We start from the raw sequence: 230686 nt of genomic DNA, 5'->3' as shown, positions 1-230686 counted from the left end.
GGGGCGGCGCCTGGGCGTACAACGACAACCCACTGGTGGCCGAGAACCAACGGACCTGGTCGGAGTGGCGCGGGTTCGAGAAGGTCGCGGTCCGCAAGGGTGACCCGGCCAACGACGAGAACAAGCCCGAGTCCAAGACCCAGTACCAGTACTTCCGCGGCCTGAACGGCGACCGGCTCAACGCCGCCGGCGGCGCCAAGACGGTCAGCGTCACCGACTCCTCCGGCGTGGCGCTGGCCGACGCCGAACCGCTGAAGGGCTTCGTCCGCGAGCAGATCACCTATGACGGCACCAACGAGATCACCTTCCAGGTCAACGACCCGTGGACCCGGCTCACCGCCACCCAGGGCACTCTCCAGGCGAATCAGGTGGAGATCGCGCGGACCGAGACCCGGGACTGGTATTCCGCCGGCAGCTACCGCGTCACCCGGGAGGAGAAGACCTACGACGAGTACGGCAACGAGACCCAGGTCAACGATCTGGGCGACGTCGCCTTGACCGGCGACGAGCAGTGCACGACCACCACGTACGTGCGCAATGCCGCCGCGATGCTGGTCGAGTTCCCCAGCAAGACCACGACCGTCGGCGTTGCGTGCGGCACTCCGCCGTCGTACCCGGCGGACGCCATCTCCGACATCCGGCTGTCGTATGACGGCCAGGACTTCGGCGCGGCGCCGCTCCGGGGGGACGTGACCAGGACCGAGACGGCCAAGTCCTACACCGGCAGCACGCCGTCCTACCTGGTCAGTGAGACCTCCACGTTCGACGATCACGGCCGGGTCAAGGAGTCGCGTGACGAACTGGAGCGGGCGACCACCACGTCGTACACCGAGGTCAACGGGCTGACCACCGCGACCGAGGTGACCAACCCGCTCGGCCACACGGTGACCACCACCCTCGACCCGGCCTGGGGGAGCACCGTCAAGGAGAAGGACGCCAACGACCGGACGACCTCGCTGACGTACGACGCGCTCGGCCGCCTGGTGAAGGTGTACAAGCCGGGCCGGACGGAGGCGGGCGGTGACAGCCCGCACCTGCGCTACGAGTACGGCGTGCGCCGCAGCGGTGGCCCGAACTGGGTGCTCACCAGCACGCTGGAGCCCAACGGCAACCGCGTCGCGACGTACGCGCTGTACGACGGCTTCCTGCGGCCCCGGCAGACCCAGGCCCCCAGCCCCACCGACGGCCGGATCCTGACCGACACCCTGTACGACTCGCGCGGCCTGGTCAGCGTCAAACGGGCCGCCTACCACGACACGGAGGCCCCCGGGACGACGCTGTACCAGCCAGAGGCAGGTGCGGTGCCGGCCGCGACCGTCAACGTCTACGACGGGGCGGAACGGCCGACCCAAGAGATCTTCCTGAAGCTGAACGCCGAGCAATGGCGCACCACGACGTCGTACAGCGCCAACTGGGTCAGCGTGATCCCCCCGGTGGGCGGGACCGCGACCACCACGTACACCGACGCCCGCGACCACGTGACCGCGCTGGTGCAGTGGCACGGCAGGACCTTCAGCGGCCCGAACGACGTCACCCGCTACGGCTACACCAAGGCCGGCGACCTGAACAAGATCGCCGACCCGGCGGGCAACGTCTGGCGCTACACCTACGACGTGCTCGGCCGCAAGACCAAGGCAGAGGACCCGGACAAGGGCCCCTCGACCATGACCTATGACGACGCGGACCAGCTGCTGACCATCACTGACGCGCGGGGCAAGACCGTCGCGTCGGTGTACGACAAGCTCGGGCGCGTCGTGGAGACCCATCTGGACTCGCCGACCGGGACACTACTGACCAAGACCGTCTACGACACCCTGGCCAAGGGCGAACTGACCTCCTCCACCCGCCATGTCAACGGACAGTCCTACGTCAAGGAGGTCACCGGCTACGACAATGCCGGACGCCCGGAGGGAACGTCGGTGACCGTCCCCGACGTCGAGAAGCAGCTCGCCGGAACGTACCCCACGACCATGACGTACGCCGCCGACGGCAGCATCGCCACCAAGACGGTGCCCAAGCTGGGCAATCTGGAGAAGGAGACGCTGACCTACGGCTACGACGATTTCGGCCGGCCGGACACGGTGAGCGGCGCCCTGACCTACGTCACCGACACCGAATACAACGAACTGGGCGAACTCGCCCAGCGTGAGCTCGGTCCGGCCGGGAAACGGCTGTGGGGCACCACCTACTACGAGGAGGGCACCCGCCGGGTCACCGAGACCCTCACCGAACGCGAGCAGGTCAACGGCATCATGGTGCACGACTTCACCTACGGCTACGACCCGGCCGGCAATGTCAGGCGCATCACCGACCGGACCGCGGGCGCGGCGAAGGACACCCAGTGCTTCACCGTCGACTACCTGCGCCGCATCACCGAAGCCTGGGCCCAGGGCACCGACACCTGCGCGGCCACCCCGTCCGCGTCGGTCATCGGCGGTCCCGCGCCCTACTGGCACCAGTACGGCTACGACCTGACCGGCAACCGCACCACCAAGACCGTCAAGGGCGTGGCCGGCGCCGCCGACGCGGTCACCACGTACGCCTACCCCAACCCCGGCGACGGCGTCGTACGGCCGCACGCGGTCACCGGCACGACCACGGGCTCGACGAACGCGGCGTACGCCTACGACGCGGCCGGCAACACGGTCACGCGGCCGGGACCCGGTGGCGCGCAGACCCTGGCCTGGGGCGCCGAGGGACTGCTCGAGTCGATCAGCGCCGGCGGCAAGACCACCGCCTACGTCTACGACGCCGGCGGAGAGCAGCTCATCCGGCGCGACCCCGGCTCGGTGACGCTGTTCGTCGGCGACGGCGAGCTCCGGCTCAACACCGCCACCGGCTCGACCACCGGAACCCGCTACTACGAGGGCCTGGGTACCCGGACCGGCGATGGCTTCACCTGGACGGTGGCCGACCACCACGGCACCTCCCAGGCCGCCATCGACGCCACCACGCTGGCTGTCACCTCCCGGCGGCAGGACCTGTTCGGCGACCCGCGCGGCGCGGCCACCGCCTGGCCCGCCGGCAGCCGCGGCTTCGTCGGCGGCACGACCAACCCCGAAACAGGGCTGACCCGTTTGGGCGCCCGCGAGTATGACCCGGCGCTGGGCAGGTTCCTCTCGGTCGACCCGGTCATCGATCCGTTCGACCCGCAACAGATGAACGCGTACGCGTACGGCAACAACAACCCGGCCACGATGAGCGACCCCGACGGGCTGATGTACTCCTCCCCCAAGAATCCCGTCAAAAAGTCGCTCACGAAGAACCGCAATGCCGCGAAGAAGCGGCTGACAACCGCCTTGCGGAAGCACACCGAGCGCCAGATCAAGCAGCGTAAGAAACTCAGCCGGGGTCTACGCGACTGGGGCAGAGCTCACCCGCCGGCCCGCAAATACATCCCATGGAAGGGCCCCCATGGCCCGGGGTACGAGGACTATTCAGGCCCCCACGGCCCAGGGTACGAGGACTATTCGGGCCCGCACGGTCCGGGGTACGAGAACTACAAGGGCAAGGGCGACTGGGATGTCGTTCTGGGCGACGGCTTCTGGTATCGCATACTCCAGCACATGGACTGGGCCCGCATGTTCGGACAGCCCGCCCACTGGGAGAACCTGGGCAGAGCCTTCGTGTGGATGTGGGAGAACCGGGGAAAGATCATCGGCACACTCGGGGCAATCGCCAGTGCGGTGTGTGTTTTCGGCCTTGTCTGCCTCGCGGCGAAAGCCCTGTGGATGCTCGGAACGGCGGACAGCTTCATTGGGTGTGTCGGTGGAGACAACACCTCTTGTCTTGGGACCACCCTGAGCATGGCGACATGGCTAATCGGCGAAACTGTGCTCAAGGACAGCAAGGCAGGTGGAATAGCTCTTGCTGGAATCGACCTCGCGTTGACCTGGATTCCATTCGGCGGCGACACGGTCAAACAATGGAATGGGGGTTCCCGTAAGGTTCCCAAGTGGTGCGGCAATGTATCGTGCTGAGCATTTCAGCCGTATAGGTAGCTAGTTTCGGCCCGAGCTCGCCGGAAGCCTTCCGGCGAGCTCGGCGGCGCGACCAGTAGATCTGCTCGCCTCAGGTCGTCAGCCCTCGGGGATGCCGGAGTCGGTGCGGTCGGCGTCGATCAGGTCGCTGAGCAAGGTGGCGACGGTGGTGGCGAGGTCTCGCAGCGTGGTGTCGGGGAGCGTCGGCTCGCGCTCGAATGCGCGCTGGACGGTACGCGCGAGCAGGTCCGCTCGCTGTTCCGGGCCGCCCGTGGGGGCGGTGCCTTCGGCGCGCAGGAAGCCCTCGAAGGTGGCCTGGTAGGCGTAGCCGAGCTCGTCGGGTTGCAGGTCGTCGCGGAGCAGGCCGTGCTCGGCGAGCAGTTCGAGGTAGTCGCGCGCCATGGTGCCGTGCCGGTCGTCGCGGGCGGTGTCGGGGGAGCTGGTCAGCTTGCCGAGCAGGTGGGGGTCTTGCAAGAGGAACCCGTGCAGCAGGGGGCGGTTCGTGATGGCCAGGAAGTAGGCGCGGGCGAAGTTGCGTAGCAGACATGTGTGCGGGTCCTGCCGCAGTGCCTGTCGTAGCTCGTCCATCGCGCAGAGCACCTCGCGCGCGAAGACCGCGCTGAACAGCTGCTCGCGGGTCTTCCAGTGCAGGTAGACGGTGCCCTTGCCGATGTCGGCTCCGGCGGCCACGTCGTCGATGGTCACCCGTCGGTAGCCGTGGCGCAGCAGTAGGTCCGCCGCCACGTCGAGGATCCGGGTGGCCCGTTCGGCGCGCTGCTGCGGGTCTCGGAGTCGTTCGGTGCTGGTGCTCACGCAGGGACCATATGACCAGATGCGAGATTTGGTCAAGCGCCGTCTTGCGGTTGACTAATTTTCAAATTTCGTCATATGGTCACGTCGTCGGCATCACCTACGGCAGGAGCGAGTCATGAACGGCAAGACCATCCTCATCACCGGCGCCACCGGGAACCAGGGCGGCGCGACCGCCCGCCACCTGCTCGCCGACGGTTGGCGGGTCCGCGCACTCGTCCGGGACGACACCGCGCCGGCGGCTGCCGCGCTCGCCGCCGCCGGTGCCGAACTCGTCCGCGGCGACCTGGACGACCGCGCCTCCGTCGACGCGGCGATCCGTGGCGCGTACGGCGTCTACAGCGTCCAGTCCGCCAACGACAACGAGATCGCCCAGGGCAAGAACGTCGCGGACGCCGCCAAGGCCGCGGACGTGCGGCACTTGGTGTACTCGTCGGTCGGCGGCGTGGAGAGCCAGAACCGGTTCTACGTGGAGCACGGCTGGGGGCCCATCGACAAGTGGCAGATCGAGGAGCACCTCCGCGGTCTGGGCGTGCCCGCGACGATCCTGCGGCCCGCCGGGTTCATGGAGGACTTCACCAGTCCGGCGCGGTTCTTCCAGAACGGCTCGCTCAACGTGCCCTGGCACGACGACCTGGTCATGCAGCTCGTCGCCATCGACGACATCGGGGCGTTCGCCGCGCTGGCCTTCGCCGAACCAGACGTCTACCTGGGCAAGGCCATGGAGATCACCGGCGACAGGCTGACCGCCCCGCGGATCGCCGACGCGCTGAGCAGGGCGGCCGGTCGCCAGGTTCCGCACACCCAGATTCCGCTCGAAGCTCTCTGGGAGCACAACCCCGAGGTCGCGAAGGTCTTCACCTGGGCGAACGAGACCTACTACGACACCGACCTGGCGCCCTTGCGGAAGGCCCATGCCGCCCTCATGGACTTCACCACCTGGCTGGACCGATCGGGCAAGGCGCGGCTCCTGGCGCAACTCGACTCCCTGCCGGCGTAACGGGTCGAGCTCTCCGGCCAAGGCCCGCGTTGGGAGCTCGGAACCGTGGCAGGCCGTCGCCTGTGCCTCCGGTCGCCGGATCTACTGTCTGCGCAGCAACAGGTGGCCTCGGCGGAAGCGTTCACCCTCCAGGGGCTCACGCAGCATCCGGCCGATCTCGACGAACTCGGCCTCGTACGCCAGCCCGGCAAGGTCGTCGATCGGCCACCGGTAAGCCGGCGTCACCTTGTGGTCGAACACCGTCACCGGGTCGCCCTCAGACTCGAAGAAGGCGAGCAGGAGGTGACCTCCCGGGGCGAGCACCCGGCGGAATTCGGCGAAGTACGATCGCAGGTCCCCCGGTGGTGTGTGGATGACGGAGTACCAGGACACGACACCGCCCAGCGTGCCGTCGGGCAGGTCCAGAGCGTCCATCGAACCGACTTCGAAGCGCAGGTCCGGGTAGGCCTGGCGGGCGAGGTCGATCATCGTCGGGGACAGATCGATGCCGAAGGCGTCCAATCGCAGGTCCCGCAGGTGCGCTGTCACCCATCCGGGCCCGCAGCCAAGCTCGGCTACGGGCCCAGCACCAGCGGCCCGTACGAACTCGGCGAACGCGCCGAGTATCGCGCGATCCAGCGGCACCTCGGCGAGATGGCCCCGAAAGAGATCGGCATATTGAACGGCGACGGCGTCGTAGGCCTCCGCGGTGGCACTCAGATAGGAGGGGGATGTGGTCACGACGGACGATGGTAGCCCGCGCTCCGCCTCGCGGTGGCCTCTTGCCCCTGTCAGTTCCGGCGACCGGCCAGCACGTCTCGGAGTGCTTCGCCGGACGAGGTCTGGGGGAATGCCTGCCGCCGGCTGGTGTAGGAGGGCAGGTCCAGGGCGCCGAGTGCGAAGCCGAGAGGATGCAGCAACGGCTCCACGCCGTGACAATCCTCGGCGAGGTCGTCGATCAATGCGGCGCACGCCTTCAGCTGCGCATCCACGCATCCGGAGACCGCGAGACGCAGGCTACCCAAGGGGGTGAGCCGCAGCTCGCAAGTCGGGGACACGCCAACGGTCAGTCGCCGTAGGGGTTTGACGGGGCTAACGCCTGCTGGATGATGTACGCGACGTCATGATCCGTATAGGACAGCAGGGGAAGATTGAGCTGTTCGAAAAGCTGTCTGATTTCTGCCACGGTGGGTGCTTCCGCAAGCATGGTGTCAGCGACGGCGCTGAAGTTCACGGGCCGGCCCTGCCGGAAGCTGATCGACAGGTGCGTCAAATAGTCCGCGTAGAGCTTCGTGTAGCTCCGGATCCGGTACGCACGCCACCCTTTGTCGCTGACGGTCATCAGGAGATAGTCGTCGCAGCGATCGAAGCGTTGGTTCGACCAGACCGAGGACAGGGACAGTTCTATGTCCAGGAGCGAGCCCTGATTGTACTGGAAAGCCGCAAGAATGGTTGCGAGGCAGGACAGCTGAATATTCTTCCCGGTGCCTTCGCCGTTGTCCTGCGACCATAATTCTTGAGCGATCTGCTGTTGATATCTGGCATAAGCATCGCACAGCGGTAAATCATCTGGGTCAAGGATCTGAATGCGGACGTGGATGGGTCTGCTGCGCATTCGCGACAGCCGGGCGAGCTCGGGCAGGGTTTTGGCCCGAAGGTAGGTGCCCGTGCCACCCTTGAATTCCCAGAAGGCGCAGGCCCGGCGGGCGTCGGCGAAGGCCCGGCTGATCGCCGGACCGGCCAGGACCTCGACTTCCGCCAACCCTCTGAGAAGTCCGCGCACCGGCGCCAGCTCTCCCGTGAGATCCTGCACCTCCCGGTGCTTGCCGAGCGTCGCGTCGAGTTCGTTGACGAGGTGGGAGAATCTGCGCAGCACCGATTCGCCCGTGTCCTGTTTGCGCCAGCGGTCCCTGAGCAGCGAGAAGGCGAGTACGGCCAGCGTCACCAGAATCGCATTGCTCACCACGTCGACCGAGACGGTTTCCAGCACTCCGAGAACACTGAAAACAACTGCCAAAGCAAGCGCGAGCGCGGTGTCGGCCTGTTCCTTCGCCCGAATGAGCCACTGCCGCATGGCGCCACCTTTGGGAAGATCACGAGACCCGACCTCTCTGGAGAACTTCTACCCGAAAGCGCCATCAGCCAGACATGAACTGCTGCTCGCATTATGCGCGGCAGTCACATCACGCCCTGCACTCTCAAATACCTCTTTTATTCGCAAGCTCTCCGATTCGGTTGGAGCACGGCGCGGTTCATTGGGCGGGGCGTCCAGCAGGACGCCCGTCCAGCCCGGCTGCCCTCCGGTCAGCTCGGGGTAGCCGCTCATCGCGTCCATGAGCCGCCAGCCGGGCGGGCTCTGCGTGGCGCTCTTCATCGCCGCGATGAGGTTGGCGCGTTCGGCTTTCAGCCAGGCCAGCGCGGCGGGCCTGTCCGTGAAGCCGATCGGGCGGTCGCGGTCGCCATCGGCGGTCGCGGCGGTGGGCGCGAGTACGGGTGTGGGGGTGGATGCGGATGTGCGCAGCGTGAGCGGGTAGGCGAGGTTCCCTGCCTCTCGCAGGACGCGTAGATACCAGTCCATCAGCGCGTCCAGCGCGCGGGTACGGTCGGGTTCGCTCTCCTCGGCCCGGACGCGCTCGCGCGCGTACTCCCGCATCAGGTCGTGGAAGGTGTAGCGGCCCGGGTCGCCCTCCTCGATGAGGTGGGCGGCGGCGAGCCGGCACAGCAGGTGATCGGTCTCGGCCAGGGGCGCACCGGAGAGCGCGGCGGCGGCCTCGGCGGTGAACGTCGGTCCTGGGATGAGGCCGAGCAGCCGGAACAGCCGCCGTGACGGCGGATCCAGGCGGTGATAGGACAGGTCGAACGCGCCTCGTACCGCCGCGTGCGGATCTCCGCCGACCGCCAGTGAGGACAGCCGGGTCATGGTGAGCCGGCGGACCTGGCCGGCGATGCCGGCGCAGGGGCGGCCGAGGATGCCGGCCGCCGCGATGCGCAGCGCCAGCGGGAGGTAGCCGCAGGCCCTGGCCAGTTCGCGGGCGGCGTCCCGTTCGGCCGCCAGGCGCTCGCCCCCGAGCAGCCTGCCGAACAGGAGGCCCGCCTCGTCCGGGGCCAGCATGCCGAGGGGAACGGGGACCGCGCCGTCCCGGGCGACGAGGCCGGCCAGGCGGTCCCTGCTGGTGATCACTGCGGCGCAGCGCCGGCCGCCCGGCAGGAGCGGACGGATCTGCTCCTCGCTGCCGGCGTCGTCCAGGATCACCAGGATCCGCCGGTCGGCGAGCAGGCTGCGGTACGCGGCGCTGGCCTCCTCCTCCGTGACCGGCACGCGTTCCGCGGGCACGCCGAGCCCGCGCAGGAACTGCCCGAGCGCCTCGATCGGGCGCAGTGGCCGCTCCGGCGAGTGGCCGTGCAGGTTGACGTAGAGCTGGCCGTCCGGGAACCGGGAGCGGATCCGGTGCCCCCAGTGGAGGGCCAGTGCCGTCTTCCCGACCCCGCCTGCGCCCGTGATCATGGCGATCCCCACCGTGTCGCCGCCGGTCGCGACCGAGTCCAGCAGGCCGAGTTCGGCCGCCCGGCCGGTGAACTGCCCCGGCTTCGGCGGGAGTTGCGACGGCACCGCCGACACCTCCGGCTCCGTCTCGGCCGGGGCGGAGAGGCCGGGTGACCTGACGGTGAAGACGTTCCCCCGGAGGATCCGCTGGCGGAGTTGCAGCAGCTCGGGGCCGGGGTCCAGGCCCAGCTCCTCGATGAGGCGGCGGCGGGTGCGTTCGTACTGCTCCAGCGCGTCCACCCGTCGGCCCGCCCGGCACAACGCCAGCATGAGCAGTCCGACCAGGCCCTCCCGGAAGGGGTGCTCAGCGACGAGCCCGGTCAGTTCGGGGACCAGCCCGGCGTGCCGGCCCGCCCGCGTCTCGACGTTCAGGCATTCCTCGGTGATCGCCAGCCGTTCCTCGCCGAGGGCGTCGCGCAGCCGGTCCAGCAGCCCCCCGCCGGACACGCCCGTCAGCGGCTCGCCCCGCCACAGCGTCAGGGCCCGCCTCAGCCCGGCGGCCTGCGCCTCGTCGGTCTCCATGGTCCGCGCCCGGGCGACCGCGATCCTGAACTCGTGTACGTCCACCTGCTCGGCGGCGAGCACGAGCAGGTAACCCCTCGGGTAGTACGCGATCGTGACCCCGGCTCTGGCCAGGGCGGGCCGTAATCGCGAGACGTACCCCTGCACCATGCCCCGCGCGCCCGCCGGGGCCCGCTCTCCCCACAGCCCCTCGATCAGCCGTTCCACCGACACGGCCCGGCCCGCCTCCAGCGCCAGCAGCGCCAGCACCGCCCGCTGCCGCGGCGGTCCGAGGGGGATCTCCTGGTGTCCACGCCACGCCCGCACCGCTCCGAGCAGCCCGATCTTCAGTACGTGGTCGAGGGCCGGCAGTTCGCATCCGTCTGGCATATCGCTCCCCGTCTGGCACTTGTGGTTACAGCCCGCCATACGAAAGACACGAGACGCAGTCCAGTAGAAATCCTGACGAAATCAAGCCCCCGTGCAGTGCAGTGCGTGACTCTGAACGCGTTCTCGGGGGTTCATTCGCACTCGAATGACCATGGGATGAAAGTACGCGGTGCTCACCGGAGCATCTCGGAAAGAGGCAACCTTGTCTTATCCGCACGACCTGATGACCGACCTGATGAAGGACTTCGCCGGCGCGGTCAGCCGTTATCCAGACCGCCCGGCGATCACGCACAACGGCCGGATCGTTACCTACACCGAACTCCACGCGTGGGTGCACGCGACCGCCCGGCGGCTGGGACCGCGTCCCGGGGTGGTCGGGGTGATGGCATCACGGTCGCCGGCGACGGTGGCCGGCCTGCTCGGCACGCTGGCGGCAGGCGGAACGTACGTACCCATCGATCCGGCGCACCCGTGGCCGAGGCGGCGGGCGCTGATGTCGGCGAGCTGCTGCACGACAGTGATAGCGACTGAGCCCGCCGAGCCCGGCGTGCGCCTGGTCGACCTCCCCAAATTCCCCAACCTCGCCGAAGCCGCCCATACGCCGGAGACGGACGCGGACGCTGTCGTCGCCGGGGAAGATCCGGCGTACATCCTGTTCACGTCCGGTTCCACCGGCGCGCCCAAGCCCGTGGTGACCCCCAGGCGGGCCATCACCACCGCGACCCGCGCGCTGCGAGACCTGTTCGCCCTCACCCCCGCCGACCGCGTCCTCCAGTTCGCGTCGCTGAACTGGGACACCTGCTTCGAGGAGATCCTGCCCACGCTCACCACGGGCGCGACGCTCGTCTTCCACGACCACGCCCACTCGGGATCGTTCCACCGCGTGCTGCGCATGATCGACGCCGAGCGGATCACCGTGCTGGACCTGCCGTCGGCGTTCTGGCACGAGCTGGTGCGCCACCTGGTGGACGAGCGGGCCACGCTGCCCGCGTGCGTCCGGCTGGTCGTCATCGGCGGGGAGGCCGTGAGCCCGGCGCGGCTGGCCGACTGGCGCGCGCTCGGCACCGACGGGATCCGCCTGGTCAACACCTACGGGTGTACGGAGACCACGCTCATCACCCACGCCATAGACCTGCACGGCCCGCTGGCGGCCGGGGGAGCGGGGGAGCGGGTGCCGATCGGGCGCCCCCTGCCGCACGTCCGGCAGCACCTCAGCGAGGACGGCGAACTGCTGGTCGGGGGGCCGTCACTGGCGCTGGGCTACCGGGGCCTGCCGGAGGCGACAGCGGAGCGGTTCGTCGAGCTCGGCCCCGAGCGCTACTTCCGCACCGGCGACCGGGTCAGCCTGGCCGCCGACAGCCCGGCCACCGACGGCCAGGCCGCCGACGGCGTGCTCGTGTACGAAGGCCGGCTCGACCACGAGCTCAAGATCCGCGGCATCCGGGTCGATCCGGGCGAGGTCGAGGCGCAGATCTCCGGTCATCCGCGGGTGGGCGCCGTGGCCGTGGCGGGGGTCACCGTCGCCGACCACACGACGCTCGCCGCCTACATCGTCCCCGGCCCGTCCACCGCCGCCGACCCGGCACTGGCCACCGACGTCCGCGACTACCTGCGGGACCGCGTCCCGTGCCATCTCGTGCCCAGCCGGATCACCGTCGTCCCCGAACTCGTCTACACGGCGAGCGGAAAAGTCGACCGGGCCGGTTCGCATCGGAGATACGCGTCCGCCACCGTTTGAGGGAGACCATTCCGTGAATGTCAATGCCGTCTCGGATGTATTTCGGCGGGTGCTGGAAAACCCGGAAGTCAGCGCGGACTCAGACTTTTTCGTAATGGGCGGGGATTCGCTGCTCGCCACCCGTGTCCTGAGCGCGGTCGCCCGGGCCAGCGGCGTTGAACTGGATTTCGACGACTTCCTCGACGCGCCGACTCCGAGCGCCCTGGTCAAGAAGATAGCGAGCCAGGTATGAGCGTCGTCGTCGTGGGCGCCGGCCTGGCCGGGCTCACCGCCGCCGCCGACCTCGCGGCACGCGGCGTCGAGGTCACCGTCTTCGAGGCGCGTGAGCGGGTCGGCGGCCGTACGCACGGCATCGAGGTCGCCCCGGGCGCCTGGGTGGACGCCGGCGCCGCGTACCTGGGAGACCGGCACACCGCGCTGACCGCCCTGCTGGCCGAGCTGGACCTGAAGACCACCCCTACCACCATGACCGGCGCCAGCCGGTTCGCACTAGGCGGCGACGGCCGGACCCGGGCCGGCCGGTTCCCGCCGCTGTCCGCGGTCGCGCTCGGTGAGCTGTTCGACGCCCTGGACGAACTGGACCGCGGCGTACGCGCGGACGCCCCCTGGCTGTCCGCGGACGCCGCCCGGCTGGACCGGCTGACCGCGGCGGAGTGGGCGCGCGAGCACCTGCGCCACCCGGACGCGCGGCTGTTCTTCCCGCTGTTCCTCGGCGAGATGATGGCCGCGGACCCGGCGGACGTGTCCGTCCTGCACATGGCGTTCTACCTCCGCTCGGGCGGCGGGATCCGCTACCTGAACGCCTTCGCGGGCGGCGCGCAGGAGAGCAGGATCGACGGCGGCGCGCACCAGGTGTGCGGGCGGCTGGCCGCCGGGCTGGGCGACCGGGTACGGCTCGGCGAGCCGGTGCGCGCGATCCATCAGGACGGCGACGGCGTGACCGTCGTCGCCGCGACCGGATCGGTACGGGCCCGCGCCGCGGTCGTCGCGGTGCCGCCGCCGCTCGCCGACACGATCGACTACCGGCCCGGCCCGGCGGCGCCCCGCTCAGGGGCCCGCACGGTGCCCGGCTGCGCGGTGAAGGTCCACCTGGTGTACCCGGCGCCGGCCTGGCGGGAGCGGGGGTTGTCCGGCTGGTCGGTCAACGCGCGGGGGCCCTTGCTGTCCACCGTGGACGACTCGCCCGTGGACGGCGGGGTGGGCGTGCTGACCGGGTTCGTGACCGGCAGGGAGGCGCACAGGTACGCGGCGCTGCCCGCCGCCGAGCAGCGCGAGCAGGCGTTCGCCCAGGCCGCGCGGCTGTTCCCCGGGTTGCCCGAGCCGATCGGCTGCCACGTCACCGACTGGGTCCACGAGGAGTACAGCCGGGGCTGCTACGCGGCGCTGTTCGGGCCGGGGGACTGGTCCCGGCTCGGCCCGCGACTCGCGGTTCCCCACCAACGGGTGCACTGGGCCGGCACCGAGACGAGCACGGAGTTCTTCGGCCTGATGGAAGGCGCCATCCGATCGGGACACCGGGTGGCCGCGGAGATCAACGCGATGTACCGATGGAGGAACATCCATGACTGACAGCACGTCCATCGCCCCCCTTGCCGTACGGCAGGGATTCATGACCGAGCCCGAGCTGGGCGCCGGCAACTTCCTCGACCACGCTCTGGCGGCCAACCCGAACCGGGCGGTCCCGTTCGTCTACAGCCACCACAACGACCACCGCGGCCGGGTGGTGCTGCGCGGCCACAGCCTGGTCGACCTCGCGGCGCTGCGCGACCGGTACGCCAAGTGGTACTGGGCCAACGGAGTACGGCCCGGCGAGCCGGTGGGAATCGTGGTGGCGGAAGGGCTCGAACCGCTGCTCCACTTCCTGGCACTCACGGCGCTCGGCGCCATCCCGACGATGATCAACGACGCGATGCGCGCCGACGTCATGGTCCGCTACCTCGACCACGTGGGCGTCGTCGGCATCGTCGCCGACGACACGACCAGGCTGTTACTGGCCTACCGCAACGCCCCGCAGACCAGGCCCCGGTTCATCGCCCTGGCCGCGGAGGTACGGGCCTACGACGCCGAGTCCGGCCGGCTGCCGGACGAGTACCCCTACCGGCACGCTCCGGACGACATCGTGGCGTTGATCCACTCCTCCGGCACCACCGGCACCCCGAAGTCGACGACGCTCGGGCATCGCAGTTTCTGGGACGGCAAGCAGGCGCGGATGGTGCGCTTCCCCGCCGAGCCGTACGACCGGCTGATGTCGCTCATGCCGCACACCCACGCCGGCGGGCTCAGCTACTTCCTCACGGCGGTGCTGCTCGGACTGCCGACCGTGGTCATGGCGGACTGGCGGCGCACGGTCGTGGAGCCGGTGATGGAGGCCTTCCAGCCGACCATGGTGGCCTCGTTCCCGCGGACGTTCGTGGAGCTGGCCACCGGCGAGCTCCCGGTCAAGGCCGCGGCGAAGGTCCACTCCTGGTTCAACACCGGAGACAGCGCCCACTACGGGCACATCAGGCGGCTGGTCCAGCTCGGCGAGCGGCCCGCCGGGCTGATCAAGTCGTGGCTGCTCCCGGAGGGCGCCGCCGCCGGCGAACCGCTGCCCGGCTCCCAGTTCGTCGACGGGCTCGGCTCCTCGGAGATGGGGATGGCGCTCTTCGGCCAGGTGACCGCGCCGGAGACCCCGCGCGACGACCGGTGCGTGGGCAAGGCGCAGGACGCGGTGATCAAGGCCGCGGTGCTGGACGAGAACGGCGCGGAGCTGCCGGACGGGACCGTCGGCCTGCTGGCCGTGATCACACCCTCGCGCACGCCGGGCTACTGGAACGACCCGAGGCTGACCCGCAGCTTCGAGCTCAACGGCTACTGGCTGACCGGCGACGTGGCGCGCAGGGACAGCGAGGGCAACTTCTACCACCTCGACCGCACCGTGGATGTCATCGACACCGCGGCCGGGCCGGTCTACAGCCTGCCCATCGAGGAGATCCTCATCGCCGACTGCGCCGACCTCGTCCAGGACTGCTCGGTCGTCGGCGTGCCCGGCGCGGCGGGGGAGGGGCAGCGTCCGATCGCGGTGGTGCGGCCGCAGGCCGACGCCGCCGACGTCACCGCCGACGAGGTGCGGGAGAAGGCGAACAAGGCCCTCGCCGACGCCGGTCTGGCCACGCTCGCCGCGGTCGTCGTCGCGCGGACCGACGAGGACTATCCGCTCGGCCCCACCGGCAAGGTGCTCAAGCGCGAGCTCCGCACCCGCCACGCGGTGCTGTTCACCGGATGAACCATCAGATGAACGCCGCCCGCCACCCGTACACCTATGTGCGCCGTCCGCTCGTCGAGCCGGACTGGCGACGGCTGCCGGGCTGGCGCGGCGTCACCGACGCGCAGTGGCGCGATGCCCAGTGGCAGCGCGCCCACTGCGTGCAGCACGCCGGGCAGTTGCGCGTGGTGGTCGGCGACCTGCTCCAGGAGTCCTTCTACGCCGACCTGGCGGCCGACCGGGCCCGGTTCGCGACCATGTCCATGCTGATCACGCCCCAGCTGCTCAACGTGATGGCGCCGGACGCCGCGAGCGATCCGGCCGCCTTCACACGGGCGTTCCTGGCGGACCCGGTCCGCCGCTACCTGATGCCGGTCAGTTCCGACCGGCATCCGGTCTGGCCCAGCCATCCACGCGCGCGCCGCGACTCGCTGCACGAGGCCGAGATGTGGGTGGTGGAGGGGCTGACCCACCGCTATCCGACCAAGGTGCTGGCCGAGCTGCTGTCCACCTGCCCGCAGTACTGCGGCCACTGCACCCGGATGGACCTGGTCGGCACCTCGACCCCGCAGGTCGTCAAGGCCCGGCTCGCGCTCAAACCCGTGGACCGGCAGGAGCTGATGCTGGACTACCTCAAGCGCACACCCGGCGTACGCGACGTGGTGGTCTCCGGCGGCGACGTGGCCAATCTGCCATGGCCGCGGCTGGAGGCGTTCCTGGTGCGGCTGCTCGAACTGGAGTCCGTACGGGACATCCGCCTGGCCACCAAGGCGCTGATCGGCCTGCCCCAGCACTGGCTCCAGCCCGGCGTGGTCGAGGGGATGGGCCGGGTGGCCGCCATCGCCCGCGCCCGCGGGGTGAACCTGGCCATACACACCCACGCCAACCACGTGCGGTCGGTGACGCCACTGGTCGCCGAGGCGGCCCGGGCCATGCTCGACGCGGGTGTGCGGGACGTGCGCAACCAGGGCGTGCTCCTGCGCGGCGTGAACACGACCCCGGACGACCTGCTGGACCTGTGCTTCGCCCTGCAGGGCGAAGCCGGCATCCTGCCCTACTACTTCTACCTCTGCGACCTGATCCCCAACGCGGAGCACTGGCGGATCCCGGTCCACCAGGCGCAGCGGCTGCAGGAAGCCATCATGGGCTACCTCCCCGGCTACGCGACGCCGCGGCTCGTGTGCGACGTGCCCTACGTCGGCAAGCGCTGGGTGCACCAGGTGGCGGAGTACGACCGGGAACGCGGCATCTCGTACTGGAGCCAGAACCACGGGATCGGACTCCAGCCGGCCGACCAGGACCGCCGCTTCCCCTTCTACGACCCGATCGACACCTTGCCCGAGCCGGGCCGCCGCTGGTGGGCCGACGGAGAGGGACGACCATGACCCCGAGCACGCTGCGCCGCATGTGCTGGATCTTCCCCGATCGCGAGTCCACCCGGGGCACCGCGATGTGGCACCCCTTCTTCTGGGACCTCTACGCCGACGTGGCCGCCGAGCTCGGCCTCCGCTGGAGCAGGCATTCCCCCGACGCGGTGACGGTCGACGGCCTGGAGCCCGGCAAGCCGCGCGTCTACGTGGACGACGAACCCGTCACCCCGGAGGACACGCTCTTCATCACCGCGCTGTACTCGCTGCCCTACCAGTCCATGGACGTGTTCAACCAGTACGCGCTGTACGCCGTGCTGGAGCAGGCCGGCTTCTACCTGTCGTTCCCGCCGGGCCTGTCGCCCATCGCCAACGACAAGCTGGCCACGGTCCTCCTCCTGCACGATTCGCCCATTCCGCCGGTGCCCACGCTCCGCATCGGCACCGGCCGGGACACCAGCAAGCACCTGTACGAAGTGGCGCTGGAGAACCTCACCTACCCGGCGATCGTCAAGCCGTCCGGGTGGTGCGGCGGTGGCGGGGTGAATCTGGCCCGCGACGCCGAGGAGATCCGCGGCCTGGCCAGCCTCGCGCAGGGCGGCGACACCACGCTCGTGATCCAGCCCTACCTGGGCGACGGCACGGTCGACTACCGGGTCTACGTCGTCGACGGCGAGCCGTACGCCGTGATGAAGCGGATCCCCGAGCCCGGCTCGCCGGTGGCCAACGCCAGCCGGGGCGGCGCGATGGAGTTCCCGCCCGTCCCGCCCGAGCTGGCCGAGGCGACGGCCTACTTCTACGAGAAGCTGCCCATCCCCTTCTTCTGCGTCGACTTCCTGTTCGACGGCGAGCGGTACTGGTTCTCCGAGCTCGAACCCGACGGGGTGATCGCGCCGGACTACGGCGACCCCCACCGCACCCTCCAGCGCGAGGTCACCCGGGCCCGCTGGACGGCCTACCGCGACGCCCACACCCGCTGGCTGACCGAAAGTCAGGTGACGAAATGATCGAATCGTTCTCCCTGTCGCCCGAGGCGGCCGAGCCGCACCTGCGCGTCCCGCGGCGAGCCCTGGAGCGGCTCAGGAGCGTGCCCGCGCTCGCGCCGCGCTACGCCGCCTGCGAGAAGGTACTCACGCTGGAGGACCTCGCCGCGCTTCCCGCGCTGGTGAAGGACGACCTGAACGTGGCGCTGGCGCACCTGAGGCCCAAGGCCGAGCAGGGCGCCACCTGGCTCTTCCAGAGCGGCGGAAGCACCGGCGCGCCCAAGGTCGGCTACGCCCCCACCGGGTTCTACATGGCCGGCGTGTACGAGCAGTGGCGGCCGCTGGAGCCCGACGACGTCTTCGTCAACGCCTGGGGCGCCGGCCGCATGTGGGGCGCCCACTTCCTGGCCGCCGCCTTCGCCGACCTGTCCGGCTGCCGGGTCATCGCACTGGGTTCGGTGACGAAGGAGGAGTACGGCGACTGGCTGTCGTTCTTCGCCGCCCAGGAGGTGACCGCGATCGGCGGCACCCCCAGCGTGCTGCGGCTGTGGTTCGCGCACGCGCGGGCCGCCGGAGTGCGCCTGCCCGCGCTGCGCAAGGTGCTCTGGCTCGGGGAGGCGTGGCACCCCCAGCTCGACGAGGACATGGCCGAGGTGGCGCCGGACGCGCGCCGCTGGGGCATGTTCGGCAGCACGGAGACCTGGGTCGTCGGCACCAACACCCCCCAGTGCCCGGCGGACGTCTTCCACCCGCTCCCCGCGCAGCTCGTCCACGCGGACGCAGACGAGCTGCTGGACTTCACCACGCTCGACCCGGACATGCTCAACCCGGTGCTGCGCTACCGGACCGGCGACGCCGGCCGGTTCGTGACGTGCGAATGCGGCCGGGAGGACAGAGCGCTGCGGGTGCTGGGCCGCCGGGACTCGGTGGTGCAGGTACGCGGCCTGGGGCTGCACGTGGACGACATCGTCGCCCAGGCGGAGCGCGAGCCGGGCGTCACCCGGGCGCAGATCCTCATCACCGAGCGGCGGGGCCGGGTGTCCGCCGTGGACGTACTGCTGCTGACCGACCGGGACGCGCCGCCTGACCTGCCCGAACGGCTGCGCGGCGAGCTCATGGCCGCGACGTTCACGATCAGCACGGCCTTCCAGCACGACCCGCACGCCTTCCAGGTCAAGGTCGTGGACGCGCTGATCAGCAATGAGCGCACCGGCAAGACCGCCGGCTTCGTCGTACGGGAGGAGCCGTGAGGTTCCCGGGATCCCTGGGCAGGCAGTTCAACCTGTACTGGGGCGGCCAGACGGTGAGTCTGGTCGGGGACCGGGTCACGGTGTTCGTGGTCCCGACCTTGATGATCTTCGTGCTGCACGCCACCGCGCTTGAGGTGGGGATCGTGGCCATGGCCCAGTACCTCGGCATCCCGCTGCTGGGGCCGGTCGCCGGGGTGCTGGTCGACCGGTGGGACAAGCGCCTGACCATGCTGATGTGCGACGTCGTGCGGTTGGTGGCGGTGGCGGCCATACCCGTGACCTACTGGTTCGGGATGCTGTCGACGCCGGTGCTGTTCGTCTGCGTGGCGCTGATCAGCGGGGCGACGATCTTCTTCAATGTCGGCTACCTCGTCGCCGTGCCCACCACGGTGCCGGAGGACAAGCTGGTGCGGGCGTACTCGCGCCTTGAGGGCAGCAGCACGGTGTCCGAGGTGGCCGGGCCGTCGATCGCCGCGGGCCTCTACCACGTGTTCGGGGTGGCCGCGCTGCTCGTCGACGCGGCCAGCTACCTGGTCTCGGCGGCGTGCTTCCGCGCCATGCGGCCCTGGGGGACCAAGGCCGTCCAGCAGGGCTCCGTGTGGTCGCGGCTGGTGCTGGGGTTCCGGCTGAACTGGGCCGATCCGGTGCTGCGCCGGGTGGTCATCGCCGCCGTGACCCTGAACTCGGGCGGCCCGATCTTCGTCACGGTCCTGCCGGTGCTGGCATACCGGGGTCTGGGCATCTCGGTGGGCGTGTTCGGGGCGGCGATGTCGGCGGGGGCGGGCGGCGCGGTGCTCGGCGCGCTCGTCGCGCCCAAGATCAGCGACCGGCTGGGCCTCGGCCGGACCATGGCCTGGGGGCTGCTGCTGCACTGCCTGGTCGGGCTGGGCATCCTCGCCGCGCCGGCGCTGCCCGCCGCGCCCGTGATCGGCGTGACGTTCGGCTGCTACGGCTTCTTCATGTCGTGCATCAACGTCTGCAGCGCCCCGATCCGCCAGTCGCGGATGACGGCCGAGAACCAGGGCGTGATGCACGCGGCGTTCCGCACCGCGACCTGGGGTGTGATCCCGCTGGCCGCCCTCGCCGGGGGAACGGCGGTCACGCTGCTGACCGGTGACCTGGGCGTGCTCGACGCGGCCAGGGCGGTCATGGTCGGCGGCACGCTGCTGGCCGCGTTCTCGTTCCTGCCCGCGGTGGGGATCCAGCCGCTGCTGGACCGCGCCAAGCAGTTCGAGGGGAGCCCGGCATGATCGTGCTGATCACCGGTACGTCGTCCGGCATCGGCCTGGCGACCGCGGTCACCGCCGCCCAAGCCGGGTGCACCGTGGTGGCGACGATGCGTGACCCGGGCGGGGACGGCGCGCTGCGTGAGGCGGCGGACCGCGCCGGGGTCACGCTGGACGTCCGCCGTCTCGACGTCACCGACGCCGCGTCCATCGCCTCGTGCCTCCAGGGCGTGCGGGAGACGTACGGGCGGCTGGACGCGCTGGTCAACAACGCCGGGGTGTCCAACTTCGACCCGACGATGGAGATGTCCACCATGGAGGCCCTGCGGGCCAACCTGGAGGTGAACTTCTTCGGCGTCGTCGCCGTGAGCCGGGTGGCGATGCCGCTGCTGCGCGCCGCCGGTGGCCGCCTGCTGACCGTCGGCAGCGTGCACGGCGTCGTCGGCCAGCCGTTCAACGAGGCGTACGCGGCGGCGAAGGCTGCCGTCGAGGGGTTCATGGAGAGTCTGGCGCCGGTCGCGGCGGCGCACGGGGTGCGGGTCAGCGTGGTCGTGCCCGGCTTCGTCCCGGACACCGAGTTCGGGATTTTTCCCGGCATCAATCGGGAGACCATCCGGGCGGCCTCGGGGCCGTACGCGGGGACGTTCGGCGCCTACCTCGACTGGGTGGGCGGTGCGGGCTGGGAGGGCGCCGGCCAGTCCAAGTGGGAGGTGGCCGAGGTGGTGGTGCGCGCGTTGAGCGAGGACGAGCCGCCGTTCCGCGTCCCCACCAGCGCCTGGGTGACCGAGTACCTGGCGGGCAAGCTCGCCGACCCGGACGGCTCGGCCGTCCAGGCCCTGGCCAGGACCTGGATCGGAGCCGCGGTATGAACACCGAGGACCCGGCCTGCCGCTCGCTCGGCATCGCGCTGGAGGAGGTGGCCACCGGCAGGGCGCGGCTGCGGATGCGGATCACCGAGGAGATGGTGAACGGTCACGGCATCGCCCACGGCGGCTACCTGTTCCTGCTGGCCGACGCCGCGTTCGCCTATGCCTGCAACACCTACGGCCACGTCACGCTGGCGCACAGCGCTCAGGTGACGTTCCTGCGCCCGGCCGCGGCCGGCGACGAGCTGGTGGCCGAGGCCACGGAGCGCGTCAGGTACGGCAGGAACGGCGTCTACGACGTGACCGTGCGCCGCCCGGCCGGTGAGATCGTCGCGGAGTTCCGCGGCCAGAGCGTGATGGTCTCCGGCCGGCCCAATGGGTCCACCAGCGAAGGGAAGCATTCATGAACGAGAAGCGGAGGACCGGGCGCTGGATCGATCACTGGGAGCCGGAGGACCCCGGCTTCTGGGCGGCCACCGGGCGCCGCGTCGCCACCAGGAACCTGGTCTTCTCCATCTTCGTGGAGCATCTCGGCTTCGCGATCTGGCTGCTCTGGAGCGCGATCGTCGTCCTGCTCCCCAAAGCGGGGTTCGCCTTCACCGTCGACCAGCTCTTCTGGCTGGTGGCGGTGCCGAACCTGGTGGGGTCCACGCTGCGGCTGCCGTACACGTTCGCGGTCTCGGCCTTCGGCGGGCGTAACTGGAACGTGGCCAGCGCGCTGCTGCTCCTGGCACCGGTGGGGCTGCTCGCCTGGCTGGTCACGGACACGGCGCATCCTTACTGGATGTTCCTGATCGCCGCGGCGGCGGCCGGGGTCGGCGGCGGGAACTTCGCCTCCTCCATGGCCAACGTCTCCTACTTCTATCCCGAGCGGCGCAAGGGGTTCGCGCTGGGCGTGAACGCGGCCGGCGGCAACCTCGGGGTGGCCGTCGTGCAGTTGCTGATCCCGCTCGTGGCGACGGCCGGCCTGGTGTACGCCGGGCTGGTGTGGGTGGTGCCGATCGTGGCCGCCGCACTGTGCGCGTACTTCTTCATGGACAACCTGGCCGTGGCGAAGACGGACTTCGGCACCCAGGGGAAGGCGTTCCTGCGTACGCACACCTGGGTCATGTCCTTCCTCTACATCGGCACCTTCGGCTCCTTCATCGGCTACTCGGCGGCGTTCCCGCTGGTCGTGAAGGCGACGTTCGCCGAGTCCGCGTCGCCGTACTTCGCCTTCCTCGGTCCCCTGGTCGGCTCGCTGTCGCGGCCGGTCGGCGGGTGGCTGGCCGACAGGTACGGCGGGGCCAGGGTCACCGCGTGGTCCTTCATGGCCATGGCGGCAGGGGTCGTCGGCGCGCTCGCCGGGCTCAGGCAGCACGGGTTCCCCCTGTTCCTGGGCTCGTTCATGCTGCTGTTCACCGCTTCGGGGATCGGCAACGGGTCCACGTACCGGATGATTCCGGCGATCTTCACGGCCCAGGCGGAGCACGGCGAGCCTGACGCCCGGCTGCGCGCCAGGCGGGAGGCCGCGGCGGCCATCGGCATCGCCTCGTCGATCGGCGCGTTCGGCGGGTTCCTCATCCCGCGCGGGTTCGCCATGTCGCTCGGGCAGACCGGGTCCATCGACCTGGCGTTGTACGTGTTCATCGGCGGCTACGCCGTGTTCCTGGCGACCAACTGGTGGTTCTACCGCCGCCGGGTGCTGGCCCGGGTGCCCAATCTGGCCCACAGCCGAATCTAGGAGCGACACATGCCCGCGAAATCCCTGCGTGACCTGATCGCGTTCGCCCGTCGCCACTCGCCCTTCTATGCGGAGGCGTACCGCGACCTGCCCGACGGCGTCAGCGACCTCACCCGGCTGCCGATCGTCGACCAGAAGGCGTTCTGGGCCGCGAACGTCTATCCGGACAACCGGCTGCTGACCGGACCGCTGACCGACGCCGGCGTGTACACCTCCGGCGGCACCACCGGCGCGCCGAAGTTCTCCCCGTGGACCCGCACGGAGCACGCCGACTCGGTGACCGCGTTCGGCGCGGGCATGGTCCGGGCCGGGCTGAAGCCGGGGCACCGGGTGGCGAACCTGTTCTCGGCCGGTGAGATGTACGGCGGTTTCCTCTACATCGAACACTCCCTGCACAACGCCCCGGTGGAGAACGTCCGGCTGCCCATCGCCTGCCACGCCTCGGACGACTCCGTCGCCGACCTGATCGCCTACTTCGGCGTCGACGTGCTGGCGGGCCCGCCGATGAAGCTGGCGAGCGTGGCCGCGGCGGTGACCGCCCGTGGGCAGGTGGCCGACACGGTGGAGCTGCTGCTGTTCGCCGGCGACCTGCTCTTCGACGACCTGCGCCCCCAACTGGCCAAGGCGTTCCCCGGGGCCGGGATCGCCTCGCTCGGCTACGCCTCGGTGGACGCCGGGCTGGTCGGCGGCCCGGTGCCGGGCGACGACGTGCGGGTGCACGAGGCGTTCGCCGACCGGACCCTGGTGGAGCTGATCGACGACACGACCGGTGAACCGATCACCGTGCCCGGCGTACGGGGCCGGGTGGTCGTCACCAACCTGTTCAGGACGCTGATGCCGATCATCCGCTACCCGGTCGGCGACCTGGCGGAGTGGACCGACGCGGACTGCCGGGGGTTCCGGCTGGTCGGCCGGTCGGACGAGGGCGCCAGGGTGGAGACGGTGGCGATGTCGACGGAGGCCATCCGCGCGGTCCTCGTCGCGGCGGACCCGGACCGGGCCATGTCGGGGATGCAGATGGTGCAGCGCCGCTGGAACAGCAAGGACGGCCTGCTGCTCCGGCTGGCCTGCGTCGAGGAGCCGCCGCCTGAGCTGACCCAGCGGCTCATCGACGCCGTGTACGCGGCCAAGACGCTGTACCCCCAGAGCGTGGAGGAAGGGCTCGTCCATCCGCTGGCGATCGAATGGGTGCGGCCGTCGGAGCTGGTGCTGCATCCTCGTACCGGGAAGGTGCTGCAGGTGGTGGACGAACGGCCCCACTCCTGACGGACCTGGGCGGGAAACACTTGCGGAGATGCCGGACACCTAGTGAGGTGTTCCGGCATTCTTCGGTAAGGAGACACCTGTGCAGGATCCACGCGTGCCCCCCGACACGCGAGATCGTTTCGAGCGGCTCTATCTCGATTGCTATCCGGCCGTACATCGCTACGCGCTGCGCCGTACCGATTCGGCCGACGACGTCGCCGACGTGATCGCGGAGACCTTCCTCGCCGCATGGCGGCGGCTGGACGACGTTCCCGACGGGGACGCCACCGTGCTGTGGCTGTACGGCGCGGCACGCCGAGTCCTGGCCAATCACCGGCGCGGGGAGTCGCGCAGGAGCGCCCTGGCCTCGCGGCTCCGCGGTGAACTGGCCATCAGCCAGGACGAGGCGCCCGCCGATCCGCGGACCGAGGCCGTACGCACCGCCTTCGCCGCCCTGGACCAGGCCGACCGCGAGGTGCTCGCGCTGGCCTGCTGGGAGGGGCTGACCGGCCCGCAGATCGCCACGGTACTGGGCTGCAGCAGCACCGCCGCCCGGCTCCGGCTGTATCGGGCCCGTAAACGACTGGCCCGGCTGATCGACACGACGGACGAGGTCACTGTGATGACCGCGCTGAGAGGAGAGGCACGATGAACAAGCTCGACCGTATGGTGTCCGCCATCGATCCGGCCGCGGCCTGCACCGAGCCTGCCATGAGCCAGGGCGTCCATGACCTCCTCGCGGAGATCGTGGCCACCCCGCCCGCGCTGCGACGCGGCCGTTCACCGTGGCGTCGGCCCCTGCTGGCGGGGGTGGCGGTCGCGGGCCTCGCGGCGGCCGCGGTGGTGGCCGCGCCGATGGTCTCAGGGCCGTCGAACGCGGCGTACGCGGTCACGGAGAACTCCGACGGCACCATTCAGGTGACGGTCAAGGAGCTGCGGGACCCCGACGGACTGGAGGCCAAGCTCAAGGCCGTGGGAATCCCCGCCGACGTGACGTTCACCGAGGCGGGCAAGCAATGTGCCCGTGGCCGTTTCGTCGGCGCGGACCTGGCCTACGACCCACCGAACACCCAGAACATGACCGAACAGCAGCGCAAGGAGTTCGACAAGCCGGACAACTGGCGCTCCCGAGACGTCGCCGTGTCGATCAACCAGGACACCTTCGTGATCTCCCCGCGTTACATGCGGCCATCAGAGACGCTGGTCCTGGAGTTCCGACCGGGTAACTACCCGGGGATGCGCTGGGTGTTCCTCCCCTATCTGGCCAAGGCCGGTAGCCCAGTCGCGCCTTGCCGGCCCGTGAAGGCGGACTCCGACGAAGGGATGGTCAAGGAGCAGGCCAGAAACTGATCACCAGCCGCTGGGGTCCGGCGGGTATGTGGGGGGCGCCCGCCGGCTCTGGTGGCGAACTTTTCGCCTGCGGTCGGCATCAGAGAGGGGGATAACAACTCCTGTTACAAGAAATGGGGCGACGGGGATGCAGATGACTCGACTGATGGCGGCGGCGCTGGCGGCCACGAGCGCGGCGCTGGTGATCGCGAGCCCGGCGGGAGCCACCGCCGCCAAGCCGGGCACCTTCGGCCCGTACGGTTACGGCGGCGTCAAGCTGGGGATGACCGCCAAGCAGGCCAAAGCCACCGGCAAGGTTGTGCTCAAGATGTCCGGCTACTGCGCTGGCTGGGACTACAAGGCCCACCCCAACCCCAAGGACGAGATCGGGCTTTACATCTCCAAGAAGCGCGGCGTCGCCGTCATCTTCGGGTGGGGCGGGGTGCGTACCCCCAAGGGCGTCGGCGTCGGCTCCACTCTCAGCCAGGTCAAGAAGGCCTACCCGAGCGTCAAGGAGCAGGAGAGCGGCTGGTACGCCACCGTGCCGGGCAACCCCAAGGCGTACTACTACTTCGGCGTCAACCAGCGGAACAAGGTCGAGCAGTTCGCCCTCGGCCTCAAGACCCAGGACTGCGTGAACTAGCGGCAAGCATGCCGTCGAGGAGGACGTCGAGCGCCCACTCGGCTCGGTCGGGGCCCTCGCCGGACACGAGGTCGTCGCCGAGCCGGGCGAGGTGGGGAAAGCGCGCCGCGTCCACGGTGGCGACCTGCGCGGCCAGGGCCGTCAGGTCATCGGCCTTCCGGGTGGCCGACTTCTGACTGGTCTGCTCGACGGCGATCGCGGTGGGATAGAGCAACAGCAGGTCCAGGCCCCACGCCGCCGCCCGGTCCGGCACGCCGCCCTCGTTGAGCAGGCCCGCGATCGCGTCGCCCAAGGCCAGGTAGTTGGGGCCGCTGGGCTGCGTGGACAGGGCCATCCGGGCGATCTCCGGATGAGCGAACAGGACGTCGCGGTAGCTGGTCAGCAGAGCCTTCAACCGCTCCCGCCACGGACCGGCTCCGGGCGGGGCCGCCGTGACCGGCGCCAGCAGCGCGTCGAGGATCTGCGCGTGCAGATCCTCGGTGTCGCGGACATAGACGTACAGCGAGGCCGGCCCGGTGTCCAGCGCCGTGGCGATGCGCCGCATCGTCACCTTGCCCAGACCCTCGTCACGCAGGATCATCAGTGCGGCGTCGATGATCCCCTGCCTGGTCAGCGCGGGTTTCGCCGGACGCTCCCGGCGGCTGACGGGTGCCCGGGCAGGGTCGCTGGAAATCATGCGGGCAACCTAGCACGAACATGTTCGTGACGCTTTCGCCTGCGCCCTGTAGGTTCGAGACATGAGCGCGGACGACCGGCGGCCTCCGCTTTTCGAGGTTCTCCCGGACCAGGACGAGCGGCCTGAGCCGATCACTATGCACACCTCGGACGGCACCCTGAGCGTGGCGGCCGACCTCACCGCCGAGGAGTTCGAGATCCTCGACGAACTCAGGCGGGCGGCGGCCAAGAAGCAAAGATGAGGCTTTGGCGTGAGTTGTACGATGCTGGGGTGATTCTTGAGGGCGAGGAGGCATGACGGTCCCCGGGTACACGGCGGAGCCGCAGGGAATCTTCCGGTACGGGAAGGCCTCCGCCGAGGAGGCCGAGCGCGTCCGGGGCATCCTGCACGACGTGCGTGAGGCGTTCGTGGCGGCGGGGCGGCCGATGGGGCATGACCAGTACGGCGCCCAGATGGAGAAGGACTTCCCCAGCATGCGCGACGGCATCATCAACGCCTTCAACGACTACATCGACCAGTTGGAAGGCGTCGGCGACGGGATGGGCGCGACGGCCGTCAACTACCGGGCAGCAGAGCATCCCAGGACCTGACGGGCGGTGCTGCTCGACGGGGACATACCCGGCTGGATGCGGCCGTGGATCGGCTGGGCCGTCGGCATGGACTGGCCGCAGGGCGATGAGGCCAAGCTGTTCACGCTGGCCGACGTGCTGGCCGCCGCGGCCTACCGAGTCGCGGATGCCATCGGCCTTCCCATTCCCGATCGGGACACCTGGGACGGCGAGGCGCTCCAGACCTTCGTCAGCCACGCCATGCCCAGGGTCAGCGGCAGCGAGGCCGACCTGCTGAACCGCCTCGCTCGAACGGCGGTGGCGCTGAACGACCTCGGCGTGCAGATCCAGTACACCAAGCGGCTGATCAAGCTGTCGATCGGGTTCCTGATCTTCCAGCTGTGGACACTGGTGCCGGTCATCCTGAACCCGGCCACGGCCAGCGCCGGGATGGCGGCCGTGGGACTGCGCGCCCGCTTCACCAAGGTGATCATCAGGCAGCTGGCCAGGCGGCTGCTGTTCAACATCGCGCTGTTCGGCGGCCTGATGCTCGCGATGGACCTGGGCGTGCAGGCCGGCCAGAGCCGGCGCGACAGGATCGACTGGGGTCAGGCGCTGACCTCGCTGGGCACCGGCGCGCTGAACGGTGTGTTCCTGACCGGCGCGACGTGGCTGGCGCCGCCGCGGTCGCTGCTGGGCTTCATGCTCGCCTCCGGCGCGGCGGGCGGTCTGACCGACGCGACCACGCAGGCGTTCGACGGGCAACCGTTCGATTGGGAACGCCTGCTCAAGGGCTTCACCTCGGGTGCCGTCGGCGCCGCGGACGCGCACTGGGCCGGCTGGAACCCGCACTTCGGCAGGGCAAGCGGCGACGGCTCACCGCACCCCGAACCTGACGGAGGCCCCGACCCGCGAAGCCCTGATCCCGAGCCCTTTCACACGGGCAGGCGGGACGCGACCGACCTGGCCGGGTTGCGTCACGGGGCCGACTCGGCTCACGACCCGGTGCTCCGCCCTGGAGAGGCAGCCGCGCAGCGTCAGCAGTTCCTCGTTCGCCACCTCCGGGAGGAGACCTGGTCCGGCCTGTGGTTCCGCAACCCGGAAAGCGCTGACATGAGCGTCACGGGCGACATGCGACGCCGTCCGCCCCTGCCCGGCCACGTGGACGTGGGCATCCGCGCCACCTCGGACGGCTTCCTGGTCGGCGGCTTCCGCCGGCTGCCCGCCGACCTGCCGCCCGCCATGCGCGACCTCGTACCGGGCCGCGACATCCGCGTCGACACCGCCGACCTGGCCGGTGTGCTGCGCGAGGACCCGCGGCTGGTGGCCCAGCCGGACGCCGTGCTGCGGGTGTTCGGGCCGCACGCCCGCCATGACGCCGTGTTACTGCAGGACCTGGCCGATCGTACGGGCCGGGTCGTGCTCGCCGCCGACAACGGCATGCCGTTCGGCTCCGCGCAGGGATATCGCGGCTCGCTGGACGGCCACTGGCAGCGCTTCGAGCCCGCTGTCGGCGACGCACCGCACTCAGAGCCCCGCAGTCGCATCGACAGCATGCTCAACTGGGGCCAGACCCGGGCGGCGGGCAACCCGCCGCAATCCCAGTACCACTTCAGCAAGTTGGCCGCCCAAGGGACGAAGGGCGGACGGGAGCCCGCCGGGGTCGACAGCGCCAGGGTCACGCTCGCCGACGGCTCGCACGCCATGCTGGCCGATTTCCCCACCAAGAAGGCCAGGGACGCCAAGGTGCTGGTCGCCCAGCTCGGCGATGAGCTCGGACTCAAGATGCCCTCGGTGCATCCAGTTCGAGACACGGGGCTGTTGCTCGAATGGGTGTACGGCGATCCGAACCACATGAGCTGGAGCGGCCAGGAGTGGAACCTGCCCCGCAGCGCGGTCACTGGCGAGGGCGTCCTGGCCGGCCTGCTCGGCGCCCTGTTCAGGGACGATCCCCTCTTGCTCGACGCGCTGTCCGGCGAGGCGGCCCTCATGCCCAAGCCCCATTTGGCCAAGCTGATGAGCCGGCTGTTCTTCCGCGAGATGGGCACCCACCCGGAGGGATGGGCGGCCAACCCGCTCTCGCCGAAGGACGTCGCCAGGGTCCGGATCATCGTGAGGGACCTCAAGTTCGACTTCGCCCGCATGGGCATGGCGGAGTCGCACCAGAGGATCACCGACTCCCTGCGGATGATCGCGGAGAACGCGGTCGGCGTCGACTCCATCTTCGATGCCCGTCTCGACGAGACTCTGCCTGAGATCACCACGCAGTGGCTCAACGACCAGGCCGAGCAGCTCGCCGACCTGGCCGCCGACCTCAGGGACACCACCCCGCCGGGCGCGGGACGCCCTCTCGTGGATCCCGTACAGCGGCTGGTGGACAACCTCGACGACATCGTGGCCTCGCGTGAGTCCGACCTGGGGCGCGTCGTCACGTTCGGCGACGGATCGCAGGCGCTTGCGCTGACCGGTTACCACGCCAGTGACGCGTTGGCTGGGGCGCTGGCCCGGCGCGCGCTCGGATTGGACGGCCCGGCGGTGCACCAGGCCTCCGACGGCACCGTCTACCAGACGTACGGTAGCGAACGGCTCCGCGCCGCCCTCGCCACCGGCGTCCGCGAGACCACCATGGTGTCGTTGACGGGGGCCGTCGCGGAGGTGGTGACGTTCAACGACGGAACCACGGCGCTGCGCCACGAGTTCGAGTTCGTCGCCGGGGCGGACAAGTTCGAGGCATCCGCTCATGCGGCGCACGCCGTCAGGGACGGTGTGCAGGGCCACTACCGGGCCTCGCCCACCGTCGTGTACGAGCACCGCATCAACCCGTGGCACTGGAGCGACGAGGAGCGCGCCGTTCCGGCGTCGCTCCGGCACGAACTGGACAAGCGCGCGCTGTACGCCTCGCTCATCCAGGACGGCGCGTCAACGCTGCGGTCGGAGAACCCGCGGATGGAGCACGTCGGAGGGGTGGACAAGCCGCTGCTCACGGAGGCCGACAGCGACGCGCTGCGCGCCAGGTACGAGGCGCTGCGGCCGGAGTTCGAGAGGTACGGCCTCATGAACGCCTACTATGACCACCTCGACGTGATCGACAGCGTGGGCCTGCACGCCCCGCTCGATCTCGGCCCGCTGCACGACCCCTCCCCGCTGGTCCCCGACTTCAGGGAGACGCCGTGGCGGCCGCCCGGCAACCAGGTGCCGGCGCTGCCGCACCTGCTCGAAGGCGTCAACCTGCGCCAGGTGAACGAACTGGCCGTCGGGCGCGCGGACGACCCCTCGCTCGTTCCCTGGGCCGAGACGACCCTCGACCGGGCGGACGCCGAACTCGCCGCCAAGCCGACCACGTCGGGCCACGTCTCCGCCCGCGTCCCCAATGACTGGTTGCCGAGCGCTGTCCGGCCCGGCGACGAGGTCGTCTTCCACGGGATCCTGGACGGCGTCGACGACCCCGGGAAGTTGACCGACCTGCCCGACAGCGTCCGGCTGACGATCAGGGCGAGCGAGTACGCCGAGGTGGGGGACCTGTCGGGCAAGCCCGCCCACGCGCTGTTCAGATCCGGGGTCAGGCTGAAGGTGCTGGCCGTGCAGGAGTCGTACGGCGAGCGGCACGTGTTCGCCATCCAGGTGCCGCAGGGCCAAAGCGCCGACTCGATGCCGCTGCGGGTGCCGCGGATGAAGCCCCCGCTCACCCCCGAGCTGGCCCATCACCTCGACGAGCACGTCAAGGAGACGGACGCGGGTGTCTGGCTGCGTGACCTCAACCACCCACACGACATGATCTTGGCCGACACCGCACTCAAGGTGCAGCGCATCGACGGCGCCCTCTACGTGGACGGGCACGGCTCGAAAAGGGGCAACTCGATCGGCGGCCAGGACCTGGACGCGAAGCAGATGGCGGCTCTCCTTCTGAACATCTCGAAGCTGAAGCCGGACGACGTCATCCTGCTGGCCAACTGTCACATCGGAACCGGCCAGCATCCCGCGACCGTCGCCAAACTCACCGGCCATGTCGTCATCGCCGCCGATTCGGCGATCCAGGTCACGCCAGAAGGCCACATGCGCGCGGTCTCCGACGAGTTCGGCCATCTGGGTGGCCGCGGCCAGTTGCGCATCTACCTGCCGAGCGACCCCGTCTCCGGCGCGGCGTACAACAAGGTCACGGCCTGGTTCCAGGCGCCACCCTGACGGCCTGTGAGGGCCGACGAACGCCCCGCGGCGCCTGTCCAGGCGCGGCGGGGCGTCCCGGTGGTCACTTGACCTGGTAGGCCCTGGTGACGGTCTCGGCGAAGCCGTTGCCGCCGGTGTCGGTGGCCTTGACGCGCAGCGAGGCGAACTTGCCGCGCGCACTGATCGGGTGCCAGGTCTCGGCTGACCAGGAGCCCTGGGCCGATGGGTGCACCAGCATGGGCAGCCAGGTACGGCCGTCGTCGTAGGAGATCTCCACGGTGAGCGTCCGCAGCTTCAGCGCGGGCGAGCCGTCCTGACGCTGGACGCGCAGCGGGATCCGCATGAGACCCGCCGCGGCCCGGTTGCGGTCGTCCAGCTCCGGATTGATCTTGACGGCCAGCAGCGGCAGCACCTGCCGCCGGCCCGGCTCGGGCGTCTTCGACCTGAACCGCCACTCGGCGCTGACCCGGGTGGACACCTTGGTCTGGGCCGGCACACGGTCGGCCGTCATGGTGAACCGGTACTCGCTCTCCTTCTTCTCCGCGGGCACCTCGATCGTGCCGGGCAGATAGTCGGCGGCGTAGATCTCCTTGCCGTCCCGGTAGAGCCTGGCCTGCGGGGCGACGTACTCGCCGTAGGAGATGCGATCGGGTGTGCCGTCCTCGAACAGGGCGGCCGCGAACTGCAGCAGGTTCTCCTCCCGCCAGGTGTAGTCGCCGCCGGGGTTGAGCGCCGCCGCGAAGACGCCGGTGTTCCACCGGTCGTCGGTCTTCTGGCCGGCGCGGTAGACGGTGGTCTTGCCGAAGAAGAACTGGTCGGTGTCGTTCCAGCCGTCCGGTGGGGTCCGGTACTGGATGAAGGACGGGTACCAGCCGGTGTCGCCGGGGGTGTAGTACTCCGTCCGGTGGAACGGGAGCGCGAACCGCGACACCTGGCCGTACGGCATCCAGGCCAGCTCCGTCCCGTACAGCACGGGCAGGGCGAAGTGCTCGCCGAACTTGACGTCGTTCTGCGTGGCATAGGTGGAGCTGACTTCGGCGAGGTCACGGCGGCGCGGGCGGTAGCCGGGGTCGGCGGGGATGCGCGGCTCGGCCTTCATCAGGTGATAGAAGTACGGGCTGTCGTCGTAGCTCCCGTCGGCCTTCGGCTTGGCCCACTGGGTCCAGCGGTAGAACGCGAACTTCTTGCTCGCCGTACGGGTCGTCGGGATGGCCTTGATGCCCTCGACGCGATCCGCGCCCCACATGCCTCCCAGGTCCACGTCCACGCCGAGCGGCTGACCGCTGTCGATGAGCTGGAGCATGCCGAGCATGCCGACGGCCAGCCGGGCGGTCGGTTCCTCCGTGCGTACGTCCACCGCCTTGGCCTTGCGGGCGTCGGCGGTGACGGTACGGTCGGCGTCGAGGGTGAACTCCGGGTCGGAGGCCATCACCAGGGTGCCGTCATGGTCGGCCATGAGGCTGACGACGGTGAAACGGTGGCCCTTCTCCAGCTTGAGGTCCAGCGCGCCGCCGGAGATGTCGTAGTTGCGCTGCTCCTCGGTGTCGAGGTCGATCAGCCCGGCGAAGGCGGCCTGGGCGGGCTGCCCGTCCGTGCCGGTGAAGCGCAGCTTGAGCCCGCGCTTCTCCGGCTCGACCCGCATGCCGATGCCGGTGCGTACGGAGACGTCGGCGTTCTTGGCGATGACCGTGCCGCTGAACAGGCCGGTCGGGCCCGGCACGGCGGTCACCTTGACCTGGGCGGTGCCGTTCGCGGGCACCTCCAGGGTGGTGGCGCCGAGTTTGAACGGCGTCACCGTCGCGCCCTTGCCGTCCTTGGCGATCACACTCAGGTCCAGCCGGACGGCGGCGGCGCCGTCGTTGCGGTAGGTGAGCGTCTGCTCCTTGGGCGCGGGGCTGGGCAGCTCGATGTCGCCCATGCTCAGCGCGGCGGGCTCGGTCGTGACCTGCTGGGTGATGGCGCGGGCGACGTCCACGCGGCCGGAGCCCTGGACGTAGGCGCCCAGCTCGTCGCCCGGCGCGGTGGAGGCCATCAGCGCGGCCTTGATCTGGCCGGCCTTCCAGTCGGGGTGCTGCCCGGCGACGATCGCGGCCGCGCCGGCCACGTGTGGCGTCGCCATGGACGTGCCGCTCAGCGTCGTGTAGGAGTCGTCGACCGGGGAGCCGGCGGAGGTGCCCGCGGCTCGCGCGGCGACGATGCCCACGCCGGGCGCGATCAGGTCGGGCTTGACCGCGGCGTCACTCGCGCGCGGGCCCGTGCTGCTGAACTGCGCGACCGTGTCGTCGTCGCGGAAGGAGGCGCCGACCGACAGCGCGCGGTCCGCGGTGCTCGGCGAGCCGACCGTCTGCGGGCCGTCGTTGCCCGACGCGATCACGAACAGCGTGCCGTACTTCTCCGACAGGCTGTTGACGGCCTGTTCCACCGGGTCGTCTCCGGGGGTGTCGGCCTCCCCGAGACTGAGGTTGGCGACGCGGGCGCCGTTCTCCGCCGCCCAGGTCATGGCCTCGATGATGCCCGAGTCCGGGCAGTCCCCGCTCTGCAGGCAGACCTTGCCGATCAGCAGCCGGGCGCCGGGGGCGACGCCCTTGTACCGGCCGCCCGAGGCGGCGCCGGATCCGGCGATCGTCGACGCGACGTGGGTGCCGTGGCCGTTGAGGTCGCGGACGTCAGGCTCGGAGGTGAAGTTCTGGGTCTTGGCGACCAGCCCCTTGAGGTCGGGATGGTCCGGGTCGTAGCCGGTGTCGATCACCGCGACCGTGACGTCCTTGCCGGTCTGACCGGCCTCCCAGGCCTTGGGCGCGCCGATGTGCGGGACGCTGACGTCGAGGGACAGCTTGGCCTTGCCGTCCAGCCAGATCTTCGCGGGCGCGGCGGCCGCTCTGGCCTGCCCGGTCAGGGACTTCCAGAGCGTGCCGGCGGCGGCGCGGGGCTCGCTCTGGGCGATCCCGTTGATCGCGGGCAGCGGGCGCCCGCCCGCGACACGCAGCGTGGCGGCGGCAGTTTGGTCCGGGTACGTCACGATCAGCGGGAGCGCCGAGCTGGCGGCGTCGTCGTAGCCGAGGGCGGCGAGCCGGGTGACGTTGAACAGCCGGGGGTCCAGCCGTCCGGCGGCCAGCAGGGGCATCGCGTCGACGGGGACGATGCTGAGCCCGTCCTTGGCCCGGCGATGCACGAAGGTGATCTTCTCCCTGCCGGGGCCGGGCTGGACGTCGAACTGGGTCTGCTTGTCGGGGAGCGGGCGGAGGGCGACCTTGTCCCCGGTGATGAGGGTGATGGTCTTGGGCTGCTCAACTGGGGTGGAGGACTGGGCCGAGGGAGCGGGAGTGGGTGCTGCCTGGGCCGGAGTGGCGGCCGCTAACAGGGCCGTTATCGCGACGCCCAGGAGGGCGGTTCTCTGAAGCACAACCGCTTTCTAGTTGTTTGTGACTTTTGGCGACAAGGTGATTGGTGTGGCCTATTGCGGCAACTGCCGGAAGTGGCCACGATCATAGGCATGCTTGAGGACGGCCGGGCGCTGGAGGTCGTGGGAGTCAGCGCGTTCGACGAGCGGGTCTACCGCGGGGTGCTGGCCTGCCCCGGCATCACGGTGCAGGAGCTCGTCATGAGGAGCGGGGAGAGCGCGGCCCGCATCCAGACGTCGCTGAGCAGGCTCCGCGCGAAGGGCCTCGTCAGCCGCCTGTGGGGGCGCTCGCCTCGGTGGACGGTGACGAACCCGGGAACCTCGATCCGCTCCCTGGTACGCAACCTGCAGAGCGAGCTGGACCGGCTCACCGACACGGCCGACGAACTGGAGGCGGCCTTCCGTACCGTCGGCCAGGACTCGGAGGAGGGCGGGCAGTTCGAGGTCCTTGCGGGCCCGGAGGAGCAGGCCCGGTGGTATGTCCGGCTGCAGCAGGAGGCCAAGGAGGAGGTGCTGACCTTCGACCGGCCCCCGTACGTGCTGGACTACCACAACCCGCTGCAGACCGGCCTGCTGCGCAGCGGCGTCCGCTACCGGACCATCTACGTGCCGGAGGCGTTCGATCACGCGGGGGCGCTCGACGAGGTGGGCAGCCTGATCAAGGCGGGCGAGGAGGCGCGGGTCCTGCCCCGGCTGCCGTTCAAGATGGCGATCGTCGACCGGTGGCGCGCGGTCATGCCGCTGCACATGGACCCGCCGCTGACGCGCGGCGTGCTGATCAGCGGATCGACCATGGTGGTTGCGCTGGTGGAGCTGTTCGAGCGCCTGTGGCGGGAGGCGTTGCCGGTGCGCCCCGAGCTGTGGCAGGAGCCGTCCCCGGCCTCGGAACCCGCCGACGAGGAGCTGGACCTGACGGAGCTCGGCCCCGAGGATCGCCGGCTCCTGACGCTGCTCGCGGCCGGGCTCAAGGACGACGCGATCGCCCGCCAGCTCGGCACCAGCCCGCGCAGTCTCCGCCGCCGCCTGCGTCACCTCCTGGACCAGTTGAACGCCGAGACCCGCTTCCAGGCCGGCGCCCAGGCCAGCCGCCGCGGCCTCGTATAGGCCGAAAAAGAGAAACTCTCAGTAGTCGAACCGCTACGATGCGGCGTGAACGGGGGAGACTCCGAAGCCTGAGTAGGACGCGCCGCTGCCTGAAGCAGTGGCCACTTTCCCGTGCGGCCCCGCGATCTGGGGAGCGGGGCCGCCTTCTTATTGCTCCACGCCGTTCACGAACACCTTCCGCAGGGTCAGGTCGTCGGTGAACGTGATCATGTTCGGGCCGGTGACGTTCGTGAACACGCAGCGCTCCAAGCGCACCCCGGCCAGGTGGTCGGTCTCCAGGCCGACCAGATTGAGCACGGCGTCGGCGCCGTCGAGCCTGGTCCGCTCCATGCGGATGTCACGTACGGACACCGGCTCCGTGCCCTGCTCGTTGCTCTGGTAGGCCATGTTGACGAACATCACCTCGCGGTCCACGTTCTGGCCGGTGAAGTCGCGTACGTAGACGCCTTCGACATAGGCGCCGCGCTTCTTGCTGGCCTTGATGTAGACGGGATACTTCACCGGGTAGTTGCCGGGGAAGTCCGGCGAGTTGATCACGCACCGCTCCGCGAAGACATTCCGCACGCCGCCCGACATCTCGCTGCCGACGGTGACGCCGCCCCAGCGGCCGGAGAAGGAGCAGTCCTGGACGACGATGTTCTCGCTGGGCACGCCCACCCTGCGGCCGTCGGCGTCACGTCCCGACTTGACCGCCACGCAGTCGTCGTTGGTGTTGAAGCGGCAGTTGTGGATGTGTACGTACGAGGACGCCTCGGGGTCGCAGCCGTCGGTGTTGTACAGCGTGCTGACGACGGTGATGCCGCGCACGGTGACGTTCGTGGACAGGACCGGGTTCACGGTCCACATGGCCGGTTCGAGGATCGTGAGGTCGCTGACCAGGATGTTCTGACATTTCACGAACTGGACCATGGCGGGGCGCAGGTAGTGGCCCGCCCCGAACACGCGCTGCTCGACCGGTACGCCGTCGTCGCCCATCTTGCGCAGTGCGCGCTGGTCGGCGCCCTGGGGGCCGCTGTTGGCGTACCAGCTCTCCCATGGGCCCTGCCTGGCCTGGCCGTCGAGCGTGCCTTTGCCCGTGACCGCGATGTTCCGCTGGCCGTGGGCGTAGATGAAGGGGCTGTAGTTGTAGCACTCCGTACCCTCCCACCGGGTGAAGACGACCGGCAGGTACGCGTTCGGATCGGTGCTGAAGGCGATCACGCCGCCCTCGGAGACGTGCAGTTCGACGTTGCTGAGCAGGTGGACGGCGCCGGTGAGGAAGCGGCCCGGCGGGACCACCACCCGGCCGCCGCCCGCGCGATGGCACTCGGCGATCGCCGCCTTGAACGCGGCCGTGCAGTCGGTCGTGCCGTCACCTACGGCGCCGAAGGCGGTGACCTCCCACCTTCGGCGAGGGAAGCGAGGAGGTCGGATCTTACGCAGGATGTCCGGCACCTTGTGCCACGGATCGGCTGATCGGTCTTCGGTCTGCGCCGACGCGGTACCCGCGGTTCCGGGGGCCAGTGTGGCGGCGGCGAGAACTCCGCCGGCCTTCAGTAGAGATCGTCGAGAGGGCATGGTCACCACCGGGGGGTGCAGAGACATCGGACCTATGGAGCGTAAATGCGAGCCTGGCGGAATTCAATTCTTGACGAAGTTAATTGTGCCTTTGGCTGCGCGATTCCCTGCGGGGAATCGCCAAGGCGCAGGTCGGGCCAGCACACTGCTGCGCATGAGCAACGAACTTGACGTGAAAGTGCTGGCCGACCGATATGTCGCCCAGTGGAACGAGCCCGATGCGGCGGCTCGAAGCGCGCTCATCCGCGAGTTGTGGGCGCACGACGGGTTCCAGGTCCTGGTCGACCCGCCCCAGGAGATCCGCGAAGCCGCCGAGCGGCTCGCGTTCCCCGTGCCGCCCCTGGAAGTCCGCGGCTTCGACGCCTTGGACGCCCGGGTGGCCCGTGCCTACGAGATGTTCGTCGCGCCGGGCGAGTACGTCTTCCAGGCTCGCGGGGACGCGTTCCTCCTGATGCCCAACGTGGTCGGGGTCCGGTGGTCGATGGTGTCGGCCCGCGGCGCCGAGGCCGTCGGCGGGGGCCTGGACGTCCTGGCCTTGGACGGCGACGGCAGGATCCGTTCCGACCACCAGTTCATCGAGGCGAGTTGATGGGGGAGAGCGTGCGTTTCACCAGGATCAACCGCACCGACGACGGCGGGTCGGCGTTCGAGGCGCTGTTCGTCCCAACGGACGTCAGGTCTTGATCGCGGTGCCCTGAGCGGAGATGAGGCGCCAGGAGCCGTGGGCGTCGGCGGCGTACACGTGCGTGTAGCGGCTCCCGGCGCTGAACGTGGTGCCGTCGGGGTTCGTGAAGTTCATCCCGGTACGTCCAACGACGATGCCCACCTTCCCGACGACTCGGACAATCGCCTCGTCCGGGAAGGAGTCGATCCGCGGAAACTGGAGCGACCCCGACGCCACCAGGTCGAGCACGATCCCCCTGTCGGCGACCGCCCCGTCCTCGACCCCCACCAGGATGAAGTCGTCCGCCAGCAACTCCTTCAGGTGGTCGAGGTCGTTGGCCACCAAGGCGTCGAAGAAGCTCTGGTCGTGCTTGAGGAGGGTGGCGCGGTCCGGGCTCATGGGCTGTCCGTTCGTCGGTGGTCGGGGACCGAGGGTAAACGTTGACGCCGGTGACAGGGTCAAATCCGCAGGTCCCTGAGGCGGTCCAGATAATTGGGTATCTCGTGACCGGTGGCGGAGCGGGAGCAGACTGTCCCGTCGTACACACGTCTGCTACTCTATGTTACGTATTGACTACCTTCTGTCACCAACGGGAGCTCGTGTGAAAGTCGCCTGCGTCGGCGGCGGACCCGCCAGCCTGTACTTCTCGATCCTGATGAAGCTGGTGGACCCGTCCCATGACATCACCGTCTACGAGCGGAATCCGGCCGGATCGACGTACGGCTGGGGCGTGACCTACTGGGACGAACTACTCCACAGCCTGCACGCTGCCGACCCCGAATCCGCGCGCGCCATCCGCGAGAGCTCGGTCCGCTGGGACAGCTGGGTGGCTCACGTCGGCGACCGCGCGACGGTGACGGTGGAGAGCGGGGACGAGGGCTTCGGCATCGGCCGGCACGAGCTGCTCGGCATCCTCACCGAGCGGGCCCGCTCCCTCGGCGCGCGCATCGAGTTCGAGCACGAGATCGCCGACGAGGACGAGCTGGCCGATGCCGACCTCGTCGTCGCCGGCGACGGTGTCAACAGCGCGCTGCGCGAGCGCCACGCCGACCACTTCGGCACCGAGATCGCGGTCGGGCGGAACGTTTACACCTGGCTCGGCACCACCAAGATCTTCGACCACTTCACCTTCGGCTTCACGGAGACCGCGCACGGCTGGATCTGGTGTTACGGCTACGGATTCGGCGAGCACCACAGCACCTGCGTCATCGAGTGCGCCCCCGAGACCTGGAGGGGGCTCGGGCTCCACGAGGCGAACGAGGCCGACGGCCTGTCCCTCCTGGAGAAGCTCTTCGTCGACATGCTGGACGGGCACCCGCTGATCGGCCGGGCGCACCCTGACGGCAGCGCGCACTGGCTGAACTTCCGCACCCTGACCAACCGGAAGTGGTACCACGACAACCTCGTGCTGCTCGGGGACGCCGCGCACACCACGCACTACTCCATCGGCACGGGCACCGCCCTCGCGCTGGGGGATGCCGCCTTCCTGGTCGGCGCGCTGCACGGGGGCACACCCCTCCAGCCCGCCCTCGCCCGCTACGAGCGGCAGCGCAAGGCCGCGATCCGCTCCACCCAGACATCGGCCCGCTACAGCTCCCGGTGGTACGAGAACCTCCCGCGCTACATCGACCTGCCGCCGTCCCAGGTGGTCACGCTGCTCGGTCAGCGGCATTCCCGGCTGCTCTCGCACATCCCGCCCCGGCTGTACTACCGGATCGACCAAGTGGGCGTACGGCTCTCGTCGCTGTTCTCGAGGGGCGCATGAGCCGGATGAGCTGATCGCGGCGAGGTTGCGTTCTGTACCTACTAGTATGTACGGTCAGTGGCGTGGATACCAGGGAACGGCTGATCGAGAGCACCCGCGAGCTGCTGTGGGAGTACGGATACGTGGGCACCTCGCCCAAGGCGATCCAGCAGCGGGCCGGGGCGGGTCAGGGCAGCATGTACCACCATTTCCGCGGCAAGCCCGATCTGGCGCTGGCCGCGATCACCCGCAGCGCCGAGGAGCTGCGCGATCGCGCGGAGGCGGAGTTCTCCGGCCCCGGAGCTCCGGTCCAGCGGATCACCACCTACCTGCGCCGGGAGCGGGAGGCACTCCGGGGCTGCCCGGTCGGGCGGCTGACCCAGGACCGGGACGTGATGGCCGATCCCACGTTGCGCCGTCCGGTCGAGGAGACCTTCGCCTGGCTGCGCACCCGGCTCGCCGGGGTTCTCACCGAAGCACGGGCGGACGGCGAGCTCGACACCGCGCTCGACCCGTCGGCCACCGCCACCGCGCTCGTCGCGGTGCTGCAGGGCGGATACGTGCTGGCCCGCGCCGCCGGCGACGCGGAGGTGTACGCGCAGGCCGTTGACGGCGCGCTCGGCCTGCTCGCCGGACATGCCCACTGAGCTGAAAGAAGAAAACCATGCCATTTGTACGCATTGACGCGCTCCGTGCAGACGAGAAGCGGTTGGAGGCCCTGGGCCGGGCCGTGCACGATGCCCTGGTCGACGCCATCGGCATCCCGAAAGACGACCTGTTCCAGGTGCTCACCAGCCACGACGGCACGCAGCGCCTGTTCCGCTACGACGGCCACTACCTCGGCGTACACCGGGACGACGACCTCGTGTTCGTCGCCATCACCATGCGCTCCGGACGCACCGCGGCGCAGAAGCAGGCTCTCTACCGCAGGATCGCCGATCTCGCCGAGGAGTACGCGGGCACCGAGCCGCGGAACGTGTTCGTCACGATCACCGAGAACGAGCCGCTCGACTGGTCATTCGGCGACGGCGTGGCGCAGTACGCGGAGGTCGGCCTGTGAGCGTGCCGGCGGTGTGAACCTGGCGGCCTCGCTCACCGACTGTGCTTGGTGACGGGCGACAGGAGAACGAGATGACCGACGAGTTACTGGTGGTCCGCTGCCAGCTCGGCGAACGTGCGGCGTTCACCGAGCTGGTGGCTGCCTGGCATGTGCCGGTATGGAGGTATGTGCGGCGCATGCTGGATGCCGACAGGGCCGACGACGTGACCCAGGAGATCTGGCTGGCCGTGATCCGTGGGCTGCCCCGGCTGAAGGACCCCGGCCGGTTCACCCCCTGGCTGTTCACGATCGCCAGGCGGGCGGTGACCAACCGGCTGCGCGAACAGTACGGCGAGGCCGAGGCACCGGCCCCGCCGGAGCCGGTCGCCGAGGACTCGATCACCGCGCTGGTGGACCATGCCGAGCTGGTCACCGGGCTGTCCGGGCTGCCGGCCCTCGAACGGGAGATCCTGGTGCTGTTCTACCTGGAGGATCTCTCGCTCGAGGACTGCGCCGAGATCTGCGCCGTCCCGGTCGGCACGGTCAAGTCCCGGCTCAACCGGGCCCGTCGCCTGCTGCGTGAGCACCTGATCGAGAAGGGATTCCAGCGATGAACGACGAGCCGCGCCTGTCGGCGGAACAGATGATCGAGCGGCTGTCGGGGGCCCTGTCCCCGTGGCGGCGCCTCCGCGGCGTCGCGGCCCTGGTGGCAGGGCTGGCCGGGGCCGTCTTCGTGGTCCTGCTCTGGGCCACCGAACCTGGTCCGTTGCCGGGCCGTACCCAGCTCGCCTTCGCCATGTTCACGCTGTTCTGCCTGGCGTGGGCCGGGTACGGAAGCTGGGCGATCACACGGCGGGCCGCGCTGTTCGCCCTGGACCGGGTGATCGCCGCCTGGCTCGCCCTGGCCGCTTCGATCGCCACGACCGCCCTCACCATGACCCTCGCCGCCCAACGCGGATCCGGTCTGCTTCCAGCGGTCGGGGTCGGGGTCGTTTTCATCGCCGTGGCCGCTGTGCTCGCGGTGCGGGCCCATGCCGGGCGGGCCGCCCTGCTGCGCCGCAAGCGGGAACTGACCGGGTGACAGGTCCATGCGCCCGTCAGTCGATCCGTCCCAGCGGATCAGGCGCTTCCGTCAACGCGGAGCGCGCCGCCTGCCAGCTCTTGTCTTCGGGGTAGAGAACATGGCGCAGGTAAGCCCATGTGAGCTGCTGGATCAGGGCGACTCGTTCGGGGTTCTCATCCGTCGTTTCCGTGACGTTGTACCCGGAAATTCCGCCGAGCGAGTGTTCCGCCCCGAACAGCGTAAGCAGGGACTTTCCGCTGGGGCTCAAGAGATACGGGTCGGTAAACCAGTCCGGCCCCCGAACGGACAGGGCGGACTGGTCCCGATCCCCCGCGATCACCAGGGTCGGCGTGGTCATGTTCGCGAAGCTCGGGTTCATGAAGGGAAAGTGCTCGGCCGCGAACGGAGTCAGGTCGGCTCCGCCCCGCCCAGGAGCGGCAAGCAGCACACCCGCTGTGATCCGCGAGTCGGACAGGTCCTCTCCCGTTCCGCCCTCGGGATCGAGGACTCGCGCGCCCAGCAGCATGCTCGCCGTCTGGCCGCCCCACGAGTGTCCGGCCACGGCGATGCGGCTTCGATCGAGGCGCCCGCTGAGGCCGGGAACGGAGGCTTCAAGGAGATCAAGCTGGTCGAGGACGCGCTTCAGGTCCTCGACCCGGAAACGCCAGATCAGTGGGGTACGGGGATCGTCAGGGGGAAGGCTCAGCGTCCGCGAGTCGAGATGGGTGGGTTGGATGACCACGAAGCCGTGAGCGGCCCAGAAGTCGACCAACGGGGCGTAACCATCCAACGACTCGCCAAAGCCGTGCGAGAAGATAATGATCGGCAATTCGCGGCCAATCGCGGGCGCGGACACGCGTACTCGCAGGTCCTCATCGCGGCCCGGGGCTGACAGCACTACCGGCTTCACCGAGACGATCGCAGTGGGCTCGTCCGTGAGCGCCAGGTCTGATTGGCTCATAGCAACGTCTTCCTTCCAACTGTGTGCGGTTGACTCGGGCGGTGTCATCGCTGGGCCGAGGTGGTGATGAGCTCGTCGGTGACCCACCGTGCGACGTCGGCGGGGTAGGGCGCCTGCAGTCCGAGAACGATGTGCCGGAAGCCGGCGTCGATCGCTTCGCCGATCGCGTCCCGGGTGGTGCCGGGATGGTCGTAGGAGACCGGCAGGTGGATCGAGCGGATGATCGAGGCGGGGTCCCGGCCGATCTCGGCGCAGTAGCGGTCCAGCAGCGCGCTGCGCCGGACGACGTCGTCGATGTCGCCGCCGGGGATGTTCCAGAGGTCGGCGTGCTCGGCGACCACACGCAGGGTCGCGGCCGAGCGCCCGCCGATGATGATCGGCGGATGGGGGCGCTGGACGGGTTTGGGGTTGCCGAACGCTCCGGTGAGCTGGACGTGGGTGCCGTCGAAGTCGAACGGTTCGGTCTCGGTCCACAGCCGCCGGATCACGGTGCATGCTTCGGCGAGGCTGCCCACGGCGTGGGCGGTTTCGTGGAAGGGCAGGCCGTGTGCTTCGTACTCGCGCCGGGCCAGCGGGTGGCTGGGCCGCGAGCCGACGCCGATACCGAAGTCGAGCCGTCCACCCGAGACGATGTCGACGGTCGCCGCGATCTTGGCCAGCATCGCGGGCGGCCGGAAGCGGTTGCTGGTCACGAGCACGCCGATCCGCAGTCGCCGGGTCTGTGGGGCGAGGGCCGAGAGCAGCGTCCAGCCTTCGTGGGTCGGTCCGTTCGGGTCGCCGAAGATCGGCATGAGGTGATCGAACAGCCACGCGTGCTCGATCTCCGGGATCGTGTCGGCCTCGCGCCAGACCCGCAGGATGCCCTGGTAGTCGACCTGTGATGGGGCGGTCATGATCCCGAAGCGAGTCCGGGGTGTTTGTGGCATGGGGTATTCGTCCTTTTGACACGAGGAAGCGCGTGGCTTGGTGCTCTGGCATGATGAGCAAGAGGAACCTTGTTCCGATTACGATAAGGAACGTTGTTCCGTTTGGCAAGTTCGGCAACGGAGGGAACGACACGGTGAACGACAGCGCAGGGGGCGCGGCCCCGCGCAAGCGGGCCGACGCCCGGCGCAACGAGAGGACGCTGCTCGACGCCGCCGCGGCGGTCTTCGTGACCTCGGGCGTCGAGGCGCCGGTGCGCGACATCGCGGCCAGGGCGGGGGTCGGGCTGGCCACGATCTACCGCCACTTCCCGACGCGGGCGGATCTCATCATCGCCGTCTACCGGCACCAGGTCGAGGCCTGCGCCGAGGCCGGTCCGGCCCTGTTGGCGAGCGGCGCGACCCCGCACGCCGCACTGGGGCGATGGATCAACCTCTTCGTCGACTTCCTGGTCACCAAGCACGGACTCGCCGCCGTGCTGCAGTCCGACAGCGCCGGCTTCGACACGCTGCACGCCTACTTCCTCGACCGGCTCGTGCCCGTGTGCGCCCAACTGCTCGACGCCGCGGCCGTCGCCGGCCAGATCCGCGCGGACATCGATGCCTACGAGCTCATGCGCGGTGTCGGAAACCTCTGCATCGGCGCGGACAACGATCCCCGCTACGACGCGCGCCGGCTGGTCGAACTCCTCATCGCGGGCCTGCGCCTGCCGCACTAGCCCCCGCGCGTATTGGACGGCACATGCGGAACGATGATCCGAATGCCTGTCAGGTCCAGCGTCCAGCTGCGCGGCGCGAGGTCCGCGTGGCGTCATCGTAGGCCATTGAGGCTTGCGATGACGCCACGATGGCGTCATAGTTGTGTCATGGATTCTGTGCCGCACGTCGAGCACCTCCACCGCGTCGCGCGCTCACCCGCCGGACACACGGCGGTAGAAGTGAGCGGTCAGTCAATGGCCCACCCCCTGGCACGGCTCCACGACGTCGATCGCGACCCGATCATCGCGCGCGTCCAGCGGGCGTTCGCCGACGGACGCCTCGGCTTCGCCGAGATGGAAGAGCGGCTCGAAACGGCTCTCAGCGCCGTGACTCGGGCCGATCTGGCGCGGGCTGTCGCCGACCTGCCCGAGCCCCCCGACGAGGTGGTCCGGTTGAAGACCACCAACGGGCGCGTCAGACGGACGGGCGATTGGCAGGTCCCGCGCCTGCTGCGGATCGAGTCCGATTACGGCGGCGTGGTCCTCGACCTGTCGCGGGCCGTCATCGCGCATTCCGAGATCGAGATCGACCTCCAGCTCGCGTACGGCTCCGCCACGATCGTCCTGCCTCCCGGCGCGACGGCCAACGTCGACGGGACGCAGACCGAATGGGGCAGCGTGATCTGCAAGACGGCGGGTCGGCCGCGTCCAGGGGCGCTGCACGTCCAGGTCACCGGGAAGCTCGGCTACGGCCGCCTGAGAGTTCGCTCCGCGCGCCGACTTGCCAGGGCTTGACCCCACGCGGCCGGCGCATGGCTTCGGCGTGCTAACTGTCTGTCGTCCGGCTGCCGGAGAAGAGCTGCCGCCAGCGTTCGGCTGCCTGGATCATGTCCTGGCCGACGTGCTCGAAGAACTGGCCCGCGTCCTGTAGCCGGGTGCCGGCGGGTGTGGTGGCGCCGAGGACCTCGGCTCCTTTGCGGGCGAACTCCGCGAGCGTGGCGTTCTGCCGGGCACTGGCCAGCCACGATCGGAACCAGACGTCGTCGTCGATGATGTACCGGTCGCGCCGCCGGCGTGGGTCGCGTTCGCGCCGGATCAGCTCCTGCTGTTCGAGCTCGCCGATGGCCTTGGAGATGGACGCCGGGCTGACCTGGAGGCGCTGGACGAGTTCGGCGGCGGTGAGGCTGCCGCTGTCGGTGGTGTACAGGCAGGTGAGCACCCGGGCGGTCATGCGCGGCAGCCCTGTCTGGATCATCAATACGGTGAACTGCTCCTCCAGCTCGTGGACCGCTTCCGGGTCCCGCCCGTGCGCCTCGCCGGCGACCCGTGGCCCCTGGGCCGGGGTCGGCCTGCGCCGGCGGGCACGGCTTTCTGTCGCCTGGTGTGCCTGGTCGGGCCGGTAGCCGCCGGCGCCACCATTGCGGGTCACCTCCCGGGTGATGGTCGAGGTCGGTCGTTCGAGGCGCCTGGCGATCTCGGTGTAGGTGAGTCCGCCGGCCAACCCCTCGGCGATGTGGCGGCGGTCCTGATGGGTGAGCCTGCCTCCCGGCATCGGTGGTCGCCTCCTGTTGCTGTGTTTTCGACAGTATTGCGTTCGCGAGCATCTCATTGCAATAGCCGGTGAGTGCATGTTGCATTCGACTTCATACTCATTGCAAGAAGCGACGCTTCTACCTGCATAAATAGAAATAGATTCATCATTTACGTTGACAGTTTCGTAAAGGCAAAGTAGCTTTTGTCATGCGCTGAACACGTACTATCGCAAAGGAATCGACATGACCAGATCCCTCCCTGTCGCGGCACGGCTGCTCATCACCGCGGTGACGGTGGCGGGGGCCACCATGGCGGCCCCCGCGGCATCCGCGTCCGGCCATGCCGGGGTCCAGCGGGCGCTCGACGATGCCGTGGCCAAGAGCGGTGCTCCCGGCATCGTCGCCGAGGTCCGTGACGGTCGCGGGAAGTGGTTCGGCTCGGCGGGCGTGGCCGACACCAAGACCGGTCGCAAGCGCCAGGCGCAGGAGCGGTTCAGGATCGGGAGCGCCACCAAGGCGTTCACGGCCGCCCTGGTCCTGAAACTGGCGGCCGAACGCAAGCTGAGCCTGGACGACACGGTGGACAAGTGGCTGCCCGGCCTGGTCAAGGGCAACGGCTACGACGGCGGCAAGATCACCGTCCGGCGGCTGCTCAACCACACCAGCGGGATCTTCAACTACGGCAACGACAAGGACTTCTTCGCCAAGGGCGTGGGCGCCGCGTGGTTCAAGAACCGCTACGACACGTACACCCCTGAGGAACTGGTGCGGATCGGCCTGGCCAACCCGCCCTACTTCCAGCCGGGCGGGGGGTTCGCGTACTCCAACACCAACTACTTCCTGGCCGCCATGATCGTCGAAAAGGCGACCGGCAGGACGTACGCCGAAGAGCTTTCCCGGCTGATCCTCCGCCCGCTGGGGTTGACCGGGACGTACCTGCCGGGTGGCGAGGCGAAGATCCGCGGGGTGCACCCCGTGCACTACTCCACGCTGTTCTCCCAGGACGCCGACCCCAAGATCTACGACGCGACCGAGATGAACCAGTCCTTCGCCTGGTCGGCCGGCGGCATCGTCTCGACCACCGGGGATCTCGGCCGGTTCTTCGGCGCACTGCTGGGCGGACGCCTGCTGCCGGCCGCCCAGCAGCGGGAGATGTTCACCATGGTCACGACCCAGAACTGGATCCCCGGCACCACATACGGCCTCGGCGTCTTCGCCCAGAAGCTGTCGTGCGGCGTCACGGTCTGGGGCAACGCCGGCGCCACCTACGGGTCGTGGACGTACGCCATGGGCACCCGCGACGGCAAGCACATGGTCGTCAGCCAGGTCAACGGCGACTGGAGCGGCCTCGGCGTCTTCAGCGACGTGCTCGCGGCGGAGTTCTGCCTGGCCGAGTCCTGACAGGCCGCCTGCCCCACTCTCTCTGTGTGATGACGCCAATGTGACATCATCGGTGGCACGAGAACTTGTCATGGCGTCGAAATAGCGTCAGAATGGCGTCATGGAACTTCATCCCACGTTCGACACCCCTGAGCCGATCTCGGTCAGGATCGACCTGCCCGGCGGCGACGTGCGGATCATCGCGAGCGACCGCACGGAAACGGTGGTCCAGGTGCGGCACGACGATGACGACGAGGAGGCCGCGATCCAGGTTGGCTACGAGCATGGCACCCTGGTCGTCACGAGCGCGAGCCGCCAGGGCTCGGAGCCGCCCCGCCCCCATCGTGGCAACCTGATCGTCGAGGCCGTGAAACAGCTCAGCCGGGGCCTGCTGGTCGGCGGCTGCGCATCGGTGCAGGTGACGATCGAACTGCCGTCGGGTTCGCACGTGCACGGCCAGACGATGGGCGGCGGCTTCGACTGCTCGGGCAGGCTCGGCGAGTGCCGGCTCCGTACCGACTACGGCGACATCCGGCTGGACCAGGCCGGCCCGGTGGACCTGACCAGCGACAGCGGCGAGATCTCCGTCGAGCGGGTTACCGGCCACGCCGAGATCACCAGCGCGTCGGGCGAGATCACGGTCCACGAGATCGACGGCACCGCGTCGATCAGGAACGACGATGGCGAGAGCCACATCCGCGACATCACCGGCGACCTCCGGTTGATCAGCGACAGCGGCGACATGGCCGTCGACCGCGCCCACGGCGCGATCGAGGCCAAGTCTGTGGACGGCAGCGTGCGGATCGGCGAGGTCACCCGCGGTTCGGTCGTCCTGGCCAGCCAGTCCGGCGACGTCGAGGTCGGCATCACGCGGGGCACCGCCGCGTGGCTCGACGTCAGCACGGCCAACGGCAGCTTGCGCAACTCCCTCGATCCGCACGACGACGCGGAGGGGTCCGACGAGGTCGTCGAAATACGCGCCCGCAGCCATGACGGCGACATCGTGATCAGACGCGCCTGACTCCGGAACCACCCAAGGACGCTCGCCGTAGAAGCTGACGACCCGACACGCCCGCCACCGCGCTCGCGACCTTGTTTGCGACCGAGCCTGCCACCTCGCCTGCACTCGCGCTTGCGACCGCGCCCGCCACCTCGCCCACGCCCTCGCCTGCCACCTCGCCCTCGCCCACGCCGTCGATGACGCGCAGCCCCGGGTCGTTGATCGATGCGTGGGTGTTCCAGCGCCACATGCCACGTGCCGTGTGTCACGGGAGAACTGCTGAATCTGATCCGCCGGATGCGGCCACCGTCATAGAACACCGGCCTGCGCACGGCGCGCCCGTCATCGTGGATGAGGTCGGCCCAGACGCCCACCGTGGCGTACCCACCGGGCTCCGGGGAGGTCTGCGGAGGCGGTGAACGTGATCTCAGCCTCGCGCCAGACTCCGCGAATATGGATGATGTCGCCCATCAGCGGACGAACCTCTTCGTTCTATGCGATGAGGTATAAGACATCCTCATATGGTGCGGGATTGCCGGACGGGCCCTCCATCCGCAGTCCGGTGGGCGAACCGTCTCGATCAGGGGGAGAACATGGGAAATCGTGGTGCGGACGATGTCACGGCCTCGCCCGAGACGATGCTTGACGTGCTGGAACGCCGCGCGGCCAGTGCGCCGGAGGCGGAGCTGGTGCGGTTCGAGGACGGGACGTCGCTGCGTGTCGGGGAGTGCCACGAGGGGGCGCTCGCCGTGGCGCGGGGGCTGGCGGGTCTGGTGGCGCCCGGCGATCGGGTGGTCACGTGTCTGCGTCCCGGCCGGCGGTTGATCGAGGTGGTCTTCGCTCTGGCCAGGCTCGGCGCGGTGGAGGTGCCGCTGGCTTTGGATGTACGGCCGGCGGCAGCCCGGCAACTCGCCGGGGTGACGGGGGCGCGGGTGCTCATCGTCGGGACGGACGCCTTGGGCGGCAACCCCGATCTGATCGCGTTGGCCGCGGAGATGGAGCACGTGGTGCTGGTGAGGGAGGGGAAGCAGGCTGGGGTGCCAGGTTCGGTCGATCTGGAGGGCTTGCTCGCTTCGCCGGGTCGACGTTCGGTCGATTTGGGGGATTTGGTCGCTTCGCCGGGCCGAGGTCCGGTCGATCTGGGGGATTTGGTCGCTTCGTCAGGTCGACGTCCGGTCGATCTGGAGGAGTTGCTCGCTTCGCCGGGCCGGCTTGCGTCGTGGCGTCCGGGGCCGGCGGATCCGGCCGTGGTGATGGCGACGTCGGGCACCACCGGCCGGGCCAAAGCGGCGCTGTTGCCGCATTTCGCCGGGGTCCGGCATGCCCGGCGGGTAGCCCACACGATGGATTACGGTGCGGACGACGTGCTGTTCAACGTCTTTCCCTGGAACCACATCAACGTCCGGCACGCGGGTCTGCTCCCCGCGTTGATCAGCGGCGCCACGCTGGTGGCGCACGCGCGTTTCTCCGCTTCCCGGTTCTGGGAGACCTGCCGGCGAGAAGGGGTCACCGCGTTCAACTTCATGGGCGCGATGGTGGCCATCTTGGAACGGGCTCCCGTGGCCGCCGACGATGATCGCCACCAGGTACGCCGCGCCTATGGCGGACCGGCGCCCGAGGCCCTGTCGAGGCGATTTCTGGATCGGTTCGGTGTGTTGCTGCTGGAGGCGTACGCGTGTACCGAGCTCGGTGATGTGGCGGCGAGCACGCCCGACGTTCGGCGGTCGGGCGCGGCCGGGCAGCCCGTACCGGAGTACGAGGTGGTGATCAGTGACGAGGACGGGCGTCCGCTGCCGGCGGGACAGGTCGGGCAGATCACCGCCCGGCCGAGGGCGCGGTCGATCGTCTTCACCGGGTATGCCGGTGATGACGAGGCCACCGGGAAGGTTCTGCGCGACGGGTGGTTCTGGACGGGGGATCGCGGGTGGCTCGATGAGGACGGGTTCCTGTATTTCGCCGGTCGCCGCGCGGATGTCATCAGGCGGCGCGGCGAGAACATCGCGACCTGGGACGTGGAGCAGGTGGTGGCCGCGATGCCCGGTGTCCTGGAGGTGGCCGCGGTGGGCGTGCCCTCGGAGTTGACCGAGGAGGAGGTGCTGGTGGCGGTGACCGTGGCGCCCGGAGCCGTACTGCGCGCGCCGCAGGTGCACGCCTGGTGCCTGGATCGGCTCCCGCGACACGCCGTCCCCCGCTACGTGCGCGTGCTCGACGACCTGCCGCGCAACACCAACACCAAGGTGGTCAAGGGGGAGCTGCGCGGTGCCGGAGTCCCATCGGACGCCTGGGACGCCCAAGCCTGACCACGTGGACCGCTGGACAGACCGGGAGGGTCGCGTTCCGGCGATCCCGCGCTCTACGTTCGAGCCTTCTGCACATGGGAGGAGACCGGCATGCCGGACAGGTTGCGGATTCTCGACCTCACCGATGAGCTGGCCTTCCACGGGGCGCGGCTACTGGTGGGGCTCGGGGCGGATGTCGTACGCGTCGAACGCTCGCCCGCCCCGGCACTGTCGCGCGCGGAGACGCTGCACTGGCATGCGGGCAAGCGGGTCGTAGGCGTCCCGGAGAGCCCTGGTGCGCTCGACCGGCTCGTCGAGCAGGCTGATGTGGTCATCGAGAGCGGCCCCCTCGACCAGCTACTCGGCGTACGCGCAGGAGCCGACACGGCATCCCGCACGAAAGACGGCACGCAGGGCGGCGCGGGAGACAGTGCGGGAGACCGTACGCGAGACGGCGCGGGAGACCGTACGCGAGACGGCGCGGGAGACGGCGCGGTGTCGCGCTGGCCGGGGGTGGTCCACGTCGTGGTCACGCCGTTCGGCACGACCGGCCCCCGGCGCTCGTGGCGAGCCGACGACCTCGTAGCCGCGGCCGCCGGTGGCATGGCCTGGCTGGGCGGGCAGCCCGGCCAGCCGCCCAAGCCGCCGCCCCGCGAGCAGGCCACCCAGCTCGCGGGGGCGCACGCGGCCATCGCGGCGCTGCTCGGCGTCATCGCCCGTGACCGCACCGGGCTGGGGCAGCTCATCGACATCTCCGTGCAGGAGGCGGTGGCCGCCACGCTGGAGACGGCCGCCATCTCCTGGATCCACGCCGGCCGGTACCCGTCCCGTAATGGCGGGGTGTACGAGCACGTGGCGCACCGCGTCTTCCGTGCCGCGGACGGTCATGTCGCGGGCGGGTACTCCGGTAGTGACCGCATGTGGACGGATCTGCTCGCCTGGATGGCGGAGTCGGGCGAGGCCGAGGACCTGACGGAGGAGAAGTGGTCTGATCCCGTCTTCCGCTGGCGGGGCCGGGCCCACGTGGACGAGATCGTGGCCAGGTTCGCCGCGAAACGTTCCGCCGCGTTCATCGCCGCGGAAGGACGCGCCCGGGCGCTGCCCTGGGCGGAGGTCGCCACGGCCGACCGCCTGCCCGCCAACCCCCAGCTCACCGAGCGTGCCTTCTTCACGCGCATCCTGGGCGAAGGGTTGCCGCGCGACGGCGTCACGGACGTGGGCTTCCCCTTCGCCGCCCCGGGCCTCCCACGCCCGGTACGCCTTAGCGAGCCGCTTCCCGCCGATGCCGAGACTCCCTGGCAGACCTCGCGCCCCCGAGGGGTCCGGGAGGGGTCCGGTGGCCGCTCGCTCGCGGGGGTCCGGGAGGGGTCCAGCGACAGGTCCGGCGGGCGCTCGCTTGCCGGGGTCCGGGAGGGGTCCGGCGGGCGCTTGCTTGCGGGGGGGTCCAGTGACGGGTCTGGCGCACGCTCGCTCGCCGGGATCCGGGTCCTGGACCTGACCTGGGTGCTCGCGGGCCCGTACGCGACCAAGACGTTGGCCGAGCACGGCGCGGACATCATCAAGATCGAATCCCGGCATCGGCAGGATCCCACGCGCTTCGCCCCATCGATGAGGCTGCGGCCCGAAGCGGGGTTCGACGACAGCGGCTACTTCATCAACTTCAACCGTGAAAAGCGCGGCGTCGCGCTCAACCTGCGTACCGAGCCCGGTCGCGAGGTGCTGCGGCGGCTCGTCGCCGAATGCGACGTGGTCATCGAGAATTTCAGCCCCGGCGTGCTCGACAGGTGGGGGCTGTCCTACGACCGGATGGCGGAGCTGAACCCCGGCGTCATCCTGGTGTCGATGGCCGGTGTGGGGCAGAGCGGACCCTGGCGGGACGCGGTGACCTTCGCCGACACGCTCGCCGCCATGTCCGGGCTCACCAGCGAGACCGCCGATCCCGGCGAGGAGCCGCAGGGGCTGACTTTCGGGCTGGGCGACATGGTGGCCGCCAACTCGGCCGTCCTGGCCGTCCTGGACATGATCGCGGCCGGTCGCGGGGGACACGTGGACCTCTCCCAGCTGGAGTCGATGGCCGCGTCGATGGGGCCGGCCGTGCTGGAGGCGGAACTCGGCGACTCCCGTACGGACTCCCGTACGGCGGCCCAGCCCAACCGGCACCCGCGGATGGTTCCGCACGGTGTGTACCCGACCAGAGGCGACGATCGCTGGATCGCGCTGGTCGTACGCGGGGACGCGGAATGGCGGCGCCTCGCCGAACACGCTGGACTGCCGAGGTCGGCGTCCGCCGGACTGTCGGAGCCGGCGTCCGCTGGGCTGCCGGTGCCGGCGTCCGCCGGGCTGGAGGAGCGGCGCGGGCACGAGGACGAGATCGACGCCGCCCTGGCGGCCTGGTGCGCGGAACACGACGGCGAGTCCCTGGCGGCCGAGCTGCAAGGGCTGGGCATAGCCGCCGCCGTCGTCGCCACCGGCCGGGACCTGGTGGAAGCCGACGAACACCTGGCCGCTCGCGACTTCTACCCGGTGCTGGAGCACGCGCTCGCGGGTCCGGTCCGGCACGAGGGCATCGTCGTCCGCATGTCCGCCACCCCTGGCGCGCTTACGGCACCGGCCCCCCTGCTGGGCCAGCACACCGACGCGGTGCTGAAGGGCCTGCTCGGCATGGATGACGACGAACTCTCCCGGCTACGCGAGGCTGGGGTCCTGGAATGACGCCACCGAAATGACGCCGCCGGAATGAAACCGCCGGAATGAAACCGCTGAAATGACACCACGGGAGGGCAAATGAACGTGCTAGACGTGCGGCGCGACGGGGGCACGGCGACGATCGTCATCAATCGCCCGCCCGCCAACGCCGTCGACCCCGCGATGATCGAAGAGTTCCTGGCGCTGCTCCCCGAGCTGGCCAAGGACGTCACGGTCCGCTGCCTGGTCATCCGCGGGACCGGCCGCTTCTTCGTGGCGGGGGCGGACATCGCCGTGATGCGTGACCTTTCGACGGCCAACCACGTGAAGATGCGCCGCTGGATCGACGTACAGCGGCTGCTCGAACTGGCGCCCAAGCCGGTGATCGCCGCGATGAACGGTCACGCCCTGGGCGGCGGCGCCGAGCTGTCCCTCGCCTGTGACCTGCGTATCCTGGCGGCCTCGGCGACGATCGGCTTCCCCGAGATCAACCTGGGCCTGTTCCCGGGAGCGGGCGGCAGCCAGCGACTGCCGCGCCTGCTCGGCCCGCATCGCGCCAAGCGGCTGATGTTCGAGGGCGCCCGCCTGTCCGCGGCCGAAGCGCTCGATCTGGGGCTGGTCGACGTGGTGGCGGACGATGAGGACTTCGACCGCGTGGTGGCCGAGCACGCCGAGAGCCTGGCGGCCAAGCCGACCGGGACCATCGGCCTGCTCAAGCAGATCGTGGACGCCGGGTACGGCCTGCCGATCGAAGAGGCGCTGGAAATGGAGCGCCAGGCGGTCATGGAGCTGATCCACACCGACGATGCCGCCGAAGGGCTCCAGGCGTTCCTGGACAAGCGCGCGCCGCGGTTCACCGGCCGCTGATAACGGCGCGCTGATAACGGCACGCTGATAACGGCGGAGGTCCGGCGGATGGCCGGACCTCCGCCGTTATCAGCCGCTGTAGCCGGTGACCAGCGAGGTGTCGGTGTCGAGGTCGCCGACCTTGCGGGCGCCTCCCGGGTTGCCCAGCGGCTCGTCACGGCCGGGCAGCACCTCGGTGAAGAAGGCCTTGGAGTCCTGTAGGAAGAGCGTGCGCGTCTCGTCACCGCGCGCCGTGCGATCGACGAAGATCGCCTCGACCGGGCACTCCGGTTCGCAGGCCCCGCAGTCGATGCACTCGGCGGTGTTGATGTAGCTCTTGCGATCGCCGACGTAGATGCAGTCGACGGGACATACGTCCACGCACGCGCGATCGTTGACGTCGATGCAGGCCGGGCCGATGACGTAGCTCATGGATCTTCTCCTGTCTGCTGGAGTACGGGGTCAGGCGGTGTCCGTGGAGTGCCCGGGGAAGAGGGCCAGTTCGGGGTCCAGTTCGACGGCGGCGTTGTTCACGGCGGTGGCCACCTCGCCGAACCCCACCGACATCAGGCGGACCTTGCCCTCGTGGTCGGCGAGGTCGCCCGCCGCGTACACCCTGGGCAGGTTGGTGCGCATGCGCCGATTCACCAGGACGGACCTGCCGCGCAGCTCCAGGCCCCAGTCCGCGAGCGGGCCGAGGTCGCTGATGAAGCCGAGGGCCGCGATGACGGACTCCGCGGGCAGCGCCCGGTCCGCTTCGCCGCGTGTACGAAGATGCGCCTTCTCGACCCGCTCGCCACCGGACAGGGAGATCACCTGGCTGTCGACGACGATGCCGACCCCGGCTCTCCGGGCGGCCTCGACGCCGGCGGCGTGCGCGCGGAACGCGGCCCGGCGATGCACCAGGGTGACCGACCTGGCCAGCGGCGCCAGCGCCAGCGACCAGTCGACCGCGCTGTCCCCGCCACCCACGACGACGACGTCGCGGCCGGTGTGTTCGGACAGGTCCGGCACGAAGTACGAAAGCCCCCGGCCGAGCCATTCCTCGCCGGCCGGCAGCGGGCGCGGGGTGAACGTCCCGATGCCCGAGGTGAGGATGACGGCCTGTGCCTGGACGGCCGTGCCGTCGGACAGCAGCACGACAGGCCGCTCGTCCGCGTCGCGGCGCAGCTCGACGGCCTGCCTGCCCAGCAGGTAGACCGGGTTGTAGGCCGCCGCCTGGGCCGAGAGCGCGGCCACCAGCGAACGTCCGGACAGCCCGGGGACGCCGGCCACGTCCCGTACTTCCTTCTCCGGGTACAGCGCCGAAATCTGCCCGCCGACCTGAGGCAGCGCGTCCACGACCACGGACCGCAAGCCGCGGAAGCCCGCGCAGTAGGCGCCGTAGAGGCCGGTCGGCCCCGCTCCGATGATCACGATGTCGGTCTCGATCACGCTGGTTCCACCTAGGTCTCCCGGTAGTCGCCTGTCAGGCCACGGAAGCTACACACCCCGGCAGCGGGATCCCGCAGGTCGCGGACCGCTGACCGGAACGCGGCTCGTTCAGTGGGACACGGTCCGCTGGGCGGGATGAACCGCTGGGCGCCCGGCCGGGCCGATGGTGAACTGCGTGTCGTGGTCGGCGGCCGCATCGGGGCGCCGCGAGCACAGCCATGGGAAGCGGAGGCGAGAATGAGTGCAGAGGCGGATGCGCCGACTGCGGCCGGAGGCGCTGCCAGGCGCCGGCCGTCACGGCGGGGCAAGCTGCCGGGCCGCCAGGACTGGTCGAGCTGGCCCCACTACCAGGGCGCGGGCAGCGGGTTCCGCGGCTACTGGTATCCGGTGGCGTTCTCCTCGCACATCACCGGAAAGCCCAAGGCGATCACCCTGCTCGGCGAGCGGATCGTCGTCATCCGCGACGGCGGCAAGGCGTACGCGCTCAAGGACCGGTGCCCGCACCGGGGCGTGCCGCTGAGCTACGGCAACCAGCAGTTCCCCGGCACCATCTCGTGCGCGTACCACGGCTGGACGTTCGACCTGGAGACAGGCGATCTCAAGGCGGCGATCACCGACGGCCCGCAGTCACCGATCTGCGGAAAGGTCACCCAGCCCACCTACGACGTCGAGGAACGCCTCGGCATGGTGTGGATCTTCGTGGGAGACGGCGAGGACGCGCCGCCCATCGACGACCAGCTCCCCGAGGAACTGCGCGACAACCCGGCCGTGGTCGGCGCGCGCATTCAGGCGCGCGAGGGGAACTGGCGCTTCGCCTGCGAGAACGGCTATGACGAGGGGCACGCCAAGTACCTGCACCGCACGGCGCTGTGGCGGCTGTTCAAGGCCATGCCGGTGTGGAACGAGACCCGGATCGAACGCCGTGGCCGCTGGATCTACCGGGTGCAGGAGGCCCAGCACTGGGACGCCGACTTCCCCGGCCTCGGCCGGTGGAACAACCAGGCGTGGTTCAAGCTCAAGCCGCCGAAGCAGATCGCCAACATCGGGAACACGGGCAGCCACCGGAAGGTGAACCCGGCCATCGCCGCCGAGGACTTCCCCGGCTTCGCCTCGGTCAGCATGCCGGGCGTCCTGCGCATCGTCTATCCGACCTTCATCCACTACGAGTTCTATGTGCCGGTCGACGCGGACAACCACCTCTATGTCGGCGTGATGGCCAACTTCGAGAAGGGCATCAGGACGCTGCCCTTCTACGCCAAGTATCTTGGCGCCGTCCGCTGGCTGTTCCATGGCCAGTTCTCCGGCCAGGACAAATGGATGGTAGAGGTGACCGACGCGCCGCCGGAGCGGCTCTACCGCCCCGACGACTCGCTCCTGCAGTGGCGCAAGCTCGCCGAGGACGTCACCGAGGAGCGCATCGAGCGGCTGCGGGCGTCCGGACTGGCTGTCGAGAACCCCTCGAAGCAGGCCGGCTGATGGGCAGGATCGTCCTGGGTGTGGGGGCGTCCCACTCGACGCTGATGAACACCCACTGGGAGCAGGTCGAGCACAAAGACCGCGCCGAACGCTTCCGCGACGCGCTCGCCACGGCCCGCGACGCCCTGGCCGCGGCCCGTCCGGACGTGGCGATCATCATCGGCTCCAACCACTTCCGCGGCTTCTGGCTGGACCTGATCCCCGCCTTCACCCTCGGGGTGGACGAGGTCATCTCCTCGGGAGAGTCGGGAACGCCGTCGGGACCGCAGCGCACCCACCCCGCCGCCGCCCAGGCCGTCGCCGAATCCCTGGTGGCCGCGGGCACCGAGGTGGCGATCTCGGCGAAGCTGCAGATCGACCACGGCCAGAGCCACGCGATCCAGTATCTCCTGCGTGACCTCGACGTGCCCGTGATCCCGCTGGTGGTGAACGTGTTCGCCACGCCGCTGCCTCTCATGCGGCGCTGCGTCGAGCTGGGGCGCAACCTCGCCGCCGCGGTGGCCGCGCTGCCGCACGAGCTGCGCGTGGCCGTCATCGCGTCAGGCGGCCTCTCGCACCGGCTCCCGTGGCCGAGCCGCTGGCAGGACCCCGAGGGGGCGGACGAGGAGTTCCTGGTGGAGGCCTGGCGCGAAGGCCGGGGTGACTGGCAGCGGTACGACGCGCGCCGGCGGCAGATCATCACCGCCGCGCGGCCGACCATCTTCCCCGAGTTCGACGAGGAGTTCCTCGCCGCGCTGGAGAAGGGCGAGCTGTCGCGCTACGCGAACCTGTCCACCGAGGAGATCGAGGCCGTGGCCGGCAACGGCGGCCAGGAACTGCGGACCTGGCTGATGATGGCCGCGGCGCTGGGCTTCGCCCCCGGGCGGGCGCTGGCGTACGCGCCGATGCCGGAATGGCTGACCGGCATGGGGGTCGCCATCATCGAGCCCGCCCCATCGGCGGGAACAGCATCGGCGGAAACAGCATCGGCAGGAACACCATCGGCATGAGCACGATCGACATGACGGAAGCCGAGCGCGAGCGGATCGTGACGGAGGCGCTCGCGTCGATCACCGAGGACCGCCTGCGCGAGGCGGCGGTAGGGGTCACCTCCATCGCCAGCCCCACCGGCGGGGAGGCACCGCTGGCCCGATGGCTGGCGGACCGGCTCGCCGCCGCGGGCCTGGACGCGCACGTGCAGCGCATCGACGACGGCCAGGCCAACGCGGTCGGCCGGCTGAGAGGCGACGGTACGGGTGCCGACCTCATGCTGTACGCCCCGATCGACACCCTGACCACCGGTGACCCGGACCTGGACGTGCCGTGGATCGGCTCCGGTCTGCGCCCCGACATGCGGGCCGAGGCGCGTTGCGACGGCCCTTACGTCAGCGGCCTCGGCGCGAGCAACCCCAAGGGCCACGCGGCATGCGTCCTGGTCGTGGGCGAGGCCCTGGCCGGGGTGCGGGCGCGGCTCGCCGGAGACCTGCTGGTCGCGTTCGGGGCGGGCGGCATGCCGACCAACGCCATCGACGGCACCGGCCGGCTGAACACCGGGCACGGTGTCGGCTGCTCGTTCCTGCTGGAACGCGGCTGGCACCCCGACTACGCCGTGATCGCCAAGCCGGGGGACTTCGTCGCGCACGAAGAAGTCGGTCTGTGCTGGTTCGAGATCGTCGTCCCCGGCATCCACACCTACTCCGGCAGCCGGCACCGGCTGCCGTACCAGAACCCGATCGTGACGGCCGCCGAGGTGGTGACCCGGCTGGAACGGTGGCTGGCGGACTACCCCGAGCGACACCGCACCGCGACGGCCGCGCCTCAGGGGATCATCGGCTCGGTCGCCGGCGGCTGGGAGCGCATGCCGTCCGTCACGTCCGCGGCCTGCCGTATCCGCCTCGACCTGCGGATCGAGCCCGGCACGACCCCGTTGGCGGCCAAGCGCGAGCTGGCGGCGTACCTCCGGCGGCTGTCGGCGGAGCTGGACGTGGAGCTGACGGTCGAGCTGGTGCTGGCCATCCCGGGCACCCGCACGCCACCGGAGGACTGGGTCGTGCGCAGTACGGTCCGGGCCTGGGAGAGCGTGTCCGGCCGCCCGCACGAGCCCATCGACGGCAACAGCGGCGCCACCGACGCCAACATCCTGCGGGCGCGGGGGATCCCGACCGCCCGGGTGGGCATGCCGAAGGTCGTCTCCACCGAGTTCGACGTCGACTTCGCCCGCGGGATGAACACCGTCGACGTCAGAGCCATGCGCCGCCTGTGCGAGCTGCTCGTACGGGTGGCCGTCGACACCACCACGCGGACCCGCGCCGAGACCGACTACTAAGGAGGCGACATGGAACCCCCCACCGGTTCGTACGCCGACGCCGACGGCGTCAAATACCACTACCTCGACCAGGGCTCGGGGACGGACACGATCTTCCTGCACGGCGGCGGCCCCGGCTGCACCGGATGGAGCGACTTCGGCCCGGTGGCGCCGCTGTTCGCCGCCGACCGGCGCTGCCTGATCGTCGACATCCTGCAGTACGGCAAGTCGGAGAAGTGCCTGATCACCGGCCCGATGTGGGACTTCCACGCGGCCAAGACCGTGGCGCTCATGGACACGCTGGGTGTGGAGCGGGCCGACTTCATCTGCAACTCCTGGGGCGGCACCATCGCGCTGTGCCTGGCCGCACGGTACCCGGACCGGGTGCGTTCGCTGGTCATCACCGGCAGCATGCCGGTGTTCTACGGCCCGCTCGCACCCTTGCCCGAAGGCGGTCGTCGCGGTCGCGCCGCCCGGGACGCCTACTACGGCGGCGAGGGCCCCACCCGGCAGAAGATGCGCGACCTCATCACCCGGCTGGAGTGGTACGACGGGGACCGGCTGCCCGAGTCCACCCTGGACCTGCGCTACGAGCAGAGCCTGGACCCCGGGGAGCGGGAGCTGGCCGCCATGTCGGACTCACCCCGTGGCGAATGGCAGGACCTCACCGCCGAACTGGCCGAGGTCCAGGCCCCCGCGCTCTTCATCTGGGGCATGCAGGACGCCTTCCTCACGCCCGACTATCCGCTGATGCTCGCGCGCATGGTGCCGCGCGGGAACCTGCACGTCATGGACCACGCCTCGCACCACCTCCAGGAGGAACGGCCGGAGGCCTACCACGCCGTGGTCACCGGATTCCTGAACTCGCTCGGCGCCGGAATGGAGAGATGAGCATGTCCAGGACCAGGAAGCTGCTGATCGCCGCGCCCGTCATCGCGCTGCTCGTGATCCTCGGCCGCCTGCTCGCGGCCCGCAGCAACACCCAGGTGCACCGCATCAACCAAGACAAGCCCGCTCTCGACCGCTGAAGGTGACGTGACGATGAGTATCTGGACAGAATTGAGCCCGCTGGACGTGAGTGTCTCGTACGTGGACGCGGCGGGAGTGCGGACCCGCAGCCTGCGGGCCGGGTCGGGCGAGCCCGTGGTGTTCCTGCACGGGACCAGCGGCCACCTGGAAGCGTTCACCCGGAACATGGCCGCGCACGCGGCACGTTACGAGTGCCACGCCATCGACATGCTGGGCCACGGCTACACCGGCAAGCCCGACTACCCGTACGAGATCCCGCGTTATGCCGACCACCTGCTGGCCTACTTCGACGCGGTGGGCATCGAGCGGGCCCACATCGTGGGGGAGTCGCTGGGCGGCTGGGTCGGCGGGCGCGTCGCGATCGACCACCCCGACCGGGTGGCCAGCCTTCAGCTGCTCTGCGCGGGCGGGACCGTGGCCAATCCCGAGGTCATGAAGCGCATCCGGACGAGCACCCGCGAGGCCGTGCTCAGCGATGACGTGGAGCTCACCCGCAAGCGGCTGCGGCTGCTGATGGCCGATCCGGCCGACGCCACCGAGGAGCTGGTGGAGGTGCGCCACGCCATCTACCACCAGCCCGACTTCGTGGCCAACGTCGACAATCTGCTATGCCTGCAGAATATGGAGACCCGCCTGCGCAACATCCTTCAGCCGGACGATCTGGCCAGGATCTCCCAGCCCACGCTGATCGTCTGGGGCCGCAAGAACCCGTTCGGCGACGTGCCGGAGGCGACCGCCATGCACGAGGCCATCGCGGGCTCGCAGCTCGAACTGTTCGAGGAATGCGGCCACTGGCCCCAGCACGAGCAGGCCGCCCGCTACAACCCGCTCAGCCTGGCCTTTCTGGACAAGAGCTCGGCGGCCGGCTTCTCCGGCAAGGGGCGCGGCTGATGCGCGCGGCCCGGTTCCATGACTGGGGCGCCGCGCCGATCGTGGAGGAGCTGCCCGAGCCGGAGCACAAGCCCGGAGAGGTGCTCGTCGAGGTGCAGGCGGCCGCGCTGGGGCATCTGGACCTGACCGTCGCCGGCGGGAATTTCGCCCTGAAGCCGCCGCTTCCCTACGTCGGCGGTGTCGAGGCCAGCGGCGTGGTCCTCGCCTCCGACACCTTGGCGCCGGGCACGCAGGTGCTGCTCCGCGGTGGCGGGCTCGGCCTGCTGCGCGACGGTTGCTGGCGCGAACGCCTCAGCGTCACCCCCAAGGCCGTCACCCCGCTGGCCTCGCCGCTCCCGCCGGAGGTCGCGGCGTCGTTCTTCCTGCCGACCACCACGGCGTACGTCGCCCTGCACGACATCGCCCGCCTGGAGGCGGGCGAGGAGGTCATCGTGACCGGTGCCGCCGGCGCGGTCGGCGCGATGGTGGCTCAGCAGGCCCGGCTGGCCGGAGCCACGGTGACCGGGGTGGTCGGCCGGGCCGATCAGCTCGGTCAGGTGCCCGAGGGGATCCGCGGGATGGTGGCCGACGACGCCGAGGCGGTCGCCGAGCTGGCCGCGGCCCGCCCGGCGTCCCTGCTGGTCGACACGCTCGGCGGGAACGCGCTGGTTGAACGCTCGCGGTGGGTCCGTCCCGGCGGCCGGGCCGTGGTGATCGGCTACGTGCTGGGGACGTCCGTCACGGTCGATCTGCCGTCCTGGCTGCTCGACGACGTGGCGTTGCTTCCGGTGAACATGGTCCGGCAGGAGCGGCGGGCCCGCGAGGTGGCCCCGGCGCTGATCGACCGCCTGGCCACGGGCGAGCTCACCCTGGAGGTCGAGCGGTTCGACCTGTCGGAGATCGCCAAGGCGCTCGAACTGCTGCGCGACGGCCGAGTACGCGGACGCGCGGTCGTCGACCTGGGAAACAATCACTGAGGGCCGTCTCGCTCACCGGAACAGGCCCGTTGATCGAACCGGACATAAGCTCGATTATCGGTCAATGACGCTTATCTCCTCGCAGCTGTCGCGTGTCGACCGTGAACCCACGATCGCCTTTCCGCCCGAGCCCGACGGCGCGGCGAACAGCGTGCTGGGCAAGGTACGGCTGATCCTCGAGGCGTTCGGCCCGGACGACGAGAGCCTCGGCCTGTCCGAGATCGTCCGCCGCACCGGCGTGGCCAAGGCGTCGGTCCACCGGCTGGCTCAGGAACTGCTGCAGTGGGGGCTGCTGGAGCGGCGCGGATCCGAATACTGGCTGGGCATGCGCCTGTTCGAGATCGGGCAGCGCGTGCCGCGCCAGCGGATCCTGCGCGAGGCGGCGCGGCCCTTCATGGAGGATCTCTACCAGGCGACCGGCGAGACCATCCATCTGGCGGTGCTGGACGGACTGGAAGTGATCTACCTGGAGAAGGTGTCCGGTCACGGCCAGGTGTCCAGGCCGTCGCGCGTCGCCGGACGCATGCCGCTGCACTGCACCGCGACCGGCAAGGCCCTGCTCGCCTTCGGTCCGGGTGCCCTGTTCGGCGACGTCGTCGCCGAACCGCTGGCCCGCGTGACGCCGCGGACGATCACCGTACCCAGGCTGCTGGCCCAGGAGATCCAGCAGGCGCGCAAGGTCGGGTACGCGATCGAGCAGGAGCAGACCCGCACCGGCTACCTCAGCGTGGCCATCCCGCTCACCGGCGCCACCGGAACGATGGTCGCGGCGCTGTCGGTGACGGCACCGACCTTCCGCGCCGACGTCAACAAGTACGTGGGCCTGCTGACCATGGTGAGCAGGCGCATCACGAAGTCCATCCTGGCCGCCGACGGAGGCCGGAGCTGAGGCCGGTCAGCGGGTGAGAGTTCAGCGAGTGAGAAAGGCCGTCACGACCTCGGCGACCTCTCGGGCCTTGTGCTCCATGAGCGGGATCGTGCCGCCTTCGATGACGACCGACGTCACGCTCTCCGCTCCGGTGAGGTTCTCCCGGAGGGGCGTCATGGACGGCAGCGCGAACGGGTCCTCAGCGGCCCCCAGCAGCAGCACGGACGTCTTGACCAGCCCGATCTTGTCCTCCATGTAGTAACGCGCGCACGCCCGATGCCCCTCCGCGGGATCGACGCCGGGGGTGAGGGCGTCGTGGACGAACCGGTCGAGGAGGTCCGTGCCCGGTGCGGGATAGTAAGGCTGCCGGAGCCGCCACAGCCTGCGCAGATGGTCGCCGTCGGGCGAGCGCACGGCCTCGTCCACACCCGGTCCGTTCGCATGGGACTCGCGGTAGCGGACGTCGATCCACGGAGCCGACGACAGGACGAGCCGGCCGATCCGCTCGGGCGCGGACGCCGCCACCTCGACGGCCACCGCGCCGCCGGTGTGGTGGCCCAGGAGATCGGCGCGCTCGATGCCCAGGGCGTCCAGCAGCGCCAGAGCACCGGTCGCGAACAGCTCGATCGTGTGGGGCGCCGGGGCTTTCGCGCTGGCTCCGAAACCGAGCATGTCCATGGCGATGACCCGCCGGCACGGCGCCAGGAGGGGGATCAACTCCCGGAACTCCTCCCAGGATCGGGGCGTCTGGTGCAGGAGGAGCAAGGGGCGGCCGGTGCCCTGCTCGGCGTAGTGAAGCTGGCCGAACGGCGAGTCGGCGTACCCGAATCGGAGTGGCGGCGAGATGCGCAAAAGATCCTCTTCTGCAGGTCGGAGGTGTCGGAGGTAAGGTGGCTTTCCCCTCCGGAGTTTCGCCGGGCCCATCCGTGATCGCTACGGGAGGGGACCGGTGACCGGACCGGCGCGAAGGAGTCCAGATGTCCATGGCGGCGTTCGCCGACTCCAGCGATGACGGGACATATCCCAACTCGGTCCTCGGCAAGGCCCAGCTCCTTCTCGGCGCCTTCGAGTCGGGGGCCTTCCACCTCCGGCTCGCCGAGCTCAGCCGGCGCTCAGGGGTGCCGAAGGCGTCGGCGTACCGGCTCGCGCAGGAGCTGGTGCAGTGGGGACTGCTGGAGCGCAGGGGAGATTCCTACCAGCTCGGCATGCGCGTGTTCGAGCTGGGGCAGCGGGTCCCGGTGTCGGCGATGCTGCGTCGCGTGGCGCGGCCTCTCCTCACCGACCTGTTCGCCGCCACCAGGGCGGCCATCCATCTGGCGGTGCTCGATGGCGGCCACGTGCTGTATGTGGAGAAGGTCGCAGGGGAGGCGAACGTCCATACGCACTCCCAGGTCGGTGGGCGGTTGCCCGCGACGTGCACGGCGACGGGCAAGGTCCTGCTCGCGACGCGCTCCGACCTGGAGGAACGGCTGCGCCGCCTCGCGCTGACCGGCCTGCCGAGCGTGACCCCACGGACGGTCGGGTCCGTCGAAGATCTGCGACGGCAGCTCGTGCTCGTCCGGGAACGCGGTTACGCCGTCGAGCGGGAAGAGATCTTGCTGGGATTCGGCAGCGTGGCGGTGCCCGTCGCGGGCCCCGATGGCACGGTCGTCGCGTCGGTGTCGGCCACCGCGCCGGTGGCCCGCCTGGAGACCAGGCTGTTGCTGCCCGAACTGCTTTCGACCGCGGCGGGCATCTCCCGTGCCTTCGGAAGCGAGAGGCGGGACTGACGGCCGACCACCGGCGCGGCCGAAGGCGCCGCGCCGGCGGTGCGCGTCAGCTCTGCGCGTCAGCTCTGCGTGTCAGCTCTGCGCCGGGAACGTGCCGTGCATCCAGCGGGCCGACACCTGCGCGCTCTCGTAGGGGTCGGCGATGTCGGGACGGTCCACCTCCACCATCAGCCACCCGTCGAACCCGCTGGGCAGATTGCCGATGATGCCGGCCAGATCGAGCTCACCTCGGCCCGGCTCGACCCACAGCCCGGCCAGAACGGTCTGCTGGTAGCCCCAGTCCTTCTCGCGGCCTTCGGCGGCGACGCTGAGCCGGCAGTCCTTCACGTGCACGAACGGGATCCGCTCGGCGTAGTCCTTGACGAACCGGCCGACGTCGGCGCCCGCCCACGCCAGGTGCCCGGTGTCGGGGAGGAAGCCGAGCCGCGACGACGGAAGGGCGTCGAGCACCGCCCGGCCCTCCTCCTCGGTCTCGATCCACGTGCCCACATGCGGGTGCAGCGACGGCCGGACGCCCTCGGCGAGCATGGCGTCGGAGATCTGCCCGATCAGCGCCGTCACCGCCTCGACGCGGGAGTCGTCCGCGTCGTAGCCCTGGCCGGGGTGCAGCACACGCGGCCGGTCCTTGGCCATGCCGAGCCCGAGACCGATCTCGGTCATGCCGAGCCGGGCGTGCTGGCGCGCGACCTCGGTGGCACTGGCCACGACGTCGCCCTGGTTGCCGTCCCGGCCGTCCGACCGGCAGACGAAGTAGCCGGGCGCGAGCGTCAGACCGGTCTCGTCCAGCAGCGCCAGGTACTGCTCCACGGTGAAGCCGGCCGGGACCTCGGCCATGACGGCGTCGAATCCGGCCTGCTTGATCAGTGACAGCCGCTGCTTCGGCTCGGGCGCCAAGGACGGGTCCAGCCATCCGTCGGCGCTGGCCATCCACTGGATGGGGTTGAGGGCGATCTTCGGTGTGCCGGGCATATGGCTTCCTTTCGGTATTCGGTGTCAGGCTTGGAGCGTGAGTTCGCCGGCGAAGTGGCAGGCGGCACGCTGGCCGGTGGCGGTGAGGGTGAGTTGCGGGTCGACCTCTTTACAGATCGTCCGATCCGGATGCGCCAGCGGGCCGATCGGGCACCTGGTGCGGAAACGGCAACCGGTCGGTGGGTTGGCGGGGCTGGGCAGGTCACCCGGCAGGATGATGCGTTCGCGGGACCGCGCCGAGACCGATGGGACGGGCGAGGACGACAGCAGCGCGGCGGTGTAGGGGTGCTGCGGGTTGCCGTAGACCTCGGCGGCGTCGCCGTGCTCCACGATCCGGCCGAGGTACATCACCGCGACGGTGTCGCTGAGGTGACGCACGACCGACAGGTCGTGGGCGATGAACAGGTAGCCGAGCCCGAGTTCGTTCTGCAGCTTCTCCAGCAGGTTGATGATCTGCGCCTGGATCGACATGTCCAGCGCGGAGACCGGCTCGTCGAGGATGAGCGTGCGCGGTTGGCGGGCCAGCGCACGGGCGATGCCGACCCGCTGGCGCTGGCCGCCCGAGAACGCGTGCGGGTAACGGTCGAGGTGCTCGGTTCGGAGCCCGACCTGCGCCATCAGCGATCGCGCCGCCTCCTCGCGGGCCCGCCCGCCGATGCCTCTGAACGCGAGTGCCTCGGCCAGCGACTGCCGGATGGTGCGGCGCGGGTTCAGCGACGCGTACGGATCCTGGAACAGGTACTGCACCGAGGACCGGACCCGCGTCAGCTCCTCCCCGCCCATCGCGCTCACGTCGGCGCCGTCGACGAGGATCGACCCGCCCGCGACCTGATTGATGCCCACGATGCTGCGCGACAGCGTCGACTTGCCGCAGCCGCTCTCGCCCACGAGCCCGAGCGTGCGGCCCGCGTGCACCGACAGGCTCACCGAGTCGACCGCGTACACGGGGGGCTCACGGTGGAACAGCCCGCGCCGCCGGGATCCGACGTCGACTCTCAGGTCCCGGACCTCCAGGACGGCCTCGGCCGCAGGGGGAGCGGCCGGTGTGCCGGTCGCGGCCTGTTCGTCCGGCACCGGAGCGGAAAGATCGAGGCCGCCGGCGCCCCGCTGGGCGACGAAGCAGGCCGCGGCCTGCCCGGCGCCGCCGATCTGCAGCAACGCCGGCGGCTCCTGCTCGCAGACCTCCTCGGTGAACCGGCACCGGGGGGCGAAGGGACAGCCGGGGGGTGGCGCGGCGGGATCGGGCGGCGCGCCCGGGATCGCGGGCAGCGACCGGCCGGTCCGGTCGTCGTCGATACGGGGCATGGCCGCCAGCAACGCCGCGGTGTACGGATGCCGCGGCTGCTCGAAGACCTGCTCGACGGTCCCCTTCTCGACGGTGCGGCCGCCGTACATGACGACGACGTCCGTGCAGAGTTCGGCCACCACACCCATGTCATGGGTGATGATCGCGATGGCGATGCCCAGCTCGGTGCGGAGCCTGGCGAGCAGACGCAGGATCTGGGCCTGGATGGTGACGTCGAGGGCGGTGGTCGGCTCGTCGGCGATCAGCAGCGCGGGGTCGTTCGCCAGGGCGATCGCGATGACGACGCGCTGGCGCATGCCGCCGGAGAACTGGTGCGGGTAGTGGTCGATCTTCGTCTGGACGTCGGGGATGCCGACCTGCTCCAGCAGGTCGATCGCGCGCTCGCGCGCGGCCTGCTTGCCGACGCCATGGACCGTCATGGCCTCGACGATCTGATCGCCCACCTTCATGACGGGGTTGAGCGCGGACTGCGGGTCCTGGAAGACCAGGGCCACCTTGCTGCCGCGGCGGCGTCTCATCTCCCGTTCGGGCAGCGTGAGCAGGTCTTCCCCGCCGAACCGTACGGAGCCGGCGACGACCTCGCCCGGCGGGCGCAGCATGCGCATGATGGAGCGCGCCGTCACCGACTTGCCCGAGCCGGACTCGCCGACGATGCCCAGCACGTCACCCGGGTAGATGTCGAAGCTGACGTCGTTGACGGCCTTGATGCCGCCCTTCTTCGAGCGGAACTCCGTCCGCAGCCCCTCGACGCGCAGCAGCGGCGCGTCCTTGGCCGTCACCGGTGCCATCGATTCGGTGGAGGTCATCGGCGGTTCACCGCCTCGTTGAGCGCGTCCGACAGCAGACTGAAGCCGACCGAGACCAGCAGGAGCAGCAGGGCCGGGCCGACGATGTACGTGGGTGACTGGGTGACGAACCGCAGGCCGTTGTTCAGCAGCACGCCGAGCGAGGGCGTCGGCGGCTGCACGCCGAGGCCGACGATGCTCAGTCCGGCCTCGATGTAGACGCCGACGACCATCCAGACGGCGCCGTTGACGACGATGGCGTCCATCGCGTTCGGCAGCACGTGGCGTACGAGCAACTGCCATCGTGAGACGCCGAGCACCCGGGCGGCGAGGACGTACTCCCTGCTCTGCTGGGTCAGCCAGGCGCCGCGGGCGAGGCGTCCGGCGGTGGGCAGGCCGCTGATCAGGATCGTGAGGAAGAGCGCCGGCCAGCCCGGCTGGAGGATGGCGACCAGGCAGATCCCCAGGATCAGGCCGGGGAAGCCGATGATCACGTCGAGCAGCCGCTGCACCGCGGCGCCCAGGCGTTCGGAGATCACGCCGCTCAGGCCGAGCAGCGTGCCCGCCGCCATGCTGAGGGGGACCGCGGTGAGGATGAGGCTCAGGTCGATACGCAGGCCGTAGAGGCTGCGGACGAAGATGTCGCGGCCGAACTCGTCGACGCCGAAGACGTGCTTGGCCGACATCCCGGTCAGCGCCTCCGGCCCCTGCTGGTCGTAGCCACCGGGGAACAGCACGGGCGCGAGCAGGGCGGCGAGTCCCATGAGGAGGAGGATCGACAGCCCGACCACCCCCTTCGGCGTGCGGAGCGCCGCCAGGTAGCGGGCCAGGGTCGGGTTCAGTCGCCGGCGCGCCTCTGGGAGAGCCACGTCGGGGGGTACCAGCTGAGGGTCTGCCATACCTACTCTCCCAATTTGATGCGCGGGTCAAGTCCTGCCAGGACGACCTCGGTGAGGATCTGACAGAGCACCGCCACGAAGACGATGGCGAGGATCAGCACCTGCAACACGGTGAAGTCGCGGGTCTGCACGCTGGACACGGCGAGCTGGCCGAGCCCGTTGCGGTTGAAGATCGCCTCGATGATCACCGCGCCGGCGAGCAGGTTGCCGATCTGGAGCCCCACGGCCACGACCGCGGTTCCCACGCTGTTCCTCAGTACGTGCCGGAGGGTGATCCGGGTGGCCGACGCCCCCTTGCTCAGCGCGAGGTCGACGTAGTCCTCGTTCTTGACGGCGAGCATCTCCGCCTGCAGCAGGCGGGCGACGACCGCGGCCGAGGGCAGCGCCAGCGCGAACGCCGGCAGGATCAGGAACTGGAAGCCGATCACCGGATCCGCCAGGAAGCTGACCTCGCCGCTGACCGGCAGCCAGCGGTTCAGCACGCCGCAGACCAGGATCAGCGCCAAGCCGGTGAGGAACGACGGAATGGCGATGAAGAAGCTGTTGACCAGGTCGAGGCCGGCCCGCGCCCAGCGGCGCCGGGTCGAGCCGACCGCGACGCCCAGGGTCGTCCCTATCGCGATGACCAGGAGCGTCGCCAGCGCGGCGAGCTCCAGGGTGCTTTCGAGCCGGTCGCCGATGAGGCTCGCGACGCTGCGGCGCAGGAGGTAGGACTCTCCGAGATCGCCCTGGAAGAGCCCGACGATCCAGTCCCAGTACTGAACCACCAGGGGCCGGTTCAGGCCCAGCTCCTGCCGGATCGCGGCGATGGTGGCCGCGGTCGAATCCGTGCCGGCGAGGGTGACGGCGACGTCACCGGGCGCCAGACGGGGCAGGGCGAAAGCGACGATCGAGCTCGCGAAGAGCACGAACACCACTGATGGGATCTTGCGTATCAGGAACCGGACCATCGTCTCGATACCGCCAGTCGCTCTAAAGGTCGATTACTTGGACAGCCACGCCCGGCTGATGTCGAGGAAGCCCATCTGCGTAGGTGCGAGGTCGTTCAGGGCGTTCGACCGCACGGTGAGGGTGGGGCGGGTGATCAGCGGGAGCACGAACGCCTCATCGGCGAAGTAGGCGCTGTAGTCGTGCAGCGCCTTCTGCTGGTCGGGCGTGGTGCTGGCGCTGGTGACCGCCTTGACGAGCCGCGTGTACTCGGGGCTCTTGAAGTGTGAGACGTTCTCGTCCGCCTGGAGCTCCGGGCGGCTCACGACGGCGCTCGCCGGTGAGAGGCCGTTGCTGTTCATCATCAGGAAGGCGGGAGTCCCCATGTTCTTGCTGGAGACCTTGGCGTCATAGTCGGCCGTGGCGATGACCGGCTTGGCGTTCAGCCCGACGGCGGCCAGGTTGTTCTTGACGATCTGGAAGACTCCGGTGGCCTCGGGGGTGTTCAGCATGGTCACGTCGAACGACGTGCCCGCCTTCACGCCCGCGGCGGCGAGCATTTGCTTGGCCTTGTCGGGCTGGTAGGTGTACTGCTTGGTCTGCGCGGCGTCGTAGCCGATCGTGGAGGTCCGCCACGGCAGGTTGGTCGCCTGGGCCTGGCCGCCCTCGACCTGCTGCACGATGCGGTCGCGGTCGATCGCGTAATGGATCGCCTGGCGCACGGCCTTGTTGTCGAACGGTGGCTTGGTCACGTCGAAGCCGAGCGGGATCGCCGCGCCGCCGGACGACACGAGGGCGAAGCCCGGCTGCTGGCTCAGGCTTCTCGCGTCCAGCCCGGCCAGGCCGACACCGTACTGGACGCGGCCGCTGCGGATGGCCGCGACCATCGCGGTCGGGTCCTTGATGAGGTTGATCTCGATGTTGTCGAGATGGGTGTTCTGGGCATCGCGGTATTTCGCGTACTTGGCGAGCTGGAGCTTGCCGCCCGGGGTCCACGACTTCCACTCGAAGCGTCCGGTGCCGTCCACCTTGGTGCCGGCCGCGTAGTCGGCGTAGGCGTCCTTGTTCGGGATCGGCATGGTCTCGAAGAGGTCGAAGACGTTCGGCAGCGGCTGCTTGAAGGTCAGCGCGAGCTCGTAGTCGCCCGTCGCCTTCATGTCGGAGATCTGGGCGGCGATCGACTGGTTCGCCGCCCCCACCTTCGGGTCCTGGACCTGCTTGATGGCGAAGATGACGTCTGCCACGGTCAGCTTGCGGCCGCTGTGGAAGGTCACGTCGTCGCGGAGCTTGATGTCCAGGCTCTTGCCGTCCGGCGCCAGCGTCCAGGACTTGGCCAGGACGCCGTTGGGCTGCCCGGTCTTGGTGTCGATGAGGGTCAGCGTCTCGAGGACGGCGTACTCCCACAGGATGTTGCCGAACGAGGTCTTGAGGAACGAGCCCGGTTCGGCCTCGGTCGTCTGCCCGACCACGAGGGTTCCGCCCTTGCTCGCCGGGCCGGAGGGCGCGGAGCTGCCGATGGCGCCTTGGTCGGCGGCACTGCACGCGGCGGACGCGAGCATCGCCGCGCCGGTGGCGCCTGCTGCGAGCCGGCGTCGCCAGGCGGACTTCGTCAGTGACATCGATACTCCTCGAGACATTCTGGGGGTGGGGGATGTACCAAGGCGTCGGGAATTGTACAGTCAGCCCGATTTGTCCTCTGGCGAGGAGCATGGTTTGTGACTCAGATAGGCGCAACCCGCCGCTTTTAGTTTTGTTTCCGACATAAAGCGAGCGGCTCGGTTCCGCCGTCCGCAGCCGAAGACGGCCGAGATGATCACCGAGCGCCGAACGGGTTCGGCAACGGGATCGTCAGGCATTCGCACCGTCGTCACCGTCCTTCAGGTGGTGGCCTCACACCCTAGGACGCAGGATTCCGGCAGGCCCTCGCACCGGTTCGCTGACCGGAACAGCCCGCCTGCCTGCGCTGCCGCGCAAGATCTGGACCGTCCGTCCGTCTGCCGGTTCGCTGACCGAAACGGCGCGTCACGCCCATCGACCTGCGGCGGATAGCGTCCGGGACCATGCCTCTCACATACGGGTTCCTCGACTACGGCGGTCCTGACCTCCAGCGCTTTCTCGACGTTCCCGCACCCGAGCCGGGACAGGGCGAAGTGCTCGTCGAGGTGCGCGCGGCCGGCGTCAACCCGGTGGACTGGAAGGTCCGGGCCGGCATGCACCGCGCCTTCCTGCCGCTGAAGCTGCCCGCGACCCTCGGCCGTGAGGTCTCAGGGACCGTTGTGCGGACCGGGCCGGGAGTCGTCGAACTCGCCGTCGGGGACAAGGTCCTCGGCAGTACGGTCGGCGGCTGTGGCGGCTACGCCGAGCTGGCGCTGCTGCCGGTGGAACGGGCGGCGCGGATGCCGGACGGACTGTCGTTCATCGACGCGGCGGCGCTGCCGATCGCGGCGGGGACCGCCTATGAGGGGCTCGCCACTCTCGGCCCGGCTCCCGGGCAGACGCTGCTGATCCTGGGTGCCGGCGGGGGAGTCGGCACGGTCGCGGCCCAGCTCGCGGTCATGCGTGGCGTCACCGTCGTGGGCACCGGGAGCGAGGCGAAGCGGGCGTTCATCGAGTCCCTCGGCGCCACGGCGGTCGCCTACGATCGCGACGACGTCGCGCGCCGGCTCCAGGAGCTGCTTCCGGGCGGCGCCGACGCGGTTCTCGATCTGGCCGGTGGTGACGCGCTCGATGGCGTCGCGGGCGTCATCACCGCCCGGACGCGGGTGAGCAGCGTGGCCGACGAGGAGACCGTCGCCCGCTTCGGCGCGCGCCCGCTGAAGCGCACCGGTGACCCGGCGACGCTGTCGGCCGTGGCCGACCTGGTGGCCGCCGGGAAGCTGGACCCGTACGTCCGCCGGGTGTTCCCGCTGTCCGCGGCGGGCGACGCGCTCGCGCTGGTGGAGGCCGGTCACGCGGCCGGCAAGGTCGTCATCGACGTCACCGCCCGGCGCTGAGGCTCACCCCGCGCGGCTGCCCGCCGCGCGGGGTTGCCCGGCGCTGAGGCTCACCCCCTCGCGCACAGCCGCCCGGCGGGGTGAGTCATCCCCTCTGCGGGGTCACTTCTCGAAGCGGCCGGCCGGGCGGTCGCATGTGCTCTCCAAGAGGGTGACCTGCCCGGGTCCGTCGATCGCGGACAGCGCTTCGAGCACGTGGAAGGCGAACGCGGCGTTGGCGCGGTGCGGTCCGCCCTCGATCGCGTCGGCCAGATCCCGTACGCCGAGCCCGCGGCGCGCCTGCTCCTTGGTGCCGACCGCGCCGAACAACTCGACCACGGGCGGCAGCACGGACCAGTCCGCTTCACCGTGCCGCCGCACCCGGACGTCGCCGTCGAAGTGGTTGGGATTGGGCAGCGTGAGCGTCCCCTCGGTGCCGTAGATCTCGATGGCGGGCAGATCGCTGTCCCAGACGTCGAAGCTCATCATGGTCGTGCCGATGACCCCGGAGTCGAAGACGAGGACGGCCGAGGCGTGGGTGGGCACCTCGACGTCGATGGAGTCCACGGCCCGATCCGGCGCGGTCACCGTACGCACCGGCGCGCCGATGCGGGCGGCTCCCGCCACGGACCTGACGGGTCCGAGCAGGTTCACCAGGATCGCCAGATAGTACGGCCCCATGTCCAGGACGGGACCGCCACCGGCCTGGAACAGGAAGCGCGGATCCGGATGCCAGGTCTCGGCCTTGCTGTGCCGGATGAACGCCGACGCGCCGATGGGTTCGCCGATCAGCCCGTCGTCGAGCGCCTTGCGCGCGGTCTGGGCGGCGCTGCCGAGGAAGGTGTCCGGAGCGGAGCCGAGCACCCGCCCGCTGGCCGCGGCCGCCGCCAGCACCGTCTTCGCGTCGGCGACGGTCGTGGCCAGCGGCTTCTCGACGTAGACGTGCTTGCCGGCGTCGAGCGCCCGCATGATCGTGCTCGCGTGGTGCACCGGCGGGGTCAGGTTGACCACGATGTCGATCGAGTCGTCGGCGTAGAGCTCGTCGGCGTCCCCCCAGCCCGGGATGCCGTGCTCGCCGGCGGCCCGCTTGGCGCGGTCGACGTCGATGTCGCCGACGCGGACGATCTCAAGCTCCGGATACCGGGCCATGCCGGTGACGTACCGGCTGAAGATGTTGCCGCTACCGAGGATGCCGATGCGGTGGTGCTGCGGCTGAGTTGCCACGTTCTCTCTTTCCTTCCTGGATGGATCCTGGCGTCGTGATCACTTGACCACGGTCCAGGTGAGGCTCTCGTCGGCCCGCAGTACCGCATCGACCAGCCGTGCCGAGCGGACGCCGTCCGCGGCGGTCGGCAGTCCCACGACCGGCAGGCCGGCCATGGCCGAGTAGGCGTCGTCGACGAACGCGCGGAAGCAGTCGCCGTAGCCCTGCGCGTGTCCGGCGGGAAGGGTGGCCAGGCGGCGCTGCTCGGCCGATCCCTGACTCGGGTCTCGTATGACAATCCGGGCGCCCTCCACGTCGCCGAGCCACACCGACTCCGGGTTCTCCTGGTCGAACACGGCGCTGCCGGCCGCGCCGTCGAGCTCGAACCAGAGCCGGTTCTTGCGTCCGGCCGATACCTGCGACACCGTCAACGAGCCGAGCACCCCCTCCGCCGTCCGCAGCAGGACGGTGGCGACATCCTCGGTCGTGACCGGCCGCAGCTGGTCCGATGCCGGTCCGCTGGCCGGACCGAAGGTCGCGCCGCTGCCCGCGGGCCGCTCGGGCTTGGTGATGCCGCGCCGCGCCGTGACCTCGTGGAACCGGACGCCGGCCACCCATTCCACGAGGTCGCACCAGTGGGAGCCGATGTCGGCGAAAGCGCGCGATTGCCCGCCCAGCGTGGCGTCGACGCGCCAGTTCGCGGTGCCGGCGTCGAGCATCCAGTCCTGTAGGTAGCTGCCGTGCAGGAGTTGCCAGGCGCCGAAGTCGCCGTTCAACCGGCGGGCCCGGATCTCACGGACCAGCGGGTGATAGCGGTAGACGTACGGGACGGCGAGCGTGCGGCCCGTCTCGGCGGTCACCGAGGCGAGCCGCTGAGCGTCGGCGAGCGACGTCGCGATCGGCTTCTCGCAGATCACGTGCTTGCCGGCCCGCAACGCCGCCACCGCCTGGTCGGCGTGGAGCGCGTTCGGCGTGCAGACGTGTACGACGTCCACCGCGTCATCGGCGAGCACGGCCGCGAGGTCCGGATAGCGCACCGGGACGTCCCACTCCTTGGCGAGTACGTCGGAACGGCTCGGGGTGGAACCGACGACGCCCCGCACGGTCGCGCCGACGCCGCGGATGGCCGCCGCATGGACCGAACCGATCATGCCGGCGCCGATGATGACGGCTTGAGTGCGCGGATGCGCCACGTTCAGACCTCCAAAAGACTGTTTGGCCATATCCGAGCATGGTTGAGCGTATTGACAGGCACAAGATGACGTCTTTAGTTTCATCGCATGCAAAAAGACGGGAAAACCGGCGGTCATGCCGTGCCGGCGCCGGTAGCCATCGCGCTGCACCGGGTGCTGGGGATGATCGCCAATGGCGAGGCGACCAGCCGCGCGGCGATCGCGCGGCTCACCGGCCTCGCCCGGTCGACCGTCAGTCAGCAGGTGGACAGCCTGATCGAGGTCGGCATCGTCGAGGAGACCGAGTCGAGCCAGTCGGTGCGCGGCCGGCCGCCCCGGGCGCTCACCATCAGCCCGCGCGCCGGCACGATCGCCGTGGCCGACGTGGACGTCGCCGCGACCCAGCTCGCGATCGCCGACCTCGGCGGCACCATCATCGGCCGCGACACCGTCAACCTGCCGGTCGATCGCGGTCCCGAGGAACTGCTGGCCGAGGTGTCCGGGCGGCTGCGTTCGATGCTCGCCGAGCACGGCCATGATCCGGCCCGGGTGCGTCACGTCGTCGCCGGCCTACCGGCGCCCGTCGACTTCCAGCGTGGCTGCGCGGTGCGCCCGCCGATCATGCCCGGCTGGGACGCCTACCCCGTCGGGGACTACCTGCGCGGGCAGTTCGGCGCCGCCGTCACGGTCGACAACGACGTGAACCTGATGGCGCTGGGCGAGGCGACCCAGGAGATGGCCGACACGCCCCTGCTGGTCATCAAGGTCGGATCGGGCATCGGCGCCGGCATCGTGACGGCGGACGGCTCGGTGCATCGCGGCGCCGACGGCGCGGCCGGCGACATCGGGCACATCCGGGCGTCCACCCGGCGCGACGTCGTCTGCAGGTGCGGCAAGTTCGGCTGCCTGGAGGCCGTCGCGAGCCATCGCGCGGTCCTCGCCGACCTCGGCATCGCACCGTCCTCGATCGACGACCGGCTGTACGCCTCGCGCGAGCTGGCCCGGCTGGTGGCCGACAGCGACACCCGCGCGCTGCACAGAATCCGCCAGGCGGCCGCCGACATCGGCGAGGTCGTGGCGATGCTGATCCACACGCTCAATCCGCGCATGCTGGTGCTCGGCGGCCCCTTGAGCGAGCTGCAGGACGAGATCCTGTCCGGAGTCCGCGCGGCGGTGTACGAACAGGCGTTGCCGCTGGCGACGCGGAAGCTCATCATCACACCGAGCCAGCTCGGCGCCGACGCGGGAATCATCGGCGCGATCGCCCTGGCGGGCCGGGAGGTCTTCAGCCAGGCAGGCGTGGGACGGCTGCTCGCCGAGGCATGAGGGTGATCAGGTGCGGTCGCCGGATGGCTGTGAGAAGCGGCTGATCAGGAGCGCCAGTCGCCGGTCGTGGAGCTCGGGCGGGAGCCTGCCGCCGCGCATCAGCGTCACCAGTCCGTGCAGGCCGGCCCAGAGGGTCTCGGTGAGCGTGCCCAGTTCGTCGTCGCCGGTGTGTGGCCACAGCGCCTGGCTCAGTTCGCCGAAGCACGCGTGCAGGGCAGGCGGTGCTTGGGGGGTGGCGAAGGGCAGGTCGAGGGTCTGGTTGAACATGGCGTCGTACAGTGCGGGCCGTCGTTCGGCGAAGTCCGCGTAGGCGGCGCTGACGTCGGCGAGAGCCTCCCGAGGGTCGCTCGCCGAGGTACGGGCCGCGCGCATGTCGGCGGCCAGGTCGGCGAAGCCCTCCACGGCGACGGCGGCCATGATGGCGTCCTTGCCCTTGAAGTGGCTGTAGAGCACCGGCTGGCTGTATTCGACGCGTTCGGCCAGGCGCCGGGTCGTCACCGCCTCCCAGCCTTCGGCCTCGGCCAGCGCGCGGGCGGCTGTGATGATCAGCTGTTCGCGCTCTGCCCGCTCGCGCTCCCGGCGCTCCTGAATCGACATGCCATCAACTCTAGCACCGCTAGCACTCCTGTCGATGCTCCGACTATTTCTGGCGATGTCACATTCCTTCCACGCGCGGGTCGTCCAACTGGACCCTCGAAATCCGGGCGTCCGAAACTAGCTTGGAGCAGACAGGGCATCTCCCATCCTGGTCACCGGTGGCACGGGCACGCTGGGGCGTCTGGTCGTACCACTCCTGCGGAACGCCGGCCGCGAGGCGGGCGCTCAGCCGGACCGGCCGGTCTCGTGCCCGACCTGGCCGGGCCGCGCGTGTCCTGGGAGGAATTCCTGGCCGAGCGGGTGCGGCCGAGCCGCCAGGTGCTCACCCGGCAGCCCGGCTGACCGTCGTATCACCTGCTCTGGCCGGCCCGCAGGTGGGCGTGCACGGCCGGGGTCAGCACCTGGCCGGTACGCTCCACCATGAGCGTCATGTGGTACGCCACGAGCGCCATGTCGCAGTCGGGCGCCACGAGCACGGCCAGGCACGAGCCGTCGCTGATCGACATCGTCAGCATCAGCCCGCGTTGCATCTCCACCACCGCCTGGGTGACGGGGCCGGACTCGAACATGCGGGCCGCTCCCTGCGTCAGGCTGACCAGCCCCGAGGCGATCGCGGCAAGCTGGTCGGCCCGGTCGGCGGGGAAGGCCGACGAGAACGCGAGCGGTAGGCCGTCGGACGAGACGACGACCGCGTGGGCGACGCCTGGGACGGTGCTGACGAATTCAGTGATCAGCCAGTCGAGGCCATGTGCCACGTACGTCAGGTCGGTCATGTGCCCCCTCCGCTGTTCGTGGGGTCGGCAGCAGATGTCTTGCCCGAACTGATGTCATTTCGGGCCGCCCGAAAACCCTGCTGGAAGCTGGACAGGCGGTTGCGCACCTGCTCCGGCGAGGGTGCCGGCATCGGTGCCACGTTCTGGGGCGCGGCGGCCGTCTGGGCCGAGCCCGGCACCAGGTTGGCCTTGGGCACCCGCTTGGGGAGGCCCGCCGAGGTCGCGCCGTCGCGTACCGGCTGCACCACGGTCTCGGCCGCGCTCCAGCCGGCGTCGGCATTGGACGATCCCCAGCTGGCACTGGACTCGCTCCCGTGCTCGAACCAGGCCGACTCCACCGCCGCGAAGATCGGCAGGTACTCGTCGCCCGAGGTGGCCGGCTTCACGGTCGGGATCGGGCCGGTGGCGACCGATCCGGTCTCGGGGAAGTCGTATCTCTGCCGCGCCGGGCCACCCGCGCGATCGCCGCGGCTCCAGCTCTGCGGCTGGTCGCCGGTGGGCCATTTCGGCAGCCCACTGTCGCTGGGCCAACTGCTCGGGCCGCTCGGGCTGCTCGGAATGCTCGGAATGCTCGGGTTCCTCGACGGCGCCCAGATGTCGGTGGAGTCGTAGGTGCTGTAGTCCGAGCGCGGCTCGACCGGCCGGCCAGTGTCGGGCCGTGGGGGCGTTGAGGGCCAGCCATCGGCCGAGCCACCCGACGGGATGGAGGAATACGACGGGTGCCCTGGACCCATCTGGTAGCCGCCGCCGCCCTGCCACTGCGGCGCGGGGTAGGCCTCCTCGCGGGCGCCGCTGGGCACACCCGCGTAGGCGGGCGCCGGCGCCTGCGCGCCCACCAGCGTTTCTGGCATCAGCACCATGGCGGTCAGGCCGCCGGAGCCGTGCGGGCGCAGTTGCACCCGGATGCCGTGCCGGTGCGCCAGCCTGGCGACCACGAACAGACCCATGCGACGCGACACCGAGACGTCCACGATGGGCGCGTCGACCAGGCGGTCGTTGGCCTGGCCCAGCTCCTCTACGGTCATGCCGATGCCGGAGTCGGTGATCGACAGCATGACACCGCCGCCGTCGATCCGGCTGCCGGAGACCGTCACGCGGGTCTCGCGCGGCGAGAACGACAGCGCGTTCTCCACCAGCTCGGCGAGCAGGTGGATGACGTCGTTGACGGCCTGGCCGGCGACGGACACGCCGTCGGGCACCTGCAGGACGACCCGCTCGTAGTTCTCGACCTCCGACAGCGTGGCGCGGGTCACGTCGATCAGCTTGACCGGCTGGCTCCAGCGTCGCGGCGGGTCCTGACCGGCGAGGACCAGGAGGTTCTCGCTGTTGCGGCGCATGCGGGTGGCCAGGTGGTCCAGCTTGAACAGGTTCGCCAACCGGCTCTCGTCCTGCTCGCCCTGCTCCAGCCCGTCGATGAGGGTGATCTGCCGCTCGACCAGCGTCTGGCTTCTGCGGGAGAGGTTGACGAACATCGCGTTGACGTTGGTACGGAGCTTGGACTCCTCGCCCGCCAGTCGTACGGCTTCGCGGTGTACCTCGTCGAAGGCCCGCGCCACTTCCCCGATCTCGTCCTTCGACGAGACGGCGATCGGTGGCACCTGTATGTCGTCCGAGCTGACCTCGCTGGTGCGGAGCTGCCGCACGAGCTCGGGCAGCGTCTGGCCGGCGACCTTGAGCGCGTCTCCGCGCAGCCGCCTGAGCGGCCGGACGAGCGAGCGCGCCATGACGGCGGTGATGGCCAGAACCAGGATGATCAGGGTGATGACGAGGGCGATGTTGAGCACGGCCACGTACTGGTCATTGCTTTGCACGTCGGTGCTGATCGTGGTGACCTGCTCCGACAGCGCCTTCTGCACGGTGTGCGCGCTGTCGACGGTGTCGCTGATGGACTCGAACCAGCGGGAGACGTCGTCGGAGGTCGAGGTGTCGAGCCGGCGCAGGGACAGACCCGTGTTGGTCAGGAACACGGCCCTGTTCATGTAGAACTCGCCCCGCCCGACCTTCACGCTGGCGACCGTGTTGTCGAAGAACTGCCGCTGGGCGACGGTGGCCGCGGTGCGGAACGCGGTGCGCGCGCTCTCGCGCCTGGAGCGGGCGTCGAGGAACGCCTTGTACTCGGGTTCTTCGAACGACCCCCTGACGAGCGCGATCATCAGCAGGCCCCGCAGCTTGGAGGTCTCCTCCTCGTAGCGGGCCATGGCTTGCAGGGCCGCGGTCGTGGAGATGAGCTGCTCGTCCGTCGAGCCCTGCGTGACCTCGTCGTAGAGCTGCACCATCTCGGCGATGGCCTCGGAGTACTTCTCCATCGTCGGGAGCGGCGGCAGTTGCGAGCCGGTCACGGTGGCTCGCAGCGAGGTGAGCTGGGTCAGCCGGGTGCGTACGGTGGCCAGTTTCTTGCGGCCGAGATCGGACAGTGAGTCCTCGGCCGCCGTGGCCGCCGCGCCCGTGCGCGTCACGCTGGCGTTCACGATGTCCTGCTGGGCCTCGAGCTGGTCCTTCTCGGCCGACGCCCTGTTGGAGGCGACGAACTGCGCCGAGAGGTCGCGTTCGAGCGCCATCTCGCGGGACAGCTCGCCGAGCTGCGCGACGAGGGTGCTCACGTTGCTGATGTGCTGATACTGCTGTGCGCTGCTGACCGAGGTGGTGACGCGGAGCCCGCCCAGCATCACGGCCACCAGCGTGGGAATGGCGATGAGAGAAATGAGGCGGGTTCGCACCCGCCAATTGCGGAGGGCCATCGCGCTACCGGGCGCGGGCACCGGCTCGGCGGACTTCTCGTCAGCCACGGACTGACCCGGCAGAGCGGGGGCCCCGACACGACCATGTTTGGTCGTCGTTGTCCTCACTAGTGGCAACCTCTCGCGTGGCCTGCTTCAGGGACTTGGTCACACTGATGAATGCTCGCAGGCAAGTTTGGGCCCAATTTGAGCATGAACCTCACGAGTTAGCCAACGCCTCACAGATTTCAATCGGTCCATTTTGTTCGTTGATTTTTCAACAGATTAATTCCGGCGCGTGGAACGCTAGAATCATGACAAACCGGACACAAGATCATCAACGACGCTCGAAGGGCATTTCACCGTCCATCCGCCCCATTTATTGCTTTTTATTGAAAAAATCGGATATGCGTGACATGGCGCTTCTGCTTTGATCTACCCTCCGGTACGCTTCACGCTCGGTGTCGCTGATGCCGCATCTCCAGACGTGCTTCCCCTGGTAGGAGAACCCCCCGATGACCCGCACACTGCGCTGTCGCGCCCTCGTACTCGGCGCCGCAGTCGCTCTCACCCTGACCGCCTGTAGCGGGAACAGCGACTCCGCTGGCTCTTCGGCCAACAGCAAGGGTTTAGAGAAGACCGTAATCAAGGTTGGCGCGCTGCCGATTCCCGACGCCGTGTCGCTGTATATCGCCAACGAGAAGGGCTTCTTCAAGGAAGAGGGTCTGACGGTCCAGCCAGTCGTCATCACCGGCGGCGCGGCGGCCATTCCCCAGGTCAAGAGCGGTGCGCTGGACATCTCTCAGACCAATTACGTCTCGACCTTCATGGCCGTCAGCAAGGGTGAGAAGCTCAAGCTGGTCGCGGATATGTACCAGGCCGGCCCGAACACCTTCAACATCATGGTTCCGAAGGATTCACCGATCAAAACGGTCGCTGACCTCAAGGGAAAGACCGTCCTGATCAACAATCTCCGGAACGTCGCCCAGCTGGCCGTGACGACGCAGCTGAAGGTGGCGGGTCTCACCGAGAACGACGTCAAATTCGCCGAGAAGCCGTTCCCCGAGATGGGTAACGCGCTCAAGAGCGGCCAGGCTGACGCCTGCTGGATCACCGAGCCGTTCATCACCGCGCTCCAGAGCTCGCTGGGCTTCCGCAAGCTGGCCGACACCATGACGGGCGAGACCGAGGACCTGCCGATGGCGGGCTGGATGGCCACGGACGGGTGGGCGCAGAAGAACCCGAAGACGCTGGCCGCCTTCCAGCGGGCGGTCGCCAAGGCTCAGGAGCTCGCATCGAGTGACCGAAAGGAGATCGAAGCGATGCTGCCCAAGTACACGAAGATCGACGCGAAGACCGCTTCGGTCATCACGCTGGGCACCTATCCGAGCGCGTTGAGCGCGACCCGGCTGCAGAAGGTGGCCGACCTCATGCTCGACTACAAGTACCTCAGCAGCCCCTTCGACGTGAAGTCGATCATCGCGGCACCGTCCAACGGATGACACGTGCACGACTGCTCCGCGGCGCCGTGGGCGCCGCGGGCTTTCTTGTCGTCGGAGAGCTGGTCATCCGGTTCGGGCTGAGCAAAGGCGTGGTCTTCCCGCCGCCCTCGACCATCCTGTACCAGGCGGTGCTCCTCCCGGCCGACGGAGAATTCCTGCAGGGAGCGCTCACGACGCTCACGAACTGGGCGCTCGGCCTGCTGGTCGCGGTGATGGTGGCCGTCCCGGCGGGAGTCCTGCTCGGCGCGCTCACTCCGGTGGAGCGCGCCGTCCGGCCGCTGCTCGAGTTCCTGCGGCCCATCCCCTCTGTCGCGATCATCCCGCTGGCCATCCTGCTGATCCCGGTGGACGAGCTGCTGAAGGTCTCCGTCATCGTCTACGCGTCCGTCTGGCCGATCTTGATCAACACGTTGTACGGCATGCATGACGTCGACCCGCTGGCCAAGGACTCGCTGCGCAGCTTCGGATTCGGCGGGCTGGCCGTGCTCGGCAGGGTGAGCCTGCCCAGTGCCGCGCCCTTCGTCGCGACCGGCATCCGGATCGCCGCCGGGATCGCGCTGATCATCGCCATCAGCGCCGAACTGCTCGCCGGAGGCACCGCGGGCCTGGGGGTCTTCGTGATCCAGGCCGGGAGCGGCGACAGGACCGACCTCATCATGGCGGCCACGTTCTGGGCCGGCGGATTCGGCCTGCTGGCCAACGTGGCGTTGCAGGCGGCCGAGCGCCGCCTGTTCCGCTGGCACCGGGCAAGGACGGGGGCGGTGTCGTGAAGTCGCTCGCCAGGTTCTGGCTGATCCCCGCCGTCATCGTCTTCTGGGAGCTGGTCGCGCGGCGACTGGAGGACACGGACTTCCCGCCGCCCACCACGATCGTCACCCGCATGTACGACCTGTGGTTCTCCGGCCCGGCCGCACGACTGTTCCTCACCGACGAGGCGATGGCCAACATCCTGCCCAGCCTGGGGCGCATGTTCGCCGGGTGGATCCTGGCCTCGATCATCGGAGTGGTGCTGGGCGTGGTCCTGGGGCGCTCGCGGGTGGCGGCCGACTACGTGAACGCGCTGATCGAGTTCGGCCGAGCCATCCCGCCGCCGCTGCTGCTGCCGTTGTTCCTGGTGGTGTTCCGGGCGGGATTGCAGATGCAGCTCGCCGCGATCGTGTTCGGGGTGATCTGGCCGGTGCTGCTCAACTCGATGGACGGGGCCAGGGCCGTGGACCGGACCTACACCGAGACCGCCATCGTCTTCGGGCTGTCGAGGGCGCAGCGCCTGCGCCAGGTCGTCATCCCCGCCGCCTCACCCAAGATCTTCGCGGGCCTGCGGCTGAGCCTGTCGCTCGCGCTGATCCTCATGGTGATCTCCGAGGTGTTCGGCAGTACGGACGGCATCGGCTACCAGCTGATCGTGGCGCAGCGCAGCTTCGAAACGCCCCAGGTGTGGGCGACGATCGCCCTGCTGGGGATGCTCGGCTTCCTCGTGAACTCGCTTTTCGTGCTCGCCGAGCGGCGGCTGCTGGTCTGGCACCGGCAGGCCACCAGAACGCCGTGACTAATTCTTGGAAGGGAAACATGCCAAACTCCGACGACCTCCTCTGGGGAGCGGTTTCCGGCATTTCGCGTTTCTCGGCTCTGTTGACCATGGCGGAGCTGGGCGTCGCCGACCAGTTGGCGGACGGGCCGCTCGACACCGAGCAACTGGCCAAGAGGTGCGGGGCGCATGCCCCCGCACTCCGCCGGGTCCTGCGTGAGCTGGCCAGCATGGGGGTCGTCCGCAGAGCCGGCGCCGACGGATTTGACCTGACCGACGCGGGCGCCGCGCTCCGCTCCGACGTCCCCGGCTCGATCCGGTCCTCGATCCGCATGCTCGGCGAGGACAGCTTCTGGTACGCGATGGGCAGGCTGCCGGACACGGTGCGCACCGGCAGCTCAGCATTCGTCACGAAATACGGCCATCTATACGAGTATTTGGCGACAAATCCTGATTCCGCGCGGATCTTCGATGCCTACATGACCGCCAGGGCCATCCCGTTCACGGAAGGCCTGGTCAAGCGCTACGACTTCGCGGGCGTCGGCACCTTGGTGGACGTCGCCGGAGGCAGAGGCCACATCCTGGCCACGGTCCTGCACGCCCATCCGGACATGCGCGGCATCCTCTACGATCTCGACCACGTGGCGGACGGAGCCAGAGAACTGCTGGCCGCGGAGGGCCTGGCCGATCGGTCCGAGGCCGTGGCCGGCGACTTCTTCGCCTCGGTGCCGGCGGGTGCGGACGCCTACCTGCTGGCCAGTGTCCTGCACAACTGGGACGACGGCGATGCCGTGCGGATCCTGCGCAATGTCCGCCGCGCGATGAACCCCGGTGGGCGGGTGCTGGTGCTGGAGGTGGCGCTGCCCGACGACGACGCGCCGCACCTGGGCAAGGATCTCGATCTGCGCATGCTGGCCATCTTCAACGGCGCCCTGGAGCGTAGCCGGGAGGAGTACGCGACGCTGTTCCAGCAGGCCGACCTGGAGTTGACAGAGGTCATCGAGCTGGGCGCGGGAGCGAGCCTGCTTGAGGCCAGGCCGGTCTGACGCGTAAGGCGGCACGGATGACGGCGGCGGGATCGCCGAGGTGGTAGATCCGCTCCGACGGTTCGATGCCGTCCAGGAACTCCTGGTAGCGCACGGCGTAGGCCAGGTGGGCCAGCGGTTCGGCGACGGACAGCGCTCGGGCCGGATCGCAGCCCGGCACCTGGGAGGTCCAGGCGTCGATCCAGGCCCGGGCGGCGGCCGGCCGCTTGGCTTCGGGCAGGAAGTCGCAGACCCGGAGCCCGTCGAGCACCGGGTTCCCGAGATGCGCGTCGGCGAAGTCCACCACGACCGGCGGGCCGCCGTCGCTGCGCCAGTTGCCCGAGTGGAAGTCGCCGTGCACGATCGTGTCGGGCAGGCCGCATTCGTCCAGCATGGGCCACCGTTCGACCAGCCGGCGGGCCCTGGCCAACTCCTCAGCGGTCAGCTCGCGGCCGACCGGGCCGGCGAGGAGCTCGCGGACCCGGCCCGCGATAACGGGCCCACGCAGGTCACGCAGCCCGAGCCCGGCTGGGCCTGCGAGCGCGGCCTGTGCGGTGACCATGCGGGTCACCGCGCTGGTGATGGCCTGGGCGGAGGCGTCCCAGCAGTCCTCGCCGGGTAGGTGTTCGAGCAGGACCCGGCCCGGTCCGGCCGCGATGACCGTGGGCACCAGGCCGGGGTCCAGGTTCGCGAACGCGCCGATGACGGCGCCCTCATCGGCGGCGAAGTGCGGCGTGGTCTTCAGCCAGACCGGTCCCTGGTCGGTGGGCAGGAGAAACAGCCCCGCCAGGTTCCAGGTCTTGCGCTGCCGGATCGGCCCGGTCACCGGACGACCCGCGGCGGCCAGCAGCTCCGCCGCCCAGCCGAACACCTCCCGCAGCCCCGCCACGCGAGCCCACGGCGCACGCAGCCTTTCCGGCCTGGTCAGTGCGGCCTCATCGATGGGGCGCCGGGTCAGCAGCCCGGCCGCGGGCCGCCGGAGGGCCTCGACATGGTAGGTGACGTGACCGTCACGGGCGCCTTCCCCACCGTCGACGCGCAGCAGGCGCAGCACCAGTACGTCGACTTCCAGCACCTGCCGCACGTACGTGACGACCGGCTCGACCTCCGCCCACCACGGCACGTCCACCGCGAACGGCCCGAGGACGCCGAGGTAGTCCGCACCCGAGGTCACCCATGCACTGACCGTCCGACTCATTCCGCCAGTGTGAACAATCCATGCGATATCAGCGACCCAATATCCACCGGGCGGCCGTACAGGTGAGCCGCGGGCGGTCGGGCCGCCCGCGGCTCAGTCGGATCACTCGCGGGTCACTGGACGGTGATCTTGTCCACTTCGACGGTGATCCCCTTGACCTGCGGGGTCGAGGTGGCCGTCGTCACGTTGCCGACGCCGGCGCTGACCCCCTTGATCTTCATCGAGTAGGTCAGGGTGCCGCCGGGCGCGCCGGGCGTGCTCGTGACGACCAGGTCCTGGGTGGGCGGACCGCTGATCTGGGCGCCCGCCGTACCCTCGTCGTTCTCCGCGCCCACGGTCAGGCCGGCGCCGGCGGGGGCGTCACCCGGCAGGTTGGCCGGATCGTAGGCGTAGCTGATGTCCTCCACTCCGTTGAGCCCGATCCATTGCTGGAACACCTTGGTGCTGGTCGTACCGAAGGTGTTCACTCGCCACTCCAGGACCAGCCAGCGACTGACGCCGTCGGTCAGTATTCCGGCGAAGACGCCGGGGGCGCCGGTGCCGTCGAGGTCGGTCCAGTAGGAGGCGAGTACGCCGTTCGGCCGCGCGGGGTCGGGCAGCGTCTGCGGGAGGAACGCGATGTCGTCGGCTCCGTTGCTGCCGCCGGCGATGCTGTAGCCGTTGGAGATCACGCCGATCCTGGTGTAGGTCTTGCCGGCGAAGGTGAAGGCGGGCACCGTGAAGTTCAGCGCCTGCTCGTCACCGATCGGCGTCGGTGTGATGCCGAAGGCGTCCAGCGGAAGATATCCGGCGGGCCCCACGCCAGGCGCGATCGTCGGCTTGTCGGGTTGCCGGCCGGCCAGTGTCACCTTGGTCGTCGCGATCTGGGTGCCGATCTTGGTGGCGCCGGTCACGCTGTTCAGCCGCAGGCGGGCGTCGAGCGTGCTGAGCGCGGTCACCTCGGCGTTGGCCAGGCTGTTGTTCTGCACGGTGACCGTACACGTGGATTCGCCGGTGTTCCTCGGGATGGTGGACGGTGCGCAGGTCTGGTCGACCGGCACGATGCCTTCCTGGCGGAAGAACGCCACCGGCAGGTGCAGCGCACGCGAGCCGCCGACCTGCTTGAGGTTCACCTGGCCGAAGTACTGCCCGTCGGGCAGATCCGGCGCGGTGATGATCACGTTCAGCTTGGCGCTCTTGCCCGGCGCGACGGTGAAGTGTGCCGGCAGCACCGTGATGTTGGCGCCGCTGACGGTCGTGCCCGAGGCGGTGAAGGTGAGCGTCTTGTTGGTGGTGTTCGTGACCGTGCGCTTGGCGTTGATGATGCCGGGCATGGTCGGCGCGTTCACCGAGGGCAGGTTGAGATCGATGCGGTTGAGCGGGTCGGCGGCCGAGGCGACGAAGTTGGCCGCGCTCTCGTCCAGGGTCAGTCCGGGGTCACCGGCCTTGGTCAGGTCGATGCGCCCGCCGCCCATGTCGAACGCGTCGGCGGCGGTGGTGCGATCCGGCTTGGTGACGGCGGTCTTGCCCGTGGTCTCCAGGGCGGACTTCACCTGTCCCGGTGTCCAGGTCGGGTGCAGGGCGAACACGAGCGCGGCCGCGCCGGTCACGTGCGGCGCCGACATGGAGGTGCCTTGGATGACCTGGTAGAGGTTGCCGGGCGGCCCTTCGAGCGGTGACTCGGGGGTCGGGGTCATGCCCGCCAGGATGTGCAGTCCGGGCGCGGTGACGTCCGGCTTGAGGAAGTCGCCGCCGGGACCGCGCGAGGAGAAGTACGTCATCACGTCGCCCTGCCAGCTGGCCTTGACCCCCTGGGTGAACGACGCGGTCGCGCCCGGATGCGCGGTCAGGAAGCTCAGCAGGGTGTCGGTCGCGGGCTTGTCGACGTGCACCGACGGGATCCAGTGGGCGTCGGTGAAGACGTCGAACGGGAAGGCGTTGTAGAGGATCATCCCGGCGGCGCCGCCCTGCCTGACGTTGAAGCTCTTCAACACCCGGTTCGGGCCGCGCTCACAGGCGACGATCTTCCCGGTGAAGATTCCGGCCGGTGCCGGGGTGTCGCACAGCGCGTTGGAGTACGGGGGAGCGGACGCCAGCACCACGGGCAGCGGCGCGGCGATCCCCGAAGTGACGGACGCGCCCTTGATCGTCGCCGTCGCGCCACCACCGGACAGCGTGATCGTGGACTGGAACGTCCTGGTCTGCGTGGAGGCGGCCACCGTGGTCACCCACGGGCTGCGGTGGTCGGTGGTGTTGGCGCCGGGCCCCGAGTTGCCCGCCGACGCCGAGACCAGCACACCCGCCGCGTACGCGTCGAGGAACGCCAGCTCGACCGGGTCGCTGTACGGGTCACTGCCACCGGAGATCGAGAAGTTGATGACGCGGACGCCGTCCAGGATGGCACGTGCCACCGCCTGCGCCGCGTCGGACGGGAAGCAGCCCTCCGCGCCGCACACCTTGTAGACCGAGACCTCGGCGGCTGGTGCTATGCCGTGGATCGGCCCGCGGCTGATCCCCAGCGGGTTCGCGTCGGCCACCGGGCCGCCGGCCGACGTGGTGGCGGTGTGGGTGCCGTGGCCGTTGGAGTCACGGGCGCTGTCGGGGTAGACCTCGCCGCCGAAGACCGCGTTGTAGGTCTCCAGGAACGGCTGGCCGCCGATCAGCTTGTTGTTGCAGGTGAAGGGATCGCTGGCCGGGGTCAGCGGGTTGTCGCCGAAGTTACAGACCCGGGCTGTGCCGTCCTTGGTCGGGCCGGGGGCGGGCAGGCCGCTCGGCGCGGCGAAAGAGGGGTGCTCGGGCCAGGCGCCGGAGTCCAGCACGCCCACGATCACGCCCTTGCCCGAGGAGTTGCTGCCGCCGAGCTGGCTGTAGATGGTGTCGGCGCCGATGAACTGAGGACTGGAGTCGGTCAGGAGCTGCTGGGGCTTGTCCTCCTGTACGGCGACCGCGCCGGGCAGCTTCAGCACCTCGGCTACCTTGTTGCCCGGAATCCGGAGCGCGATGCCGCCGTAGACCGTCCTGACCCGCTGGCCCACGACGGCCCCGGGTACCTTGCTCGCCAGCGCGCCCAGGAACTCCTTCTCAACGCTCTCGATGTGCTGGCCGTACTTCTTGGCCTCGGCACTTCTGGTGTCAAGAGCCTTGCCGGTGACAGCGGGACTGGTCCCCGGCAGGCCGGGCAGCCCGCCCCGGTAGGCGGCGAGCGAGTCGTAGTCCAGCTTGACCATGATGTTGATCGGCGCCGGCGAGGTGACCCGCAGCAGCGCCTGGTCGCTCTTGGCCAGCTTGCCCGTCGGAGACTTGGCGCCCTCGACGAGCTGGGCTCCGGTGACGGGAGTTGCCTGCCACTTCGTGTTCGAGGGAGAAGGTGTGGGCGTGGCCCGCGCCGCGGCGGGGCTCATGACCACCACCATGCTCAACCCAATGGCCACAGAGGCGAACCGCCGCGCGCGCGATAAGCGAGAACTGGATAACACAAGATCCTCCTCGTCGAGGGGCTGCACGGACTCACCACGCCGCCCAGGAGGCATCAGGTCACCCTGCGTCGAGGCACACCGGAGAGATCACTGAACCCTCCCCGGTGGGTGACGAGCTGAAGGGCCGCCCTTGTCGGGCGGCTCGGTTTCCGACCGGAGTGTAACCAGCGATCACGCGGCCGAGAACCCTATCGAGTTGCCAGAATCCTGCCGACAATCCAGCACATTTCACGATGTGCCACTCGGACGGCTCCGGGGGCAGGCTGAGCTGCTCGGATTCGCTGGGGAACGTTCAGGGAACGCGCGATTCCTAACGTCCTTCTCAACCGCAGGCGAGCTGCGAGCCCGCGACCCGCCCTGACCGGTGCCCAATGACGGCGCGACCGTGCGCAAACTGGAGGACCGCATGTCCGCTGAGAATTCCCTGCGCCAATATCAGCTCCTGTTCGGCGCCCTGGACTTCCGCGACGGCGACGCCGCCCGGACCGTGGTCTCACCGGCCGCCTATCTGGCCGATCTGCTGCGCCTGCTGGACGACGAAGGGCTGTTGGACGACGGAGGGCCGACCGGCGCGGAAGGGCCACTGAACGGGGCGAGCACCCTGCGCGCCAGGCGGCCCGACATCTGGGAGATTCCCCTGGACGGCGAGCACACCTTCACCGAGGCGCCCTACCTCGACATTGTGGTGGAGATCCTGGAACGCCTGGCCGGTCCGGACGCCTACGAGCGGCTGCGCACGATGCGATTCCCGTTCGACAAGCCGTTCAACCTGGCCTACGAGACGCTCGGCGGCCACCTGAAGAACCGCGCGATCGGCCGCGACGAGCGGCACAGGCTGATCCAGGCCACCGCGAGCACCGTCGCCGCCGAACACCTGGGCCTGTCGCCCGAGATGATCGACGTCGTGACCGTCGCCCGGCCCGAGGTGGCGGATCTGCGGCAGTTCTACCACCTGGCCGTCGGCGAGGACCTGGAGGTCCTGGAGGACGTCGAGCGCTTCACCCGTACCGTCGGCCTCAACGAGATCGAGCTGAACCAGCTGCTGGCCGGTCGGTACGTCAACCAGCACGACGGGGTGATCCAGGTGCGGGGCGGGCGCCTGGTCGGCGGCCTCTACTTCGCGCGCAACGACTGGTACGACCGCGTCAACCGGTTCGTCCGCCTGGCCCGGCGCACCGGGATGACCTTCCCCGACCTGGACCTGGTGCTGTCCACCTGCTGCGGCAACCGCCTGGACGCGGCCGCGCCGGCGGTCCTGGCCGCCGTCCGGCACGTGAGCGCCACCATGGACATCCCGGTCGACGTCGCCTGCGCGCTGGCCGCGCCCATGTCGGCCGATCTGCTGGCGCGCGCCTTCGACGGCCGTACCGTCGCCGAGGGCCTGGGGATCGGCGAGGCGGCGCTGGCCCGGCTGACCGAGCGGCTCCGGGAGGCGTACACGGAGGAGATCGACCTTTCCGCGCTGCACCGGGCGGCGCGCTTCATGAACGTGCTCGGGCTGTCGGCCGACGAATTACTCGACCTGCTGCCGCTGGTGGACGCGAGCTTCCCCATCCCGTACGCGACGACGCGGACCATCGGCGACTGGGCGCGGGTGCTGGCGGCGCCCGACCCGGCGTCGGGGCTGTGGCTGGCGCAAACGCTGCCGGCGCTGGTCGCCTGGCTGCGCGCCACCGGCCTGTCGGTGGCCGACTTGACCGCCTTCCTGGGTGGGCCCGCGGAAGTCGTGGACACCGACGCGCTCGCCACCGCCATCGAGATGACCCCCGACCTGTTCGTGTCGCAGCGCTTCAGCAGCCGCGCCTCCCGCGCGATTCACGACGCCCTGACCACCGGAGCCGACGCCTACGACGCGCTGACCGGCCTGGGCCAGGTGAGCGCCGCCGACTTCATGGGCCTGGGCCTGGGCGACAGGCTGGCGAACAAGATCTTCGCGAACCTGGTGTTGCGCGGCGATCTGGCCGCCGACGGCACCCTGGTCCGTGTGCCCAGGGAACTGGGCACCGACTTCTCCGCCTACCAGGACAAGGTCCAGACCCTGGTGGACATGCTCGGCGGCGCCTTCTTCCCCTCCGACCTGGCCGACCTGCCCGGCCTGAGCCCGGCGCAGCGAACCGAGCTGTACGACAACCTGCTGCACAACGGCTATGTGGCCGGCAACGGCGACGTGCGGGCCGAGTTCGGCGACATCAACGCCCGGCTGGACGATGTGACTCGCCCCGTGATCGCCCTGATCCGCTCCTCGGCCGCCCGCTACGACACCGAGCCGCTACCGATCGACCTGCCCTTCGAGCTGGACGGCCTGCTGGACAACCTCCGCTTCAACGGCCACATCGACGACGACAACTGCTACGTCCGCAAGGACACCCTGGCCGCCCTGGATGTCGCCGACTTCACTCTCGCGCCCGAGTTCGCCCCCTATCGGCGCGACATCCTGGGCGCCGTCCAGGACCAGATCGCCGCGCACAAGGCGGCGCTGCGCACCTTCCCGCCGGAGGCGTTCGCCGAGATCGCCGACCGCGCCGCCGCCCAGCGGGCGCTGGACGAGGGCGACCCGGCCGATCCGGTGACGCGTGGCCGGATCCACGCCATCGAGCTGGAGCAGCGGCCGTACCGGGTGGACCCGGCGGCGGTGGACCGGCTCGGGCTCAAGCCCGTCGAACGGGACGCGCTGCTCGACCTGCTCGTGGACCGCGGCGATCTGGACGAGAACCTCACGGTGCCCCGGGAGCGGCTGGACTTCTTCGCCTGGCCGACGAACGTCCTGAACTTCCACCTGCCAGGCATGGAGGACTACAGCGGCGACGTGTTCGACCTGCTGCACCCCGTCGCCGTCGAACTGGAGGCGGGCACCGAGGAGATCGACTGGACGCTGGCCACCTTCGCCCGCCGACGCGAGAGCGAGCTGCTCACCGTCGCCACCGGCGTCTTCGGCGTGCCGACCGCGGTCATCAGCGCGATCTGTGACGGCATGGGCGTGGACCTGGGCGAAATGCTGGCCGAACCGGGCCCGGACCTGCGCCGAGTGCGCGCGTTCGCCCGGTTCGCCGCCAAACTCGGCCTGGATGCCGCCTCCGTCGCCCTCGTGTTCGACGACCGCGACCTGGCCGGTCACTTCCCTGAGCCGCTCGCGCTGCCGTCCGGGGTGACGCGCGTGGACGCGCTCCTGGACAGCGCCGACGGGTACGCCTACCTGTTCGCCGGCGACCACTACTGGCGCTACCAGGGTCGCGAGATCGTCGACAGCGCGCCGCTGAGCGCCCTCAACCCGGCGCTCACCTCGGTCGACGCCGCCTTCGCCCACCCGGACGGCACCGACTGGATCGTCAGCGGCACCCGCTCCTACGTCCGCCGGCCGGACAGCACCCGCTGGGTGCCGCGCGAGCAGCCGTGGGGCCGCGTCCGCGACGAGTTCGCCACCGGCGTCATCCGCGCGGCGGCCGTCGACGAGGAGGGCCGCACCTATCTGTTCTGCGGCGAGCAGTACGTCCGCTACTCAGGCACCGACTTCTCCGCCGTCGACGAGGGCTTCCCCCGGCCTGCCGCCGAGTTCGGCGAGGACGAGGACAGCAGGGTCGAGGCAGGTTTCCACGGCCGTGACGGCCGCACCTACCTGCTGTCGGGGCCCCGCCCCGGCGACTGGGGGCGCGCACCCGTCGCCTTCGACGGTGTGCCCGACGCCGCCTACGCCGACGCCACCGGCGTGTACGTCTTCTCCGGCGCCTACGTCACCCGCCACACCGACGCCCTGGAGAACGAGGGCGTCCGCGCCGACGAAGGGTTCCCGAAGAAGATCGAGGCGCACTTCCCGAACGTGCCGGCCGAGTTCGAGTCCGGCCTGGACGCCGCGTTCGCTGACGCCGACGGCTTGGTCCACCTGTTCAAGGACGGCCGCACCGTCGCCCTGACCGCCGTCCCGCTGCCGCTGGGCACCGCCGAACGCTGGGGAGCGCGCCGAGAGGCGTTCCCCAGCCACCGCGTGGACGCCGCGTTCGTCGGCCTGGACGGGCGGACGTACCTGTTCAGCGGGGACAGCTACCTGCGCTACTCCGGCGCCGACTACGCGCGCGCCGACCTGGGCTACCCGCGGCCCATCGCGCCCGACTGGGGCGGACTGACCACGGTCGACGCCTCCTTCACCCTGGACGGGGAGACCTACCTGTTCGGCGGCGGCCAGTACGTGCGCTACTCCACCGCCGACTACACCACGCCCGACGAGGACCACCCCAAGCCGCTGCCCGGCGACTGGTGGAACCTGCCGGACGGGTTCACCGACGTGGACGCCGTCTTCACCGCCGGGGACGGGCGTACCTACCTGTTCTCCGGTGACCGGTTCGTCATCTTCGACGCCCGCCGGCGCTGGTGGTCCAAGCCCAAGACGCTCGCCGAGGAATGGGACAGCATCCCCTTCGCCTCGGTCGACGCCGCCTTCGCCGGGCGCGACGGGCGCACGTACGTGTTCTCGCAGGACCGGTACGTGCGCTACTCCACCAGCGACTTCTCCGAGGTGGACGACCGCTACCCGGCGCCGGTGGCCGCGTTCTGGGGCAAGACGCGCGACGACCTGGCCCGCACCGGGCGGGTGGACGCGGCACTGCAGCTCGACGGGCGGACCTACCTGTTCGCCGGGGACCAGTTCACCCGCTTCACCGGGCAGAACGCCGACCCCGGATACCCGCGCGCCCTGTCCGCGCTCAAGGACGAGCCGCGGCTGGCGAACGTGCCCGCCACGCTCGGCCGCGTGGACGCCGCCTTCGCCGACAAGGGCAGCGTCTACCTGTACGAGGGCACCACCTGCCACGTGGTGTCGGACTCCCTGTACCGGCGCCACGACGCGCCGGACGTGACCTGCGCCTACCTGGAGGACGGCGCGATCCTCGCCGAGGGGGCCGGGGGATGGCGCCGCCAGGGCGCCGTCGAAGCGCTCGGCGACGCCACCGGCCCAGCCCGGTCCAAGGCGCTGCGCGACCTGCCCGAACTGTTCCGGTTCGGCGTCGACGCCGTGCTGCACGGCACCGACGGGACCACGTACGTGTTCAAGGGCGACGCCTGCTACGACACCAGCGTCGACCGGGAGTATCCGGTGGCCCAGGCGTGGGGGCGGCCCCGCACGCTGGGCGCCGTCGACGCCGGATTCGTCGGCCGCGACGGGGTCACGTACCTGTTCAGTGGCGGCAAGTTCACCCGAGGCGGGCAGCCGGAGCGGATCGCCGACCACTGGGGCGGGCTGACCGGCGTCGCCATCGCCTACGTGTGGAAAGACACCACCTACCTGTTCGAGCACCCCGACGAGCAGGGCCGCATGCGCTACGTCGTCTACTCCGGCAGGAGCTACGACCGCCCCGACGCCGGGTTCCCGCGCACCGCCGACGCCTCCATCTGGAATGCCGAACGCGTGCCGCGTGCCGTCGTCGTCGCCGGTGACACGCTCGTGCTGCTGGACGCCGACACCTACACGCTGCCCGACGGCTCGCTGCCCCGCCCCGTCAGCCTGCTGTGGCGCGGCTTCGAAGGCGAACTCACCAGTGCCTACGTCGGAGCCGACGGCGCCACGTACTTCTTCTTCGATGAGCAGTGCCGCCGCCACGCCGACGGCGTCCTGGGCCCTCCCGCCCCGCTGGGCGGCGACTCCTTCGCCCGCGTCGACGCCGCCTTCACCCACGACGGGCACACCTACCTGTTCAGCGGCACCCGCTACGCCCGCTACGCCCGCTACGCGACAGACGAGTACGCCTACTGCGACCCCGGCTATCCCAAGCCGATCGCCGGCAACCTGCGTGCCGAGTTCCCCGGCCTGGCGGAGTCGTTCGAGGACGACCTCACCACCGTGGACAAGGTCGAGGCCGCCGTGGCCAACGGGCGCAACCTGTATCTGTTCATGGGCGGGCGCTGTCACGTCGCCTCCCGCGAACTCACCGCGACCTACGACCGCCCCGCCGGCCGGGAGCGCCCCTTCGACGGGCCGATCGATGCCGCGTTCGTCCTGGACCGGCGCACCTACCTGCTGTCCGGCGCGCAGTACATCCGCTACACCGGCGACGACTACACCCACGCCGACGACGGCTACCCACGCGCCATCGCCACCTCCCTCGCCGCCGACCTGGGTGTTCCCCCGCTGCCGGAGGCGTTCCTGGACGGCGTCGACGCCGGATTCGCCGCGGGCGGCGGCATCCACCTGTTCAAGGGCGGCCGCCACCTGCGCGCCGACGCACCCGAGACTCCCTCCCCGGACTGGGGTCACGTCCGCAGCGCCTTCGACGGGGGCCTGGATGCCGCCCTCGTCCTGGACGACGGCCTGTACGCCTTCCGCGGCGACCAGTTCGCCCGATACAGCGGCGACGCCCTGACCACCCTGGAGTACGCCGACACCGGCTATCCGCGCACCATCGACGACGACTGGGGCGACCTGCCCGCCGCGTTCGAGGCCGCCGTCGACGGCGCCTTCACCCTGGAGGGCGCCGCCTACTTCACCAAGGGCGCCGAGTACGTCCGCCACCCCGGCGGCCCCGTCCGCGCCATCACCGACGGGTGGGCCGACACCGCCGACTACCGGCTGGCCGACCTGCACGCCATCGCCCGCTACGCCGGCCTGGACCGCGCCACCGGCGGTGCGCTCACCGACGCCCTGACGGCGTCCGACGAGGACCCGTACGCGACGATGGCGAAGATCTTCGGCTGGGACCCGGCCGAGCTCATGTGGGCCCAGCGCACCCTGCCGCAGACCGGCATCGCGTTCGTCCTGGCCGCCGTCGACCTGTTCGCCCTGGCCCGCCGCTACGGCGTGCCGCCGTCGGGCATCGCCGCCGTCACCGGCGACCCCGTCGTCACCCTCAAGCGCGACGCGCTGCTGACGGCCGTTCTGGCCGGCGCCCCCGACCTGGCCGACTCAGGCGACCTGTTCGAGCGGCTGCTCATCGACGTCGACATGGGCGCCAGGGGCGTCACCTCCCGCGTCCGCGAGGCCATCGCCGCCGTCCAGTTGTACGTGCACCGGTGCCTGCTCGACCTGGAGCCCGGCGAGGAGCGGGCCCGCGAACGGCTGGGCCGCTGGTGGAGGTGGATGCGCAACTACCGGGTGTGGGAGGCCAACCGGAAGGTCTACCTGTACCCGGAGAACTACCTGCGGCCCGAGCTGCGCGACACCAAGACGCCCGCGTTCGCCGAGCTTGAGAGCGACCTGCTGCGCGGCGGCGTCACCTCCGCCACCGCCCAGCGCGCCTACACCCGCTACCTGGACGAGTACACCGAGGTCTCCCGGCTGACCATCACCGGCGGCTACGTCTCCGCCGCCTCCGCCGACGGCTTCGGCCCCGGGGAAGCGGGCCGTGAGCTCGTGCTCGTCGGCCGTACCCGCACCGATCCGCACCGCCACTACCACCGCCTCGCCACCTTCCGCGACGGCGCCTCGTCCGCCACATGGGGGCCGTGGCTGAAGGTCGACGTGCAGATCGACGCCGAACGCGTGCACCCCGTGCGCGCCTTCGACCGCGTGTTCCTGTTCTGGGCCGCGGTCGAGCCCGTACGGCCCGAGCGCAGCGGCACCGGCACCATCGTCGCCACCAAGGTCGGCGACCGGCAGGAAGTCAGCGCCCCGGCCGTCAAGCACCAGGTAAAGATCTACTACTCCTTCCGCAACCTCAACGGTGAATGGGTGCCCGTCCAGGAACTGGCCGCCGGAACGCCCATCGCCGACGCCATCGGCGAGGTCACCCTCGCCGTACGCACCGGGCCGCTGCCCGGCACCGAGCACCAGGCGATCACCGTGTCGTACACGGCGCAGATCCCCAAGGGCACCATCGGCGCCTCCCACGCGCTGACCCCCGAGCTCTACGCCGTCCCCGTCCCGGGTGTCGTCGTGCCCCCACAGGCCGGCGACGTGACCACCATCTTCGACGAGACCATCGACCCCGAATCCGTCACCTGGTTCGAGCGGCCCGCCGGATTCGCCGACGGCGCCTGGTTCAGCGTCGACCACAAGGGCGGCAGCTTCCTGTGCCACCCCATCCTGCCCGCCGCCGAAGACACCCCCGAATCCATCCCGTTCAAGGGCAATTCCGGCGTCTTCCCCTCCTGGGACCGCATCGACGCCGCCTTCGAACTCCCCGACGGCGCCCACTACTTCTTCGACAACACTGGCAAGCAGTACGGGGTCATCCGCCCCGGCCGCACCAAGGTGGAGCGGATGCTGCCGATCGCCGAACGCTGGGGGCGCACTGTCGCCTACCAGCCGCCGCCCGACCCGTCGCGCAAGGGCGACAAGGGGCATCATCCCCTCCCGCCGTGGAAGGACCAGGGCGCCCGCTGGGAGCGCGTCGACACCGCCTGGGTCGACGGCGACCACCTGTTCATGACCAGCGGCCCTGAGATCGTCCGCTACACGCTCGCCGGCAGCGAGGTGCCCGACGTCGTCGACGCCGGCTATCCGCAGGCGCTGCCCCGCCCGTTGACGGCCGTCTTCCGCGGTCACGCCCTCAGCGGCGACGCCTACGCCACCCCCGGAGAATGGCTGTTCCGCCCCGTCGCCGGCGCCTGGGGCGACCTGCCCGGCGACCTCACCGGCGCGTTCGAGACCACGACCGACGTCTACCTCTTCCAGGGCGCGCGTTACCTGACATATCCGAAGAACGCCCGGCTGTCCCGGCCGTACACCTACGCCGAACTGCCGCACACCATCGTGCGGCTGACCTCCAGCACCGCGTCCAAACTCAACCAGAAGCTGCTCGCCGGGGGCGTGGCCGCCCTGCTGGACACCGCCACCCAGGAGACCGACGAACTGCCCGCCTTCGACACCCGTTTCAGCGACGCGGTCACCATCCGCGTGCGACCCGGCCGCGTCGAACCCGACCGGCTGCCCGGCCGCAGCCACCTGGACTTCGCCAGCGCCAACGGCGGCTACTACTGGGAGATCTTCTTTCACGCGCCGCTGCTCATCGCCCAGGCGCTCAACGCCGCCCAGCGTTTCGAGGAGGCCAAAACCTGGTTCGAGTACGTCTTCGACCCGGCCGGCACCAGCCGCTACTGGCGGTTCCTGCCCTTCCTGGGCGCCGACCCCGGCGCGCTCGCCGACGCGCTGCGCGCCAAGGACGACCCGTCGCTCGAAGGCTCCGTCTCGCTGCTGGACGCGCTCGTCCCCGTCTTCCGCGGCGAGGGGGAACTCACAGAGGAACTGCGCGCCCAGATCCACGCGCTGACCGCCTACCCGCAGAGCGAGGAGATGGCCGTCGCCGCCGAACTGGACCGCCACTACGACCAGATGGGCGACCGCCCCGGCCAGCTTCAGGCGCACCGCGACGACCCGTTCGACCCGCACGCCATCGCCGCGCTGCGCCCCGACGCCTACCGGCGTTCGGCCGTCGCCGCCTACATCGACAACCTCATCGACTGGGGCGACCTGCTGTTCCGCCAATACACGATGGAAAGCGTCGACGAGGCGCGGATGTTGTACATCCTGGCCTGGGATCTGCTCGGCACCCGGCCGCGCGGCCTGGAAGCCGTTGAGTTGCCCGCCACGCGGCCCTTGTCCCACATGGAGCCCTACGACGCCGGCCAGGACCTGCCCGCCATCCACTCCAGCACCCGCGACCCGTACTTCTGGGTGCCGATGAACCCCGCCCTCGGTGGCTACTGGGACCTGGTCGCCGACCGCCTCACCAAGATCAGGGCCTCGCTCGACATCATGGGCGTCAGCCGCCCGCTGCCCCTGTTCGAGCCCGAGATCGACCCGATGACGCTGGTCCGCCGGGCCGCGCTCGGCACGGCCGCGGACACCACCCCGGACGTCGTGCCCGACGTCCCCCACTACCGGTTCGCCTACGCCTTCCGGCGCGCCCAGGAGCTCGCCGACCGGGTCCGCGACTTCGGCGGCGCCCTCCTGGACGCCATCGAACGCCGCGACGCCGAAGCGCTCACCCTGCTGCAGAACACGCAGGAGAGCACCCTGCTCACCATGACCGTCGCCGTCAAGGAGGCGCAGGTCACCATGGCCGCCGAGAACCTCGCCTCGCTCGAGGCCGGTGAGGCGGCCGCCCAGCAGCGCATCGCGCACTACACACGGCTCATCGCCCAAGGCATCTCCCCGTGGCAGCAAGGCCAGCTCGCCATGCTGTCCACCGCGGCCGCCGCCCACTTCACCTCAAGCGGGCTGCGCGTCGGCGCCGCCGTCGCCGCCGCCTTCCCCGACATCCTGGCCGGCCCGTTCATCATGGGCACCAAGGCCGGCGGCAGCAACACCGGCGAGGCACTCTCCCAGAGCGCCGAAGTCGCCGAAGCGCTCGGCGAAGGCTTCTCCGTCCTCGGCGAGGTCCTCGGCGTACGGGCCGAGATCGAGCGCCAGGCCGAAGACTGGGAGTTGCAGCTCGGCACGGCCGAAGGCGACGCCGCCCAGATCACCCGCCAGATCGTCGGCGGGCGGGCCCAGCTCGCCGCCGCCGAGCGCGAACTCGGCATCCTGCGGCAGGAGATCGCCGGTAAGCAGGAGGTCGCCGTGTTCCTCACGAGCAAGTTCGGCAGCGCCGAGCTGTACCAGTGGATGTCCGGCCGCCTGTCCGGGCTGTACTTCCAGGCCTACGGCCTGGCCTACGAGGCGGCCCGCGTCGCCGAACGCGCCTGGCAGTTCGAGCGTGGCGCCACCGAGCAGATCGTCCTCCCCGTCCACTGGGACAGTCTCAGAAACGGCCTGCTCGCCGGACACGGCCTCCAGCACGACCTGGACCGTCTCGGCCGCGCCCACATGGGCGGCGACACCCGCCGCCTGGAGATCACCCGCAAGGTCTCGCTCCTGGAACTCGACCCGCTCGCCGTGGTGTCGCTGCGTGACAGCGGCACCTGCGAATTCGCGCTCACCGAGGAGTTCTTCGACCACGACTTCCCCGGCGACTACCGCCGCCAGCTCCGCGGCATGGCCCTCACCTTCACCGCCGCCGACGGCAGCACCCTGACCGTGAACGCCGCCCTCACCCAGCTGTCGCACAAGACGGTCCTGACCCCCGACCCCAAGGCCGTCCAGTACCTCCTGGACGGCAAGGGCGCCCCACCCGCCACCGTCCGCCCCGACTGGCGGGCCGGCCAGCGCATCGCCCTGAGCCACGTCGCCGAAGGCTGGGACAACAACGGCCTGCACGAGCTGCGCTACGACGACGACCGCTACCTGCCCTTCGAGGGCACCGGCGCCGTCTCCACCTGGCGGCTGGACCTACCAGGCCTGCGCTCCGCCGACCACCCCGCCGACCTGTCCGACGTGCAGATCACCATCCGCTACACGGCCGAACACGGCGGCGACACCTTCGCCAACACCGTCCGTGGCCTCCTCAAGCCGTACGCCGCCGCCCGCTACGTGGACGTACCCACCGACTTCCCCGACGAATGGGCCGCCTTCACCCACGACCTCGTCCTCCCCGTCACCCTCCCCGATTTGTACGGCGGCCAGATCACCGGCATCTACCCGGCGTACACGCTCACAGAGGAAGGCGCCGCCGAACTCCGCCTTACGGGCGGCCCCACCCTGCCCGCCGGCCGCCTCACCCCCACTCCCGGACTGAACGTCAACGGCGGCATCCACCTGACGCTGTCGGGCGCCCGGGAAACCCTCACGGGGCTCGGCCTCGTGATCACCTACCGCGCCGGACTGCGCTGAAAGACATCCCAGGAGCTTTGAGTGTCAAGCGGTAAGCGATTCGGGCTGATGCGACCAGGCGGTTGCTTCGTCGTAGAGGGTGCTGGTTTTGAGGCAGCCGTGCAGGATGCCGACCAGCCGGTTGGCGATCTGGCGCAGGGCGGCGTTGTAGTCGGCGTCGCGGGCGCGTTGCTCCTCGTAGTAGGCGCGGGCACCGGGCGAGAAGCGGATCGCTGTGGCGGCTTGGGTGATCAAGGCGTCGATCAGCCGGTCGTTGTGCACGAACCGGGCGGCGACGACCTTCTTCTTGCCCGAAGCCCGGGTGATCGGGGAGGTACCCGCGTAGTTCTTACGGGCCTTGGCCGAGGTGTAACGCTGGGGGTCATCGCCGAACTCCGGCCGGCTCGGCGGTGGTGGCCCGCATGCACAAGCATCAGCTCCACATCGTGGTGCGCCTCGGCCCAGTCATCGTCCCACGAACAGTCGCAACATCTCTCCTGTTGTCTGCGAAACCGCTGGTCAGCAGCCTGCGGAAGAACCATCAGCGACCTAATGAAGCAGTGCTCACGCCACAGGCGGGCGGGCACGACATCCCATCAGCGATCAACTCTCCCGGCCGACCGGCAGGGGCACGATCTTTCATCAGGACTCGACGTCCAGGAATCACCAGTGCTCACCTGCCGGCGGCTACTACCCACCCAGGAGTCTGCCGGATGGCTTACTCCCAGAACTCATTAGGAATCGACATGAAACGAAACCCACGCGATGTGCCGGGGCAGCCACAGAAAAGGGCTAAGCTGGCGCTGCCGCCCCGTGACCTGCCCGCGCAGCAGCCGGAAGTCGCACTCGTGGATGGTCCGGAAGTCGTATCCGAGGGCACCTCGATAGACAAACCCCAGGACGCGAAACGCAAAGACCAGAGTTCACGGGAAATCGTCGAGAATAAGCGGGAAAAACTCTCCACGCAGCAGTTCGAGGATGGTCCATCGTTGTACTCGGACATTTGGTTGCATAATGTGCTGCCCCTTCTTGGCCTGAGGGAACTTTCCAACCTGATCTTGGTAGACAAGAGGCTCAACGCCATGATTGTAGAATATCTGAAAGGGGAGGATGGTAAACGGATTCCGCCACCGCCCATGGAGCGCGCGCCAAACAATCCGAAACTCCAGCACAGGCTGCCCGTGCGGACCGCCGACAGCCAGGCCTGGAAAACAATATTAAGGTTCTGGCTATTATATGTGGCGCATGTCCGACCGGGGATTCCTCCTAAGCAGTTCCTGTGGGCTCTCAAACAGCTATGCGATTACGGGCTCGACAAGAAATTCAGGCATCCGGGCGAGATGTTGACGATGGTGGGTGGGATGCTCAATGCGCCCGACTGGAAGAAACCCGCCGGCCCTCCAGCTAGTATCTCGGAGTCTTTCACGCAACTCGTCGTTATTCTCGCGAGTTTAGACGCGGAAAATAGCAAAGAGTCCTACAATCAGAGCAAGTTCGATGAATTGTTGACATTAATGCAAGAGCTCCCTATTTGGGACAACGTCGGTCGAATGCATTTCAAGATCTGGATGAACAAGTATTTCCATATTAATTCATCGCAGAAGGAGCGGAAGTGACAGGCGACGCGGTGGCCATCAAGCGGGCCGTACATGACAGACTGCGCAGCAAACTCGACATGGCCAAGGCATGGCTGACGGCCGCTGGAAGCGGCGGCCTCGATGTCGGCTACCGCCGTCCCGCCGAGCGGGCCCCGCAACCCGAGCCGAGCGACGCCGACGGGCTGGCTTGGGCGCTGGTCCATCTGCATGACGCCGGCGAATGCCTGGGAACGCTGAACGGGTACTTGCTCGACGGCCCTTCCGCGCAGATCGGAAATGTGAGCGCCGCGATCCCTGGGCTCATCAACGACGTGTGGGAAACGCTCAACGCGTGCCAGGACCTTGCGAAGTCGCATCTGCGTGCCGACACGGCGGGAGACGCCAAAGCCAAGTATCACGCTGATGTGAAGGGTCGGCTGGAGGCGAATGTCAAGGCCCTGGAGGACTTGCAGACCGAGTGTGAGACGCTGCGAGCCGAGTTCGTCCCCTTGACGCTCGGCGATCAGGATGACGTACAGCCCGCCGTGGTGCCCGCACTCAGCCGGATGGCGCAGATCCTGGACCAGGCGAGACGGTGCTGCCTCAAGTGCTACCTGGCGCTCCAGGTCGTCGAGAGCAAGGAGATGATGAGCGCCGCCCAGGGCACGAGTTTGACCCCGTACGAGTGGCCCGTCCTGCCCTACATCGACCATCAAGAGATGTTGCTGGCCTATCTGGATGTCCCCAGCGATGACAAGAAGCGCGATGACGCGGACACGCTCCTCGCCCAGGCCCTCTCCGCTCCGGAGACCATGCGGTACGTCCACGAGGCCATTCAGGAGGTCAACGCGGGCCAGCTCGCACGGCAGGCCCCGGTCTGATTCTCTGTGCCTGTTCCGGTGTTAAGCAGGGACAGGCCCGGACAGCCGGTCCGCCACCGACCGGGCGCCACGTAAGTCGTGGCGGTCGGAATGGCTCGTCCCTGGGGCTCAGGGCCTACGGGGCACGCACCTCGGTCGCGGAGGTCGCGGCGTCAGCCTGTTGCCGCGAACGCTCGGCCCAGTAAGCGTGGCCGACCCTGGTGTAGAGGTCGGCGGCGGTCGCGAAGCGGATGCGGGCGGAGTCCGGGTCGCCTTCCGCCGACGCGGCGCTCCCGGCGGCCGACTCGGCCATCGCCCGCCACGCGGATCCGCCGAACGCGTCGGCCGTGTCGGCAGCGGAGACGGCATGGGCGCGGGCGCGCTCGGCGTCGCCGAGCGCCGCATACGCCTCGGCGGCGACCGGGTGAAGGAGGGCGCCGCAGGTGAGGCAGTCGCCATAGCGGGCCGCCGCCGCGGCGGCGGCCCGGATCGACTGTGCCGCGCGGTCCGGTTCGCCGCGTTGCAGCCGGGCGAACGCGGCTGTCGCATGAATGCGTCCCCACTGGTGGCGGGCCATGGGCGACACCGTGGCGATGGCGGACGCCCGCCTCAGCGCCGGACCGACCTCGTCGAAGAGGCGCTGACAGGCCGCCAGCTCGGCAAGGCGCTGCCAGGGGAGCGCGCCGGAGGCTGACCCCAGGGTGGCGTGCAGGTCGGCGCTCTGCTGCAGGCAGCCGCCCGCTTCGTCCCAGCGGGCGCGCAGCAGGAGCGACTCACCGAGCAGGCACCAGGCGAAGGCCTGGGCACGCACGATCCCCGCGTTCGTCGCGCGGCTGAGGGTCTGCCTGGCGTACTGCTCGACGTCGCGGCTTAACTCGTCGGAGTACAGATGGAATTGCCCAATGCATTGATGAATGTCGAAGGCGCGGCTGAACGTCTCGGCGCCGAGGCCGTCGCCGGTACGACTGAGCTCGATCTCAAGGCCGCGGCGCCAGTCGCCCCGCATGTGGGTCACGATGGCCATCGCCTCTTCCGCCCTGGCGACATCGTCGAACGTGCCGTGCGCCGTCGCGAGCTCACGCGCCTCGGCCGCCTTGAGCAGCGCGGTCTCGAGATCGCCGCGCAGCCACGCCTGCTCGGCTCGCAGGCAGACCAGCCTGGCCCGCTCGGCCGGGTCCACGGTCGCGGATTCCGCGCGCACGAGATGGTGGTCGGCCGGGTCTGGCCGGTGTTTGCCCAGGTAGGCAGCGGCGGTGAGCCGATGCAGGCGAGCGGTTTCAGGCCTCGACGTCGACAGCTCCAGCGCCGCCTCGTACGCCGCAATGGCACCGGTCGCATCGCCGGAGCCCATCCGCAGGTCGCCGATGCGCTGCCACAACACCGAGGTGTGCTGCGGCTCGGGAACCTTTCTGGCGCGCACCTCCTCGTGGAGACGCTGGGCTTCGGGTCCGGGCTCGATCCCGAGTTCCCCGTCCAGCAGGTCGCGCAGCACATCGAACTGGCGCAACGCCTCCGCCCGCCGACCCGCCAGAGCCAGCACGCGCATGAGCCGTACGTGGGCATCCTCCAGCAGCGGATCCGCGGCGATGAGCAGCCGGGTCACGCGAGCCGACTCCTCGAGCAGGCCTGCGCTTTCGAGAATGACGGCATATTCGTCCAGTATCGAGACGTAGTCGTTGCGCAAATCCACTCTGGGGGCCTCGGTCCATTCGTCGCCGTCCTCCGGCAGCAGACCGTTGCGATAAAGCTCGATCGCATCGGCGTAGGCCTGGAGGTCGCGAGCTTCCCTGGCCCGGGCCAGGGTCGAGCGGAACTCCACGACATCCACCCAGATGTGGTCCACCGGCAGGGTCAGCATGTCTCCCTGTGACAGCACAGGCTGGGTTTCGTACCTGCCCGAATACATCTGCCGGATGAAGTGCACGGTCTTGCGGAGATTGGCCGCAGCGGCCTGAGGCGGGAGATCCGGCCACAGCACGTTCGTGATCTGTTCACGACGGAGCCGATGGCGCGGAGCCAGGCACAACAACTTGATCAAAGCAGCGGCCTTGCGGGTCCGCCACATGTCGTCGGGGATGACCAGAGTCCCGATCGTGACGCGGAAACCGCCGAGTAGTTCCAGACGAACCACAACGACCTCGCAACCCCAGGTTTTTCCTCATGCTACGGCCGCGGGCAACGCAGCATTCGTATCGGTTTTCGTCAATGCCGGGTGGAAGCGATATCGAGCATTTCTTATGTCGGCCCCACGGCCCCAGGCTGCCATCCGCACGAGGCGCCGGGCATTCCCGCCAGCCGGAAACCGGTCGGCCCTGCGGCCAGCCGGTAGCCCACGATTACAGCCACCTGGAAGCCCATCCGGGCGCCACCCGCAATGCCCGGAGGCCGTCCGCGAGCGAGGCTTGACGGTATGACCGCCACACGGCGCGCCTGACAGACGAACGGCATCGAACGGACGGACAACCGCTCAACGGAAGGGCAGCGGCATGCGACAGGTTCGACTGGGACAGACCGGCCTGCGGGTCTCCGTGATCGGATTCGGGACCTGGGCTTTCAGCGGCGACTGGGGCGCCGTCGATCTCCGGGAAAGCGAACACGCCATCCATCACGCCATGGACCTGGGCATCAACCTCTTCGACACCGCACCTGGGTACGGCGTCGCCGAGCGCCTGCTGGGCAAGGCCCTGCGGGAACGGTCATGCCGCGAGGACGTGGTCATCGCCACCAAAGGCGGGCTCCGTCAGGAGGGCGACCGACTGCTGCGCGACGCCGGCGGACAGTGGCTGCGCGAGAGCGTCGAGGAGAGCCTGCGCAACCTCGGAACCGACTACATCGACCTCTACCAGGTGCACTGGCCCGACCAGCACACCCCACCGGAGGAGACCGCCGGGGTGCTGGCGGAACTGGTCGGGGAGGGCAAGATCCGCCACATCGGAGTGTCGAACTACGACGCCGAGCAGATAGAGGCGCTGGGACGCTTCGGGCGCGTGGAGACGCTGCAGCCGCCGTACCACCTCTTCCGCAGGGACATCGAGGACGCCGTCCTGCCCTGTGCCGCCGCGCATGACATGGGCGTGCTGGTGTACGGGCCGCTGGCCCACGGACTGCTGTCCGGCCGGTTGACCGAGTTCACCACCTTCGACGCCGACGACTGGCGCGGTAAGAGCCCCGACTTCACCGGCGAGGCCTTCAGCAAGAACCTCGCCGTGGTGCGGCGACTGGAGGAGGCGGCGCGGGAACGGGGCATGAGCCTGCCGCAGATGTCGGTCGCCTGGACGCTGGCCAATCCCGCCGTCCACGTCGCCATCGTGGGCGCCCGCCGGCCCGCCCAACTGGACGGCACCACCCCGGCGGCCGGCCTCGGGCTCTCCGAGGCCGACCTGCGCACGATCGACGCGATCCTGGCGCGGGCCGTACCGGTGTGGGGCCCCTATCCAGAGGGCACCTGACGGCGTTTTCGTCCTGCCCCTAGCTTCGGTCCTCTTCTGATGCGAAGATCGTCACTTATATCGGCACAGACCGAAACCTCTGTGTCGTAACCATCTTCCTCAAGTCGGAGGACCTGTGCGGTCTCGCAAAGTGATGATTGCCGCCCTTTCGCTGGTGGCATTCGTAGTCCCGTTCGCCCCTCTCCAGTCGGCTTCGGCTGATCTGCAGGCACCCGGATTCGATCCCTTCCCCCCGCCCCCCGGCGACTCGATCTCGCTGGACACCCAGAACGCGGCCGGCGAGTTAGCGAAGCTCGTGGAAGCCTCGCCGGGTTCCTACACCGGCGTGCGGGTCACGGGTCCGGGCGCCGTGACCGTCACGCTGCCGTCCGGCGCTGATTTCAAGCAGCGCGCCGACACTCTGCGCAGTGGAACGCGATCAGTATCGGGCGAGACCGTATCTGTGTCGGTGGAACAGGTCCCGCGCAGCCTGGCCGACGTGGAGGCCACCAAGGCGCAGATCGTCGAGTTGATCACGGCCGGCGCCTACAAGAACCAGGTGTTCGGAGTGGGCGTCGACCCGGTCAAGGCGACCGCCGTGGTCTACGCCTCAGAAGACTCCGACACTGCCAGGACCGAACTCAAACAGCGCTTCGGCGACGCGATCACCTTCCGCCTCCAGGACGCGGTCGCGCGACCCAACACCCGTTCGCGGGACACGGCACCGCACTATGGCGGTGCGGGGATCCGCATGTGGACCGCGGGGCACGTCTCCTACGGCGGCGTCTGCTCGACCGCCTTCGCAGTCGTCAAACAGGGGGTCGCCCACATGCTGTCGGCCGCGCACTGCTTCCCGTCGGAGACCGACTATCCCAGAGCCTGGTCGTCGTCGTTCACCTCGGCATCCGCACCCTTGACCACCTACTACCAGGGCGCCATGGTCACCACCACGATGCGCGGCACACTCCTCAACCCAACCGACGGGACCCAGGACCTGTACGGCGACTTCAGCCTGCTGCAGGGAGGCGGCGGCTACCTCCCCCGTGTGTACAACTGCGCCAAGAACGCCGAGCCCTGCACCTCGCTGGTGGTCGGCGCGGCCGAGTACGGCACCCCAGCCAACGGCACCCAGGTATGCACCAGTGGCGTCATGTCAGGCCAGACCTGCCGGCAGTACGTGACCGACGGCTCCTACGCCGGATGGATCAACGTCAACGGCGCGGACATGTTCATCAATCATTGGGCGATCACCAACTCCGACCAGAACGGTGACGGCACCTACGACTGCGCCGGCGCCATCCAGGGCGATTCCGGCGGCGCCATCTACCGATCCATGGCCGGCGGCAAGGTGGTCGCGATGGGCATCATCAGCGCCGGTTGGAACGGCCCGACCGGCGTGTGCTACAGCGCGTACGCCAAGCTGTCCGGTGTCCGGGCGTGGGACTCGAGCGTGAGCGTCCTGACGGATTAACCCCACACACCATCCGTGATGCCCATATAAGCGACAAACTGGAACAATCACTGTTTTCTGTTATCTCAGTGGTGATGTTCCCGTCTCCTGGTCGGAGCATCGGAGGCTCCGGATCGGGGTGATGGATGTACGCGCGGTCGACGTACGAGGTCGAAACGGTGCTGGCGGCCGGGGCGGGCGATCACGGAGCGGTCGACGAGCTGGTCAGGGGCCATCTGCAGCTCGTGTACAACATCGCCGGGCGCGCCATGAACGGCCACCCGGACGTGGACGACGTCGTCCAGGAGACGATGGCCAGGGTCGTGACCGGGGTGTCCGGGCTGCGCGATCCCAGGAGCTTCCGATCCTGGCTGGTCGCCATCACCATGAACCAGGTGCGGGAGTGGCGGCGGGTCACCGCCGCCACCCCCGCCGCCCTCGACGAGGCGCTGGGCATGGCCGACGCCAGTGCCGACTTCGCGGGTCTCACCGTGACCCGGCTCGGCCTGTCCGGGCAGCGTAAGGAGAGCGCGGAGGCCGGTCGCTGGCTCGACGACGACGACCGCGAGGTGCTGGCGCTGTGGTGGCTGGAGGTCGCGGACGAGCTCACCCGGGCGGAGCTGGCAGCCGGACTGGACCTGCACGAGAAACACGCCGCCGTCCGCGTGCAGCGGGTCAAGCGGCGGCTGGAGTCGGCCCGCGCGGTGGTGCGCGCGCTCTCGGCCCAGCCCCGCTGCGCCGGGCTGGCGTACGTGGCCGGCGGCTGGAACGGTACGCCGTCGCCTCTCTGGCGCAAGCGGCTGTCGCGGCACGTACGGGAGTGCCAGACCTGCACGGATCAGCTGTCGGATCTGATCCCGGCCGACCGGCTGCTGGCGGGGCTGGGCCTGGTGGCCATCCCGGCGGGTGTCGCGGCGGGGTTGCTGGAGCTGGCGCGGACGGCCGCCGTACCGGCGCTGAAGGGCGGCCTGATCGCCAAGGGCAAGGTGGCGGCCGGTGCGGCGGGTTCCTCGCTGGCCGTCAAGCCCGTCGCGATCGCCGCCGTCAGCACCGCGCTGATCGCCGGTGGCGCGGTGGTCGTCCAGAACCTGCGGCCCGAGCCGCCGCCCAGCCGGGCCGCACCGGTGATCGCCACCTCCGCGCCCGCGTCCTCCCCGCGCCCGACCCGCCTCTCGCCGAAGCCGACGCCGACCCCGACCCCGACACCGACCCCGACGAAGAGCCGTCCGATCAGCCCGTACGGGCGCACCATCGACACGGCGGACCAGGCGCCGCCCAAGAACCGGCGCCCCGCCCCGCTGCCCCGGCGCGCCGCCGGCACGCTGGCCATCGGCGGGAAGCACGGCTACTCCCGGTACGGCGGCGCCCCGCAGATCACGCACCGGGGCGACTACATCACCATCACCGGCAAGGGCTACCTCGAAGTCCGATGGGGCATCCTCTACCGCAGCCGGATCGGCGACTTCCAGCCCGCCACCTGGACCGGGCTGAAGGGCAAGCTGTTCCACGTCGCCTCCGGCGGTGGGCGGCGGATGGACGACGAGCAGGCGCCGGGTGTGACCTGGATGGGCGCCCCGGAGGTCGGCTTCGTCCGGCTGCCCCGTGGTCAGCAGCAGATGTGGCAGAACGAGTTCTACTACCTGAACGGCCAGGTCACCCTCCACAACAACGAGAGCGGCACGGACGTCGACCTCAGCGTGGCGCCCAGGACCTGGACCGAGGTCTGGAGGGACCTCTCCACCGCGCTCGACCCCGCCAAGGGGATCGTCCGCTACGGCCTGACCCGCGACACCGGCGACGACCGCGCCCCCGTCCCGCAGTACCTCACCAGAGCGCGGCCCGCCGACCCCGCGAAGGTCCCCCAGCGCAGTCGGGTATCGGCCTAAAAGGCGAAATTTCTGTTATCGACGACGGCCGCCTCAGTCTCCTGTGACAAGAGTGACCCCTGTGAAAGGACCTCCATGACCACGCAGCCCTCCCGCCGGAGCCTGCTGAAGGCGGCCGTGACCATGGGTGCGGGCGCCGCCGTACTGCCCGCGCTGCCCGCCGCTCCCTCCTCGGCCGCGGCGCTCAAGCACCCCGGCCTGCTGCACACGCAGCAGGATTTCGACCGGATGCGGGCCCAGGTGAACGCCGGAGCCCAGCCGTGGAAGGCGGGCTGGGACAAGCTGGTGGCCAACGGCCGCTCCAAGAGCACCTGGAAGCCCCGCCCGCTTGAGACGGTCGTCAGGGGCGGTACGGGCGCGAACCATGTGCAGCTCGCCATCGACGTGGCCGCCGCCTACCAGAACGCGCTGCGCTGGAAGGTCAGCGGCGAGAAGGCCCACGGCGACGCCGCCCGCGACACCCTCAACGCCTGGTCGGCCGCGCTGAAGGCGGTGACGGGCAATGCCGACCGCTTCCTCGCGGCCGGGATCCAGGGCTGGCAGCTGGCCAACGTCGGCGAGATCATGCGCGGTTACCCCGGATTCGACCTCGACCGCTTCAAGAAGATGATGCTCACGGTCTTCTACCCGCTGAACAACCAGTTCCTGAAGGGGCACAACGACGCCTGCATCACCAACTACTGGGCCAACTGGGACCTGTGCGCCATGGCCTCCATCCTGGCCATCGGCGTCCTCTGCGACGACCAGGCCAAGGTTGACCAGGCCGTGGAGTACTTCAAGCACGGCAAGGGCAACGGCGCCATCATGAACGCCGTGCCGTTCCTGCACCCCGGCGGTCTCGGCCAGTGGCAGGAGAGCGGCCGCGACCAGGGCCACGCCAGTCTCGGCATCGGGTTGATGGGCGTGCTCTGCGAGATGGCCTGGAACCAGGGCATCGACCTGTACGGCTACGCGGACAACCGGTTCATGAAGGGCGCCCAGTACGTCGCCAAGTACAACCTCGGCGAGACCGTGCCGTTCACCACGTACAAGTGGGGGACCGGACAGAACTGCGCACCCCGCGAGCAGACCGAGGTCTCCGCGGCGGGGCGCGGCGCGAACGACCCGATCTGGGCGGTGCTCTACAACCACTACGGGGTCCGCCGCGGGCTGGCGGTGCCCTACCTGGAGGCGTACAGCAAGCGGCTCGCCCCCGAAGGGGGAGGCGGCGACTACGGCGGCGCCAAGTACGACCACCTCGGCTTCGGCACACTGACCTTCACCCGAGCCACGGCCACGGCCGGAGGCGGGGGCGGGCTGCTACCGACGGGCGTCTCGCGGACCTTCGAGTCGGTCAACCAGCCGAAGGCGTATATCCAAGCCACGGGCCGCATCGGGGCGACCGCGCTCGCGCTGCGGATCGTGCCTGGCCTGTCCGACGCCAAGGGCTACTCCTTCGTCGACTCCGAGGGCCGCTACCTGCGGCACAAGGACTTCCTGGTCCGGTTCGACACCAATGACGGCACCGCGCTGTTCAAACGGGACGCGACCTTCCACGCCCGCCAGGGCACGGCGGACGGGTCGGTACGGCTGGAGTCGGTCAACTACCCGGGACGGTTCATCCGTCATCGTGACAACGTCCTCCGCCTGGACAAGGCGGAGGACACAACCCTGTTCCGCACCGACAGCTCCTTCCGCCCGGCCACCTGACCGGGGCCGGCGAGGGAAGGACGGCTACGCGCTGAACCCGTCGAGCAGCAGGTCGGCGACCTGGGGGCCGATGGTGGCGGGGTCGGTCCGCAGGCTGCGGGCGAACCTGGTGACGACGTGCAGGGTGCCGGTGATCGCTTGCGGGAGCAGCTCGGGTGGCAGGTCCCGTCGCAGGACCCCGTCCTGCTGCCCGCGTTTGACCAGGGCGAAGACGGTCTGGTGCATGCGCCTGGAGGCGGGTGGCGGGGAGGGGCGGTGTGAGTCGGCGGGCAGCGGTTGCCAGGCGGAGCTGACGGCCAGCAGGGGATAGCGCTGGATGATCGCGGCCATCTCGATGATCAGGGCACGTAGGGCGGCGCGCGGGTCGGGATCGCCGTCGAGCGCGTTGGTGATCGCCTGTTGGGCTTCGGCGGCGGCGGTCTCGAAGATGGCCTCGCGCAGGGCCTGGCGGTTGCGGAAGCGGCGACCGGGCCGGCGGCACCGGACGGGCTGCGTTTCGGCGACCTCGTCATGCATCACTACGGCTGGCGCGAGTACGTCGTCGAGGCCGCCGACCGGTTCCGCCGCCTGGACCCCGGCACACTGCCCGACCCGATCCTGCACCTCGGCCAAGGTCTGACCGCCTATGCCGGCCTGCTGCGGGAGGCGCTCCCCGACGGCATCGACGTCTGCTTCGACAACGTCGGTGGCGAGCAGCTCGCCGCGGCGATCGAGCTGGCCAGGCCGGGCGCCCGATACGCGCTGTGCGGGGCCCTGGACAACCAGCTCGGTGGCAGGTCGGCCGCGGTCTCGGTGGACCCGGTCGAGCTGATCGGCAGACGGCTGACACTGTCCGGATTCCACGTGGCCGACCATCGCGACCTCCAAGAACCATGGCTGGAGGACTTCAGCGGATGGCTGCGCGAGGGGCGCATCGACGTGCCCCGGGTCGTCGTGCCCGGCCTGGACGCCGCGCCGGCCGCACTGATCTCGCTGCTGTCCGGCGGGTACACCGGAATGGTGGTGGTCGCCATCGGGTGAAGCGGCCGTCAACAGACGGTGTCCGCTTCGAGCATGAGGCCCGCGTTCGCCTCCAGTTCGGCGATGCTGGCGCGTACCCGTGCCGCCTGGCTGTCGGCCAGGTGGTCGAAGATGGTCAGGGCCTGCTGCCAGGTCTCGATCGCCGACACCGGGCAGCCGGTCGCCGCCAGTGCCCGGCCGAGGATGTGCAGGGTGCGGGCCTCGGTGTTGCGGTCGCCGATCTCACGGCAGAGGTCGAGCGAGCGGTAGCACCAGCGGATCGTCTCCTCGTGGTCGCCCAGCGCGGCGTACGTGGTGCACATGTCGGTCAGCGCGATGCCCTCGCCCCAGAGGTTGCCGATCGCGCGGAAGGCGGCGAGTGCCGAAAGATGGTGCTGGAGGGCCGTACGCGGCTGGTGGAGAGCGATCAGGGCCCGGCCGGTGCCGGCCGAGGCGATGCCCTGCCCCCAGGAGTAGCCGAGGTCGGTGAAGATGGCCAGCGCCTGGCGGTGGCACGCGACGGCCTGCTCCGGCGCGCCCAGGTCGACATACACCAGGCCGAGGGTGTTCAGCGCGTTGCCCTCGCCCCAGCGGTCGCCGAGCTCGCGCTGGAGCGCCAGCGCGAGCTCGGCGTGCGGGAGCGCGTCCTTGAACTGCCGCCGGTCCCAATAGGCCAGCGCCAGGCTGGTACGGACCGGGGCCTCGGCGTGCCCGTCGCCCAGCAGCAGCGCGGCCTCCAGCGCGATCTCGTGGCTGGCGATCCAGGAATCCCAGTGCTTGCACAGGTTGAAGAAGCTCCACAGCGCGACCGGCAGCCGCCAGGCCAGGGTGTACTGGCCGAGCGCGAACGCCTGCCGTACGGCGGCCATGAGATTGGCGTGCTCGGTCTCGAGCCAGAGCAGCGCGTCCTCGTGGCCGGAGAAGGTGTACGGCTCGCACGACGGTGCGAGCTGGGGGAGCGGGAGCTGCTGGTGCTGGGGGTTGAGCACCTGATCGGCCCGGTCGACGGTGTGCAGGTACCAGGAGAGCATGCGCTGGACCGCGGCCAGCCGGTCGGCGTCGGACTCCTCGGCCTCGACCAGTTCGGTGGCGTAGACCCGCATCAGGTCATGCATGCGATACCGGTCGGGGCCGCCGGTCTCCAGCAGGCACCGGTCGGTCAGGATCTCGAGCAGCCGCTGAGCCTCCGCGGGCGGCACCCCGATCAGCGCGGCGGCGGCGCCCACCCCGAACGCGAGCCCCCGGTGCAGGCCGAGCAGCCGGAACGCCCGCGCCGCCCGCGGGTCGAGCGCCTGGTACGACCACGAGAACACGGCCCGCAGGCTCATCTGCGGATCCTCGTCCACACCGAGCAGATCGAGCCGGGACCGCTCGTCCCGCAACTGGGCGACCAGGTTCGCCAGCTGCGCGCCGGGCCGCCGGGTGACGTGCTCGGCGCTGATCGCCAGCGCCAGCGGGAGGTGAGCGCAGAGCCGGGCCAGTTCGGCCGCGGCCTCGGCCTCGGCGGACACGCGCCCGGCACCGAGGATCTTGCCCAGGAGCGTGTGCGACTCCGCCTCGCGCAGCCTGCGCAGGAACACATGCCGGGCGTCATCGTGTACGGCCAGCCCGGCCAGGCGGGTACGGCTGGTCACCAGCACCAAACAGTCCGAGCCGGGGAGCAGTGGCCGTACCTGGGCGGTGTTCCGGGCGTTGTCCAGCAGCACCAGCACGCGCCGCCCGGCCAGCGTGCTGCGCAGCAGCGCGGAGCGGGCCTCGACCTCCGCGGGGATCTGGTCGGCGGGTACGTGCAGGGACCGCAGCATCATCTCCAGGGCGGTGGCGGGCGCCATGGGCTCGCCGGGCCCGAACCCGCGCAGGTCGACATGGAGCTGCCCGTCGGGGAACCGGTCCTGAACCCGGTGGGCCCAGTGCACGGCCAGCGCGGTCTTGCCGACGCCGCCGGTGCCACCGATCGCCGCGATGACGATGGGCCGGTTCTGTCCCTCTTCCGGAAGCAGGTCGTACAACTTGGCCAGGTCCGCGTGGCGGCCGGTGAACCGGGCGAGGTCGGACGGCAACTGGCGCGGCACCGACGGCGGGGGAGGAACCTCGGGCGCGCGAGGCGCCGACGCGGCTTCGCCGCCCGGCACGGCCTGCGTGGGCTCGCGCGTCAGCCCGGCCTGCGTGGGCTCGCCGCTCGGCACGGCCCGCGCGGGATCGCCGTTCAGCACGGCCTGGTGGAGACGGCGCAGCTCGTGGCCAGGGTCGATCCCGAGCTCATCGCGCAGCAGGTCGGCGACGTTGCGGTAGACGTCGAGCGCTTCGGCCCGGCGCTCGGCCAGCTGCAGGGCCAGCATCAGCTGCTCCCACAGCCGCTCGCGCAGCGGGTGCTCGGCCGTGGCGGCCTTGAGGTCCGCGATGATCTCCTCGTGGCGACCGGTACGCAGCCCGAGATCGAACCAGCGCTCCAGCAGCCGCATCCGCTCCTCTTCCAGCCGGGACACCTCGTCGCGGTGCAGCGATTCCGACAGGACGTCGACCAGCGCCGGGCCCCGCCACAACCCGAGCGCCTCACGCAGCAGGCCGGACTCTCCCGACTGGTCGCCCGCGCGCCCCGCCCCCGCCGCCTGTACGGCGAGCTCGCGGAACCGCTCCAGGTCGAGACTGTCGGCGTCGGCTCGCAGCACGTAGCCCGCCCCGACGGTCTCGATCAGCGGCCGGCCGTCGGCGCCGTCGTCCAGCACCCGGCGCAGCCTGGTCATGTGGGTGTGCAGCGCCCCGCGCGCCTGCTTGGGCGCCTTGTCGCCCCACATGTACTCGATGAGCTTGTCCAGTGATACGTGGTGGTTGGCGTTCACCAGCAACGTCGCCAGCGCGATGCGCTGCTTGGCCGCGGAGAGCCGCACCGGCCGGCCGCCCCGTGTCATCTCCAATGGTCCCAGCACACTGAACCGGATCCCCGTACCCGTTTCCATCCGTGGACCTCTCCGCGATCTCCCGGCGGCATGACGCGCCATCCCCAATGGCGCGATCACCCCGTTCGCACTCTCCACCCTGCAACAAAGGAGGACCGTTTCCGCGGGTATGGAAATACATCCTGCCCGGAGATCAGCTTCATGGCCATCCTTAATTCAGCCGCCTTCGTGAAGGCGACAGGTAGGCGAAAGGATGACGACAGCGCCCATGTTTAGCGTGATGACCGCAGGGGTCAGAAATTTCACGCATACAAGGGGGAGAAAGATGCGCAAAAGAATTCTCGGGATGGCGGTGGTGTCGGCATTCGTCCTCGCCGGCGCGCTTATGTCCACCCCGAGCGCGTCCGCCGGTACGGCGGTGGCCGCGGCCGATCCCATCAACTGCGGCGGCTGGTGGCACTTCACCGGCAACGACCCGAAGTCCGCCCGCATGGTCCGCTGGGGCGGCCCCAACGGGCGGCCGCAGTTCAACCTCATGTACGGCAAGATCCAGGGCATCCAGCACGGCTGGGCGCAGCTCTCCGGCGCCAAACAGGGCGACTGGGTCACCCTCGACGTGACCAGCGACGGGGGCCGTACCTGGGGCTACTGCGGTCCGTTCGAGGCGCGATGGGACGGGGACATCGTGATCACGCCCGCCGCCCGCACCTCAAGCGATCCGAATCTGCAGTTCCGCGCCTGCGGGGCGCCGAGGGGCGTGCCAGGCAGCCGCGCCATCTGCACCGCGCCCTGGTGATGTGACGCCCGGCATCAGGAACCGCATTGTCCCCAGACGCCTGAGGTGCTGCCCTCGGCCGTGCCGCCGGAGAAGCGGACGCAGCGGGCGTCCGTGGACATGACGAAGTTGCGGAACAGATAGGTCGCCCGGCCGGGCAGTCGCTTGGTTCTGGTCACCTTGCCGCCCGCGAGAGTCTGCAGCTCCAGCCAGACGTCGGTGTTCTCCCCCACGGACTTCGCCTTCAGCAGGACGGCGCAGTACGCGCGAGCGCTGTCGCTGTGCAGCAGGTGAACCGAGCCGCCGGCGTAGGTGGCGGAGCTCAGCAGGCTGTACCCGGTGGACCCGTTGGAGTTGGAGTTGCACGCGTCCACCGGGTTGTACGGATTCACCTTCTCCGACGGTGTGGGGGTCGGAGTGGGCGTCGGCTTCTTGGTGGTGGGCGTCGGCGTCGGAGTGGCGGTGCGTTTCTTGACGGGACGGGTGGTCGGGAGCGGCTGCGTCTGCACGGGCACGCGTACGGTCACAGTCGGCTGGGCCAGCGGCGTCGGCTTGCGCGCCTTCCGCTTCTTCGAAGGGGTGGGCGTGGGAGTCGGGCTCGGGGTCGGGGATGCCTTCTTAGGCGAGCAGGGCGTCCTCGCCCTGACCGACCTGGGCCCGAAAGAACTCCGCGCCCACTTCCTCGACCTGCTGTCCTAGCGATCTTGACCGGGCCGGTCAGATTTGGGCCTTCTCGCGGAAAGACATCCTATCTATGCTGACACATACTCGTTAGTTAACTTTCCTAATGAACGAGTAGGAGCACCCCCCGATGCACCGATCCCTACGGCTCGCCGCACTGGCCGCGATCGTCGTCGCCCTCTTACCCGCCGTTCCCGCCCAGGCCGCCCCCACCAGGTTCGAGGCCGAGAGCGCCACGATCTCCCAAGGTGTGGTCGAGTCCAACCACGCCGGATACAGCGGCACCGGATTCGTCAACTACGACAATCTGACCGGCAGCTACGTCGAGACCACGATCAACGCCGCGAGCGCGGGCACCGCCTCGATCACGCTGCGCTTCGCCAACGGCACCACCGTCAACCGCCCGATGGCCATCGCGGTCAACGGAACGACCGTGAACCGCGACTTCCCGGGCACCGGCGCGTGGACCACCTGGCAGGACGTCACGATCACCGCGCCGGTCAACGCGGGCGCCAACACGGTCCGGGCCACGGCGACGACCGCCAACGGCGGGCCCAATCTCGACTACATCGAGGCCGACGTCGCCGCGCCGTCGAACGACTACCAGGCCGAGGACGCCACGATCTCGCAGGGCGTGGTCGAGTCGAACCACGCCGGATTCACCGGTACGGGCTTCGTCAACCTCGACAACGTCGTCGGCTCGTACGTGGAGTTCACCGTGAACGCGGCCACGGCGGGCAACGCCACGCTGGCCTTCCGCTTCGCCAACGGCACCACCGTCAACCGCCCGATGGCCATCGCGGTCAACGGAACGACCGTGAACCGCGACTTCCCGGGCACCGGAGCCTGGACGACCTGGCAGGAGGTAACGGTCCCGGCGGCGCTGACCGCGGGCGCCAACACCGTCCGCGCCACCTCCACCACGGCGAACGGCGGGCCCAACCTCGACAGGCTGAGCGCCTCAGTCATCGGACCACCTGACACCGAGAAGCCGACCGTGCCGGGCAACCCGCGCGCCACGGGCACCACGTCCGGCTCCATCACCCTGGCCTGGGACGCCGCCACGGACAACAGCGGCACCATCAAGGACTACCGGGTACGCGAGGGCGACACCGTCGTGGCCACCGTGCCGGGAGCCACCGCCCAGATCACCGGCCTGGCGGCGAGCAGCACGCACACCTACACGGTCACCGCCCGCGACCCGTCGGACAACGAGTCGGACCGCAGCGCCACCGTCACGGCCACCACCCAGCCGGCCGGCACCGGCACCCCCGTCGCGGCCAACGGCCAACTGCACGTCTGCGGCGTCAGGCTCTGCAACGAGCACGGCAAGGAGATCCAGCTCCGCGGCATGAGCACGCACGGCCTGCAGTGGTACTACCAGTGCCTCAACACCGCGTCACTCAACGCGCTGGCCGACGACTGGAAGGCCGACGTGCTCCGCATCTCCATGTACATCCAGGAGGACGGCTACGAGACGAACCCCCGGCTGTTCACCGACCGGGTGCACAACCTGATCGAGCAGGCCACCGCCAGAGGCATGTACGCGATCGTCGACTGGCACATGCTCACCCCCGGCGACCCCAACTACAACCTGGCCAGGGCCAAGACGTTCTTCACCGAGATCGCCCAGCGGCACAACGGCAAGAACAACCTGCTGTACGAGATCGCCAACGAGCCCAGCGGCGTCTCCTGGTCCACGATCAGGAGCTACGCCAACCAGCTCATCCCCGTCATCAGGCAGTACGACCCCGACACCCCGATCCTGGTCGGCACCCGCGCCTGGTCCTCCCTCGGCGTCTCCGACGGCGCGAGCGAGACCGAGGTCGTCAACAACCCGGTCAGCGCGACCAACATCATGTACACCTTCCACTTCTACGCGGCCTCCCACGGCACCGAGTACCTCAACACGCTGTCCAGGGCCGCCGACAAGATCCCGATGTTCGTCACCGAGTTCGGCACGCAGACCTCCTCCGGTGACGGGTCGAACAACTTCACCAGGTCGCAGCAGTACCTCGACCTGATGGCGCAGAAGAAGATCAGCTGGACGAACTGGAACTACTCCGACGACGAGCGCTCCGGCGCCGTCTTCACCGAAGGCACCTGCCCGAACGGCCCCTTCACCGGTACCTCCCGCCTCAAGGCGGCCGGCGTCTGGGTCCGCGACAGAGTCCGCACCGCCGACGACTTCTGACCGCGTGTGAAAGGCCTGGTACGGCGAGCCGTACCAGGCCTCATGCGCGACAGCGTCAGGTGCCGGTGACGATGTCCAGCCGCCACGCGCTGAGGATGCCGGCCGTGGCGTGCGAGGGAGCCAGGTCGCTGACCCGCAGGGTCCAGCCGCCTCCCGCGGGCTGGCCCACGAGGGGCGTGACCACGGACGGTGGTTCGGTCTTGTACTCCAGCAGCTTCGAGGTGTCCAGTTCCGCCCGGTGCGACAGGACGACCCGCCGCCCGGTGGGGGAGTGCAGGACGATCCGCAGGTCCTCGGGGTGGGTGTGGTCGAGGTCGATGAGGACCTTCAGGGAGCGCACGGTGCCTTCGGCCTCGACCGTGATCGTGTCGGCGACGCCGTGCGGGTCGCTGTCGGGGATGCGCAGGCTCGGCTTGGAGATCCCGCTGACACTCGCGCCGTTGATCCCCACCGGCCCGGCCTTGAAGCGGATGGCCGCGCCGGGCTCGCCGATCGCCGAGAGGGTCAGCCCCGACTCCGCGCCGCTCCACAGCAGGCTCGCGGGGACCGTGGAGTGCGACAGGGCCGTGCCGTCGACCCCGCTGTACAGGTCGCGGCTGTCGCCCGCGTTGAGGTTGTTCTCCAGGTCGAGGTGGCCGTCGGCCTGGAGCAGCCCGATCTGGAAGTGACGCAGCGGGGTCCCGTCCTGCAGCTCGTTGGAGCCCCGGGTGTCGCAGTGGTACACGGCCAGTCCGCTCGCCGGCAGGTGCAGGTCCAGGCCGAGCTTGGACCGGTTCTCCACCAGGAAGTACTCCTCCGGTTGTGGTGTGGAGTAGCGGAGCACTTTGCCGTAGTCCGCGTGCCTGGCCTCGAACACGCCGCCCGCGTTGAGGTCGACCTTGTCCGGGCACCAGCCGGCCAGCTCACGCAGGTAGGCGTTGATCGCGGCGGGGGTCTTGCCGCCGTTCAGATGGTTGCCGGAGCTCATCAGGCAGTAGCGGCCCAGGCCCGCGCTGGTGAAGTCGTCGCCGTCGCGGCGGCCGTAGTCGTACAGGTCGGGGAAGCGGCAGAGCATGTGGCCGGATTCGTGGCAGAACGTACCGATGGTGAGCTGCTCCGGCCCTTCGCCCATGCTCGTCACCATGTAGAAATGGGTGCGCATGTTGCCGAAGACCTGCTCGTGGACGCTGTTGTGCGGCCACAGGATGCTGTCGCGGATGTACTGGGTCTTCCCGGCGTACATGATGATCACCGCGTCGACGACGCTCTGGCCGAGCGAGTCGTAGCGGCTGAGGTCGATGCCCGAGTCCACGGCCGCCTGGAGCGCTTCGGGGACGAGCAGGTCGTGGTTGCGCGGGTCGGCGTACACCGTGATGTCGCGGCTCATCCGGAACGGGCCGACGACGTCGTTGGTGTACTGCAGGAGCCCGTTCGACATGGTCGCGAAGTACTCGTTGACCGAGCACGCGTTGCCGTTCTCGCGGTAGCCGGGCGCGTTGAGCAGCGCGTCCACCTGCGCTTTGGTGACCGTGGTCGCCTGGTCGGGGAAGTCCACGAGGATGGTGAGCCCGCGTACCGTCCCCACGCTGAGCCGGCGGCCCTCCAGCAGCCCGCCCGCCGGTCCCTGCGTCATCGCGATGTCCCGCGCCGCCGCCATGACCGTGCCCCGCTCGCGCAGGTGACGGGGCACCCCGTCGGGCGCGTCGTAGGAGTCGACCCGGACCCCGGTGGACCGGAACCGCCCGTCCTCGACGTTCGCGTAGCAATAGACACCGGCCGAGGTGTCGTAGACGGCCGTGTAGCCGTCGACGGTCTCATAGCGGGCGTAGTGCTCGTCCCCGAAGACGACGAGCCGCACCTCGTCGCCGTCCGCCTGCGCGAAACTCAGGGTCTCTCCGAAAATGGCGCTCATCGGGGCCTCCCGTTCTGAGTCAGATGTCCTTGATGGTGGCCGGGCGAAGGGCCACTGGCCTGAGTAGCCCCGTACTCAAAGCAGCGCCTACGCCCAGAGGTCACGGATCTTGCCGATGACCTCGACGATGACCGACACCTCGGCCGCCCTGAGCGAGAGCCGTTTCAGCGCATCGAGGATGCGCGACTTGTCCGGCTCGGGCTCCGCCAGCTCCCGCCGGATGTCGGCCGCGTCCCGGCGTGCCTTCGCCGGCTCGTCCACTGTCGCCTCGTGCTCGCCGAGCAGCCTGTCCAACTGGTCCAGGAGCTGCTCCGTCGCCGGCGAACCGAAGGTGTTCACGGTGGCGCGGGCGTGCGTGCCCATCGCGATGGGGGCGTTGACGTTGCCACCGGTGATGCGGATGTCGGGTTGTGTTCCCATGGGAGGCTCCCTGCTCGTCATGTGCCCGGCCGGAGGCCGTTGACCGTCGCCGACGCGTGCTCCCCGAAGGCCATCGGCACGTTCACCGTGCCGCCGTTGCCGGCTGACACGGTGATGCCGGCCGCCTGCATCCGGTAGGCGCCGGTCTCCACCTTCCGTTCCTCCAGGAAGTCGAGGACCGCCTCGGTGAGCCGCTGCTCGATCATCTTGATGTACTTCGTGACGTCGAGCACCTGGATGTGGGTCTGGAGGCGTTCGCTGGCGCCCAGCTCGCGGACGCTGACGCGGGCGCCGTACGGATAGACGATGTGGTCGCGCGGGTTCGGCGTCATCGCGCTCTGGCGTACGGACTCCACGGCCGTACGGACGACCCGCACGGGAGCGGCCAGCACGTCACGCAGCAGCTGGAGCTTCAGCACCTTGAGCGCTTCCCAGGTGACCCGCCCGCTGGTCATGGTGGGGAGGCTGTCGACCACGTGATAGTGGTCGCGGGCCGGAGGGAGCACGGTGACCACGAACTGCGTGTAGAGCATCCGGCCTTCGACGGCCAGGTAGATGAACGCGGAGGTCAGCGCCTCCTGGTCCTCGGCGGGCGCGACCAGGTTGCCGTCGAGGTCGCGGATCTCCTGGCCGGCGTTGTTGATCGTCACGCGCTGGTAGTAACGGACGCCGCCCTGCGGATGGCGGGCGATCGCCGCGATCTCCTCGGGGGTGGCCTGGAACCGGGGCAGGCCGTTCCTGTCGATCATCGGGTGCGCCCCGGCCGCCCGGTCGCGCTGCCCGTCGGCCACCGTGAAGATCCCGCGCGTCACCACGTGATCTCCGATGTCGAGCCGCTGGATGCCCTCGTTGGGCCGGAGTACGCGGTCACGCATCTCGATGAGGCGCCCGCGGACGAAGGCGTGCAGCTCTACCGGGTCGATGTCGACGGGGTCCGCCCGCCGCGACGGCTTGTGGTTCTCGCGTACGCGGTCGAGCTCGACGGCGATGGACCAGCTGCGCTGGATCCGGCCGGCGCCCATGAACGCGTCCTCGTTCGCGTACATGGTGACGTTGCCCCACTGGGCTCTGCGGATGTAGTCGAGGCGGCGGGCCAGCCTGGGGTGGGTGGTCCCGATGATCGGTTCGGGCGCGCCCGGCTTGAGGCTGCCCACGAGCGTCAGGTAGATCGCGATCCGGTACACGAGCGCGATGCCGAGCGTGACGACCGGAACGAGGAACTGCTGCAGGACGGAGCCGGTGCTCCCGCTTCCGTAGAGGCCGGAGAACGGCAGTCCTGACGCGAACAGGTACGCCGCCGCGGGAATGAGCGCGGTCAGGATCGCCAGAAAGATCAGCGAGAAGACCGAATAGCAGGCCCAGAACCAGATCAGCGCCCGCACGATCAGCGGCCCGCGCCGGATCCCGTCCACGGTGAGAAGGGCGAAGGGGACGAGGGTCCACAACCATCCGAAAGTGCTCAAAGGCGCCATGAAACAGCCGATGATGAAAAATCCGCTAATCAGGGCGTCGCGGACCACGAGCATCATGCGAGAGCGCCGGCAGTGGTAGATCACCGGCATGAGGTTGAATCCCCCATGCGAGGGAGGGATCGCCCGAAACTGGTCAAACAGCAGCTCGGCCAGCACTTTATCGCGGAAACCGCTGTCCAGGTAGGCGGCGGCACAGAGGTAGCGCGTCACATTACTCATGCGAGAAGAATTCATATTCCGGGTTCGCGCATGCAGGGAATCCGCTCCGGGGCTGTCGAGCATCGTGGCCGCCTCCCGTTATTCGTGCGTGGAGGTGAGCCTATAGTGGGCGAATGTCTCTGGAACGCCTCGTTATCAAATAGTCTCTTTCGGAATGCTGGCGAGCGGAGAATAACGCGAATTAAGCATTTGTCATATTTTTTCGGGATTATTCCGGGAGGCGTGCGTTGGTGGATGAAGCGGGGTCCGGCCAGCTGTGTGGGCGATGTGGGGCCGACGCCGGCAATCTCGCCCAGTGCCCGAGATGTGGAGCGGCCCTCGTGGAGCCGCAGGCGCCGGCCCGCGATGACGACTGGGGCTCCCTCGGGCCGCGCCGCCGGACGCCGCTGATCTTCGTCGGCTTAGTCCTGTCGGGTCTCGCTCTGGCCTGGTGGTTCCTCGCCGGTCGCCCATGGCCCTTCACCGATGGAGACGCCCAGGTACGCCAGGACGAAACCCCTGTCCTTGCCGAGGTCGAAGAGATGACGCCGGAGACTGACCCGTCCACCGGCGAGGCCGCCCGGCAGGCCGCGAAGCTCGATGATCTGCTGACCAACAGCCACTCGGCCCGGTCCAGCCTCTCCGAGGCGATCGCCCGCGCGAGCAAGTGCGAGCCGGACGGAAGGGACACCATCCAGAGCATCACCACGAACCGCCGCGACCAACTCACCCTGGCCCGAGCACTCGACGTGACCGCCCTGCCGGGAGGCCCCGCCCTGAAGGAGTCACTCGTCGAAGCACTCGACGCCTCACACGAGGCCGACGCCGCCTTCCTCTCCTGGGCCCGGCGCCACCTGGGCAAGGGCTGCACCGGGACCATCGCCGAGGACCGCGACTACCGGCGCGGCCTGGACAGATCCGAGGCCGCGCAGGCGGCGAAGGCCCGATTCGCCGAGGCGTGGCGCCCCCTCGCGGAGACCTACGACCTGACCCGCTGGAAGGCCGACGACATCTGAGGACGTGACCACGAGTTCGTACCGGGGTCCACGGCGCATGCGGCGGCGAGCAGAATCGCCGCCGCGACGATGTCCATCGGCCGGTGGCCCCGGGCGGTCGCGCAGGCGTCGTCGCTGGTTGTCGGGCCACGCCCGCCCGGCGCGGCGGCCGATCCAGGAGGTGACGGCCGGTTATGGGCCGCCACCTCCATCAGCGTCAGCGCACGCGCGTCTGAGACGCCAGCGTGCCGCCCCCAGTCGCCTGCCACCCGGCCACCACCGTCGGGTGGGCGCCGACAGCGCGGGTCAGCGGGACGGTCACCGTCGTGGTGCCCCGGCCGGAGACGGTGACGACGCGGCTGCCCGCCGTGCCCTGGTCGTCGCGGACGAACAGATGCGCCTTGCCGGCGGCATTGGCGCGCAACGTCACCTTCACGGCGTTCTGCCCGCTCGCCGCGGAGGTCACCCGGCCGCTCTCGGACTCCTTCGCCGCGGGACCGCCGGCGAGCGGGAGGTGGACGCGGACCGCCTGCTCCAGCGACTGCGGCGAGTCCAGGCTGGACAGGCCGGTGTCGGGGATCACCGGGTCGGGCGGGGTGGTGGGCCGGCCCGCCGGAGGCTGGTAGCCCGGCAGCGTCGCGAAGCCCCACCGGTACGGGTCACCCTGTACGCCACCCCACGTCGACCAGCCGATCCGGGTCTGGCCGGTCTTGTCCTGGGTGTCGGAGTCGTACACCAGGATGTTCAGCCCGAGGTGCGCGGGATCGACCGCGCCCGGCAGGGTCTCCATCGGGATGGCCAGCTCGACGTCGTACCCGCCGGCGGAGACCTTCGACGCCACCCGCATCCCGGTGGCGGGACCCTGGTGGTTGTCGGCGTCACGCAGGGCGCAGGGCGGCCCCTCGGCCGTCACCGGCAGCACCGCGGCCTTGAACGTGGTGGAGGTGTTCTCCGACGTGCCGCGCGGGTCGAGGGTCACCTCCACCGAGTCGGTACGCCAGTGCCGCTTGCAGTCGGCGGCGGCCAGCCGGGTGCCGACCACGTCGTCCTTCACGTGGACCACCAGGAACAGCGTGTCGTCGCGCCAGGTGACCTTGGCCGTGCCGGAGCAGTCCGCCGCCGACGAGCACGCGGTGCCCTCCCACAGGCGGGAGATGTCCAGGGCGGGGCCGGAGTACTCGCCGTCGCCCTCCACGCCGTCGATCGCGGGCGCCGCCGCGGCCTGCGGGATGGACGCCGCCGGGACCAGTTCGAGCGCGGGCTTGCTCACGCTGGAGCCGTCCGTGCTCGTGGTGGTGATGGTGTAGGCGTAGTCGCCACCCTGGTTCGAGGTCTTCAGCGAGGGGTCCGCGTTGGTGACGGTGAACGGCACCGTCGTCGAGGCCCCGGCCGCCAGGCCGCTGTAGGGCGCCTCGGCGCGGTCGGCGGTGAAGCCGGCGGGCAGGTCCAGGCGTACGGTGCCGGACTGGGTGGCGCCGCTCACGTTGGTGACCACGATGCCCACCGGCCGGGAGCCGCCGGACGGGAGGGTGAGCACCGGCGTGACCAGGCCGCGAAGCTGCGGCGCGCCGAGTTCGGCGGTCCACTTCTCGTACTGGGCTACCTGGGGGAGCAGCTGCTGCCCACCGCGTACGGCGGGGCTGATCTCGACCTGCCGGTCGGTGTAGCCGCGTCCGTGTTCGGTGGTCAGCGTGGCCGCGAGGCGAGCCCGGTCACCCGTGCCCTCGGGCGGGGTCACCGTGAACGTCGCGGATCCCGTACGCCCCGCGGCGATCCTGCCGAGGTCGCCGGAGCCGCTGACCCGCCAGCCCTCGGGGGCCTTCAGCGTCACGGCCGAGCGGCCCAGCGATTCGCGCGACGGGGCGGTCGCGGTGACCTTGACGGTGAACGCCGTGCCCGGGCGGACGTCGAACGTGCTGGGGCGCAGGCCGAGCAGGGTGCCGAGCGGGACGGTTCCGGCCGGGCGGGTCAGCGCGCCGTCGAGGATCGCCGTGGGCGCGGCCGCCGCCGCGGTGCCCGGCTCGGGGAAGGGCACCCGCGAGTCCACCTGGGTGAAGAAGTCGCAGCCCAGCTGGGCGGGGTCGGACGGCACGTCAGGGAAGACGGCCCAGCCCTGGGAGGCGTACGAGCGCTGGGCCTCGCGCTCGATGGCGGCCCAGGTCTTGCCCTGGCTCTGGGAGGCGCGTCCGCTCCACACGCCGTACACGTTCTGCGCCGGGTTCGTGGGGCGGAACGTCGCGGCGCAGGCGGGGCCGACCTGGGAGGTGCCGCGGCCGCCGCCGAGGAACAGGCGGGCGGGCGCGAAGGGCCGCAGCCCCTCGCGGGTGATCTGCTCGGGGAACGCCTTCGGGTCGGCCGCCGCGTAGAACGCCTCGACGGCCAGCCGCGCGGCCTGCTGGTGGTTCCCGTGGTTGCCGGGGGAGGGAGCCGGGTCCATGGTGAGCAGGACCTCGGGGCGGGTCTGGCGGACGATCCGCACGACCTTCTCCAGGGTGTCGTCCCCCCAGATCTGGTCGGTCAGCGGGGCGCTGACCGTGTAGTAGAAGTCGACGTCGTCGAGGTTGAACACCTCCCGCACCCCGGCCTTGCCGACCGCGGTACGCTCCTCGGCCTCCCGCAGCAAGCCGAGCGCCGGGCCTTCCTCCGGTCCGACGGCGTTGCCGCCGCCCTCGCCCCGGGTGACGGTGACGACGCCGGTGCGGATGTCGTGGTCCTCGTTCCACTGGCCGAGCGTGGACAGGCTGAACGCCTCGTCGTCGGGATGGGCGCCGACGAACAGCGCGTCGAGGTCGACGGGGGGAGCGGGGGCCTGCTCGGCCAGCGCCGGGGTGACCGGCGAAAGGGCGAGCACGGCCGCGGCGACCAGCGCCACTATCTTCAAGGGAACCTCCGGGGGGTTATTCGCGGACCGCTCCCTGGAGCAGCCCGCGGACGAAGTGACGCTGGAGGAACAGGTAGAAGATCACCACCGGGGTCGCGACGATGACCGATCCGGCGGCGAGCAGGGTGAAGCCGGAGGTGTACTGGCCCTGGAAGAAGGCCAGACCCAGCGGCGCGGTCCGCAGCGACTCGCTGGTCACCATGATCAGCGGGATGAGGAACTCGTTCCACGTCCACATGAAGACCAGGACGGTCAGGGTCACCACGGCGGGCCGGGCCGGGGGCACCAGCACCTGCCACAGGATGCGCCAGGTCGAGGCGCCGTCGATGCGGGCGGCCTCGACGATGGCCCGGCTGCCGGCCCGGAAGTAGGCCCGCATCCAGAACGTGCCGAACGCCACCGACAGCGCGACCTGCGGCAGCGCGACCGACCAGAACGTGTCGATCAGGCCGAGCGAGCGCAGGTCGAAGTAGAGCGGCACCGCGATGGCCTCACTCGGCATCATGATCCCGAGCATGAACAGGTAGAACAGCACCGACTGGCCGCGGAAGCGCATGGTGCCGAACGCGTACCCGCTCATGATCGACAGCACCACGCTGACCACCACGACGAACGCCGACACCGCCAGGCTGGTACGCAGGTAGGTCCCGAAATGCCCGATCTCCCACGCCGCCGCGAAGTTGCCCACGTGCAGCCCCGCCACGCTGAGCCCCTGCCCGGTGGCGTCAGCGCTGTCGTCGGGGCCGAGCGCGGCGAACAGGATCGACAGGATGGGGAAGAGCGCGAACGCGGCGAACGCCGACAGGATGACGTAGTTGGCCAGCCGCTCCCCACGCGAGATCACGAGGCCCCCCTGTCCGCGAAGCGGTTGATCACGAACGAGATCGCGAAGATGATCACCGTCAGGGTTACCCCGATCGCCGCCGCCGAACCGATCTGGCTGAGCCCGAAGGCCCGGTGGTAGACCTCGTACGACGGCACCGACGTGGAGTTTCCCGGACCGCCGCGCGTGGTGATGTACACCAGGTCGAACGTCCGCAGCGCGGCGATGACGGTCAGCGTCAGCGCGACCGCGATCTCCCCGCGCACCGACGGCAGCGTGACCGCGAAGAACTCCTTGACCGCGCCCGCCCCGTCGAGCCGCGCCGCCTCGTACAGCTCCAGCGGGATGCGGCTCATCCCGGCCAGCAGCAACACGGTCACCAGCCCGGTCTCGAACCAGGTGCCGACCACGCCGACGGCCGGCAGCGCGAACGTGTAGTCGCCCAGCCAGCCCCTGGTCAGCGAGTCGAGGCCGAGCGCGTCGAGCAGGCCGTTGAGCGTGCCGTCCGGGGCGTACACGCGGCGCCAGGCGACGGCCACCACGACCATGGCGACCACCTGCGGCAGGAACACCACCGTGCGGAAGAACCCGAGCCCGCGCACCTTGGCGTGGTTGAGTATCGCGGCCAGCATCAGCCCGATGGCCAGCGGCGCCAGCGCGTAGAACCCGACCAGGACCAGGGCGTGGACGAAGGCGTCACGCAGCCCCTCGTCCGCGACGATCGCCGCGTAGTTGGACAGCCCCGCCCACCGGCCGACGGACAGCCCGTCCCAGTCGTACAGCGACAACTGGACGGCGCGGCCGATCGGATAGAGCAGGAACGCCGCGTAGACGACGAACGCCGGCAGTAAGTAGAGGTAGGCGACCCGTCTGGGCTCCCCGGGAGGGCGGGCCACGCTCACCCGTTCGTCTCCGAGAAGGTCTTGTAGTCCTTCTCCAGCGTGGCCAGGAACTCCTGCGGAGTCGCCTTCTTGGCCAGCAGGTCCTGCAGCGCCGCGCCCAGCGTGTCGGCGAAGGTCGGGGTCGCGTAGTCGAGGTAGGGCACCAGGCCGTCGTTCTTGGTCGCGGTGCCGAACGCCTTGAAGACGTCCTGCTGCGCGCCCGCCTTGACGCTCTGCTGGTCGGTGTCGGCGACCGGCAGGTTGCCGGTGGCGGTGAGCACCTTCATGGCGTCGGCGTTGGTGATGAAGTCGATGTACGCGGCCGCCGCGTCGGGGTTGGGGCTCTTGGCGGTGATGGCGAACGGCAGGCCCGTGCCACCGGTCGCGACGGGCGGCGCGTCGGCCGTGGCACCGGGCGGCAGCATGAAGCCCAGGTTCTTGCCCAGGACCTTCTCCATGTCGGCCATCAGCCAGGTGCCGGCGATCATGAAGACGCCCGTGCCCTTGCTGAACGCCTGCCACGCCGGGTCATAGCCCTGGCCGTTGAAGCCCTTGTTGAAGTAGCCCTTGTCGACCCAGTCGACGAGCTGCTGGGCGGCCTTGGTGTTCTCGGGCGTGTTCCAGGAGGCGCCCTTGCGGCCGAAGGCCAGCGTGCTGATCTGCGCGGCGGGGACGTCGCGGCCCTGCACGGTGCCGAACACGTGGATGGCGGGCCACTTGTCGAGGTTGCCGAGCTGCATCGGCACCTCGCCGGCGTCCTTGGCCTTGGCCAGCGCGGCCTGGAACTCCTCCCAGGTCTTCGGCGGCTGGAGGCTCAGGCTGGTCAGCTTGGCGGCGTTGTAGTAGATGCCGACGACCTCGCCGACCTGGGGCAGACCGTACAGGTTGCCCTCGCCGAACAGCTTGCCGTCGGCGCTGTAGCTGGAGTAGCGCAGGACCGAGTCCGGATAGCGCTTCTTCCAGCCGTACGCCTCGGCGTAGGCGTTCAGCGGGCGCAGCTGGCCGGCCTTCACGAACGCGCCCATCGAGGACCGGCCGTTGTTGGCCTCCACCACGTCCGGCGGTTCGTTGCCGCTCAGCGCCAGGCGCAGGGTGGTGTTGAGGTCGTCGAAGGAGCGGGAGACCCGCTTGAGCTTGATGTTGGGGTACTTCGCCTCGAACGCGGCGTTGAGCTGCTTCATCTGGGCGGCCTGCCCGCCGCGTACCTCCTGGTCCCAGATCGTGAGGGTCACGTTGCCGAGGGCCGCGGCGTCGGTGCGCACCGCGCTGGGCTCCGCCGACGAGGCCGTCGTCGGCGGAGCCGAGGAGCCGGGCGCGCACGCCGTCGCGGCGAGGGCCACGACGGTGGCGGCGAGTACGGCACGTCCGCGAGGTGTCGAGGCGATCATGGTGTTACTCCTTCTGAGCAGGCACGCGAGGCGTGTCCGGGTCCTCGGGCTCGTCGGGTGCCGCGCCTTCAGGCTTGGCCGGTGGCTTACCCGGTGCCTGCGGAGCCATCCCGACGTCGGCGTGCCGGGCGATGGTGGCGGCCGCCCGGCGTACCGCGCCCACCGGGTCGGTGGGCACCAGCTTGTCGAGGAAGGCGTAGCGGCGGGCCAGCGAGTCGCCGTAGGCGCCGCTGTGGCCGGCCGCCGCCCGCACCTCGTGCCACCAGTCGGCGATGTCCCCCCAGCCGGGTGCCGCCAGCGAGCCGCCGAACTGCTGGACGGCCAGCGCCGAGCAGACCCCGGCGAACGCCAGCCGGTCGTTCAGCGGCCAGCCGCACAGGGTGCCGAGCACGAGTCCCGCGCCGAAGACGTCCCCCGCGCCGGTCGGGTCCAGCGCCGTCACCCGCGGAGCCGGGACGAACGCTTCCTCACCCGTCAGGGAGTCGATGGCCATGGCGCCGTTGGCCCCGTCGGTGACCACGGCGAGCGGAACCCGGTCGGCGATCGCGTACAGCGCGTCGCGGGGGCTGTCGGTGCCGGTGTAGGCCATGGCCTCGACCGCGTTGGGCATGAAGGCATGGCAGACCGAGAGCTGCTCCAGCATGTCGGGCGACCAGGCGCCGGACGGATCCCAGCCCACGTCGGCGAAGATGAGGGCGCCGTCGAGCTGCGCCTTCTCGGCCCAGTTGCACTTGCCGGGCATGCCGAGCGGCTCCTCGGCGGACAGCGTCACGATCACCGCTTTGGACCGGGGCGGGGAGCCGATCATGTCCGACGCCGACATGGGCGCGGAGTGGCCGTGGGTCACCATGCTGCGGTCGCGGTCGACCGCCATGGAGACCGTCACCGGCGAGTGCCAGTTCTCGAAGCGCCGTGACCTGGACAGGTCAACGGATTCCTGCTCCGCGAGCGTACGCCAGCAGAAGTCGGCGTAGTCGTCGTCCCCGAACGCGGCGGCCAGCGAGGTGCGCAGGCCCAGCCGGCTGGTCGCGATGGCCAGGTTGGCGATGCCGCCCGGGCACGAGCCCATGCCGTCGGCCCAGATCTCCGTGCCGGCGGCGGGCATCGCGGGCAGCCCGGTGAACACGATGTCGAGGAAGACCGTGCCCGCTAAGAAGACGTCGAACTGTGGCCCCTCCGGGGTTCGCTGATCGGCTAGAGGGTCATAAGCCTGGCTAGACACGGAAAGTCCTCCTCGACAGAGCGAGATGTGCGCAATCTTGCATGTTTGGCTTGCTCACTTCAAGTGTTTCACGCGGGCTTTTGGCCAATGATGCTCACTCATGCGCGGATATGACTGATACGATGCCCCCGTGCTTCAGCGCCTCAGGCATGCCGAGATCATGCGCCGGGTCCGCCTCTCAGGCGCTACCAGCGTTAGCGATCTGGCCAGCCAGCTCGGCGTGAGCCCGTCGACCATCCGCCGCGACCTTGAGGTGCTCGACCGCGACGGCACGCTGAGGCGCGTGCGCGGCGGCGCTCTCGCCGAGGTCGACGCCGACACCAACCGGCCCTTCGCCGAGGTGGCGGGGGTCGACGAGCAGGACAAGGAGGCCGTGGCCGGCCGCGCCGCGCAGATCGTCCGCGACGGCGACGTGGTCCTGCTCGACATCGGGACGACGACGATGCGCCTGGCCCGCCGCCTCCGTGGCCGCCGCATCACCGTGGTCACCTCCAGCCTCGCCGTCCTCGACGTGCTCCGCGCCGACCCGGCGGTCGAGCTGCTGCTGCTCGGCGGCATGGTCCGCCGGACGTACCACTCGCTGGTCGGGGTGCTGACCGAGGAGGCGCTGCGCCAGGTGTGCGCCGACCGCGTGTTCCTGGGCGTGAGCGGCGTCCGGCCGGACGGCCAGCTCGTCGACACCACGCTCGCCGAGGTGCCGCTGAAGCGGGCCATGATCGCGGCGGCGGGTCAGGTGGTGTTACTCGCCGACCGGCAGAAGTTCCCCGGCACCGGCGCGCTGCGGGTGTGCGGTCCCGAGGACATCGACGTGGTCGTCACGAACGAGGGCGCCGACGCGGCGACGCTGCGCAACTGCGCCGCCGCGGGTGCCGAGGTGCAGGTCGTGTGAATCGTGTGAAGGGGTGGCGATGAGACTGACCGTCCTCGGCGGCGGCGGCTTCCGGGTCCCGCTGGTCTACGGCGCGTTGCTGCGCGACACCGCGAAGCCGCGCGTGGAGGAGGTGGTGCTGTACGACGTGTCGGCGGACCGGCTGGCCGCCATCCAGCACGTGCTCCAGCAGCTCGCCGCCGGGCACGACGACCCGCCCAGGGTGCTGACCACCACCGACCTGGACACCGCGCTGCGCGACGCCACCTTCGTCTTCTCGGCGATCCGCGTCGGCGGACTGGCGGGCCGCACCGCCGATGAGCGGGTCGCGCTGGAGCTGGGCCTGCTCGGTCAGGAGACGACCGGACCCGGCGGTATCGCCTACGGCCTGCGTACGATCCCGGTCGCCGTCCAGGTGGCCGAGCGGGTGGCCGCGGTCGCGCCCCAGGCGTGGGTGATCAACTTCACCAACCCGGCCGGCATGATCACCGAGGCCATGCGGAGCGTGCTCGGCGATCGCGTGGTCGGCATCTGCGACTCGCCGATCGGGCTGATCCGCCGCGCCGCCGCCGCACTCGGCCTCGACCCGGCGCGCGTGTCGCCCGACTACGTGGGACTGAACCATCTCGGCTGGCTGCGCGGGCTCTCCCACCAGGGCCGCGATGTGCTGCCCGACCTGCTCGCCGACGACGTGGCTCTGCGGCAGGTCGAGGAGGCCCGGATCTTCGGCGGCGACTGGGTGCGGACTCTGGGGGCGCTGCCCAACGAGTATCTGTACTACTACTACTTCACCCGCGAGTCCGTCGCCGCCGTCTCCGGGCCGACCCGTGGTGAGTCCCTGCTCGGGCAGCAGGACCGGTTCTACGCGGCCGTACGCGAGCGGCCCGAGCACGCCCTCGCCGAGTGGGGCAGGGCACGCAGCGAGCGCGACGCGTCGTACATGGCCGACACCCGCGAGATCACCGACGCCGGCGAGCGCGACGCCGCCGACCTGGAGGCGGGCGGCTACGAAGGCATCGCGCTCGCGCTCATGGCCGCCATCGCCCGCGGTGAGCCGTCCACCATGATCCTCAATGTCCGCAACGGCAGCGCGGTGCCCGGCCTGCCCGCGGAGGCGGTCGTCGAGATCCCCTGCGCGGTGGACGGCTCCGGGATCCGGCCGCTGGCCACCCGCCCGCTCCCCGGCCGGTTCCTCGGTCTCGTGCAGCAGGTGAAGGCGGTCGAGCAGACGGCCATCGAGGCCGCCATGTCGGGCTCGTCCCGCCTGGCCGTCGAGGCGTTCGCCCTGCACCCGCTGGTCGACTCCGTCGGCACGGCACGCAAGCTGCTCGACGGCTACCGGGCCCGCATCCCGGAGCTGGCCACCGTCTTTCACGCGTAGCACTCTCGCCTAGGACACTCTTCTCAGCGCGCGGAGCGTGGGCAGGTGCGCGGTCAGGACGCGGGCATAGGCGGTGAGCAGATGGGGCAGCTCATCCGCCTGCCGCCACAGGGAGTCGACCAGGGCGGTCTCCTCCGCCGACCGGGCGCTGTCCCATTGATCGGACAGATCCCACGCGCGTTCCTTGGCCGCTATGGCGGCCTCCACGGCGCTGGAGGCGTAGCGGACGTTGTCCACCATGGGCGGGGCGGCGCCGGCCGCGGTCAGGGCCTGGACGAGGTCGGCGGTCTCCGGCAGGAGCGGCATCCGGTGCCACCGCCACATCTGGCCCCACAGGCGCTGCCGCCGCGCCTCCGGAGTCCCGTCCTCGACGAGCAGCGGGTTTCCCTCCGGGTCGCGCCGCAGGGTCAGCCCGAGCTCGGCCGCGAACGCCTTGCCACCCATCGCGATCCCTTCCGGGGTCCAGCACTGGTCCATGCTGACGGCGAGCTCGGCGAGTTGACGTTCGGCCTCGGGCACCGGGGGCAGGCAGACGAGCTCGTCCGGCTCCATGCACGAGCTCGGATCGCCGGCCGCCGCGCGTCCTCTGGTCAGCGGGACCTCGGTGAGCAGGGCCAGCACCGCGCAGACCGCGAGGTCGACCCACCAGGCGATGAACTTCTGGGCCGCGTCCTCATACTCGTCGGCCAGGCTCTCGGCGAGGAGCACCCGCTGGACGGTGAGCGAGGCCTGCGGATCGAGTCTCAGCCCCCCGATCGGCCGGCCGGACGCGGGGTCCTGTTCGGCGGCGGTGGAAAGGTCGCGATAGTGCCGCGCTGCCGCCGCGTGGTCGGTCGCGGCCTGCTCGGCGGCGTCGGCCACGCTCTGAAGGAGCTGATCGATGGAGTCGTCGCTCAACGGCTGCCGGGCGGGGAAGGAGGGGGACACGGTAACCTCCTGGCAACTGGCTGTTGCGGGAAGATTACTCTCGCGTATCGCCACCCTGGGCGGAAAGGCGCTAGCTCGACATGCCGTGCACGGTGAGCGCCCAGGCCAGCAGGCCGAAGGCGGTCGTGGAGGCGAGGACCCGGACGCGGTTCCAGCGCACCCATCGCGCCTCGTCGAACTCCGCCCGGACGGCGGCGAGGTCGGCGATGCCGTCCGGATCCCCGGCCGCCTTGAGCGCGTCGTTCCGCGGCACGTTGATCGCCATCGTGATGACGAACGTGACGATGTAGAGAACGAGCGCGACCGCGATCCACGGCAGCTCGGGCCGGCCGACATGGGTGACCGCGGCGAGGATGCTGAATATCAGCGCCCCCAGAAAGCCGCCGCCCATGAACCACGGGTTGATGATGGCCCGGTCCATGGACTGGAACGCGCCGACGAAGGTGCGGTCGTCGGTTTTGCCGAGGCCCGGCATGACGGTGTGCGCGTAGAGGGCGAAGGCGCCGGCCACCAGCCCCATCGTCATGGTGGCGGCCATCAGGGAGACGATGCGTAACGCGTCCATGGGTGTGCTCCTGAGAGGTGAGGGGAGCGTGGCTTGTCGACGATAGCAAGCGGCCCTGTCGTGAGCCTTTCGCACTGCTGTCCGAATACGGCTACCAAGCCAGTCGTCTCCCTCGTAGGGTTGGCGCCATGACGATCGACCCGCAACGACAGATCCGCCAGGCGGAGATCTTCGCCGGTCTGCACCGGTCCGGCGACCCGCTGCTGCTGGCCAACGCCTGGGACGCCGCCTCGGCGGTCACTGTCGTCCACGCCGGCGCCAAGGCCGTGGCCACCACCAGCGCCGGCGTCGCCTGGTCCCTGGGCGTGCCCGACGCCGCCGACCTGGGGGTGGACCGAGCCGCGGCGGCCATCGAACGCATCGCGGCGGCGGTCGGCGTACCGGTCTCGGCCGACATCGAAGCCGGATACGGACCTGAGCCCGAAGCCGTGGCTGCCACGATCACGGCCGTCGTCCAGGCCGGAGCCGTCGGGGTCAACCTTGAAGATCGCCGCGGCTCCGGCCTGTTCGAGCCCGCCGAACAGGCCGACCGGCTGGCCGCGGCCCGCGCCGCCGCCGACCGGCTGGCCGTACCCGTGTGGATCAACGCGCGGACGGACGTGTTCCTGACCGCTGACGGTCCGGACAAGAAGCTGGAGGCAGTACAGGAGCGAGCCGTCGCCTACGCGGCGGCCGGTGCGGACAGCCTGTTCGTGCCCGGCCTGATCGACCTGGAGGCGATCGCCGAGCTGGCCGCGGCCGGGCCGCTGCCGATCGCGGTGATGGTGTGGGCCGGCGCCCCGACGGTGGCCGAGCTGGCCGCGGCCGGCGCGGTCCGCATCAGCCTCGGCTCCGCGATCGCCCAGACCGCGTACGCCGTCGCCGCCCGCGCCACGACGGAGCTCCTGGAACACGGCACGTACGACTCGACCGCCGACGGCATCCCGTACGGCACCATGAACGACCTCCTCGGGACGCCCGCCGGATAAAGACCGGTTAAACAAATCCGCTTAACGCACTTTTAACGGCTCTCTCGCACTATGCGGGCGTGACCCGAAAAAGAATCCGGATCGCCATTCTGATCGCGATCCCCCTCGTCCTGACCGCGTGCGCCGGTCAGCGGAACAGCCCCGGCACCGGGTCGCCCACGTCCTCGGGCGACCCGGCGAAATACGCCTCCTGCCTGCGTGAGCACGGCCTCACCGTGACCCAGAACGACGATGGGATGAGCGTCCGCGGCTCCGACCCGCAGAAAGGCGCGGCGGCGGAGCAGGCCTGCAAGCAATACGCGCCGGTGCTTCCCCCCATGTCCGCCGAAGAGCGGAAGAACGCTATGGATCGGGCGCTCAAGTTCACCGCCTGCATGCGTCAGAAGGGCGTCAATATGCCCGACCCGCGCCAGGACGAGAAAGGCGGCATCAGGCCGGACCCACCGCAGGGAATCGACGGGGACTCGCCGGCGGCGCAGGCCGCGCAGAAGGCATGCCTGCCACTGATGGACCAGGGCGCGCGGTGAGCCGTCAAGCGCTGAGCCGGAAGACCGTTAGCCGTAAAGCGGTGAGCCGGAAGGCGGTGAGTCGGAAGGCGGTGAGCCGGAAGGCGGTGAGTCGGAAGGCGGTGAGCCGGAAGGCGGTGAGTCGGAAGGCGGTGAGTCGGAAGGCGGTGAGTCGGAAGGCGGTGAGTCGGAAGGCGGCGGTCGCCGGGATCGCGGTGCTGATCGCCGGGGCGACGGCGCCGCGGGCAGGTTCCTGCACTTCGACGGCTATCCCACTGCGATCTACACCAGGGCCGACGAGGAGTACGTCTCGGACGTACACGCGCTGCTGGCCCGTACCACCAACCCGGAGCACCCGGAAGAGGTCGCGGTCAGCCGACCGTCGGACGCGCTCGCCGCGCGGGCCGCCGTGGCGGGGGCGTTCACGAACCTGCTGCTCGGCGTGGGCGGGGTCGCGCTGCTCGTCGGCGCGGTCGGTGTGGCCAACACCATGGTCATCTCGGTGCTGGAACGGCGCCGCGAGATCGGCCTGCGCCGCTCGCTCGGCGCGACCCGGGGCCAGGTGCGGGTCCAGTTCCTGGCGGAGTCGGTGCTGCTGGCCGGGTTCGGCGGGGTGAGTGGCGCGGTGCTCGGGCTCGCCGTCACGTACGGGTACGCGCTGTGGCAGGACATGCCCGCGGTCGTGCCCGCCTGGGCGCTCGGCGGCGGGCCGGCGGCGACCATGCTGGTCGGCACCGTCGCGGGGATCTACCCGGCGATGCGCGCGGCCAGGATGTCACCCACGCTGGCGCTTTCCACCGGATGATGGGGATCATCAAGACATGCGTGCACTGATCGCGGAAGACGAGCGGGTCCTGGCCGACGTCGTGGCGGTCGGGCTGCGCAAGGAGGCGATGGCCGTGGACGTCGTCTACGACGGCGACGCCGCGCTGGAACCGGCGATGACCAACGACTACGACGTGATCGGTCTGTCCCGCTGCGGCATCACGCTCGACCCGGCGCGGCACGAGGTGTTCAGGGACGGCTGGTACGTCGCGCTCGTCCGAAGGAGTTCGCCGTGCTGGAGGTGCTGCTGCGCGCCGAGGGCGCCGTGGTCAGCGCCGAGGACCTGCTGGAGAAGGCATGGGACGAGAACATCAACTACTTCACGAACTCCGTGCGGGTGACCCTGGGCACGTTGCGCAAGAAGCTGGGCGACCCACCGGTGATCGCGACGGTCACCGGCGCCGGATACCGCCTATGAGCAGGCGGCGTCTGTCCGTCAGGTGGCGACTGACGGTCGTGTACGGGACGCTGTTCTTCCTGGCCGCGATCATCCTGGTGGGCGTCAACTACTTCGTGGTCACCCGGATCGTCAGCCAGTCGATCGACCCCGGTTCGGGCCTGCCGGAGCCCCCGGACCGGGTGTTCGTCCAGCAGGTGATGGTCGAGGTCGACGGCTACAAGAACCGGGTGATCGACTCGATCGTGTCCTGGTCGATCCTGGCCACCGTCCTGGTCGGGCTGGGCGGGCTCGCGGTCGGCTGGAGCGTCGCCCGGCGCGCGCTCGGTCCCCTGCAGCAGGTCACCGACACCTTCGACTCCATGCTTGAACGGCTCGACCGGGCGTTCGACGGGCAGCGGCGGTTCGTCGCCAACGCCTCGCATGAGCTCAAGACGCCTCTGGCGATCGACCGGGCGCTGCTGCAGGTGTCGTTCGCCGATGCGACGCTGCCGGCGGAGCTGCGGCCGGTCCGTGACCACCTGCTCGCCTCCAACAGCCGCCAGGAGCGCCTCATCGAAGGGCTGCTCACGCTGGCCCAGACCGAAAGCGAGCTGACCGACCGGGAGCCCGTGGACCTGGCCGAGCTGGCCCGGTCCGCTCTCGACCGTTATCCGGGGGTTGACGCGGATCTGGCCGCCGCGCCCGCGACGGGTGATGCCCTGCTGCTGGAGCGGGTGGTGGTGAACCTCGCCGACAACGCGGTCAAGTACAACGACTCGCGAGGCTCGGTGTTCGTCCGCACGGGTTCGGGGGCGGACGGATCCTTTGTCGTGGTGGAGAACACCGGCCCGGAGATCGCCCCGGCTCAGGTGCCCCACCTGTTCGAGCCGTTCCGCCGGCTGAACGACGACCGCACGGGGTCGGCGTCGGGTGCGGGGCTCGGGCTGTCCATCGTGCGGGCCGTCGCCCGTGTCCACAGCGGCACCGCGGCGGCCGTACCGCGGGAAGGCGGGGAACTTGTGGTGACCGTACGGATACCCTCTAGATCGTGACGTTGTTCGGCATTCGTCCAGCACAGGGTGTACGGCTCACCAACATCTTCGCCACACCCTGGCACGTGACGGACGACGCGGAGGCGGCGCCGCCAGGCGACCGTCCACGGCTCGGGCGGCCGGAAACCTACTTCACCGGGTCGGCCACTCCTCGGGTGCTGCACCGGCTGGCGCTCGACCAGCGGACGATCGAGTTCGCCGACTGGGACCGGCCGCTCGCGGGTGCCCGGTTGTGGCTGTTCGCGGTGCCGTCCACGCAGATCGTGGCCGTGCTGAGCCTGGACCTCGAGTGCGAGCTGGCCGACACGGTCGACCTGCTGGAGGACTGCTTCTACGCCGACCTGAAGATCGACGGCCGCCCGCTGGAGGCGGTGACCGCGGAGCTGGCGGGCACGACCGGCGGCTTCTTCCCCGAACGCCACCAGCTCGCCTTCGCCGCCCAGCTCCCGGCAGCCGACTCCAACGGGATCGTCCAGCGGGTGATCTACCGCGGCGATCTGCCGAACCGCGACGAGTTCAGCACGATCACCTACCCGAGCGAGCTGAACAGGCGTCCGGAGACCACTGCCGCCGTGAGCCCGTACGTCAGCGTGCTCTGCGGCCAGCCGGACTACGTGGAGGACGGCATCTTCCTGTCGGCCGTGCAGGGAGTGGCGAGCGCGGCGCGGCTGCGCGAGATCCGGTCGGTGGCCTACCAGGCAGTGGAGGCGTTCCGCGGCCGCGACCGAGCGCAGCAGGACACGCGGGACCGCCGCCGGAGCCTGGCGTCGCTGACCAGCCAGCTCGGCGACCTGGAGCTGGACCTCAGCTACAGCGTCGAGGCGACGGCGGACCTCGGGATGCTGGTGCCGTCGTTGCGGGTGGCGGGCTACCACGACGCCCTGTACGAGACGATGGGGCTGGTGGGCAAGGCGGAGAACGTGGCCCGCATGCTCGAACGGCTCGAACGGGCGATCAGGGCGGAACTGACCACGATCGAGAGCCTGGAGCGGCGGGCGGACGAGGACCGGCAGTTGCGGTGGTCGGTGGCTATCGGGTTCGTGTCGGCGGTGGCGGTGCCGGTGACCTTGGTGCTCACCTTTTTCGGGGTGAATGCGCAAGAGGTGGATGTGCGGGTTTCGATGTTCGACGGGCGGTACTGGGGGATCTACTGGCTGACGGCGGCCATCGTGGTGACCGGAGTGGTGGCGTCGCTCGGCCTCTACTTGCGGCAACGCCACACGATGCGCCGGGACCGCCGCTGAACGACGACTGACGGCCCCGCCTCTGCCGAATGGCATACCCGCGGCGCCTGAACAGCGCGGAGATCGGCCGAACGGCGCATGGCCCGCCGCACACCCAGTCAGCACGCTGGTCGTATGCCAACAACAACCGCACGATCCCTGATCTCGCGCTGGCCGGAGTGGGCGGGCTACGCGGCGGCGCTGTGGTCTTTGTGCTACGGCTCGCTCGGCGCGGCTTGGGCACTTGGCGCGCCCGGCTTCCCCTGGGGCGCGTCCGACCCCGACCTGGACCGAGCGCTGTCCATCCTCGCCGGCGCCACCCCGCGCCCCGGCGGCTGGTGGATCGCCGCCTTCGGCCTGCTCGGCGCAGTCGTCGGAGTGACGCTCGCCCGCACCGGCCGAGGCGCGCCCCGGCTCACACCCTTGTTCCTGGCCTGGCCCATGGCGGTCTTACTGATCATCGTGGTCCCCGACTCCCGGCTCATGATGGGCGTGGCCTACTCGCCCCTGCTGGCCGTCGCCCCGCTCTTCGGCCTGAACGTGGGCGGCACCACCCTGGCCGACGCCTGGCCATGGCCGGTGGTCAACCAGCTCGTGTGCGTGTTCGGCGGGTTGCTGCTGGTCGCCGCCGCGCTCGCCTACCAGCGACGTCGCCGGGACGCCTGCCATTCGTGCGGACGTACCGGCCGGGACGGCTGGACCACACCCGAGGCGGCGGCCCGGTGGGGACGCCGGGCCGTCTACATCGCCGCAACCGTGCCGCTGGTCTACTGCGCGACCCGGTGGTGCTGGGCACTTGGCGTGCCGCTCGGGGTGAGCAAGGAGTTTCTCGACGAGGGCGCGCGCGACGCTCCCGGCATCTGGCTGGCCGGTGCCTACCTGGCCACTTTCGGCGCGGGCGGCGGGCTGCTCACCCTCGGGCTGGTTCAGCGCTGGGGCGAGGTCTTCCCCCGCTGGATCCTCGGGCTGAGGGGCAAGCGGGTGCCCCCGCTGCTCGCCATCATCCCGGCGACGCTGGTCGCGATCATCGTCACGGTGGCCGGTATGACGTACATCCGCTGGGCGCTCTCGGGCCGGTTCACCATGGCGGAGTGGGGCGCCTGGCTCCCGGAGACGCTCTGGCCGGTTTGGGGAGGAGCCCTGGCCGCAGCGGCCCTCGCCTACCACCTGCGCCGCCGAGGCCAGTGCCGTCACTGCGGCCAAGGCACCGACGACCGCGCACCGGCCAAGGATTCCGGCCCGCCCTTGACCGTCGGGCGGCCTAGCCCTTCGGGTCCGGCTTCCAGTCCTGGACGAGGAGTCCGAGAAGCACCTCGTCAAGGAACTCGCCCATGACCCAGGCCGAGGAGCGCAGCACGCCCTCGCGGACGAAGCCGTTGTGCTCGGCGGAGCGCAACATCGCGACGTTGTCCGACAGCGTCTCGATCTGCAGCCGCTGCAGGCCGCGCACGACGAAACCGTAGTGGCACAGCACCGCGACCACGTCGGTGCCGTAGCCCTTGCCGCGGGCGGACGGCAGCAGCCCCAGCCCGATGTGCGCGGACCGGTTGTGGTTGTCGATGCCCCACAGCAGCGCGCTGCCGACCAGCAGGCCGCCGTCCGACTCCACCACGGAGAACTTGGCGAGCTCTTGCTCCTTGTCGTCCACCACGAACTGCGAGTCCTTCGAGCCGGGCGTGATCGGCCGCCACGGCTGGCCATTGGCCCGCGAAGAGGTGACCACGTCATCGCCGAGCTCGGCCTGCAGGATCGGAATATCGCCCTCGTGCCGGGCTCTGAGCATGACCTTGCTACCCCTTAGCATGCATGCTTCCTATCCGATCGGGCTGGCCGGCGGCAAACCGATTAAGACTCCATCAGGGGCCTGCTCGGCTGGGTGGGCCCCGTGCCGCGTGGTGAGGACGGCCGCTTGGCGATCACCTCGATGGTAGGGAAGACCCCCACCTCAACAGGCAAGCAGGCGTGACTGATCTTGAGTGATCTTCCCGCGACATTGGACGCATGACGAAATTGCTCGCCGCTGCTGTCGCCTGTTCCCTGGTTCTCGCCCCTGTCGCGCCCGCCTTCGCCGCTGCCGCGACGCCCTCGCCGCAGTCCCGCCTTGACCTGCTCACCACCGAGGACGGCATGGCGGGCGCGTTGAGCCAGGTGCGGAGCCCGGGTGGCGCGACCGTGACCCGGCGCTCCGGCACCGCGGAGCGGGGCACCGGGGAGCCGATGATCGGGCCCCAGGGACGGTTCAGGATCGCCAGCGGGAGCAAGCCGATCATTGCCGCCACCGTGCTGCGGCTGGTCGATCAGAAGAAGATCGACCTGGACGCCACGGTGGAGCGTTACCTGCCCGGAGTGCTGCGCGGCACCGGCGACGGCGCCGAGATCGACGGTCGGAAGATCACCGTCCGGATGCTGCTGCAGCAGACCAGCGGCCTGCCCGAGTTCCTCAACGCGATCGAGTGGAAGGAGCCCTTCCCGGACTTGCTGCGGGTGGCGCTGACGCTCAAGCCCACGCCCCGCGGCTCCTTCGCCTACGCCAACACCAACTACCTGGTCCTCGGCATGATCGTGACCGAGGTGACCGGCAAGGACTTCCGCCAGGCTAGCCGGGACCTGATCCTCAGGCCGTACGGGATGCTGGACACGTACTGGCCGGCCAAGGGCGACAACGGCATCCGCGGCCCGCACGCTCACACCTACGGGGTGGATCCTCGTCGTCCGCAGGGCGGTGAGGTAGATCTGACCGACCAGCTGCCCACCTACGAGTTCGGTCCCAGCGGCGGCCTGGTCTCCACTCCCGAGGACCTCAACCGATTCTGGCGCAAGGCCCCGCTGGGCAAGATGGTGAGCCGGTCAGTGAAGGTCGAGCAGGAAGGCTGGCCCGCGGGCGCTCGCTACGGCTACGGCGTGGCCCGGATGAAGTCGAGCTGCGGATACACCTACTTCGCCGCCGGCGACATGCCGGGGGCCGCGGTGTTCAGCGGCCGGGACCGGGCCGGGCGCGCTGCAACCGTCTACGTCACCGGCGTGCCCGGCAATCGGCAGCACCTGATCGACGCCTTCGTCGCCACGATGTGCGACCGGTGAGCGCCGGTGGTGCGCCGGGTGAGTCCCGGTGGCGCCAGGCAGGTCCGGATGACCAGGCGGACCGCTTCAGCGCGGACCCGTGACCGTACCGCTACGCGATCTTGCCCGAAGCGGGGTGCAGGTCGCCGAGCAGCGCGTCCCTGGAGGCCGCCGCGTCCTCCTCGGCTGTCGTGATCGCCGTGAGGAGGGCGGCGGCCAAGCCGGTCGCGTCCAGTCGCCTCCTGCTCCGCGGGGAGATCTCCAACCGGGTGATGGTGCCGAGCGCGTCGGTGACGGCCACGATCCCTCCCTGATCGGCCTCGCCGGTGAACTCGGTGGCGCTCCACTCCTCCACCCTCGCCTCCGCCTGCTCGGCGGCGGCGATCAACGCCTCCAGCCGCGCCTGCGCCTCCGCCATGCCCTCCATGTCCTCCATCGCTCACTCTCCTCGCAGCACGTTGCGGATATGGCCGTCGAGCGGGTCGACGGCGCCCTCTGTGTCCGCGGTGTCAGGCGCTCGGCCCGTCAGATCCTGGACGACCTCTGTCAGTCGTTCCCCCATCGCGAGGTGGGCCGCGGCGATCGCCGCGCAAACGGCCTCGGCGAGCTGGACGTGGTCCAGGTCGCGCAGGCCGCGCGGGTCGATGGACAACCCGCGCAGGCGACCGGTGCCGGACACCTCGGCGCGGACGACCTCGGACGGGTCGGCACCCGCCAGCCGTTCCTCCGCCAGCTCGCCCAGCGCCCCGGCCAGGGTGCGCGCCCAGCCGTCCGTCTCGCGCAGCAGCCCGTCGACGTCGTCCTGCCGACCTCCGGCGAACGCCTCGACGCGCCTCATGAGGCGTCCTTCGCCATGGGCACCCAGTAGTCGTTCAGCTGGGCGGGGTCCGCGATCGCTGGAGTGAGGTGGAGATCGCGTGCTCCCAGCGCCGGGTTGCCGGACCGGTAGAAGGCGCCCCTCAGATCGTTGAGCTTGAGTTCCAGCTTGTTGAGGGCGCTCTCGTAGGAGTTGTACACGTCGGCGAACTGCTTGACCAGATTCCCCGCCGCGCTCATGAACAGGCCGACCTGGGTCATCAGGGCGACCCTCCCGACCGGGTGCGCGCTCATGGCGGCGACGCTGCGCAGTATGGGGGCCGAGGTGGCGTAGAGCCCGAACACCGACAGGTCGTACTCCAGTACCTCTTTGTACTGGCCGTGCATGGCGCCGCTCATCTCGTCGGAGATCTTGCCGAGCTGGCCGTACAAGCCGTTGACGTTGAACCGGACGTACTGCTGGAGCGTGTCCCTCGCCTGGCCCTTCCAGTTGGGGGAGATGTCATCGAAAAAGGCGCGCCACAGGTCGGACCGGCTGCCTTCCAGCAGACCGGCCATGCCCTTCCACTGCTCGCGCCGATCGTAGAAGAGGAACGGGTTGCCCAGGTTGAGGGTGGCCGCCACGTCCAGCGCGAGCGCGGCGACGCCGAGCCCGGAAACGGCCATCGCGGCCCTGTTGCTCTGGCGCAGCGGGTTCAGCTCCGTGATCAGCCGCTTGTAGAAGCCGGGGTCGGTGCGCGTCGGTGGAGTGACCGTGACGGTCCGCTGTACGGTGCCGCTGGCGTTGGAGATGTGGAGCTGCTGGTTGGCCGCAGGGGTGGTCTGGCCCGGCACGATCAGCTTCGGCGGTTCGCCCATGGCGGGTTTCTCCTCACTTGACGGTGTTGGCCCGCGCGGCGGCGACGTAGTTGTCCGCGGCCTTGTAGATCTTGCCGCTGTCGGTGCGCAGCACTTCGGAGAGGATGCCCGCGCTGTCCCGCCAGGTGTCGGCGATGGTGTTCAGCCGGTTGACGAACATCAGCCCGACAATGGGCACTCCGGCCATGGGGATCAGATTCCAGCCCTCGAAGCGGGGCGTCCACTGCTTGACGGTGTCCACGCCGGTGGCCGAGCCGTCCATGGTGCCGGCGAACTTCCGCACGTACCCCGCGTTGGTCTCGTACCCTTTCGTGGGCCCGTCGGGGTCCTCAAGCAGTGACGCCTGCACGGGCTGCGCGCGCAGACGCGATGGAAGGCACGTGGGCGGCGGGCACGCGGGGGTGTGCGGGCACGGGCTCACCAGCGACGGCGAGAGGCCAGGCGTCCCGGACGCCGAGGCAGGCGGCGAAACGTTACCGAGCGGTTGACTGGCCGTGGATAAGAATTCATCGGTCGACACGTGATCTTTTTACCATGATCGTGATAAGCGACCGCGCGCGAACGAGCGAGGCGGAGTTTCTGTCGGTGGTGATCTCTATGGTCCCTGCCATGACGAGCTGGGACGAGATCCGCGACCTCATCAGCGCAGGTGACGCGGACAAGCTGATCGAGCGGCTGATCACCCTGGACGATGCCGAGCGCAAGCTCGTCGCGGGCGAGCTGCGCGGCCACATCCCCGTGCTGAGCGGGCACGCCGAGGCCAAGCAGCAGGAGCGCTGGGTGGCGGAGACCCGGCGTCGGCAGGAGGACCCGGACTACTGGACGCACTGGCGCGAGCCCGATCGCGAGCCCTGGCAGGACTGGGCCGATCTGTTACGCCTGGCGGGAGCCGGCACCCTCAGCGCGGTCAGCGCGGTGGCCTCCTGGCTGACCCGCCGGGACCTCGCGATGTGGCGAACGTTCACCGGCCGCACCGAGTTCGGCGATCCCGCGCGGGTCATCCGGCTTCTCGACCACCGGCCTGCCGAGTGGCAGGCCGAGCTGGCCGTACGGCTCGCCGCCAAGGTCCGGGGCCCCGGGATCCCGGCGCGGTCCTCGCGCTGGCGATGCTGCGGCACACCGGGGCGCCGCCGCCCGAGCACGACCCGCTGGTCGTGGCCTGGGCGGTCGCCGGGAGCGACCCGCTGGGTAGGGTCGGCGGGAGTGTGGTCGAGTCCGATCCGCTGCTTCCCGCGCTGCTGCCCCGGCTCTTCGAGGCCGAAGGAGTCGGCCGGGCGTTGCAGTACGAGAAGGCCGAGCCGATCTCGCCGTGGTTCAGTGCCATCCGCGCGGTGGGCGAGCGGGAAGCGCTGCTCGACGGCTGCGTTCGCCGCTTCCTGCGCGGTGGGACCGCACAGGACCTGCGCTTCTTCGCCCGTCTCCACGAACTCCTCGAACCCACCACGGCCGAGATCGACGCGCGCCGTCGCGACTACCTGCGCCTGCTCCCCGCCGCACCGGGCCCGGTCGCCGAGCTGTCCCTGCGCCACCTGCGGCGGCTCGACGCGCACGATCCCGCCGACGTGGCCGAGGCGCTGGAAGGGCTGCTGTTCCGGGCTGAGGCCAAGCTCGTACGTCCAGGTCTGACGTGGTTCGACCAGACCGTACGCCTGGCGCCCGATCGAGCAGACGAACTGGTCGCCGCCCTGGTCACCGCCTTCCACCACGAGGCGTACGAGATCCAGGGCCGAGCCGCCCAGCTCGCCCTCAAGCACGCCGCCCGCTTCAGCCCGCTCGGCGCCGAGCACATCAGGGACGCGATCCCGGCGCTGCCGCCCGCGCTGGGTGCCCGGCTGGTCGCGGTGTACGGCGGGCAGGCCGCCGTCGAGGAGACCGGACCCGCCTTCACCCCGCCGCCGCTTCCCGAGCCGGTCCCGGTACCGCCGTTCCCGGCCGCTCCGGAGAAGCCGGCGGAGATGGAGACGCTCGGCTGGACCTCCTGGCAATGGGCGGACGGCGAGCGCTGGCTGGCCGGATTCGTCCGGCTCGCCGCACGTGATCGGGACGGGTTGCGATCGGCGCTCGAAGTGCCGTTCGGCAGCAGCTATCCGCAGTTGTTCGAGATGCGGCGCTGGCTGCAGGACGACCAATGGCGTGCCGCGATCGCCCGGGAGCTGATCACGCCAGGGGCTGACCCGGGTGTCCCGGCCGAGGGGCGCTGGCGGCGTGGAGGGTCGGCGTACGAGAGTGAGGTCACCTTCAGCGCCCTCCAGGTGGTCGCGCTCGAAGCCTTGGCGGATGGCTCCGAGGATGAATCCGCGGCGCAGGCGGACGGCTTCTCGTTCGCCCACCTGCCCGTGGAGGTCCAAGAGCAGTTCTTCGACCTGCTCGAACAGACCGGCATGCCGACGCCACAGGCCGACCCCCTCCGGGCCGCAGAACCGGCGGAGCCGGTCGCCAAGGCGCCGGGGGATCGGCTCCCCGACCCACGGGAGGTCTCGGGGTTGGACATGTTCGTGCTGCGTCGTTTCGCGGAGGTGCTCGCCGCGCTCAAGGACGGCACGTTGCCGCCGGTGCTGCTGGCCACGCCCACTCTCGCCAGCGGGATGCTCGACCCCGACGTCCTGGTCTCCCGGTTGGCGGAGTGTGAGGCTGCGCGGGCCGTACCCCTTCCGGTGGATCTGCGGCAGGCGCTGTTGCGGCTGCCGCGCGGCGCCCATCCGGAGGCGGCGTCCCGGGCGGCGCGGCTGACCTCCGAGGCGGGCCGGACCGTGGCGCGGCGGCTGGCCGACGGCGGCCTGCCCGACCCGGAGGTCCGGGTTCGGTGGAGCTATAACAAGGACCTCGACTCCTACTACCTCGACGAGCGACGGCCTACCGGGACCGGCCAGATTTGGCTGACCCCGCGGCTGCAGGCCGAGCCGACCGGCCTGGACCTGATCGACGAATTCATCACCGAACCACCGGCCGGGACCATGAACGATTACGGCCACTGCATGGGCTGGTGGCCGTCGGTCCTGCCCTCGCACCGGGAGGTGGTGGCGGTCAATCTGGTGCCACGCCTGCATCGCCAGTGGGCTGGGGAAAGTACGTACCCTGTCCAGCCCGCCATGCTGGCCGCGGCCGACGGCCCCGCGGGTGTGGCCACCGCACTCGTGCTGGCCTACTTCCTGGCGCAGAGGGACGCGAACGGCGCGGCATCGGTCCTGGTGACGATGGCGGCCCGCGGCGCCCTGCCGGCCGCCGAGCTGGGGGCTCACCTCGGAGTGCTCATCCGGTGGACGTGGCTGAAGCAGCAGCACATCATGGACGCACTCGAGGCCGCCGCCGACCGCGGTGCGCATCGTGAGGTGTGGGAGGTGCTGCGGGCCCTGCTGCCCGCCCTCCTGCCCAGTGCCGCAGACGGAGAGAAGCCTCGCGCGGGACTGGCCAAGATGGTCGGACTCGCCGTGACAGTGGCCCAGCAGGCCGCGGCTCGGGGAGCGATTCCCGAGGTCGAGGCGGTGGCCGGGCAGGGTGGCGGCAGCAGGTTCCGTACGGAGTGCCGCCGGCTGCACGCCTACCTGATCCGCCCCTGACCGAACCGATCGAAAACCAGGTGCGCGAGTCGCGGGCCGGGAGTAGAAACGGCGGCATGGACGAGCAGCCCCTGCCGGGTGGCAGGCATGTCGGCGGTGTACGCATCGGTGAGACCGTCCACCGGCCCGCCAATCCGTGGACGCGCACCGTGCACACCGTGCTGGCCCATCTGGAGGCGGTCGGGTTCGAGGGGGCGCCTCGGGTGCTCGGGTTCGACGAGCAGGGGCGCGAGGTGCTGACCTTCCTGCACGGCGACACGATCGGGGAGCAGGCTCCCTGGCCCGCGTGGGCGTGGTCGGACAGCGCGCTCAAGCAGGTCGGGGCCTGGATGCGGCGGTTACACGACGCGACGGCGACGTTCGTGCCCGAGTCCGGCGCGGTCTGGTTCATCGGGCGGCCGTGGCGGCCGGGGCTCGTCATCGGGCACCACGACGCCTCCCCGTACAACGCGGTGTGGCAGGGCGACGATCTGGTCGGGTTCGTCGACTGGGACACCGCCGGGCCGTCGTCGCGGGAGCGCGACCTGGCCTACTGCGCGTTGACCTGGGTGCCGCTGCACGCTCGGCGCGTCGTCACGGAGCAGGGGTTCACGGCGTTCGACGATCGGTCCCGGCGGCTGCACCTGCTGCTCGACGCCTACGGCTATGAGGGCGACCGTACGAAGTTCGGTCCCGAGGTCGTCGACCGGGCGCGGGTGAACGCCCAGGTCATCCGGCGGCTCGCCGAGGGCGGTGAGCCGGTGCACCAGGCACTGCTGCCGTTCGCCACGAACCTCGAACAGGCCGTGGTCGAGATCGAGGCTCTGCCGGAGAGCTTCTGGGTACGCGACTGAGGAACCACACCCAGGAAGGCGTGACCCTTTCGTGATCTAGCTCCGGGTGATATTGTCGTAAAGCGGGTAATGTTAGAAGTGAAGTCCAGCAGAGGGCTTCGTCTCGTTTTATCGAGGCGTGTCTCTGTCTGGGCTTTTTTGGGTTCTGGACGGGACCGCCTGCAGTAGATATGAGGAGCAGGAATGACCGTCCAGCAGGCCCAGACGCTCGTGCTCAGCGAGATGACCCCCGAACAACTTCTGGTCGAGATGGTCAAGCCGGAGACCTCCGAGCTCGACAAGGTACGGATCCGTGAGCGGCTCGTGGCGATGCACGAGTGGCTGGCGAACGACATCACCCGTCGCTACCGCTACCGCGGCGAGCCTGTCGAAGACCTACGCCAAGCCGCCTATGTCGGCCTCATGAAGGCCATCAACGGGTTCGACGCCTCCCTTGGCCACGACTTCCGCGGCTACGCGGTCGTCACCATGACCGGCGAGGTCAAGCGCCACTTCAGGGACCGTACCTGGGCCATCCGGGTGCCGCGCGTCTACCAGGAGCGCCGCTCCGAGCTCAACAAGCTCGTCTCGGACCTCAGCCAGACCCTCGGCCGCGCGCCGACGGTCGCCGAGCTGGCCGAGAAGATGAAGATCTCCCAGGAGGACGTGCTGCTCACGATGGACGCCTCGGCGGCCTACAGCACGCTGTCGCTCGATGCTCCGACGGGTGTCGACGACGACTCCGCGAGCCTCGGCGACGTCATCCCCGAGCACGACGAATCGCTGGACTCCCTGGTCGACAAGCACGCCGTCAAGCCGCTCATCGACGCGCTGCCCGTACGGGAGAAGAAGATCCTGCTGCTGCGTTTCTACGGCAACATGACGCAGGCCGAGATCGCCGCCGAGTTCGGGATCTCGCAGATGCACGTCTCGCGCATCCTGCGCAAGGTGCTCGACGACCTGCGCAAGGGCTTGTCAGACTGAGGGTCACCGCAGCTCGACACCGATGAGGCACGTGTCGTCGTCGGTGTCCGAGGTGCAGTCCGTGAGCAGGTGGTCCAGCCGCTGTTCGAGCGTCGTAGCGGGCTGCGCGGAGACGACGAGCAGTTGGTTCTGGGCGTGTTGCAGGGCTCGGTCCCGGCGTTCGATGAGCCCGTCCGTATACATCAGCAGGGTGTCCTTGGCTTCGAGCTGCAACTGCCCCTCCTCGTACGATGCCTCGGACATCGCCCCGAGCAGCAGCCCTCCGATCATCGGCAGTTCCGACGCGCTCGTCCCCCGGACCAGAAGGGGCGGCAGGTGCCCGGCCCGGGCCCAGCGCAGTACCCGGGTCTGCGGGTCGTACAGGCCGCAGATCGCGGTGGCGGTCACGCTGTCGGTCAGGTGGTGGGCGACGAGGTTGAGCCAGGTCAGCAGCTGAGCGGGCCCCGCGCCGGTGGCGGCCAGGCCGCGCAGGGCGTTGCGTAGCATGACCATGCCGGTGGCCGCCTCGATGCCGTGCCCGGCGACGTCGCCCACCGACAGGAGCACCTGTTTGGACGGCAGCACGACGGCGTCGTACCAGTCGCCGCCGACCAGGTGGTCCTTCTCCGCCGGGCGGTAGTGGACGGCGATCCGCAGCCCGAAGGCGTCCATCGTGTTGCGCGTCGACGGCATGATGGCCCGCTGCAGCTGCAGGGCCAGGCGGTTGCGCTCGGCGGTCTGCTGCTCGCTGTGCGCGAGCTGGTCGCGGGTCGCGGCGAGCGCGACCTCGGTCCAGTGCTGGGAGGAAATGTCCTGATAAGCACCGCGTACGGCCAGCAGCCGATCGTCGTTCCCGAAAACGGGCTCCGCCACCACGCGGATGTGCCGGGAGATCCCGTCGGGCCGATGGAGCCGGAACGCCATGGTGGCGGGCCGCCGATGATGCAGCACGGTGCGCAGGAACCGGCCGATGCTGACCGCGTCGTCGGGATGCGCGTGTTCGCGCAGCCGCTCCAGGGGTATCGGCTGGTCGGCGGGAGAGATGCCGTACAGGGAGAAGAGCTGGTCGTTCCAGGTGACCTGGCCGGTGAGCGCGTTCTCCTCGAAGCCGCCGATGCGGCCCAGGCGCTGCGCGTGGAGCAGGATGCCGGCCAGTCGCGCCGTCTCGTCGTGGGCGCGCCAGATGAGCAGCACGCTGTCGCCGTGACGGGTGACGCTGACGTCGGCCTCGGTGGTCAGCCGCACCTGGTCTACCAGGGTGGTGAGGGTCATGCGCTCGGTGCGGAACGGCTCGCCTGTCGCGTGTACGTGCTCGACCTTGGCGAACAGGCCGCCGTCCTCGGCCGCCAGCGGGTACGCCTCCAGCAGCAGAGCCCCGGTGACCCGGTGGCGCGGACGCCCGGCCGGGTCGGCGAACCGCTCGTTGGTGTGCACGATGCGGAAGTCGGTCAGCCTGCCGCTGGTGTCGAGGTGCGGACGCAGCACCAGGGCGGGATCCGGCAGCGCCTCGGCCAGATCGACGAGTTCGGAGAAGGCCGGGTCGCCGAACCCGGAGAGGGACGGCGCCGGAGCCGCATCCAGGGTGTGGGCGCACAAGTCCGCCAGAGCCTCGATCTGCCGCTCGATCTGCGGCGACTGCGGCTCCAGGTCATGTGGCCAGCCGATCTCCAGGACACCCAGGATGCGCCCGCCCGTGCCCGCGGGCACCGCCACCCGCCCGCCTTCCACCGCCTGCCGGTGGCCGATACTGGGCAGGCCGACCTCGCGTAGGGCCGGGAACCAGACGATACGGCGTTCCGTGAGAGCCTGGCGAGCCGGAGTGGCGACGCCGGGAGGGACGTAACGCCACCGCATGGCCTCCTCGGCACTGAATCCCGCATACCCGGCGAGGGTGAGCGAGGCGTCGGGACCGGCGGCCCACACGGCGGCCGACGTCGCGCCGAGCGGCGCCAGCGCGTGCTCCAGGAGAGACTCGGCGACCGCCTGGGTGTCCGTCGCGCCGAGCACGCCACTCTCGGCGGCTCGCAGCCGAACCGAAAGAGCCCGGTCGTGGCTCGCGCTCGCCGAGAGCAGGAACTCGCGGGCCGTCTCGCTGATGCGATCCTGCGCCGCCTGGTCGATGATGTCGGAGGCCAGCTCCAGCTGCGACAGCCCGGACTGCTCCGCGAGCGTGGCGAGCTGGCGGGCCGCCTGGGCGGGGCCGCAGCGCAGCCGCTCGACCAGGATGCCCTTGGCCAGCTCGATCAGGGCGCGCCCCTCGGCGGCCAGGTGGGCGTCCTGGATCTGCCTGCGCATCCGCTCGATCGTGGCGGCCAGCCGGCCGACGTTCGCGTCACCGGCCGGCGCCTCCGCACTGGTACCAGCCGCCGTGGCGTCGCCTCCTGGCAGGGCGGCGCCGGGCTGCTGTGATGGCTGCAACGTGCGACTCCTCGGGGGTGGACGAGGTGGGGTGGGGACCGCGCTAGGAGTTCATCCAGCGCTGGATCACCTCGATGAGATGGTCGGAGTCGACCGGCTTGGTGACGTAGTCGCTCGCGCCCGCCGCGAGTGACTTCTCCTGGTCGCCCGGCATGGCCTTGGCCGTGACCGCGATGATGGGCAGGCTGACGTACTGGGGCATGGCCCGGATCGCCTCCGTGGCGGCGTAGCCGTCCATCTCCGGCATCATCACGTCCATCAGGATGAGGTCGGTCTCCGGGTGGGCGACCAGCGTGTCGATGCCCTTGCGGCCGTTGTCCGCGTGCAGCACATGCATGCCGTGGATCTCCAGCATGCTGGTGAGCGCGAACAGGTTCCTGGCGTCGTCGTCGACCACCAGCACCGTACGCCCGGCCAGCGTGTCGTCGACCTCGCGCCCGGCGGGCGCGCCCAGCTCGCCGGGCCGGGCCAGGGGGAGTACGTCGCCCGGCTGGTCGGCGGTCAGGTGCAGGGCGATGCGCTCGCGCAGCTCGTCGAGGCTGGACAGCAGCTCCAGCGGCCGGTGGCCGGCGCGGTCCTGGAGGGTCGCCTCCTGCTGCGGGTTCGTGCGCCAGTTGTTGTAGGCCAGGACCGGCACCTGCTGGAGCGCGGGATCGCCGTCCATGGCCTCCAGCAGCCCGTACGCGGCCCTGTGGGGCATGTCCATGTCGAGGACGATGCAGTGGCAGGGCTCCGCCGCGAGCGTGGCGGCGGCCTCCTCCGCGCCGGCGGCGGTGACCACCTCGATGCTCCCGTTGAGGCTGGTCAGGTCGCGGGTGTCGGCCAGGTCGGCCACCACGCTCTCCGCGACCAGGGACAGCAGCCCACGCTGCCGCTGCTCGATGACCAGGAGCCGCCGCTGCTGCGGCGCCACGGGCGTGGGCGGCGCGAGCCGCATGGGGGCGGACGGGTACGGCATGGACCTGGCGGGCGGCCGGTCCTCGAAGTCGGGGCGCGCGACCGGCAGGTAGAAGGTGAAGACGCTGCCCTGCCCCGGGATGCTCTGCGCGGTGATGGCGCCGCCGAGCAGGTAGGCGATCTCGCGGCTGATCGACAGGCCCAGCCCGGTGCCGCCGTACTTGCGGCTGGTGGTGCCGTCGGCCTGCTGGAACGCGCCGAAGATCGCTTCCAGTTGCTGCTCGGGGATGCCGATGCCGGTGTCGATGACCCGCAGGGCGACGGCCGAACCGTGCGGGCGCGCGGGAACGGGCAGCTCGGCCGGATTGGCCGGTTCGATCCGCAGCTCGACGCTACCCGTCTCGGTGAACTTGACCGCGTTGGACAGCAGGTTGCGCAGCACCTGGCGGAGCCGCGAGTCATCGGTGAGCAGCTCGGACGGCACACCCGGAGCGGTGGTGATCACGAACTCCAGGCTCTTCTGCGTGGTCATCGGCCGGAAGGTGGCCTCGACGTAGTCGAGCAACTGGCGCAGCGGCACCCGTTCGGGGTTGATGTCCATCTTGCCGGCCTCGACCTTGGACAGGTCGAGGATGTCGTTGATCAGCTGCAGCAGGTCGGAGCCGGCCGAATGGATGATGCCCGCGTACTCGACCTGCTTGGCCGTGAGGTTGCGGGTGTGGTTCTGGGCGAGCAGCTGGGCCAGGATGAGCAGGGAGTTGAGCGGGGTGCGCAGCTCGTGGCTCATGTTGGCCAGGAACTCACTCTTGTACTTGGAGGCCAGCGAGAGCTGCTGGGCACGGTCCTCCAGCTCCTGCCTGGCCTGCTCGATCTCGAGGTTCTTGGTCTCGATGTCGCGGTTCTGGGTGGCCAGCAGCGTCGCCTTCTCCTCCAGCTGCGCGTTGGAGCGCTGGAGCTCCTCCTGCTGGCTCTGCAGCTCCGCCGAGCGGGTCTGCAGCTCGACGGTGAGCCGCTGCGACTCCACGAGCAGCACGTCGGTGCGGGCGTTGGCGACGATGGTGTTGAGGTTGACGCCGATGGTCTCCATCAACTGGTCGAGGAACGCGCGGTGCACCGGGGTGAAGGCGTAGACCGAGGCCAGCTCGATGACGCCGAGCACCTGCTCCTCGGCCACGATCGGCAGCACGACCACCGAGACCGGGGCCGTCTGGCCGAGCCCGGAGGAGACGGTGATGTAGTCGCCCGGGATGTCGGTCATGGCGATGGTCTTGTGGGTGCGCGCCGCCTGGCCGACCAGCGACTCGCCGATGCGGAACCGGGTCGGCCGCTCGGGGTCGGCGGCGAATCCGTACGCGCTGATGAGCTGCAGCTCGTTCTCCTCGGCCAGGAAGAACGCGCCGTACTGGGCCGCGACCAGCGGCGCCAGCTCGTCCATCACCAGGACGGCGACCGTGGCCAGGTCGCGATGGCCCTGCATCAGCCCGGACACGCGGGCCAGGTTGGACTTGAGCCAGTCCTGTTCCTCGTTGGCCCTGGTGGTCTCGCGCAGCGACTCCACCATCGAGTTGATGTTGTCCTTCAGGTCGGCGAGCTCCCCTTCCGCGTCCACGGTGATGGAGCGGGTCAGGTCGCCCGAGGTGACCGCGCTGGTCACCGCCGCGATGGCGCGGACCTGGCGGGTGAGGTTGCCGGCCAGCTCGTTGACGTTCTCCGTCAGCCGCTTCCAGGTGCCGGAGACGCCTTCGACCTCGGCCTGGCCGCCCAGCCGGCCTTCGCTGCCGACCTCGCGGGCGACCCTGGTGACCTCCGCGGCGAAGGAGGAGAGCTGGTCGACCATCGTGTTGATGGTGGTCTTCAGCTCCAGGATCTCGCCGCGGGCGTCGACGTCGATCTTGCGGGTCAGGTCGCCCCTGGCCACCGCCGTGGTGACCTGGGCGATGCTGCGTACCTGGTTGGTCAGGTTGTCGGCCATCGAGTTGACGTTGTCGGTGAGGTTCTTCCAGGTGCCCGCCACGTTCGGCACCCGGGCCTGGCCGCCGAGCTGGCCTTCGGTGCCGACTTCGCGGGCGACTCTGGTGACCTCGTCGGCGAAGGAGGAGAGCTGGTCGACCATCGTGTTGATGGTCTCCTTGAGCTCCAGGATCTCGCCGCGGGCGGCGACGGTGATCTTCTGCGACAGGTCGCCCCTGGCCACGGCCGTGGTGACCTGGGCGATGCTGCGTACCTGGGCGGTGAGGTTGTCGGCCATGACGTTGACCGACTCCGTCAGGTCCTTCCAGGTGCCGGAGACGCCCTTGACGTCGGCCTGGCCGCCGAGCCGGCCGTCGGTGCCGACTTCGCGGGCGACTCTGGTGACCTCGTCGGCGAAGGAGGAGAGCTGGTCGACCATCGTGTTGAGGGTGTTCTTGAGCTCCAGGATCTCGCCGCGCGCCGAGACGGTGATCTTCTGTGACAGGTCGCCGCGCGCCACCGCCGTGGCCACCTGCGAGATGTTGCGGACCTGGGCGGTGAGGTTGCCCGCCATGAAGTTCACCGAGTCGGTCAGGTCCCGCCAGGTGCCCGCCACGCCCTTGACGTCGGCCTGGCCGCCCAGCTCACCCTCGGTGCCGACTTCGCGGGCGACCCGGGTGACCTCGTCGGCGAAGGAGGAGAGCTGGTCGACCATCGTGTTGACGGTGTTCTTGAGCTCCAGGATCTCGCCGCGGGCGGCGACGGTGATCTTCTGTGACAGGTCGCCCCTGGCCACGGCCGTGGTGACCTGGGCGATGCTGCGTACCTGGTCGGTGAGGTTGCCGGCCATGGCGTTGACGGACTCCGTGAGGTCCTTCCAGGTGCCGGACACGGCCGGCACCTCGGCCTGGCCGCCGAGCCGGCCCTCGGTGCCGACCTCGCGGGATACCCGGGTCACCTCGGAGGTGAACAGCGAGAGCTGGTCGACCATGCCGTTGAAGACGGAGGCGATCTCTCCGAGCAGTCCGTCGGCGTCGTTCGGCAGCCGGGTGCCGAAGTCGCCGTCACGGACCGCGGTCAGCCCGGCCAGCAGTTGCCGGAGCTCTGGTTCGCCGACTTCGCCGACATCACGGGTCCGCTTGCCCCGCTCGGACGAACGTGAGACCCCCGCTGTGTCACTCATGTTCACCCTGGCTCCGATCTTGGATGGTCAAAGCTTCACCAGGGAGGATAGTCAGGTGCCCCTGTCGATCGCGCCAACTGCCGCGTTGTGGTCAAGCCATAGTGGGGATAGGGGATAGAAGGTCAGGATTTGCGACCGACGGCGCCGTACTGCGACACCTCCTGGCCGGCGTACTGGGTGGTCGGTTCGGGGCGCCACTTCGGCAGCGACACCATGCCCGGCTCGACCAGGTCCATCCCCTTGTAGAACCCCATGAGCTGTTCGGGGGTGCGGATCGTGATGGGCGTGGCGCCGCTCTCGTTCCAGATGGCCGCAGCGCGGTCCATGTCCGGGGTGCTCACGCTGGAGGCGACGATCAGGTGGCTGCCCGAGGGGAGCGCCTCCATCAGCTCGGCGACGACCGTGTACGCCTGCTCGTCGTCGGTCACGAACTCCAGCACGCCCAGCAGCATGAGCCCGACCGGCTGGGTGAAGTCCAGCGACTCGGCCGCCTGCCGCAGGATCGTCGCGGGGTCGCGCAGGTCGGCGTCGATGTACATGGTCGAGCCCTCAGGGGTGCCGCGCAGCAGCGCGCGGGCGTGGGCGAGGACGATCGGGTCGTTGTCGACGTACACGATGCGCGCGTCGGGCGCGGCGGCCTGGGCCACCTCGTGGGTGTTGTCGGCCGACGGGATGCCGGTGCCGATGTCGAGGAACTGGCGCACGCCCGCCTCGACGACCAGGTGCCGCACCACGCGGGCCAGGAACTCCCGCTCGGCACGGGCGATGACGGCCAGCTCCGGCATGACCTTGAGGATCTGCTCGCCCGTCTCGCGGTCGGCGGCGTAGTGGTCCTTGCCGCCCAGCCAGTAGTCGTAGACGCGGGCCGGATGGGCCACCGAGGTGTCTATGCGGCTGAGCTGTTCCATCACGTCGTCGTTCGCGTCCTCGGTCATCAGGCGCCCCCGGATCGTCGTAGCAGAGGAAAGTTCTTGTCGGGTCAGAGCCTAGAGCCCGCCAGAGGTGCCGAATGTAAGAAATCGCGACTTGTGATCGTTTGTCGCGATACTTGACACCGCTCAAGGGGTGCCAGGACACTCTCCTGCACTACTTGTAAACGTTTACGGGGAGCCGGCCGATGCCCTTACCTCGATGGAGCGGCGTCGGTGCGCTCGTGTCCCTCGCCCTCGTCGTCCTGCTGGCCGTACCGGGAGAGGCCCGCGTGCACGCGGACCGGACCGGGACGATCACCGCGGCGTCCGCGCCCTCGGCGGCGCTTGGGGAGAGCATCGCCTACAACCTCTACCTGCCGTACGGGTACGCCAAGGGCGCCGATCGCTATCCGGTGCTGTACCTGCTGCACGGCCGGGGCGACACCATGCAGGCGTGGACCCGCGTCAAGGACACGCTCGACGCGATGATCAGAACCCGCCGGATCCCGCCGCTCATCGCCGTCATGCCCGACGCTCCGTGGAGCGAACGCGGAAGCTGGTACGTGGACTCCCGCTACACCGGCTCTGACCTGCCCGGCCGGCCGGTCGAGACCGCGCTGACCCGCGACCTGGTCGCCCACGTGGACGCGACGTACCGTACGGCGGCGATCCGCCAGGCCCGTATGGTCGGCGGCTACAGCATGGGCGGCTCGGGCGCGCTGCGCTTCGCGCTGGCCCACCAGGACCTGTTCGGCAGCGCCATCGTGCTCAGCCCGGCCGTCTACACGCCGCTGCCGCCGTCCGACTCCTCCGCCCGCGACTACGGCGCGTACGGCCAGGACGGCGCGAAGTTCGCCGACGTCGTGTACCAGGAGCTGAACTATCCCGCCCTGCTCCCCAAACTGGACCAGGACCTGCCCGTACGGCTGTTCGTGGCCGTCGGCGACGACGAGTACGCCAACCCCGATCCGGCCGACGCCCACCACGACCTCGACTTCGAGTCCGCCGCCCTCTACAACGCGGCCAGGCGCTCGCCCGCGATCTCGGCGCAGCTCCGCGTCCTCGACGGCGGCCACGACTGGACCGTCTGGACGCCCGCGTTCGAGCAGGCGATGGCCGAGCTGGGCCCGGCGCTGAGCGTCACGCCGCCGGCCGGGCTGCCCGCCCCGCTGTACGGCACGGCCGCCCAGGACTGGGCCGGTGGCGTCGCGGCCCACGCCGACGGCTCGCTGACCACCGGGTTCGCGGCGAGCGGACCCGTCGGCGGTCAGCCGTACGCGGGACGCCTGGACGCGGTGCTGGTCCACGGCGGGGCGGACGGCTGGACCAGACAGCTTGGCACCGCCGCCGACGAGCGGCTGTACGGCGTCGCGGCGCTGCCCGACGGAGGCGTGCTCGCCGCCGGTTATACCAAGGGCGACCTGGACGGCCACCACGCGGGGAACGCCACGGACGACGCGTTCGTGGTCCGGCTGGACGCGAAGGGCGAGGTGCGCTGGCTCACCCAGTTCGGCGCGCCCGGCGTGGCCGACCGCCTCTACGGCCTGTCCGCCGCCCCCGACGGCGGCGCCTACGTGGCCGGATACACCAAGGGCGCGCTCGACGGGGCCAACAGCGGGGACAAGGACGCGCTGGTCGCCCGCCTGTCCGCTGACGGTGCGGTCTCCTGGGTCCGCCAGTACGGCGGGGTGGGGGAGGACAAGGCGTACGGCGTGGCCTCTTCCGGGACGAACCTCTACGTGACCGGCAGCGCCACCGCGGCCCTGCCGGGGACGACCGCGCTCGGCGGGCTCGACGGCTGGCTCGCCGGCTACGACCTGAAGGGCACCCGGCAGTGGGCCACCTCGGTGGGCGGCGCCGGTGACGACCGGCTGAACGCGGTGGCCGTCACCACGGCGGGCCTCGCGGTCGCCACCGGCGGCGTCGGCGGCGACCTGGTCGCGGCGGCGTACACGGGCGCGGGCAAGCAGCGCTGGCAGACCACCGTCGCCACCTCGGCCGCCGACGAGGGCGCCGCGGTGGTGCCACTGCCCGGTGGCGCGGTCTCACTGGCCGGCTACACCCGTGGCCGGGTGGGCGTGGTGGCGGGCGCGGCCGACATCCTGACGGTCCGGCTCGACGGCAAGGGCAAGCAGCAGTCCGCCGCCCAACTCGGCACCGCCCGCGACGACGGCGTCGACCCCTTCGCCGAAGCCAACCTGTACGCCACCGCCACCCCGTCGGGCCAGGTGGCCATCTCAGGCCTGACCTACGGCACCCCGACCGGCGGCGCGCCCCTGGGCAACGGCGACGTCTTCACCACCACGATCGACCCGTCCACGGGCCTGCCCACCACGAAGGACTGACCCCCATGCGGGCCTCTTCAAACCCGGCTTGAAGCGGCCCGCCCTCAAAGCGGCCCGCCCTCAAAGCGGCCCGCCCCCAAAGCGGCGCGCGCTTGGAGAGGCGCGCGCCGACGAAGGTCAGCCCGGTTTGAGGAGGCCCGCGTCGACGATGGCGCGGCCGAAGGGGCGGGCGAGTTCGGCCAGGCGTTCGCAGCCATCCCCGCCCAGGGCCGAGTACGCGGGCAGCGCCAGTGTGTCGGTGCGGTCCTCGATGTGCTGGCGCAGGGCCTTGCCCTCGGCGCTGAGCAGGTCGCCGTCGAGGAGGCCGCGTTCGCGCAGGCGTTCCTCGGCGGCCGCCCACTCCGGCTCCGGCCAGGCCCGGCTCAGCTTGAGGAAGGGCGTCGGGACCTCCCCGGTGCCGGCGTGCAGCACGAGCGCGTCCAGCGGGCCGACGCCCTCGGTGACCAGCGTGCTGATGTGCCCGTCGCCGCGGAACTCGCGCAGCAACGTCTGCGCGTGCCACAACTGCAGCAGCGGATCGTCCGGCCAGGCCAGCGCGGCGTGGGCGGCGAACAGCGGGCGCCCCTGCGGGTGCTCGCAAGCCGCCTCCGCGGCGCGCCGGGCCAGCATGAGAACCGTGTCCAGCGAGGGCAGCTCATGGATGCCCGCCCGGCGCAGAGCTTCATCGGCCGCCTCGTACCGCGCGGCCAGGAGCTGCTCGGGCGTCGCCTGGTCCCATGCGGCGGGCAGCGCCTGCCGTACGAGAGCGGGGTGGAAGTTGTAGAAGGTCGCGATGACCAGCTCGGCGGAGGCGCGGCCGAGCGCCGCCGAGCGCGAGGCGAAGTAACCGGCCCGGCTGTTCAGCCCCAGCGCGGCGTACCGCTTCCGGCCCTCGGGGACGAAGTAGATCATGCCGTGCACCGGCTCCAGGCGCCGCCAGGCCTGCCGTGCCGCCTTCATGACAGCGACTCCACGAACCTGGACATCCCGGCCAGCCACCGGTCGGGATCGTCGGCTTTCCGGCGGGCGAAGTCGGCCACCTCGGGGTGCGGGAAGATGTGGAACCGCTCCGCCGCCAGCCCCTCGACCACCGTGCCGGCCACGTCGGCCGGGTCGAGTATCGCCCCGGACGCGCCGACCGCGCGGGCCGTCAGGTGGTCCTCCGCGACACCGCGCTCCAGCATGGCCGTCCGTACGCCCTGCGGGCACAGCACGCTGACCTTGACGCCCTTGGGCGCGTAGTGGATCGAGACCCACTCGGCGAAGGCGATGGCCGCCGCCTTGGTCACGGCGTAGGGGGCGTCGCCGGGGCAGCTGATCAGCCCGGCCGCCGAGCAGGTGTTGAGCAGGTAGCCGCTGCCCCGCGAGACCATGAGGGGCACGACCGCCCGCGCGGCGTACACGTGCGCCTGCACGTTGACCGCCCACAGGCTGCTCCAGTCCTGGGCGGTGGCGTCCAGCCCGCGCCCGGCGATGACGCCCGCGTTGGAACAGAACAAATCCACAGGCCCGAACGGCGTCTCGGCCAGCTCGGCCACTTCGGCCTCCACCGACACGTCGGTCCGCACGGCCACGGCCCGGTCGCCGATCTCCTTCGCCACCTCGGCCGCGCCCGCCTCGTCGAGGTCGGCGACGACCACTCCGGACGCCCCCTCCGCGGCGAACCTGAGCGCCATGGCGCGGCCGATCCCACTCGCCGCGCCCGTGACGACGACGACTTTGTCCCGCACCCGCATGAAGCCACCTTCCTAGCCGACCAGCCGGTATCTAGAACGTAGTTCTACTAGCGGTGGCGCGTCAACGTGCCGATGGCGCGTTTGAGGATCTTGCCCGTGGGGCTCATGGGCAACTCGTCGGCGAACGAGACGTGCCGGGGGTACTTGTAGGCGGCCACCCGCTCCTTGACGAAGGCCTGCAACTCCTCGGCCTCGACCGGCGCGCGCAACGTCACCACGGCCGCGATCTCCTCCCCGAGCTCCGGGTGCGGAACCCCGATGACCGCGGCCTGCCGGACGGCGGGATGCTCGTACAGGACCTCCTCCACCTCGCGCGGGTACACCGTGTACCCACCGCGGATGATCACGTCGCGGCGGCGGTCGACCAGGAAGAAGAACCCGTCGTCGTCGACCCGGCCGAGGTCGCCGGTGTGGAACCAGCCGTCGCGGATCGCCTCCGCCGTGGCGGCCGGGTTGTTCCAGTAGCCCTTCATCACGTTGGGGCCCCGGATGACGATCTCGCCGATGTGGCCGGTCGGCACGTCGCCGTCGTCCTCGTCGACCACCTTCATCTCGACGTCCTTGATCGGCCGGCCGATCGACCCGGGCCGGGTGCCGTGGCGGCCGCGGTTGGACGAGGCGACGGGCGAGGTCTCGCTGAGCCCGTACCCCTCCACGATCGAGCAGCCGAACCGCGTCTGGAAGGCCCGCAGCACGTCGAGCGGGAGCGCCGCCCCGCCGGAGACCAGGATGCGCAGCAGCGACATGTCGGAGGCGCCCGGATGGTCGAGCAGCGCGATGTACATGGTCGGCACGCCCTGGAAGACCGTGACGCCGTCCCGCCGGATGACCTCCAGCGCCCGGCCCGCCTCGAACCGCCGCAGCAGCGTGAGCCGCGCGCCGGCCTGGACGGTGGCGTTGAGCGAGCAGGTCTGCCCGAACGCGTGGTAGAGCGGCAGCGCCCCGAGCACGACGTCGTCCACCCCGAGCGCGTGCATGCGGGCGACGGCCGCGGCGTTGCCGCCGAGGTTGCCGTGGGTCAGCTCGATGCCCTTGGCCCGGCCGGTCGTGCCGGAGGTGTAGTGGATGACCGCCGTCTCGCCGTCCGCGCGCGGGGTGACGTCGAGGTCGGCCGCCAGGCCACGCAGCAGCCGCTGGAACTCGCCGGGGACGACGAAGAAGCAGTCGGTCAGGGTGCCCGCGGTGCCCGCCTCGGCGGTCTCGGCGAAGGCGTGCCAGGCGATCAGCAGGCAGGGTCCGCAGTCGCCGACGTACGCGGCGATCTCCCGCCTGCGCAGCAGCGGATCGAGCGGGACGACCACCGCCCCGATCCGCAGCACCCCGTAGTAGACGACGGCGAACTCGGGGACGTTCGGCAGCATGACCGCGACCCGGTCGCCCGCGCCGATCCCGCGCCGCCGCAGCAGCGTGGCGACGCGGGCGCTCATCAGATCGAGCGCGCCATAGGTGAGCGCCTCGTCGTCGAGCGTGACAACCGTCCTCCCGCCGAGCCGATCGGCGGCGGTGTGGAGCCGGTCAGCGAGGTTCATGAAATCGACGGTACGTCGGCGCTCCCACGTCGCTCATCGGTTGCGGTGGCCAGTCTTTACCGCTCGGGATTGGTGGTGGGCGGCAGGGAGTCGTGCAGGGCGATCGCCACGAGCAGATCGAGCAGGTCGCTGATCCGGCGCAGGCTGCGCCCGGTGCGCTCCTGGATGCGGCGCAGGCGGTATTGGGCGGTGTTGGGGTGGATCTGCAGCCGCTCGGCGGAGGCGCGCAGGTTCAGGTCGGCGGCGGCGAAGGCGCGGATCGTGGCGGTGAGCACGCCGCCGCGCGCCCGGTCCTCCGACAGGAGCGCGGTGATCCGCGGATCCACCAGGTGGCGGGCGGTGTCGTCGGCTCTCATCGCCAGGTACTGGAACGGGGAGAGCCGCGGGAGCGCCGCCACCCCGCCGTCCTCCGGCAGGAACTCCAGCACGGCACGGGCCTCGTCGTAGGCCCGCGGGATGCCCGCCGTCCCGGCGGCGACCGTGCTGATGCCCATGGCCAGCACGATCCCCTCGTGCATGAGGTTCTCGCGCACGGCCTGCAGCCGGTCGCACAGCTCCCCGGGATCGCCGCCGGGGCCGAGCGCGGGGATGGCGACGATCTCCGACTGCCGCACGACCGACAGCGTCCGCGTGCCGTTCGCCCCGGCCCTGGAGATGGCCGCGCAGGTCACGTGCCGCGCGTCGACGCCGCGATCGGGGCCCCTGGTGACCGGGTTCCCGCCGGTCACGGCGCCGAGCGCGCGCGGCCCGAGCAGGACCGCGACCACCACGAGCAGCGGCGCGCGGGTGTCGGGCCCCAGCCCGTACGCCTGGGCCGCGGCGAGCTGCCTGCTCCGCGTGGGGGCGCCGCCGGCCAGCAGCGTCTCCAGCAGGTCTCTGCTCTCGCGTACGGCGTCCGCCGCGGCGTAGTGCTGGAACTCCATGTACGCGTTGGCCGCGTGCGTGCTGGCGAAGTCGCAGAAGCGCATGATCGGGGCCGCCAGCGAGAGCGCGGCCTCGTGGCCGGCGGCCGAGTGGCCGGCCCGCTCCAGCACCGACCCCCAGAAGACCTGCTGGCCGACGCGGAAGGCGTTGATGTAGTCGGTCAGGGCGAGCCCGGCCCTGGCCCGCCGCATGGCGGCCCGGCGCGCGAAGGCGATGTCGTCGAGCGTGACCGTGCGGTCTTCGAGCATCACGGCCAGCGTGCTGCGGTAGTGGCGGACCACTTGGTCGCGTACGTCGGCGAGGAAGTTCTCGTCCTGGGCCGCGTAGGCGGGGATCTCGGCCCGCATCGTCTGAACGGCTGTGTCGGCCAGTTCGGCTAGGTGATCGAGAAGCTCGGAGAGGATACGCGTGCGCTGGACGCGGACCGCCTCCGAACCGGTGAGCGTTTCCGTGCTGAAACCACCGGACATGTCGGGATGATCCATGCACTTCGCCGGGCGGTCAACGGGTCGTAACCGGTCCGAGACACACCCTGTGCCCGGCGGACAACAGCCAGGACACATCTTGGGTGACCGTGCCCAATGTGGTTTCGGAGAGGTGGCTCCTACGCTTTCAGAACATTGCTCTCCGCTCGCCGTCAGCAGGAGGCCGGATGCTGGAGGTCAGCGAGCTCACGGTCCGCTTCGGAGGCATCACGGCGCTCGACGAGGTGGGCTTCTCCGTACGGCGCGGCGAGATGGTGGGGCTCATCGGGCCGAACGGCGCGGGCAAGACCACGCTGTTCAACTGCCTGACCCGCCGCCACGACGCCGACGCCGGCCGGGTCGCGTACGAGGGGCGGGACCTGCTCGCCGTACCACCGCACGCGATCGCGGCCCTGGGCATCGCGCGGACCTTCCAGAACCTCGGCCTGTTCCCGCGCCTGTCGGTCCGCGACAACACGCTGGTCGGCGCGCACCACCGCGGCCGGGCCGGCTTCGTCACCGCGGGACTGCGCCTGCCCGGCGTGCGCCGCGAGGAGGCCAGGCTGCGTGCCGAGGCCGACGCGGTGCTCGACCGGCTGACGCTGACCGAGGTCGCCGACCACCCGGCCGCCGGGCTGCCGTTCGGCACGCTCAAGCGGGTGGAGCTGGCCAGGGCGCTGGTCGGCCGCCCGGAACTGCTGCTGCTCGACGAGCCGGTGAACGGGCTCAGCTCGGCGGAGGTGGCGGAGTTCTCCGGCGTCCTGCGCGCGATCCGCGACGAGTACGACCTGACGATGGTCGTGGTCGAGCACCACATGGGCTTCGTCATGGGGATCTGCGACCGGATCGTCTGCCTGGACTTCGGCCGCAAGATCGCCGAGGGTGCCCCGGCCGAGGTCCAGCGCGATCCCGGGGTCATCGAGGCGTACCTGGGGACGGCACATGAGTGAGTTGTCGGTCACGGAACTGGTAGCCGGATATGGGGACGCCCGGGTGCTGCACGGGCTGAGCTTCACCGTCGCCCCGGGGGAGATCTGCGCGATACTCGGGCCGAACGGTGCCGGCAAGACGACCCTGCTGCGAGCGCTGTCCGGCATGGTGCGCGGGCGCGGCAGCGTCCGGCTCGGCGGGACCGAGCTGGCCGGCCGCTCGCCGGACGCGATCGCCCGGCGCGGCGTCGCCCACGTGCCCGAGGGTCGCGGCACGTTCATGCCGCTCACCGTCGAGGAGAACCTCCGCCTGGGCGCGTACGTACGGCGGCGCGGCACCGGCGTGGACGCCGACCTCGACCGCATCTACACCTATTTCCCGGCGCTGAAGTCCAGGCTGCGGCAGGCGGCGGGCAGCCTCAGCGGCGGGGAGCAGCAGATGCTGGCCATCGGCCGGGCGCTCATGCTGCGGCCCCGGCTGCTCCTGCTGGACGAGCCGTCCCTGGGCCTGGCCCCGTTGATCACCCGGGAGCTGTTCCGCATCGTGCGGGCGATAAACGAACAGGAGCGGACCACCGTGGTCGTCGTCGAGCAGAACGCCCATCTCGCCCTCGGCATCGCCCAACAGGCGCATGTCCTGGAGACCGGCCGGATCGTGCTGTCGGGCACGGCCGAGCGGATCAGGGCGGACGAGCAGGTCGCCCAGTCCTACCTCGGGTACCGGGTCTAGCCATGGCCGGCTTCCTGCAGCAGGTCGTCGAGGGGCTCGGCGCGGGCGCCATCTACGCCAGCCTGGCTCTGGCCCTGGTGCTGATCTACCAGTTCACTGGCATCGTCAACTTCGCCCAGGGCGAGCTGGCGATGTTCTCCACCTACCTCGCCTGGCAGTTCACCGCCGCGGGCCTGCCGTTCTGGCTGGCGCTGGTCATCACGCTGGTGGTGTCGTTCGCGGGCGGCATGCTCATCGAGCGGGTGATCATCCGGCCGGTCGAGGGCGCTCCCGAGCTGACCGTGGTGATCGTCACCGTCGGGCTGTTCATCTTCGTGAACGCCGCCGCCGGGTGGATCTGGTCGTTCCTCATCAAGGACTTCCCCAACCCGTTCCCCGAGGGCGCGGTCACGGCCGGGGGCGTCAGCGTGGGGTACTCGACGCTGGGCATCCTCGGGGTGGTCGGCGTGGTCATGGGCCTGCTGTACGTGCTCTTCCAGCACACCAAGATCGGGCTGGGCATGCGCGCGGTGGCGTCGAACCCGGGCTCCGCCCGGCTCGTCGGCATCCGGGTGGGCTGGACGCTCGCGCTCGGCTGGGGGCTGGCCGCCACGGTGGGCGCGGTATCCGGCGTCCTGGTGGCGCCGCTGCTCTTCCTGGACCCCAACCTGATGGGCGGGGTGCTCATCTACGCGTTCGCGGCGGCGACGCTCGGCGGGTTCGACAGCCCGGTGGGCGCGGTCGTGGGCGGACTGATCGTCGGCGTGGCCGAGACGCTCGCCGGGGCGTACGTCGGCTTCATCGGATCGGACCTCAAGATCGGGGTGCCGCTGGTCATCATCCTCGGCGTCCTGCTGCTGCGGCCTCAGGGGCTGTTCGGGCGAGCGGTGGTGGAGCGGGTATGAGCGAGGCGACAGAGGCTCGGGTCTCCGGCGGGCGGTGGCGGATTCCCGCGAACTGGCGCTGGATCGTCGTGGTGGTGCTGCTCGCGCTGGCCTGCTACGCGCCCTTCCAACTGGTGCCGTTCCGGGTCTTCCAGTTCACCATGGTGCTGATCTACGCGGTGGCGCTGCTCGGCCTGAACCTGCTCGTCGGGCACGCGGGCCAGATCTCCCTCGGGCACGGCGCCTTCTTCGCCGTGGGCGCCTACAGCGCGGCCATCATGCTGCACAGCTGGGATGCGCCCTACCCGGCCACGCTGCCGGTCGCCGCCGCGGTGGCGTTCACGCTGGGGCTGGGGTTCGGCGTGCCCGCCGTCCGGCTGCGCGGCCTCTACCTGGCCCTCGTGACGATGGCCATCGCGATCTTCCTGGGGCCGCTGCTCAAACGGTTCGAGTCGGTCACCGGCGGCTCCATGGGGCTGACACTCGCCAAGCCGGAGCCGCCCGCCTGGACGGGGCTGGCCGAGGACCAGTGGCTGTACTTCCTCACGCTGGCCGTGGCCGTCGCGGCGTTCCTGGTGACCCGCGGCCTGCTGCACTCGCGGGTCGGCCGGGCGTTGCACGCCATCCGGGACAACCAGGCGGCGGCCGAGGTCATGGGCGTGCGGCTGTCGTACTACAAGACGCTCTCCTTCGCCTGGAGCGCGATGCTCGCCGGGATCGCGGGCTGTGTCTACACGTGGGTGATCGGATACGTCTCGCCGGACTCGTTCGGCGTCACGCTCTCGATCACGCTGCTGGCGGGCCTCGTCGTGGGCGGCCTCGGCTCGTTCTGGGGGCCGCTGCTGGGCGGGCTGTTCGTGATGTTCGTGCCGAGCATCTCCCAGAGCGTCAACGACGCCGCGCCCGGCGTCGTGTTCGGCCTGCTCATCATCGCGGTCATGTACGTCGCCCCGACCGGCCTGGCCGGGCTGGCGGGCCGCGCGGCGTACTCGATCAAGAAGACCCTCCGGAAGGAGTAACAGGCATGCGCGTATCTGTTATCGGCTGTACGGCGATGCTCCTGGTCGCCGTGGCGGCCTGCGGGGGGCGGGGCGGGAACGAGGCGGCCCCGACGGCGTCAGGACCGTGCCAGGGCCAGCAGGCGACCGGCATCACCGACAAGAGCCTCAAGCTCGGCGGCATCTACCCGCTGTCGGGACCCGCCTCCGCCTACGGCGACATCCCCAAGGGCATCAAGGCGTACTTCGACTACGTCAACGCCGAGAAGAACGGCATCGGCGGGCGCAAGGTCGAGTTCGTGGTCCGCGACGACGGCTACCAGCCGCCCAAGGCGGTCGAGGAGGCCCGCCGGCTCGTCGAGCAGGAGCAGGTGTTCGCGCTGTTCCAGACGCTGGGCACCCCCTCGACGACGGCGACCTGGGACTACACCAACCAGCACAAGGTGCCGCAGATCTTCGTCGCGACCGGCGCCTCGAAGTGGGGCACCGACACGCAGCACCCGTGGACCATCGGCTGGCAGCCCAACTACATCTCCGAGGCCCGCATCTACGCCAAATACCTCAAGACGGAGAAGCCCAATGCCAAGGTCGCGGTGCTCTACCAGAACGACGACTTCGGCAAGGACCTGCTCGGCGGGTTCAAGCGGGCCATCGAGGGCAGCGGGATCACCGTTGTCGGCGAGCAGAGCTACGAGGTCACCGACCCGAGTGTGGACCCCCAGATGCGCAACCTGGCCGGGTCCAAGGCGGACGTGTTCCTCAACGTGTCGACGCCCAAGTTCGCCTCCCAGGCGCTGGCCGCCGACGCCAAGAACACCGTCTGGAACCCCCTGCACATCCTCAACAACGTCTCCGCCTCGATCACCGTGCTCAAGCCCGTCGGGTTGGAGAACGTGCAGGGCGTCGTGTCCGCCTCCTACTACAAGGACCCCAGGGACCCGACGTGGAACGACGACGCGGAGATGAAGCTCTACAAGGCGAAGATGCAGCAGTACGCGCCGGGCGCCGACCCGAACGTGCCGTTCTTCACCTACGGCTGGGCGGTGGCCGACGCCTTCAACAAGACGATGTCAGCCGCGAAGTGCCCGACGCGCGAAGGACTGCGCGACGCCATGCGCAGCTTGAGCGACGTGCAGGTCGGCATGCTGCTGCCCGGGGTGACGATGAACACCGCCGCCGGTGACGGCTTCCCGATCGAGTCGATGCAGCTCATGAAGTTCAAGGGCGAGCGGTGGGAGCTGTTCGGGGACGTGATCGACACCCGCAAGGAGTTCGGGCCGCTGACGGGCTGAACAAGCATGGGCCTTCGCTTTTGGGGCGCTGTCGCGCAATGGGCTTCGGGCTGCGTCCAGTGGGGGGCAGCGCCCCCCACACCCCCACCTTCACAAGCGTGGTCCTCGCTAATCGCTCGGGCGCCTCCCAAACGCAAGCGGCCCCTTAACCGGAGCGAGCCCACCCAGCTCCAACAGGCAACCGCTCAGCATCAGTGGGCATTGCGCGAGTTGATGCCCCTTTCGTCCCTTGTCTTGGGAAGGCGGGCTGGTCAGGGCGTTATCAGCTGGGCTGGGGGCGTGGCTGGGCGAACAGTCCTGGCTCGGTTTCGACGAGAATGCCCCGGTTGACCAGACGTTTGAGCTTGGCGCGGATGTTCTCGGTGTTCTTCTTCGCGATGGGCAGGTCCAGCGCTGCGACCCCAATATAACAATACCGCCGGAAAAACTCAGCTTCCTACACCGTCTCGACGGCAAGCTAGCCGACGAGAGGCGTCGCACCCTGACTTATCCGAAATGCATTCAAATCTTCGGCGCAGGCTATTCGAAGGGCAACGCCAAACAATGCGACGAATACTCCTTCGCAAGTACCTGGGAACGATGGGAATTCAAGCCCCTCGTGCCGGACATTCCGTTCTCCCTCTGCGTTATCCCGACGCCGGATAACCGAATAGCTGGGGACAGGGAAAATCGCTTCTACAGCGGTCGGAGAATCCTCCATGGAGACCGGTTCTCCATCGCCTTCTCCACAAAGATCTCAATACCTTCGTCATTCAAGTTGTGCGGGAAGATTCCAAAACCATAGACAAAAGCTGATGTTTTCCTGAGATGGGGCCGGCAGGGCTTTCTCCTGCCGGCCCCATCTCAGCACAAGACGCTTGGGCCAAAGGGCCAACAGTGTTCCGTGTCCCACGTACAGACTCCTAGGTTCTCGGCAACCTAATGCTGCTGTCGGACGGCCGATTAAGATGACCTCTTGTGTCCGAAGAGATGCGCTTCTTCTACGAAGGCGAACCTGAGCCGCAGACTCCCGAAGAGTTGGAAGCGTTCATGAACGACCCCGAACGTTCCCGCGGCTACCCAGGAATGCTCCCGGCGGAGGACATCACGGCGGAACAACTGCTGGAACAGACCTCGGCGGTCAACACCCAGTCCGTGGTGGACACCACCGACCTGCCCGAGACCACTCCAGAGCCGGGCGATCCACCCGCCGAAGACGCCGACCCACCGACCGTGGTCGCCGCAGGGCCGAACAAGGACGCGACGGGCGTGCCAACCAACACCGAGATCTGGGTTGTGTTCAGCGAGCAGGTCACCCAGGCTCAGATGGCGCTGAAGGGGTCCGGCGGGGAGCCGATCGCCGGAGTGTCCAGGCAAGAGAATGAGGACATCGCGCAATTCCTGCCGGAAAAGCCGCTGACCGCCAACACCCGCTACACCGTGGAGGTCTCCGGCGCCAAAGACGCGGCCGGCAACGTGATGCCCGCCCCGCACAGCTGGTCGTTCACCACAGGCGCCCCGGACACCGACCCGCCCACGGTGGATGGCACCGACCCCGCCGCGGACGAAACCAACGTGCCGGTGGACACTGCCGTCACGGTCGGGTTCAGCGAAGCGGTATCCGGCGTTCAGATCTCCGTCAAGGACCCGTCGAACGCGACCGTGCAGGGAACGACCGCGGGCGACACCACCACATGGACGTTCACCCCCACCTCGCCACTCGCCACCTCGAAGGCCTACCGAATCGAGGTGAGTGGCGCTAAGGACGGCTCGGGCAACGTCATGACGCCCTACACCTGGACGTTTACTACCGGCGAAACCGACTCTGTCCGGCAACGCGCGTAAACCGCCGACAGACGGGCTTGCCAAGTCAGATCTCGCAACACCCGGTCGCTGACGCTCGCATGTGGGAATCGGCCCCGCTGTACGGCCAGCACATCCCGGCGCTGTGGCTGGGCCTGGGGACTCTGCTTGTCCCGCCGGCTTCGCTCTTCTCTTGTTCAGCCATGCGAGCAGTTCAGGCGGAAAGATGCGGCCACGGGCCGGTTGCACGCGTGAGCCCCGCTGCATATCGACAGAGTCACAGAGCGAGGCCCGTGAGCTTCTCAGGGTTGATGCAGCCGGGACAGAACACTGAACACTGAACATCCAACCGCTACGATCGCCGACCCGGCGAACCTATGCGGTCACAGCACTACCTGACGGGGTGGCCGTTGTGCAGGTATGCGACGGTGCCAGCGTCAGCGGCGGTGATCGCGGCCTGTAGGCGTGCCCACACGTACGGCCGGAGCCGTTTCTCTGCTTGGTTGTGGGTGCAGAACTCGAACGCGCCCAACTCGGTATCTGCAAGGCGTAGCGCGGCGGTTTGGTCGGGGGTGAGGATTCCGGCGTTGAAAATGAACATCACCGAGTCGTCCCATGGGCCGTGTGGTGGCACCCAGTCCACACACACCAACGCCATGTCCTCCGGGAGGTGGAGGCCGAGTTCTTCGGTCAGTTCTCGGCGGAGGGCATCAAGCGGTGGTTCGTTGGCTTCGGCCATGCCACCGGGGAGATCCCAATTGGGTTTGTAGGTGGGGTCGACGAGCAGCACACGGCCGTGATCATCACAAATGAGGGCGTCTACCCCCACGCGCTTGCGGGCCTGGCGGGCGTTGCCCTCGGTCAGATGCGCGCGGTAGGCGGCGGGATCGCGTTCGTAGAGCGGCCGGGTGTCGGGCTCGGTCATGGGGTTGGGCTGGTCCTTGGCTGTGTGGTGTCGGTGGTGAGCTGGTAGAGCCATTCACGCTGCCGCAGCGCCTCGGCCAGGTGGTCGAGGAAGCCCCGCGCGCATGCGGTGGCGCGGTGCGGCTGGAGCTGGTCGCGCAGATCGCGTAGTTGCTGAATCACCGGATACGAGCCTAGCGACCCGGTGGTATGAAGAACATCGGTCGCGACCGCACACGCCTGGTCCAACGCGCCGCGTTCGATGAGCACACCGGCCAGGGTGAGGTGCCCGAACGCGCGGGAGCGGGTGCGGCCGGCTGGCCGCAGCTCTAGAACTCGCTGGGCGTGGCGCTGGGCTGCGAGTAGGTCGCCGAGCTGCCGCATGCACCGGGCCGCGTCTCCGGCGAGGGACGCAGCATCAAACGGTGACACCCAGGGCGACGGGGCTGCGCTGTGGCTGCCCTGCAGGGCGGTCTCAGCGCGGCCCAACAGTGCGCGCGTTTCCCGTGATCGTCCTGCGGCGGCGTGCCCGCGAGCCTGCAACGCCCACAGCCGCGCCGCCAGTTCGGGGTGAGCCGGTCCCGCCGTCAACTCGCGCTGTCCCTGAGCGGCGTAGCCGATAGCGTCATCGGGGTGGGCGCGATGGTGCGCGAGGTGGGCCAGGCTCGCGAGCACGTGAACCCTCAAATGGGGGTCGTCGCCCACGCCGGACAGGTCTCGCGCCCGCGCGAAATGCCGCCCGGCGCGGTCGTCGTCTCCGGCGTCATGCGCCATCCACCCGGCCATTTCTGTGAGTGCCGCGGCCGCGGTGAACACCTGCGGGCCCTCACCGCCGAACATGCGGGGACTGAGGTGGTCGCGTAGGTAGGTGGTGACGGTCGCGTACAGGTGAGCGCCGCCAATTTGGGCGTCCACCGCCCGCCACGCCGCCACCGCCGCCGCTGCCGCATCCTCACCCGGCCCCAAGACGGTGGCCCGCGCCGACACCGGAACAGGGACCGGGGGCGGTTCCGCGGCCGGGGCTGAGGCGTGCGCTGGTGGGCGCGCCGCGCGCTGCTGCGGTACCTGAAACCACAGCCGGTCAGCCGGGATGTGCAGCAGTCGCGCCCACTGTGTGAGTCTGCCCAAGTTGGTTATCGGCGGGCCGTTCTCAATCCTGGACAGCTGGGGTTGGGTGATGCCCACCCACGCTGCCACCGTTTCCTGTCGTAGGGGGCGGCCGTGGTGCGGGTGGGCGCGATAGGCCGCGATGACCTTGCCCATGTGCCACTGGTCGAGCGCTGAGCGCATGCCGGGATGGGTCCAGAACTCCGGCGGCACCCTCGGCGGCCCGGCGGGCGTACCAGTCGCCGCACGCGCGCCCGTGGTGCATGCCGCGCACCGGCCGCTGGTGTTGTCGCGCGCTAGTCGTGTCCCGCAGCGGCAGCGCCGCGCCTGCGTGTCAGTCATCTGGACTCACCGCCACATCGGAGATCCTTCACCCCGAATGTAACCATGCGCTCACGTTGCGCATCCAGGTATTCGCTGGGGCGCATATCCATATGCGTTATTGGTCATGGCTGCATGCGCGGGCGGTTGGTCACTGTGGGAGCACCTCCCAGCCGACCAGCACGAAAGGCACACCGTGACCACACAACACGCAGCACCAGAGCCGGTGATCGGCGGGGACTACCTGGCGACCACGGGCCGCCCCGTCGTCGGGGTCGCTCCGGTCACGCATCCGGGACCGCTGACCGCATCGGCCCTCCCACCCACAGCACGATGCCGGGCGGTGGGGTACGTGCGGCTTCGGCCCGACACCGACACCGCCGCCAGCGAGCAGGTCACCGCACGCCTGCGCGGGTTCGCGGCGCGGTCCGGGCTGGACCTGGTCGGCATCTACACCGAGCACCCGCACCCGTTCCGGCAGTCGGCGTTTGGTGAGCTTCTCCAGGCGCTGTGCCGCCCCGACATCAGCATCGTGGTGATCCCCGGTCCGGAGCATCTGTCGGAGTTCGACGGCATCTATCAGGCCATGCGCGCCCTGATCGAGATAGAGACCGGTGCTGATGTCTTGGTGATGTCCCACACCATCGAGGCCATGCCATGACCCCAGCACCTGTCCATGAGGTCATTGACCGACGGCTGAAAGAGTTGATCGGTCAGGTGATCGCGGCGGGGGTTCCCGCGATCGTTGTGGACCAAGCCACCGCCGAACGGTGGCTCCTACGGCTGACCGGTGCCTTGCTGGGGATCAACGCCTGGCACCGCGTCGACCCGCGCGGGAGGTGCCGACTGTGCCGCCCCGGATTCCTGCGGCGATGGTGGCCCCGGAGGGCGCGGCGGGCCTGCACTGTCCAACCGACGCTCGCGCACTACCTCCGCGACGCCGAACCGGTTCTCTTCCCCATCGAGGGTCGGGGGGCCTCATGAGCGACCGGTTCGCGCCCGTGCCGCCCACCGTGCGCGCCTCCGAGGTCACCCTGTTGGCGCTGCACACCGCGATCACCATCGGCGCGCAAGTCGCCCGCATCGGCGCCCGAGTGTGGGGCCTGCCCTACCTCGATCACCCCGCCGAACAGACCGCTGGCCACCTGCTCGCCCGCGCTGTCGAGAACACTGGCCACCCCGACCCCAACCCCCGATACTCCGATATCAACCCCGCCACCATCACCGCCGTGAGTATCCGGGTCCACCGCCGCGCCGATGCCCTGATCATCGACGTGTGGGACACCGACCCCACCCCACCAGGCACTACCCCACCGGACCCCCACATGAGCGCCGTAGGCGCCCTGGCGCGCCGCTGGGGCACCTACCCCTCCCAGTGCGGTGGGAAGGTCATTTGGGCCGAGATAGGCGCAGACAATCACTTACCTGCCGGGCCCGCGCAGCCTGGCGGCTCTGACCACCTCACGCCGCGCCCCGATCCCAGCGCCGATGCCTGCTGGCCGACGTGCTGATCCCGTATCGGCCCGTCGCCGAGGTGAGCGCGTTCCTCGATCAACTGCCGGACCAGCTGCCCTCTGGACAGATCGGCCAAATCGCGGGCGGGCAGCCCGTGCCGGGGTAGCGTGGATGAGGTGAGTCAGACCTATCTGCCGCCCGAGCAGTGGTATGCCAGCCTGCCCACCGTTCACCTCTCCGCGTGCATGCTGCTCACCGATGACGCCGATCGCGTCCTGCTGGTCAAACCCAACTACCGCCCCTACTGGGCGGTGCCCGGCGGGATGGTGGACGACGGTGAGCCTCCTCAGATGTGCGCCGCGCGCGAGGTCGGCGAGGAACTCGGTCTGCAGGTCCCCGCCGGCGCTCTGCTCGTGGTCGATTGGGTGGCCCCGATGGGGGATCGGCGGCGGCCGATGATGAACTTCATCTTCGACGGCGGGATCATCGCCGATCCTTGCCGGATCCGGTTGCAGACCGACGAGCTCGACGCCGCCCAGTTCTGGCCCTGGGACGAGGCGGCCATCAAGCTGCCCGCCACGACCGCCGCCCGCATCCCGGCCGCCCGAACCGCCCGCAAGAACCAGCAGACGATCTTCCTGCCCGCCGAGCGCGATGCCTGAGCTGTGCACGTATCCGCGTACTCGGTGGAGCACTCACACGAGTACGCCGACGCGACCGTCGTGATCGACGAGCGGGAAGCGGTCCTCGAGGAGGCCGGAGAGGTGATCCACGCTCTCGCACACGGTGTGATCACCGAGGATCACCTGATCGAGCTTGGCACCGCCCTGACGGACGGCCTGGCCCCCCGAACCGGACGCACGGTCTTCAAGACCGTCGGCATCCCATGCAGGACTGGGCGGTCGCCCACCTGCTCGCTCAGCTATGCCTGACGCAGTAGCGCGGCGATCACAAATCAGCCGCAGGCCTTCGCCGTGGTGCCGCTGCCCTTGTTGACGCGGCCGATCCCGATCGTCACGCTGCCCGTGGCTTGGGCACAGACGCCGCTTGGCGCGTAGACCATGTCGCCCCAGTGGTGCCCGCCGTTCCCGGCGCGGTAGGTGAAGGAGATGCTCTTGCGGCTGGTGAAGACGGTGATATGGCCGGTCGCGTTCTTGGGCACCGTCACCTCGCCCCAGTTGGTGCCGCAGCGACGGGAGTAATACAGCCGGATCGTGCCCAGGGTGTCATCGATCTCGTTGCTCAGCGAGGCCTTCTTCCCGGTGTAGACCTTGCTGTTGGCGCACCCGCTTCTGTAGGGGTCCTTTCCGTCGTACGTGTGGGCACTCGCTGGGCCCGTGGTCAGCAAGAGCGTCCCAATCGTCGCTACGGACACCGCAGCCGCTGCTACGTGGATCTTCATATCGGTCGACTCCTTTGTGAGAGGCCCGGGGTACGAACTCAATTTCTCGCGCCCTTATCTCTCCGCGAGAAAGATCTCTGGAAGGAGGGAGATTTCCCGATAGGCGGGGGGCGAGAACAGCTCCGACTATGCCGGGCGCCTCGAACGGCGGCAACGGACATCCGCCGGACAGCCGTCCAAACATTGTCCAGACGTGCGGTTGGACAAATAGCCCAGGCCGATGGGGGTGGCTACAGAGCGCCGCGCGCAGCGGCGACGTCTCCGTCACCCGCGCCGCGCAGCACGCCCCGCGGTCCCCGTAGAACTCGGAAAAGTCGGGCGGATATGGCTGGGTAGGCTGCTGGCCTGGGGGTCTTGGGGTTCTGGTGGGAGGTTGCCGGCGGCCTGGCCGAAGCCAACCGCGGGCCGCGTCTTGCTCGCGAAGCGGGGCGAAGTCGGCGTCCAGCTTCGGGTCGTACGCCTCGGGCTGATGCGGAGTTCGTGGGTGGAGTACTCGCCGAACATGACGGGAGCCTGCCCGCCTCCGTGGAGAGACCCCACAGCCATAGATCGTCATTGGTGACACTCTGCGACGAACAGACGTCACTCTGGGTAATGATGTGGTGACTGGCCGCAGCTGGCGGTCTGGACGGTGCTCCGGGGGACGGCCGACCCTGTGCGAGTGTGCACCGCCTTGTCCCGGCCGAGGAGCGTCATGTCACCCACCACCGTTGAGGTCCCGACCGCCTATGGCCCGGTAGCGGGGCTGATCGAAAACGGGATCGCGTCCTTCCGCGGGATCCCCTATGCCGCCGCTCCCGTCGGGCCGAACAGGTTCGGCGCGCCCGTGCCGCCCGATACGTGGAGTGCGCCGTTGCCCGCTCACGACTTCGGACCGACCCCGCCGCAACCGCCGCTCAAGGGCAAGCTCGGCGAGCTGTTCCACAACCCGGTCATCCCGGGGGACGGTTACCTCAACCTGAACGTGTGGACCAGCGCCGCCGGCTCCGACGCCGCGATGCCGGTGCTGGTGTGGATCCACGGCGGCGCGTTCACCACCGGCTCCTCCGCGGTGACGACCTACGACGGCGCCACCTTCGCCCGCGACGGCGTCGTCTGCGTCACTCGACGCCATCGCCGACGGTCGTGGCGCTGACGTGCCGCTGCTGATCGGCACCACGGTCGAGGAGTTCAGGACCTTCGTCGTTCCCACCGCCATGGTGGGCTGGCCCGGAGCGGCGCCGTTCAGGACCAGGACCGAGGTCTACGGTGCCCCGGTCGGCTTCTACGACCGCTACGCCGATACCAGCGTCGAGCCGTACGTCCGCAACGCCCCCTCCGGCATCGCCTGCGCGACGCTGACCGACCGCATGTTCCGCATCCCCACCTACCGCATCGCCGAGGCTCGCAGCGACGCGCCTGCCACCACCCACGTCTTCGAGTTCGGCTGGCGGTCACCCGCCACGCCCAACACCCTCCGCGTCAAGCTCGGCGCCTGCCACAGCCTTCCGCTCCCCTTCGTGTGGGACACGCTCAACAATCCCGACAGCGCGGAGTTCACCGGTCCGAACCCGCCCCAGGGACTGGCGGACGCCCTGCACGGACGCTGGGTCGAGTTCGTCAAGACCGGCGACCTCGACCAGTGGGCCCCTTACAACACCACCGAACGCCCGGTGATGACCTTCTACCGCGACAACAAGCCGGACAACGTCATCGTGCACGACCCGCGCCGCGACGAGCGGGAAATCTGGAAGAACGATCTCAACCCGAGCTGACCGGCAGCACGGCCACGGCCTTCGGCGCGCGCGGTGCGCGCCGGAGGCCTGCGGGTGTGACCTGGGCAGCGGCGCGACACCTCCCGCTGGCCCGAGGAGACCACCCGCGAGGCCGATGGCGTCGGCTGGGGGAGGGCGTGGAACTCTGGGGAATGTCAGCTGCCGCCGACGCCCAGGGCGGAGAGCAGGACCAGGAGTACGGTCGCGACAGCGAACAGCCCGTATGCGCCGACCACGGAGACCGGGAAGTGCCGCTCGGCGGGGGCGGTCTGCTCGCCTGCCGCCGGGGGTCCACGCGACGACGCGAACGCGTTCCCGCGCGCGGGCTGCTTCCCATGCCAGTCGCTCGCATTGATCTACCGGCCTTGGGACGTGCGGGCTGAGACACCGTGGGATGGTGCTACCGGCTCGGGCAGCTCGTCGGTCGTGCGCCCAGGAGATGGGAGGTCGGGTCGGCCGCCCGGTGAAAGGCGGGCGACCCTTATCGCCCCAAGAACCCTCAGCCCTGACGGCGGGTCACAGGGGAAGACCGCCGGTGGCCGCACCGGTCGAGCCGGTGTCGCGGTAGGCGGCGATGGTGCGCTCCGCGATGCGCATCTGGTGGATCTCGTCGGCCCCGTCGGCGAACCTGGCCCAGCGGGCGTGCTGGAACATGTTCGCCAGCGGCGTGTCGGTGGAGTAGCCGAGCGCGCCGTGCACCTGGATCGCCCGGTCGATGATGCGGTTGAGACTGTTGGCCACGAAGTGCTTGGCCATCGACACCTCCGTACGGAAGTCCTCGCCCTTGTCGATCTTGTACGCGGCGTGCAGCACCATCAGCTTGCACTGGTACAGCTCCATGGCCGAGTCGGCGATCAGCCACTGCACCCCCTGCTTGTCGGCGAGCAGAGAGCCGTGGCTGTACCTGTTGAGCGCGCGGTCGACCATCATGTCGAGCGCCGTCTCCGCCTGCGAGATCCAGCGCATGCAGTGCGCCAGCCGGGCCGGGCCCAAACGGTACTGGCCGAGCCGGTGGCCGTTGCCCCGCCCGCCGAGCACCTGGCCGTCGGGCACGCGCAGGTCGGTGATGACGATCTCGCTGTGGCCCGTCGAGCCGTGCATGGTCTCGACCTCGCGGATGTCGTTCCAGCCCGGCGAGGGCAGGTCGACGAGGAAGGCGGTGTTGGCGCCCCGCGCCCCTTCGGGCAGGTCGAGTTCGGTCCTGGCGATGAGGATGGCGAAGCCGGCCCGGCGGGCGTTGGAGATGAACCACTTGTGGCCGTTGATCACCCATTCGTCGCCGTCCTTCACCGCCCGCGTACGGATCAGCGTCGGGTCGGAGCCGGCGACCTCCGGCTCGGTCATCGCGAAGCACGACATCTTGCTCCCCTCAAGCAGGGGACGCAGGTATCTCTCCTTCTGCTCGTCGCTCGCCCAGTGCAGCAGCGTGTGCATGTTGCCCTCGTCGGGTGCCATGCAGTTGAGCACCCACGGCCCGAGCCGGGTCTTGGCCGCCTCCGACTGCACCATGGCCAGCTCGACGTGGCCGAGGCCCATGCCGCCCCACTCCTTGGGCATGTGCGGCAGCCACAGCCCTTCGGCCTTGGCCTTCTCGCGCAGCCGGAAGATGGTCCGCAGGTAGGCCTCGCGGTCGCTCTCCGGCACCTCCTCGACGGCCGGGACGACCGTGCCCTGGATGAAGGCCCGGACCCGGTCGCGGATCTTCTCGTGCTCGGGGGCGAGGGTGAAGTCGATGGCCATGGTGCTCCTTCGGGGAATGTCGGGCCAGCAAAATGTCAGGCCAGCAGATGGGCCAGCCGCCGGGTGAGGCCGGTGTTGCGGCGGTCGCCGAGCCGGGCGACCGCCAGCTCCAGCGCCTTGCGCTCGCCGACCAGCACCACCCACGACCGGGCCCGCGTGACCAGGGTGTAGAGAAGCTTGCGGCGCAGCATGATGCCGCCGGACTCGGCGACGAGCGGCGCGACCACGAACGGATATTCGCTGCCCTGCGAGCGGTGCACGCTGATCGCGTAGGCGTGGGTCAGGTCGTCGAGCTCGTCGAAGCCGTAGGTCACCGTGTCGCCGTCGTCGATGACGATCTCCACGAGCCGCTGCTCCTGGATGATGTCGGTGATCGTGCCCGTCTCGCCGTTGAAGACGCCCTTGTCGTAGTTGTTGCGGATCGGCATGACCCGGTCGCCGACCCGGAAGGCCGAGGCGCCCGACCAGTGCTCGGCCCGTCCCTCCCTGGCCGGGTTGAGCCGCTCCTGGAGCCGGCGGCCGAGCTCGGCGGTGCCCGCCACGCCCTTGCGCATCGGGCACAACACCTGCACCTGGCCCGGCTCGACGCCCTGCTTGCGCGGGATCGCCACCGTCGCCAGGTGGACGACCCGTTCGGCGACGGCCTCGGGGTCGTCGAGCTCCTCGAACCAGAAGCCGCCGCCGCCCGGGATCGCGGGCAGCCGCCCGGCCTTGATGCGGTGGGCGTTCTGGATGATGCCGCTGCCGTCGGCCTGGCGGAAGACGTGGGTGAGCCGTACGCGCGGGATCTCCTCGACGCGCAGCAGGTCGGCCAGCACGCTGCCGGGGCCGATGCTCGGCAGCTGGTCGCTGTCGCCGACGAGCAGCAGGTGGCTGCCCGACGGGATGGCCGAGGTGAGCCGGGTGGCCAGGTGCAGGTCCAGCATGGACGCCTCGTCGACCACGATCAGGTCGGCCTGCGCGGGCGTCTGGTCGAACAGCTTGTCGGGGTCGGGCTGCTGGGCCAGCATCCGGTGGATGGTCATGGCGGGCAGGCCGGTGAGCTCCGACAGGCGCTTGGCCGCCTTCCCGGTGGGCGCGGCGAGCGTCACCTGGCCGCCCATCGCCCGCGCGGTGGCCGCGATCACCCGCACCGTGTGGCTCTTGCCGCAGCCAGGACCGCCGGTGAGGACCGATACGGTGCTGGTCAGCGCCATGGTCACGGCCGCTTTCTGGTCGTCGTGCAGCGCGGGGTCCTCCTGGAAGGGCCGCAGGGGCAGCGTCGAGCGGGCCCGCCACAACCGGTCCACGTGCTCGGCCAGCTTGAGCTCGCGGCTGTGCAGCTCCTTGCCGTAGACCACGATCTGGTCGGGGGCCGCCTCGACGACCACCCGCCGCTCGGCCGTGAGGGCGTCGATCATCGGCCGCACCACGTCCTGATCCTGCTCGACGAGCTCGGCGGTCTGCGTGAGCAGCGCGGTCATCGACAGGTAGCAGTGGCCGCCCCGGGCGGCGGCGCTCTCCAGCCGGTCGAGCAGCGCCGCCTTGATCCGCTGCGGGCTGTGCTCCGGGACTCCCGACTGGAGAGCGATCTTGTCGGCCGTGCCGAACGCGATGCCCCGCACCCGGCCGATGAGCTGGTACGGGTCGGAGGCGACGAGCTCCGCCGAGTCGCGGCCGAAGACCTGGAAGATCTTGGCGGCGAGCAGCGGGCTGACCCCGAAGCCCTGGAGGACCACCATCAGCGCGGCGATCTCCTTCTGCTCCCGCCACGCCTCCAGGATCTGGCCCTGCCGCGCCGGGCCGATGTTGACGACTTCCGTGAGCCGCTGGGGCTCGGTGTCGATGACGGTCAGCGTCGCCTCGCCGAAGTGACCGACGATGGCCTGGGCGAGTCGCGGGCCGATGCCGCGGATCAGGCCGGAGCCCAGGTAGAGCTGGATGGCCCGGGTGGTGGACGGCACGACCCGCTCGCACGCCGTCACCGTGAAGCGCCTGCCGTGGCGGGGGTGCTCGCCCCACTCGCCGGTGAGCTCCAGCGTCTCTCCCGGCTGGACGCCGGCCAGCGCGCGGCCCACGGCTACGAAGGAGGGTGTGGACTCGGCGCTCATCCGAGCAACCGTGTATTCGTCCTCACGGACGTACACGAGCTGCTCGACAGAGGCCTCCACGGCACTGATCCAATCATTCGCGCTTGCTGGCCGTGTAGGCACACTAAGGAGGGGGACCGACAGATTACCCGTCGGTCCCGCCGCGACTGATCAGCCTCCGGTCTTCCACGTGGCGATGAGCTTGTCGTAGTCCAGCGTCGCCGGCTTGCCGCGCTCGTCGGCCAGCTTCGGCACCGGGGCGCCGGGCTGGTCCAGCCAGTACTGGGCGGGCTGCTCAGGGTTCAGCTTGGGCGCGCAGTTGCCGCCGCGGCGCTCCAGCCGGGACAGGATGTCGTCCTGCTGCTTGGCCAGGTTGTCCATCGACTGCTGGGCGGTGGTCTCACCGGTGACGGCGGTGGCGACGTTCTGCCACCAGAGCTGGGCCAGCTTCGGGTAGTCGGGCACGTTGGTGCCGGTCGGCGTCCACTGCTTGCGGGCGGGCGAGTTGTAGAACTCGATCAGGCCGCCGTACTTGGCCGCGTTCTTGGCGAAGTAGTCGCTCTTGATGTCGGAGTCGCGGATGAAGGTCAGACCGGTGATCGACTTCTTCAGCGAGACCGTCTTGGAGGTGACGAACTGGGCGTACAGCCAGGCCGCCGCCCTGCGCTCCTTGGGGGTGTTCTTCAGCAGGGTCCAGGAGCCGGCGTCCTGGTAGCCCAGCTTGTTGCCTTCCTTCCAGTAGATGCCGTGCGGGCTGGGCGCGATGCGCCACTTCGGCGTCCCGTCGGCGTTGACGACCGGGAGTCCCGGCTTGGTCATGTCGGCGGTGAACGTGGTGTACCAGAAGACCTGCTGGGCGATGTTGCCCTGCGCCGGCACCGGTCCCGCCTCGCTGAAGTTCATGCCGGCCGCTTCCTTCGGCGCGTACTTCTTCAACCAGTCGACGTACTTGGTCAGCGCGTACACCGAGGCGGGCCCGTTGGTGTCGCCGCCGCGGGTCATCGAGGAGCCGACCGGGCGGCAGTTCTCCACCCTGATGCCCCACTCGTCCACCGGCAGGCCGTTGGGGATGCCCGGGTCGCCGTTGCCGGCCATGGACAGCCACGCGTCGGTGAAGCGCCAGCCGAGCGAGGGGTCCTTGCGGCCGTAGTCCATGTGGCCGTAGACCTTCTTGCCGTCGACGGTCCCGTTGCCGTTCACCTTGTTGGTGAAGAAGTCGGCGATGTCCTCATATGCCGCCCAGTTGACCGGCACACCCAGGTCGTAGCCGTAGGCGTCCTTGAACTGCTTCTTGATCGCCGGGTTGGTGAACCAGTCGTAGCGGAACCAGTAGAGGTTGGCGAACTGCTGGTCGGGCAGCTGGTACAGCTTCTTGTCCGGCCCGGTGGTGAAGCTGGTGCCGATGAAGTCGTTCAGGTCGAGGGTGGGCGAGGTGATCGCCTTGCCCTCGCCCGCCATGTAGTCGGACAACGGGAAGACATAGTTGCCGCGGGAGTGGGTGCCGATGAGGTCGGAGTCGTTGACGTAGGCGTCGTAGATGTTCTGGTTGCCCTGGATCTGGGTCTGCAGCTTCTCGATCACGTCACCTTCCTGGATCAGGTCGTGCTTGACCTTGATCCCGGTGATGTCGGTGAACGCCTTGGCGAGTTTCTGCGACTCGTACTCGTGGGTGGTGATCGTCTCGGAGACGACGTTGATCTCCATGCCGCGGTATGGAGCGGCGGCCTTGGTGAACCAGTCCATCTCCGCGAGCTGCTGGTCCTTGGACAGGGTGCTCGGCGTGAACTCGCTGGACACCCACTTCTGCGCCGCCGCCTTCCCCTCGGCCTCGGTGAAGTTGCTCTGGGGTTTCTTCTCACCGCCCGAGCAGCCGTTCGCCAGCAGGACGAGCACGGCCAGGCCAGCCGCCGTGGTTCTGCCCCTTAGACGTCTCATCGCCTGAATGCCTCCTTCGGTCAGCCCCAAATCCCGATCACGATCGTCACCAGGAGCGCGCACGCCAGCGCCAGCCACATGGACAGGTCGGTGACGGCGATCCAGCCGGCGAGTACGACGGCCGCGCTGATCAGGCCGATGTACAAGCGGTCACCACGGTCGGTCTCGATGCGCAGGAAGCCGCGCCGGGCGACCGGTGGCGAGAAGTGGCCCCAGATCGCCATGCCGCACAGCAGCAGCGCCAGGCCGATGAAGACCAGGGCCGTGGGGAGGGTCCACACCATCCACTGCATCGTCAGACCCTTCCGAGGGCGAAGCCCTTAGCCACGTAGTTGCGCACGAACCAGATGACGATGGCGCCGGGAATGATGGTCAGCACGCCCGCCGTGGCCAGGAGCCCCCAGTCCACTCCGGCCGCGCTCACCGTCCGGGTCATCGTGGCGGCGATGGGCTTGGCGTCGACCGAGGTGATGGTCCTGGCGATGAGCAGCTCGACCCAGCTGAACATGAAGCAGAAGAAGAGGGTCACGCCCACGGCGGAGCGGATCATCGGCAGGAAGATGCGCAGGAAGAATCGCGGCAGGGAATAGCCGTCGATCGCCGCCGTCTCATCTATCTCGCGCGGTATTCCGGACATGAACCCTTCGAGGATCCAGACGGCGAGCGGGACGTTGAACAGCATGTGCGCGATGGCCACGCCGAGATGGGTATCGAACAACCCCACGCTCTGATAAATCTGGAAAAAGGGCAGCAGGAAGACGGCCGGCGGCGCCATGCGATTCGTCAGCAGCCAGAAGAACAGGTGCTTGTCCCCGGCGAACCGGAACCGGGAGAAGGCATAGGCGGCCGGCAGCGCCACGATGAGCGACATCACCGCGTTCATGGACGTGTAGATGATGGAGTTCAGGTAGCTCGAATACCAGACCGGGTCCGTGAAGAACGTCCGGTAGTTGTCGAGCGTGGTCCGCTGCGGAATGAGCGAGAAACTGCCGAGGATGTCCTCGTTCGGGCGGATGGACATGCCGAACATCCACAGCAGCGGCAGCATCAGGGTGGCGGCGTACAGCCAGAACACCGCCCGCGCCCACGGCAACTGCCGCCTAACCCGCCGTGCCACGGCGACCTGCCCCTCGGCCATCGCGGTCACCTCCCTGCCCTGGTCAGTACGGTGAAGAAGACGTACGAGACGATCTGTACGACGAGGAAGTACAGCAGCGAGAAGGCGCCGGCCGGCCCCAGGTCGAACTGGCCGACGGCGATCTTCGACAGCAGGATGCTCAGGAACGAGGTGGCGTTGCCCGGCCCGCCCCCGGTCACCACGAACGGCTCGGTGTAGATCATGAAGCTGTCCATGAACCGGAGCAGGATCGCGATCGTCAGCACCCCGCGCAGCCGGGGCAGCTGGATGTGGCGGAAGGTCGCCCAGGCGGAGGCGCCGTCGATCTGCGCGGCCTGGAAGTAGGGGTCGGGGATCGACCGCAGCCCCGCGTAGGCCAGCAGCGCCACCAGCGGGGTCCAGTGCCACACGTCCATGATCAGGACCGTGATCCAGGCGTCGGTGGAGTCCAGGGTGTAGTTGAAGTCGACGCCCAGGACGTTGTTGATCGTCCAGCCACCCAGCCCGATGTCGGCGCGGGCGAAGATCTGCCAGATGGTGCCCACTACGTTCCACGGGATGAGCAGCGGCAGCGCGACGATGACCAGGGCCGCCGACACCCAGATCCCGCGCCGCGGCATCGCCACCGCGAGCGCCACCCCGAGCGGGATCTCCAGCAGCAGCACCTGGGCCGAGAAGAGCAGGGTCCGTACGAACGCGGCGCGGATCTCGGGGTCGCGGGCGACGGATCTGAACCACTCCAGCCCCACGAAGATCCGGTCGTCGGGACTGAAGATGTCCTGGACGGAGAAGTTGACGACGGTCATCAGCGGGATCACCGCGGTGAACGCCACCGACACGACGACCGGCAGCACGAGGAACCAGGCGCGGTTGTTCTTCGGCTTGACGCTCACCCGCGTGTCGGGCGTGCCGTCCTGCGGGGCGGCGGCGGTGACGATCTCGCCGCCCACCGGGCTGCCCGCGACTGTGACGCTCTGCTCGGTCACGGTGCGCCCTCTCCGTCCAGCGGTGCGATGGACCCGCACCGGACCGCGTCCCTGAACAGGAACGCCCGGTCGGGTGCGAAGTGCAGGAACTCCACGGCGTCCGGTGCGAACCGGGCATCCGCCTCCGTCTTGGCGATCATCGGGTGGTCACCGGCCTGGACGTGCACCAGGTTGTAGGCGCCCATCCGGTCGACCGCCGTCACGCGTACGGGCAGTCCGGGCGAGGTCTCCCCGGCGCCGAGCCGGGCGAACTCCGGCCGCACCCCGATGTGCACGGGCCCCGGCTCCAGCTCGCCGACAGCTCGCCCGACGTCCGTCTCCGCCACTCTGACCACCCCGTCGGCGATCTCGGCGGGCACGACGTTCATGCCGGGCGAGCCGATGAAGTGGCCGACGAACTCGTGCGCGGGCGACAGGAACAGCTCGGCCGGCTCGCCCGCCTGCACGATCGCCCCCTCGTTGAGCACCACCACCTCGTCGGCGAAGGTCAGCGCCTCGGTCTGGTCGTGGGTGACGTAGATGAGCGTGTGCCCGGTGTCGCGGTGGATCTCCTTGAGCTTGCTGCGCAGCGTCCACTTCAGCGCCGGGTCCACGACGGTGAGCGGCTCGTCGAGCAGCACGGCGGCCACCTCGGAGCGGACCAGCCCGCGGCCCAGGCTGACGATCTGCTGCCGGCCCGGGTCCAGCCGCCGTGACCGGCGCCGGAGGTGGTCGTCCAGCCCGAGGAGCTGCGAGACCCGGCGTACCCGCTGGTCGATCTCCGCCTTGGGATATTTTCGGTTGCGCAGGGGGAAGGCCAGGTTGTCGTAGACCGACATCTCCTCGTACAGCACCGGGAACTGGAAGACCTGCGCGATGTTGCGGCCCGCCGTCGGCACGGCGGTCACCTCGCGGTCGTCGAACCAGATGCGCCCCACGGTCGGTGAGAGCAGCCCCGAGATGATGTTCAGCAGCGTCGTCTTGCCGCATCCGCTCGGGCCGAGCAGCGCGTACGCCCTGGAGCTCCGCCACGTCCACGTCATCGGCTTCAGCGCCCAGGTCCGGCCGCCGTCGTAGCTGTGCCCCACGCCTTCGAGCCGGATGTCAGCCATGCAGGTCGACCTCCGCGGCCGAGGTGGCGAGCAGGCGCCCGCCGGCGTCGTCGAAGACGAAGATGTGCGCCGGGTCCACGTAGGCCACGGTCCGCTCGCCGGGGGTGAAGAGCTGGGTGCCCGCGAGCTGGGCGACGAGGTGCCGCCCGTCGGCCAGCAGCAGGTGCAGGAAGGTCTCGCTGCCCGTCACCTCCGCGAGCCTGATCTCCGCCGGGAACTCCAGCACGTCGGATCCGCTCCGTTCGATGGTCACCTGGTGGGGGCGGACCGCGAGGACGACGTTCCGTCCCGAGGCGTGCGCGCCGGGGGAGGGGAACGAGCTGCCCAGGCACTCGATCCGGCCCTCGCGCACGACGCCGGGCAGCAGGTTCAGGGGCGGATCGCTGAGCGTCGCGGCGACGGCCAGCGTCGGCGGCTGGGCGTACATGTCCGCCACGTCGCCCACGTCCAGCACCCGGCCCTCGCCCAGGACCACCGTCGGCGAGGCGAAGGTCAGGGCCTCGGCCGGGTCGGCCGTCGAATAGAGGACCACGCTCGGCGAGTCGCGGAACATGTCCTTCAGATCGCCGCGCAACTGCTCGCGGAGCTTGAAGTCGAGGTTGGCGAGCGGCTCGTCGAGCAGCAGCACGTCGACCGGCCGGGCCAGCGCGCGGGCGATCGCGGTGCGTTGCTGCTGGCCGCCCGACAGCTCGGCGGGCCGGCGGTCGAGCAGGTCGCCGATGCCCATGATTTCGGCGACCTCGCGCACCCGGCGATCCATATCTTTCTTGGGAAAGGAGCGTGCCAGGCGCAGCGGTGAGGCGATGTTCTCGTAGACCGAGAGCGAGGGATAATTGATGAATTGCTGATAGACGAAGGCGACCGAGCGTTTGCGCACGGAAATAGCCGTTACGTCTTTTCCGTTCACCACGACCCGCCCCGAGTCGGGCGGAAGTAGCCCCCCGACGACACGCATCAGCGTCGTCTTCCCCGCCGCCATCGGGCCGACGAGGGTGGTCATTCCGCTGGATAATTCGAGGTGGATGTCGTGCAGCCAGGTTTCCCCGCGCTGCCGTACGCGGACGCCGTCGAGAACCAGCGCCATGTGCACGAGCCTCCTTGCCGGAGTCTGGATCAACTACCGCGCCGCCCTCCATCTAACATGCTTTGGTTGAGCGTGCAAAGAGGGAAGTTTCCATCCGGCTGCTTATTAGCGAATACGCATATATTTATCGACGTTTATTTGGGCGCGACGAACAAGTACGGCCCGTACGACCGGGCACGGGCCGTACCAGATGGATCTCAGACCTTGCTGATGCGGACGGCGTCCGCGATGACGTAGCCGGTGCCGGAGGTCCACCGGCTGACTCCCACGACGTTGGCGGTGCCCGCGTTGAGGGAGAAGGTGCCCAGGCTGTGCCAGCTGCCGCCGCCGGAGCGTTGGTCCACGTACACCGTCTGGTTGCCGCCGGAGGCGGCGACGATGTACGGCGCGGAGCTGTTGTAGCCGGCGTCGTCCGGATACCAGACCTCCACGCGGTAGGTGCCCGCGCTGGGGATGGTCGCCTGGTACCAGGCCGGGTCACTGGCGGCCACGGGGTTGGCGAACCGGTAGTCCGCGCCGTAACGCTGGGTGGAGTAGGTGGAGGTGCCCCAGTTGGCGCTGGCGGTGAACTGGCCGGAGGTGGTGTTGTCGACCGTGGTGGTCCACGACGGGGTGCCGCCGCCACCGGTCACGTAGCTCATGTACGTGGTCCAGTTCCAGTACTGCCCCGGGTCGGTGTGGTCGGCGCCGGGCACCTCGGAGTGGCCGATGATGTGGCTGCGGTCCTTCGGGATGCCGTACTTGTCGCAGATGTAGCTGGTCAGCGCGGCCGAGGAGCGGTACATCGCGTCGGTGAACCAGGAGGCCTCACTGACGTAGCCCTCGTGCTCGATGCCGATGGACCTGGTGTTGTACGACCAGTTGCCGGCGTGCCAGGCGATGTCCTTGTCGCGGACCATCTGGGTGATGGCGCCGTTCGACGACTTGACCACGTAGTGGGCCGAGACCTGGGCGGCCGAGTTCTGGAACCAGGAGATGGTCCCGGCGTAGGAGCCCTGGGTCACGTGGATGACGACGCGGTCGATGGCGTAGGCCGACGGGCGGCTGGAGGCGGTGTAGTTGCTGGAGCTGGCGGCCGTCCAGGTGGCGTCCGGATAGTCGGGGCTGGCCGCCTCGGCGCTGAGCGAGCGCGTGCCGGCGTACTGGCCTCGGTCGGCGGTCACCTCTTGCGGCGCCACGCGGACGTCCTTGGTCTGGATGCCGAGACCGAGCAGTTCGTAGACCGCGTCGGCGTAGAGGCGGGCGAGCTGGGGTGAGGCGGTGTTGCCGTACTTGGCCACGGCCTCGTACCAGCGGCCGGGGTCCTTCCTGGCGGCCTGGTCGAGGCCGAGCTCGTCGGCGTCGGCGCGCAGCAGCGCGGCGCCGCCGAGGATGTTGGCCTCAGTGTCGGCGCGCAGCTTCTTGACCGAGAGCCCGGTGAGCCCGGCCGCCTTCTCCAGCGCCTTCGTGGTGGGGTTGCTGACCAGGTGCATCACGCCGTATCCGCCGCTGGCGCTGGGCTCGCCGTTGTGGCCGTCGAGGTGGGTCTCGGCGTAGGCGAGGGCGACGAGCAGGTCACGGGGAACATCCTGGGCCGCGGCGGCGCGGGCGAAGGCATCGGAGAGCGGTGTGTCCTTGGCCGCGATGGCGGGCTGGCCGGCGAAGACCAGGAGAGCGGCGAGGACCGAGGAGACGAGAGCGGTTAATCGCTTGGGGGAGAGTGACATGGGAGCTCCCTCGATTCGAGTCGACGGCTGCACAGTAAGCGCGTTCCTGACAGATGTCGATAATTGACATTACTGATGAGTTAGAAGAAACTTTCCGCCCGCACAAGTGGGCCGTGAAAGTTGGGCCCCCCGATCGGCTGAAGACTATTGCGCTCTGATCGATAGAAGCTGAAACTTCTTTTCGTGACCATGCACCCCCTGCGCACCATCCTGGCCACGCTCACCCTTGTGCTCACCGCTCTCGTAGTGCCCACCACGACACCCGCGGTTTCGGCCGCGGCGTGCACGACGGATCCCGCGACGCCCAAGCGGCAGTTACGGGGGATGTGGGTCTCGTCGGTCGCCAACATCGACTGGCCGAGCAGCGCGGGGCTGAGCGTGGCGACCCAGCAGGCGGAGTTCCGCGCGTGGCTGGACCTGGCTGTGTCCAAGCGGATGAACGCGGTGTTCGTGCAGGTCAGGCCGACGGCGGACGCGTTCTGGCCCTCTTCGTACGAGCCGTGGTCGCAGTGGCTGACCGGCACCCAGGGCAAGGACCCGGGCTACGACCCGATGGCCTTCATGGTCGCCGAGGCCCACGCCCGCAACCTGGAGTTCCACGCCTGGTTCAACCCATACCGGATCGCCAACGACGACGACCCGAGCAAGCTGGTCGCGACCCATCCGGCCCGCCAGCATCCGAGCTGGCGGTTCGCCTACGGCGGCAAGCTCGTCTACAACCCCGGCATCCCGGAGGTCCGCGACTTCATCGAGGACGCCATCATGGACGCCGTCACCCGCTACGACCTCGACGGCGTGCACCTCGACGACTACTTCTACCCCTATCCGGTCAGCGGCCAGACCATCCCGGACGCCGCGACCTTCGCCCAGTACGGCAGCGGGTTCAGCAGCATCGCCGACTGGCGGCGCGAGAACGTCAACCTGCTGGTGCGCGAGTTGGACCAGCGCATCCACACCACCAAGTCCTGGGTGGCCTTCGGCATCAGCCCGTTCGGCATCTGGCGCAACGCGAGCACCGACCCGCTCGGATCGAGCACGTCGGGCCTGCAGTCCTACGACGCGATCTACGCCGACAGCAGGCTCTGGGTCAAGCAGGGCTGGGTCGACTACCTCGCGCCGCAGATCTACTGGAACATCGGCTACAGCGCGGCGGACTACGCGGTGCTGACCACCTGGTGGTCGGGCGTGGTGCGGGGCACCGGCGTCCAACTGGTCGTCGGCCAGGCCGCCTACCGGGCGGGTGCCAGCGGCCAGGACGCGGCCTGGCAGGATGCCGCCGAGCTCAGCGACCACCTGACCGACAACAGGAAACACCCGGAGGTGGTCGGAGACGTCTACTTCAGCGCCAAGGACGTCAAGGCCAACCGGATCGGCGCCATCGCCACGCTGGTCGCCGCTCACTACGCCAAGCCCGCCCTGCTGCCCGCCCGCGGCACCGCCGCCGCACCGGCGGCTCCCACGATCACGGCGGCGACCAGGGGCTCAGGCGGCGTCGCGCTCTCGTGGCAGGCGAGCGGGTCCACGGCCTACGCGATCTACCGGGTCAGCGGCTCCCAACCGGCCGCCGATCCGTGCTCGTACGCCGATGCCCGCAACCTGCTCGGCACGACCAGGCAGACCGCCTTCACCGACGCCACGGCGACGGCCACCGGCACGTACACCTACTACGTGACCGCGCTGAACCGGACCCACCAGGAGAGCGCGCCGAGCGCGGGCTCGGTGGTGACGGGCTCGGGTGCGTTCAGCGTGGTAATCGACAATTCCGACGCCGGATTCGCCGCGAGCTCCTCCTGGGGCACCTCGTCGTTCTCCGCGCAACTCTACGGCGCCGACTACCGCTTCGCCGACCCCGTCGCGGCCAGCGACCCGGCCTGGTACAAGGCGGCCATCCCCAGCGCCGGGAGCTACCGGGTGGAGGTCTGGTACGCCGCCAACGCCGGCTACAACAGCGCCACGCCGTACATCGTGGCGGCCTCGGGCGGGAACCAGAGCGTGGCCGTGGACCAGCGCACGGGCGGCGGCCAGTGGCGGACCCTCGGCACGTACACCCTCAACGCGGGCACCTACAACGTGGTCGGGGTGAGCCGCTGGACCACCACGACGGGCTACGTCATCGCTGACGCCGTACGCATCACCAAGGTCACTTCTTGAGTGCGTGGCCCTCCTCGTCGAGGTAGTCGCGCCACGAGCGCTTGGGCGTCCAGCCGAGCATGCGCACCGCCTTGGCGCAGGAGATGCCGGAGGCGTCGGGACGGGCGAGCGGCCGCAGCGGGATCGCGTCGCCGAAGTGCTCCCGCAGGAGCGCCGCGAAGTCGTGGCCACCCACGTTGTCGGGCGAGGCGATGTAGAACACCTCGTGTCCCGGCAGGTCGGACTCGGTGGCCAGCACGATGGCGTCGGCCAGGTCGTAGGCGTCGATGTAGCTCCACAGCCCGGCACCCGGCTGCCCGTCGCGGATCTGCGGGCCGAGATTGCGCTCGTAATTGCCCTCGTGCTGCACCCAGCTCGGGCGCAGGGAGATGCATCGGATGTCCGACCGGCGCACGGCGGCGTCCATGAGCTGCTCGCCGAAGTGCTTGGCGGTGGCGTACGGGTCCTGCGGCCGGATCGGGTGCTCCTCGTCCACGGGCGCGTAGTCGGGCAGGAACGGGCGCTCGGGGAAGAAGAAGCCGGGCACGGTCTCGCTGGAGATGTTCACGAACCGGGTCGCGCCGAACCTGATCGCCGCCTCCAGCATGTTGAAGGTGGCCATCAGGTTGTTCTGGAAGACCACGTGCGGGGGGTTGGTGGTGGGCACGGGGATGGCGGCGGTGTGGACGATCGCGTCGGCGCCGCGGGCCACCGCGTACGCCGCCCCGGCGTCGGTCAGGTCGGCCTGCTGGTAGTGGGGGGCGCCGGGCTCCGGGCGCTCCCAGATCGGGCGGGTGAGGTCGACGGCGGTCACCTCGTGACCGGCTTCGAGCAGGGCCCGGGTGGCCGCACGTCCGACCTTTCCATGGGCACCTGTGACGACGACGTGCATGGAGGGCTCCTTAGGCACCGAGGGGTCGGATGTCCAGGATAGGGGCCGGATCATCGGCACTGAAGGCTTTGAATCGTTTCGCTTCAGGTCGGTAGTTCGGGGGCGCCGAGGGGCGGACACGCGGCAGGTCTACTGATACGTTTCCGTTTCGTTACCGCAGGAAAGGCTTGACGCCCCCGGAATGTAAAGCCTATGTTAACGCCCTAACGAGGCCATTGAAACGATTTAAGCTTCGAGCCCCAAGGGGTGTTATGAAGACCACGCGTCACAGGCTCGGGGTGGCCTTCTTCGCCGCCCTCCCTCTCCTCTCATTGGCGGCATGCGGCTCGTCCGGCGGGACGACCGCCTCCGACGGCAGCGTCACGATCTCCTTCCTCTACGACAACAACGAGTCGACGGTCAACGCGGCCAAAGCCGTCGTCCAGGCCTTCGAGGCGGCCAATCCGAAGATCAAGATAGAGACGGAGTCCCGCCCGGCGGGCACCGAAGGCGACAACATCATCAAGACCAAGCTGTCGACTGGCGAGATGAGCGACGTCTTCTGGTACAACTCCGGCTCCCTCCTCCAGGCGCTGAATCCCGGTCAGACCCTCGTCGACCTCACGGGCGACCCGGTCATCAAGGACGTCGAGGAGACGTACCTGCCCGTGGTCACCCAGGCCGGAAAGGTGTACGGCGTGCCCGCGGGCACCGCCACCGGAGGCGGCATCCTCTACAACAGGAAGGTCTACGAGAAGCTCGGGCTCCAGGTCCCGAAGAGCTGGGCCGAGTTCACGGCCAACAACGACAAGATCAAGGCCGCCGGGCTGACACCGGTGATCTCCACGTTCAAGGACTCGTGGACCTCACAGCTGTTCGTGCTGGCCGACTTCTTCAACGTCCAGGCCGCCTCGCCGACCTTCGCGCAGGACTACACGGCCAACAAGGCGAAGTACGCCACCACCCCGGCCGCGCTCACCGGCTTCAAGCGTCTGGAAGAGGTGCACGCCAAGGGGTACCTCAACAAGGGCTTCGGCTCGGCCAACCTGGACGCGGGGATCAAGCTGCTGGCCGAAGGCCAGGGCGCGCACTTCCCGCTGCTCACGGGGGTGGTGCCCGGTTTCATCGGGAAGTTCCCGCAGGTGGCCACCGACATCGGCTACTTCGCCCTCCCGGGTGACGACGCCGCGAAGAACGGTGCCACCGTCTGGGAGCCCTCGGCCGCCTACATCCCCAAGACGACCAAGAAGCTCGACGCCGCCAAGAAGTTCCTGGCCTTCATCGCCTCCCCGGCGGGTACGGCGGCCCTCGGCAAGGGGACGCCGCCGTCCGGTCCGTACCGGATCAAGGGGGCCACGCTCCCGGCCGACGCGGTCCAGGTGGCCAAGGACCTGCAGGGCTACCTCGACAAGAAGGAAGCGGCGCCCGCGCTGGAGTTCGTCTCCCCGGTCAAGGGCCCGTCCCTGGAGAACATCACGGTCGCGGTCGGCTCCGGCCTGACCACCGCGGCGGAGGGGGCGGCCCAGTACGACAAGGACGTGGAGAAGCAGGCCAAGCAACTGGGGCTCGCAGGGTGGTGACCTCCTCGAGGCCCGACACGGTCACGTCGTCCGAGCCGCCCACAGCGGCGGCCGGGCGGCGTGCCCCCGCGCGGAAGGGCAAGGACGGGCGTGGCAACCCGTACCCCTACCTGTTCTACGTGCCCGCGGGGATCGTCTACACGGTCGTCTTCCTGGTCCCGACGATCATGGCCTTCTACTTCTCGATGACCAGGTGGACACTGTTCGACAGCACCTTCGTGGGGCTGGAGAACTTCACCGACTTCTTCGCCGAGCAGAACCTGCGGATCGGCTTCCAGAACACGCTGATCTACGCGGTGACCACCAGCGGGCTGAAGGTCGTCCTGGGGATGGCGCTCGGCGTGGTGCTCACCTCGCGGCTGAAGATGCGCGGCTTCCTGCGTTCCGTGGTGTTCTTCCCGGTGCTGGTGAGCACGGTCGCGGTCGGCATCACGTTCAGTGTGCTGCTCAAGCCCGACACCGGGCTGGTGAACAAGGCGCTGGCCCTGGTGGGCATCTCGGGCCCGGACTGGCTCGGCGACGCGAACACCGCGCTGCTGTCGGTGGCGCTCGTGGACGTCTGGAAGGGCGTCGGCCTGGCCACCGTCATCTACATCGCGGGCATGATGTCGATCCCGCGCGACTACTACCAGGCGGTCGCGGTCGACGGCGGCAGCGCCTGGCACCGGTTCAGGTATGTGACGTTGCCGCTGAGCTGGCCCGCCACCAACTCGGTGATCATCCTGTCGTTCATCGGCGGGCTGCGCTCCTTCGACCTCATCTGGACGATGACCCGCGGCGGGCCCGGCTTCACCAGCGACGTCATCGCCTCGATCATCTACAAGCAGTATCAGGCGGGGTTCTTCGGCCTCTCGACCGCCGGGAACGTGATCCTGTTCGTCGTGGTCACCGCGCTGGTCGTGCCGCTCACCCGCTTCTTGAGCGCCAGGGAGGTCGCCGCATGAGGGCACTGCGGAGGTCCGGACTCGAACTCGTCGCGGTCGTCCTGGCCGTCGTCATCTTCGTCGTGCCGTTCTCGTTCATGGTGCTCACGGCGGTCAAGGACGAGGTCCAGTCGGGAGAGCTGGACTTCGGCTGGCCGACGAGCTGGCCCGTGGTCCAGAACTTCGTCGAGGTGATCGAGGCCCGCGACTACGTCCTGCTGAGGGCCTTCGTCAACAGCACCGTGCTCACGGTCGCCGCCGTGACGCTGCTCGTGGTCTTCTGCTCGATGGCCGGGTTCGTGCTCCAGCGAAGGGCCGGCCGGATGCGGTCGGTGGTCAACTTCCTGGTGCTGTCCGGGCTGATCATCCCGCCCGCGATCGTCCCGACCATCTGGGTGCTCCAGACTCTCGGCCTGTTCAAGACGTTGCCGGGGCTCATCCTGGTCGAGGTCGCCTTCCACATGTCCTACTCAGTGCTGCTTTATCGTGCTTTTGTGTCGGCGGTGCCGCGCGAGCTGGACGAGGCGGCGATGATCGACGGCTGCACCGGGTTCAAGCTGTTCTTCAAGGTGATCTTCCCGCTGCTCCGGCCGGTGACGATCACGGTCATCCTGACGACGTCGGTCGCCGTCTTCAACGACTTCGTCAACCCGCTCTACTTCCTGCCCGGTGACGAGAACGCCACCGTCCAGCTCACCCTGTACAACTTCCAGAGCCAGTACAGCACGCAGTGGAACCTGCTGTTCATGGACATCGTGCTCATCACGATCCCGCCGCTGCTCGCCTTCATCTTCTTCAACCGCAAGATCGTCGCCGGGATGACCGCCGGCGCTGTCAAGGGCTGACCGCTCAGAGGAGCCGCATGACCATCGACCTGCGTTTCGAGCACCACCGAGAGCCGATCGGCATCGGAGAACCCAGGCCACGGCTGTCCTGGACGGTCCGCAACGACCGTCCGGGCTGGCTGCAGCACGGCTATGAGGTCGAGATCCGCGATGCGGAGGGCAAGGTCGTCTCGGCGACCGGGCGCTCGGAATCCGTGCTGGTCCCGTGGCCCGGTGACGATCTGAGCTCGCGCGAGCGCCGGGACGTACGTGTGCGGGTCCGCGGTCAGGACGGCAAGACGAGCGAGTGGAGCGAGTGGAACTCGGTCGAGGCTGGGCTGCTGGACGCGGAGCAGTGGCAGGCGGGCGCGGCGGCGCCGCCCGCCGAGCTGCTCGACGCGCCAGACGGGCCCGCGACCATGCTCAGGCGCGACTTCGCCCTCCGCGGGCCGGTCGAGCGGGCGCGCCTGTACGTGACCGGCCACGGCCTGTACGAGGTGGAGATCAACGGGCGCGTCGTAGGCGACGACGTGCTCGCGCCGGGCTGGTCGAGCTACGACCACCGGCTGCGTTACCGTACGCACGACGTCACCGCGCTGCTGTCGGAGGGCGACAACGCCATCGGCGCGATGCTCGCCGACGGGTGGTACCGCGGCCGCCTCGGCTTCAGGGACGGCCGGGTCGAGACGTACGGTACGCGTACCGCGCTCATCGCCCAGCTCGAAGTGGTCTACGCCGACGGCTCGACCGACGTGGTGACCACCGACGGCTCCTGGCGCTGCGCCCGCGGCCCGATCCTCGCGGCGAGCCTGTACGACGGCGAGAAGTACGACGCCCGCCTGATGCCCGCCGGCTGGTCCTCGGCCGGCTTCGACGACAGCGCCTGGCTGCCCGCCGACCTCGTGGACCATGACCCCGGCCTGCTCGTCGCCCCCACCGGGCCGCCGGTCCGCCGGGTGGAGACGCTGCGTCCCGTCGAGGTCATCCAGGGCCCCGGCGGCGAGACGATCCTCGACTTCGGCCAGAACATCTCCGGCCGCCTGCGCATCCGCGTCGAGGGCCCCGCCGGCCACACCATCACACTGCGCCACGCCGAGGTCCTGGAGAACGGCGTCCTGTCGCGGCGCCCGCTGCGCAACGCGGCCGCCCAGGACGAGTACACCCTCGCGGGCGGCGCGGCGGAGGAGTGGGAGCCGCGCTTCACCATGCACGGCTTCCGCTACGCCGAGCTGATCGACTGGCCGGGCGAGCTCGCCCCCGACAGCGTCCAGGCCGTCGTCTGCCACACCGACATGCGCCGCACCGGCTGGTTCACCTGCTCGGACCCCCAGCTCCAGCGCCTGCACGACAACGTCGTGTGGAGCATGCGCGGCAACTTCGTCGACCTGCCGACCGACTGCCCCCAGCGCGACGAGCGTCTCGGCTGGACCGGCGACATCCAGGTCTTCGCCCCCACCGCGAGCTTCCTGTACGACTGCGCGGGCACCCTCGGCTCCTGGCTGGCCGACCTGGCCGCGGACCAGGACGAGTCGGGCATGGTGCCCTACTACATTCCGTGGGTCGGCCTCGCCATACCCCCCAAGCCGGCGGCGGCGTGGGGAGACGCGGCGGTGATCGTGCCCTGGGTGCTCTACGAGCGTTTCGGGGACCTCGGGGTGCTGGAGGCGCAGTACGACAGCATGAAGGGGTGGGTCGACCACATCGCGGGCATCGCCGGCGACGACCACCTGTGGGACGAGGGCTTCCAGTTCGGCGACTGGCTCGACCCCGCCGCGCCGCCGGACCAGCCCGGCAAGGCCAGGACCGACGCGTACCTCATCGCCACCGCCTACCACGCGTGGACCGCGCAGCTCCTGGCCGACACCGCGGAGCTGCTGGGCCGGAGCGGCGACGCGGAGAAGTACGGTGCGCTGGCGGCCGAGGTGCGGGCGGCCTTCCGCCGCGAGTACGTCTCGCCGTCGGGCCGCCTGGTCAGCGACACCCAGACCGCCTACGCGCTGGCCCTGCACCTCGGCCTGGCGGAGACGCCGGAGCAGCGGGCCCGGCAGGGCAAGCGGCTGGCGGAGCTGGTCGACCAGGACGACTACCGCATCGGCACCGGTTTCGTCGGCACGCCACTGGTCTGCGCCGCCCTGGCGTCGGTCGGGGAGCACGACACGGCCTACCGGCTGCTGACGCAGCGCGAATGCCCCTCGTGGCTGTACCCGGTGACCATGGGCGCCACCACGATCTGGGAACGCTGGGACAGCCTCCTGCCCGACGGCTCGGTCAACCCCGGCGAGATGACCTCGTTCAACCACTACGCGCTGGGCGCGGTCGCCGACTTCCTGCACGGCACGCTGGCCGGCCTCGCCCCCGCCGCGCCCGGCTACCGCCGCATCCGCGTCGCACCGCGGCCCGGCGCCGGCCTCACCCACGCCTCCGCCGAGCACGAGACGCCGTACGGTCCGGCGGCGGTGGCCTGGTCCCGGTCGGGCGGCAAGCTCACGGTCACCGTCTCCGTACCGCCGGGGACGACGGCCGAGGTCTCGCTGCCAGCCGGGGAGCCGGTTGAGGTGGGGGCGGGGATGCACACGTTCACCGCTCCGTACCGGGATCCGGCTGACGATCCGGTGGCCTGAGCGTGGCACCTGGGACGGCGGGCTTTTGACGCCGTCCCAGGTGCGCGGTGTGCTCGGCTCGATAAGGTGCATTGAGTGATCTGACGGGTACGACCGTTCTGGCCGCGAGGGGCACTCGCGCGAGGAGGTCCTTTGGTATCCGGGTGGATCCTGCGCTTGGTCGCGGCCGTGGCGGTGATGGCGGCCGCCGTCGTTCCCCTCGGGCGGGTCGAGGCTGTTTCCGGCGTGGCGGTCGAGGCCACTACGCCCACTACGACCCCCGATGACGCGGTGTGCCCGGCGCGGGACATGCGGGTCACCACGCCGTACGCGATCACCGGTTACTGGTTGGTGCCGCGCTCCGACCCGTGCGTCACGCGGCGGACCGTGGAGGCGATCCACGGGGTCGGGGGCGACACGCTCATCACGTTCGGCCCGCGCCTGGTGCCGAGCCGGGTCGACCGGGCGGGGCGGCTGCTCAAGGACGGGGTGCCCGACCCCGACTTCACCGGCTGCGTCGAGAACCGGAAGACGTGCTACCAGGCCGCCCGCGAGGCGGTCCCGCGCATCCGCCGGGTGTACGGCTACGCGGCGAACGAGCTGTTCGGCGCCGGCCTGCTGAGGTGCCCGGCGCTGGACCGGCGGATCGAGAGCGGCGGGCGCGTCTACTACCGGCTGCTGCTGGGCAAGTCCTGCTCCAGCGGCCCGTACGACCTCGTGCTGATCGCGACCGACGGCGACGGGCTGGGCAACCTGATGGCGGAGGCGGCCGCGTACGGGATGAAGGTGTTCCCCGGACTGCCCGCCGCGTCGCAGGACGTCAAGCGGCCGTGGCTGCCGGACCTGGCGCACCTCGGCGCCGTCACCGCGCTCACCGAGCGGGTGCTGACGGACTATCGGGGCAGGTACGGGGCGTCGGCGGCGTTCGCCGGGGTGTACCAGTCGTTCGAGCTGGCGGTGAAGTCGCGGCCCAGCGTCGATCCGACCATCGACCTGTACCAGGCCCAGCATGCTGTGGTGGCCGCCACGCTGCCGGGGAAGAAGATCCTGGTCAGCCCCTATTTCGACGCGCGCAGGGACAAGGGCTTCCCGCCGCAGCGCGTGGAGGCGGGGTTGCTCGCCATCGCGGCCACCGCGCACGGCGCGCCCATGGCCGTCGCCGTGCAGGATGGGCGCGGGACGGGCAAGACGCCCGTCTACGGCCTCGACGAAGCGGACGCCAAGGTCGATCCCCGGCTGGTGCCGGTGGTGGGCGACGTCACCAACCGGCAGGCGTACTACGGCTCGACCTACGACTACCTCCAGGCGGCGGCGCGGTCACGGCCGCCGGGGGTGGAGCTGTGGGTGAACGTGGAGGCATTCGAGCCCACCCCGGTGCCCGGCGAGTGCGGCCGGGCCGACCCGATGCCGCTGCGTGGCCGTACGACCAAGAAACGCCTCGACGCCCAGATCATGGCGGCCGGGACGGCCGTGACCAAGGTGATCTCCTATGGCTGGGACCCGTTCCTGACGTGCCAGCTCAACTGGATGACCCCATCGCTCAGCGACGACCTCCACGCCTCCTGGAACGAGCCGCTCATCCTCGGCGCGACCAGGAACGCTGCCGGGATCGCGGTCAAGGGCAGAGACCTCGCGGGCGGCACGGTCAAGGTCCAGTACGCCCGGACCGGGGCCGGGGTCAAGACGGTGACCGTGACTCAAGGACCAGACGAATCCACTGCCGCCTGGATCCCCTTCACCGCCCCGACCGACGTGGATCCCCGGCGACCGTGGCTGTACATCACGGCCGTGAACGGCGCCGGCCACTCCACCACCAACCCCTACGTCATCCCCGCCTGACGCCGTCCGTGACGTCCGTTGTCCGCGATCCAGCACCGTCTGTGGGGTCCATCGGGCTGGCCGGCCCGGTCCGGCAACCGCGTCCATCGGCTGTGCCCCGGCCCCTTCCGCGACCGCCACCTTCGCAAGGCCGCGGTCCGGCGCGGTTGCTTCACCAAGGCGGTGGCGCCGCCGACAGTTCGGCGGCGCCATCGTCGCGGCGCCGGAGGCGGCCGATGCCACCTGGCGGCGGTGTCAGTCCAGTGTGGCGGCGTGCGGGTCCCAGTCGTCGGGGAGTGGTGGTGGGGTTGGCGAGGTGGTGTGGAGGCGGCGGGACTCCCCGTCTTCTCCGGCGTCGCCGATGGCGGTCATGATCTCCAGGACGTGCAGGGCGAGCGCGCCCGAGGCCCGGTGCGGGGTTCCGGTGCGCAGTGATCTGGCCATGTCCAGGACGCCCAGCCCGCGCCCGGCGGTCGTGCCCGTGACAGGCAGTTCGCGCCACTCGGCGTCATGCAGGCCGCGGGCCAGCAGCGGTCCGTCGAAGGTGTTGGGGTCGGGCAGCGACAGCGCCCCCTCGGTGCCGATGACCTCGATCATCCTCCGGTCGACGGGCGAGTCGAAGCTGAACGTGGTGGTCGCGCTGGCGCTGCCCGCGAAGTCGATCAGTGCGTTGACGTGCGTGGGCACCTCCACAGGAAACGCCGTGCCCGCCTTCGGCCCCGAGCCGATCACCCGGTGGTCACGAGCCCGCCGCGTACTGGCCGCGACCCGGGCCGCCGGACCGAGCAGGGCGACGAGGGCGGTCAGGTAGTAGGGGCCCAGATCGAACAGCGGGCCGGCGCCGCGCTGGTACAGGAACTCGGGATTGGGGTGCCACGACTCGGGACCCAGGCTCTGCAGGGCGGCCGTGACGGCGACCGGGGTGCCGATGAGGCCGGCGGCGAGCGCCCTGGCCGCCGACTGGAGCCCCGCGCCGAGGAAGGTGTCGGGGGCGTTGCCGACGAGCAGGTTCAGGTTCGCGGCCTCCGCCGTGACCTTGGCCGCCTCGTCCATGTCCAGGGCCAGCGGCTTCTCGCCGTACACGTGCTTGCCCGCGCGCAGCGCCGCGAGCGCCACGGCGCCGTGCGCGGACGGAATCGTCAGGTTGACGACGATCTCCACCTCCGGCAGCGCCAGTACGGTGTCGACGGTGCCGGAGACCGGCACCCCGTACTCGCGCGCGGCGGTCTCGGCCCTGGCCGTGTCGAGGTCGGCCACGCCGAGCACCCGGACGTCCGGGAAGGTGGACAGGTGGCGGAGATAATGGCTGCTGATCACACCGGCGCCGACGACGGCGACGCCTACGGGGCCGGCGTTCACGAACCGCTCAGCTGCGTGAGGTAGGCGTGGCTGCCCGCGAGAGCGTCGAAGATGTCGCCCGCGCAGCTGTCGAGCTCCACGATCCGCCAGGCGTCCGGGCTGGCCGCGAGGATCTCCGGCACCGGCATGACGCCCTGGCCCACGGCCACGTGCGGCTCGTCCTTGACGACCGGGCCGTCCTTGACGTGCAGCGCCAGGATCCTGGAGGAGAGTCCACGGAGTAAGGCAGGTACGTCCGCGCCGCCCACGGCCGCCCAATAGGTGTCGATCTCCAGGAACACCTCCGGAGCCAGCAGGTCGGCGAGCGCCTCCAAAGCGTGGCGGCCGTCGATCCGCGGCTCGATCTCCCACCAGTGGTTGTGGTAGCCGATCCGCATGCCGTACGCGGACGCCTGCTCGGCCAGGCCGTTCAGCAGGTCGGCGGTCCTGGACAGGCCGTCGCGCGTGGTGAACTCCTCGTGCGCGATGCCGCCCGGGATGATCACCAGGTCGGTGCCGACGGTGGCGATGGCGTCGAAGACCTCGGCCGGCTCCTGGCTGAGCAGGGCGTAGGCGTGCGTGCTCGACACGGCCAGCCCGAGGTCGTCGGCCACCCGCCGGAAGCCCTTGGGGTCGCCGGTGGGGTCGAAGGGCTCGACGGCTCCGTAACCGATCCCGGCTATCCGGCGTAGCACGTCGTCACGGTCCGCGGCCAGTTGGTCCCTTACGGAGTAGAGCTGCACACTGAGCGGCTTGGTCATTCTCAGCTCCCATGGTGCTTTTAGTCCACAATCTGTACATAATCCTCTGGGGTGGATCAGGCATCGTCAAGGGCGTGCGGCGAGTCATCATCGGAGCGCCGACGCGAGGACGTCCACGAGCAGGGCGGCCTGCGTGCCGTCCTCGTCGAGGTCGGGGTCGAAAATCGTGATCTCCAGACCGGCGGCTCCCGGGAGACGGAGCAGGCCGCGCAGCAGCCCGGCCAGGCCGTCCGCGTCGAGCCCGCCGGGCGTGGGGGAGTCGACGGCGGGCAGCACCGCGGGGTCGAGTACGTCGGCGTCGATGTGGATCCAGAAGCCGTCGAGGTCGTCGCGGACCAGGATCTCCCTGGCGACGTCGAGGGTGCCGGGGCCGATGCCGGGGGCGGGCACGTGGGCGAGGCCGGACTCCTTGACGTCCCTCAGGTCCTCGTCGTCGCGTACGCCGAGCACGATCACGTCCTCGTCGGCGACGTACGGGCGCAGGCCGCCGATGTCCACCAGGTAGTCGTCGCCACGACCGGTCACCAGGGCGAGGGCTTCTCCGCCCGCTGAGCCCACGTGCGGGGAGTTGCCGAGGTGGCGGAAGTCGGTATGGGCGTCCAGGTACGCCAGGCCGTACCGACCTGCTTCGCGCAGTGCGAGGGCTGGGCCGAGCAGGATCGAGCAGTCACCGCCGAGGACGATCGGGAACGTCCCCGACGCGCGGATGGCGGCGACGCGGTCGGCCAGCTTCCTGGCGTAGGCGGCGATCGCCGGGCCGTTGCGGACGCCGTCGCCCGGCTGCCAGGTGGACACATAGCGCGGCGGAACCACCGCGCCCGCGTCACTCGCGCCGATCCGCTCCCGCAGCCCGGCGTCGCGGAGCGCCCACGGGGCCTTGTAGCAGCCGGGGACCACGTCGGGGGCAGGCGGGCGGAGGCCGAGGTTGGACGGGGCGTCGAGGATGGCGAATCTTGCGTCAGGAGTTATAGTGGTCATACTCGTGACGCTAGCAGGAGGAGTCGGGGATGCGCCAGTACGTCGATACGGGGTTGGTGGCGTTGGACCTGGCCAACACGTGGGACGAGTATCTGGACGAGCCGGAACGACTGCCGGACCCTGCGGCGCTGCGGCGGTTCTGCGAGGAGTTCGGCGAACCACTTGGTCGGACGCCCGGCCGGCGCGTTGACGAGGAGCCTGGGGGGCGGGCGGGCAAGGAGCCGGGGGAGTTGGCTGGCGAGGAGCCTGGGGGGCAGGCGGATTTCTTGGAGTCAGAGTTGGCCGCTGTGCGGGAGATGCGCGGGCGGTTGCGGGCCGTGCTGGCCTGCGAGACGCCGGAGCGGACGGGGGCGCTGGCCCGGTTCACGGAGAGGCTGTCGGCGCGCGTGGAGGTCGAGGATGTCGACGGGGCGCCGGTGCTACGGCTCGTCGCACCGGACGGCGCGGGGACGGCGGACCGGCTGGCGGTGCGTGCGGTGCGCGAGCTGCTCGACGTCGCCGCCGCGGGGGACTGGGTACGCCTGCGCCTGTGCGCCGCCGCGCCGTGCCGCGACGCCTTCATCGACCGGAGCCGGCCGGGGCGGCGGCAGTTCTGCTCGACCCGGTGCGCCAACCGCGCCCACGCCGCCGCATCCCGCGCCCGCCACCGCACCTGACCGGGTATCGGGGGATTCCGCGTGGATAATCCCCCGGCCCCCGAGGCTCACGCAGGGTGCTTGACGAACATTTCGAAGTCGTTATGACCGTCGGAGAACGTGTACTCGTATTTCTCGTTGAACAGCTCGTGCCAATTGTTGTCGAGGTCCTGCGCCGAAATGACCTCCTTGATTATCCGCACGTTCTTCTGGCGCCCCGGCGGCGTGTTCGGAGTGGTCACCGTCAGCGTCAAGCTCGTGAGGTCCTTCCAGCGGAAGTGATGGGCCGGCTTCGGACCGGCCAGCAGGTGGACCGTGCTGTAGGTGCTTTGAAAATCACCGAATTTCTGCAGATGCTCTGGGTCGGAGTCGCAGCCGTTGGTGTTCGTCCTGATCAGCTTGGTCCAGGTATCGCTACCGGACGCATCCCGGTACCGTGCGGTCACCCACACGGGAATGCACTTGTTGGTGTTGGAGAGGTTGCCGACGTCGAACCACATGCTGAATGCCTTGAAGTCCTCGTCGCCGGCGGCCGACGCGGGTGCCGCGTTCATCGGAATGGCGATAAGTGACGCCCCCAGAAGCAGGGCGGCCGTCTTGCGAATCGAGCGAGTTTTCATGGTGGCCTCTCGTTTCTCTTTCCTGAGCTGCCCCTCCAGAATCACTCGTTCATCGCCGTGGACGGATCCCCAGATCTAGGGGGTGTTGGGAGCGAAAAGTCGCTGATGGCGTGACATGAGTTTCTTATCCGCCCCACTCGGGCCGGACCTCGCCGAGATTGTGTGGGGCGTCGATCAGGTGGTCCCGGGTGTCGGCGTAATGGCCCCGGTGGGTCGTGTTCCGGAGCACCTCGATCTCGGCGATCCAGCCGACCCGCCGTCCGGTTCTGGCGCGGACCAGGTCGCCTTCCGACAGGCGGGTCCACTTCTCTTCGGCCATGCCGTACGCCTTGAGTTCGTGGCTGCGGCCCTCGTCGATGGCGCACCAGTAGACGTACTTCGCGTTGTTGTCGTCGCCGCCCGATCGGCGGCTGCGCAGCCGTACGATCTGGCCCTCGATCCAGGTCTGGCCGGTCAGGTCGAGCAGGGCGCGGACGGCGGGCACGGCGGCGATCACGAGGCCCACGGCGAGGCCGCCCGGTTGGGTCAGGGCGCGCGGCCACAGGTCGAACGCCGACAGGACGACCAGCACGATCCACGTCCAGAATCCCGCGAAGAACCCGGCCGCCAGGCCACGGCCCACGGTGTGCAGCGGCGGCCTGCCCCAGATGAGCCGCGACGGGTAGCGCACGTCCACCGCGTGCCACATGCCGCCGTAGTCGGACCAGGCCCGGCGGTCGTCGGCGGGCACGCTCACCGGCAGGCTGCGGACCGCGCGTGGCGCGAGCCCGAGAGCGGCCGCGTACGCCAGGGGGCGGCCCCAGATGGTCACGCTCGCCGCGGGCTTGTCGGCGTAGCGGGCGTTCGACAGGGTCTCTCGTACGCCCAGCCAGTGCCCCGCCGCCTGGACGCCCAGGTCGGTGCCGCGCTCGCCGTTGAGCCGGCCGGCCAGGTAGACCAGCGCGCCGTAGGCGACGATGCCCGCGCCGATGCCGCCGTCGTGTTCGGGGTCGGCCACGGTGACCGCGACGGCGACCAGCGCGGCGGGCACCAGCGCGGACGCGAACAGCAGCGTCGCGTGCGCGCGGCTCCAGCGAGCCTGCGACAGTCCCCGCTGCCGGGCGTCGGCGATGACCTTCTTGCGGAAGCTCTTCCACCAGCGGCCCAGGTTGCGCGAACCTTCGGCCAGCGCGCCGGTGGCCACGACGCCGTCGCGTGCGAGCGACTGCACATGGTGGTAGACGAGCTGTTCGTACGGGTTCAGCCCCTCCGCGTGGCGTAGGCGTACCAGGGACAACTCCGGGCCGACCTCCTCGATCTGCACAACACCCCGCGCGGCGAGGTCGAGCAGCGTGGCGGAGGCGGCCTCATCGCACAGGCGCCAGTCACCGGTGATGAGGTCGACCACGGCGGGCGGCTCGTCCGTGAGCGGGGCGCCCGGCCGGCCGGGGGTGATGTCCGGGGTGCGGGTCGCGATCGCCAGCACCAGCAGGAGCAGCGCCCACAACGTCGCGGCGGCGGCCGCGACGGCGAACCAGACGGTCATCAGAACCGCACCTGTACGGGCCCGCGCTCCTCGCCGGGTGCCTGGAAGTACTCGCGGGCGGTGAACCCGCTCATGCCCGCGACGAGGTTGGCCGGGACGGTCTGGATCGCGTTGCTGTAGGTGAGGACGGCGTCGTTGTAGTACTGGCGGGAGTAGGCGATCCGGTTCTCGGTGGTGGCCAGCTCCTCCTGGAGTTCGGCGAAGTTCTGGCTGGCCTTGAGGTCGGGGTAGGACTCGGTGACCGCGAACAGGGTCTTCAGCGCGCCGGTCAGCGCGTTCTCGGCGCCGGCCATCTCAGCGGGGGTGTGCGCGTCGAGGGCCTGCGCGCGGGCGGCCGTGACGGCGGTGAGCGTCTGCCGCTCGTGGCCGGCGTAGCCGCGGACGACCTCCACGAGGTTGGGCACCAGATCGTGGCGGCGCTTGAGCTGCACGTCGACCTGGGCCCAGGCGTTCTCGACGGCGTTGCGCTTGTGTACTAATCCGTTGTAGATCGAGATGAAGAGGAGGGCGCCCAGTAGGACGAGAACGGCGAAAACGCTGCCGAAGACGATCATCGCTAGGGTCTCCCTGACGTGTCACTGCGCATGCTCCATGTGAACAAATCAGGCTTGCAACCGGCTGTACATCACGCGAAGAGCGCGCGCCCCCAGTAATCGCCCGCGTCACGCATCCCCGGCGGGCACGCCCACAGCCCGCTCGAGATGTGCTTGATGTACTCGTTGAGGCTGTCGGTCTTGGCCAGGCGCATCTGCACCGGCACGAACTGCTTGCGCGGATCCCGCTGGTAGGCGATGAAGAACAGCCCGGCGTCGAGGCGGCCGAGCCCGTCGGAGCCGTCCACGAAGTTGTAGCCCCTGCGCAGCAGGTGCGCGCCGCCGTTGGTGGTGGGGTGAGCCAGCCTGACGTGGGCGTCGTCCTTGATCAGCGGCTGGCCGTCCGCGCCCTTGGCCGCGAAGTCCGGCGTGTCGAACTCCGCCTTCTTGCCCATCGGGGCGCCCACGCCCTTGTCGCGGCCGAAGATCGCCTCCTGCTCGCCCAGCGACGTCCTGTCCCAGGTCTCGACCATCATGCGGATCTTCCTGGTGACCATGTAGCTGCCGCCGGTCATCCAGGCGGGGCCGTCCTGGGCGCCCACCCACAGCTGCTGGCGCAGCAGCTCGACGTCCTCCAGCTTGAGGTTGTTGGTGCCGTCCTTGAAGCCCATCAGGTTGCGCGGCGTCGCCTGGGCGCGCGAGGTGGAGGACGTACGGCCGAAGCCGAGCTGGGACCAGCGGACCGACACCTTGCCGAAGCCGATCCTGGCCAGGTTGCGGATGGCGTGCACGGCCACCTGGGGATCGTGCGCGCACGCCTGCACGCAGATGTCGCCACCGGATATTTCCGGAATGAGCTGTTCGCCAGGGAATTTAGGTAGATCGGCGAGAGCCGCTGGGCGCTTGCTCGCCAGCCCGAAGCGGTCGTCGAAGAGCGACGGCCCGAAGCCGATCGTCAGCGTCAGCCCGGAGGCGGGCAGGCCGAGCGCCTCGCCCGTGTCGTCGGGCGCGGCCTCGGGGACTCCGCCCAGTGTGCCGAACGTGCCCGCCTCCTTGCCCTGCACCAGCCTGGCGGCGGCGGCCGTCCACTCCTGCATCAGTTCGACCAGCTCGGCCCGCTTGTCGGTGGTCACGTCGAAGGAGACGAAGTGCAGCCGGTCCTGGGCGGGGGTGACGATGCCCGCCTGGTGTTCGCCGTAGAAGGAGACGGGATCGGAGATCGAGGCCGCGTGCGCGACCGTCGGCTCCTCGACCAGCGCGCGCGTGACCACGGCCCCGGCGCCGACGGCCGCCGCCCCCGCCGCGCCCAGGCCGAACAGCTTCCTGCGGCTCATGCGATCGCTCATGGTCTTGCCTTCCTGCTTCCTGATGGCCGGGGCCCTACTTCGTGATGGCCGGGGCGATCTTGCTGATCGGCTCGGCCAGCGCGTTGATCGCGTCCGACAGCGCCTTCAGCTCGGCCTTGGACAGCTCGTTGTGCAGCTGCCAGCCGTCGCCCTTCTGGTGCTTGCCCAGCGCGGCCTCGGCCGCGGCGAACTTCTCGTCCAGCGTCTTGACCAGGTCGGGCGCGCGCTCCTCCAGCACGGGACGGAGCGCCTGTACGGCGGCCTTGGAGCCCTGGAGGTTGGCGTCGAAGTCCCACAGGTCGGTGTGCGACCAGGTGTCCTCCTCGCCGGTGATCTTGCCGGTGGCCACCTCGTCGAGCAGCTCCTTGGCGCCGTTGGCCAGGTTGAGCGGGGTCAGCTCGGCGGCGTTCGACTTCGCCACGATGGTCTTGACGTCGGCGATCAGCTTGTCGGCCACCGGGCCGTCCTTGCTGATGTCCTTGGTGATCCAGAGATCCTTCTCGATCTTGTGGAAGCCGGTCCACTTCTCACCGGCCGCCAGGTCGGCCTCGCGGGCGTCGATCGCCGGGTCGAGGTCGCCGAAGATCTCCGCGACCGGCTCGATCCGCTCCCAGTACGTACGCGAGATCGGGAAGAGCTCCTTGGCCTTGGCGCTGTCGCCCGCCTTGACCGCGTCGACGAACTCCTGCGTCTTGACCAGCAGCGTGTCGCTCTGCGTCTTGATGTAGCGCTTGTAGCTGGCGGTGGCCTCGGCCAGCTTGGCGTCGGAGCTGAGCGCCTTGTGCTCGCCCGTCACCTTGAGCGCGTTACGCAGGCCCTTGCCCACCATGCCGGGCTTGCAGGCCGTCTCGTACGCCCCGGCGGGCAGCTCGGCGATGACTTCGCGGGTCAGGCCAGGCACGATGTTCTCCACCTCGGCCATGACGCGGTCGCCCGGCGCGTAGACGTAGAACTCGGTGACCTTGGTGCCGCCGTTGGTGATCGTGAACGTACTGGTGCCCGCGGGCACCTCGGAGGCGGCGACCTTGCACTCGGTGTCAGAGGCGGCAACGCTGATCTTCCCCGGTTTGGCCGGTGCGGCGGAGCCGGGCGTGGCCGGTGTTCCCGAACTGCACGCGGCCAGGGAGAGCGCACCGAACACCAGGGCGAGGCCGCGGGTGGTGGAGTTAAGCATGATGCTCCTGTTCAGGCCGAGCTGGTGGTGGTGGTTGCCGGTGCGGGGGTGCGCTGGGGGCGCAGGAAGAGGAAGAGGGTGGGCACGAGGTAGAGGACCCAGGCCAGGGCCTCCAGCACGGACGGCTGCGGCGTGATGTTGAGCATTCCGGCGAGCAGCGCGCCCCACCAGGAGTCGGCGGGCAGGATCGCGCTGATGTCGAAGGCGTAGGTGCTCAGGCCCGGCAGGATGTTGGCCTCCTGCAGGTCGTGCACGCCGTACTTGAAGATGCCGGCGGCAACGAGGATCAGCAGCAGGCCCGTCCAGGTGAAGAACTTGGTGAGGTTGATCTTCAGGGCACTGCGGTAGATGCCCCAGCCGATCACCACCGAGGTGAGCAGCCCCAGGCTGATGCCGATGAGCGGCGTCGCGGTGGTGGTGGCGCCCTGGACGGAGGCGAAGAACAGCAGCGCCGTCTCCAGCCCCTCGCGGGCCACGGCCAGGAAGGCCATCACGACCACGGCGAGCGAGCCCATCTGGAGCGCGTCCGTGAGCTTGCCCCGCAGCTCTTTGGAGAGCGCGCGGGCCGTGCGGCGCATCCAGAAGATCATCCAGGTGACGAACACCACGGCCAGCAGCGAGGTGATCGCGTCGAAGAGCTCCTGTCCCGTGTGGTCCAGGTGGGCGGCCGTGAACGTCAGCAGCGCGCCGAAGCCGATGGACAGGGCGAGAGCGGCCACGACGCCGGTCCACACCTGTGGCAGCTTGTCCTTGCGGTCACTTTTGACCAGGAAGGCGATCAGGACCGAGACGACGAGTGTCGCCTCCAGTCCCTCCCGCAGTCCTATGAGATAGCTGGCGAACACCGGTGCTCCCGCGCTGTAGGAAAGGCTTACCTAAATTAGGGCAGGTGGAGCCTACCTAATGCAAGCGCGACGTTGGACAAAAGGTGATGCTCTTCACCTTCTTGCCCGTGAGGCGACGCTGTATAGGCTGTGCTGGTGGTCCATGGAGGGTGGGGCGGTGGGCGATTACTGGCGGTCAGCGACCTCCATGTGGCCTTCCCCGACAACAGAGCCGTCGTCGAGAAGCTGTTGCCGTCTTCGGACGACGACTGGCTGCTGATCGCGGGAGACGTCGCTGAGCGGTTCGCCGACATCGAATGGGCGCTGAAGCTGCTCAAGAGCCGGTTCTCCACGGTCGTCTGGGCGCCGGGGAACCACGAGCTGTGGACGCCGCGTGAGGATCCGGTCCAGTTGCGGGGGGAGTACCGCTACCTCGGCCTGGTGGAGATGTGCCGGAGCCTCGGCGTGCTGACGCCGGAGGACCCTTACCCGATCTGGAGCGGGCCCGGCGGTCCGGTGACCGTCGCGCCGCTGTTCCTGCTGTACGACTACACCTTCGGCGCGAACGGTCAGGGCAAGCGGCTGGCGCTGGAGCGGGCACACGAGGCGGGCGTCGTCTGCACGGACGAGTACCTGCTGCACCCGGACCCTTACCCGACGCGCGACGCCTGGTGCCGGGCGCGGCTCGCGGAGACCCGGCGCCGCCTCGACGCGCGCGATCCGCGCCTGCCGACCGTCCTCGTCAACCACTATCCGCTCGTCCGCGAGCCGACTCTGATCCTGCGGCACCCGGAGTTCGCCCTGTGGTGCGGGACCGAGGCGACCGCCGACTGGCACCGGCTCTATGACGCGGCCGTGGTCGTCTACGGACACCTGCACATCCCTCGCACGACGTACCACGACGGTGTGCGCTTCGAAGAGGTCTCTCTGGGCTACCCGCGCGAGTGGGGCCCGCGCAAACGCACCGGCGGCCCGGTCAGGACCATACTTCCAGCTCCGGAGTGAAGATGATCGAGCAGATCCTCCCCGCGACGGTCGAGGCGTACGACACCTTCGAAGATCCGCCCGGGACGATGCTCTTCCCGGAGGAGGAACTGCTGATCAAGCGGGCCGTCGAGAAGCGGCGCAGGGAGTTCACGACGGCGCGGCTGTGCGCCCGCAAGGCGATGGAGCGCCTGGGCATGGCGCCGGTGCCCGTGCTGTCGGGGCTGCGCGGCGAGCCGCTGTGGCCGCTGGGCGTCATCGGAAGCATCACCCACTGCGCCGGCTACCGGGCCGCCGCGCTCGCCCAGGCCGTGGGGACGATCGGCATCGACGGCGAGCCCAACGAGCCGCTCGCCGAAGGCGTCGTGGAGGCCGTCTCGCTGCCGCAGGAGCGCGAGATGCTCCGCCGCCTCGCCGCCGAGCATCCGGCGGTGTGCTGGGACCGGCTGCTGTTCAGCGCCAAGGAGACGGTGTACAAAGCGTGGTTCCCGCTGGCGGAGCGGTGGCTCGACTTCCAGGACGCGAGGATCTCGGTGGACCCGGTACGGCGCACATTCAGCGCGCACCTGCTGGTTCTCGGGCCCCGCTGGCAGGGGCGGCGGCTGGGCGGCTTCAACGGCCGGTGGATGACCGGCAACGGCCTGATCTTGACCGCCATCGCCGTCATGGCCCCGGAGGCGGCCGCCGTCCACAACTGAGCTCACAACCCTTAATTTCCTACCAAATGTGTGGGATAATGAATCGCATGAGCTTGGATCGGACGCGCTCATCGAGCGAGCGTGCTGAGACACCGCTGATCGCCGCCATCATGGCCGGCCGCTGGATTCGGTCCGCGGCCGTCGACGACGAGCGCGGCCGGCACTGGCGGGCCAACCCCGACCCCCGAGGCAGGTCGGCCCTCGCTCCCGAACCGGCCTCGCTCTACGCGGGGGCGGCGGGCATCGTGCTGTTCTTCCTGGAGCTCGCCGCCGCGACGGGCCACGAGGCGTACCTGGAGGACGCCCGCGCGGGCGCCGGCTATCTCGCCGAGACGTGGGGGAAGCAGACCAGCCTGTCGCTCTATCACGGCCTGTCCGGCACCGTGGTCGCGCTCGCCGAGGCCGGCTGGGTGCTCGGGGACGGCCGGTTCGAGGAGGCCGCCGTGGCCGCCGCCGACCGGATCGTCCGCTCCGCCCGCCCCCTCGACGGTGGCCCCGGTTGGTCGCGGGACCCCGCGCAGAGCGGCGACGGCGGCGTGGTGCTCGGCCTGCTGCACGCGTCCTCGATGCTCGGCGTACCCGCCTACCTGGACCTCGCTGTCGAGGCGGGCGCCCGCATCGCCCGCCTGGCCGTTCCCGGCCACCGGTTCGGCCCGCTCGACGACGGGTGTCCGCCGGCCGGGCAGACCTGGTCCGGCGGGGGGAGCCTGGAGGACGGGGAGACCTGGGCCGGTGACGCCGCAGACCTGCTGGGAGTGTCTGGCGACGTGGCCGGTGGCCGGGCCGATCTGCCGGTCGACGCCGTCACGCCGGGCTTCCTGTCCGGCACGGCGGGCACGGCGTTCCTGCTCGCCCGCCTGTACGGCATCACCGGCGACCCGCTCTTCCTCGACGCGGCCCGCCGAGGGGCCGGCTTCGTCCGGATGGTCAGCGTCGTGGCCGGGCGGTGCGCCGCCGTGCCGCACCACGTGCCGCAGGGCCGGGGGCTGCACTACCTGGGCTTCTGCTCGGGCTCGGCCGGGGTGGCGCGGCTGTTCTACGAGCTGTACCGGGTCACGGGCGAGGCCGACGACCTGGCCTGGTGCGAGCGGCTGGCGCACGGCATCGTGGAGAGCGGCGTCCCGCACCGGCGCACCCCCGGGTTCTGGAACGTCTCCTGCCAGTGCTGTGGCACGGCCGGGCTGGTGGAGCTGTTCGTCGGGCTGTGGGCGGCGACGGGGCGCAAGTCGTACCTGGACTTCGCCGGTGTGCTGGCCGAGCACCTGATCGGGCGCGCGGTCGACCACGACGGGCGAGGACTGCGGTGGTACCAGGCGTATCGGCGGCTGCGCCCCGGCGAGGTGTCGGCGGACACGGGCTACATGGTCGGCGCGGCGGGCATCGGCGCGGCGCTCCTGCACCTGGACGCGGCCCTGCAGGGCGACCAGGCACGCCGCGTGATCCTGCTCCCGGATAACCCGTTCCCGGCCATCCCCGTCCCCGCGCACCGCCTGAACAAGGGCAACGACCCGGCATAGCCCGGCCCTCCCGGACCTCCCGCCCGGACCTCGCGCCTGGCCCTCTCCCTCCCGGCCTCCCCGCCCTTCCGGACCTGACCGCCCGCATGGAACGGGCGGCCTGACCGGGCCGGTGATCGCCTGCGGGGGTGGGCGGGTGATCGCCTGCGGGGTCGCGTGGGGCGGGATGGCGGGGGATGGCGCGGGGTCGCGTGGGCGGGGGTCAGGTTGCGGAGGCCAGGGGTGCGACCGCGCGCAGCCGCTCGAAGTTGGCGACGTACTGGCGGTACAGGCCCGGGTCGGTGAGGCGCAGCAGGGTCTCGTCGTTGCGGCGGAGCGAGGTCTCGATGTAGTTGTGGCTGCCCGTCAGCACCACGTGGGCGTGGGCGTCCTCGACGAGCAGGTATTTGGAGTGGATCCGGCCGGGCAGCGCGTCACCGGTGCCCAGGGTACGCAGCTCGATCCGGGGCTCGGCCAGCAGCAGCTGCTTGACCTCGTCGTCCATGATGCCGTAGACGATCTTGACCGAGCAGCCCTGGGCGGCCAGCGCGCGCAGCCTCTGGGGGATGGCGATGCGGTAGGTGTCCCATTCCGACATGCCGACGCGGATCTTCGTACCGGGGGTGCAGCGGACCCTGGCGAGGTTCTCGGCGACGGTGTCGGTGGTGGCGTCCGTGCCGGCGCGGGGGAAGAACCAGACCTGTCCGGAGGGGGTCCTGGTGATGCGGTAGTAGTCCGGGTTCTTCCGCTCGGCCGCCAGATCCTGGAAGTAGCTGTCATACGCCCGGTACAACTGCTTGTCGCCGGGGAGGACGACCGCGTTGTTCCAGTACGTCGAGGAGTTCAGGTCGGTGAGGTTGGCCGACGACTGCACCACCACGTCGGAGGCGCCGCCGGTCCGCGAGAACAGGTAGAACTTGTTGTGCTGGCCCTTGCTGCCGATGCAGGCCGCCGTGCCGCCCGACGGCGGGCCGGTGCAGACGTGCAGCCAGGAGCCGGCGGAGATGTCCGTGCCGAGCGCGGCCGCCAGCTGGGACGCCACGGTCGCGCCGCGCGAGTCGCCGTCCAGGACGACCCGCACCTCGACCCCGCGCTGGTGGGCCTTGATCAGCTCGCCAGCGAAGTCGGTGCCCGCCTGGCCGGACATGACGAAGTGGGCGACCTGGATCCGGGCGCCGGCCGGGGTCTGGTGGATCAGGCCGCAGAGGCGCCGGACGATGGCGGTCGGGTCGCCTCCCACGGGGTCGTTGAAGACCGCGCCCTTGGTGACCGGCGCGTCCGGCGCGTCCGCGCAGGTGGTGGGGCTGGCCGAGGCCGGGCTGCCTTCGGCCACGACCGCGCTGGCCGGGCCGCCCCCCGCCAGTGTGGCCGTGAGGACGGCGGCCCCCATCAGAGCGGACAGGAATCGGTTCGGCATCGATCGCTCCTTCACGAGGCGGACGGAGCCGAGCCGTCCGCCGGTGGGATTCGTCAGAACGGGTCGGTCTCGGGGAAATGGCAGGCCACGGGGTGGTCGGTGCCGCGGTCGAGCAGCACCGGCTCCTCGTCCCGGCATCGATCCTGGGCCAGCCGGCAGCGGGTCCGGAAACGACAGCCTGACGGCGGGTTCAACGGCGAGGGAACATCTCCGCTCAGGACGATCTCCTGCCGCCCGCCGTCCCGCCAGTCGTCCAGGCTCGGCGCCGCCGACAGCAGAGCCCGCGTGTACGGGTGCGACGGCCGCAGATAGACGCTCTCCTTCGCACCCATCTCGACGATCTTGCCCAGGTACATCACCGCGACCCGGTGGCAGATGTGGTGGACGACCCCCAGATCGTGGGAGATGAACAGATACGCGACCCCCAGGTCACGCCGCAGCTCTTCGAGCAGGTTCAGGATCTGCGCGCGGACCGACACGTCCAGCGCGGACACGGCCTCGTCGCAGACGATCAGCCGGGGGCGGACGGCCAGCGCACGGGCGATGCTGATGCGCTGCCGCTGCCCTCCGGAGAACTGGTGCGGATACCTGCCGGCGTGCTCAGGACGCAGGCCGACGCGGTCCAGCAGGCTCCGCACCTCCTCGTCCCACCGATCCTGCGGCACGATCCCCGGATGGATCCGCCACGCCTCCTTGATCAGGGCGGCGACGGTCATCCGCGGGTTGAGCGAGGCGTACGGGTCCTGGAAGACCAACTGGATGTCCTGGCGGAGCCTGCGCAGCTCCTTGGCCGGCAGGGTGGCCAGGTCGCGGCCCTCGAACAGGACCTGGCCGCTGGACGGGCGTACCAGGCCGACGATGGTCCTGGCGATCGTGGACTTGCCGCAGCCGGACTCGCCGACCAGGCCCACGGTCTCCCCGGCCCGTACGTCGAGGCTCACGCCGGCCACGGCGCGCACCTCGGCGCCGGCACGGCCGAGCCCGCCGCGCAGGCGGTAGGTGGTGACCAGATCGACCAGCTCCAGCAGGGGCGGGCCGTCGTCGTCCCGGGTGCGGGACTCAGCGAGCGCCGGTGTGGACACCCGCGATCACCTCCTCGGCGAAGTGGCAGGCGCTGGCCCGGCCCGGGGCGACCTCGCGCGGTTCGGGCTCGGCTTCCCGGCACCTGTCACGGGCGAACAGGCAGCGGGGGTGGAAGGAGCAGCCGGCGGGCGGCGCGGTCGGATCGGGCGGCTGGCCGTCGATCGCCACCAGCGGGCCGCCGCCGTCGCGCACCGCGGGCACCGCGCGCATCAGGCCCAGCGTGTACGGGTGCGCGGGATGTTCGTACACCTCGGCCACGGTGCCCACCTCGGCGATCCGGCCCGCGTACATCACCGCCACCCGGTCGGCCGCCCGCGCGACCACCCCGAGATCGTGGCTGATGAGGATCATGCCCAGCCGGTCGGCCCGCTGGCGCTGCCGCAGCAGCCGCAGGATCTGCGCCTGGACGGTGACGTCGAGGGCGGTGGTGGGTTCGTCCGCGATGAGCAGGCGGGGGTCGAGGGCCAGCGCGATCGCGATCATGACCCGCTGGCGCATGCCGCCGGAGAACCGGTGCGGATGGTCGTCCAGGCGCCGCGCGGCGTCCGGGATGCCCACCTGGACCATGAGCTCCGTGGCCCGGCGCCGGGACTCCGCCCGGCCGAGCCCCCGGTGCCTGCGGAACATCTCGGCGATCTGGTAGCCCACGGTCAGCGACGGGTTCAGCGCGCTCAGCGGATCCTGGAAGATCATCGCGATGCGTTCGCCGCGCAGCTTCTGCCACTCCCGGTCGGAGAGCCCGGTGATGTCGCGGCCCTCGATCGTGACGTGGCCTCCGGTGACGCGGGCCCGGGGTGGCACCAGCCCCAGCAGGGCCTGCGCCGTCACGCTCTTGCCGCTGCCGGACTCGCCGACGATCGCCAGCGTCTCGCCCTCGCCGACCTGGAAGGACACTCCCCGGACGGCCCGGAGCGGCCCCTTCGGCGTGTCGAACTCCACGGCCAGGTCGGCGACGTCCAGCAGCGGGGTCACGTCTCGCGTCATCGTCACAGCTCCGTCATCGGGTCGGAGGCGTCGCGGAGCAGGTCACCGAGGATGCCGATGCTGACCACCACCAGCGCCAGTGCGGCGCCGGGCGCCGCCGCGATCCACCACGCCGAGGCCAGGTAGTCGCGGCCCTGGGCGATCGTCGATCCCCAGGAGGCCTGGGAGGGTGGAACGCCGAGGCCGAGGAAGCTCAGTGAGGCCTCGGCGACCATGGTCAGGCCAATCTGCACGGTAGCCGCCACCAGCAGCGGCGGCAGGCACGACGGCAGGATGTAGTGGATCAGGATCCGCCCGTGCGAGGCGCCCATCACCCGGGCCGAGTCCACGAACTCCCGGTCGCGGACCGCGAGCGCCGAGCCCCGCACCACCCTGGCGAAGATCACCCAGCGGGTCACCGCGAGGGCGATGATCACGTTCGTCATGCTCGGGCCCAGCACACCGGCCAGCATGATGGCGAGCAGCAGGCTGGGGAAGGCGAGCTGGATGTCGCCGAGCCGGGAGATGACCCCGTCGGCCCAGCCGCCGAAGTAGCCCGCCAGCAGCCCCATCAGCAGGCCGACCGAGCCGGCGACGACCACGGTGACCAGGGCCACGGTCAGCGAGGTACGCATCCCCGCCAGCACCGCGGCCAGAATGTCCTGGCCGACCTGGTTGGTGCCGAGCCAGGCGACGGCGCCGTCGGACAGCCGGGTCCCGGGCGGCAGCAGCCGGTCGGGCGGGCTGGTGGTGGCGGCGTCGAAGGGCACCAGCAGCGGCCCCAGCACTCCCGCCACCACGAACAGCAGCACCATCCCGAGGGCGAAGTGAGCGCGCGGCGGCAGTCCGGCCAGCCGCCGGAGCTTCAGCGGCATCATGCGTTCTCCAACTGGATCCTGGGGTCGAGGTAGCCGTAGAGCACGTCGACCAGCAGGTTGAGCGTGATGTAGCAGACCGTGATCACGGTCAGGACGGCCTCGACGACGGCGTAGTCGCGGAAGGTGATGGAGTCCACGAGCAGCCTGCCGATCCCGGGCCAGGCGAAGACCACTTCGACGATGACGCCGTTGGCGATGAAGTTGCCCATGAGCAGGCCCAGCATGGTCACCACCGGGACCAGGGTGTTGCGCAGGACGTGGATGTAGAACACGACGCTGTCGCTCATTCCCTTGGCGCGGGCTGTACGGACGTAGTCCTGGTTCATCTCCTCCAGCACGCCCGTCCGCACCAGGCGGCCCAGCCAGCCGACGAACGGGAGCGCGAGTGTGAAGGCGGGCAGGAGGAGGCTCGCCATCGTGCCGTCGGCCGTGCTGGGCAGGATCTGCAGCCCCCGAGCGAAGATCAGCGAGAGCATGATGCCGATCCAGAAGGGCGGCAGCGCCTGGCCGACCAGCGACGACACCGAGATCAGGCGGTCGGCCGCCGAGTTCGCGTGCCGGGCCGCGTAGGAGCCGGCGAGGAAGCCCAGCACCACGGTGAACACCATGGCCCAGGCGGACAGGACCAGGGTCGGTCCCAGCCGTTCCAGGCAGGCGTCGAGAGCGCTCATGCCCTGCCGCCACGATTGGCCGAAGTCGAGGCGCAGGAGACCCTGGAGGTGGTGCAGGTACTGGACCGGCAGCGGGTCGTCGAGCCCTAACTGGGCACGGAGCCCGGCGAGCTGCTCCGGCGTCGCCTGGCTGCCCAGGATCAGCTCGGCGGGATCGCCGGGCAGCACCCGGAGAGCGACGAAGACGATGGTGATGGCGCCCCAGATCTGGAGCAGCGCCTGGGCCAGCCGGCGCCCGACGAAGCCGGTCATCTGCCGCCCCCGCTCGACGCCCGCTCCACCAGCCGGGGCGGGAAGAGGATCTTCTCCGGTGGCCCCTCCGCCGGCGGCCGCGTCAGCCGCCGGAGCATGTGGTCCACGGCGGACACGGCGACCTCCGCCGCGGGCAGCTCCACCGTGGTGAGGGAGGGGATCACGTACGGCGCGAACGGATGGCCGCCGTAGCCGACCACCAGCACGTCCTCCGGAATCCGGAGACCGGCCTCGTCGGCCACCCGGTAGACGCCGAGCGCGAAATAGTCGTTGCCCGCCACGAAGGCCATCGGGCGGTGCGCCGTGCGGAGCACGTCCTTGGCCAGCCGGTACGCCTCGCCCGGATCCCACGGCATGGCGCTCTGCTCCAGCCGCCTGGTCGGCACCTTGATCACGGTGTCCGGCTCCACGGGCAGCCCGCTCTCGGCCATGGCCCGCCGGTAGCCGGCCACCCGGTCGGTCACCGACGAGACGCCCAGGTCCTCCTCCAGGAAGCAGATCTTCCTGACGCCCCGCGCGATGGCGTGACTGGCCGCCTGGTAGCCGCCCAGGACGTGGTCGACGCCCACCAGATCGGTGTTCAGCTCGGGAACGTCCCGGCTGATCAGCACGAGCGGGACCCCGGCGGCCCGGAACCGGCGCCAGTGCTCGGCGCCTTCCTGCACCGTCACCACGAGCACCCCGTCGACGCCGCGGCGCAGCAGCTCCTCGGCCGCGCGCCGCTCGTTGTCCAGGCTCTCCTCCGTCGCCATGAGCAGCAGCGAATAGCCGTGCTTGCGGCAGTGCTGCTCCATGCCGCTGATGAGCTGCGCGTAGAACGGGTTGGACGGATTGGTGATCACCATGCCCAAGGTGCTCGCGGAGCCCAGCACCAGCGAGCGAGCCGTGACGTTGGGCACGTAGCCGAGCCGCTCCGCCTCGGCCTTGACGCGGTTCCTGGTCTCCACGCCGACGCTGTCCTTGTCGGCGAGCGCGCGCGAGACGGTGTTGACCGACACGCCGAGGCTCTCGGCGATGTCCTTCAGGGTCGTCCGGTGTCCCTCAGGCATGGTGTCCCCAGACTCGATGGAGGCGCACGGGCATCACTGCGCGGTCGACACCGTGCGGAACTCGGGCTGGCTGTTGGCCGCCGGGCTGAAGCCCTTGACCGTGGAACGCAGTCCGTACGTGCTGGACAGTGCCGCCGGGAAGACGCCGACCGCGTCCCGCCAGATGATCTCGCACGCCTGGGCGTAGAGCGACTCGCGCTTCTCCTGGTCGGCGGTCGAGCGGGCCTGGGCGAGGAGGCCGTCGAGCTCCTTGTTCGCGTAACCCATGCGGTTGGCCGTGCTGGTGTAGAGGCGGCCCAGGGTGTAGTCGGCGTCGCCGGTGGTCACCGTGTTCACCTGGAGCTCGATGTCCCAGTCGAGGGCGGTCAGCCGCTTGATCCAGGCCGCCTTCTCGATCTGCTGCTGCTCCACGATGACGCCCACCTTGGCCCAGGCCGAGATGAGCGACTGCGCCAGCTCGGTGGCCAGCGGGCCGGTGTCCTTGAACCACATCATCGAGGTGCGGATGCCCCCGGAGTAGCCGGCCTCGGCCAGCTCCCGCTTGGCGAGCTCCGGGTCGTACGCGTACGGCTGCTGGCTCGCGTGGCCGAAGACCGCGGCCGGGATCGGGGCGTCCATGACCGTTGCCGCGTCCCCGTACAGGCTCGCCACAATGCCCTTGATGTCGAGCGCCTGGTAGAGCGCGCGGCGGACCCGCGCGTCCGAGAACGGCTTGCGGCCGCAGTTGAACCAGGCGAGGAAGTAGTTCACGCCCGGCTTGCTCTCGATGCGCACGCCGTCCACACCGGCCAGCCGCTTCAGCTCGTCCGGCGGGATGATCCAGGTGACGTCCACCTCGCCGTTCTGCAGCGAGGTCATCCGGGTCGAGGTCTCCGGGATGTACGGCAGGCGCAGGCCGGGCAGTGTGGCGGCGCCGCCCCAGTAGTTCTTGACCGGCTTGAGCAGGAGCTGGGAGGACGGAGTGAACGACTCGACGGCGAAGGGGCCGCTGCCGATCGGCTTGCGGAAGAAGTCGGCCCGGCCGAGCTGGGCGGCGGGCAGGATGAAGGCGAGCGTCAGGTTCGTCGGCAGGGTGCCGAGGGGCTCGGTGGTGGTGATCCTGATGGTGTGCGGGTCGGGTGCTTCGACGGTGTCGATCGCGGTCCACAGCGGCTTCTGCGGGCCGTCGGACTTGGCCAGCCGCTCCAGCGACGCCTTCACGTCGGCCGAGGTCAGCTTGCTGCCGTCGTGGAAGGTGACGTCGTCGCGGAGGGCGAACTCCCAGGTCTTGTCGTCGGGCTGCGTCCACGACCTGGCCAGCTTCGGGGCCAGCTCATCCCCGGTCCGGGTGACGAGGGTGTCGTAGATCTGCCGGTTGGCCAGCAGTGACGCCTCGTCCACCGCGCTCGCGCCGTGCGGGTCCAGGTCGTTGATCGGCTGGTTGAACGCGGCGCTGAGCGGGCGGTCCTTCGCGGACCCCGATCCGGCTCCGGCGCCGCCGGGAGCACAGCCCGCGACCAGCCCGGGAAGGGAGACGCCGGCGACCCCGGCTCCGAGGAGGGTCAGGAACCGGCGCCTGTCCACCCCGTCCATTGCTGCCATGTCGGTTGCTCCCGTCAGCTCTTCAGAGCCAGGTAGATCAGGATCTTCGTTCGGGGATCGCCCCCGTCGAGGTGGGCCCGTAGCCGCAGCCAGTGGCCGAACTCCCGCACCCGCCAGCTCACCAGGCCGGCCTCGGTGACCACCTGCGCGGGGGTCTCGTCGTCGTCGCACCAGTGCAGCCCGTCGGGGGAGACCTGGGTCACCAGGCGCAGCTCGCCCTCCAGCGCCAGGGTCCGGACGAACCAGCGTGCCTCCGTCGCCCAGCCGGCCTCGTACGGTTCGGTGGCGAAGCCGGCGGTGAAAGTGGTGTTCCGCTCCAGGACCGCGGTAAGAGCATGCTTCATGCCGACGTCACCAATCCACGGAAATCAGTGCGGAATCGAGGAAGAGAAAATTGCGGACCGGAGAATGGGTGCGCACGCTCACATAGAAGTTGAGCAGGTTCTCCAGTCCCTCGTATTTGTCCGGATACTGCGGAACGGGGATCTGGCGCATGTCCATGACCCGGTCATTGACCTGGAGCTCGATATTCGTTCGGGTGCGCGTGTCGAACTGCCAGCGCAGATAATGCCAATTCACCTTGGTCGGGACCTCGTTGTAGCAGAGGTACTGCGGCTCCTCGTCGAAGGCGTGCCAGTCGGCGGGGTCCGGTGCGGTGAAGTCCTCGGTGGGGGACAGGTTCTCCTGGTTGTGCAGGTTGTCCCTGGGCGTCGGCTCGGGCACCACCGGGTAGACCCAGCGCCGGGTGAGCCGGTTGTCCAGGTCGGTGTTCTGGTAGCGGGCGACGCAGTGGTAGCGGATGCCGTCGCCGTCGCACAGGTCCGTGGCCACCGTGAACGCGCCGAACTGAGCCTCCGACGGGTGCAGGTTGCCGTCCCAGACCACCTCGCCGAAGGTGTCACCGAGCGACGACTCCGCGGTCGCCGCCTCCGTCTTGTAGGTGAAGTACGTCTCGAACTGAATGACTCCGCGCTGGGCCATGGTCAGCCGGCGGATCGCGACGGCGGTGTGACCGGCCACCGGCCTGGTCGCCACCTTCAGCGCGTAGTTGCCGCTCATCGCGCCGTGGGTGCCGATGTCGAAGAAATCGCACGAGCTGAGCTGCGGCGGCCGGAAGTCGCGCATGTGGACGTCGACCTTGTCGAGATTCCCGTAGCCGTCGTGATTGCCGATGAGTTCGCACCAGCCGTGCGTTCCGGTGGTGAACTCGTCGAAGGCGAGTATGCGGGGGAGGGGGTTGAACTTCGAAAGTTTAGGGTCCGCCGCGATCAATGCGCGACGCAGGTCCCCGGCCGGATCATGAATCGTCTCCACGTCCAGGACGCCCTTCCATAGACGATCTTCGCCGCCAGGATGAACGTTCACGTGAACGTTAATCCTAGGTTTCGAGGAAACTAACTTGTCGCATCAGCGGATGTCAAGGGATGTTCGCGACAGAACCGGACATCTGGGCGTGCCCTTGTCTGGGCTGTAAGTGACTTGTAAGTCAGATGTGAGCCTTGAGGCATACGTTCGATTCGCAGCACACAGACGAACATCTGAACGGAGCGCAGCATGCGGCCGAGGACCAAGAGCGTCCGTATCACCTGAGCGTGAGGTGACCACATAGCCGGTGGAGGCCGGAAGGCGCAGGTCCGGTCTCCACCTCATGCGTCAGCACGACCTGCGTAGACAGATCTTTCCAGCTTATTTGAAGCATCCATCCAGATATGTCACGTCTGCATACAGTACGACCCGTGGGGGCTCCGGTAACCAGAACGAACGTGTGGAGCGAGCTACGAGTGACCTCCGCTCCTCAACTGTCCGTGTCGATCTCTCCGAACCTGACCGCTCTCGCCGTGATCGCCGACGCGCTGGCGGGCCGCCGGCGCGGCCTGCCCGAGCTGTGGCGGCGCGCGGTCCAGGCGAGGGTGAGCCCGCTGGGACGCGAGGCGGTACTTCCGCTCGCCGCGCCCGGCTACTCCGTCGTGCCCGACAGCGTCGCGCCGATCACTCCAATGGACGACATGTCCGTGTCGGCCCAGGTGAGCGCGCTGAGCGACATTCCGCCCGAGTCATTGATCAAGGACCTGGAGCAGGCGTTCGGCGACGGCGCGCTGCCAACGCACTGGAGGGCCGCCGCCGAACGGCCCGGCCGCTGGCTGCGCGGGTACGCCACCGCGCTCAACGACGTCTGGCACACCACCGAGCCGCTCTGGCAGCGGGCGCGGCCACTGCTCGACCGGGAGATCGAGCGCGTCGGCATCGCCTCCGTACGCGGCGGCCCCGAGCTGCTGCTGGGCTCACTGAACGACCGCATCCAGTACGGCGAGCGCGGCCTGCTGATCGCCGACATCGAAGCCAGCACGTACGAGCTGGGCAACCGGCGGATCATCCTGGTGCCGATGCTGGCGGGCAAGGACGCCGTGATCGTCAGCCTGGATCACCCCGACGCGGTGTGGATCGCCTACCCCGTGCCCGGCGCCGAGTCGCTGTGGCGCCGCCCGGTCGCGCCCGACGTGGACGAGCTCTCCGCCCTGGTCGGCCCGGTGCGCGCCGAGTTGCTCTGCCAGCTGGACCAGCCCATGACGATGAGCATGCTGTCCTCCAACGTCAAGATCGCGCCCAGCGGGATCACCTATCACTGCGACCGGCTGCACGCCGCGCGGCTGATCAGCAGGGAGCGCCGTGGCCGCGAGGTCTGGATCGCCCGCACCGACCGGGCCGAGGAACTGCTGTCGCTGTTCCGGCGCTGAGAGGGAGGGTTGTTGTGGTCATGAAATATCACCGTGAAGCGCTCGACGGGTGCGGGACGGCGGCGAAGGACGCGTCCGGTGCCTTCGCCGAGGTCGCCGGGTCGGTGTCCGGCGCGGCGATCGACCAGGCCGCCTTCGGCGGGCTCGCGAACTCCGGAGCGCTGGCCGCCGCGGTGAGCGCGCTCAAGGACGCCGCCGGGACCACCTCGCGAACGCTCGGCGACCATCTCCTGGCCGTGGAGCGAGCCCTGGATGCCGTGGAACGGACGTTCACCGGCGCCGACGGGGCCGCGGTGCACCGGTGAGTGGGCATCGACGGGGCCGCGGTGTGCCGGTGAGCGGGCGTCGATGGGGTTGCGGTGCCTCGGTGGGCGGCATCGATGAGGTCGTGGTGCGGCGATGAGCGCGGTGCGGCCATGAGCGGCATCGAGGACGCGCGGGGCGCCCCCGGCGGCGCCGAGCTGGCCACGCTGGCCGCGACGCTGGTGGGCGACCCGGGCGCGGCCGGCCGCGTCGCCGAGGTGTGGCGGACGGCGGCCGACACCAGCAGAGGGCAGACCGCCGCGGTCAGGGCGGCCGTCGGCGACCTGGACGCCGCCTGGCAGGGCGCGAGCGCCGACGCGTTCGTCACGTACATGGACCGGGCCGGCCAGATCGGCGACACCCTGCAAGGCGTGCTGTCGCAGTGCGCCACGCATCTCGCCACCGCCGCCGAGGCCCTGCGGACGGCCGAGTCCCAGGCGAACGGGATCTGCCAGAACTACGCCGCCGCCGTACGCGACTTCCAGGCCGGAAACCCGCAGGCCACACAGGACCAGATCCTGAGCGGCGTGCGGTCGCTGGCCGGTGACGCCCGCAAGCAGCTGGAGGAGCAGCGGACGAACGCGAACAACGCCCTGGGCACGGCCGCCGCCGGCATCCAGGGCCTGCTGGGCGGCCTGGGCAGATCCACCGGGAACTGGCCGGAGCCGGACACGGAACCCTTCGCCCCCGGCTCCGGTAAGTCCCTGGACTGGACCCCGTCACGGCAACAAGCCGAAAACCGCACCTCCCTCGCTCAGGGAGAGAGCCTGCCCGGTTTCGGGGGGTACGGGCCGAGCGGACCGCCCCCGGCAGGCGGCGGACCGGCCCCGCAGGGCCAGGTGGCCGACTGGATCTCACAGGCCGTCAACGTCCTCAAGGCGCAGGGCTACCCGGTCGAGAAGATGAACGCGAACGACATCTGGACCATCATCCGGCACGAGTCGGGCGGCAACCCGAACGCGATCAACAACTGGGACTCCAACGCCGCCAAGGGCACGCCGTCCAAGGGGCTCATGCAGACGATCGACCCCACGTTCGACCGGTGGAAGCTACCGGGCCACGGGAACATCTACGACCCCGTCGACAACATCATCGCCGGGGTCCGCTACGCCATCGAGCGCTACGGCTCGGTCTCCAACGTGCCCGGCGTCGTCGGCACGAAGACCGGCGGAGCCTACCGGGGCTACTGAGCCGGTGCGTCGCCGGTCACCGGCTTGGCGGCGCGCGCCGGGTCCAGCACCGGCCCCTCGGGGATGAGCTGCAGCACGTTGGCGGGCACCGGGGTGGCGCGCTTGGCGTCGTAACCCAGCTTGCCCAGCACGTCCGCGTTCGGCACGGCGTAGCGGCGCCCCTCGTCCGTCACCAGGTAGTACGACTGCACCGCGTCGAGCTGGCCGTCGCCGGGCAGGACACCGGCCACGATCGCCCGGCCCGGCGGCAGCCGTACGAGATCCGTGGCGTCGCCGTGGGGCGCGGGCAGTGTGCCGCCGGACATCAGCCGGGCGCGGGCCGAGCCCTTGTCCGCGTCGGCGTAGACCGCGCAGAGCGGGCTCGCCGGGTCGTAGGCGGTCATCTTCGGCATCGACGCGGGCAGGCCGTCGGCCGGGATCTTGGTGCGGGAGCGCGGGGCCGCGTTGGCCGTCGCCGCGTCGATCCTGATCTCGGCGGTCGTGCCGCTGTCGTACGCCGCCGGGTCGCTCAGCAGCAGCGTCGCCTGCGTGCGGGTGATGGGGGCCAGGCCGTCGGCCGCCTGCACGTACCAGCGCGGCTCGCCGCCCGCGACGGCCGTGGCCCGGAAGACCTGGCCCACGGCGGCCTTCTCGCCACCGGGCCCGGTGACCGGGCGGCCCCGCCCCTCGATCGCGGGCGCGGCCAGGTCCGGCCCTTCCGGCAGCGCGTTGAGCCAGGCCACGGGGACCGCCGCCGGGTCGGTGCCGCTCAGGCCGCGCGCGATCCCGGCGGGCACACGCATCCGGGCGCCGTGCCAGATCGCCCAGGTCTGCCCGCCGACGTCCACGAGCATCGCGCTGTCCTCGGCGAGCGGCCGGTCGCCTGCCTGCCGTCCGGCGATCAGCGTCACGTACGGCACGCGCCCCGTGTCGCTCTCGCGCTCCTGGACGCAGACCGACCAGGGGCCGCCCGCGAGCCGCTGGGCGGACGGCAGCGAGTCGGGCGCCCCCGGGATGCCGACGGGCGTGCCGCGCTCGTACGAGCTCAGCGCCTCCCTGGCGACCACCCGCTCGGTGATCTGCGGCGAGTCGAGGACGAGCCGGGCCGAGGCGTAGTTGGCGACCGGGATCAGCCGGCGTTGCGGCTGGCTGTAGACGTAGCGGGCGCCGGTCTCGCGTTCGATGATCAGCGTGCCCGGGTCCTGCAGCGCTTTCGTCCCGCTGGGACGGATCAGGCCCAGGACCGCGAACCCGACGCCCAGCAGCACGGCGACCATCGCGCCGGCCATGAAGCCGATGTTCTGCCGTCGTAGCGGCCACTCGGGCTGGTTCGGCTGGGCGCGCATCAGGGCCAGGCCGATGCGCTGGACCGTGAGCCGGTATGCCTGGTAGAGGTCGCGCTGGCTGTGCACGCCTCACCTCCCCGGAATTCGCCCGGCCCAATTTATCCAGATAAAAACGACCAGAGCGTGATACTTCAACAGTTCTGTAATGGTGGTCCTGAGCGCCAACCCCCGGTTACCGGCGGATGGCGTGATCGTTAAATGCGTGCCCGGTTTCGCCGGGAGAGTCGGGTGGTGTCGCATAGTTACCGGCGTGAAGCCGGATACGCGTTACATCACGCCCGCCGCGATCGGAGAGGTCCGGCAGGTGCTCAGAGACGACCTCATCCCGATCTTCGACGCGGTGCGCCAGATCCTCGACGAGAACGAGTCCATCGCCTTCCCCGGCTGGGGCCTGCTCGGCGAGTGGACGATCGGCGCGCTCTACTCCTCGCTGCTCGACACGCTCCAGCGGGACGCCGACGCGGCCAGGAGCGTGCTGACCGGCTGGGAGGACGGGGCGCTGAAGTACGCGCAGCGGAACTGGATCGCCGCCGAGGACGCCGCGGTCCAGCGGGTCAAACCGTGAAGGGCGGGATCCGGAAGATCGCGGGCGCGGGCAAGGCGGGCTCCGGGGCGTACAAGATCCCGCCCAACCCCGCAGCGGTGCAACGGAGCCTCAGGCAGGCCGCGAAGCTGGAACCCTCCGTCCTCATCGGGCTGCTCGCCACCCTGCCCGCGGTCGCGAACGTGCCCGGCATCTGGGAGGCGGCGGCCAACCTGCAGGCGGGCGCGGGCGGCAAGCTCGACAAGCCGGCCAGCGGCGCGATCAGCCGGGTGATCGCCGACTCGGGCAAGGACTGGATCGCCAGGGACCAGGAGGCGTTCGTCTCGGCGGCCGAGCGGTTCAAGGCCGATCTGGAGACCTACCGCTACAACGTGCAGTGGGTGGCGGGGCACGTCGACAGCATCGGCGACGCCATCGCCGCGTACTGGATCACCGCGGCGAAGATCGCGCAGGAGACTTATCTGAGGCTGACCGCGCTGCAGGTCATGGCGCTGGCCCCGCAGTCCTCCGTGGCGGCCCGCCTCGCGATGCGGGCGGCCGGCGCGCAGTCCAGCGCGGCCCTGGCCCGCTCCACCGAGCGGCTGTCGGTCTTCCTCAAGGCGGGCGTGGGCGGCGTCGCCGCCGCGATGGGCGGACCGGCCATCTGGCAGCTCGGCTTCATGCGGACGACCGCCACCTCGCGGGTGGACTTCGCGCGGGCCGGGATCGACACCTCGGATCCCGCTCGGGCCGCCACGTTCCGGCCGCCGCCACCGGGCAGCCCGCTGCCTGACGGCGCCCAGTACTTCGACTGGCGGGTGAAGACCCCGGACGGCGGCCGGACCCTGGACGAGGTGGCCAAGGACCGGCTCACGCCCTAGCCGACCAGCCCGCGGATCGTCTCGTACACATCCAGTACGGCCAGCGCCAGCGGCAGCAGGGCGATCATCAGCACGATGTCGAGGATGTCGGCCAGCCGCCCCCAGAACGGGGAGGGCCGCGCCGACGCGAGCCAGAGCGACACCCCGGCCGCCAGCAGCGCGAACACCACCAACGCGGGCACCAGGCCGAACAGCACCAGCTCGCGGGCCGCCCCCAGCCCCACGGCCAGGGCGAGGAGGCCGGCGCCGAGCAGGGCCGAGGTCAGCAGCCACATGCGCTGGCCGCGGCCTTCGAAGACGCGGGCGCGCAGCAGCAGCGCGGCCGAGAGCGACAGGCTCATCGCGATCGCCGTCCAGGTGCCCTCCACCGCCAGGAGCACCTGGGCGCCGAGCGCGATGAGCGACACCCCGCCGAGCAGGCCCGTGCAGAAGCCGTCCGCGACCACCGTCCGGTCGATCACCATCCGGCCGTCCAGGTCGCCGCCCTCGCGGCGCAGCTCGTCGGCGGTCGTCGGCAGGGCGGGCAGCGGCATCCCGGCCAGCCGGAACGAGACCGACGGCACCACCGTCGTCATGCCCACGGCCAGCGTCGCCAGCAGCGCGGCCGGACCGGCCGCCGGCACGGCGAAGACCATGACCGCCACCGAGCCGATCAGACCGCAGAACGCGGCGAAGGCCACGCCGAGGAACGTCGCCCGCCCCTGGGCGACCGCGAACCCGGTCGCCGTGGCCAGCATCAGCGTGACCCCGAACGCCGCCAGCAGGTGCGGGGCGCCCAGCCCGGCCAGCCCGGTCGGCGAATCGGGTCCGAGCAGCCCGGCGACGAATCCGTACGGCAGCGCCGCGTACCCGACCGCCGCCCCCGCGCCCGCGTCGCCCAGGGCCCGTGACAACGCCACCGCGGCCAGCAGCAGCACCAGCGCGATGCCCGCCGCGACGATGGCGGCGGGCGTCCACGGCGGTCCGGTCAGCAGCAGGGCGGCGGCGCCCGCGCCCAGTGCCACCGAGGTGGTCCGCAGGCCGTAGGACCTGGTGACGGCGGGCTGCCAGCGGCTGGTGCGTTCGAGCACGCCGGTCGCGACGGCGTCGGCCACGTCGTCGAAGACGGTCTCGGGCAGCTCGTGCCCCCGTGGCCGCAGGTGCAGCAGCTCCCCGTCGTGCACGGCCAGGTCCGACAGCGTGACGTTCAGGTCGAACGGCTGCCCGCCCACGCGCTGGAGCACCCAGCCGCCGTGGGCCAGACCGGCTTCCGCGAGGCCCTCGCCCGCGATGCGCAGCAGCGTCGGCAGCATGCTCGCCAGCGGCATGTCCGAGGGCAGGCCGAGATCGAGGGATCCCCGAGGGGTGACGATCGTGACCCGGCACAGGTCGGTTCCGGTGGCGCTCACTTGGAGGAGTTTATGGACTCGGCTCCCGACGCGCCGCCGTAAATATGTCGAGAAAATTTGAAATGTCGCTGAATACGGGGTCTGACGGGCTTTTATGAGGGTTGTTTGGTGGCTTGTTCGGTGAGGTGCGGTGAGCGGCAATACATGGGTGGTGCGTCGGCCCGAGCGGCGCAGGCCGCCGGAGCAGCCGAGCGGTGAGGTCCTGCTGGAAGCGCCACCCGAGATTCCCGAGACGGTCACGGGCGGCGGTCTGACCCAGGTGCTGACCTACCTGCCGATGATCGCCGGGGCGGGCGCCATGGCGCTCATGTTCACCGGCGGCGGCACGGGCAACCCGATCATGATGGTGTCCAGCGGCCTGTTCGCCGTCTCGATGGTGGGCATGACGATGGGACAGATGCTCAGGACCACCGGAGAGCGCAAGAGCCGGATCAACGGCCAGCGCCGCGACTACTACCGCTACCTGGAGCAGGTGCGCCGGCGCGTCCGCCGTGCCGCCGAACAGCAGCGCAAGGCGATGACCTGGAACCATCCCGACCCCGTCACGCTGTGGTCGCTGGTCATGACCTCGCGGCTGTGGGAGCGGCGGCCCCGTGACGACGACTTCGGCCAGGTGCGGATCGCCACCTCCGCGCAGCGCCTCGCGCTGCCGCTGATCCCGCCGGAGAGCCGGCCGATCGAGGATCTCGACCCGATGTCCGCCGGCGCGCTGCGCCGTTTCGTGCGTACCCACGCCACGGTTCCCGGCCTGCCGGTCGCGCTGGCGCTGCACTCCTTCGCCCGGATCACGCTCGCGGGCGACCCCGAGGCCGCCCGCGGCCTGGTCCGCGCCGCGCTGGCCCAGGCGGTGGCCCTGCACTCGCCCGAGGACCTGCGGGTCTCCGTGTGCACCGGGGCCGAGCGGGCGGCTGAGTGGGAGTGGGTCAAGTGGCTGCCGCACGCCTTCCACCCCCAGGAGGAGGACGGGGCGGGCCCGGTCCGGCTGGTCACCAGGGACCTCGCGGAGCTCGACGACCTGCTCGGGTTCGAGCTGAAGGACCGGCCCAGGTTCAGCCGGGGGCTCTCGCAGGA

Annotated in this window: 191 protein-coding genes and 2 pseudogenes (2 of these 193 cut by a window edge); 105 read left to right on the top strand and 88 right to left on the bottom strand. The window is 70.0% G+C overall.

From position 1 onward, the window contains the following. Positions 1–3980 carry the 3' portion of an RHS repeat-associated core domain-containing protein gene (locus ACGFNP_RS21035; RefSeq protein WP_393320873.1) on the top strand. Its footprint begins 2131 nt before the window's first position, so only the last 3980 of its 6111 coding nucleotides appear in the window; its start codon lies beyond the left edge, outside the window; the stop codon is at positions 3978–3980. A 99-nt stretch (positions 3981–4079) separates the two neighbouring features. Here ACGFNP_RS21035 and ACGFNP_RS21030 read toward each other — a convergent pair whose 3' ends face one another. Next, positions 4080–4793, bottom strand: coding sequence for a TetR/AcrR family transcriptional regulator (locus tag ACGFNP_RS21030; protein ID WP_393320870.1), 714 nt, complete (start codon positions 4791–4793; stop codon positions 4080–4082). A 115-nt stretch (positions 4794–4908) separates the two neighbouring features. Between ACGFNP_RS21030 and ACGFNP_RS21025 the strand changes: the two genes are divergently transcribed. Continuing rightward, on the top strand, positions 4909–5790 hold the full coding sequence (locus tag ACGFNP_RS21025; protein WP_393320868.1) for an NmrA/HSCARG family protein: 882 nt from the start codon (positions 4909–4911) through the stop codon (positions 5788–5790). Between the two features lie 81 nt (positions 5791–5871). Here ACGFNP_RS21025 and ACGFNP_RS21020 read toward each other — a convergent pair whose 3' ends face one another. The 4 genes from ACGFNP_RS21020 to ACGFNP_RS21005 all read right to left on the bottom strand — a co-directional run bounded on the left by ACGFNP_RS21020 (position 5872) and on the right by ACGFNP_RS21005 (position 10204). Continuing rightward, positions 5872–6510 (bottom strand): class I SAM-dependent methyltransferase, encoded by a 639-nt coding sequence (locus ACGFNP_RS21020; protein ID WP_358315976.1) that lies wholly within the window; start codon positions 6508–6510, stop codon positions 5872–5874. 50 nt (positions 6511–6560) lie between these two features. Then, the gene (locus ACGFNP_RS21015; RefSeq protein ID WP_393320863.1) at positions 6561–6761 is read right to left on the bottom strand and encodes a hypothetical protein; all 201 of its coding nucleotides are present in this window, start codon (positions 6759–6761) and stop codon (positions 6561–6563) included. Between the two features lie 74 nt (positions 6762–6835). Further along, positions 6836–7843 (bottom strand): hypothetical protein, encoded by a 1008-nt coding sequence (locus tag ACGFNP_RS21010; RefSeq protein WP_393320860.1) that lies wholly within the window; start codon positions 7841–7843, stop codon positions 6836–6838. A gap of 48 nt (positions 7844–7891) precedes the next feature. After that, complete coding sequence (locus ACGFNP_RS21005) at positions 7892–10204, bottom strand: BTAD domain-containing putative transcriptional regulator (RefSeq protein ID WP_393320857.1); 2313 nt, start codon at positions 10202–10204, stop codon at positions 7892–7894. A 202-nt stretch (positions 10205–10406) separates the two neighbouring features. On the opposite strand from ACGFNP_RS21005, the gene ACGFNP_RS21000 reads away from it, so the two are divergent. The 15 genes from ACGFNP_RS21000 (at position 10407) to ACGFNP_RS20930 (ending at position 25818) form a co-directional block, all read left to right on the top strand. Next, a complete protein-coding gene (locus tag ACGFNP_RS21000) occupies positions 10407–11942 on the top strand; it encodes an amino acid adenylation domain-containing protein (protein WP_393320854.1) in 1536 nt (511 codons plus the stop codon). A 13-nt stretch (positions 11943–11955) separates the two neighbouring features. Then, positions 11956–12174, top strand: a complete 219-nt coding sequence (locus ACGFNP_RS20995; RefSeq protein WP_358315989.1) for an acyl carrier protein — start codon at positions 11956–11958, stop codon at positions 12172–12174. Further along, positions 12171–13511, top strand: coding sequence for a flavin monoamine oxidase family protein (locus tag ACGFNP_RS20990; protein ID WP_393320850.1), 1341 nt, complete (start codon positions 12171–12173; stop codon positions 13509–13511). The genes ACGFNP_RS20995 and ACGFNP_RS20990 overlap by 4 nt, the downstream gene beginning before the upstream one ends. After that, positions 13504–15207, top strand: coding sequence for a class I adenylate-forming enzyme family protein (locus tag ACGFNP_RS20985; RefSeq protein WP_393320847.1), 1704 nt, complete (start codon positions 13504–13506; stop codon positions 15205–15207). The genes ACGFNP_RS20990 and ACGFNP_RS20985 overlap by 8 nt, the downstream gene beginning before the upstream one ends. Continuing rightward, positions 15204–16571 (top strand): lysine 2,3-aminomutase, encoded by a 1368-nt coding sequence (locus ACGFNP_RS20980; RefSeq protein ID WP_358315995.1) that lies wholly within the window; start codon positions 15204–15206, stop codon positions 16569–16571. The genes ACGFNP_RS20985 and ACGFNP_RS20980 overlap by 4 nt, the downstream gene beginning before the upstream one ends. Beyond that, positions 16568–17560 carry a hypothetical protein gene (locus ACGFNP_RS20975; protein WP_358315997.1) on the top strand — a complete coding sequence of 331 codons (993 nt, stop codon included), beginning with the start codon at positions 16568–16570 and terminating at the stop codon, positions 17558–17560. The genes ACGFNP_RS20980 and ACGFNP_RS20975 overlap by 4 nt, the downstream gene beginning before the upstream one ends. After that, positions 17557–18786, top strand: a complete 1230-nt coding sequence (locus ACGFNP_RS20970) for an AMP-binding protein (RefSeq protein WP_358315999.1) — start codon at positions 17557–17559, stop codon at positions 18784–18786. The genes ACGFNP_RS20975 and ACGFNP_RS20970 overlap by 4 nt, the downstream gene beginning before the upstream one ends. After that, entirely contained in the window at positions 18783–20036 is a 1254-nt protein-coding gene (locus ACGFNP_RS20965) for an MFS transporter (RefSeq protein ID WP_393320842.1), read from the top strand. The genes ACGFNP_RS20970 and ACGFNP_RS20965 overlap by 4 nt, the downstream gene beginning before the upstream one ends. Beyond that, a complete protein-coding gene (locus ACGFNP_RS20960; protein WP_393320839.1) occupies positions 20033–20881 on the top strand; it encodes an SDR family NAD(P)-dependent oxidoreductase in 849 nt (282 codons plus the stop codon). The genes ACGFNP_RS20965 and ACGFNP_RS20960 overlap by 4 nt, the downstream gene beginning before the upstream one ends. Next, the gene (paaI, locus tag ACGFNP_RS20955; protein WP_358316004.1) at positions 20878–21285 is read left to right on the top strand and encodes a hydroxyphenylacetyl-CoA thioesterase PaaI; all 408 of its coding nucleotides are present in this window, start codon (positions 20878–20880) and stop codon (positions 21283–21285) included. Before ACGFNP_RS20960 ends, paaI begins: the two co-directional genes overlap by 4 nt. After that, positions 21282–22601 (top strand): nitrate/nitrite transporter, encoded by a 1320-nt coding sequence (locus ACGFNP_RS20950; protein ID WP_358316006.1) that lies wholly within the window; start codon positions 21282–21284, stop codon positions 22599–22601. The genes paaI and ACGFNP_RS20950 overlap by 4 nt, the downstream gene beginning before the upstream one ends. Before the next feature lie 9 nt (positions 22602–22610). Then, positions 22611–23867 (top strand): hypothetical protein, encoded by a 1257-nt coding sequence (locus ACGFNP_RS20945; protein WP_393320835.1) that lies wholly within the window; start codon positions 22611–22613, stop codon positions 23865–23867. Between the two features lie 79 nt (positions 23868–23946). Beyond that, complete coding sequence (locus ACGFNP_RS20940; protein ID WP_358316010.1) at positions 23947–24498, top strand: RNA polymerase sigma factor; 552 nt, start codon at positions 23947–23949, stop codon at positions 24496–24498. Then, positions 24495–25196 carry a hypothetical protein gene (locus ACGFNP_RS20935; RefSeq protein WP_393320831.1) on the top strand — a complete coding sequence of 234 codons (702 nt, stop codon included), beginning with the start codon at positions 24495–24497 and terminating at the stop codon, positions 25194–25196. Before ACGFNP_RS20940 ends, ACGFNP_RS20935 begins: the two co-directional genes overlap by 4 nt. 133 nt (positions 25197–25329) lie before the next feature. After that, on the top strand, positions 25330–25818 hold the full coding sequence (locus ACGFNP_RS20930) for a hypothetical protein (protein WP_358316013.1): 489 nt from the start codon (positions 25330–25332) through the stop codon (positions 25816–25818). Here ACGFNP_RS20930 and ACGFNP_RS20925 read toward each other — a convergent pair. After that, positions 25793–26494, bottom strand: coding sequence for a TetR/AcrR family transcriptional regulator (locus ACGFNP_RS20925; protein ID WP_358316015.1), 702 nt, complete (start codon positions 26492–26494; stop codon positions 25793–25795). The genes ACGFNP_RS20930 and ACGFNP_RS20925 overlap by 26 nt on opposite strands. Positions 26495–26555: 61 nt before the next feature. Here ACGFNP_RS20925 and ACGFNP_RS20920 point away from each other — a divergent pair, with 61 nt between their 5' ends. The 3 genes from ACGFNP_RS20920 to ACGFNP_RS20910 are packed head-to-tail and all read left to right on the top strand — an operon-like array spanning position 26556 to position 31224. After that, on the top strand, positions 26556–26735 hold the full coding sequence (locus ACGFNP_RS20920; RefSeq protein ID WP_393320826.1) for a hypothetical protein: 180 nt from the start codon (positions 26556–26558) through the stop codon (positions 26733–26735). A 52-nt stretch (positions 26736–26787) separates the two neighbouring features. Further along, positions 26788–27084: a hypothetical protein gene (locus ACGFNP_RS20915; protein WP_393320823.1), complete on the top strand. Its 297-nt coding sequence runs from the start codon at positions 26788–26790 to the stop codon at positions 27082–27084. A gap of 6 nt (positions 27085–27090) precedes the next feature. Next, on the top strand, positions 27091–31224 hold the full coding sequence (locus ACGFNP_RS20910; protein ID WP_393320820.1) for a hypothetical protein: 4134 nt from the start codon (positions 27091–27093) through the stop codon (positions 31222–31224). Positions 31225–31288: 64 nt separating this feature from the next. Here the strand turns inward: ACGFNP_RS20910 and ACGFNP_RS20905 are convergent, their stop codons facing one another. Further along, positions 31289–34609 (bottom strand): S8 family serine peptidase, encoded by a 3321-nt coding sequence (locus ACGFNP_RS20905; protein WP_393320817.1) that lies wholly within the window; start codon positions 34607–34609, stop codon positions 31289–31291. 90 nt (positions 34610–34699) lie between these two features. Here ACGFNP_RS20905 and ACGFNP_RS20900 point away from each other — a divergent pair, with 90 nt between their 5' ends. After that, a complete protein-coding gene (locus ACGFNP_RS20900) occupies positions 34700–35710 on the top strand; it encodes a TrmB family transcriptional regulator (protein WP_393320814.1) in 1011 nt (336 codons plus the stop codon). Between the two features lie 147 nt (positions 35711–35857). Here ACGFNP_RS20900 and ACGFNP_RS20895 read toward each other — a convergent pair whose 3' ends face one another. Continuing rightward, entirely contained in the window at positions 35858–37294 is a 1437-nt protein-coding gene (locus ACGFNP_RS20895; protein WP_393320807.1) for a glycosyl hydrolase family 28 protein, read from the bottom strand. Positions 37295–37421: 127 nt separating this feature from the next. Between ACGFNP_RS20895 and ACGFNP_RS20890 the strand changes: the two genes are divergently transcribed. Beyond that, complete coding sequence (locus tag ACGFNP_RS20890; RefSeq protein ID WP_393320804.1) at positions 37422–37856, top strand: hypothetical protein; 435 nt, start codon at positions 37422–37424, stop codon at positions 37854–37856. 84 nt (positions 37857–37940) lie between these two features. On the opposite strand, the gene ACGFNP_RS20885 is transcribed toward ACGFNP_RS20890, so the two are convergent. Next, positions 37941–38330, bottom strand: a complete 390-nt coding sequence (locus ACGFNP_RS20885) for a nuclear transport factor 2 family protein (protein WP_393320801.1) — start codon at positions 38328–38330, stop codon at positions 37941–37943. Positions 38331–38532: 202 nt separating this feature from the next. On the opposite strand from ACGFNP_RS20885, the gene ACGFNP_RS20880 reads away from it, so the two are divergent. The 5 genes from ACGFNP_RS20880 (at position 38533) to ACGFNP_RS20860 (ending at position 41795) form a co-directional block, all read left to right on the top strand. After that, positions 38533–39696, top strand: a complete 1164-nt coding sequence (locus ACGFNP_RS20880; protein ID WP_393320798.1) for an FAD-binding monooxygenase — start codon at positions 38533–38535, stop codon at positions 39694–39696. Between the two features lie 62 nt (positions 39697–39758). Then, the gene (locus tag ACGFNP_RS20875; protein ID WP_358316043.1) at positions 39759–40322 is read left to right on the top strand and encodes a TetR/AcrR family transcriptional regulator; all 564 of its coding nucleotides are present in this window, start codon (positions 39759–39761) and stop codon (positions 40320–40322) included. A gap of 17 nt (positions 40323–40339) precedes the next feature. After that, positions 40340–40735, top strand: coding sequence for a tautomerase family protein (locus tag ACGFNP_RS20870; RefSeq protein ID WP_393320795.1), 396 nt, complete (start codon positions 40340–40342; stop codon positions 40733–40735). A gap of 71 nt (positions 40736–40806) precedes the next feature. Further along, positions 40807–41328, top strand: coding sequence for an RNA polymerase sigma factor (locus ACGFNP_RS20865; protein WP_358316049.1), 522 nt, complete (start codon positions 40807–40809; stop codon positions 41326–41328). Then, positions 41325–41795, top strand: a complete 471-nt coding sequence (locus ACGFNP_RS20860; RefSeq protein WP_393320792.1) for a hypothetical protein — start codon at positions 41325–41327, stop codon at positions 41793–41795. The genes ACGFNP_RS20865 and ACGFNP_RS20860 overlap by 4 nt, the downstream gene beginning before the upstream one ends. Before the next feature lie 16 nt (positions 41796–41811). Here ACGFNP_RS20860 and ACGFNP_RS20855 read toward each other — a convergent pair whose 3' ends face one another. Next, positions 41812–42738 carry an alpha/beta hydrolase family protein gene (locus ACGFNP_RS20855; RefSeq protein ID WP_393320789.1) on the bottom strand — a complete coding sequence of 309 codons (927 nt, stop codon included), beginning with the start codon at positions 42736–42738 and terminating at the stop codon, positions 41812–41814. Between the two features lie 44 nt (positions 42739–42782). After that, positions 42783–43631 (bottom strand): LLM class flavin-dependent oxidoreductase, encoded by an 849-nt coding sequence (locus tag ACGFNP_RS20850; RefSeq protein WP_393320786.1) that lies wholly within the window; start codon positions 43629–43631, stop codon positions 42783–42785. A 167-nt stretch (positions 43632–43798) separates the two neighbouring features. On the opposite strand from ACGFNP_RS20850, the gene ACGFNP_RS20845 reads away from it, so the two are divergent. Together ACGFNP_RS20845 and ACGFNP_RS20840 are read left to right on the top strand one after the other, a co-directional pair. Beyond that, entirely contained in the window at positions 43799–44380 is a 582-nt protein-coding gene (locus ACGFNP_RS20845) for a helix-turn-helix domain-containing protein (RefSeq protein ID WP_358316060.1), read from the top strand. A gap of 147 nt (positions 44381–44527) precedes the next feature. Continuing rightward, positions 44528–45154, top strand: coding sequence for a DUF1707 domain-containing protein (locus tag ACGFNP_RS20840; protein WP_393320783.1), 627 nt, complete (start codon positions 44528–44530; stop codon positions 45152–45154). A gap of 31 nt (positions 45155–45185) precedes the next feature. Here the strand turns inward: ACGFNP_RS20840 and ACGFNP_RS20835 are convergent, their stop codons facing one another. Next, positions 45186–45911 carry a MarR family transcriptional regulator gene (locus tag ACGFNP_RS20835; protein WP_393320780.1) on the bottom strand — a complete coding sequence of 242 codons (726 nt, stop codon included), beginning with the start codon at positions 45909–45911 and terminating at the stop codon, positions 45186–45188. Positions 45912–46134: 223 nt separating this feature from the next. Between ACGFNP_RS20835 and ACGFNP_RS20830 the strand changes: the two genes are divergently transcribed. Continuing rightward, a complete protein-coding gene (locus ACGFNP_RS20830; RefSeq protein ID WP_393320777.1) occupies positions 46135–47292 on the top strand; it encodes a serine hydrolase domain-containing protein in 1158 nt (385 codons plus the stop codon). Between the two features lie 100 nt (positions 47293–47392). Further along, positions 47393–48292 (top strand): DUF4097 family beta strand repeat-containing protein, encoded by a 900-nt coding sequence (locus ACGFNP_RS20825; protein WP_358316071.1) that lies wholly within the window; start codon positions 47393–47395, stop codon positions 48290–48292. On the opposite strand, the gene ACGFNP_RS20820 is transcribed toward ACGFNP_RS20825, so the two are convergent. Continuing rightward, the gene (locus tag ACGFNP_RS20820; protein ID WP_393320774.1) at positions 48279–48521 is read right to left on the bottom strand and encodes a hypothetical protein; all 243 of its coding nucleotides are present in this window, start codon (positions 48519–48521) and stop codon (positions 48279–48281) included. The genes ACGFNP_RS20825 and ACGFNP_RS20820 overlap by 14 nt on opposite strands. 343 nt (positions 48522–48864) lie before the next feature. Between ACGFNP_RS20820 and ACGFNP_RS20815 the strand changes: the two genes are divergently transcribed. From ACGFNP_RS20815 to ACGFNP_RS20805, 3 genes are all read left to right on the top strand, one after another. Next, positions 48865–50571 carry an AMP-binding protein gene (locus tag ACGFNP_RS20815; RefSeq protein WP_393320771.1) on the top strand — a complete coding sequence of 569 codons (1707 nt, stop codon included), beginning with the start codon at positions 48865–48867 and terminating at the stop codon, positions 50569–50571. Between the two features lie 90 nt (positions 50572–50661). Beyond that, positions 50662–53262, top strand: a complete 2601-nt coding sequence (locus ACGFNP_RS20810; RefSeq protein ID WP_393320768.1) for a CoA transferase — start codon at positions 50662–50664, stop codon at positions 53260–53262. Between the two features lie 72 nt (positions 53263–53334). Beyond that, entirely contained in the window at positions 53335–54102 is a 768-nt protein-coding gene (locus ACGFNP_RS20805; RefSeq protein ID WP_358316083.1) for an enoyl-CoA hydratase-related protein, read from the top strand. Positions 54103–54171: 69 nt separating this feature from the next. On the opposite strand, the gene ACGFNP_RS20800 is transcribed toward ACGFNP_RS20805, so the two are convergent. Next, on the bottom strand, positions 54172–54513 hold the full coding sequence (locus ACGFNP_RS20800; protein ID WP_358316086.1) for a ferredoxin family protein: 342 nt from the start codon (positions 54511–54513) through the stop codon (positions 54172–54174). Positions 54514–54543: 30 nt separating this feature from the next. Beyond that, entirely contained in the window at positions 54544–55515 is a 972-nt protein-coding gene (locus tag ACGFNP_RS20795; RefSeq protein ID WP_393320763.1) for an NAD(P)/FAD-dependent oxidoreductase, read from the bottom strand. A gap of 237 nt (positions 55516–55752) precedes the next feature. On the opposite strand from ACGFNP_RS20795, the gene ACGFNP_RS20790 reads away from it, so the two are divergent. From ACGFNP_RS20790 to ACGFNP_RS20755, 8 genes are all read left to right on the top strand, one after another. Then, a complete protein-coding gene (locus tag ACGFNP_RS20790) occupies positions 55753–56991 on the top strand; it encodes a Rieske 2Fe-2S domain-containing protein (protein WP_393320760.1) in 1239 nt (412 codons plus the stop codon). After that, a complete protein-coding gene (locus ACGFNP_RS20785) occupies positions 56991–57980 on the top strand; it encodes a hypothetical protein (RefSeq protein ID WP_393320757.1) in 990 nt (329 codons plus the stop codon). Before ACGFNP_RS20790 ends, ACGFNP_RS20785 begins: the two co-directional genes overlap by 1 nt. Beyond that, positions 57977–59296, top strand: coding sequence for a M20 family metallopeptidase (locus ACGFNP_RS20780; RefSeq protein WP_393320754.1), 1320 nt, complete (start codon positions 57977–57979; stop codon positions 59294–59296). The genes ACGFNP_RS20785 and ACGFNP_RS20780 overlap by 4 nt, the downstream gene beginning before the upstream one ends. A 9-nt stretch (positions 59297–59305) precedes the next feature. Then, on the top strand, positions 59306–60166 hold the full coding sequence (locus ACGFNP_RS20775) for an alpha/beta hydrolase (protein ID WP_358316101.1): 861 nt from the start codon (positions 59306–59308) through the stop codon (positions 60164–60166). Between the two features lie 2 nt (positions 60167–60168). Next, positions 60169–60303, top strand: a complete 135-nt coding sequence (locus tag ACGFNP_RS20770; RefSeq protein ID WP_358316104.1) for a hypothetical protein — start codon at positions 60169–60171, stop codon at positions 60301–60303. Positions 60304–60316: 13 nt separating this feature from the next. Further along, on the top strand, positions 60317–61195 hold the full coding sequence (locus tag ACGFNP_RS20765; protein WP_358316107.1) for an alpha/beta fold hydrolase: 879 nt from the start codon (positions 60317–60319) through the stop codon (positions 61193–61195). Further along, the gene (locus ACGFNP_RS20760; RefSeq protein ID WP_393320749.1) at positions 61195–62151 is read left to right on the top strand and encodes a zinc-binding alcohol dehydrogenase family protein; all 957 of its coding nucleotides are present in this window, start codon (positions 61195–61197) and stop codon (positions 62149–62151) included. The genes ACGFNP_RS20765 and ACGFNP_RS20760 overlap by 1 nt, the downstream gene beginning before the upstream one ends. A 64-nt stretch (positions 62152–62215) precedes the next feature. Next, complete coding sequence (locus ACGFNP_RS20755; RefSeq protein ID WP_358316113.1) at positions 62216–63040, top strand: IclR family transcriptional regulator; 825 nt, start codon at positions 62216–62218, stop codon at positions 63038–63040. Positions 63041–63061: 21 nt separating this feature from the next. Here the strand turns inward: ACGFNP_RS20755 and ACGFNP_RS20750 are convergent, their stop codons facing one another. Then, positions 63062–63871 (bottom strand): alpha/beta fold hydrolase, encoded by an 810-nt coding sequence (locus ACGFNP_RS20750; protein ID WP_358316115.1) that lies wholly within the window; start codon positions 63869–63871, stop codon positions 63062–63064. Between the two features lie 125 nt (positions 63872–63996). On the opposite strand from ACGFNP_RS20750, the gene ACGFNP_RS20745 reads away from it, so the two are divergent. Beyond that, complete coding sequence (locus ACGFNP_RS20745; RefSeq protein WP_358316118.1) at positions 63997–64788, top strand: IclR family transcriptional regulator; 792 nt, start codon at positions 63997–63999, stop codon at positions 64786–64788. A 72-nt stretch (positions 64789–64860) separates the two neighbouring features. Here ACGFNP_RS20745 and ACGFNP_RS20740 read toward each other — a convergent pair whose 3' ends face one another. Genes ACGFNP_RS20740 through ACGFNP_RS20720 form a run of 5 tightly spaced genes read right to left on the bottom strand, consistent with a single transcriptional unit; the run spans position 64861 to position 71293 of the window. Next, positions 64861–65757, bottom strand: a complete 897-nt coding sequence (locus ACGFNP_RS20740; protein ID WP_393320744.1) for a sugar phosphate isomerase/epimerase family protein — start codon at positions 65755–65757, stop codon at positions 64861–64863. 24 nt (positions 65758–65781) lie between these two features. Beyond that, on the bottom strand, positions 65782–67869 hold the full coding sequence (locus ACGFNP_RS20735) for a dipeptide ABC transporter ATP-binding protein (protein ID WP_393320741.1): 2088 nt from the start codon (positions 67867–67869) through the stop codon (positions 65782–65784). Continuing rightward, a complete protein-coding gene (locus ACGFNP_RS20730) occupies positions 67866–68747 on the bottom strand; it encodes an ABC transporter permease (protein ID WP_358316127.1) in 882 nt (293 codons plus the stop codon). Before ACGFNP_RS20730 ends, ACGFNP_RS20735 begins: the two co-directional genes overlap by 4 nt. A gap of 2 nt (positions 68748–68749) precedes the next feature. After that, complete coding sequence (locus ACGFNP_RS20725; RefSeq protein WP_358316130.1) at positions 68750–69697, bottom strand: ABC transporter permease; 948 nt, start codon at positions 69695–69697, stop codon at positions 68750–68752. 33 nt (positions 69698–69730) lie between these two features. Beyond that, positions 69731–71293: an ABC transporter substrate-binding protein gene (locus ACGFNP_RS20720; protein WP_393320737.1), complete on the bottom strand. Its 1563-nt coding sequence runs from the start codon at positions 71291–71293 to the stop codon at positions 69731–69733. A 441-nt stretch (positions 71294–71734) separates the two neighbouring features. Between ACGFNP_RS20720 and ACGFNP_RS20715 the strand changes: the two genes are divergently transcribed. Next, positions 71735–72667 carry an NADP-dependent oxidoreductase gene (locus ACGFNP_RS20715; protein WP_393320734.1) on the top strand — a complete coding sequence of 311 codons (933 nt, stop codon included), beginning with the start codon at positions 71735–71737 and terminating at the stop codon, positions 72665–72667. A 102-nt stretch (positions 72668–72769) separates the two neighbouring features. On the opposite strand, the gene ACGFNP_RS20710 is transcribed toward ACGFNP_RS20715, so the two are convergent. Together ACGFNP_RS20710 and ACGFNP_RS20705 are read right to left on the bottom strand one after the other, a co-directional pair. Next, a complete protein-coding gene (locus tag ACGFNP_RS20710) occupies positions 72770–73870 on the bottom strand; it encodes a Gfo/Idh/MocA family oxidoreductase (protein WP_358316139.1) in 1101 nt (366 codons plus the stop codon). 39 nt (positions 73871–73909) lie between these two features. Beyond that, positions 73910–75043: a Gfo/Idh/MocA family protein gene (locus ACGFNP_RS20705; protein ID WP_393320730.1), complete on the bottom strand. Its 1134-nt coding sequence runs from the start codon at positions 75041–75043 to the stop codon at positions 73910–73912. An 87-nt stretch (positions 75044–75130) separates the two neighbouring features. On the opposite strand from ACGFNP_RS20705, the gene ACGFNP_RS20700 reads away from it, so the two are divergent. Next, the gene (locus tag ACGFNP_RS20700; protein WP_358316145.1) at positions 75131–76348 is read left to right on the top strand and encodes an ROK family transcriptional regulator; all 1218 of its coding nucleotides are present in this window, start codon (positions 75131–75133) and stop codon (positions 76346–76348) included. 6 nt (positions 76349–76354) lie between these two features. On the opposite strand, the gene ACGFNP_RS20695 is transcribed toward ACGFNP_RS20700, so the two are convergent. The 3 genes from ACGFNP_RS20695 to ACGFNP_RS20685 form a co-directional block, all read right to left on the bottom strand. Continuing rightward, a complete protein-coding gene (locus ACGFNP_RS20695) occupies positions 76355–76945 on the bottom strand; it encodes a TetR/AcrR family transcriptional regulator (protein ID WP_358316147.1) in 591 nt (196 codons plus the stop codon). Positions 76946–77295: 350 nt separating this feature from the next. Beyond that, positions 77296–77718, bottom strand: a complete 423-nt coding sequence (locus tag ACGFNP_RS20690; RefSeq protein WP_219539800.1) for a roadblock/LC7 domain-containing protein — start codon at positions 77716–77718, stop codon at positions 77296–77298. Then, positions 77715–80504: a nitrate- and nitrite sensing domain-containing protein gene (locus ACGFNP_RS20685; RefSeq protein ID WP_393320725.1), complete on the bottom strand. Its 2790-nt coding sequence runs from the start codon at positions 80502–80504 to the stop codon at positions 77715–77717. Before ACGFNP_RS20685 ends, ACGFNP_RS20690 begins: the two co-directional genes overlap by 4 nt. A gap of 446 nt (positions 80505–80950) precedes the next feature. On the opposite strand from ACGFNP_RS20685, the gene ACGFNP_RS20680 reads away from it, so the two are divergent. From ACGFNP_RS20680 to ACGFNP_RS20665, 4 genes are read left to right on the top strand one after another with little or no spacing between them, the layout of a single operon-like run. Beyond that, a complete protein-coding gene (locus tag ACGFNP_RS20680; RefSeq protein WP_358316154.1) occupies positions 80951–81937 on the top strand; it encodes an ABC transporter substrate-binding protein in 987 nt (328 codons plus the stop codon). Then, positions 81934–82707, top strand: a complete 774-nt coding sequence (locus ACGFNP_RS20675; protein ID WP_358316157.1) for an ABC transporter permease — start codon at positions 81934–81936, stop codon at positions 82705–82707. The genes ACGFNP_RS20680 and ACGFNP_RS20675 overlap by 4 nt, the downstream gene beginning before the upstream one ends. After that, on the top strand, positions 82704–83483 hold the full coding sequence (locus ACGFNP_RS20670; protein ID WP_358316161.1) for an ABC transporter permease: 780 nt from the start codon (positions 82704–82706) through the stop codon (positions 83481–83483). The genes ACGFNP_RS20675 and ACGFNP_RS20670 overlap by 4 nt, the downstream gene beginning before the upstream one ends. Before the next feature lie 20 nt (positions 83484–83503). Then, positions 83504–84508 (top strand): methyltransferase, encoded by a 1005-nt coding sequence (locus ACGFNP_RS20665; RefSeq protein ID WP_393320720.1) that lies wholly within the window; start codon positions 83504–83506, stop codon positions 84506–84508. Here ACGFNP_RS20665 and ACGFNP_RS20660 read toward each other — a convergent pair. After that, a complete protein-coding gene (locus tag ACGFNP_RS20660) occupies positions 84459–85685 on the bottom strand; it encodes an aminoglycoside phosphotransferase family protein (RefSeq protein ID WP_393320717.1) in 1227 nt (408 codons plus the stop codon). The genes ACGFNP_RS20665 and ACGFNP_RS20660 overlap by 50 nt on opposite strands. 113 nt (positions 85686–85798) lie before the next feature. After that, on the bottom strand, positions 85799–89065 hold the full coding sequence (locus ACGFNP_RS20655) for a S8 family serine peptidase (RefSeq protein ID WP_393320714.1): 3267 nt from the start codon (positions 89063–89065) through the stop codon (positions 85799–85801). 481 nt (positions 89066–89546) lie between these two features. Here ACGFNP_RS20655 and ACGFNP_RS20650 point away from each other — a divergent pair, with 481 nt between their 5' ends. After that, a complete protein-coding gene (locus ACGFNP_RS20650) occupies positions 89547–100772 on the top strand; it encodes a hemopexin repeat-containing protein (protein ID WP_393320711.1) in 11226 nt (3741 codons plus the stop codon). A 24-nt stretch (positions 100773–100796) separates the two neighbouring features. Here ACGFNP_RS20650 and ACGFNP_RS20645 read toward each other — a convergent pair whose 3' ends face one another. Continuing rightward, positions 100797–101216, bottom strand: a complete 420-nt coding sequence (locus ACGFNP_RS20645) for a transposase (protein WP_393321572.1) — start codon at positions 101214–101216, stop codon at positions 100797–100799. Between ACGFNP_RS20645 and ACGFNP_RS20640 the strand changes: the two genes are divergently transcribed. Together ACGFNP_RS20640 and ACGFNP_RS20635 are read left to right on the top strand one after the other, a co-directional pair. Continuing rightward, positions 101174–102367, top strand: a complete 1194-nt coding sequence (locus ACGFNP_RS20640) for a hypothetical protein (protein WP_393320708.1) — start codon at positions 101174–101176, stop codon at positions 102365–102367. The genes ACGFNP_RS20645 and ACGFNP_RS20640 overlap by 43 nt on opposite strands. Continuing rightward, positions 102364–103209, top strand: a complete 846-nt coding sequence (locus ACGFNP_RS20635; protein ID WP_393320705.1) for a hypothetical protein — start codon at positions 102364–102366, stop codon at positions 103207–103209. The genes ACGFNP_RS20640 and ACGFNP_RS20635 overlap by 4 nt, the downstream gene beginning before the upstream one ends. 115 nt (positions 103210–103324) lie before the next feature. Here ACGFNP_RS20635 and ACGFNP_RS20630 read toward each other — a convergent pair whose 3' ends face one another. Next, positions 103325–105319: a BTAD domain-containing putative transcriptional regulator gene (locus tag ACGFNP_RS20630; protein WP_393320702.1), complete on the bottom strand. Its 1995-nt coding sequence runs from the start codon at positions 105317–105319 to the stop codon at positions 103325–103327. Between the two features lie 355 nt (positions 105320–105674). Here ACGFNP_RS20630 and ACGFNP_RS20625 point away from each other — a divergent pair, with 355 nt between their 5' ends. From ACGFNP_RS20625 to ACGFNP_RS20610, 4 genes are all read left to right on the top strand, one after another. Then, a complete protein-coding gene (locus tag ACGFNP_RS20625; RefSeq protein ID WP_393320699.1) occupies positions 105675–106637 on the top strand; it encodes an aldo/keto reductase in 963 nt (320 codons plus the stop codon). A 154-nt stretch (positions 106638–106791) separates the two neighbouring features. Next, positions 106792–108087 (top strand): hypothetical protein, encoded by a 1296-nt coding sequence (locus ACGFNP_RS20620; RefSeq protein ID WP_393320696.1) that lies wholly within the window; start codon positions 106792–106794, stop codon positions 108085–108087. Positions 108088–108212: 125 nt separating this feature from the next. Then, positions 108213–109952, top strand: coding sequence for an RNA polymerase sigma factor (locus ACGFNP_RS20615; RefSeq protein WP_393320693.1), 1740 nt, complete (start codon positions 108213–108215; stop codon positions 109950–109952). A 75-nt stretch (positions 109953–110027) separates the two neighbouring features. Continuing rightward, entirely contained in the window at positions 110028–111641 is a 1614-nt protein-coding gene (locus ACGFNP_RS20610; RefSeq protein ID WP_393320690.1) for an AbfB domain-containing protein, read from the top strand. Between the two features lie 24 nt (positions 111642–111665). Here the strand turns inward: ACGFNP_RS20610 and ACGFNP_RS20605 are convergent, their stop codons facing one another. Next, positions 111666–112157 (bottom strand): hypothetical protein, encoded by a 492-nt coding sequence (locus ACGFNP_RS20605; protein ID WP_393320687.1) that lies wholly within the window; start codon positions 112155–112157, stop codon positions 111666–111668. Between ACGFNP_RS20605 and ACGFNP_RS20600 the strand changes: the two genes are divergently transcribed. Further along, complete coding sequence (locus ACGFNP_RS20600) at positions 112152–112661, top strand: zinc-binding dehydrogenase (RefSeq protein ID WP_393320684.1); 510 nt, start codon at positions 112152–112154, stop codon at positions 112659–112661. The two genes, ACGFNP_RS20605 and ACGFNP_RS20600, sit on opposite strands and share 6 nt — an antisense overlap. 8 nt (positions 112662–112669) lie before the next feature. On the opposite strand, the gene ACGFNP_RS20595 is transcribed toward ACGFNP_RS20600, so the two are convergent. Then, positions 112670–115549 carry a BTAD domain-containing putative transcriptional regulator gene (locus ACGFNP_RS20595; protein ID WP_393321569.1) on the bottom strand — a complete coding sequence of 960 codons (2880 nt, stop codon included), beginning with the start codon at positions 115547–115549 and terminating at the stop codon, positions 112670–112672. Between the two features lie 313 nt (positions 115550–115862). Between ACGFNP_RS20595 and ACGFNP_RS20590 the strand changes: the two genes are divergently transcribed. Further along, a complete protein-coding gene (locus ACGFNP_RS20590; protein WP_393320681.1) occupies positions 115863–116333 on the top strand; it encodes a hypothetical protein in 471 nt (156 codons plus the stop codon). Between the two features lie 14 nt (positions 116334–116347). Here the strand turns inward: ACGFNP_RS20590 and ACGFNP_RS20585 are convergent, their stop codons facing one another. After that, positions 116348–116704 (bottom strand): hypothetical protein, encoded by a 357-nt coding sequence (locus tag ACGFNP_RS20585; protein WP_358316199.1) that lies wholly within the window; start codon positions 116702–116704, stop codon positions 116348–116350. On the opposite strand from ACGFNP_RS20585, the gene ACGFNP_RS20580 reads away from it, so the two are divergent. Then, positions 116673–117011: a hypothetical protein gene (locus ACGFNP_RS20580; RefSeq protein ID WP_393320678.1), complete on the top strand. Its 339-nt coding sequence runs from the start codon at positions 116673–116675 to the stop codon at positions 117009–117011. The two genes, ACGFNP_RS20585 and ACGFNP_RS20580, sit on opposite strands and share 32 nt — an antisense overlap. Positions 117012–117123: 112 nt before the next feature. Further along, positions 117124–119187: a cellulase family glycosylhydrolase gene (locus tag ACGFNP_RS20575; protein ID WP_393320675.1), complete on the top strand. Its 2064-nt coding sequence runs from the start codon at positions 117124–117126 to the stop codon at positions 119185–119187. A 55-nt stretch (positions 119188–119242) separates the two neighbouring features. Here ACGFNP_RS20575 and ACGFNP_RS20570 read toward each other — a convergent pair whose 3' ends face one another. The 3 genes from ACGFNP_RS20570 to ACGFNP_RS20560 all read right to left on the bottom strand — a co-directional run bounded on the left by ACGFNP_RS20570 (position 119243) and on the right by ACGFNP_RS20560 (position 123189). Further along, the gene (locus ACGFNP_RS20570) at positions 119243–121078 is read right to left on the bottom strand and encodes a M6 family metalloprotease domain-containing protein (protein ID WP_393320672.1); all 1836 of its coding nucleotides are present in this window, start codon (positions 121076–121078) and stop codon (positions 119243–119245) included. Between the two features lie 87 nt (positions 121079–121165). After that, positions 121166–121498 carry a hypothetical protein gene (locus ACGFNP_RS20565; RefSeq protein WP_393320669.1) on the bottom strand — a complete coding sequence of 111 codons (333 nt, stop codon included), beginning with the start codon at positions 121496–121498 and terminating at the stop codon, positions 121166–121168. A 17-nt stretch (positions 121499–121515) separates the two neighbouring features. After that, the gene (locus tag ACGFNP_RS20560) at positions 121516–123189 is read right to left on the bottom strand and encodes a hypothetical protein (protein ID WP_393320666.1); all 1674 of its coding nucleotides are present in this window, start codon (positions 123187–123189) and stop codon (positions 121516–121518) included. 320 nt (positions 123190–123509) lie between these two features. On the opposite strand from ACGFNP_RS20560, the gene ACGFNP_RS20555 reads away from it, so the two are divergent. Beyond that, positions 123510–124184 carry a hypothetical protein gene (locus ACGFNP_RS20555; protein WP_358316214.1) on the top strand — a complete coding sequence of 225 codons (675 nt, stop codon included), beginning with the start codon at positions 123510–123512 and terminating at the stop codon, positions 124182–124184. A 196-nt stretch (positions 124185–124380) separates the two neighbouring features. Here the strand turns inward: ACGFNP_RS20555 and ACGFNP_RS20550 are convergent, their stop codons facing one another. From ACGFNP_RS20550 to ACGFNP_RS20530, 5 genes are read right to left on the bottom strand one after another with little or no spacing between them, the layout of a single operon-like run. Continuing rightward, positions 124381–127035 carry a sugar-binding protein gene (locus ACGFNP_RS20550; protein ID WP_393321566.1) on the bottom strand — a complete coding sequence of 885 codons (2655 nt, stop codon included), beginning with the start codon at positions 127033–127035 and terminating at the stop codon, positions 124381–124383. Positions 127036–127060: 25 nt separating this feature from the next. Then, positions 127061–127888 carry a carbohydrate ABC transporter permease gene (locus ACGFNP_RS20545; protein ID WP_358316217.1) on the bottom strand — a complete coding sequence of 276 codons (828 nt, stop codon included), beginning with the start codon at positions 127886–127888 and terminating at the stop codon, positions 127061–127063. Then, a complete protein-coding gene (locus ACGFNP_RS20540) occupies positions 127885–128763 on the bottom strand; it encodes a sugar ABC transporter permease (protein ID WP_358316220.1) in 879 nt (292 codons plus the stop codon). Before ACGFNP_RS20540 ends, ACGFNP_RS20545 begins: the two co-directional genes overlap by 4 nt. Before the next feature lie 2 nt (positions 128764–128765). Next, positions 128766–130136, bottom strand: a complete 1371-nt coding sequence (locus ACGFNP_RS20535) for an extracellular solute-binding protein (RefSeq protein WP_393320661.1) — start codon at positions 130134–130136, stop codon at positions 128766–128768. Between the two features lie 4 nt (positions 130137–130140). Continuing rightward, entirely contained in the window at positions 130141–131358 is a 1218-nt protein-coding gene (locus tag ACGFNP_RS20530; RefSeq protein WP_358316226.1) for a PfkB family carbohydrate kinase, read from the bottom strand. Between the two features lie 130 nt (positions 131359–131488). Here ACGFNP_RS20530 and ACGFNP_RS20525 point away from each other — a divergent pair, with 130 nt between their 5' ends. Further along, a complete protein-coding gene (locus ACGFNP_RS20525; RefSeq protein ID WP_358316229.1) occupies positions 131489–132247 on the top strand; it encodes a DeoR/GlpR family DNA-binding transcription regulator in 759 nt (252 codons plus the stop codon). A gap of 19 nt (positions 132248–132266) precedes the next feature. Further along, a complete protein-coding gene (locus ACGFNP_RS20520; protein WP_393320657.1) occupies positions 132267–133607 on the top strand; it encodes a 6-phospho-beta-glucosidase in 1341 nt (446 codons plus the stop codon). Between the two features lie 9 nt (positions 133608–133616). Here ACGFNP_RS20520 and ACGFNP_RS20515 read toward each other — a convergent pair whose 3' ends face one another. Continuing rightward, positions 133617–134534 (bottom strand): hypothetical protein, encoded by a 918-nt coding sequence (locus ACGFNP_RS20515; protein WP_393320654.1) that lies wholly within the window; start codon positions 134532–134534, stop codon positions 133617–133619. A gap of 70 nt (positions 134535–134604) precedes the next feature. After that, on the bottom strand, positions 134605–135099 hold the full coding sequence (locus tag ACGFNP_RS20510; protein ID WP_358316237.1) for a DUF1772 domain-containing protein: 495 nt from the start codon (positions 135097–135099) through the stop codon (positions 134605–134607). Positions 135100–135227: 128 nt separating this feature from the next. Between ACGFNP_RS20510 and ACGFNP_RS20505 the strand changes: the two genes are divergently transcribed. From ACGFNP_RS20505 to ACGFNP_RS20470, 8 genes and pseudogenes are all read left to right on the top strand, one after another. Continuing rightward, positions 135228–136067 (top strand): isocitrate lyase/phosphoenolpyruvate mutase family protein, encoded by an 840-nt coding sequence (locus tag ACGFNP_RS20505; RefSeq protein WP_393320651.1) that lies wholly within the window; start codon positions 135228–135230, stop codon positions 136065–136067. Positions 136068–136126: 59 nt separating this feature from the next. Next, on the top strand, positions 136127–136594 hold the full coding sequence (locus tag ACGFNP_RS20500; RefSeq protein WP_393320648.1) for a hypothetical protein: 468 nt from the start codon (positions 136127–136129) through the stop codon (positions 136592–136594). Beyond that, positions 136561–136719, top strand: a pseudogene (locus ACGFNP_RS20495) (hypothetical protein); the annotation flags it as partial. The gene ACGFNP_RS20500 and the pseudogene ACGFNP_RS20495, both read left to right, overlap by 34 nt. A 263-nt stretch (positions 136720–136982) precedes the next feature. Continuing rightward, positions 136983–137378 carry an ABC transporter permease gene (locus ACGFNP_RS20490; protein ID WP_393320645.1) on the top strand — a complete coding sequence of 132 codons (396 nt, stop codon included), beginning with the start codon at positions 136983–136985 and terminating at the stop codon, positions 137376–137378. Positions 137379–137394: 16 nt separating this feature from the next. Further along, positions 137395–137816, top strand: a pseudogene (locus tag ACGFNP_RS20485) (DNA-binding response regulator). Continuing rightward, positions 137813–138829, top strand: coding sequence for a sensor histidine kinase (locus ACGFNP_RS20480; RefSeq protein ID WP_393320642.1), 1017 nt, complete (start codon positions 137813–137815; stop codon positions 138827–138829). Before ACGFNP_RS20485 ends, ACGFNP_RS20480 begins: the two are co-directional and overlap by 4 nt. After that, the gene (locus ACGFNP_RS20475; RefSeq protein ID WP_393320639.1) at positions 138826–140073 is read left to right on the top strand and encodes a hypothetical protein; all 1248 of its coding nucleotides are present in this window, start codon (positions 138826–138828) and stop codon (positions 140071–140073) included. The genes ACGFNP_RS20480 and ACGFNP_RS20475 overlap by 4 nt, the downstream gene beginning before the upstream one ends. Before the next feature lie 114 nt (positions 140074–140187). Beyond that, positions 140188–141387: a hypothetical protein gene (locus tag ACGFNP_RS20470; RefSeq protein ID WP_393320636.1), complete on the top strand. Its 1200-nt coding sequence runs from the start codon at positions 140188–140190 to the stop codon at positions 141385–141387. Here the strand turns inward: ACGFNP_RS20470 and ACGFNP_RS20465 are convergent. Continuing rightward, positions 141314–141835, bottom strand: a complete 522-nt coding sequence (locus tag ACGFNP_RS20465; RefSeq protein ID WP_393320633.1) for a GNAT family N-acetyltransferase — start codon at positions 141833–141835, stop codon at positions 141314–141316. The two genes, ACGFNP_RS20470 and ACGFNP_RS20465, sit on opposite strands and share 74 nt — an antisense overlap. A 218-nt stretch (positions 141836–142053) precedes the next feature. Between ACGFNP_RS20465 and ACGFNP_RS20460 the strand changes: the two genes are divergently transcribed. Next, positions 142054–143133: a serine hydrolase domain-containing protein gene (locus tag ACGFNP_RS20460; protein WP_393320630.1), complete on the top strand. Its 1080-nt coding sequence runs from the start codon at positions 142054–142056 to the stop codon at positions 143131–143133. 91 nt (positions 143134–143224) lie between these two features. Here ACGFNP_RS20460 and ACGFNP_RS20455 read toward each other — a convergent pair whose 3' ends face one another. Genes ACGFNP_RS20455 through ACGFNP_RS20440 form a run of 4 tightly spaced genes read right to left on the bottom strand, consistent with a single transcriptional unit; the run spans position 143225 to position 145069 of the window. Further along, positions 143225–143548, bottom strand: coding sequence for a YbaB/EbfC family nucleoid-associated protein (locus tag ACGFNP_RS20455; RefSeq protein WP_393320627.1), 324 nt, complete (start codon positions 143546–143548; stop codon positions 143225–143227). A 3-nt stretch (positions 143549–143551) separates the two neighbouring features. After that, positions 143552–143950 (bottom strand): YbaB/EbfC family nucleoid-associated protein, encoded by a 399-nt coding sequence (locus ACGFNP_RS20450; protein WP_358316272.1) that lies wholly within the window; start codon positions 143948–143950, stop codon positions 143552–143554. Next, a complete protein-coding gene (locus tag ACGFNP_RS20445; protein ID WP_358316275.1) occupies positions 143947–144786 on the bottom strand; it encodes a hypothetical protein in 840 nt (279 codons plus the stop codon). Before ACGFNP_RS20445 ends, ACGFNP_RS20450 begins: the two co-directional genes overlap by 4 nt. Positions 144787–144799: 13 nt before the next feature. Further along, on the bottom strand, positions 144800–145069 hold the full coding sequence (locus ACGFNP_RS20440; RefSeq protein WP_393320623.1) for a hypothetical protein: 270 nt from the start codon (positions 145067–145069) through the stop codon (positions 144800–144802). Between the two features lie 745 nt (positions 145070–145814). On the opposite strand from ACGFNP_RS20440, the gene ACGFNP_RS20435 reads away from it, so the two are divergent. The 3 genes from ACGFNP_RS20435 (at position 145815) to ACGFNP_RS20425 (ending at position 150139) form a co-directional block, all read left to right on the top strand. Next, entirely contained in the window at positions 145815–148343 is a 2529-nt protein-coding gene (locus ACGFNP_RS20435) for a DUF6493 family protein (RefSeq protein WP_393320620.1), read from the top strand. Between the two features lie 56 nt (positions 148344–148399). After that, a complete protein-coding gene (locus ACGFNP_RS20430; RefSeq protein ID WP_393320617.1) occupies positions 148400–149176 on the top strand; it encodes a phosphotransferase in 777 nt (258 codons plus the stop codon). Positions 149177–149359: 183 nt separating this feature from the next. Continuing rightward, positions 149360–150139, top strand: coding sequence for a SigB/SigF/SigG family RNA polymerase sigma factor (locus ACGFNP_RS20425; protein WP_358316287.1), 780 nt, complete (start codon positions 149360–149362; stop codon positions 150137–150139). 3 nt (positions 150140–150142) lie between these two features. Here ACGFNP_RS20425 and ACGFNP_RS20420 read toward each other — a convergent pair whose 3' ends face one another. The 3 genes from ACGFNP_RS20420 to ACGFNP_RS20410 form a co-directional block, all read right to left on the bottom strand. Further along, positions 150143–152536, bottom strand: a complete 2394-nt coding sequence (locus ACGFNP_RS20420) for a SpoIIE family protein phosphatase (RefSeq protein WP_393320613.1) — start codon at positions 152534–152536, stop codon at positions 150143–150145. Between the two features lie 43 nt (positions 152537–152579). Beyond that, positions 152580–156566, bottom strand: a complete 3987-nt coding sequence (locus ACGFNP_RS20415; protein WP_358316292.1) for a HAMP domain-containing protein — start codon at positions 156564–156566, stop codon at positions 152580–152582. A 122-nt stretch (positions 156567–156688) separates the two neighbouring features. Beyond that, positions 156689–157501: an SAM-dependent methyltransferase gene (locus ACGFNP_RS20410; protein ID WP_358316295.1), complete on the bottom strand. Its 813-nt coding sequence runs from the start codon at positions 157499–157501 to the stop codon at positions 156689–156691. Positions 157502–157683: 182 nt separating this feature from the next. On the opposite strand from ACGFNP_RS20410, the gene ACGFNP_RS20405 reads away from it, so the two are divergent. Beyond that, complete coding sequence (locus ACGFNP_RS20405; protein ID WP_393320609.1) at positions 157684–159822, top strand: alpha/beta hydrolase-fold protein; 2139 nt, start codon at positions 157684–157686, stop codon at positions 159820–159822. A 117-nt stretch (positions 159823–159939) separates the two neighbouring features. Here the strand turns inward: ACGFNP_RS20405 and ACGFNP_RS20400 are convergent, their stop codons facing one another. From ACGFNP_RS20400 to ACGFNP_RS20385, 4 genes are read right to left on the bottom strand one after another with little or no spacing between them, the layout of a single operon-like run. Next, positions 159940–160761 (bottom strand): hypothetical protein, encoded by an 822-nt coding sequence (locus ACGFNP_RS20400; RefSeq protein WP_393320606.1) that lies wholly within the window; start codon positions 160759–160761, stop codon positions 159940–159942. Further along, the gene (locus tag ACGFNP_RS20395) at positions 160758–161537 is read right to left on the bottom strand and encodes an SDR family oxidoreductase (RefSeq protein ID WP_358316303.1); all 780 of its coding nucleotides are present in this window, start codon (positions 161535–161537) and stop codon (positions 160758–160760) included. The genes ACGFNP_RS20400 and ACGFNP_RS20395 overlap by 4 nt, the downstream gene beginning before the upstream one ends. 47 nt (positions 161538–161584) lie before the next feature. Then, complete coding sequence (locus tag ACGFNP_RS20390) at positions 161585–163066, bottom strand: long-chain fatty acid--CoA ligase (RefSeq protein WP_358316306.1); 1482 nt, start codon at positions 163064–163066, stop codon at positions 161585–161587. 56 nt (positions 163067–163122) lie between these two features. Then, positions 163123–164460: a helix-turn-helix domain-containing protein gene (locus ACGFNP_RS20385; protein ID WP_358316309.1), complete on the bottom strand. Its 1338-nt coding sequence runs from the start codon at positions 164458–164460 to the stop codon at positions 163123–163125. Between the two features lie 182 nt (positions 164461–164642). Between ACGFNP_RS20385 and ACGFNP_RS20380 the strand changes: the two genes are divergently transcribed. The 7 genes from ACGFNP_RS20380 (at position 164643) to ACGFNP_RS20350 (ending at position 171090) form a co-directional block, all read left to right on the top strand. Further along, positions 164643–165404, top strand: coding sequence for an ABC transporter ATP-binding protein (locus tag ACGFNP_RS20380; RefSeq protein ID WP_393320601.1), 762 nt, complete (start codon positions 164643–164645; stop codon positions 165402–165404). Then, entirely contained in the window at positions 165397–166113 is a 717-nt protein-coding gene (locus ACGFNP_RS20375) for an ABC transporter ATP-binding protein (RefSeq protein ID WP_393320598.1), read from the top strand. Before ACGFNP_RS20380 ends, ACGFNP_RS20375 begins: the two co-directional genes overlap by 8 nt. 2 nt (positions 166114–166115) lie before the next feature. Beyond that, positions 166116–166997, top strand: a complete 882-nt coding sequence (locus ACGFNP_RS20370) for a branched-chain amino acid ABC transporter permease (protein ID WP_393320595.1) — start codon at positions 166116–166118, stop codon at positions 166995–166997. Beyond that, entirely contained in the window at positions 166994–167995 is a 1002-nt protein-coding gene (locus tag ACGFNP_RS20365) for a branched-chain amino acid ABC transporter permease (protein ID WP_358316321.1), read from the top strand. Before ACGFNP_RS20370 ends, ACGFNP_RS20365 begins: the two co-directional genes overlap by 4 nt. Positions 167996–168000: 5 nt before the next feature. Then, the gene (locus ACGFNP_RS20360; protein ID WP_358316323.1) at positions 168001–169266 is read left to right on the top strand and encodes an ABC transporter substrate-binding protein; all 1266 of its coding nucleotides are present in this window, start codon (positions 168001–168003) and stop codon (positions 169264–169266) included. A 229-nt stretch (positions 169267–169495) separates the two neighbouring features. Beyond that, on the top strand, positions 169496–170050 hold the full coding sequence (locus tag ACGFNP_RS20355) for a hypothetical protein (protein WP_393320591.1): 555 nt from the start codon (positions 169496–169498) through the stop codon (positions 170048–170050). A 173-nt stretch (positions 170051–170223) separates the two neighbouring features. Further along, on the top strand, positions 170224–171090 hold the full coding sequence (locus ACGFNP_RS20350) for an Ig-like domain-containing protein (RefSeq protein WP_393320588.1): 867 nt from the start codon (positions 170224–170226) through the stop codon (positions 171088–171090). 349 nt (positions 171091–171439) lie between these two features. On the opposite strand, the gene ACGFNP_RS20345 is transcribed toward ACGFNP_RS20350, so the two are convergent. Then, positions 171440–171973: an NUDIX hydrolase gene (locus tag ACGFNP_RS20345; RefSeq protein ID WP_358316335.1), complete on the bottom strand. Its 534-nt coding sequence runs from the start codon at positions 171971–171973 to the stop codon at positions 171440–171442. Next, positions 171970–173400: a helix-turn-helix domain-containing protein gene (locus ACGFNP_RS20340; RefSeq protein WP_393320585.1), complete on the bottom strand. Its 1431-nt coding sequence runs from the start codon at positions 173398–173400 to the stop codon at positions 171970–171972. The genes ACGFNP_RS20345 and ACGFNP_RS20340 overlap by 4 nt, the downstream gene beginning before the upstream one ends. A 175-nt stretch (positions 173401–173575) precedes the next feature. On the opposite strand from ACGFNP_RS20340, the gene ACGFNP_RS20335 reads away from it, so the two are divergent. From ACGFNP_RS20335 to ACGFNP_RS20320, 4 genes are all read left to right on the top strand, one after another. Then, the gene (locus ACGFNP_RS20335; protein ID WP_393320582.1) at positions 173576–174040 is read left to right on the top strand and encodes a hypothetical protein; all 465 of its coding nucleotides are present in this window, start codon (positions 173576–173578) and stop codon (positions 174038–174040) included. Positions 174041–174359: 319 nt separating this feature from the next. Then, positions 174360–174890 carry a hypothetical protein gene (locus ACGFNP_RS20330; RefSeq protein ID WP_393320579.1) on the top strand — a complete coding sequence of 177 codons (531 nt, stop codon included), beginning with the start codon at positions 174360–174362 and terminating at the stop codon, positions 174888–174890. Positions 174891–175010: 120 nt separating this feature from the next. Beyond that, positions 175011–175496, top strand: a complete 486-nt coding sequence (locus ACGFNP_RS20325; RefSeq protein WP_358316347.1) for an NUDIX hydrolase — start codon at positions 175011–175013, stop codon at positions 175494–175496. A 3-nt stretch (positions 175497–175499) separates the two neighbouring features. Further along, complete coding sequence (locus tag ACGFNP_RS20320; protein ID WP_358316350.1) at positions 175500–175766, top strand: hypothetical protein; 267 nt, start codon at positions 175500–175502, stop codon at positions 175764–175766. 23 nt (positions 175767–175789) lie between these two features. On the opposite strand, the gene ACGFNP_RS20315 is transcribed toward ACGFNP_RS20320, so the two are convergent. After that, positions 175790–176236, bottom strand: coding sequence for a DUF2690 domain-containing protein (locus ACGFNP_RS20315; RefSeq protein WP_358316353.1), 447 nt, complete (start codon positions 176234–176236; stop codon positions 175790–175792). Between the two features lie 694 nt (positions 176237–176930). Between ACGFNP_RS20315 and ACGFNP_RS20310 the strand changes: the two genes are divergently transcribed. Beyond that, entirely contained in the window at positions 176931–177371 is a 441-nt protein-coding gene (locus tag ACGFNP_RS20310; protein WP_358316356.1) for a carboxylesterase family protein, read from the top strand. A gap of 1 nt (position 177372) precedes the next feature. Further along, positions 177373–177990, top strand: coding sequence for a hypothetical protein (locus tag ACGFNP_RS20305; protein WP_393320575.1), 618 nt, complete (start codon positions 177373–177375; stop codon positions 177988–177990). 516 nt (positions 177991–178506) lie between these two features. On the opposite strand, the gene ACGFNP_RS20300 is transcribed toward ACGFNP_RS20305, so the two are convergent. The 9 genes from ACGFNP_RS20300 to ACGFNP_RS20260 form a co-directional block, all read right to left on the bottom strand. Further along, positions 178507–179730 carry an acyl-CoA dehydrogenase family protein gene (locus ACGFNP_RS20300; protein ID WP_358316362.1) on the bottom strand — a complete coding sequence of 408 codons (1224 nt, stop codon included), beginning with the start codon at positions 179728–179730 and terminating at the stop codon, positions 178507–178509. 35 nt (positions 179731–179765) lie between these two features. Beyond that, a complete protein-coding gene (locus ACGFNP_RS20295; RefSeq protein ID WP_393320572.1) occupies positions 179766–181880 on the bottom strand; it encodes an ATP-dependent RecD-like DNA helicase in 2115 nt (704 codons plus the stop codon). A gap of 90 nt (positions 181881–181970) precedes the next feature. After that, positions 181971–183734, bottom strand: coding sequence for an ABC transporter substrate-binding protein (locus ACGFNP_RS20290; RefSeq protein WP_393320569.1), 1764 nt, complete (start codon positions 183732–183734; stop codon positions 181971–181973). Positions 183735–183754: 20 nt separating this feature from the next. Continuing rightward, positions 183755–184018, bottom strand: coding sequence for a DUF2160 family membrane protein (locus ACGFNP_RS20285; RefSeq protein WP_358316370.1), 264 nt, complete (start codon positions 184016–184018; stop codon positions 183755–183757). Positions 184019–184029: 11 nt separating this feature from the next. Further along, positions 184030–184782, bottom strand: coding sequence for a carbohydrate ABC transporter permease (locus ACGFNP_RS20280; RefSeq protein WP_358317503.1), 753 nt, complete (start codon positions 184780–184782; stop codon positions 184030–184032). Between the two features lie 95 nt (positions 184783–184877). Beyond that, complete coding sequence (locus ACGFNP_RS20275; RefSeq protein ID WP_358316373.1) at positions 184878–185837, bottom strand: sugar ABC transporter permease; 960 nt, start codon at positions 185835–185837, stop codon at positions 184878–184880. Beyond that, positions 185834–186928 carry an ABC transporter ATP-binding protein gene (locus ACGFNP_RS20270; protein WP_393320565.1) on the bottom strand — a complete coding sequence of 365 codons (1095 nt, stop codon included), beginning with the start codon at positions 186926–186928 and terminating at the stop codon, positions 185834–185836. Before ACGFNP_RS20270 ends, ACGFNP_RS20275 begins: the two co-directional genes overlap by 4 nt. Next, positions 186921–188012, bottom strand: a complete 1092-nt coding sequence (locus ACGFNP_RS20265) for an ABC transporter ATP-binding protein (protein WP_393320562.1) — start codon at positions 188010–188012, stop codon at positions 186921–186923. Before ACGFNP_RS20265 ends, ACGFNP_RS20270 begins: the two co-directional genes overlap by 8 nt. 197 nt (positions 188013–188209) lie before the next feature. Beyond that, positions 188210–189718 (bottom strand): N-acetylmuramoyl-L-alanine amidase, encoded by a 1509-nt coding sequence (locus ACGFNP_RS20260; protein WP_358316382.1) that lies wholly within the window; start codon positions 189716–189718, stop codon positions 188210–188212. 189 nt (positions 189719–189907) lie between these two features. Here ACGFNP_RS20260 and ACGFNP_RS20255 point away from each other — a divergent pair, with 189 nt between their 5' ends. Continuing rightward, the gene (locus ACGFNP_RS20255; protein WP_393321563.1) at positions 189908–191869 is read left to right on the top strand and encodes a family 10 glycosylhydrolase; all 1962 of its coding nucleotides are present in this window, start codon (positions 189908–189910) and stop codon (positions 191867–191869) included. Here the strand turns inward: ACGFNP_RS20255 and ACGFNP_RS20250 are convergent. Further along, positions 191859–192740 (bottom strand): NAD(P)-dependent oxidoreductase, encoded by an 882-nt coding sequence (locus ACGFNP_RS20250; protein ID WP_358316385.1) that lies wholly within the window; start codon positions 192738–192740, stop codon positions 191859–191861. The two genes, ACGFNP_RS20255 and ACGFNP_RS20250, sit on opposite strands and share 11 nt — an antisense overlap. A 251-nt stretch (positions 192741–192991) precedes the next feature. Between ACGFNP_RS20250 and ACGFNP_RS20245 the strand changes: the two genes are divergently transcribed. The 5 genes from ACGFNP_RS20245 (at position 192992) to ACGFNP_RS20225 (ending at position 200485) form a co-directional block, all read left to right on the top strand. After that, complete coding sequence (locus tag ACGFNP_RS20245) at positions 192992–194299, top strand: ABC transporter substrate-binding protein (RefSeq protein ID WP_358316388.1); 1308 nt, start codon at positions 192992–192994, stop codon at positions 194297–194299. Beyond that, positions 194296–195243, top strand: coding sequence for a sugar ABC transporter permease (locus tag ACGFNP_RS20240; protein ID WP_358316391.1), 948 nt, complete (start codon positions 194296–194298; stop codon positions 195241–195243). Before ACGFNP_RS20245 ends, ACGFNP_RS20240 begins: the two co-directional genes overlap by 4 nt. Then, a complete protein-coding gene (locus tag ACGFNP_RS20235; RefSeq protein WP_358316394.1) occupies positions 195240–196067 on the top strand; it encodes a carbohydrate ABC transporter permease in 828 nt (275 codons plus the stop codon). Before ACGFNP_RS20240 ends, ACGFNP_RS20235 begins: the two co-directional genes overlap by 4 nt. Before the next feature lie 17 nt (positions 196068–196084). Continuing rightward, positions 196085–198667 (top strand): family 78 glycoside hydrolase catalytic domain, encoded by a 2583-nt coding sequence (locus tag ACGFNP_RS20230; protein WP_393320556.1) that lies wholly within the window; start codon positions 196085–196087, stop codon positions 198665–198667. A gap of 132 nt (positions 198668–198799) precedes the next feature. Next, the gene (locus tag ACGFNP_RS20225; RefSeq protein ID WP_393320553.1) at positions 198800–200485 is read left to right on the top strand and encodes a DUF4434 domain-containing protein; all 1686 of its coding nucleotides are present in this window, start codon (positions 198800–198802) and stop codon (positions 200483–200485) included. Between the two features lie 234 nt (positions 200486–200719). On the opposite strand, the gene ACGFNP_RS20220 is transcribed toward ACGFNP_RS20225, so the two are convergent. From ACGFNP_RS20220 to ACGFNP_RS20210, 3 genes are all read right to left on the bottom strand, one after another. Further along, the gene (locus ACGFNP_RS20220; RefSeq protein WP_393320550.1) at positions 200720–201823 is read right to left on the bottom strand and encodes a Gfo/Idh/MocA family protein; all 1104 of its coding nucleotides are present in this window, start codon (positions 201821–201823) and stop codon (positions 200720–200722) included. Continuing rightward, on the bottom strand, positions 201820–202563 hold the full coding sequence (locus tag ACGFNP_RS20215) for a sugar phosphate isomerase/epimerase family protein (protein ID WP_393320547.1): 744 nt from the start codon (positions 202561–202563) through the stop codon (positions 201820–201822). The genes ACGFNP_RS20220 and ACGFNP_RS20215 overlap by 4 nt, the downstream gene beginning before the upstream one ends. Positions 202564–202650: 87 nt before the next feature. Next, positions 202651–203541, bottom strand: coding sequence for an arginase family protein (locus ACGFNP_RS20210; RefSeq protein WP_393320544.1), 891 nt, complete (start codon positions 203539–203541; stop codon positions 202651–202653). Positions 203542–203570: 29 nt separating this feature from the next. Between ACGFNP_RS20210 and ACGFNP_RS20205 the strand changes: the two genes are divergently transcribed. Further along, on the top strand, positions 203571–204197 hold the full coding sequence (locus ACGFNP_RS20205; protein ID WP_393320541.1) for a CGNR zinc finger domain-containing protein: 627 nt from the start codon (positions 203571–203573) through the stop codon (positions 204195–204197). Positions 204198–204244: 47 nt separating this feature from the next. On the opposite strand, the gene ACGFNP_RS20200 is transcribed toward ACGFNP_RS20205, so the two are convergent. From ACGFNP_RS20200 to efeU, 6 genes are all read right to left on the bottom strand, one after another. After that, complete coding sequence (locus ACGFNP_RS20200; protein WP_358316414.1) at positions 204245–204796, bottom strand: hypothetical protein; 552 nt, start codon at positions 204794–204796, stop codon at positions 204245–204247. Between the two features lie 124 nt (positions 204797–204920). After that, positions 204921–206321 (bottom strand): DUF2207 family protein, encoded by a 1401-nt coding sequence (locus ACGFNP_RS20195; protein ID WP_393320538.1) that lies wholly within the window; start codon positions 206319–206321, stop codon positions 204921–204923. After that, positions 206321–206875: a LemA family protein gene (locus ACGFNP_RS20190; RefSeq protein WP_393320535.1), complete on the bottom strand. Its 555-nt coding sequence runs from the start codon at positions 206873–206875 to the stop codon at positions 206321–206323. The genes ACGFNP_RS20195 and ACGFNP_RS20190 overlap by 1 nt, the downstream gene beginning before the upstream one ends. 71 nt (positions 206876–206946) lie before the next feature. Beyond that, complete coding sequence (gene efeB / locus ACGFNP_RS20185) at positions 206947–208200, bottom strand: iron uptake transporter deferrochelatase/peroxidase subunit (protein WP_358316423.1); 1254 nt, start codon at positions 208198–208200, stop codon at positions 206947–206949. Between the two features lie 34 nt (positions 208201–208234). Then, positions 208235–209374: an iron uptake system protein EfeO gene (gene efeO, locus ACGFNP_RS20180; RefSeq protein ID WP_358316426.1), complete on the bottom strand. Its 1140-nt coding sequence runs from the start codon at positions 209372–209374 to the stop codon at positions 208235–208237. A gap of 11 nt (positions 209375–209385) precedes the next feature. Continuing rightward, positions 209386–210219, bottom strand: coding sequence for an iron uptake transporter permease EfeU (efeU, locus tag ACGFNP_RS20175; RefSeq protein ID WP_358316429.1), 834 nt, complete (start codon positions 210217–210219; stop codon positions 209386–209388). A 135-nt stretch (positions 210220–210354) separates the two neighbouring features. On the opposite strand from efeU, the gene ACGFNP_RS20170 reads away from it, so the two are divergent. The 3 genes from ACGFNP_RS20170 to ACGFNP_RS20160 are packed head-to-tail and all read left to right on the top strand — an operon-like array spanning position 210355 to position 213397. Further along, positions 210355–211203, top strand: a complete 849-nt coding sequence (locus ACGFNP_RS20170) for a metallophosphoesterase family protein (RefSeq protein WP_393320530.1) — start codon at positions 210355–210357, stop codon at positions 211201–211203. A gap of 2 nt (positions 211204–211205) precedes the next feature. Further along, entirely contained in the window at positions 211206–211880 is a 675-nt protein-coding gene (locus tag ACGFNP_RS20165) for a 4'-phosphopantetheinyl transferase (protein ID WP_393320527.1), read from the top strand. Between the two features lie 47 nt (positions 211881–211927). Continuing rightward, positions 211928–213397: a lanthionine synthetase LanC family protein gene (locus ACGFNP_RS20160; protein ID WP_393320524.1), complete on the top strand. Its 1470-nt coding sequence runs from the start codon at positions 211928–211930 to the stop codon at positions 213395–213397. Between the two features lie 202 nt (positions 213398–213599). On the opposite strand, the gene ACGFNP_RS20155 is transcribed toward ACGFNP_RS20160, so the two are convergent. The 9 genes from ACGFNP_RS20155 to ACGFNP_RS20115 are packed head-to-tail and all read right to left on the bottom strand — an operon-like array spanning position 213600 to position 222635. Beyond that, entirely contained in the window at positions 213600–214793 is a 1194-nt protein-coding gene (locus ACGFNP_RS20155; RefSeq protein ID WP_358316441.1) for a phospholipase D-like domain-containing protein, read from the bottom strand. A gap of 53 nt (positions 214794–214846) precedes the next feature. Continuing rightward, positions 214847–215875, bottom strand: coding sequence for an ABC transporter ATP-binding protein (locus ACGFNP_RS20150; RefSeq protein WP_393320521.1), 1029 nt, complete (start codon positions 215873–215875; stop codon positions 214847–214849). Further along, a complete protein-coding gene (locus ACGFNP_RS20145; protein ID WP_393320518.1) occupies positions 215853–216860 on the bottom strand; it encodes an ABC transporter ATP-binding protein in 1008 nt (335 codons plus the stop codon). Before ACGFNP_RS20145 ends, ACGFNP_RS20150 begins: the two co-directional genes overlap by 23 nt. A gap of 2 nt (positions 216861–216862) precedes the next feature. After that, positions 216863–217717, bottom strand: a complete 855-nt coding sequence (locus tag ACGFNP_RS20140) for an ABC transporter permease (protein ID WP_393320515.1) — start codon at positions 217715–217717, stop codon at positions 216863–216865. Beyond that, complete coding sequence (locus tag ACGFNP_RS20135) at positions 217714–218640, bottom strand: ABC transporter permease (RefSeq protein WP_358316452.1); 927 nt, start codon at positions 218638–218640, stop codon at positions 217714–217716. Before ACGFNP_RS20135 ends, ACGFNP_RS20140 begins: the two co-directional genes overlap by 4 nt. Next, on the bottom strand, positions 218637–219689 hold the full coding sequence (locus ACGFNP_RS20130; RefSeq protein WP_358316456.1) for a LacI family DNA-binding transcriptional regulator: 1053 nt from the start codon (positions 219687–219689) through the stop codon (positions 218637–218639). Before ACGFNP_RS20130 ends, ACGFNP_RS20135 begins: the two co-directional genes overlap by 4 nt. 33 nt (positions 219690–219722) lie before the next feature. Continuing rightward, complete coding sequence (locus ACGFNP_RS20125; RefSeq protein WP_393320511.1) at positions 219723–221270, bottom strand: ABC transporter substrate-binding protein; 1548 nt, start codon at positions 221268–221270, stop codon at positions 219723–219725. A 14-nt stretch (positions 221271–221284) separates the two neighbouring features. After that, a complete protein-coding gene (locus tag ACGFNP_RS20120; RefSeq protein WP_358316463.1) occupies positions 221285–221614 on the bottom strand; it encodes a hypothetical protein in 330 nt (109 codons plus the stop codon). Positions 221615–221621: 7 nt separating this feature from the next. Next, positions 221622–222635, bottom strand: coding sequence for a DUF6772 family protein (locus tag ACGFNP_RS20115; RefSeq protein ID WP_393320508.1), 1014 nt, complete (start codon positions 222633–222635; stop codon positions 221622–221624). A 371-nt stretch (positions 222636–223006) separates the two neighbouring features. On the opposite strand from ACGFNP_RS20115, the gene ACGFNP_RS20110 reads away from it, so the two are divergent. The 3 genes from ACGFNP_RS20110 (at position 223007) to ACGFNP_RS20100 (ending at position 225498) form a co-directional block, all read left to right on the top strand. After that, positions 223007–224005: a winged helix-turn-helix domain-containing protein gene (locus ACGFNP_RS20110; RefSeq protein ID WP_358316468.1), complete on the top strand. Its 999-nt coding sequence runs from the start codon at positions 223007–223009 to the stop codon at positions 224003–224005. Between the two features lie 20 nt (positions 224006–224025). Next, a complete protein-coding gene (locus ACGFNP_RS20105; RefSeq protein WP_358316470.1) occupies positions 224026–224310 on the top strand; it encodes a hypothetical protein in 285 nt (94 codons plus the stop codon). Between the two features lie 111 nt (positions 224311–224421). After that, on the top strand, positions 224422–225498 hold the full coding sequence (locus ACGFNP_RS20100; RefSeq protein ID WP_393320503.1) for a transglycosylase SLT domain-containing protein: 1077 nt from the start codon (positions 224422–224424) through the stop codon (positions 225496–225498). Here the strand turns inward: ACGFNP_RS20100 and eccB are convergent. Continuing rightward, complete coding sequence (gene eccB, locus ACGFNP_RS20095) at positions 225492–226889, bottom strand: type VII secretion protein EccB (RefSeq protein ID WP_393320500.1); 1398 nt, start codon at positions 226887–226889, stop codon at positions 225492–225494. The two genes, ACGFNP_RS20100 and eccB, sit on opposite strands and share 7 nt — an antisense overlap. A gap of 184 nt (positions 226890–227073) precedes the next feature. Between eccB and ACGFNP_RS20090 the strand changes: the two genes are divergently transcribed. Continuing rightward, complete coding sequence (locus ACGFNP_RS20090) at positions 227074–227388, top strand: hypothetical protein (protein ID WP_358316479.1); 315 nt, start codon at positions 227074–227076, stop codon at positions 227386–227388. Continuing rightward, complete coding sequence (locus ACGFNP_RS20085; RefSeq protein WP_393320497.1) at positions 227385–228227, top strand: hypothetical protein; 843 nt, start codon at positions 227385–227387, stop codon at positions 228225–228227. The genes ACGFNP_RS20090 and ACGFNP_RS20085 overlap by 4 nt, the downstream gene beginning before the upstream one ends. Here ACGFNP_RS20085 and eccD read toward each other — a convergent pair. Next, positions 228224–229615: a type VII secretion integral membrane protein EccD gene (gene eccD / locus ACGFNP_RS20080; protein ID WP_393320494.1), complete on the bottom strand. Its 1392-nt coding sequence runs from the start codon at positions 229613–229615 to the stop codon at positions 228224–228226. The genes ACGFNP_RS20085 and eccD overlap by 4 nt on opposite strands. A 130-nt stretch (positions 229616–229745) precedes the next feature. Between eccD and eccCa the strand changes: the two genes are divergently transcribed. Then, positions 229746–230686 carry the 5' portion of a type VII secretion protein EccCa gene (eccCa, locus tag ACGFNP_RS20075; RefSeq protein WP_393320490.1) on the top strand. 3058 nt of this gene lie beyond the right edge of the window, so only the first 941 of its 3999 coding nucleotides appear in the window; it begins with the start codon at positions 229746–229748; the stop codon falls past the right edge of the window.

The sequence above is a fragment of the Nonomuraea sp. NPDC049269 genome (genome assembly GCF_043197155.1).
Taxonomy (GTDB): domain Bacteria; phylum Actinomycetota; class Actinomycetes; order Streptosporangiales; family Streptosporangiaceae; genus Nonomuraea.
The sequence above is the reverse complement of the archived record's forward strand: the minus strand, read 5'-3'. Positions and strand labels throughout refer to the sequence as shown.

Coding starts and splice junctions, on each gene's coding strand:
- ACGFNP_RS20640 (WP_393320708.1), top strand. CDS start 101,174: ATGCACAAGCATCAGCTCCACATCGTGGTGCGCCTCGGCCCAGTCATC.
- ACGFNP_RS20715 (WP_393320734.1), top strand. CDS start 71,735: ATGCCTCTCACATACGGGTTCCTCGACTACGGCGGTCCTGACCTCCAG.
- efeB (WP_358316423.1), bottom strand. CDS start 208,200: ATGAGCGATCGCATGAGCCGCAGGAAGCTGTTCGGCCTGGGCGCGGCG.
- ACGFNP_RS20945 (WP_393320835.1), top strand. CDS start 22,611: ATGCCCGCGAAATCCCTGCGTGACCTGATCGCGTTCGCCCGTCGCCAC.
- ACGFNP_RS20935 (WP_393320831.1), top strand. CDS start 24,495: ATGAACAAGCTCGACCGTATGGTGTCCGCCATCGATCCGGCCGCGGCC.
- ACGFNP_RS21025 (WP_393320868.1), top strand. CDS start 4,909: ATGAACGGCAAGACCATCCTCATCACCGGCGCCACCGGGAACCAGGGC.
- ACGFNP_RS20400 (WP_393320606.1), bottom strand. CDS start 160,761: ATGAAGGCGGCACGGCAGGCCTGGCGGCGCCTGGAGCCGGTGCACGGC.
- ACGFNP_RS20570 (WP_393320672.1), bottom strand. CDS start 121,078: ATGAGCGCCATTTTCGGAGAGACCCTGAGTTTCGCGCAGGCGGACGGC.
- ACGFNP_RS20125 (WP_393320511.1), bottom strand. CDS start 221,270: ATGGCAGCAATGGACGGGGTGGACAGGCGCCGGTTCCTGACCCTCCTC.
- ACGFNP_RS20625 (WP_393320699.1), top strand. CDS start 105,675: ATGCGACAGGTTCGACTGGGACAGACCGGCCTGCGGGTCTCCGTGATC.
- ACGFNP_RS20410 (WP_358316295.1), bottom strand. CDS start 157,501: ATGACCGAGGACGCGAACGACGACGTGATGGAACAGCTCAGCCGCATA.
- ACGFNP_RS20425 (WP_358316287.1), top strand. CDS start 149,360: ATGACCGTCCAGCAGGCCCAGACGCTCGTGCTCAGCGAGATGACCCCC.
- ACGFNP_RS20765 (WP_358316107.1), top strand. CDS start 60,317: ATGAGTATCTGGACAGAATTGAGCCCGCTGGACGTGAGTGTCTCGTAC.
- ACGFNP_RS20135 (WP_358316452.1), bottom strand. CDS start 218,640: ATGACCGGCTTCGTCGGGCGCCGGCTGGCCCAGGCGCTGCTCCAGATC.
- ACGFNP_RS20565 (WP_393320669.1), bottom strand. CDS start 121,498: ATGGGAACACAACCCGACATCCGCATCACCGGTGGCAACGTCAACGCC.
- ACGFNP_RS20605 (WP_393320687.1), bottom strand. CDS start 112,157: ATGCATGACGAGGTCGCCGAAACGCAGCCCGTCCGGTGCCGCCGGCCC.
- ACGFNP_RS20950 (WP_358316006.1), top strand. CDS start 21,282: ATGAACGAGAAGCGGAGGACCGGGCGCTGGATCGATCACTGGGAGCCG.
- ACGFNP_RS20200 (WP_358316414.1), bottom strand. CDS start 204,796: ATGAAAACTCGCTCGATTCGCAAGACGGCCGCCCTGCTTCTGGGGGCG.
- ACGFNP_RS20780 (WP_393320754.1), top strand. CDS start 57,977: ATGAGCACGATCGACATGACGGAAGCCGAGCGCGAGCGGATCGTGACG.
- ACGFNP_RS20595 (WP_393321569.1), bottom strand. CDS start 115,549: ATGACACGGGGCGGCCGGCCGGTGCGGCTCTCCGCGGCCAAGCAGCGC.
- ACGFNP_RS20340 (WP_393320585.1), bottom strand. CDS start 173,400: ATGACTGACACGCAGGCGCGGCGCTGCCGCTGCGGGACACGACTAGCG.
- ACGFNP_RS20785 (WP_393320757.1), top strand. CDS start 56,991: ATGGGCAGGATCGTCCTGGGTGTGGGGGCGTCCCACTCGACGCTGATG.
- ACGFNP_RS21005 (WP_393320857.1), bottom strand. CDS start 10,204: ATGCCAGACGGATGCGAACTGCCGGCCCTCGACCACGTACTGAAGATC.
- ACGFNP_RS20970 (WP_358315999.1), top strand. CDS start 17,557: ATGATCGAATCGTTCTCCCTGTCGCCCGAGGCGGCCGAGCCGCACCTG.
- ACGFNP_RS20155 (WP_358316441.1), bottom strand. CDS start 214,793: ATGCCGAACCGATTCCTGTCCGCTCTGATGGGGGCCGCCGTCCTCACG.
- ACGFNP_RS20215 (WP_393320547.1), bottom strand. CDS start 202,563: ATGACCAAGCCGCTCAGTGTGCAGCTCTACTCCGTAAGGGACCAACTG.
- ACGFNP_RS20870 (WP_393320795.1), top strand. CDS start 40,340: ATGCCATTTGTACGCATTGACGCGCTCCGTGCAGACGAGAAGCGGTTG.
- ACGFNP_RS20600 (WP_393320684.1), top strand. CDS start 112,152: ATGCATCACTACGGCTGGCGCGAGTACGTCGTCGAGGCCGCCGACCGG.
- ACGFNP_RS20930 (WP_358316013.1), top strand. CDS start 25,330: ATGACTCGACTGATGGCGGCGGCGCTGGCGGCCACGAGCGCGGCGCTG.
- ACGFNP_RS20885 (WP_393320801.1), bottom strand. CDS start 38,330: ATGAGCCCGGACCGCGCCACCCTCCTCAAGCACGACCAGAGCTTCTTC.
- ACGFNP_RS20395 (WP_358316303.1), bottom strand. CDS start 161,537: ATGCGGGTGCGGGACAAAGTCGTCGTCGTCACGGGCGCGGCGAGTGGG.
- ACGFNP_RS20430 (WP_393320617.1), top strand. CDS start 148,400: ATGGACGAGCAGCCCCTGCCGGGTGGCAGGCATGTCGGCGGTGTACGC.
- ACGFNP_RS20370 (WP_393320595.1), top strand. CDS start 166,116: ATGGCCGGCTTCCTGCAGCAGGTCGTCGAGGGGCTCGGCGCGGGCGCC.
- ACGFNP_RS20740 (WP_393320744.1), bottom strand. CDS start 65,757: ATGCCCGGCACACCGAAGATCGCCCTCAACCCCATCCAGTGGATGGCC.
- ACGFNP_RS20245 (WP_358316388.1), top strand. CDS start 192,992: ATGAAGACCACGCGTCACAGGCTCGGGGTGGCCTTCTTCGCCGCCCTC.
- ACGFNP_RS20810 (WP_393320768.1), top strand. CDS start 50,662: ATGCCGGACAGGTTGCGGATTCTCGACCTCACCGATGAGCTGGCCTTC.
- ACGFNP_RS20445 (WP_358316275.1), bottom strand. CDS start 144,786: ATGGGCGAACCGCCGAAGCTGATCGTGCCGGGCCAGACCACCCCTGCG.
- ACGFNP_RS20735 (WP_393320741.1), bottom strand. CDS start 67,869: ATGACCTCCACCGAATCGATGGCACCGGTGACGGCCAAGGACGCGCCG.
- ACGFNP_RS20195 (WP_393320538.1), bottom strand. CDS start 206,321: ATGACCGTCTGGTTCGCCGTCGCGGCCGCCGCCGCGACGTTGTGGGCG.
- ACGFNP_RS20380 (WP_393320601.1), top strand. CDS start 164,643: ATGCTGGAGGTCAGCGAGCTCACGGTCCGCTTCGGAGGCATCACGGCG.
- ACGFNP_RS20860 (WP_393320792.1), top strand. CDS start 41,325: ATGAACGACGAGCCGCGCCTGTCGGCGGAACAGATGATCGAGCGGCTG.
- ACGFNP_RS20285 (WP_358316370.1), bottom strand. CDS start 184,018: ATGGTGTGGACCCTCCCCACGGCCCTGGTCTTCATCGGCCTGGCGCTG.
- ACGFNP_RS20315 (WP_358316353.1), bottom strand. CDS start 176,236: ATGAAGATCCACGTAGCAGCGGCTGCGGTGTCCGTAGCGACGATTGGG.
- ACGFNP_RS20895 (WP_393320807.1), bottom strand. CDS start 37,294: ATGTCTCTGCACCCCCCGGTGGTGACCATGCCCTCTCGACGATCTCTA.
- ACGFNP_RS20300 (WP_358316362.1), bottom strand. CDS start 179,730: ATGGCCATCGACTTCACCCTCGCCCCCGAGCACGAGAAGATCCGCGAC.
- ACGFNP_RS20230 (WP_393320556.1), top strand. CDS start 196,085: ATGACCATCGACCTGCGTTTCGAGCACCACCGAGAGCCGATCGGCATC.
- ACGFNP_RS20465 (WP_393320633.1), bottom strand. CDS start 141,835: ATGCTCAGAGCCCGGCACGAGGGCGATATTCCGATCCTGCAGGCCGAG.
- ACGFNP_RS20210 (WP_393320544.1), bottom strand. CDS start 203,541: ATGACCACTATAACTCCTGACGCAAGATTCGCCATCCTCGACGCCCCG.
- ACGFNP_RS20915 (WP_393320823.1), top strand. CDS start 26,788: ATGACGGTCCCCGGGTACACGGCGGAGCCGCAGGGAATCTTCCGGTAC.
- ACGFNP_RS20455 (WP_393320627.1), bottom strand. CDS start 143,548: ATGGAGGACATGGAGGGCATGGCGGAGGCGCAGGCGCGGCTGGAGGCG.
- ACGFNP_RS20190 (WP_393320535.1), bottom strand. CDS start 206,875: ATGATCGTCTTCGGCAGCGTTTTCGCCGTTCTCGTCCTACTGGGCGCC.
- ACGFNP_RS20725 (WP_358316130.1), bottom strand. CDS start 69,697: ATGGTCCGGTTCCTGATACGCAAGATCCCATCAGTGGTGTTCGTGCTC.
- ACGFNP_RS20985 (WP_393320847.1), top strand. CDS start 13,504: ATGACTGACAGCACGTCCATCGCCCCCCTTGCCGTACGGCAGGGATTC.
- ACGFNP_RS20680 (WP_358316154.1), top strand. CDS start 80,951: ATGACCCGCACACTGCGCTGTCGCGCCCTCGTACTCGGCGCCGCAGTC.
- ACGFNP_RS20575 (WP_393320675.1), top strand. CDS start 117,124: ATGCACCGATCCCTACGGCTCGCCGCACTGGCCGCGATCGTCGTCGCC.
- ACGFNP_RS20560 (WP_393320666.1), bottom strand. CDS start 123,189: ATGAGTAATGTGACGCGCTACCTCTGTGCCGCCGCCTACCTGGACAGC.
- ACGFNP_RS20100 (WP_393320503.1), top strand. CDS start 224,422: ATGAGCGGCATCGAGGACGCGCGGGGCGCCCCCGGCGGCGCCGAGCTG.
- ACGFNP_RS20375 (WP_393320598.1), top strand. CDS start 165,397: ATGAGTGAGTTGTCGGTCACGGAACTGGTAGCCGGATATGGGGACGCC.
- ACGFNP_RS20855 (WP_393320789.1), bottom strand. CDS start 42,738: ATGAGCCAATCAGACCTGGCGCTCACGGACGAGCCCACTGCGATCGTC.
- ACGFNP_RS20850 (WP_393320786.1), bottom strand. CDS start 43,631: ATGACCGCCCCATCACAGGTCGACTACCAGGGCATCCTGCGGGTCTGG.
- ACGFNP_RS20460 (WP_393320630.1), top strand. CDS start 142,054: ATGACGAAATTGCTCGCCGCTGCTGTCGCCTGTTCCCTGGTTCTCGCC.
- ACGFNP_RS20830 (WP_393320777.1), top strand. CDS start 46,135: ATGACCAGATCCCTCCCTGTCGCGGCACGGCTGCTCATCACCGCGGTG.
- ACGFNP_RS20660 (WP_393320717.1), bottom strand. CDS start 85,685: ATGAGTCGGACGGTCAGTGCATGGGTGACCTCGGGTGCGGACTACCTC.
- paaI (WP_358316004.1), top strand. CDS start 20,878: ATGAACACCGAGGACCCGGCCTGCCGCTCGCTCGGCATCGCGCTGGAG.
- ACGFNP_RS20675 (WP_358316157.1), top strand. CDS start 81,934: ATGACACGTGCACGACTGCTCCGCGGCGCCGTGGGCGCCGCGGGCTTT.
- ACGFNP_RS20700 (WP_358316145.1), top strand. CDS start 75,131: ATGCAAAAAGACGGGAAAACCGGCGGTCATGCCGTGCCGGCGCCGGTA.
- ACGFNP_RS20290 (WP_393320569.1), bottom strand. CDS start 183,734: ATGAGACGTCTAAGGGGCAGAACCACGGCGGCTGGCCTGGCCGTGCTC.
- ACGFNP_RS20345 (WP_358316335.1), bottom strand. CDS start 171,973: ATGACCGAGCCCGACACCCGGCCGCTCTACGAACGCGATCCCGCCGCC.
- ACGFNP_RS20650 (WP_393320711.1), top strand. CDS start 89,547: ATGTCCGCTGAGAATTCCCTGCGCCAATATCAGCTCCTGTTCGGCGCC.
- ACGFNP_RS20385 (WP_358316309.1), bottom strand. CDS start 164,460: ATGTCCGGTGGTTTCAGCACGGAAACGCTCACCGGTTCGGAGGCGGTC.
- ACGFNP_RS20980 (WP_358315995.1), top strand. CDS start 15,204: ATGAACCATCAGATGAACGCCGCCCGCCACCCGTACACCTATGTGCGC.
- ACGFNP_RS20360 (WP_358316323.1), top strand. CDS start 168,001: ATGCGCGTATCTGTTATCGGCTGTACGGCGATGCTCCTGGTCGCCGTG.
- ACGFNP_RS20505 (WP_393320651.1), top strand. CDS start 135,228: ATGACGATCGACCCGCAACGACAGATCCGCCAGGCGGAGATCTTCGCC.
- ACGFNP_RS20615 (WP_393320693.1), top strand. CDS start 108,213: ATGTACGCGCGGTCGACGTACGAGGTCGAAACGGTGCTGGCGGCCGGG.
- ACGFNP_RS20790 (WP_393320760.1), top strand. CDS start 55,753: ATGAGTGCAGAGGCGGATGCGCCGACTGCGGCCGGAGGCGCTGCCAGG.
- ACGFNP_RS20120 (WP_358316463.1), bottom strand. CDS start 221,614: ATGAAGCATGCTCTTACCGCGGTCCTGGAGCGGAACACCACTTTCACC.
- ACGFNP_RS20695 (WP_358316147.1), bottom strand. CDS start 76,945: ATGTCGATTCAGGAGCGCCGGGAGCGCGAGCGGGCAGAGCGCGAACAG.
- ACGFNP_RS20365 (WP_358316321.1), top strand. CDS start 166,994: ATGAGCGAGGCGACAGAGGCTCGGGTCTCCGGCGGGCGGTGGCGGATT.
- ACGFNP_RS20815 (WP_393320771.1), top strand. CDS start 48,865: ATGGGAAATCGTGGTGCGGACGATGTCACGGCCTCGCCCGAGACGATG.
- ACGFNP_RS20925 (WP_358316015.1), bottom strand. CDS start 26,494: ATGATTTCCAGCGACCCTGCCCGGGCACCCGTCAGCCGCCGGGAGCGT.
- ACGFNP_RS20165 (WP_393320527.1), top strand. CDS start 211,206: ATGATCGAGCAGATCCTCCCCGCGACGGTCGAGGCGTACGACACCTTC.
- ACGFNP_RS20825 (WP_358316071.1), top strand. CDS start 47,393: ATGGAACTTCATCCCACGTTCGACACCCCTGAGCCGATCTCGGTCAGG.
- ACGFNP_RS20690 (WP_219539800.1), bottom strand. CDS start 77,718: ATGACCGACCTGACGTACGTGGCACATGGCCTCGACTGGCTGATCACT.
- ACGFNP_RS20920 (WP_393320826.1), top strand. CDS start 26,556: ATGAGCGCGGACGACCGGCGGCCTCCGCTTTTCGAGGTTCTCCCGGAC.
- ACGFNP_RS20820 (WP_393320774.1), bottom strand. CDS start 48,521: ATGTGGCGCTGGAACACCCACGCATCGATCAACGACCCGGGGCTGCGC.
- ACGFNP_RS20130 (WP_358316456.1), bottom strand. CDS start 219,689: ATGCCTGAGGGACACCGGACGACCCTGAAGGACATCGCCGAGAGCCTC.
- ACGFNP_RS20990 (WP_393320850.1), top strand. CDS start 12,171: ATGAGCGTCGTCGTCGTGGGCGCCGGCCTGGCCGGGCTCACCGCCGCC.
- ACGFNP_RS20260 (WP_358316382.1), bottom strand. CDS start 189,718: ATGTCACTCTCCCCCAAGCGATTAACCGCTCTCGTCTCCTCGGTCCTC.
- ACGFNP_RS20890 (WP_393320804.1), top strand. CDS start 37,422: ATGAGCAACGAACTTGACGTGAAAGTGCTGGCCGACCGATATGTCGCC.
- ACGFNP_RS20770 (WP_358316104.1), top strand. CDS start 60,169: ATGTCCAGGACCAGGAAGCTGCTGATCGCCGCGCCCGTCATCGCGCTG.
- ACGFNP_RS20160 (WP_393320524.1), top strand. CDS start 211,928: ATGAGCTTGGATCGGACGCGCTCATCGAGCGAGCGTGCTGAGACACCG.
- ACGFNP_RS20775 (WP_358316101.1), top strand. CDS start 59,306: ATGGAACCCCCCACCGGTTCGTACGCCGACGCCGACGGCGTCAAATAC.
- ACGFNP_RS21010 (WP_393320860.1), bottom strand. CDS start 7,843: ATGCGGCAGTGGCTCATTCGGGCGAAGGAACAGGCCGACACCGCGCTC.
- ACGFNP_RS20235 (WP_358316394.1), top strand. CDS start 195,240: ATGAGGGCACTGCGGAGGTCCGGACTCGAACTCGTCGCGGTCGTCCTG.
- ACGFNP_RS20610 (WP_393320690.1), top strand. CDS start 110,028: ATGACCACGCAGCCCTCCCGCCGGAGCCTGCTGAAGGCGGCCGTGACC.
- ACGFNP_RS20800 (WP_358316086.1), bottom strand. CDS start 54,513: ATGAGCTACGTCATCGGCCCGGCCTGCATCGACGTCAACGATCGCGCG.
- ACGFNP_RS20140 (WP_393320515.1), bottom strand. CDS start 217,717: ATGATGCCGCTGAAGCTCCGGCGGCTGGCCGGACTGCCGCCGCGCGCT.
- ACGFNP_RS20760 (WP_393320749.1), top strand. CDS start 61,195: ATGCGCGCGGCCCGGTTCCATGACTGGGGCGCCGCGCCGATCGTGGAG.
- ACGFNP_RS20835 (WP_393320780.1), bottom strand. CDS start 45,911: ATGCCGGGAGGCAGGCTCACCCATCAGGACCGCCGCCACATCGCCGAG.
- ACGFNP_RS20520 (WP_393320657.1), top strand. CDS start 132,267: ATGAGACTGACCGTCCTCGGCGGCGGCGGCTTCCGGGTCCCGCTGGTC.
- ACGFNP_RS20310 (WP_358316356.1), top strand. CDS start 176,931: ATGTCACCCACCACCGTTGAGGTCCCGACCGCCTATGGCCCGGTAGCG.
- ACGFNP_RS20960 (WP_393320839.1), top strand. CDS start 20,033: ATGATCGTGCTGATCACCGGTACGTCGTCCGGCATCGGCCTGGCGACC.
- efeO (WP_358316426.1), bottom strand. CDS start 209,374: ATGCTTAACTCCACCACCCGCGGCCTCGCCCTGGTGTTCGGTGCGCTC.
- ACGFNP_RS20975 (WP_358315997.1), top strand. CDS start 16,568: ATGACCCCGAGCACGCTGCGCCGCATGTGCTGGATCTTCCCCGATCGC.
- ACGFNP_RS20390 (WP_358316306.1), bottom strand. CDS start 163,066: ATGAACCTCGCTGACCGGCTCCACACCGCCGCCGATCGGCTCGGCGGG.
- ACGFNP_RS20405 (WP_393320609.1), top strand. CDS start 157,684: ATGCCCTTACCTCGATGGAGCGGCGTCGGTGCGCTCGTGTCCCTCGCC.
- ACGFNP_RS20805 (WP_358316083.1), top strand. CDS start 53,335: ATGAACGTGCTAGACGTGCGGCGCGACGGGGGCACGGCGACGATCGTC.
- ACGFNP_RS20470 (WP_393320636.1), top strand. CDS start 140,188: ATGCCAACAACAACCGCACGATCCCTGATCTCGCGCTGGCCGGAGTGG.
- ACGFNP_RS20655 (WP_393320714.1), bottom strand. CDS start 89,065: ATGAGCCCCGCCGCGGCGCGGGCCACGCCCACACCTTCTCCCTCGAAC.
- ACGFNP_RS20415 (WP_358316292.1), bottom strand. CDS start 156,566: ATGAGTGACACAGCGGGGGTCTCACGTTCGTCCGAGCGGGGCAAGCGG.
- ACGFNP_RS20755 (WP_358316113.1), top strand. CDS start 62,216: ATGACGCTTATCTCCTCGCAGCTGTCGCGTGTCGACCGTGAACCCACG.
- ACGFNP_RS20865 (WP_358316049.1), top strand. CDS start 40,807: ATGACCGACGAGTTACTGGTGGTCCGCTGCCAGCTCGGCGAACGTGCG.
- ACGFNP_RS20535 (WP_393320661.1), bottom strand. CDS start 130,136: ATGATCGCCTCGACACCTCGCGGACGTGCCGTACTCGCCGCCACCGTC.
- ACGFNP_RS20480 (WP_393320642.1), top strand. CDS start 137,813: ATGAGCAGGCGGCGTCTGTCCGTCAGGTGGCGACTGACGGTCGTGTAC.
- ACGFNP_RS20250 (WP_358316385.1), bottom strand. CDS start 192,740: ATGCACGTCGTCGTCACAGGTGCCCATGGAAAGGTCGGACGTGCGGCC.
- ACGFNP_RS20840 (WP_393320783.1), top strand. CDS start 44,528: ATGGATTCTGTGCCGCACGTCGAGCACCTCCACCGCGTCGCGCGCTCA.
- ACGFNP_RS20900 (WP_393320814.1), top strand. CDS start 34,700: ATGCTTGAGGACGGCCGGGCGCTGGAGGTCGTGGGAGTCAGCGCGTTC.
- ACGFNP_RS20450 (WP_358316272.1), bottom strand. CDS start 143,950: ATGAGGCGCGTCGAGGCGTTCGCCGGAGGTCGGCAGGACGACGTCGAC.
- ACGFNP_RS20730 (WP_358316127.1), bottom strand. CDS start 68,747: ATGGCAGACCCTCAGCTGGTACCCCCCGACGTGGCTCTCCCAGAGGCG.
- ACGFNP_RS20330 (WP_393320579.1), top strand. CDS start 174,360: ATGAGCGACCGGTTCGCGCCCGTGCCGCCCACCGTGCGCGCCTCCGAG.
- ACGFNP_RS20510 (WP_358316237.1), bottom strand. CDS start 135,099: ATGGACGCGTTACGCATCGTCTCCCTGATGGCCGCCACCATGACGATG.
- ACGFNP_RS20205 (WP_393320541.1), top strand. CDS start 203,571: ATGCGCCAGTACGTCGATACGGGGTTGGTGGCGTTGGACCTGGCCAAC.
- ACGFNP_RS20145 (WP_393320518.1), bottom strand. CDS start 216,860: ATGACGCGAGACGTGACCCCGCTGCTGGACGTCGCCGACCTGGCCGTG.
- ACGFNP_RS20280 (WP_358317503.1), bottom strand. CDS start 184,782: ATGCTGCCGCTGCTGTGGATGTTCGGCATGTCCATCCGCCCGAACGAG.
- ACGFNP_RS20590 (WP_393320681.1), top strand. CDS start 115,863: ATGCGCAAAAGAATTCTCGGGATGGCGGTGGTGTCGGCATTCGTCCTC.
- ACGFNP_RS20270 (WP_393320565.1), bottom strand. CDS start 186,928: ATGGCTGACATCCGGCTCGAAGGCGTGGGGCACAGCTACGACGGCGGC.
- ACGFNP_RS20665 (WP_393320720.1), top strand. CDS start 83,504: ATGCCAAACTCCGACGACCTCCTCTGGGGAGCGGTTTCCGGCATTTCG.
- ACGFNP_RS20745 (WP_358316118.1), top strand. CDS start 63,997: ATGTCCATGGCGGCGTTCGCCGACTCCAGCGATGACGGGACATATCCC.
- ACGFNP_RS20105 (WP_358316470.1), top strand. CDS start 224,026: ATGAAATATCACCGTGAAGCGCTCGACGGGTGCGGGACGGCGGCGAAG.
- ACGFNP_RS20265 (WP_393320562.1), bottom strand. CDS start 188,012: ATGGCGCTGGTTCTCGACGGCGTCCGCGTACGGCAGCGCGGGGAAACC.
- ACGFNP_RS20720 (WP_393320737.1), bottom strand. CDS start 71,293: ATGTCACTGACGAAGTCCGCCTGGCGACGCCGGCTCGCAGCAGGCGCC.
- ACGFNP_RS20255 (WP_393321563.1), top strand. CDS start 189,908: ATGCACCCCCTGCGCACCATCCTGGCCACGCTCACCCTTGTGCTCACC.